Origin of the sequence: Streptomyces sp. NPDC088387, assembly GCF_044753385.1 — a bacterium.
Taxonomy (GTDB): Bacteria; Actinomycetota; Actinomycetes; order Streptomycetales; family Streptomycetaceae; genus Streptomyces.
In genome coordinates, this window is sequence record NZ_JBIVNC010000005.1 from 115,344 (window position 1) to 346,029 (window position 230,686).

Sequence of the window (230,686 nt, forward strand, 5' to 3'; positions counted from 1 at the left end):
TGGGAAGCGACGGCCAGTAGGTGTCCTCCTGATGGAAGGGGGGCGTGCCCGCGAGTCCGAAGACCTGCCAACTGCCCGCGTCCGGTACCCCGTACGCGGACATCTCGGTGACCTCGTGGGCGGGTCGGCGTACACACCGGACGGACGACCGTGCCATGCCGCGCACGTTCGGTTCCGACTGGTTCGTCTCCCCTTCGCGCCCTCGTCCCGTCGCCGGGATCTCAGGGATTCATCTCGCGAAGGAGATCTCCGTGACCAAGCCCGCAGCCGCGGCAGCACGGGCCACCGTGTACGGCTACCCCCGTCAGGGCCAGAACCGGGAACTGAAGAAGGCGATCGAGGGGTACTGGAAGGGCCGCGTCACCGCGGACGCCCTCCGGGACACCGCGGCCGGACTCCGCCGGAGCAACTGGCGCCAACTCACCGAGGCCGGCATCCACGAGGTGCCCACCGGTGACTTCTCGTTCTACGACCACGTGCTCGACACCACCGTCATGGTCGGCGCGATCCCCGCACGGCACCGCACCGCCGTCGACGCGGACGCGCTGGACGGCTACTTCGCGATGGCGCGCGGCACCCAGGACGTGGCGCCGCTGGAGATGACGAAGTGGTTCGACACGAACTACCACTACCTGGTCCCCGAGTTGGGCCCGGACACCGTCTTCTCGGCCGACTCCGCCAAGCAGGTCGCCGAGTTGAAGGAAGCCCTCGCGCTCGGCCTCGACGCCCGGCCCGTCCTCGTCGGCCCGGTCACCTATCTGCTGCTCGCGAAGCCGGCGCCGGGTGTCGCCGCCGACTTCGACCCGCTGACCCTGCTCGACCGGCTGCTTCCCGTGTACGGCGAGGTCCTCGCCGATCTGCGGGCGGCGGGCGCCGAGTGGGTGCAGCTCGACGAGCCGGCCCTCGTGCAGGACCGCACCCCGGCCGACCTGAACGCCGCGGGGCGCGCCTACCGCGATCTCGGCGCCCTCACCGACCGGCCGAAGCTGCTGGTCGCCTCGTACTTCGACCGGCTCGGCGACGCCCTGCCGGTGCTGGCGAAGGCGCCCGTCGAAGGGCTCGCGCTCGACTTCACGGAGGCCGCCGCCGCCAACCTCGACGCCCTCGCCGCGGTCGGCGGGCTGCCGGGCAAGCGGCTGGTCGCCGGGGTCGTCAACGGCCGCAACATCTGGGTCAACGACCTGGAGAAGTCGCTGTCCACACTCGGCACCCTGCTGGGTCTGGCCGACCGGGTGGACGTCGCCGCCTCCTGCTCGCTGCTGCACGTGCCGCTCGACGCGTCCGCCGAGCGGGACATCGAGCCGCAGGTCAGGCGCTGGCTCGCGTTCGCCCGGCAGAAGACGGCCGAGCTCGTCACCCTGGCCAGGGGGCTCGCTCAGGGCACCGACGCCATCGCGGCCGGGCTCGCCGCCAACCGGGCCGACCTGGCCTCCCGCGCCGGTTCGCCGATCACCCGGGACCCGGCCGTGCGGGCCCGCACCGCCGCGGTGACGGAGGCGGACGGCCGCCGCTCCCAGACGTATCCGGAGCGCACCGGCGCCCAGCGCGCGCACCTCGGGCTGCCGCTGCTGCCGACCACGACCATCGGTTCGTTCCCGCAGACCGGCGATCTGCGGGCCGCCCGCGCCGACCTGCGCGCGGGCCGGATCGACACGGCCGGCTACGAGGAGCGGATCCGGGCCGAGATCCAGGAGGTCGTCGCCTTCCAGGAGAAGACCGGCCTCGACGTCCTGGTGCACGGCGAGCCCGAGCGCAACGACATGGTGCAGTACTTCGCCGAGCAGCTCACCGGCTACCTCGCCACGCAGCACGGCTGGGTCCAGTCGTACGGCACCCGGTACGTGCGTCCGCCGATCCTGGCCGGCGACATCTCCCGTCCGCGGCCGATGACCGTGCGCTGGACGACGTATGCCCAGTCGCTGACCGACCGGCCGGTCAAGGGCATGCTCACCGGGCCGGTCACCATGCTGGCCTGGTCGTTCGTCCGTGACGACCAGCCGCTCGGGGACACCGCCCGGCAGGTGGCGCTGGCGCTGCGCGACGAGGTGGCCGACCTGGAGGCGGCCGGGACCTCGGTCATCCAGGTCGACGAGCCCGCGCTGCGGGAGACGCTGCCGCTGCGGGCCGCGGACCGCGCCGCCTATCTGGCGTGGGCCACGGAGGCCTTCCGGCTCAGCACCGGCGGGGTCCGTCCGGCCACGCAGATCCACACGCACATGTGCTACGCCGAGTTCGGTGACATCGTGCAGGCGATCGACGACCTCGACGCGGACGTGATCAGCCTGGAGGCGGCGCGTTCGCACATGCAGGTCGCGCGTGAGCTGGCAGCGCACGGTTATCCGCGGGAGGCGGGGCCGGGGGTGTACGACATCCACTCGCCGCGGGTGCCGGGCGTCGACGAGGCGGCGGCGCTGCTGCGCGAGGGTCTCAAGGCGATCCCCGCGGAGCGGCTCTGGGTCAACCCCGACTGCGGTCTGAAGACCCGCGGCTGGACCGAGACCCGCTCCTCCCTGGAGCACCTGGTGGGCGCGGCCCGTGCGGTCCGTGCGGAGCTGTCCTCCTGACGCCGGAGGCCGGGTGATCACCGGGGAGGGTGCGTAGGCACCCTCCCCGGCTTCATTTCCTATAGCATTTTCAACCCGCCGCGCCCCGGCCCGCCGGGATGCCTGTCCTCACCTGCCTTTGTCAGAAGTCTTGACGCGCCCGCGTTCGTGATCCACGATCGCCGCATCAATTTCCTATCTGATTTCGAAGGGGTGGGACATGCGTTTCCCGACCAGATCCGTCCTGCCCGGCCTGATGGTGACGCTGGTGCTGGCCGCGGGCACGGCGGCCTGCACGTACCGCAACGCCGATGTCGCGGCCGACGGCCAGGCCTCGCCGAACGCGCGGACCGGCGGCGGCGCCGAGCTCGTGGACGGCTCACGGACCAAGGTGGCCCTCGTGCCCGGCGGCGCCCACCCGTACTTCCAGGTCTGGAAGTCGACCCTCGACACCGCCGGGAAGACGTACGGACTCGGTGACGTCACCTTCGACGAGACGGCGGAGTGGGACCAGCAGAAGCAGAACAACCTGCTGTCCACGCTCGCCGCGCGCGGCTACAACGCCTTCGGGGTGTTCGGTGTCTCCCCCACCGACATCAACACGACCTTCGCCGACCTCAGGTCGCAGGGCTTCGCCGTGGCGTCACTCGGCTCCTGCCCGGCCGGTGGTGAGGACGAGGCCGACTTCTGTCTCTCCACCAACGTCGAACTCGCCGCGTACAAGGCGACGAAGGCGGCAATCGAGGCCATGGGCGGCAAGGGCTCCCTGGTCCATGTGACCGGCAACAACGTGGACGCCAACACCCAGCTGCGGATCAAGGGGGTCAAGAAGGCCGTCGACGAGTCGGGCGGCAAGGTCAGGCTGCTCCAGACCATCACCGACATCGACAAGGACCTCCAGACCGCGCAGAAGGCGGTGTCCGACCTGATGGCGGCCAAGGGCGACCAGGTGCAGGGCATCGTCGCCACCGCCTACAACCCGGCCGTCGCCGCCGCCGACGCCGTACAGGCGACCGGGTCGGCGGCGAAGGTCGTCGCCATCGACGACGACGCCAAGATCCTCGGCGCCATCGAACAGGGCACCGTCGCCGCGACCGTCGTACAGAACCCGGTCGGCCAGGCCGAGGTCGGCACCTGGGCCCTCGCGCTGCTCCAGACCGAGCAGTGCGCCATGCGCACCCCCGGCGTCGAGGTGGACTCGGGCTCCTTCGTCGTCGACAAGGCCAACGTGGCCGACTACGACAAGGACCGGCAGGCCAAGACCGAGCAGCTCAAGACGGAGTTCGCCGACAAGCTCCTCGACTGCGGCTGACCGGCCCCACCACGGCCCGCACCGAACCATCATCGGGCCACCCCGGCAGGGGCGCGGGGAACCGCGCGACCAGCCCCACCGGCCCGCACCCACCACAGAAAACGGACATCGCTGGATGAGCATCATCACGACCGCGACCGCCAGGCTGGCGGACATCGCCGTCGAGACGGACCGTACCGACGCGGTGCAGTCCTTCGTGAAGCAGGAGACGGTCCTGGTCGACCTGGTGACGTCGGACGGCGTCACGGGCACCGGCTACACCTACACGATCGGCACCGGCGGCACCTCCGTACTGGCGCTGCTGCGGGACCATCTGCTGCCCGCCCTCGTCGGTCAGGACGCCCGGGGTGTGGAGGCGCTGTGGCAGCGGCTGTTCGCGCTGACCCGGGCGACCACCACCGGCGCCATCACCTCCCTCGCGCTCGCCGCCGTCGACACCGCCCTGTGGGACGTGCGCTGCAAACGGGCCGGTGAGCCGCTGTGGCGGCTGGCCGGCGGACACCGCCAGGAGGTGCCGGTCTACGACACCGAGGGCGGCTGGCTCCACCTGGGCGCCGAGGAGCTGGTGAAGAGCGCCCTGCGCGCCCAGGAGCAGGGCTGGGCCGGCGTCAAGATCAAGGTGGGCAAGCCGCACCCCGCGGAGGACGCCGAACGGATGCGTGCCGTACGGGAGGCGGTGGGCCCGGCGCTGCACATCATGACGGACGCCAACCAGTCCCAGACGGCGTCCTCGGTGCTACGGCTCGCGGCCGCGCTCGAACCGTACGACCCGTACTGGCTGGAGGAGCCGCTGCCCGCGGACGACATCAGCGGGCACGCCCGGCTGGCGCGCGCGACCCGGGTCCCGGTCGCCGTGGGCGAGTCGATGTACTCGCTCATGCAGTTCCGCAGCTATCTGGAGGCCGGTGCCGCGTCCGTCGTGCAGGTCGACGCGGCGCGGATCGGCGGGATCACCCCGTGGCTGAAGGTCGCGCACCTCGCCGAGAGCCACAACGTGATGGTGTGCCCGCACTTCCTGATGGAGCTGCACGTCAGCCTGGCCGCCGCGGTGCCCAACGGCACGTACGTCGAGTACATCCCGCAGCTGCGGGCCGTCACCCGGAGCGAACTGACCATCCGCGACGGCCTCGCGCTCGCCCCGGACGTGCCCGGCATCGGCATCGACTGGGACCCGGACGCCCTGGACGACCGGAGGGTGGCATGACCGCGCCCGTCACCCCCTCCGACACGGACAAGGGCGCGGCCACGGAGGCACCGGCGGCCGGCGGCCGGCACCGGATGCCGTTCTGGGTCAACCAGCGGCTCGGGCTGCTGGTCCTGGTCATCGGGCTCGGTGTGCTGTTCGGGGTGTTGCGGCCCGCGTTCACCGACGAGCGGCTGGTGCTCTTCCCGCTGCTGCGGGACGTGTCCACACTGACCGTGGTGGCGCTCGCCCAGATGGTCGCGCTGTCGGTGGGGCACATGAACCTCGCCGTCGGCCGGATGGCGGCCTTCGGGGCCATGTTCGCCGGACTCGGCTACGACAAGCTCGGGGTACCGATGCCGGTCGGGCTGCTGATGTGCCTGGCCGCCGGGGCCGCGATCGGCGCGCTCACCGGCTGGATGATCGCCCGGACCGGGGTGAGTTCGTTCGTCGTCACGCTCGCCATGGACTTCGCCCTGCTGGGCCTGGTGTCCCTGATGTACTCGGCGCTCACCGAGGACGCCGCCTTCACGACCCGGCCGTCCGGCATCGCCGAACTGCGCTCCTACTCGCTCGCCGACATCTGCGCGGGACCGATCTGCGGCTCGCCGGCGATCCCGCAGCTCGCCCAGTTCACCGTGCTCGCGATGGCCGGCCTCGGTTTCCTCTACGGCTTCACCCGGCTCGGCCGCGAACTGCTGCTCACCGGCGCCAACCCGGCGGCGGCCGAGCTGTCCGGCATCCCCACCGGACGCCGGATCCTGCTCGCCCACACCCTGTCCGGGCTGCTCGCCGCGCTCGCCGGGTTCATGGCGGCGGTCGGCACCGGCACCTTCCGCGCCTCCATCGGCGAGGACTTCATGCTGCCGTCGTTCCTGGGCGCGGTGCTCGGCGGCACCCTGCTCACCGGCGGAGTGGTGTCCGTCCTCGGCACACTGCTGGGCACGGCCCTGGTCAGTGTGATCCGCAAGGGCCTCGACCTGCTCGGCGTCGGCCTGGAAAGCCTCAACATCTACCTCGGCGGTGTCCTGCTGCTGGCCCTGTCGGCCGACCGGATCCGCGCCGTGGTGTCCTATCGCAAGGTGGTGCGCGACACATGAGCACGATCCGCGAACAAGGGGGGCCGGCCGTCGAGTTGGTGCGCCGGCTCTCCCGTTCCACCACGACCATGCTGCTGTGTGTGGTGCTGGCGGGATCCGTCGCGCTGGGCATCGCGTCGTCGGGCTCGTTCTTCGAGGGCCCCTCGATCCGCGTCTTCCTCCAGTACCTCGCCACGCCGATCCTCATCGGCCTCGCGCAGATGGTGGCCCTGTGCGTGGGGCAACTCAACCTCGCCGTCGGCGCGTTGGGCGGCTTCACCGCCTGTCTGATGGGGGTGCTGATGGCCGACCAGGGGGTGCCCGCCCCGGTCGCCGTGCTGGTGGGTCTGGTCACGGCGACGGCCGTCGGCCTGGTGACCGGCCTGATCATCGTGGCCACACAGATCAACGGGTTCATCGTGACGCTCGCGACGATGACGATCCTGCTGGGCGCGCAGTACCGGCTCACCGGCACCCGCACCATCGACGGCTACTCCTCCGCCCTGCGCGACCTGGGCCGGTCGGCGCCGCTGAACATCCCGCTCGTCTTCGTCACCGCGATCGTGGTGGCGGTGCTGCTGGCCGGGTTCATGTACCGCTCGGTGGCGGGCCGCCGGCTCCTCGCGGCGGGCGGCAACCCACTGGCCGCCCGGCTGTCCGGCATCTCCACCGACCGGCAGATCGTCGCCGCGCACACCCTGTCCGGGCTGCTGATCGGCGTGGCCGCCGTGGTCGCCACCGCCTCGCTGCCCGGCGTCAACCGCAGCGTCGGCGGCGACTGGCTGCTGCCGAGCTTCGCCGCGCCGATCATCGGCGGTGTGGCGCTTACCGGCGGTTCCATCGCCGTGTTCGGGACGGTCCTCGCCGCGTTCGTGACCCGGCTCATCGACGCGGCGCGCGCCCAGTTCTCGCTCGACCCGAGCTGGGTGAACCTGCTCATCGGCCTGGTGGTGCTCGGCACGGTCGCCGGTGGCCGGCTGCACCAGACCCGGCTGGAGAGGACGGGCGGAGGCGGCGGTACGGCGTCCCCACCACCGGACAGTGGTCAGCAGCCGCCCGCCGTCCTGCCGCAGCCGGGAGGTGCCCGATGAGTACGGTCCTCCTCGAATGCCGTGACCTGGTCAAGGTGTTCCCCGGTGTACGGGCCCTGGACGGCGTTGGACTGCGGCTGACCGCGGGCACCGTGCACGCGCTCCTCGGCGAGAACGGCGCCGGGAAGTCCACCCTCATCAAGGTCCTGACCGGTGTGCACTCCCCCGACGGCGGCGAGTTGACCTGGTGCGGCGAGGCGGTCCGGCTGCGCTCGCCGCTGGAGGCGACCCGTACCGGAATCGGTGTCGTCCACCAGGAGCGCAACCTGATCCCGGGCTTCTCCGTGGCGGAGAACATCACCCTTCAGAAGCCGCCCTCGCGGCGCGGACTGATCGACCGCGCGGGGATGACCGAACCTGCCCTCGCGTGTCTCGCCGAGCTGGGCGTCGACCTCGATCCGGACCGTCCGGTGCGTGAACTGTCCGTGGCGCAGCAGCAGTTGGTGGAGATCGCCAAGGCGCTGCACACCGAGAGCCGGGTGCTGCTGCTCGACGAGCCCACCGCCTCCCTCTCCCCGCAGGAGACGGAACGCCTCTTCGAGGTGATCCGGCGGCTGGCCGCCCTCGGCGCCTGTGTCGTCTTCGTCAGCCACAAGCTGGAGGAGGTCTTCGCCGTCTGCGACACCGTCACCGTGCTGCGCGACGGCAGGTCGGTGCTGGAGTCGTCGCCGCTCGCCGAGCACACCCACGACGACGTCGTCGGCCTGATGGTGGGCCGCGCCCACTCGGCGGCCGAGATGCGCCCGCGCACGGTCGACCGGACGGCCGCGCCCGCGCTGGAACTCGACGCGCTCTCCACGGCCGGCGGCCACCGTGACATCAGCCTCGCGGTGCGGCCCGGCGAGATCGTCGGCCTGTACGGGCTGGTCGGCGCCGGCCGCAGTGAGCTGGTCAAGGCGGTCCTCGGCCTCGACCGCATCACCGGCGGCGAGGTCCGGGTGCACGGGAAGCCGGCCCGGATCACCTCGCCCCGCCAGGCGTTGCACGAGTTCGGCATCGGCTATGTCACCGAGAACCGCAAGGAGGAGGGTGTCTTCCTGGAGCAGCCCATCGTCCGCAACATCACGGTGACGGTGTGGAAGCGGCTGGCGAAGGCGCTGGGTTTCGTCTCGGCGCGCGAGGAGCGCGACATCGCGCAGGACCTCGTGGACCGGCTCGGCATCCGGGTGTCGGGGCTCGGGCAGAACGCCGGTGAGCTCTCCGGCGGCAACCAGCAGAAGGTCAGCCTCGCCAAGTGGCTCGCCGCCGACACCCGGCTGCTCGTCGTGGACGAGCCGACGGTCGGTGTCGACGTCCGCACCAAGCACGCCTTCCACGAGCTGATCTGGGACCTGGCCCGTGACGGGCTGCCGATCCTGCTGATCAGCAGCGACCTCGCGGAGATGGTGACGCTCGCCGACCGGATCGTCGTCATGACGGACCACCGGGTGCGCGGCGAGGTCGACAACGACCGGGACTACGACCGGATGAGCGGCCGGGTCATCCGGCTCATCCACCACCGTGACGCGGTGCCGTCGTGAGGCGTGTGGTGCAGGTCGTCGCCGTACGCCCGGAGAAGCTGGACCGGCTGATCGGGTACTTCGAGTACGGCGGCGACGACCTGGCGGCGGACCTCGCCCCGATGGCGGCGGACGAGGCCACGCAGGAGTGGTGGCGGCTGACCGCGCCCCGCCGGTTGCCGGTGCCGGAGGCGGCGCCCGGCGAGTGGTGGACGTCGGCGGAGCAGGTGTTCCTGAGGGAGTGAAGCACCAGCGACGGCCTACCGGCGTTCCACGGCTCCGTGTGCCACCAGGCTCTCCCCGCAGTCGAGGACCGTCTGCCGGGCCGGGCGCGGCTGCCAGCCCAGGACGGTCCGCGCCTTCTCGGTGCTGTGCCGGTTGCGGCGGCCCAGCGCGGGGGTGATCTCGCGCAGGCTCGGGTCCCGGAAGCGGGCCACGAGGCGGACGACGGTGTCGGGGATCTGCCGGGTGGACACGTGCCGGCCGGCGTCCCCGAGGCCGTCGCGCAGGATGCGGGCCATGTCCCGCATCCACAGGAACTCGCCGGTGGCGAGGAACCGCTGACCGGCCGCGGCCGGTGACTCCAGCGCCCGCAGATGGACGTCCACCAGATCCCGTACGTCGACGACTTCCAGGCCGATGCGGGGGACGCCGGGCATCTTCCCGGAGAGCATCCGGGCGACGATCCCGACGGAGCCGACCGTGCTGCTGGTGAGGACCGGCCCGAACACGGCGCCGGGCAGCACGGTGGTGAGTTCGGTGCCGCCGCCCCGCTGCGCCATGAAGTCCCAGGCGGCCCGCTCGGCGAGGGTCTTGGAGCGGCGGTAGGGGATCAGGGTGGGGTCGTCGGGGTCCGTCCACAGGGTCTCGTCGGTGACGCCCTCCTCGGCGTACGAGGAGGGGCTCGCGGCGTTGGCCGCGGAGGTCATCACGATCCGTTTGACGCCGGCGGCCGTCGCGGCGCGCAGCACCCGCAGGGTGCCGTCGTGGGCCGTGCGGATCATAGCGTCCGGGTTGTCGCCCGCGGAGACACCGAGGGGCGAGGCGACGTGCAGGACGTGGTCGACGCCCGCGACGGCCTCCTCCCAGCCGGCGTCGGCGGTGAGGTCGGCGACGGCGAACCCGAGCCTGCCCGCGGGGTCGGCCTCGCCGGACAGGGCGTCGAGGACGGACCGCTCACGGGCGGCGGACCGTACGGTCGTACGCACGTCGTAGCCGCGGCGGAGCAGCTCGGCGATGCACCATCCGCCGATGTAACCGGTACCGCCGGTGACCAGAACCAGGTCGGACATGGGGAACCTCCGGGGTCTTGCTGGGTGGACCGATGAAGCGGAGCCCCCTCCGGAACTCCTCCAACGTAAGGGCGGGCCGGGTGACCGGCAATCGCGCGCTCAGCCCGGGACGGCGGCAGGCGGTTCCTCCGCGGCCCGCTCCCGCAGCCGCTCGGCCTGCGCGGGCGGGCCCTCGATGTGCAGCTCGGGCAGGAGCCGGTCGAGGCGGGCCGGCATCCACCAGTTGCGGCGGCCGAGCAGATGCATGGTGGCGGGCACCAGCACCATCCGGACGAGTGTCGCGTCCAGCAGGATCGCCGAGGCCATTCCGACGCCGATGACCTTGAGGACGACCTCCGTGCTGGGCACGAACGCGAGGAACACCACGATCATGATGGCCGCCGCGGCGGTGATGACCCGGCCGGTCCCCGCGAGCCCCTCGGTGACGGCCCGCGCGTTGTCGCCGTGCCGCAGCCAGGACTCCCGGACCCGGCTGAGCAGGAACACCTCGTAGTCCATGGACAGCCCGAACAGCACGGCGAACATCAGTACCGTGACGAAGGGCGGCAGCGGGGTGGGGGTGTCGATGCCGACGAGCTGCCCGGCCCAGCCACCCTGGAGGACCAGGGCCACCACACCGTACGAGGCGGCCACCGACAGCAGGTTCATCAGCGCCGCCTTGAGGGGCACGGTGACACTGCGAAAGGCGATCATCAGCAGCGCCATCGACAGGACGATGACACCGGCGATGAGGTAGGGGATACGGCGTGACAGGTCGTCGGTGGAGTCGATCGACTGGGCGCTCGCGCCGCCGACCCGGACCTCGGTGCCGGTGCCGTCGGTGGCCGACGGGATGGTGGTGTCGCGCAGCCGGTTCACCAGCTCCTGGGTCTGCTCGTCCTGCGGTCCGGTGGTGGGCACGACCCGCATGACGGCGGTGTCCCCCGCCGGGTTGAGCCGCGCCGGCTGGACGGAGGCGACACCCGGGGTGTCGGCGGTGGCCTCGCGCAGGGCGGTCAGGACGCTGTCGTCACCGGCCTCCGGCAGTTGCGCGACCAGCACGAGGGGCGCGTTGTGGCCGGGCCCGAAACCGTCGGCGACGGCGTCGTAGGCCTGCCGGGACATGGCGCTCTCGCGGTTGTTGCCGGCGTCGGGGAAGCCGAACCGCACACCGAGGAAGGGCGCGGCGAGGGCCAGCATGACCGCCGTACCGGCGACGGCGGCGAGGACGCGGTGGCGCCCGACGAACCCGCTCCACCACAGCCAGCCCCGGCCGGGCCGGACATGGCCGTCGGCCTCCATCACGGGCCCGGTGGCGCGGCGCCCGCGGGGCAGGGGCAGGCGCAGCCGGTCGATGCGTGTGCCGAGGTAGCCGAGGAGCGCGGGGAACAGGGTGACGCTCGCGGCGAGGACCACGAGGACGGCGACGATCGCGACCACGGCCGCGCCCCGCATGTAGGCGAGCCCCATGGCGAACAGGCCGAGCAGGCTGAAGATGACCGTGACCCCGGCGACCAGCACGGACCGGCCGGCGGTGTCGAGGGTGTGGGCGGTCGCGTCCTCGGGGTCGAGTCCGGCAGCCCGCGCCTCCCGGAACCGGGTCACCATGAGCAGGACGTAGTCGATGCCTATGCCGATGCCGAGCATCGCGGCCAGGGAGGTCGACCACTCGGGGGCGTCGACGAGGTTGATCACCAGGCCGGTCGCCATGGCGCTGACGACGAGTCCGGCGAGGGCGACGGCGATGGGCAGCCCGGCGGCGACGACGGAGCCGAACGTCAGCAGCAGGATGACGGCCGCGAAGAGCAGGCCGATCGCCTCGGAGCCGATCGGTCCGCCCTCGGCGAGGTTGACGGCCTGCCCGCCCAGGAACACCCGGGTGCCGTCGGTGCTGTGCGCGGTGGCGATGTCCATCAGGCGGGTGGTGTCCTCGACGGGCATGTCGGCGCCGTTCGCCACGTCGAGCCGGGCCTCGGTCACCAGGACCCGGCCGTCCGGGTCGATCGCGCCGGGTGTCGTGTAGGGGTCGGCGACCTGGCTGACGTGCGGGGCGTCGCCCAGTTCGCCGAGCAGGTCGGAGACTTCGGCGCGGATCTGCCGTACCCCTTCGTCGGCCTCGACGACGACGGTGACGACGGAGCCGGACTGGCTGCTGAAGCGCTCCTCCAGGAGCTGCTGGGCCCGCTGGGACTCGGAGCCGGGGGCCGAGTAGTCGGCGGTGAACTCGCCGCCGAAGGCGCGGGACAGGGCCAGTACGGCGATCAGTGCGGCGAGCCAGGTGAGCAGGACGGTGCCGCGCCGGCGGTGGGCGGTGCGTCCCAGCCTGCCGAGCAGGCCGTCCGCCGCTCCTCGCGGTCGGGTGGGTGTGGTCATGACGGTGCTCCTTGCGTGAGTCACGCTGCGGGGGCGGGCACGGGTGCGGGGACCGGGCGGCGGCAGTGGTAGACGAGGGCGGGCGGCAGATTGCCCCAGACCGTGCGGCCGACGACGACCTCGTCGAACCGGGTGTGCAGCGACCGGGACAGCCGCCGGGCCGGTGTGGTCCAGCGGGCGTGCACGTAGGCGAAGGTCGTGAAGACGCCGTCGGCGTGCAGCACCGAGGTGACGGCGTGCAGGACGTCCCGCTGGTCGTGCGGGGAGAACGCGGCCCAGGGCAGTCCGCTGACGACGACGTCGGCGCCGGGCAGTCCGCGCTCGGCGAGGACGGCCCTGAGGTCGCGGGCGTCGGCGCGGGCCACGTCGACGCCCGGGTGGGCGAGGGCGAGACGGGCCGCGAACCGGTCGTTCAGCTCGACGGCTATGTGCCGGCCGCGTCCCGCGAGCCGCCGCTGTATCACCGCGGTGAACGCGCCGGTGCCGGGGCCCAGCTCGACCACCACCGGGTCCCCCGGGCCCGTCGGGACCGGTGCGGCGGCCACCTTGGCCAGTGACCGGCCACTGGGCGCGACCGCGCCCACGGTCAGCGGACTGCGCAGGAATTCCCACAGGAACGTCACCGGAGGAGGCCTCTCGTGCTGGTGTGCCGCGACTGCCGCGGCCGTGCCTCGACGCTAGGGAGGCGCGGGCGGCCGGGACTTCCTGCGCCGAGCCGGGAAAACGGCCGGTGGGAGGGGGTGGGGCGGCCAGAAGGAGGAGACGCCGGGAGGAGGGCCGGACGTAGTCTGATGGGGTGAGCGCATCCCTCCGGCGCCGCCTGAAGCTGGACCTCCTCCTCGCCCTGGCGGCGGCCGGCATCGGTGCGGCCACCATCATCACGGGCCTTTCCGACCGGCCCGTGCTCCAGTCCGTCCTGGTGCAGTCGGCCGCCCTCGGCCTGGTGCTGGTGCGGTACGTGCCGCTGGTCGCGCTGGCCGTCGAGGTGGCGCTGGTGGCGGTGACCGACGTGCTGCTGCCCGACACCAGTCATATGGCGCCGCTGGTCGCGGCCGTGGCCCTGGGCGCGGTGGCCTACCGCTACGGCAACCGGATCACGGCCGTGGCCTACGCCGCGACCGTCTCCGCGGTCCTGTTCAGCGTCAGCCGCGACCACGAGGGGGCGCTGTGCGGCGCGGACGGTGTGGTGCGCATCCTGTCGACGGCCGCGGCCGTCGCGGCGCCCGTGGCGTTCGGCCGCTATCTCGTCGGTGTGAAGCAGGCCGCGGCCGTCGCCCGGGAGCGCGCCCGGGAGGCGGAGGAGCACCGGCTCGCCGAGACCCGGGCGGCCCGGATGGCCGAGCGGGCGCGGCTCGCCGGGGATCTGCACGACCTGGTCGCCCACCATGTGTCGGCGATCGCGCTGCGTGCCGGTTCCGCGCAGTACGCGGCGACACACGCCCCCGACCAGCAGGACCGGCTGGACGCGGCGCTCGGCGGTCTGGACGCCATCCAGTCCAACGCCCGCGAGGCCCTGGTGGATCTGCGGGGCCTGCTGCGCATCCTGCGCGACCCCGAGAGCCCCGACTCCGTGGTGGACCCCGAGCGCATGATCGGCGAGGCGGTGGAGCGCAGCCGTACGGCGGGCCTGCGCGTCACCCTCACCCAGGACGAGCGCGCCACGCGCGTACCGCTCACACTGCGGGTGACGACCGCCCGCGTGATGCAGGAGGCGCTGACGAACGCGCTCAAGCACGCCGGTCCCGGCTCCGACGTGGCCGCCTCGGTCGAGGTGAGCGGCGACCGGCTGGTCATCGACGTGACCAACACGGTACGGCTGCCGAGGACCGCCCCGCTGCCTCCCTCGGGGCACGGCCTGACCGGGATGCGCGAGCGGGTCGAGGTGCTCGGTGGCACCCTGTCCGCCGGCCGCACCACCAAGGGCTGGCAGTTGACCGTCGCTCTCCCCCTGGAGGTCCGCTCATGATCCGAGTCCTCGTCGTCGACGACCAGGCCATCGTGCGGGCGGGCGTCACCCTCCTGCTGCGTACGGCGGGTGAGGACGTCGTCGGGGAGGCGGCCGACGGGCACGACGCCGTCCGGCTCGCCGAACGGCTGCACCCGGACGTGATCCTGATGGATCTGCGGATGCCCCGCATGGACGGCATCGAGGCCACCCGCCGTATCCTCGCCGCGCTGCCCGGCACGCATGTGCTGATGCTGACGACGTTCGACGACGACACCGAGGTCTACGGGGCGCTGAGCGCGGGGGCCGTCGGCTATCTGCTGAAGGACGGCCCGGCCGAGTCGATGCTGGACGCGGTGCGCCGCGCCGCACGCGGCGAGCCGCTCCTCGCCCCGGCCGTGCTGGCCCGGGTGCTGGCCCGTGCCGTGCAGTCCCACCACGACACGGTCAGCGCCGCCCCCGCCGAGGACACCTCCGGCCGGCTGGCCGCCCTGACCCGCCGCGAACGCGAGGTGCTCGCGCTGGTGGGGGCCGGACAGTCCAACGCGGAGATCGGCGAGACCCTGCATCTGGGCGTGACGACGGTGAAGTCCCATGTGGCGGCGGCCACGCAGAAACTGGGGCTGCGCAACCGGGTCCAGGCGGCGGTGGTGGCCCACCGGCTGGGCCTGGTGGACGACGACTTCCGCCCCTCGCCCTGACCGGCCGGGGTCTACTCCCCGTCCTCCGACTGCCGTTCCATACTGCGTGTCAGATGGTCCGTCATCGCCTCCGCCGCGCGTTCGGCGTTGCGGCGCAGTACCGCCCGCAGGATCCGTTCGTGTTCCGCGACGGTGGGGCCGACGGCCACCACGACGGTGCTGAGCCGGAAGATGTGCAGGTGCGCGTGGAGGCGTTCCACCGCGTCCGCGAGGAGCGGCCGGTGCGCGGCCCGGCCGATGGCCTCGTGGAAGCGCTGGTCGAGGGCGGCGAAGTCGCGGTAGGACGCGTACCGCCCGTTGGGGCTCGGGTGGGACTGCATCTCCTCGACGATCCGTTCCAGGCCGTCGAGTTGGGCCTCGGTGGCGTTGCCGGCGGCGAGCGCCGCGGCCCTGGGTTCCAGCAGGAGCCGCATCTCGTAGAGCTCCTCCAGGCCCTGAGGGGTGAGCAGTTCCGTGGCGCGGTAGCCGGACAGGGCGCGCTTGACGACCAGGCCGTCGGACTCCAGGCGGGCCAGCGCCTCGCGGACGGGTGTCGGGGAGACCTTGAGGGTGCGGGCGAGCGCCTCGATGCCGGCGCGGGCGCCGGGGGCGATCTCGTGGTCCATGACCATCGCCTTGATGCGCTCGTACACGCTGTCCGACAGGGCCTGGCGGACGGGCGATCCGCTCTCCTCGGACCCGCGCTCCTCCGGCCCGCTCTCCCCGCCACTGCCGGCCGGGACGCCGGCCGCGGAAGGACGGTGCGGCGGCATCCCGGCTCCTCCTGCCTCAAGGCTCTCTGTGATCCCCACAGTTTACCCAGGTGGACGCGGTGGGGGTCAGCCTCCGAAGGCCGCCGCGTTCTCCCGTACCCACTGGGCGAAGGTGCGGGCGGGACGGCCGGTGACCTGTTCGACGGTGGGCAGGACCGTGCGGCCCGCCTCCGGCGGGTTGGTGCGCACCATGACGAAGAAGTCGATGTCGTCGTCCGAGTAGCCCTCCGCACGCCAGCGCGCGATCATCTCGTCGCGGCCCAGCTCGACGAAGCGCACGTCCCGGCCGAGCACGTCGGCGAGGACGGCGGCCTTCTCCGGCGCGGTCAGCGCCTCGGGGCCGGTGAGCGGGTACTCCTTGCCGCTGTGGCCGTCGCCGGTCAGTACGGCGGCGGCGACCGAGGCGATGTCGGCGTCGTGCACCATCGAGCTCGGCACGGTGGGGAAGCCGTCCCGGACCACACCCTCCTGGCGCACGGACTCGGCCCACTCCAGGACGTTCGACATGAACTCGACGGGCTCCAGGTAGGTGAAGTCCATTCCGCCGGCGGCCACGGCCTCGTCCAGCGGGGTCTTGTCGAGGTCGCCCTTGAGCACGGTCACCTTGCGCACCCCGGCGGCCACCGCGGCGTCGACGATCTCGGTGGCGTTGGCCAGCGGGGCGTAGTCGTCGCCGAAGCTGATCAGATGCGCGGCGCTCACCCCGGCGAACGCCGCGGGCAGGGTCGCCGTGACGGCGAGGTTGCCCGCCACCACCTCCGTCCCCTCGGGGAGGCCGGCGGTCGCGGGGTTGCGGGTCAGCGCGCGGACCCGGTGTCCGGCGGCCAGCAGCTGGGCGACGAGCGGGCGGCCGACGTTGCCGGTGGCACCGGTGACAAGAACGGTCATGGCGGGGGTCTCCTTAGGTCGTGTGACCACCGTAGGAGGGCTTGCGGTCAGCTTCTGTCCGCAAGCCTTCCTGGGGCTGTACGTGGTCGCCGCGTGCGCCGGGGCATTCCGCGCCGCCGCCCCGTCCGGCTGCCGCCCGCGTCCGCCGGACGCTGTCCGAGCACCCCGCACGCCGGCTCGCACCCCCGGCTGACCTGCTGTTTCGCGCCCACGCACGACCAGACCCTCCCCGCTGTGGTACGAACCGCCCGGCGGCGCCTGGACGGGGGCGTGAGGGGGTGAGGGCAGGTAGAGGCGTGGCTCCGCTTCTCCCTGCCCTCACCTGTGCGGCCGCCAGGGGCCCGGGCGTTCGCTACAGCCCCACGTCCCGCATCCGGATGTCGTCCAAGGACTCGCGGCGGACCAGGAGCCGGGCCCGGCCGCTCGTGACCGCAGCGACGGGCGGACGGCCGACAAGGTTGTAACCGGACGCCATGGACAGGTGGTACGCCCCGGCGACCGGGACGGCGAGGAGGTCGCCGGGCCGGATGTCCTCGGGGAGTTCGACGTCGGCGGCGAGGACGTCGCCCGCCTCGCAGTGCCGGCCCACCACGGTGACGGGGGCCGGCGTGCCGCCCTCGCGGCCGATCAGCCGGGGCGCGTACCGAACGCCGTACAGGGCCGGGCGCGGGTTGTCGCTCATACCGCCGTCGACGGCGACGTACGTGTGGGCGCCGGTGCGTTTGACGGCGAGCACGTGGTAGAGGGCGATGCCGGCCGGGCCCGCGATGGCCCGGCCCGGTTCGATGATCAGGCGCGGGACGGGGAGGCCGGCGGTGGCGCAGGCGTCGGTCAGTTCGGCGCGGACCCTGCGGGCGAGCGCGGTGAGGTCGAGGGCCGGTTCGCCGGGGCGGTAGGCGATGCCGTGGCCGCCGCCGAGGTCGAGTTCGGGCAGGATGACGCCGTGCCGGCGGTGCAGCCCGGCCATCAGGCCGACCAGCCGTCGTACGGCGGCGAGATACGGCTTGACGCTGGTGATCTGCGAGCCCAGGTGGCAGTGCAGGCCGGTGAGTTCGAGCTGCGGCTGGTCGAGTATCCGGGCGATGGCGTGCTGGGCGTGGCCGTCGGAGATGGAGAGCCCGAACTTCTGGTCCTCGGTGCCGGTCCGGATCTTCTCGTGGCCGCCCGCCGCAATACCGGGGACGACCCGGACCATGACCTTCTGGTGGCCGCCGGGGCCGACCGCGGCGGCGAGCCGGGCGATCTCCGAGGGGCTGTCGATGACGACCCGGCCGACGCCGAGCCGCAGCGCGGTCTCCAGGTCGCGGGGCGACTTGGCGTTGCCGTGCAGCACGATCCGCTCGGGCGGGAAGCCGGTGGTGACGGCCAGCTCCAGCTCACCGGCGGAGCAGACGTCGAGGCCCAGGCCCTCCTCCTCCGCCCAGTGGGCCATGGCGCGGCACAGGAACGCCTTGGCCGCGTAGAGGATCTCGGCGTCCGGGAAGGCGTGCCGGTAGGTACGGCAGCGGTCGCGGACCTCGGCCTCGTCGACGACGTAGACGGGGGTGCCGAAGCGGTCGGCGACCTCGGTGAGCGGCACCCCGCCGACGGCGACCTCGCCGGGCCGGACCTCCGTGGTGGAGGCGGGCCAGACGGACAGGGCGTCGGGGGCGGCGGTGAGGGCGGGTTCGTGAACGGTGGTCATGGCGCGGGTTGCCTCTCAGCCGATCCAGAGCGCGGCGACGCGTGCGGCGGCGGGCCGCCCTTCCGACGCCGGCGCCTGCGCTCGCGCAGCCGGTGCGGAGAACCGGGGGTCCACGGTGAGGGTGGTGACGCCCAGCGGCGCGCTCAGCGCGCGGAGCGCGGGCTCGGCGAGACGGATCCACGGCTGCCCGGCGCCGAGGGTGGCCCGCAGCCGGTCCTCGGAGGTGAAGGCGACGGCCGTACGGTCGCCCAGCGGGGTGCGGAAGAAGCGGGCCGCACAGCCGCGGTGGCCCGGACGGACCGGTACGTACAGCGGTCCGGCCGGGAACCGTTCGGAAGGCTCCGGGTCGTCGCCGCACAGGATGTCTGCCATGGAATGCCTCCTGGAGGCCGTGCTCGTTCGTCGCGGTGGTGTGAGCGCCCCGGACGCGGGGAGGCGGACCGGGGCTCGTCGACGACGCTACGCCCGGCCCCCGGGCCCCCCGGACCCCTCCTGACGCGACGCTGACGGAGAGGGGCGGGACGTATACGGAACGCTGACGCGGTGGGCCGGAAGGAGCGTGGTGCTCGTGCCCTCGCTGGATCCGGGCGCGCGGGGACACATGTGAGCGCCGCCGGTGCGGGCGGACCCGGACCGGCGGCGCTCTCCCCTCCTCGGCGGACTACGGAAGGCCGTGCACGTGCGGGCCCACCGCGTTGGACCAGGCGTTGCCTGCCGCCGCGTCCCAGTTCGTCGACCAGGTCATGGCGCCGCGCAGACCCGGGTAGGTCCGCGACGGCTTGAAGGTGCCGCAGCCGGTGCCGCGGGTCAGACAGTCCAGTGCGTTGTTCACGGTCTGCGGGGAGACGTACCCGCTGCCGGCGCCCTGCGGGGAGGCCGGTACGCCGATGCCGACCTGGGACGGGGCCAGGCCGCCCTCCAGCTGGACACAGGCGAGGGCGGTGAGGAAGTCGACCGAGCCCTGCGAGTACACCTTGCCGTCGCAGCCCAGCATCGAACCGCTGTTGTAGTACTGCATGTTGACGACCGTGAGGAAGTCCTTGATGTTGAGCGCCGTCTTGAAGTACTCGTTCGACGTGGACTGCATGTCGATGGTCTGCGGCGCCATCGTGACGACCAGGCCCGGGCCGTCCTTCTGCGACAGCGAGCGCAACGCCTGCGTCATGTAGGTGGAGTTGAGGCCGTTCTCCAGGTCGATGTCGACGCCGTCGAAGCCGTACTCCTGCATGAGGGCGTACACCGAGTCCGCGAACGCGGTGGCGGAGGCGGCGCTGTTGACGGCGACCGTGCCGCGCTCGCCGCCGATCGATATGATCACCGACTTCCCGGCGGCCTTCTTCGCGGCGACGTCCTTCTTGAACTGGTCGACGGTGTAGCCGCCGAGGCCCGCGGAGTCGAGGTTGAAGGTCACCTGGCCGGGTGTCGCGGTCGCGTCGGCGAACGCCACGGCGATGATGTCGTAGTGGTTCTGAACCTGGGCCAGGGTCTGGACGGTTGCCCCGTTGTTGAAGTTCTGCCAGTAGCCGGTGACGGCGTGGGCCGGGACCGCGGCGGGCGCGGCGGCGGCCCTGGGGGCGGCGTCGGCGGCCGGGGCGGCGCCGGCCGCGGCGGGGACCGCGAGGCCCGCGACCGCGAGCGCGCCGACGGCCACCAGGGCCGGGGTGAGACGGGAACGAAGCTTCCGTGTGCGGGTGTCGCTGTGCACGGCCAAAGCCCTTCCGTGGGGGGAGGTGCGCGGTGTGGGGTGCGCACTGTGGGGGGGGACGGTGGCCACCGTTGGAGGCACAGGGTGGTCCAGACCATTAGGGGGTGTCAAGGGATCCCGCACGACGGCGCGGGATCGGCCTGGTGAGGACGACCGATGTGCACTCGTGAACGCCGGACGGGTTCGAGCGCGGGCGCGGGGCGGGCGGGTTGACGGCCCGTGAGCGGCGGCCCGGGGCGCCGGACGAGGGCCGGGCACGGCCCGGCGCGGCGCGGTACGGCCCGTTGTGCTGCCTAGGATTCGTCCGTGGCCAAGTTCCTGCTCGAACGCACGGCACCGCTTCCGCTGCCGGAGGCGTGGCGCCGGCTCACCGAGTGGCCCCGGCACGGTGCCGCGGTCCCGCTCACCCGTGTATCGGTCGTCACCGCGCCGCCGCAGGGCGTCGGCACGGTCCTGGTGGCCCGTTCGGGCGTCGGGCCGCTGCACTTCGACGACCGGATGGAGATCACGGTGTGGCAGCCGCCCGGCGAGGACACCCCGGGTCTGTGCCGGCTGGAGAAACGGGGCCGGGTGGTGCTCGGCTGGGCGGAGATCGAGGTCCGTCCGGGTCCCGGCGGCCGTACCCGGGTGCTGTGGCGCGAGGAGATCGGGGTGCGCTTCCTGCCCCGCTTCTGCGACCCGCTCCTGGCACGGACGGGCCGGGCGATGTTCGGGCGCGCGGTGAACCGGCTGCTGAGACAGGCCTGACGCGGTCGCCTGACGCGGGGGTACGGGCGGTCAGGCCACCGAGCCGATCCGCCGGGCCGGTGCCGACGCCGGGTCGTGGTGGATCGGGGTGTGCGCGCCGGTGAGGGTGACGCCGGTGCCGCCGCGGCGGTTGGCGACGATCTCCGACGCGATCGACAGGGCCGTCTCCTCGGGCGTACGGGCGCCGAGGTCGAGGCCGATGGGCGAGCGCAGCCGGGTCAGTTCCAGCTCGGTGACACCGACCTCGCGCAGCCGCTCGTTGCGGTCGAGGTGGGTGCGGCGGGAGCCCATGGCGCCGACGTACGCGACCGGCAGCCGCAGTGCCAGCTTCAGCAGGGGTACGTCGAACTTGGCGTCGTGGGTGAGGACGCACAGCACGGTACGGCCGTCGACCTCGGTGGACTTCAGGTAGTCGTGGGGCCACGCGACGACGATCTCGTCGGCGTCGGGGAAGCGGGTGCGGGTGGCGAACACGGGCCGGGCGTCGCACACGGTGACGTGGTAGCCGAGGAACTTGCCGATGCGCACGAGCGCCGAGGCGAAGTCGATCGCGCCGAACACGATCATCCGGGGCGCCGGGACCGAGGACTCGACGAGGAGGGTGAGCGGCGCTCCGCAGCGGGAGCCCTGCTCGCCGATCTCCAGCGTGCCGGTGCGGCCCGCGTCGAGGAACGCGCCCGCCTCGGCGGCGACCGTGCGGTCCAGCTCGGGGTGGCCGCCGAAGCCGCCCTCGGGCGGGCCGTCGGGGCGGACCAGCAGCGCCCGGCCCACCATCTCCGCCGGGCCGGACACGATCCGCGCCACCGCCGCCGCCTCTCCCGAAGCGGCGGCGGCGAGCGCGGACGCAAGGACCGGACGGACGGTGTCGGCCGCCCGTACCGGCACGACAAGGATGTCGATGACGCCGCCGCAGGTGAGTCCCACGGCGAACGCGTCCTCGTCGCTGTACCCGAAGCGCTCAAGGACCGACTCCCCGTCCTTGAGGGCCTGTTGGCACAGCTCGTAGACCGCGCCCTCCACACAACCGCCGGAGACCGAGCCGATCGCCGTGCCGTCGGCGTCCACCGCGAGGGCGGCACCGGGCTGGCGCGGGGCACTGCCGCCGACGGCCACCACGGTGGCGACGGCGAAGTCCCGGCCCTGCTCGACCCACCGGTGCAGTTCTTCGGCGATGTCCAGCATCTGTTGGTCTCCTTCGGTTGCGCGGAGGCGGTCGGGCGGGCGGCTAGTGGACGCCCAACCAGCTCTCTATCGGATCAAGGGCGAAAAACACCGTAAAGATCACGGTGAGTGCCCACATGAACACGCCAATCTCGCGGGCCTTGCCCTGCGCGACCTTGATCGCGACGTACGAGATCACGCCGGCCGCGACGCCCGCGGTGATCGAGTAGGTGAAGGGCATGACCACCACGGTCAGGAAGACCGGGATCGCGGTGGCCCGGTCGGACCAGTCGACGTGCCGGGCGTTCATCATCATCATGGCGCCGATCACCACGAGGGCCGCGGCGGCGACCTCGCCGGGCACGATGGCCGTGAGCGGCGTGAAGAACAGACAGGCCGCGAAGAACAGCCCGGTCACTACCGAGGACAGTCCCGTACGGGCGCCCTCGCCGACGCCGGTCGCCGACTCCACGAACACGGTCTGGCCCGACGCCCCCGAGACACCGCCGATGGCACCGCCGGCGCCGTCGATGAACAGCGCCTTGGACAGGCCCGGCATCCGGCCCTTGTCGTCGGCCAGCCTGGCCTCGGTGCCGACGCCGATGATTGTTGCCATCGCGTCGAAGAACCCGGCGAGGACCAGCGTGAACACGATCATGCCGACGGTCATCGCGCCGACCTCGCCCCAGCCGCCGAACTCGACGTCGCCGAAGAGCGCGAAGTCCGGCATCGAGACCGCGCTGCCGTTCAGTTCGGGTGCGCCGCTCGCCCACTGCTCGGGGTCGATGACGTCGGCCGCGTTGAGGATCACGGCCAGGAGCGTGCCGCCGACGATGCCGATGAGGATCGCGCCGGGCACGCCCCGCGCCTGGAGCATAAAGATCGCGAGCAGGGTGACGGCGAACAGCAGCACCGGCCAGCCGGCCAGTTCGCCGGCCGGGCCGAGGGTGACCGGGGTCCCCTCGCCCTGGTGCACGAAACCGGCCTTGAAGAAGCCGATCAGCGCCACGAACAGGCCGATGCCCATGGTGATCGCGTGCTTCAGCGCCAGCGGGATCGCGTTCATGATCATTTCGCGGAGGCCGGTGACGACCAGCAGCATGATGACCACGCCGTACAGCACACACATGCCCATGGCCTGCGGCCAGGTCATCTCGGGCACGACCTGGGAGGCGAGGACCCCGGAGACGGAGAGTCCGGCGGCCAGGGCGAGCGGCACCTTGCCGAAGAAGCCCATCAGCAGGGTGGTGAGGGCCGCCGCGAACGCGGTCGCGGTGATCAGTGCCTGCTGGCCGAGGGTGTTCCCCGCCACGTCCTTGCCGGACAGGATCAGGGGGTTGAGCAGGAGGATGTAGGCCATCGCCATGAAGGTGGTGATGCCGCCGCGCACCTCTCGCGCGACCGTGGATCCTCGGTGGGATATGTGGAAGTACCGGTCGAGCCAGGACCGGCCGGCCGGGACGCGGGTGCCGTCACCCGCGTCGTCGGCTGTGGTCCTGGGCTCCAGTGACTGCTGGGTCATGTGGGCCTGCTCCCAAGGTTCATAGGGGCACCCGCGGTTGCCTTCGGCGATGCGCGGGGTTTGGGAAGTGCCCGACCCGGGGGACGGCCCGAGACGAACGGGGTACTTGCGGTGGCGTGCGGTGTTGCTGCCGGCGCCGGGGTGAACGGGGTTTCGCCGTACCCGGTGCCGGGGTGCTGCTGACCGGCGTCAGGCTGAGCGAGGTTCCGCCCTGCCGGGCGCCGGGGTTCTTGTGCCGCCGGCGTCCGGGGGCGTGGCTTCGCTGTTGCCCGGCGTCGGGATTTCCGTGTTGCTGACCGGCGTCCGGGCGTGGGCGGGTTTTCGCTGTTGCCCGGCGTCGGAGTACGGGTGTTGCCTGTCGGCGTCCGGGGTGGGCGTGGGTCGCACGTTTCCCGGCGTCGGGGTGCCGTTCTCGGTGGGACGGGTGCCGCCCTGCGGCACGCCTGCCCGCAACGGCGGGGGGGGTGGGATTGTCGTGGGGTTGGTGCCGGCGTTGGGGTTATGCCGTGCCGGTGAGGTGTTCCGGGCGGACCGGGGTGCGGTCCAGGTTCAGGCCCGTGGCTGCGCGGATCGCGGCCAGGACGGCCGGGGTGGAGGACAGGGTGGGCGCCTCGCCGATGCCGCGGAGGCCGTACGGGGCGTGGTCGTCGGCGAGTTCGAGGACGTCGACCGGGATGGTCGGCGTGTCGAGGATCGTCGGGAGGAGGTAGTCCGTGAAGGACGGGTTGCGCACCTTCGCGGTCTTCGGGTCGACGACGATCTCCTCCATCACCGCGATCCCCATGCCCTGGATCGTGCCGCCCTGGATCTGGCCGATGACGGACAGCGGGTTGAGCGCCTTGCCGACGTCCTGGGCGCAGGCCATCTCGATGACCTTGACCAGGCCGAGTTCGGTGTCGACCTCGACGACGGCGCGGTGCGCGGCGAAGGAGTACTGGACGTGCCCGTTGCCCTGGCCCGTACGCAGGTCGAAGGCCTCGGTCGGCCGGTGCCGCCACTCCGCCTCGATCTCGACGGCCTCGTCCTCCAGGACGTCGACCAGGTCGCCGAGGACCTCGCCGCCGTCGGTGACGACCTTGCCGCCCTCCAGGAGGAGTTCGGCGGTGGCCCAGGCGGGGTGGTAGGAGCCGAACTTCCGGCGCCCGAGCTCCAGTACCTTCTCGCGGACCAGCTCGCAGGCGTTCTTGACGGCGCCGCCGGTGACGTACGTCTGGCGGGAGGCCGAGGTCGAACCGGCGCTGCCCACCTGGGTGTCGGCCGGCCGGATGGTCACCTGGGTGACACCCAGCTCGGTGCGGGCGATCTGTGCGTGGACGGTGACGCCGCCCTGTCCGACCTCCGCCATGGCCGTGTGGACCGTGGCCACGGGCACACCGCCCACGACCTCCATCCGGACCTTCGCCGTCGAGTAGTCGTCGAAGCCCTCGGAGAAGCCGACGTTCTTGATGCCGACCGCGTAGCCGACACCGCGTACGACGCTCTCGCCGTGGGTGGTGTTGGACAGACCGCCGGGCAGCTGGCGTACGTCGGGGCCCTCGCTGGACTCCCACTGACGCTCCGGCGGCATCGGCATCGCCTTGACGCGGCGCAGCAGTTCGGCGACCGGGGCGGGCGAGTCGACCGGCTGGCCCGTGGGCATTATGGTGCCCTGTTCCATGGCGTTGAGCTGCCGGAACTCCACCGGGTCCATGCCGAGCCCCTTGGCGAGCTTGTCCATCTGTGCCTCGTAGGCGAAGCACGCCTGGACCGCGCCGAAGCCGCGCATGGCGCCGCAGGGCGGGTTGTTGGTGTAGAGGGCGACGGCCTCGATGTCGACGTCGTCGACGACGTACGGGCCGACGCTCAGCGAGGAGGCGTTGCCGACGACCGCCGGGGAGGCGGAGGCGTAGGCGCCGCCGTCCAGGACGATCCGGCACTTCATGTGGGTGAGCCGGCCGTCCTTGGTCGCCCCGTGCTCGTAGTACAGGCGGGCGGGGTGGCGGTGGACGTGGCCGAAGAAGGACTCGAAGCGGTTGTAGACGATCTTGACGGGCTTGCCGGTGCGCAGGGCCAGCAGACAGGCGTGGATCTGCATCGACAGGTCCTCGCGGCCGCCGAACGCGCCGCCGACGCCCGACAGCGTCATCCGTACCTTGTCCTCGGGCAGACCGAGGACGGGCGCGATCTGGCGCAGGTCGGAGTGGAGCCACTGGGTGGCGACGTAGAGGTCGACGCCGCCGTCCTCGGTGGGTACGGCGAGTCCGGACTCGGGGCCGAGGAAGGCCTGGTCCTGCATGCCGAAGTAGTACTCGCCGGTGACGACGACGTCGGCCTTCTTGGCGGCCTCGTCGGCGTCGCCGCGGACGATCGGCTGGCGGTGCACGATGTTCGGGTGCGGGACGTGCCCGATGTGGTGGTCGTCGCGGCCCTCGTGGACGAGGATCGCGTCGGGCGCGGTGGCGGACGCCTCGTCGGTGATGACCGGCAGTTCGCGGTACTCGACGTGGATCTTGGCGGCGGCGCGGCGTGCGGTCTCGGGGTGGTCGGCGGCCACGATCGCGACAGGCTCGCCGTGGTGGCGGACCTTGCCGTGCGCGAGGACCGGGGTGTCCTGGATCTCCAGGCCGTAGTTCCGGACCTCGGTCGGCAGGTCGTCGTAGGTCAGGACCGCGTAGACACCCGGCAGGGCGAGCGCCTGGGAGGTGTCGATGGAGACGATCTCGGCGTGCGCGACCGTGGAGCGCAGGATCTGGCCCCAGAGCATGTCCTCGTGCCACATGTCGGACGAGTACGCGAACTCGCCGGTGACCTTGAGGGTGCCGTCGGGGCGGAGCGTGGACTCCCCGATGCCGCCCTTGGTCTGGGAACCCTGGGTGACCTTGGTGGGGGTGCCGATGGGGGCATTGGCAGACATCACAGACATCGCAGACATGGTCAGACCGCCTCTCCCTGTCGGGCGGCCGCCAGGCGGACCGCGTCCATGATCTTCTCGTAGCCGGTGCAGCGGCACAGGTTGCCCGACAGCGCCTCGCGGATGTCCGCGTCGCTGGGGTTGGGGTTGCGCTCCAGCATCTCGTCGGCGGCGACCAGCAGTCCGGGCGTGCAGAAGCCGCACTGGACGGCGCCGGCGTCGATGAACGCCTGCTGGATGGGGGCGAGATCAGCGCCCTCGCCGGTCCGGGAGTCGGCGGCGGGCCGGGACCTCCACTGCTGGGCGTCCTGGAGGGTCGTACCGCAGGCTCCCGAGGCGCAGCCCTCGGCGCGCTGTTTCGCGAAGTCGGCGAGGCCCTCGACGGTCACCACCTCGCGGCCCTGGACCTGGCCTGCGGCGACCAGGCACGAGCAGACGGGCACGCCGTCGAGGCGGACCGTGCAGGAGCCGCACTCGCCCTGCTCGCAGGCGTTCTTGGAGCCGGGCAGCCCCATCCGCTCGCGCAGCACGTACAGCAGGGACTCGCCCTCCCAGACGTCGTCCGCTTCCTGCGGCCGTCCGTTGACGGTGAAGTTGACGCGCATTACGCAGCGCCCCCCTTCTGATGGTCGGCGGAGCGGGTGCCGCGGTACGACTCCCAGGTCCAGGTCAGGGTCCGGCGGGCCATCACACCGACCGCGTGGCGGCGGTAGCTCGCGGTGCCGCGGACGTCGTCGATCGGGTTGCAGGCGGCCGAGCACAGGTCGGCGAACTGCTTGGCGACGGACGGGGTGATGATCTTCCCGTTGTCCCAGAAGCCGCCCTCGTCGAGCGCGGCGTTCAGGAACTCCTCGGCGGCCCTGGCCCGGACGGGTGTGGGCGCGGCCGAGCCGATGCCGGTGCGCACGGTCCGTGTCCCGGGGTGCAGGGCGAGGCCGAAGGCGCAGACGGCGATCACCATCGCGTTGCGCGTGCCGACCTTGGAGTACTGCTGGGGGCCGTCCGCCTTCTTGATGTGGACGGCCCGGATCAGCTCGTCGGGGGCGAGCGCGTTGCGCTTGACGCCGGTGTAGAACTCGTCGATGGGGATCATGCGGGTGCCGCGCACCGACTCGGCCTCGACCTCGGCGCCGGCGGCGAGCAGCGCCGGGTGGGCGTCGCCGGCCGGGGAGGCGGTGCCGAGGTTGCCGCCGACGCCGCCGCGGTTGCGGATCTGCGGGGAGGCGACCGTGTGGGAGGCGAGCGCCAGTCCGGGCAGCTCGGGGCGGAGCCGCTCCATGATGCTGGTGTACGGGACGGAGGCACCGAGCCGCACGGAGTCCTCGCCGACCTCCCACTCGTAGAGGTCGCCGACGCGGTTGAGGTCGAGCAGGTACTCGGGCCGGCGGTGGTCGAAGTTGATCTCGACCATCACGTCGGTGCCACCCGCGATCGGCACTGCGGTGGGGTGCTCGGCCTTCGCGGCGAGCGCCTCCTCCCAGCTGGCGGGGCGAAGGAAGTCCATGACCGGCTCTCTTCTTCGTCTTGGGGGTCGTACAGATTGAGCCAATCCGTGTGCGGCGGGCCCGGCTCGTTCATGTGCTGTTTACGCGGAGTGGGGTCAGTACACAGCGGAGTGCTCCGACAGGGTCAGTCACCGAAACCATGAAGGAGTTGGCTGGCCAGGGCGGGCATCTTGTAGATTCGTATGAACAGAGGTCATCAGTAACCTCCTCGCTTTCCTGTGGAAACGCGCACCACAGCCGCGTGACCTGGGGACACCGCCCGGCCGGCGGTTCGGCAGCCGGCGGGTGCCGCTGAGGGACCCGCCGACGAACCCCGTACCGCGGGGGCCCACCTTGATTCATCGTAGTTTTCGAGACAAAGAACGGCGGCGACGAGAATGCGGCTGCGCGCACTGCTGGACACGGACGCGCTGGGCCTCGGGCTGCTCGGCGGCGAGGACGAGCTGGACCGCACGGTCCGGGGTGTGATGACGACCGACCTGCGCGACCCCAGCCGCTATCTGAGCGGCGGCGAGCTGGTGCTCACGGGGCTGGCGTGGCGCCGGGACGAGAGCGACTCGGAGCCGTTCGTACGGATCCTGGCGCAGGCCGGGGTGGCGGCGCTCGCGGCGGGCGAGGCGGAGCTCGGCGATGTGCCGGACGATCTGGTGGCGGCCTGCGCCCGGCACCGGCTGCCGCTGTTCGCGGTGCACGAGTCGGTGGCGTTCGCGACGATCACCGAGCACGTGGTGCGCCAGGTCTCCGGCGAGCGCGCCGGGGATCTCGCGGCGGTCGTGGACCGGCACCGGCGGATGATGACGTCCGGTCCGGCGGGCGGCGGCCCGGACGTCGTGCTCGATCTGCTCGGCAGCGACCTGGATCTGCGGGCGTGGGTGCTGTCGCCGACCGGACGGCTGATCGCCGGGCCCAAGGAGGGCGGTCCGGTGCTCGCCGCCGGGGTCTGCGCCCGGCTGGCGGCCGAGCAGCTGGCCGCCGCCCGCACCGGCCGGCGCGGCCCGCACCGCGTCCTGGTCGGTACGTCGACGTACTCGCTGTTCCCGATCCGCGGCGGCGGACGCGCGCCCGCGGCCTCGCGGGACGTGCGCGAGACGGTCCTGTCGGACTGGCTGCTGGCCGTCGAGGCGGACGCCGGTGACTGGCCCGAGGAGCGGCTGGACCTGGTGCACGGCGTCACCCAGCTGATCGCCGTGGAGCGGGACCGGCGGGACGCGGCCCGTACGGTACGGCGGCGGCTGGCGCAGGAGGTCCTGGAGCTGGTGCAGACGGGCGCCGCCCCGGCGGAGATCGCGGCCCGGCTGCGGGTCGCGGCGCCGGTACTGCTGCCGGGCCTGGGCGCGGCCCCGCACTGGCAGGTGATCGTGGCCCGGGTCGAGTGGGACGGCGCGGACGCGGAGAGCGGGCCGATCGCGCAGGCGCTCCTTGAGGAGATCCTGGTCGACCCGCTGTCGACGGGGTCGGAGGGCTCGGACCGGATCGCCGTGGCGCACACCGGTGACGAGGCCGTGGCGCTCGTACCGCTGCCGGCCGTCTCCAGCGAGCACGACGGCTCCGAGTCGGGGCTGCTCGCCGAGTCCCTTCTGGAGTCCGTACGGGATCCGCTGTCGGCCGGTCTGGAGGAGGACGGGCGGGTCACGCTCGGTGTCAGCGCGGCCGTGCACTCGGCGGAGGGGCTGCGCGGGGCGCTGGAGGAGGCGCGGCACGCCCGGCGGGTGGCGGCGGCCCGGCCGGGGCGGGTGTGTGCCGCGGGCCATCAGGAGCTGGCGTCGCACGTGCTGCTGCTGCCGTTTGTGCCGGACGACGTGCGCCGGGCGTTCACGGCCCGGCTGCTGGATCCGCTGCGCGACTACGACCGCCGCCACCGCGCCGAGCTGATCCCGACCCTTGAGGCGTTCCTGGCGTGCGACGGCTCCTGGACGCGCTGCGCGGCCCGGCTGCATCTGCACGTCAACACGCTGCGCTACCGCGTCGGGCGGATCGAGCAGCTCACAAGCCGTGATCTGTCCCGCCTGGAGGACAAGCTGGACTTCTTCCTGGCGCTCCGGATGAGCTGACCGGCGGCCGTCCCGGGCCCGCGGACACCGGGCTCCCGAGCGGCTTCCGTGTGCGCATCCGCATCCGCGGATCCTGATCCGCGCGGCCGGAGCACAAACCCCGATCGGCCCCAAGTCCCACGACTTTGTGAAATCCTTCACCCACCCCCTTGGCCCGGTGGTGTCCCAAGTGCTGGAATGCGGCCACCACTCAACAGCTCGAAGGCGCGCTCGGGGAGGGCAATGTGGCGCATACCGCCATGTCTGGTTCCGGAACGACCGCAGACGACGATCCGCTCCAGACGGCGGTGTGGCGCTTGCGCTCACGGGCCTGCTGGACGGACGCCGCGGAACTGCTCCGGCCGGACACCCCGGCCGCCGCGTTGCAGCGGGCCGCGCTGCTGGTGGAGCGGTGCCTCTACACCGAGCAGGGCTGGCCGGACGCCGAGGACGCGCTGCGTACGGCGGAGGCGATCGCCCACAGCGACGAGGAGCGCGGCGCGGCCGCTTGTGAACGTGGGTACTTGGCCTATGCCGCGACCCTGCTCGCCGTGCGCGACCGGGCCGACGAGGCGCGGGCCGCGCTCGGGCGGGCGGCGGCGCTGATTCCGCCGGACGGTGCGGGGCGGGCGCTGCTGGACTTCCGGCGGGGGCTGCTCGCGGAGAACCTGGCGCACTCGCCGCAGTCGGCGCGGGCCGCGTACCGGCGGGCGCATGCGGCGGCTTCGGGGGGGCCGGACGCGTTGCTGCTCTCGTTCACGTGGCGCCATCTGGCGGGACTCGCCCTGCGGGACGGGGAGTTGGCGGAGGCGCGGCACGGGTTCGCCGAATCGCTGCGGATTCGGGAGGAGTTGGGGTATCTCGTGGGTACGGCGCCTGCGTTGGCGTCGCTGGCGGACACGGAGACCGAGCCGGAGGCGTCCCGCCTGCGCGAGGAGGCCCGCCGCCTGTTCCGCCTCCTGGGAGGCGTACCCACCTGGCTGGCACCCCAACTCGACCCCCCGGCGGCGACGGCCTAGGGGCCGGACGGTTACGCGTACGACTGCGGGTGCGCGGGGGCCGATCGCGCAGTTCCCCGCGCCCCTGAGTGGGTTGCCCCCACCGGCGATCCGATTCAGCGCCGCTGCCCCCAACTCGCCCCCCGGCGGCAACGGCCTAGGGGCCGGACGGCTACGCGTACGACTGCGGGTGCGCGGGGGCCGATCGCGCAGTTCCCCGCGCCCCCAGGCGGGTTGCCCCCGGCGGCGACGGCCTAGACGTCTGCGGGCAGTGGTGGGTCGGTCGCGCAGTTCCCCGCGCCCCTGGGTGGGTTCCAGTTGCCGGCGGCACATGTCGGCGCCGGTGCTGATGGCCCACTCAGGGGCGCGGGGAACTGCGCGATCGGCCACGACGGACCCGCACTCGCCCGTCAAGCGTCCGCTACGCGAAGTGTTCGCCGATGAGTAAATGGACCGATTCGAGGTCGCCGGCGATGAGGGCGTCGAGGAGGGCCGCGTGGTGGGCCGCGTCGGCCATGAGCTCGGTGCGGCCGCGTGCGACGGGACGGCCGATCTGAGGTGCCTGCGTCCGGCGCTGGAGGTCCTCGGCGACCTTCACAAGCTGCTCGTTCCCGGACAGGGAGAGCAGCGCCCGGTGAAAGGCGCGATCCGCCTCCGCATAGGTGGCCCGGCACCCGGTGGCCGCCGCCCGCACCGTCGCCTCGGCGACCGGCCGAAGTTCCACCCAGGTCTCCGACGGGACGGTGCGGGCAAGACGCAGCAGGACCGGCACCTCGATGAGCGAGCGCACCTCGGCGAGTTCGGCGAGCTCGCGGGCGTCCCGCTGGACGATCCGGAAGCCCCGGTTCGGGACCACCTCGACCGCACCCTCCTGCGCGAGCTGCTGCATGGCCTCCCGCACGGGCGTCGCCGAGACCCCGAACCGCTCCCCCAGCGCGGGCGCCGAATACACCTCACCGGGACAGAGTTCACCGGCGAGCAGCGCGGTACGCAGCGCGTCGAGTATCTGCCCACGCACCGAGGACCGCTGGATGACCGGGCGCGGGCCGGGGAGAGGCGTCTCGCTGTGCGTGTGCTCACCGCGCACGGCCCCGGAGGCGGCCCCGCGCTCGCGCACGGAGTCGGACTCGGTGCGCGCCTGCTGCGGCACGCGGACGGGTTCGGGTGCCCGTGGCGGGGCCCCGGCCCAGGCGGAGTCCTGCACACCCTGCGTCACGGGTCCTCCTCCGGCTTGTCGGCACTTGGGGTCATTACGGCGGGTTGTGACCTCGTCCGTCAAGCACCTTAGGGGCAGAAGGGGGGAGTTCAAATTTCGAACAGATTGGGTAAGGTAAGGCTTACCTCTAACCGCTCGCGAATCGGTGGTCCGGCATGCCCCTCCCCCCGTCGGCCGTCGCGGACTCCTACGCCCGCCTCGCCGAGGTCTACCCGTGGCTCACGATCAACGAGCTGACCTGCGAGGAGGCCGACCCCGAGGGGGGCGCCTGGGTGTCCGCCGCCGCGCTCGCGGAGGGCGGGCCCGCCCTGGAGACCTTCCTGGCGTGGGACGACGCACAGATCCGGCGCGACTACGAACAGCCGGGCCGCCCCGACGTCGTCGCCAGCTTCGGCCTGCACCGATACGCCTGGACCGCCTGTCTGCTGATCACCGTGCCGTGGTTCCTGCACCGCAGGGTGCCGCGCTTCCCCGTGACGCATGTCTCGTTCGAACGCGAGGAGGGCCGCATGGCGGTGCGCACCTCCTCCTTCGCCTGTCTGCCCGACGATCCGGCCGCCGCACTGCCGGGCGCCCGCGTGGTCGCCGACGAGGAGGCGCTGCGGGCGGAGGTGCGCGACGCGGTCGCCGAGCACCTGGAGCCGGTGTTCGGCTCGTTCGGGCCGCGGATGCGGCGCCGCGGGCGGGCCCTGTGGGGCATGGCGACGGACGAGATCGTGGAGGGGCTCTGGTACATCGCGGAGCTGCTCGACGAGAAGGACCGGGCCACGCGCGAGCTGGAGCTGCTGCTGCCGGGCACGACCAAGCCGTACGCCGGCTCCGCCGCCTTCCGTGTGCTGACCGGTCCCGCCGGTGAACCGCTGCCGACCCGCGACCGGGTGAGCTGCTGCATGTTCTACACGCTGCGCCCCGAGGAGACGTGCGCCACCTGCCCGCGCACCTGCGACTCGGAACGGGTCGTCAAACTGCTGGAGGCCGCGGCCGGTTGAGCCGCCCCCGGCGCCGGACATGCGCCGGGTCCCGCTAAGATCACCCGCGGTCCGCGCCGGCCACGGGTTTCCGGGCGTTTCACACCTTCCTCACCCACCGCAGGAAGTTCCCGTGGAACCACCCGTACGGGTAGTCTTATTCGAACTCAACTCCCGCCCCTCAAGCGGCAGTTCGAGCAGAACGCCGCCCTGGGCATCCCCCCTGCACCCTGTTGGCGGCCTCTTGCCCCGAAACCCCCTGAGGGCCGCTGGGATTGGGTCACTATGGCGGGCGTTACGCCCTATCCCAATGCAAGGGACCCCCTGATGAGATTGACCGACATATCGCTGAACTGGCTCCTTCCGGGCGCCGTGCTGCTCCTGGGCATGCTGGCGGCGGTGGCGGTGCTGGCGCGCGGCAAGCGCACCACGGGGAAGGACGCGAGCGCCGACGACTCGTGGGAGCGTGCCGAGGAGCGCCGCAGGCGCAAGGAGGCCATGTACGGCACGGTCTCCTACCTCTTGTTGTTCTGCTGTGCCGCGGTGGCCGCCGCGCTCTCCTTCCACGGTCTGGTCGGCTTCGGTGAGCAGAACCTCGGTCTCACCGGCGGCTGGCAGTACCTGGTTCCGTTCGGTCTGGACGGAGCGGCCATGTTCTGCTCCGTGCTCGCGGTGCGGGAGGCCAGCCACGGCGACGCGGCGCTCGGCTCCCGGATACTCGTGTGGACCTTCGCGTTCGCCGCTGCCTGGTTCAACTGGGTGCACGCGCCCCGCGGCGCGGCCCACGCCGGTGCCCCGCACTTCTTCGCGGGCATGTCCCTGTCCGCGGCCGTGCTCTTCGACCGCGCGCTGAAGCAGACCCGCCGCGCCGCGCTCCGCGAACAGGGCCTGGTGCCGCGTCCGCTGCCGCAGATCCGTATCGTCCGCTGGATGCGGGCGCCGCGCGAGACCTACAAGGCGTGGTCCCTGATGCTCCTGGAGGGCGTCCGCAGCCTCGACGAGGCCGTCGAGGAGGTCCGCGAGGACCAGAAGAGCAAGGAGCAGGAGCGGCTGCGCCGCCGTGAGGCGGGCCGTCTGGAGCGGGCCCAGCTGAAGGCGATCAGCCGGGGCCACCGCGGCTTCGCCGGCCGTGGCGGGGGCCGTCAGGCGGAGCTGCCGACCGTGGAGCAGGGCTCCGAGCGTGTGTCCGCGGAGCCTGCCATATCGGCCCCGGAGCAACTGCCCGTACGCCAGCGGCCCTCACTCCAGCCCGTCCGCACCACCACGGCTGAACCGGTCGCCGTCGATCTCACCGCGGAGGACGACACCATGGCCCTGCCCCGTCTGGACTCCCTGGAGCGCAAGCTCAAGGACCTGGAGCAGCAGTTCGGCTGACCCGGCACGGCGGACGAACCATCGGAACGGGACGAGGCACGACCACACACGGGTCGAGCCCGTCCCGTCCGTCGTAGGCCCCTCAGAAAACCCACAGCGCCGACCAGGGGCGCGGGGAACTGCGCGACCAGCCACAACGGCGCCGCAGCCGAAACACCACCACCCGTCGCCCCCCGGCACCGAACACCGCTCAATCGGCGGAGCCCTACGCCGCGTGCGCGCCGAGTTCGAACCAGACCGCCTTGCCCACCCCGTGCGGCCGTACGCCCCACGCGTCCGCGAGGGACTCCACCAGGACCAGGCCCCGGCCGTTCGTCCCGTGCGGGCTCGGTGTGCCGGGCCGTGGCCGCTGCGCCACGAAGTCCCGCACCTCCACGCGCAGTCCGCGCGGACCCACCTCCGCCGTCAGTACGGCGTCCCGGTCGGTGTGCACCAGCGCGTTGGTGACCAGCTCGCTCGTGAGCAGTTCCGCTATCTGCGACTGCTCCGGCCGCTCCCAGCTCTCCAGCATCTCGCGCAGCGCCCTGCGTGCCTCGGGCACCGCCCGCAGATCCGCCCGTCCCAGTCTGCGCTTCAATCTCGGCCCGTCCTGCCCGTCGCCCTCCGCCGTCCCTTCCCCGGCCGCATGCGCCGAGCCGGACCCGACGACCGTGGGACCGCCCCCGCGTACTTGCCTCTTCATGACCCCCGCCCGCGTGCCGATGTCGGTTCCCCTCCTGCTCGAACACGTTCACGGGGATCCATGCCCAATGGGCAACGGGCCAGTCATGCCGGATCGGCGACCGCCGGTTGTTCGGCCACCCGATCAACGCCGGAGGAGTCTCCGGATGCCCTTCCGACAACCGGAGTTGGTCTTCCGGACCACAAGAGTTCGGCCCGTCGGCCGATTTGGGACCGTGCATCCGCCCGTGCGCGGCGGCGACAGGGGACGAGCCGTTTCGGACACCGGGATTCCGGCTCTGGCCCGGGGCGCCGTCGCGTGCACGTGAATGTGGCTTGAAACACCCGGGTTCCTTCTCGGCCAACCCGTTGTGTTTCGGCCCGGGAGCCCCCGCATGTCCATCCGCCCACCCGCCGGCACACAGAAAAAAGCGGGGTCGCCCCCCCGACCCCCGTCCGGTAGGGCGACCCCGTCCTCGCGCGCGGCCGGCACAGAGCGGCCGCGCGTCTCGGTGGAGCGCTGTGAAGTTGTCGAACCGGTCGAAACCGGCGCCCGTCAGTAGAGCTTGTTGACCGCCGTCGTGGTGGTCTTCTTGAACGCGGCGACCGGCGCGTCACCGAAGTCGCCCATCTGCGCCCACTCCACAACGGTGACCGTCTTGTCGTCCCGGCCCACCGACAGCAGCCGGACGTCCGTGGCGCCCCACGTCGCCTCGGTGTGCAGCCCGTGGACGCGGGCGCCCTCCTCGACCGGCAGCGACCCGTAGCCCTTGTACGTGGCCTCGATCTCGGGGTCCGTCTCGATGCGCTCGGCGCAGGCCTGGATCTCCTTGTTCATCCGGTCGGCCAGCGCCTTGGCCTTGGCGGCGGTACCGGTGACGATGGTCAGCTGCCGGGCGTTGGTGTCCAGGTCCGTACGGAAGTCGCGGTAGCGGGAGTCGTAGCCCGGGAACACGTCGTCCAGGCAGAGCCGCAGCTCGTCCGGGACACCGTCGGTGACCTTCCCCGCGATCCAGTCGGACGAGGCGTGCGGCGGCAGCTCGGCGGCCGACAGGAACTTGGGCGCGGCCGGTGCGGCCTGGGCGGCCGGGCCGGTGAGTACCGCGGCGACGGTGAGGCCTGCGACGGCGATCGCCGTGAACGCCGTGAACTCGCGGGCCTTGGTGCGGTTGAACATGACTCTCCCCGTGGATGTGTCTCGTGAGTAGTGGTGCCGCCCGTGGCCGGATGGTCAGTCCGGCCGCTGCACCGGTCGGGGTGCTGGGCGACACCAAGAGCATCAGCGGTCACAGCGGGGCCGCGCAACAATCCCTGGCCGATCCGCCGTGGTGGAACCATCCCAGCCCTTCTGACGTGCAGGTATATAAGGTGCCTGGGATGCCGTCCCAGGCCGGTTAGGCTTCGCACAACAGCGTTTACGAACCCGGGGGACGGTGTGTCGACACCGCACGACGACGTCGAGCGTTTCGCGGCGCAGCTGCGCCGGCTCAAGGACCGGACGGACCGGAGCTACGGTCAGCTCGCCCGTCGGCTCAACATGAACACCTCGACGCTGCACCGCTACTGCGCCGGCGACGCGGTCCCGGTCGACTTCGCACCCGTCGAACGGTTCGCCGCGCTGTGCGGCGCGACCGCGACGGAACGCCACGAACTCCACGGCATCTGGCTGCTCGCGGTAGCAGCCCGCCAACGCCCTCGCAGCCAGGATCCGACACCGGGCGCGACCACGGGATCGGGCGTGGGTACGGGCGCGGCGACAAGCTCGGGCTCGGAGGCGGGCTCGGGCTCGGGCTCGGGCTCGGGCTCGGAGGCGGGCTCGGGCTCGGAGGCGGGCTCGGCCACGAGCGCGGGCACGAGCACGGGCACGGGCACGAGCGAGGACGCGGGATCGGGCACGGGTACAGGATCGGGATCGGTGCCGGGGACGAAGGCGGGCGCGGTGCCGGACGCCGTGGCAGTTGGCCCGGCGGACTCCGGCGCATCGCAGGGCAAGTCGGGCGGCGTCGAGGCGGCGGGGCCGGCCGGCCCGGTGGTGGCGGCAGGGGCGGCAGGGGCGGCGGAGACGGATGCCGGCTCCCACAGTTCCGACAGCCCCGGGCACCCCGGAATCCCCGAGAGCCCCGGGCAGCCCGGAATCCTCGGGAACCCCGAGCACCCCGGGGACCTCCGAGACCCCGGCAGTGACGACCCGGACGACTCCGATGTCACCGCATCCGGTGCGGTCATGTCGCCCACCCTCCCCCTCCCCTGGTACCGCCGCAGGCGGCTCGCCATCGCCACCGCCGCCGCGGCGGCGCTCGTCGTGACGCTGGGCAGCCTGGTGGCGACCTCGTCCGACCGGCCCCCGGCCGACGACGTGGCCGAGGCGCCGGCCCCCTCCTCGCGGACTACGGCGCCGCGGGACACCGACCGCTCCCCCTCGCCCTCGCCGAGCGCGTCCGGGACCTCCCGGCCTCCGTCGGCCAAGGACGCCCCGTCCAGGAAGTCCCCGCCGGCCGGCGGTGGCGGCGGCGCGCCCTCGTCCGGCACCGGCGAGTCGGACGGATCCGGCGGTTCCGGCGGCAGCCAGGGGCACGCGCCCGCCGGGATCCCGCTGACCTGGACCGTGAACTCCCAGGTGTGGAACCAGGGCTGCGGCCACGACTACGTCGTCGACAAGCCGCCCACGCAGGTTCCGCCCCCACCCCTCGCGCAGGACGCCGCGAAGTGGGCGGGGTCGCTGAACGCGCTGCACGGGCGGGACACCAACGTGCAGATCTCGTTGCAGGGCAAGAACTCCACCGCCGTTGTGCTGGAGGCGCTGCGCGTGCGGATCGTGAAGCGCGCGACGCCGGCCAAGGGGAACTCGTACGCCATGGACCAGGGTTGTGGTGGTGCGCTCACGCCGCGCTACTTCTCGGTGAACCTGGACGCGGACCGGCCGATCGCGCGCGCGGAGGCGGGCAACGACGCCGGGGACGTGATCCCCGCCGTCAAGCTGCCGTACCGCGTCTCCGCCGAGGACCCCGAGGTGCTGCTGGTCACGGCGGAGACCCAGAACTGCGATTGCAGCTGGTACCTCGAACTCGACTGGTCCTCCCAGGGCCGTACCGGCACCATCACCATCGACGACGCGGGCAGCCCGTTCCGTACGACCGGCATCAAGGGGCTGCCGCGCTGGTGGTACAGCTGGGAGGGGGGCCGGCGCGAGTGGGTCCCCTACAACGAGTAGCCGGCCGGCGCGACGCTCACGGCCGCGGCACGTTGCGCAGGTTGGAACGGGCCATCTGGAGCATGCGGCCGACGCCGCCGTCCAGCACGATCTTCGACGCGGACAGGGCGAACCCGGTCACCATCTCCGCGCTGATCTTCGGTGGGATCGAGAGGGCGTTGGGGTCGGTGACGATGTCGACGAGCGCCGGGCCCTTGTGCCGGAAGGCGTCCTTGAGCGCTCCGGCGAGCTGCTTGGGCTTGTCCACGCGCACACCGTAGGCACCGCAGGCGCGGGCGACGGCGGCGAAGTCCGGGTTCTTGTTCGTGGTGCCGTACGAGGGCAGTCCGGCGACCAGCATCTCCAACTCGACCATGCCGAGCGAGGAGTTGTTGAACAGCACGACCTTCACCGGCAGGTCGTACTGGACGAGGGTCAGGAAGTCGCCCATCAGCATGGAGAAGCCGCCGTCGCCGGACATCGACACGACCTGGCGCTCCCGGTCGGTGAACTGGGCGCCGATCGCCATCGGCAGCGCGTTCGCCATGGAGCCGTGGGAGAAGGAACCGATGATCCGGCGGCGCCCGTTGGGCGAGATGTAACGGGCCGCCCAGACGTTGCACATCCCGGTGTCGACGGTGAAGACGGCGTTCTCGTCGGCGAGTTCGTCGAGTACGGACGCCACGTACTCGGGGTGGATCGGGACGTGCTTCTCGACCTTGCGGGTGTACGCCTTCACCACCCCCTCCAGCGCGTCCGCGTGCTTCTTGAGCATCCTGTCGAGGAAGCGGCGGTTCTCCCGGGGCTTCACCCGCGGGGTCAGACAGCGCAGGGTCTCCTTCACGTCGCCCCACACGGCGAGGTCCAGCTTCGAACGCCGGCCGAGGCGTTCGGGCCGGATGTCGACCTGGACGATCTTCACGTCGTCGGGCAGGAACGCGTTGTACGGGAAGTCCGTGCCGAGCAGGATCAGCAGATCGCACTCGTGGGTGGCCTCGTAGGCGGCGCCGTAGCCGAGCAGTCCGCTCATACCGACGTCGAACCTGTTGTCGTACTGGATCCACTCCTTGCCGCGCAGGGCGTGGCCGATCGGGGACTTGATCTTCTCGGCGAACTCCATCACCTCGGTGTGCGCGCCCGCGGTGCCGCTGCCGCAGAACAGGGTGATCTTCTCGGCGCCGTCGATCAGTTCGACCAGCTTGTCGATCTCGGCGTCGCCCGGCCGGACCGTCGGCCGGGACGTGACCAGGGCGGTCTCGGCGGCCTTGTCGGGGGCGGGCTGGTCGGCGATGTCGCCCGGCAGCGTGACAACACTGACGCCGCTCTGGCCGACGGCGTGCTGGATGGCGGTCTGGAGCAGCCGGGGCATCTGCTTCGGGTTGGAGATCATCTCGCTGTAGTGGCTGCACTCGCGGAACAGCTGGTCGGGATGGGTCTCCTGGAAGTAGCCGAGGCCGATCTCGCTGGACGGGATGTGCGAGGCGAGGGCGAGGACCGGGGCCATGGAGCGGTGGGCGTCGTACAGGCCGTTGATGAGGTGCAGGTTGCCGGGGCCGCAGGAGCCCGCACAGGCCGTCAGGTCCCCGGTGATCTGGGCCTCGGCACCGGCCGCGAACGCGGCGGTCTCCTCGTGGCGTACGTGCACCCAGTCGATGGCGGAGCTGCGGCGGACGGCGTCGACAACGGGGTTGAGGGAGTCGCCGACCACGCCGTACATCCGCTTGACGCCGGCACGGGCGAGGATGTCGACGAACTGCTCGGCGACGTTCTGCTTGGCCATGGCTCGTGTGCCCCTTCGGTCTCCGAAAGATCTTTCGGGTTCCATGAATTCACACGGAGCGCGGTTACGCCTCCCAAACGGCCGCCGCCGTACGGTCGTCGGCGTATCCCTTGACCCGGACCTGGGTGTCGGCGAGGAACGCGGCGAGTCCGGGCGGTTCGGCACCGGACCACCGGCCGCTCAGCCGGGCGCCGAGCTCGGGCTCGCCGCGCAGGGGTTCCGCGAGTCCGCCGGTGCACATGAGCAGGGTGTCGCCCGCGCGGGCCACGGAGGCACGGAACCGGAAGGGTTCACGGGGCGGCTCGGGCAGCGTCTCGTAAGGGCTCGGGGGTGTGGGGATGCCCAGGTCCATGGTGAGCCGGTCGCCCTCGGGGGTTTCGGAGGGCGGCGATCCGAAGCCCACCACGGGCTCCCCGGCGACCTCCGTGACCTGCGGCTCGATGTCCTGCCAGACCCCGTCCCTGAGCCGGAACAGCCCGCCCGCGCCGACGCCGAAGAAGACCCGGGTACGGCACTCGGGGTCGGCGGTCAGCAGCAGACAGCGCAGCGTGGCCGCGTACTCCTCGGGCTTCAGTCCCTGGTCGACGGCCCCGGCGCGCAGCTTCCCCAGGGAGCGGTCGGTCAGCCGGTGCAGTCCCGACTTCAGATCGCCGCGCCGGCCTGCCCTGATGTCGGCGGCGAGCCGGGTGTGGCTGCGGCCCACCGCCCGCGCAATCCACTGGCAGGCCTCGGTCGCTGCCCGGTGCGCGCCCGGCGCGGCCCGCACCCCGCTGGCCATCGCGACCAGCACCAGCGCGTCCTCCCCCGCGCCGAAGCGCGCGGTGAGCAGCGCGTCCCGGCGCGGCTCGCCCCGGTAGCGGGCCGAGTCCCCGCGTACGGAGGCCGCACGCAGGGTGCTGGTGCCGTACCGGGCGCCGTCGAGCACGGTGTCCGCTACGAGGTCGCCGAGATCGTCGGGGTCGGCGGCGGGCAGCGCGGTGGGCTCGGGGTCGTAGGTGGGCGGTCCCGAGCCCACGTGGGCGACGGAGACGTCGGGGGCGAAGGAGGCGGGGATCCGCGGCGGATGGGCGGGAAGGGAGGGCTCGGTCGGGGTGGGGGGCGGGATCGACGCCGGGATCGCGGCCGGGGGTGCGGTCGGGGCGGGAGGAGTGGGAGAGGTGGGAGGCGCGAGGGGGACGGCGGGGGTGGCGGTGGCCGTGGTGGTGGGGGCACCGGGTGGCTGGACGGGCGGCGGCTGGGGCGGGGGTGGCGGCGTGGGTTCCGGGGTGGGCGGTGGAGCGGGCGGCGGGGGTGGTGGGAAGGTCGACGGGCCCTTGGTGGTGGGGAGTGGTGGCTCCCAGGGTGCGCGCTGGCGGACCAGGCCGGCCCGGCGCGGGGCGTCGTCCCCGGCGGGGCGGCGGTCGTCCGGTGTGCCGCCGTGGCCGTCCGGCCCGGTCGCGACCGTTCCCGACGCCGAGGCGAAGCGGTCGTCCAGGGAGTCGGCGGCGGCCGTCGGGCCGGTGTCCTCGGTGGAGTCGTCGTACAGCTGTCCCCACCACTCGTCCTCGTGACCGGTGGGACTTCCCCCCTGCTGGCTCATGCCCTTAATTGTCCACCGCTCGGGCGTGCGGAAAACGGGGCATGCGAAAAATCCGGCGGACGTCGACATGTCGAACGGCGTGTCGGGTGAGACGTCGAACTGGCGTCGCGGCCAACGGAGTCGAGGTCGCGAGGGTGGCGAAGGAGGTCGCCGGGCGGTTCCACCCCCCACGGGAGAACCGCCCGACGACACCTGAGTGACCCGGGCCCGGAACCCTGACCGCGCAGTGGCGCGTTTCCGGGGCCGGGTCACCGTCCGGGAGCGGTGACCGACGTCGCCGTGGCCTCACCTTGGCAGAGTCACCTGTGAAGCGGCGATGATGTTCCGAGGCGGGTTTGCGCCGTGGCCGTTTCCCGCCACGCGCGCGGCGCGCGTCGATCTGTGTGGAGGGGCAACGCCTGATGCTGACGGCGGTGGGGCTGGACGAGACGCACGAGTCGGCGTACCGGGCGCTGGTGGCGGTCGGCGCGGCCGACGTGCCCGACCTCGCGCGGCGGCTGGCGCGGGGCGAGCGGGACACCGAGCGGGCGTTGCGCCTCCTTGAGGCGCACGGCCTCGCGGCGCAGTCCTCGTCCCGGTCCGGCCGCTGGGTCGCCGCCCCGCCCGGTGTCGCGCTCGGCGCGCTGCTCACCCAGCGGCGCCACGAGCTGGAGCAGGCCGAGCTGGCGGCGGCGCTGCTGTCCGAGGAGTACCGGGCGGCGGCCGCCGAGCCGGCCGTGCACGACCTGGTCGAGGTGGTGATCGGCGCGGCGGCCGTCGCCCAGCGGTTTCTCCAGCTCCAGCTCGGCGCGACGACCGAGGTATGCGCGCTGGTGACCGGGAATCCGGTCGCCGTGACCGGGATGGAGAACGACGCCGAGGAGCAGGCGGCCGGGCGCGGGGTGCGCTACCGGGTGGTGGTCGAGCGGGCGGTCCTGGACCTGCCCGACGGGATCACCGAGCTGACGGCCGCGCTGGGGCGGGACGAGCAGGTGCGGGTGGTCGACAAGGTGCCGACGAAGCTGGTGGTGGCGGACGGGTCGCTGGCGCTGGTGCCGCTCGTGTCGCACACGGCGGAGCCGGCGGCGCTGGTGGTGCACGCGAGTGGGCTGCTGGAGCTGTTGTCGGGGTTGTTCGAGTCGGTGTGGCGTGAGGCGCTGCCGCTGCGGCTCGGGGTGGCGGGGGTGAGTGAGGCGGGGGCCGAGGGGCCCGACTCCACGGATCTGGAGATTCTTTCGCTGCTGCTTGCGGGGCTTACCGATGCGAGTGTGGCCAAGCAGTTGGAGCTGGGGTTGCGGACGGTGCAGCGGCGGGTGAAGCGGTTGATGGAGCTGACGGGGGTTTCTACGCGGTTGCAGTTGGGGTGGCAGGTGTACGAGAGGGGGTGGGTTGCTCGGTAGCGGGTGGCTGCGGGTGCGTTGTGGCTGGTCGCGCAGTTCCCGGCGCCCCTTCTCGGCACGGTCGTGCCGTCCCCTTCTCGGCACGGTCGTGCCGTCCTCGGGGTGCCTCCCCGTATGACCGAACCCCTCCTGATCTGCGGGGGCGGGATCTCTCCGGCACCCTGGGCAGATGGGAGTGTGGGATCTCCTGCTGGTCGGGGTGGTGCTGCTGCTTGGGCTGTGCGGGGTGCTGATGCCCGGCGTGCCGGGGTCGTGGCTGGTGTGGGCCGCGGTCATGTGGTGGGCGCTGAAGGACACCGAACCGGTCGCCTGGGGTGTGCTGGTGGGGGCCACGGTGGTGCTGTTCCTGGCCCAGGTGGTGCGCTGGACCCTGCCGCCGAGGCGGCTGGAGGAGTCCGGTGCGACGCCCCGCATGGCGGTGTACGCCGGGGTGGGCGCGTTCCTGGGCTTCTTCCTGGTGCCCGTGCTGGGGGCGATCCCCGGCTTCATGGGCGGCATCTACCTCTCCGAACGCCTTCGCCTCGGCCGGCACGGCGAGGCGAAGGCGGCGCTGCGTACGGCGATGCGCGCGGGCGGCTCCAGTGTGCTGACGGAGCTGTTCACCTGCCTGCTGATCGCCGGGGCGTGGCTGGGCGCGGTGATCTGGGGCTAGGGCCTGTCCGGCGGATCATGCCCTGGCCGGGCCCGGGAGGGAGCCCTCCAGTTCCAGGAGGCGCAGTTTGCGGTCCAGGCCGCCCGCGTAGCCGGTGAGGGTGCCGTCGGCGCCGATCACCCGGTGGCAGGGGCGCAGGACGAGCAGCGGGTTGGCGCCCAGGGCTCCACCGACCGCCCGGATGGCGGCGCGCGGGGCCCCGATCCGGGTGGCGATCTCGCCGTACGTGGTGGTCGCCCCGTAGGGCACGGTGTCGAGCACCGACCACACCTGCTCGCGGAACGGGGTGCCGGGGGCCCGCAGCCGCAGCCGGAACTCCTTCAGCTCCCCCGCGAAGTACGCGGCGAGCTGTTCCTCGGCGTCGCGGAAGAGGTCCGGGTCGGACCGCCAGCCGTCGAGCACGGCGACGCCACGCTTCTGGTCGGGCACGGACAGGGACCGCAGGGTGCCGTCCGGGTCGGCGGTCAGCAGCAGCTCGCCGAGCGGGCTGTCGATACGGGTGTAGTGGACCGGGGTGGTCATGACTGCTCCAACTCCCCTGCGATACGCAGGTGTTGTACGGCATATGAGCGCCAGGGGCGCCAGCTGTCGGGGACGTCCACGCCGGGCGGCGCCACGTCCGGGTCGCCGAGGGCGCGGGTGCGGATCACGGCGACGGTGGTGGCGCCGAGGCCGGGCAGCGCGAGCAGCGCCGCCTGGGCGTCGTCCCGCTCGGCGCCGGGGTCGAGGCGGATGTCGCCGTCGGCGAGGGCGGCGGTGAGCGCGCCCAGGGTGGAGCCGGGTTCGGCGCCGGCGAGGACGGCCGGTTCGGGGAAGAGGTGGGTGAGGGTGCCCTGGGGCGCGTCGAGCGCCTTGCCGTACCGCCGGACCAGTTCCGCCGCGCCCGACGGTCCCACCAGGGCCCGTACCGCCAGTTCGGCGGGGTCGGCGGCGCCGGGTGAGCGCAGTCCTGGCCGGGCGGTGACCAGCGGGGCGAGCCGGGGGTCGGCGCCGAGCCGTTCGTCGACGGCGTACGGGTCGGCGTCCAGGTCGAACAGCCTTCGCAGCCGTTGGACGGCCGTGGTGAGGTCGCGCTGGTCGGTGAGGTGCAGCTGCGCCTCCAGCCAGCCGCCCGGGTTGGTGGCCGAGCCGGAGCTGCCGGTCCGCTCCCCCACGGCGACGATGCCGACGCCGTACGGGAGGCGCAGGGTGCGGCGGTAGGTGCGGGTGCCCGGAGTGCCGCTGACCGTCTCGACGCCGGGCACGGCCTCGTGTTCGAGCAGGTCGAAGACGGAGGCGGCGTGGTAGGGGCCCCGGTGGGCGAGCCGGAGCGGGATCCCGGCGGTGGGGGCGCCGGTCCGGCGGGACGCGCGGCCGGTCTCGGGGGCGGTGGCGCGCAGTGCGCTCGGGGTGAGCGCGTACACCTCGCGGATCGTGTCGTTGAACTGCCGGACGCTGGCGAAGCCGGACGCGAACGCGATCTCCGTGACCGGCAGCCCGGTCGTCTGGAGCAGTACGCGCGCGGTGTGCGCCCGCTGGGCGCGGGCCAGGGCGACCGGGCCGGCGCCCAGCTCGGCGGTGAGCTGGCGCTGCACCTGCCGGGCGCTGTAGCCGAGCCGGCCGGCCAGTCCGGCGACGCCCTCGCGGTCGACGACGCCGTCCCGGATCAGCCGGACGGCCCGTCCGACCACGTCGGCGCGGACGTCCCAGTCGGCCGACCCGGGCACCGCGTCCGGCCGGCACCGCCGGCAGGCCCGGAACCCCGAGCCCTGCGCGGCGGCGGCGGTCGGGAAGAACCGCACGTTGCGCCGCTTCGGCGTGACGGCCGGGCAGCTGGGCCGGCAGTAGATCCCGGTGGTCTCGACGGCGAAGAAGAACACCCCGTCGAACCGGGCATCCCGACTCCGCACGGCCTCGTACCTGCTGTCTTCGTCCATCATGCGTACCAGTCTCCGCGACGGACACGCCCCGAGCTAGCGGAAATCGGACGTCACGATGGCCGACTCGGCCCGTCCGGCGTTCGATGACGAGGCCGTTCAGGCCGAAGCGGGTCTCCGGGGGCGGCAGCCCCCGGAGACCCTCACACAGACGCCGGTGACTACCGGAACCGACCCCTCTTGGCCTCGCCGGCAGCCCGCCCCTCCGCTCCCTTCCGCTTCCAGTCCCGCCGGATCTCCGCCCGTACCCGCGCGTCGGTCTTCGCGATGATCCGCTGGTTCTCCCGCATGAGCTTGCGGTAGCTCTCCAGCCGCCGTACGGACAGCTCCCCGGAGTCGATGGCGAGCAGCACCGCGCACCCCGGCTCCGCCTCATGGGCGCAGTCGTGGAACCGGCACCTCTGCCCGAGCTCCTCGATCTCGGCGAACACCTGTCCGACCCCGGTCTCGGCGTCCCAGAGCCCGACGCCGCGCAGTCCGGGAGTGTCGATCAGTACACCGCCCCCGGGCATGAGCAGCAGATTGCGGGTGGTGGTGGTGTGCCGTCCCTTGCCGTCGACGTCACGGGTCGCCTGGACGACCATGACCTCGTCGCCGAGGAGGGCGTTGGCCAGCGTCGACTTGCCCGCGCCGGACTGTCCGAGCAGCACGGACGTACCGCCGCCGACGACGGCCGCGAGGACGTCGAGCCCGTCGCCGTCGAGGGAGCTGACGGCGAGCACGGTGGCGCCCGGCGCGGTGGTCTCGACGTCCTGGACGAGATGCGCGAGCGTCGCCGCGTCCGGTACCAGGTCGGCCTTGGTGAGGACGACCACGGGCTGGGCCCCCGACTCCCAGGCGAGGGCGAGGAACCGTTCGATCCGGCCGAGGTCGAGCTCGACGGCGAGCGAGACCGCGACGATCGCGTGGTCGACGTTGGCGGCGAGGATCTGCCCCTCGGACCGCTTTGAGGAGGTGGAGCGCACAAAGGCGGTACGGCGTGGCAGATAGGTCCGTACGTAGCGCGGGTTGCCGCCGGGTTCGACGGCGACCCAGTCGCCGGTGCACACCACCCGCATCGGGTCGTGCGGTGTGACGAACGCGGTGTCGGCGCGGAGCGTCCCGCCGGCGGTGGCAACGTCGCACTGGCCGCGGTCGACCCGGACCACACGTCCGGGCAGCAGGCCTTCGGCGTCGTAGGGGGCGAACTCGGCGGCCCAGGTCTCGTCCCAGCCGTAGGAGACGAGGGTGGTGAGATCTGCGGAGGCAGACGGAGAAGTCAAGGGGGGACCCTTCGACATGCGGTCCCGGCGTGCGTGTGTGAGGTCAGCCGGTGACCGCGGAGGTGGACTTGATGGAATGCCGGATGCGGGCAGCGCCCATCGCAAGGACAGCCATCGGTCAACACCTCCTCGTCTCACACGCGTTGCTTCGGCGGCGGCCGTGTGGGGCCGCCGGGGAACGTGGCAACTCTAGCCCGGCCCCGCCGTCACCCGTCAACGGGTTTTCCACCTGCGGGTCCGGGCTCGCGCGCGGCGCGTGTCGGCGCGGCGCGCGTCAGGACGTACGGCAGTCGTCGCCGTTCAGGGTGAAGTCGTGCGCCGGGGAGTTCTCGCCGTCCCAGGAGCCGAGGAAGCCGAAGGTGAGGGAGGCGCCGGCGCCGACGGACCGGTTGTAGTCGTAGGCGCGGGCGGTGACCCGGGAGCCGTTCTGCTCGACGCGGGCGTCCCACATCTGGGAGACCCGCTGACCGTCGCGGAAGCGCCAGCCGAGGCTCCAGTCGTCGAGGGCCTCTTCGGTGGTGACCTTGACGACGGCCTGGAAGCCGCTGGGCCACTCGCTGACGACGTCGTAGGAGACCTGGCAGGTGGTGTCCGGCCGGGTGGTCTCGCGCGGCGGGGGGTTGCCCGCGGCGGTGGTGGTGGAGGTGCCCTGGGGCTGCGGTTCCGGGTCGGTGCCGGCGTCGGGTTCGCGGGACGGCCCGGTGGAGCCGGAGGGGGTGGCGGTGGGGCGCGGGGAGACGCCGGTCGAGGCCGTCGCGGGGCGGGGCGCCTCGGAGGGCTCGGCGGGTTCGAGGGCCTCGGTGGTGTCGGAGTCGGCGATCGGCACCCGGCCGTCGCCGTCCGCGCGGTCGGTCGTGTCGCCGTCGCCGCCGCCGAGCGGGAGGAGGGAGACGGCCAGCGCGACGACCGAGACGGCCACGGCCCCGGCGAGGAGGCCGCCGCGCAGGGCACGGGTGCGGCGCGGGTCCGTCCTTCGGGCCGTGCCGGACGCTCCGGGGCCGCCGACGGCGCCGCGGACCTCGGCGGCGCGGCGGCGGCGTTCGAGGTAGGCGAGTCCGCCCCAGCCGAGGACACCGCCGGCGAGCGCGGCGGGCAGTCCGCCGCCGTGCAGCCGCAGACAGGCGGCGGCCTCCGCGCAGCCTACACAGCGGGCGAGATGGCGGGAGAGGTCGTCGGGGGTGTCGGCCACGGGGGTGCGGGTGACCGCTTCGAGCAGCCGGGCGTAGCTGCGGCAGCGGGTGTCCATGGGCCGGTCGAGGTGGTTGCGCAGACAGCGGTCGCGGAACAGGCCGCGTACCTCGACGAGTTCCTCGGCGATGCCGGCCGGGTCGAGGCCGAGCCGCCCGGCCAGTACGGGCAGTGGCACGGCCTCGACCTCGGCCAGCCACAGCAGCGCCGCGTCGGGCTGGTGCATGTCCTCCAGGCTGCGCAGGGCGAGGGGGCGCTGCTGGGGCGGGCCGCTGTAGCGGGCGGCGTTCCCGGAGTTGAGCCAGAGCCGCAGGTCGGGGTCGAGCCGGTGGCCCTGGCCCCGGGTCTCCCAGTCGGCCGCGGTGTCGCGAACGGCGGTGAGCAGCAGGGGTATCCGGGGCAGCCGGGTCCAGCGGCGGCCGACACCGCGGCCGGTGCTGCCGGTGCGGATCTCGCGTATGCCGTACGCGAACGCCTCCGTGGCCAGTTCCATGGCGGCGTCGGAACCGGCCGTGCACAGGTCGGCGTAGGAGAGGACGGTGTCCCAGCTCTCGTCGAACTCCGCGGCCTCGGTGGTGTCCTGGGGGATCGGCAGGTCGGGCATGGGTCTCCTGCATCCGGAGCGAGGTCAACTCTGCGTACTGATACGGGAGTTGTGGGGAAACCTCGGGGGAGGTGGCGAGCCTTTCACGTTTTCGCCACAACTGACAAGCGAGGCATCCGATTGACGCTCCGGAGGCAGCGGGACCCGGCCGGGGCGAAACACGCCCTAGCGGTTGGAGTGCCTGGCCGCGAGGACCTTGCCGTCGGCCGCGAGGAACTCGGTGCTGTACTGCACGGTCCACTCGACGTCGGTGCGCGAGTCCCAGCGCAGGAAGTGCAGGAAGTAGCGGTCCCGGCCGACATGGATCCCCTGCTCGGTCCGCCCGTCGTCCCACACGTAGCGCACGGTCACCGCGCCCGCGGGCGCCCGGCCGTACAGCGTCGTCCAGCCGGTCAGCGCCTGGGTGTCGACGACACCCCACGGGCTGGGCCGGATCCCCCACCCGCTGCCCCGGCCGCACGAGGACCAGCCGCCCAGCTGCTGGTCCGGCCTGCCGTCCCGGTCCAGGGCGCGCAGGTAGTCGCAGGTGCCGCCGGACGGGTTGGGCGCGGTCCACATCTCCAGACCCGTGCCGTCGGGGGCCCGGCCGGAGAAGAGCTTCCTCGCCTTGTCGGTGATCGCCTCCATGCCCTCGGCGCCCGGCCCGTGGCCGGCCCGGTCGAGCCCCCAGCCCACGTCGTCCGGGATGATCCCGGTCGCCTGGGCGGCGAGTCCGCCGGCGCCGAGCACTCCGACCGCGGCGGCGCCGATCACCCACCGCCGCCGGTAACGCCGTACCGGATCGGGGGCTTCGGTGGCCAGGATGCCGGCCAGGACCGTCGGGTCGGGTGCCGTGTCGTTGTCCGCCGGGTCGGCCGGGCCGAGCAGTGCGCGGACCGCTGCCTCGTCGTCGGCGGTGTTCGTGCGCGTCCTCATGCCCGCTCCTCCTTCAGTCGCGCCAGGGGTTCCCGCTGTCCGTCGGTGGGGTCTGCCGATGCTGCCGGGGCACGGTCGGCGCCGGGCTCCTCGCGGCGGGCGAGTTCGTGTTCGAGGCGTCGCCGGCGCGGTGCAGCCGTACCGCGAAGGTACGTGGCGAGCAGCCCACGACGCGGGCGGCGGCGGCCGGGTCCAGGCCGTCCCAGCCGACGAGGCGCAGGGTCTCCTGGTCGTTCTCGGAGAGCGCGGCGAGGGCCTGGCGCACGTGCAGCGCCTCGACGACTCCGCCGGCGTGGTCCGGTGCCTCGGGCGCGGCGGAGGCCGTACGGCCGAGGCGGGCCGTCAGCCGGCCGCCGCGGCGCCTGCCGCGCTGTTCGTTGGCGAGGATGTTGCGGGCCACGGCGTAGAGCCACGGCAGTTCCTCGCCGGGTTCGGTGGGCACCTTGTCGATCCGGCGCCAGGCGACGAGGAAGGTCTCGGCCGCCACGTCCTGCGCGCTCTCCGCGTCGTCGGCCCGGCGCCGGGCGAAGCCCAGTATCCGGCCGTAGTGCGCGTCGAACAGTGCGCGCAGTCCGGCCTCCCCGTCCGGTGCTGCTCCAGGTGTTCCGTCGTGCGGCACACCTGCCCCCTTCCGTCCGCGTTCCGTTGTGACACCTTCCTATGTCCGGACACGCGGACGGATTACACCGTCTTCTTCGGCCGGGTGCTACACCTCGACGGGTTCCTCGGCGGACAGGCTGTCCATGAAGGAGCTGACGGAGAAGACCGCGCGGCCGGGGCCGGGCGGGCCGTAGCCGGGGGGCGAGGAGAGGCCGAAGTCCTCCATGGTCTGCCGGTAGGCCTGGAGGAGCCGGATGTGGTACTCCAGCGGCGCACCGTGCGGGTTGGCCTTGCCGAGCGGGGTCGTCGGCTCGGGGCACCACGTGGTGAAGCGGGGTGTGATGCCCTGCGACATGAAGAAGCGCAGGCCCTCGGTGGTGGAGGCGATGGCCTCGTCGACGGTCTTGAACCCGAAGGGCTCGGCCATCTCCACACCGGCCACGAAGTTGGGGATCACGTTGCGGGGTCCGAAGATCTCCGCGGAGTCGAGGATCCGCTTGTGCCACTCGTCGCGGCCGACGTACCGCTCCTTGCCGGGGCAGTACATCTTGAACAGGTACTCGTCCCACACCTCGTAGTTGGGGTGGTAGATCTGCACGCCGTAGTCCTTGAAGCGCTGGACGTCGTCCTTGGGCAGCGCCTGGGCGACGACCTTGCCGATCCAGCGGCCCGGGAAGTGCTCCTCGATGGCCTTGGCGTACATGCCGTAGAAGTCGGCCTCGTCACGGCCCTGGAGCTTGGAGGTGATGGCGCCGCCGGTGAGGGTGTAGGCGGTGGAGGTCTTCGCCGTGTCGTACCGGTCGATGATCTCCAGGGCCTCCAGGACCTCGTCGACGTCCTTGACACCCGTGTACGGCCGCCCGGCGGCCTTGTGCTGGCGCCAGTTGTGGTTGATGTCGCAGTACTGGCACTCCTCCTTGGCGCCGAAGTACTGGCAGACGCGGAAGACGGTGAGGTAGATCAGGTAGCCCCACTGGATGGTCGGGGCCACCTCCATCACGGACTTCCCGTTGGAGAGGGTGTGCTTGTAGTACTCGGGCATGGGCGGCACACCGACGTCGGAGATCCGCTTGCCGTCGAGGTAGAGCCCGAGCACACCCGAGTCGTCGGCGGCGACGCGGTAGGGCGACGCCGGGTTCACCCGCACGGAGACGACGGTCCGGCGCAGGTCGTAGGGGCCGCCGGTGAGGATGATCTCCTCCGGCGGCCGGCGCAGCGCGGCCTCGCCCAGCTCGGGGAGGGTGCCGTGGTCGAAGGAGAAGATGAAGTACGACTTCGGCTTGACCTCGCCGCCCTCGTTGTCGCTGAGCGCGGACGCGTCGAAGGCGACACCGCCGCGGAGCAGGTCCTCTTTGAAGACGGCCTCCCTCGGTACGTGCGGGAAGCGCTCCATCAGATCCTCGACGAGCGCGGTGCGGCTGCCCATCCCGTGTCTCCTCCCTGCGGTGTTGTTCGACTCCTCACGGTATGCCCCCGGGCGGGTCCGGTGTGACGCCGGGGTCGGGCAGCCGGGCCCGGCCGGCTCTTGACGCTCCTGACGGATTTCGTCAGAGTCGTCAGCATGACCAAGCGGGACGACATCGCGCGGGCGGCCGTCGAGGTCTTCGGACGCCATGGTTTCGACCGGACCTCGATGGATCTGATCGCCCGGGCGGCCGGTGTCTCCCGCCCCGCGCTCTACCAGTACTTCCACAACAAGCACGATGTCTTCGCGGCCGTCTCCGCGCAGGTCAACGGCCGGATCGTCGAGGCGGCGGAGCGTGCCCGGGACACCGGGGGACCGCTCGCCGACCGGGTGTACGGGGTGCTGCTGGTCAAGCTGGACGCGGCCGCGATCACCGGCACTCCGTTCCCGCAGGAACTGCTCGCGCAGGCGGCCTCGATGGGCCTGAGCCCCGCCGACGACAGGCTGGTCTACGTCCTCGCGCAGCTGCTCGCCGACACGCCCGAGCCGATGGAGACGGCCGCCGTCCTGCTCGCCTCGACGGTCGGCATCGGCCGCTCGGAGGGCGGCCCGGATGTGCTGCACCGCCGGCTGCGCCGCCTGGTGGACCTCGTGGTGAGCGGGCTCACACCGCGCTGACCTGGAGACGGGGCCGGGCTGCCGTCCCGTCCGGACCAGTGGTTTGCTGAGCCGACACATCCGCCGGGGAGGGGCCGCCACATGACCGGGACCGTGACCAACTGGGCCGGGAACATCACGTACACCGCGAAGGAGGTGCGGCGACCGCACAGCCTGGACGCCCTGCGCTCCCTCGTCGCGGACAGCGCGCGGCTGCGGGTGCTGGGCAGCGGCCACTCCTTCAACACGGTCGCCGAGCCGGGCCCCGAGGGTGTGCTGGTCTCCCTCGACACGCTGCCGCCGGTGATCGACGTCGACACCCGGGCCCGTACGGTACGGGTCTCCGGCGGCGTCCGGTACGCCGAACTCGCGCGCGTGGTGCACGCGCACGGGCTCGCGCTGCCCAACATGGCCTCGCTGCCGCACATCTCGGTGGCCGGCTCGGTGGCGACCGGCACCCACGGCTCCGGGGCGCGCAACGGGCCGCTGTCCGACGCGGTCCGCGAGGTGGAGCTGGTCACGGGCGACGGTACGGCGGTGCTGATCGGCCGGGACGACGAGCGGTTCGGCGGCGCGGTCACCTCGCTCGGCGCCCTCGGAGTCGTCACCGCGCTCACCCTCGGCCTGGTGCCCGCCTTCGAGGTCGAACAGCATCTGTTCACCGAACTGCCGTTGCCGGGGCTGGACTTCGAGGCGGTGATGACGGCCGCGTACAGCGTGAGTCTGTTCACCGACTGGCGGGCGCCCGGCTTCCGGCAGGTGTGGGTCAAGCGGCGCACGGACGAGCCGATGCCGGACTTCCCGTGGGCCGCGCCCGCCACCGGGGCGCTGCACCCGGTGCCGGGGATGCCCGCGGTCAACTGCACCGCACAGCTTGGTGTGCCGGGCCCCTGGCACGAGCGACTGCCGCACTTCCGGGCCGAGTTCACCCCGAGCAGCGGTGCGGAGCTCCAGTCGGAGTACCTGCTGGCACGGCCGTACGCCGGTGATGCGCTGCGTGCACTGGACGCGCTGCGGGACGAGCTGGCGCCGGTCACACTGACCTGCGAGGTGCGTACGGTGGCCGGTGACACGCAGTGGCTGAGCCCGTGCCACGGCCGGGACACGGTGGCGGTGCACTTCACCTGGGTGCCGGACACGGCGGCCGTGCTGCCGGTGGTACGGCGGGTCGAGGCGGCGCTGGACCCCTTCGCGGCGCGGCCGCACTGGGGGAAGGTGTTCGAGACGCCGGCGGCGGCACTGCGGGAGCGGTATCCGCGGCTCGGTGACTTCCGTGCGCTGGCACAGGAGCTGGACCCCGCGGGGAAGTTCACCAACGCCTTCGTGCGGGACGTACTGGGCGACTGAGTCCCGCACGTACGGGGCGACCGGGCCCCGCCCCGCTTCCTCCATCCCCTTTCCCAACCCTTGTCGAAAAACCGTCGTACCCCTAACCTGACGCGCGCCGGTGCCGAAGCGCAGCGGTGCGCACACGGACAGCGACCGGGGGGCTCCACTGATGAAGCGCGGCACGTCACGTGACATCCGCACCGCCAACCGCTACGAGGTGCTGCGGCAGATCATCGCCGAATCCCCCACCTCCCGGCAGGAGTTGGCGGCGACCACCGGGCTGAGCCTGGCCACCGTCGCCACCCTCGTCGGTGAGCTGCTCGACCTGCGGATGATCACCGAGGTCGGGTTCGAGGAGTCGGCGGGCGGCCGGCCGCGCGGACTGGTGGCGGTCAACGCGGCGGGCGGGGCGCTGATCGGTGTCGACATCGCGGAGACCTACGTCCATGTCGAGCTGTTCGACCTGGGGTTGAACGTGCTGGCGCGGGCCGACGAGGAGCTGCGGCCCGGCGAGAACCGGCCGGAGCACGTCGTCGCCCGGGTCGCCGACGCCGTGGGCGCGGTGGTCGCGCGGGCCGGTGACGGGGACGGGGCAGGGGCAGGGGACGAGCGGGTGCTGGGTGTCGGGGTGAGCATGCCGGGGCAGCTGGACCGGGACGCGGGGACCACCGAGTACGCGTCGAACTGGGACTGGCACGACGTACCGCTGCGCGAGCTGCTCGCCGAGCGCGTCCCGTATCCGCTGTACCTGGACAACCCGCTGCGGGCCGGCGCGGTCGCCGAGCTGTGGTTCGGGGCCGCCCGTGGCCGCGGTGACGCGGTGGTGGTGACCCTCGGCACCGGGGTGGGCGCCGGGCTGGTGCTCGGCGGCGGGCTGCACCGGGGGGTGAGCAACAGCGCCGGCGAGTGGGGCCACACCACGCTGGTGCTGGACGGGCGGCCGTGCATATGCGGCAACCGGGGCTGTGTGGAGGCGTATGTCGGGGCGCCGGGCATCATGCAGCACCTGCGCGAGACGAGCCCGGACAGTCCGCTGCTGCGGCCCGGCGACCAGACCGCGACGATCGGCGCGCTGGGCCGCGCGGTCGCCGCCGGCGATCCGGTCGCCGTCGAGGTCGTCCGCAGGACCGCCCGCTGTCTCGGCGCGGCGATCGCCGATCTGGTCAACCTCCTCAACCCCGAGGTGATCGTGCTCAGCAGTTGGGTCGCGGCCGCGCTCGGCGAACCGCTGCTCGCCGAGGTGCGCGGGGCCGTCGCCGAGCGCGCCCTGCGCCGGCCGCTGGCCGCGACCGCGATCGTCCTGTCCCCGATCCCCACCGACCCGGTCAGTCTGGGCGCCGCGACCTTCGCGCTGGAGGGCGCGCTGGAGTCGGTCGGACAGCGCACGCCCCGCCGACCGGTCCCGCTGAAGAGCCGCACCGCGTAGGCGGGCGGTCCCTTCGCCGAACCGGACCACGTAGCGGGACCTCCCCTCCGAAGCGCCGGACCGGGTCGCTGAGCCGTTGCGGTGACACCGGCGGTCCTGGCGACCGCCGCCTGGAATGAACCCCCTCGACTGGAGTGAACTCCTCCAACGAACGAGCTTCTTCGCCGCCGCAGTGACCCTCACCAGGCCGACCGAGGAGACCGATGTCCTTCCGTACGACCACCGCCCCCGCCTACGTCGAGGATGTCTCGGCGGGCAGCGGGGCCCTGCCGCCCCGCGCCCGCTGCGCGTCCCCGGACACCGCGGCCCTCTCCCTGAACGGCACCTGGCGCTTCCGGCTGACACCCACCGCGGCCGGCGCCGACGAGTCCTTCGCCGCCCCCGGACACCCCACCGCGGACTGGGCCGGCATCGAGGTGCCCGGCCACTGGGTGCTCCAGGGCGACGGGGCGTTCGGCGCGCCGATCTACACCAACCACCGCTATCCGTTCCCGGTCGATCCGCCGCGCGTGCCGACCGAGAACCCGACCGGCGACCACGTCCGCCTCTTCGACCTGCCGTCCGACTGGCCGGCCGGCGGCACGGCGGTGCTGCGCTTCGACGGGGTGGAGTCCTGCGCCCGGGTCTGGCTGAACGGCACGCTGCTCGGCGAGTTCAAGGGGTCCCGGCTGCCGCACGAGTTCGCGGTGGGCGAGCTGCTCCGACCGGCCGGCAACGTCCTCGCGGTACGGGTCCACCAGTGGTCGGCGGGCTCGTACCTGGAGGACCAGGACCAGTGGTGGCTGCCCGGCATCTTCCGTGACGTGACCCTGCTGCACCGCCCGGAGGGCGCGGTGCGCGACTTCTTCGTGCACGCCTCCTACGACCACTCCACCGGCACCGGCACCCTGCGGATCGACTCCGACGTGCCCGGCCGGGTCACCGTCCCGGAGCTGGACCTCGACGTCCCGACCGGCGAACCGGCGACCGTCCCCGTGCAGCCGTGGACCGCGGAGACCCCGCGCCTGTACGACGCCGTACTGGCCACGGCGGGCGAGCGGGTGCCGGTGCGCGTCGGTTTCCGGACCGTGGCGCTGGAGGACGGGCTGATCAGGGTCAACGGCAGGCCGGTGCTGTTCAAGGGCGTCAACCGGCACGAGTGGCACCCCGAGCGGGGCCGCGCCCTCGACGTCGCCACCATGCGCGAGGACGTGCTGCTGATGAAGCGGCACAACGTCAACGCGGTTCGCACCTCGCACTATCCGCCGCACCCGGCGTTCCTGGACCTGTGCGACGAGTACGGGCTGTGGGTGATCGACGAGTGCGATCTGGAGACCCACGGCTTCACCGCGCAGGGCTGGCGGGACAACCCGGTCGACGACGACCGCTGGACGCCCGCCCTGCTCGACCGGGCGGCCCGGATGGTCGAGCGCGACAAGAACCATCCGTCGGTGCTCGTCTGGTCGCTCGGCAACGAGGCCGGCACCGGGCGCGGCCTCACCGCGATGGCCCGCTGGATCCGCGACCGCGACCCCTCCCGGCTGCTGCACTACGAGGGCGACCACGGCTGCCGCGACACCGACATGTACTCCCGGATGTACACCGACCACGCGGAGACCGAACGCATCGGGCGCGGCCTGGACGGCGGTACGCAGCGGCGGCGCCGGCTGCCGGTGATCCTGTGCGAGTACGCGCACGCGATGGGCAACGGCCCCGGTGGACTCGCCGAGTACCAGCGGCTGTTCGAGCGGCACGACCGGCTCCAGGGCGGCTTCGTCTGGGAGTGGATCGACCACGGCGTCCGGGACGCGCGGTACGGCTTCGCGTACGGCGGCGACTTCGGCGAGGAGCTGCACGACGGGAACTTCGTCTGCGACGGACTGCTGTTCCCGGACCGCACCCCCTCCCCCGGGCTCGTCGACTACAAGAAGGTCCTCGAACCGGTCGGCATCGAGGGCGACGGCACGGGCGGCAGCGTCCGCGTCACCAACAAGCAGGACTTCGCCGACCTGTCGGCGCTGACGTTCACCTGGTCGTACCAGGTCGACGGCGAGACGGTCGGGGAGGGCCCGCTGCCGGTGCCGCCGCTCGCGCCGGGCGAGTCGGCCGAACTCAAGCTGCCCCGGCCGCCGTCGGACGGCCGCACCGGCGAGGCGCGGTGGACGGTACGGGCGCTGCTGGCCGCGGACACGGCGTGGGCCGGCGCGGGCCACGAGGTGGCGTGGGCCCAACTGCCCGCGGGCGGAAGGTCGTTGCCGTCCGTGGTGCCGGGTGCCCGCCCCACGGAGGGCGACGGGGTGCTCCGGCTCGGGCCCGCCGCCTTCGACACGGACACCGGCGCGCTGCTGAGCGTCGGGGGTGTCGAGGTACGGGAGCTGCGCCTGGACGTGTGGCGGGCGCCGACCGACAACGACGAGGGCGCGACCTGGCAGCCCGACACCCGCTACGCGCCACTGTGGCGGAAGGCCGGGCTGCACCGGATGCGGCACCGGCTGGACGCCGTCCGGCAGGACGGGGACACACTGGCGGTACGGACGCGGGTGGCGCCGGCCGCCGGGGAACTGGGCCTGCGTACGGAGTACCGGTGGACCAGCGACGGGGAGCGGCTGCGGCTGGCGGTGGGCGTGGTGCCGGAGGGCGACTGGCGGATGCCCCTGCCCCGGCTCGGTGTCCGCTTCGGGCTCGCGTCGGCCGACCGTGTCGACTGGTTCGGCGGCGGCCCCGGTGAGGGGTACCCGGACACCGGATCGGCGTTGAAGCTGGGGCGTTGGCACGCCTCGGTCGACGCGCTCCAGACGCCGTACGTCCGCCCGCAGGAGAACGGGGCGCGGCCGGACGTCCGTTGGGCGCAGCTCGGTGGTCTGCGCGTCGAGGGTGATCCGGAGTTCTGGTTCACGGCCCGGCGCTGGACGAGCGAGCAGCTGGACGCGGCGGAGCACCTCACCGATCTCGTGCCCGGCGACACGGTGTGGGTCAACCTCGACCACGGGCAGATGGGCATCGGCTCCCAGTCGTGCGGCCCCGGGGCGCTGCCCCAGTACCGTCTGCGCGCCGAACCGGCCGAGTTCTCGTTCGTGTTCACCCCGACGGGCTGAGTCGCGGCCCCGTGGGTGAGGCCGCCCCGGTGGGTGTCCGGGGCGGCCCTGTCACGTCCGGCGCGGGCGCCGCGGCGGTGTCAGTGGTCGGCACAGCAGGGCGTCGGATCCGGGTTCTCGAAGGGGACCAGGGTGCCGCCCACGGCGGGCATGACGGCCAGCACCAGCCGGCCGTGCTGCCACTGCGGGCGCACATGGTCGCGGGTCACCAGCGCCATGTCCGGCGCCGGGTCCCCCTGGGCCCCCAGGACCTTCACCGTGTCGATCGCGGAGCCGGACAGCACGTCCGCGACCGTCAGGGTGCCGGTCAGGGCCGGCGCCCCGGGGTAGAGGACGGCACGCCCGGCTTCGTCGGGTGCCCCGTCCGTCACCTCGTACCCCTGGGCGACGAGCCCTGCACGGACCGCCGTCCGCGCCCGCTCCGACTCCAGCGCGAAGGAGAGCGCCACGTGCGGCCGTTCGTCCCGCACCAGGTGGGTGCAACCGAACACGCCCTCGGGCAGGACGAGTTCGGATGCAAGCGTGCGGAGCAGGTGATCGGCCGCGCGCAGGTCCTTCGTGCCCGCGTCGACGGTGAGGACGTACGGGGTCACGAGGGCAGGACCCACACCGGGTTGGAGTAGAACCACAGGTCGGCCCACGGGTCGGCGTCGCCGACGACGTCGAGGACGGGACCGTTCGGGTCCACGGCCGCGCCGTTCGGGCCGACGCCGTTGCGGTTGCCGTCGGTGCCGCGCACCCGGAGGTAGACCGGGCGGTCCACGCGGCCGAGCTCGTAGGTGACACGGGCGGTGCCGGTGGCCTTGTTGACCTCGTACGACTTGACGACCTTGGCGGTCGGGGCCGTGAAGGTGTCCTTGTCCTTGACCGGACCCGTGACATCGCCCTGGATGACGTCGACGCGGGCCAGCGTCGGCAGGAACCCGGCCCAGTTGGGGCCGCCGGCGAGGGACACCTCGACCGAGAGGGTGACGCGGGTGCCCTTCCTGACGTGCAGGGCGCCGCCGAGGGTGGCCCAGCGGCTGCCGCCGGAGACCCGGACGTCGAGGCCGCTGATCAGCTGGCCGTGGTCGACCCAGATCCGGCCGGCGCGGATGCCGTCCATGACGGCGGCGTAGGAGAAGCCGTCGGAGCCGACGTGGGTACGGCTGTAGTAGCCGGGCCAGTAGTCGCCCTGGCTGATGTCGATCTTGCCGTTGTAGACCGGGTCGTCGTAGCGGCCGTTGGCGTCGAAGTTGCCGCCGCCGCGCGCCGCGGTGTCGGCGTAGATCTGGTGCGAGTCGGAGTTGGCGGTGATCCACCAGGGCTTGCCCTCGGCGATCAGGCTGTCCCACAGGCCGCCGACGGTGGAGGTCATCCAGTCGAAGCCGCCCCAGGTGCGGTAGCTCTCCGGCGGATAGCCACCGAAGGAGTCGGCGCTGGGGTTGTTGTCGTAGATGCCGCGGGCACGGCCGGGGCCCAGCGGGGCGGGCAGACCGGCGGCCTGGTGGCCGGGGGCGCCCTCGAAGCCGACGGCGATCTGGTGGCTCGCCGGGGACGCGTCGCGCCAGGCGCGGATCTCGTGCGGGGAGTCGACACCGCGGCGCGCCGGGTGGTTGGCGAGCATCAGCGCGTCCTTGACCTTGCGCCGCTTCACCTGGTCGGAGAGGAAGGCGAGGCCGGCGACCGCGAGCGCCTCGTTGGCGGGCGAGCTGCCGGAGGCGCCCTTGACGCTGCCGTCGTAGTCGTTCTCGAACTGCTTGAGGACGGAGACCTCGTTGGAGCCCGGGTGCACGAACACGGTGCCGTGCTCGGCCGACGGGATGTTCCACTCCAGGCCCTGGAAGACCAGGGTGTCCTCGTAGGCGGAGCGGGCTTCCTTGATGTCGGGGTTGACCTTCTCGACACCGATCTTGGCGTGGGTGGTGCTGCCGTGGTCGGTGATGACCAGCCAGTCCATACCGTGCTTGGCGCCCTGGCGGACCTGGTCGACGACCCGGTACTTGCCGTCGCTGCTGTACTGGGTGTGGATGTGGTGGTCACCGGCCAGCCACAGGAAACCGTTTCTCCGGCCGCCGGTGGCGGCGGGCGACCCGGTGGCGCCGGGCTGTGCGGCGGCCGTCTGCGGGGCCAGCACGCTGCTCGCGGCGAGCCCGGCACCGAGCAGTCCGGCGCGGCGCAGCAGCGTCCGGCGCGACCCCTGCTCGGGGCTCAGCTCCGCGTCCGGCACGGACAGGTCGAAGGCGGCGGGCAGTGCCGCGTCCTCGTGCTCGTGCTCGTGACTGTGGTCGTGGTCGTGACTGTGGTGGTGATGCCCGGGTCCGTGGCTGTGCCCCATGATGTGCCTCCTGTTACCGGCGCTGCCTGCCGCGCCGGCCGCCTCTAGCGGTGCTGCTGCGCCGCGTGAGGAGAATCGAGGGGGGACATGAATTTTGTGCGACCGGCGGATGAGCGCCGGGCGACCCGGACACGGCTGCTCGCTCAGACGTTCCCAGAACACCCAACTGACCACGCGATTTGCGCTGCTTGGCGACGAATCCGAACGGCGCTCGGCTCTCTGCCCCCGGCCCGTGGACGCCAAACCACGAGACGTCTCATCGTCGTCTTGACGCCGGGCGGCCGAGCAGCCTGTGCGCCGCGCGGCCGAGCCGCTTGCGCTTCGCGCGGCCGAGCCGCCCGTGCCTCGCGCGACCGGGCCGCCCGTGCCTCGCGCGGCCGCGGGACCCCGCTGACCTAGGATTTGCCCGGACATCCCGGATGGCGACGCGGAAGGCGGTGGCCCCCATGCCCAGAGCGGGCCTGACGACCGACCGGGTCGTGGCCGCCGCGGCCGAACTCGCCGACGAGGTCGGCTTCGAGAAGGTCACCGTCTCCGCCCTGGCCCGGCACTTCGGCGTCAAGGACGCCAGCCTGTACGCGCACGTCCGGGGGTTGCAGGATCTGCGCACCCGCCTCGCCCTGCGCTCCGGCGGCGAGCTGATCGACGGCATCGCGGACGCGGTCGCCGGACGCGCCGGGAAGGACGCGCTGGCCGCCTTCGCCGACGCCTACCGGGAGTACGCGCTCAGCCACCCCGGCCGGTACGCGTCCACGCAGATCCGCATCGACCAGGACCTGATCGCCGGCACCCCGGCCATGCGCCGCACCGCCGAGATCACCCACGGCATGCTCCGCGCCTACGGCCTGGAGGAGCCCGATCTGACGGACGCCGTCCGGCTGCTGCGGTCCACCTTCCACGGCTACTGCGCCCTGGAGGCGGGCGGCGGCTTCGGCGCACCGCGCGATGTGCGCAGATCGTGGGAGCGGGTGGTGGAAGCGTTGCACGTGACGCTGACGCACTGGCCGCGCGAGGGCCAGGACCCGCCCCGCGGCTGACGTGTCCGCACGGGCGACGGACGCGCTCGTTGTCCCTGCCGTCCCTCCCACCACTTAGACTGGAATCTTGTGGGTTGGTGGGTGTCACCCCCTGGTGGGACGGAGCGTGCCTTGTCGCAACAGCGGTTGGGGCGCGGCCCCTTGCGCACCACCCCCGGTCCGCCGGACGCCGGTATGACCTCGCCACCGGCCCGGTTCGTCGGCCGGCTCGGCAGCGTGGGCTGTCTCGCCGCCGGATACGCGGTGTTCCAGGGCCTGTTCGGGGTGCTGCCCAACTCGATCGACGGTGAGCCCGCGCGCTATCTCGTCGCCGGGGTCAGCGGCTTGGCCACCGCCGCCTGCGCCTGGCTCGCGGCGGCCCTGCTGCGGGCGCGCGCCGCCGCACCCGCACGGACCGCGGCACCCCTCGCGGCCCCGCCCACGGCCGAACCCGGCCTGCTGCCAGGCCTGTTCGCCGCCGCCTACGACACCCTGGCCACGCAGGTCGACGTGGTCGACGACCCGGCGCTCGGCCGGCTCACCGGGTGGTCGCACGCCCTCGACGAGAGCGACCCGTCACGGCCCACACCGGTCGGCACGGCGTACGGCCTGCACAGCATGCTCGAACTCGGCGTGCCCGACGGCCGGTTGAACACCGGCGATCTGGTGGACACCCTGTGGCGGCTACGGCTGCCCGGGGGCGGCTGGTCGGCCCGCTCGCAGGGTTCGGAGGCCCGCCCGGAAGTCACCGCGCTGGTGCTGGGCGTACTGGCACGCGCGGGCGCCTCCCGGGAGCGGCTGGCCGCGGAGGTCGACCTGTGCGCCTCCGCGTTCACCCGGCAACTCGACCGCGCGGGACGGGACTCGACCCACGTCGTGACGACCGTGCTGCGCGGGCTGCTGCGGGCCGCGCCCGACTCCGCCCTGCTGCCGGGGCTGCGCGAGGCGCTGGTCGACGGCGCGATCAGTGATCCGCGCCGGGCCCATCTGCGCTGCTGGAGCCACCGGCTCGACTCGTCGTTCGGCCCGCTTCCGGTGCGCAGCCCGTCTCCCCTGCACACCTCGCAGGCGGTCGTCGCCCTGGACCGGACGGCCCGGGTGCTCGGCGGTGAGGGCGCCGCCGCGCGGGCCGCCCGCGAGGACGGCGTCCGCTGGCTCCTCGCCTGCCCGGACGCACCCCACGACACCTGCTCCGACCTGGACAACCTCCGCGAGGAGGTACGCCGGCCCCGCACCGACGACCCCACCCGCCACGAGGTCCTCAACGTCCGCCACTACACGGCCACCTGGATCGTGCGGGCGCTGCTCTCCTCCGGCGCCCGCGAGATCGCCCGCCAGGACGGGCTGGAGAGCGAGTGGCGGGAGCGTGTCGAGGGCGCGGTCGCCGCGGTGCGCGCCGGGCAGACCGAGGACGGGGTGTGGACGTGGTCGGAGCAGGACGGAAGTGACCTGAGACAGCCCATGTGGATGACCTACCAAGGGCTTTCGGCGCTGCGGGCACATGCCGTATGGATGTATCGGTCCGGTTCGGCCGAGTGACGAGGGCGGGTCCGCGCGGGCGGACCGCGAAGGGCGGGTGCATGGGCGGGCGGCAGGTCCTGGCGGCGCGACAACTGCTGGCCGAGGCGCTCGACGGCGACCCGCCCGAGCACGAGCTGACCTCGCTCGCGCGCGCGGTCGTCGCCGAACTCGGCTCGCGGGAGCGCCTGTTGGAGCTGATCGCCGAACTCGCCTCCGGCGAGGGCGACCCGGAGGGCTGCGCCCGGCTGTCGTACCGTCATGTGCTGGGCTTCGACAAGCTGCTGCTGATCGACGCCGGTCCCCGGCACATGCTGCGCGCGCATCTGTGGCATCCGGGCGCGGGCGGTATCGGCGAGGACGACATCCACAACCACCGCTGCGCGCTCGCCTCGTACGTCGTGCGGGGCCGGCTCGCGATGGAGCTGTACGAGACGCACGGCGACGGCACGATTCCGGCCACCCGCTACCGGGAGTCGCTCTCCGCGAGTACGGCGGACTGGCTGCTGACCCCGACCGGCCGGGCCGGTCTGCGGCTCACCCACACCGGCCAGTACGCGGCGGGGAGCGCCTACGCGCTGCCCGCGCACACCCTGCACCGCGCCTGGTGCGACACGGACGTGGCGACGGTGACGCTGTTCCTGGAGACGGGGAGCGAACGGCGCCCGCACACGGACGTGTTCACGGCGGCGGGGCCGCATCCGGGGACGGTGGCGAAGGTGCCGATGGCGGTCCCGGACTATCTGGCGGCGCTCGACGGGCTGAAGGAACTGCTCACGTCGTAGCGAGGGACCCGGCGCGGCGAGGAGGGGACTCGCTCAGTCGTCGGCGAGTGCCTGACGTACGACGTCGAGGTTGTACGCGTCGATGTCGACGTCCGTCAGCTCGGACGGGGCCAGCCAGGCGTACGCCTGGTCGGGGCTGGGGAGGGTGATCTGCGAAGTCAGCGGGCGGACGAGGAAGTTGTCCTGCCAGTTCTTGATCTCGTGGCCGCGGTAGTCGCTGAGGAAGGACGACTCGCCGACCTTGCGGACGATCTCGCCCAGCAGGCCCGTCTCCTCCTTGAGTTCGCGCAGCGCGCCGTCCACCGGGCTCTCGCCCGCGTCGAGCTTGCCGCACGGGACGCCCCACACGCGGGGCAGGAAGCGTTCGTTCTCGCTGCGCCGCACCAGCAGTACACGGCCGCGCCCGTCCATCACGACGGAGGCGGCCAGTCGCCTGTCTCCGGGGATCTCCATGTCCATGGTTCCTCGGTCCCTCGCCGGTGATGCGTCCAGTGGGTCTCTGATACCCAGGAAAGTGTCCAGCGTACCAACGAAGGCGGACCTGGGGCGCCCCGGTTCCGGTCGGGACGCCCCAGGCGTTCATCCCTCCCCGCACTGTGCCCGCGAACGCCCGTCCCGACGCATTCTCCCGTCCCGGACTACCGTCGAGTCATGACCGGCACCACCACTCCCCCGCTCGCCGAGGCCCTCGCCGCGGGGCCGCTCGTGCTCGACGGTGGCCTCTCCAACCAGCTCGAAGCCGCAGGTCATGACCTCGGTGACGAACTGTGGTCGGCCCGGCTGCTGGCCGAGCGGCCGGAGGCGATCGTCGACGCGCACCAGGCCTATGTCGAGGCGGGCGCGGACGTGGTGATCACGGCCAGTTATCAGGCGACCTTCGAGGGGTTCGCGAGGCGCGGGACCGGGCCGCGGCGGGCGGCCGAACTGATGGCGCTGAGTGTGGAGTTGGCCCGTGAGGCGGGGCGGCGGGCGGGGGCGGGGCGGCCGCTGTGGGTGGCGGCGTCCGTCGGGCCCTACGGCGCGATGCTCGCGGACGGGTCCGAGTACCGGGGGCGGTACGGGCTGAGCGTGGCCGAGCTGGAGCGGTTCCACCGGCCGCGGATCGAGGTGCTGGCCGGGGCGGGGGCGGATGTGCTGGCGCTGGAGACCGTGCCGGACGCCCTTGAGGCGGAGGCGTTGCTGCGGGCGGTTCGGGGGGTGGGGGTGCCGGTGTGGCTGTCGTACACGGTCGACGGGGGGTGTACGCGGGCGGGGCAGCCGCTGGAGGAGGCGTTTCGGCTGGCCGCCGGGGTGGAGGAGGTGATCGCGGTGGGGGTGAACTGCTGTGTGCCGGGGGATGTGGGCGAGGCGGTGGCGCTGGCCGCGCGGGTTGTTGGGAAGCCGGTGGTTGCTTATCCCAACAGCGGAGAGCGGTGGGATGCGCGGGGGCGCGCCTGGGAGGGGGGCTCTGCGTTCGACGCCGGGGCCGTGCGGGGCTGGCGGGATGCGGGGGCACGGCTGATCGGGGGCTGCTGCCGAATGGGCCCACCTGCAATCACGGAGATCACGGACGCCTTGCGGCGGTGAGGCCGCGCCCCTGAAGGGTGGAGTGTGGTGCCGGTGAGTGGGGGTGTGCGGGTGCGTGGGCGGTTTTCGCGCAGTTCCCCGCGCCCCTAGGGGGTGGAGTGTGGTGCCGGTGAGTGGGGGTGTGCGGGTGTGTGGGTGGTTTTGCGCAGTTCCCCGCGCCCCTGGGGGGGGTGGCGTGTGGTGCCGGTGAGTGGAATGCCGGAAGGGGCGCGGGGAACTGCGCGAATCAGCCCCACGCACCCGCACGTGCCATCCGCCCGGCACCACCCCGATCAGGGGCGCGGGGAACTGCGCGAACACCCCCACGCACCCGCACGTGCCATCCGCCCGGCACCACCCCGATCAGGGGCGCGGGGGACTGCGCGGACACCCCACGAACCCGGGGCTACGTTCTGCGGGCGTTGCCGGGGAGGCGCAGGCGGCGGACCACCGAGCGAAGTTCCGTCATTCTGGCGGGCGGTTCCGGGAGGGGCGCCGGCACGGGTTCGCGGGTCGCCGCGTCCGCCGCCCACAGGGCCAGCTCGGCGTCCCGGGGGCCGGAAGCCGTGTACGGGGCGTTCTCGCCGAAGATCCGGACGGGATGCGTGGCATCCCAGTGGCGCCAGCCGGGCGTACCCGCGGTGACGAAGGCGACCCAGGACGCGTGCATGGCGTCGGCCAGCTCCGTGGGGGCCCCGTGCCCGGCGAGTTTGGCGGACTCCGGAACCTCCCCGGTGTCGAAGACGAAGCCGAGTTCCAGGGCGTGGCACGCGCCGAGGTCGGGCCGGAGCGAGGGCCACGCGAACTCGTAGACGTACGACGAGGACGGCCGGGCGTCGGCCAGCTGCTGGAGGGGGTTGCGGAGCAGGTGGTCGGTGACCATCTGGCCGACGATCTCGGCGGGACCGGCGTCGGGATGCAGGGCGCGGTAGCCGCGAGGCACCTCGTGGCCGCAGTGGCAGCGGGCCATCGCGCCGGCGAGCGCGACCGGCCCGAGCCGGTCGACGCGTTCGACGAGGCCGCCGGGGACCAGCCAGAGCCGGTACTCGTCGCGGGTCCAGCCCATCAGCAGGTCGATGCCGGGGGCGGCACCGCCGTTGACCAGGGCCTCCAGCGGGTCCCGCGGGACCACGTCGCCGTCGACGACGATCCCGAAGGCGGGGCCGCCGAGCACCGGGCTGCTGAGCCTGCCCACCTCGGCCTGGGTGCGCAGCAGCAGTTCGCGGTCGACGTCGGCGAAGGCGGCGGCGGTCGCGGGGATCTTCAGCCGGGCGGCCATACGGCGCACCATCCGCCGTACCTTGTCCCGCTCGGGTGCCTCGGGGGCGCCGCTCTGGAGGACCGCGCGCCGCACGAGGCCCTGGGTCTGCGGGGCGGCGATGAGGGCGCCCGTGCTGATGGCGCCGGCGGACTGACCTCCGACGGTGATCCGGTCGGGGTCGCCGCCGAAGGCCTCGACGGCCTCGTGCACCCAGGCCAGGGCGGCGATCTGGTCGCGCAGGCCGGGGTTGGCGGGGGTGTCGGGGAAGAGGCCGTAGCCCTCGACGCCGAGCCGGTAGTTGATCGAGACGAGGACCACGCCGTCACGGGCGAAGGGGCCGCCGTCGTAGACGGGAACGTTGGAGGAGCCCCTGGTCAGGGCGCCGCCGTGCAGCCACACCAGGACGGGGAGGCGGGCTCCGGGGCCGGGTTCGGGGGTCCAGACGTTGAGGTTGAGGCAGTCGTCGCCGGGCACGACCGGGTCGGAGAGGTACTCGGCGAAGGCGTCGGAGTACGGCGGTTTCGGCGCCGTCGGCCCGAAGGCACCCGCGTCGCGGACGCCGTCCCACGGCTCGGGGGGCACGGGTGGCCGAAACCGGCGGGCTCCGAAGGGGGGCGCCGCGTACGGGATGCCGCGGAACACGGCGACACCGTTCTCGTAGCGCCCTCGTACCGCCCCGTACGGCGTCTTCACCACGGGGCCCGTCAGGTCTGCTGCCGCCGTCATCCGCCCACCAGCCCTTCGCCACGCTCCTGCTCCGCCGACGTGTGAGATCGGCTGAACATCAGAGCATCACACCGGGCGGATCTATTCCGTTCCAGGGGCTTCCCGCGACGGCTGTTCGGGGGATTTTCGGCCGGTTTCCGCCACCCTGTGGGGCCGGTGTCCGCGCGTTCCGCCAATCGGGTGGCCGGCCCGCTGTCCGGCCCGCTGTCCGGCCGCCGCCGGAGTGGCCGGATCCCTGCGGTACGGCGGCCACGCGGCGCGCGATCCGGGCCCGCTGATGGAGAGTTCACCTACGTTGTTGCTCCCCTGGTCACCCACCCCGCCGCTGGAGGCACTGCCGTGTCGGAGTCCCACCCCCGGATCACCGCGTCCGCGGAGATCCGTGCGCGTATCGACACCACCAAGCCGCACTCCGCCCGGTTCTGGAACTACTTCGTCGGCGGCAAGGACAACTACCGCGTCGACCGCGAGATCGGGGACCAGATCAAGGAGATCTTCCCGGGCCTGGTGGACGTGGCGGTGACGAGCCGCGGCTTCCTCGGCCGCAGTGTGCGGTACCTGGCGCTGGAGTGCGGGATCCGGCAGTTCCTGGACATCGGCACCGGACTGCCGACCGCCGACAACACCCACGAGGTCGCCCAGCGGGTCGCGCCGGACTCCCGGATCGTCTACGTCGACAACGACCCGGTGGTGCTGACCCACGCGAACGCCCTGCTCAGCAGCTCACCGCAGGGCAGGACCGCGTATCTGGACGCCGATCTGTACGAACCGGAGGCGATCCTCGACGCCGCCCGCGGCACGCTGGACCTCGCGCAGCCGACCGCCCTGATGATCCTCAACACGCTCGGCCACGTCTCCGCGTACGAGCAGGCGCGCTCCCTGGTGAACCGGCTGATGGCCGGTCTGCCGTCGGGCAGTCATCTCGTCCTCAGCGACAGCACCTCGACCAGCGAGGGCATGGTCGCCGCGTCGAAGGCGTACAACGAGAGCGGGGCGGTGCCGTACTACGTGCGCGGTGTCGACGAGATCGCCGGGTTCTTCGACGGCCTGGAGCTGGTGGAGCCGGGGGTGGTCCAGGTGACCCGCTGGCGGCCGGACGGCGAGGTGTCGGAGGTGGCCGTCGACGCGTACGGGGCGGTGGGCCGCAAGCCGTAGCGGGCGCGACCGGAGCGGGCGGCCGGCCGGGGCCGTGGCGCCGCCGTGGAGCGTCGAGTTCTCGCCACTTACGGGTCCGCTCGCGGGCCTTTGCATAGCCTCGGCGTCCATGAACACGATTCCCCCGCATCTGGACCATCTCGTCCTCGCGACGCCCGATCTGGCCGCCACGGTGGCCGACTTCGCCCGGCGCACGGGTGTGGATCCCGCGCCCGGCGGTGTCCATGTCGGGCTGGGCACCCGCAACTTCCTGGTGTCGCTGGGCGGTTCGAGGTATCTGGAGATCATCGGTCCCGATCCGGAGCAGCCGGACCCCGAGGGCCCGCGCCCGTTCGAGGTGGACGCGCTCGCCGGTCCCCGGGTGGTGACCTGGGCGGTCGCCACCACGGACCTGGACGCGGCGATCACCGCCGCCGTCGCCGCGGGCTACGATCCCGGCCCCGCGCACCCGATGAGCCGCCGTACTCCGGACGGCGGACTGCTCGCCTGGCGGCTGACCTACGGCGACAGCGCGCACCCCTCCGGTCTGGTGCCGTTCCTCATCGACTGGGGCGCGTCGGTCCATCCGAGCGCGTCCGGGCTGCCCGTCACTCCCCTGCTGGACGTCTCCGCCACCGCTCCGGAGCCCGGCGCGATCCGGCCGCTGCTGGCCGCCGTCGGCACCGAACTCGCCCTCGCCGAGGGGCCGGTGAGGATGTCGTTCACCGTGGACTCGCCACGCGGGACGGTGACGTTCGGGCAGCCGTGATCCGGTGGATCACGCCGGTCCCGGCCGGACCGCGACGAACACGAACTCCCGTCCGGGACGGTCCGGCGCGTCCCGGACGTCCTCCACCACGTAGCCGCCCGCCGCCAGGTCGGCGGTGACCTCCTCGCGCTCCCTGAACCGCAGGGTCGACAGGGAGGTGAGCGTCTCGCCGGTGGCCGCGAACACGTACGACGCGCGGAACGTGACGAGCGGGCCGTCGATCTCGACCAGTTCGGTCCAGGTCTCCACAGTGCCGGTCCCCGGGATGTCGGTGACCGCGTGGGTGTTCTCGCGGGTCCACTCCTCCCAGGCGCGGCGGGCCGGGTCGCGGGTCTCGAACACCAGACGTCCGCCGGGCCGCAGCGCCTCGTGGGTGCCGTGCAGGGTGCGCCGCCAGTCCTCCGGGTCGGCGACGGCCTGGGCGACGTTGCCGGTCATCGTGGCGAGATCGGCGGCCAGCGGGGGCAGGACGCCCGCGTCGCCGTGGATCCAGCGGACGCGCTCCGCGCCCGGTTTGGCCCGTGCCACGGCCAGGGAGGCCTCGGCGGGGTCGATCCCGACGACGTCGACCCCGCGCCCGGCGAGCAGCAGCGCGAACACACCGGTGCCGCAGCCGACGTCCAGGACACGCCGCGCCGCGAACTCCTCCACCATGCTCAGGTAGGCGTCCAGGTCGGGCCGTTGGGATTCGAGCGGGTCGTAGAGCGGGGCGAGCCGGGGATGGGCGAAGCAGTCGTCGGGCATGGGGGCGACCGTAGGGAGACCGGACGCCGTACGGCAAGGGGCGGGTCAGCCGTCCCGGGGCGGGCCGCCGGACCGCGGGGGTGACCGATTCCTTCAAGACCGGGCGCCGTCCGCGTCCCTACGGTGGGGTCATGACTCCACGATTCAACGCCATCGGCCTCGTCGTCTCCGACATGGCGGCCTCCGTCGCCTTCTACCGGCGGCTCGGGTTCGGCTTCGCCGAGGACGCCGGGTCGGCGCCGCACGCGGAGGCGGAGCTGCCCGGCGGGCTGCGGCTGCTGCTGGACACCGAGGACACCGTGCGCTCGTTCGCACCGGCCTTCGAGCCGCCCGTCGGCGGCGGCCGGGCCTCGCTCGCGCTGCTCTGCGACTCCCCGGCCGAGGTGGACACGGTCTACGACGAGCTGGTCGCGGCCGGGTACCACGGTGAGCTGAAGCCCTGGGACGCCTTCTGGGGGCAGCGGTACGCGGTGGTGCACGACCCGGACGGCAACGGCGTCGACCTGTTCGCAGCACTGCCCGCTGCCGAGTAGCCGCCGCCCGCCGCAGAGCAGCCGCTGTCGATGGTTGAGCAGCCGCTACCCGTCGCCGAGCAGCTCGCCGAGCGGCAGTCCCGCCAAGTCCCTTACCTCGCGGGCGAGATGGGCCTGGTCGGCGTAGCCCGCGCGGGCCGCGGTCTCGGCGTAGGGCACACCCGCGCGGGCCAGGGCCAGCGCGCGCTGAAGGCGCAGTACCCGCGCCAGGGTCTTCGGTCCGTAGCCGAAGGCGGCCAGCGAGCGGCGGTGCAACTGGCGGGCGCCCAGGCCCAGTCGGTCGGCGGTCGCGGCGACCGGGCGGCCCGCGTCGAGTGCCGCGACGACCTGCGCCAGCGCGGGGTCGGGTGCCGCGTCGGCGGCCCGTTCGAGCGCGAGGTCCTCCAGGGCCCGTGCCGGGTCGGCGGCGCCGCGGATCCGGTCCGTGAGGCGGCGCACCTCGGTGGCCGGCCAGAGTTCGGTGAGCTCGACCCGCCGGTCGCGCAGTTCGTGCGCGGGGACGCCCAGCAGGGCGGGTGCGGTGCCGGGGTAGAAGCGGACGCCGGTCCACCGGCCGTGTGCCTCGTCGCCGGCGGTGAGGTGCGCCTGTGTGTCCGGCCCGGCGACCAGCAGGGTGTCCCGGTGCCAGAGCAGGTCCATGCAGCCGTCCGGCAGGACCCGGCCGGGGCCCGCGCGCCCGGCCGGGCTGTTGGTCCAGACGACCGCGCCGGTCAGCCGGGAGGCCCGTTCCGCGTACACGTACGTCAGGCTACGCCGCGCGCGAGCGGTGTTCCTGGGGGCTGATTCCGTACACCCGTTTGAAGGCGCTGGACAGCGCGAACGCGCTGCCGTAGCCGACCTGGCGGGCGATCGCCTCCAGGGTGTCGCCGCTGTCGCGGAGCCGGTCGGCGGCCAGCGCGAGACGCCAGCCGGTGAGGTACGTCATCACGGGTTCGCCGACGAGTTCGGTGAAGCGGCGGGCGAGCGCGGCCCGGGAGACACCGGCCTTGGCGGCGAGTGTGACGACCGTCCACGGGTGGGACGGGTCGTCCTGGATCAGCCGCAGCACCCGGCCCACGACCGGGTCGGCGAGCGCGCTGTACCAGGCGGGTGTGGACGCCTCGGGGCGGGCGAACCAGGCCCGGAGCGTGGCGATGACCAGCAGGTCGAGCAGCCGGTCCAGGACGACCTCCTGGCCCGGCTCGTCGCGCACGATCTCCTCCATGAGCAGCGGTGTGAGGGGGCATTCCCACACGTCGGGGCCCAGGGACAGCAGCGGTGGCAGCGCGTCGAGGAGCCGGCCGCTGATCTCGCCCTGCCAGAGGTAGGTGCCGATCAGCATGACCATCTCGCCGTCCGCCCGGTCGCCCCAGGTCCGCACACCGAGATCCATGGTTCCGGGCAGCGAGCGGCCGTCGGGGTAGCTGCACTCGCCGCCCGGCAGGATCAGTGCCTGGGGCACGGTGCCGGGGTCGTCGGCGCAGGTGTACGGGTCGGGGCCGCGCGCGATCGCCACGTCGCCGGCCCGCAGGTGGAGGCGGTCCCCGCGGTCGGGCATGACCCAGGCGTCGCCACGGACCATCAGCATCACGGTGAGGGGGGCGCGATCCTCGACGCGTACCCCCCACGGTGGATCGAAGCACGCCCTGATCATGAAGGCGCCACGCGCGCGTGGGCCTTCCAGGAGGCCCGTGAGGGGGTCCCCCCGCGTGAGCGGGTTCGAGCGTGGGGGCGCGTCCATGGGGCCAGCGTAGACGCGCTCTTATGGGAATGAGCCGTTCAGCGATGGGCGGTCCGCGTACGCCGGAGTTGACTGGGTGCCATGACACAGAACACGCAGAACATGACCGTGGTCGTCACCGGCGCGTCGGGACGTACCGGACGCCGGGTCGCCGAGACCCTCCGGGCCGCCGGGCTCACCGTCCGGGCCGCCTCCCGGGCCCAGGGCTTCGACTGGAACGACCGCGCGACCTGGGCGGACACCCTGCGCGGCGCCGACGCGGCCTATCTGGTCCACCCCACCGACGTCGGCTCCCCCGACGCCACCCGCGCGGTCGGGCTGCTGGCCCACGAGGCGGTGTCGCTCGGTGTGCGCCGGCTCGTGCTGCTGTCGGCGCGCGGCGAGGAGCAGGCGCGGCCCACCGAGGAGTCGCTGCGCGAGTCGGGCGCGGAGTGGACGGTCGTCCGCGCCGCGTGGTTCGCGCAGAACTTCAGCGAGGGTGTCCTCGCGGACGAGCTGCGGCGCGGGGAGCTGGTGTTCGCGGCCGGTGACGTGCGCGAGCCGTTCGTGGACCTGCGGGACGTGGCGGACGTCGTCGCGAAGGTGCTGACGTCGGGCGACACCTATGTCCGGCAGGCGATCGACGTGTCCGGGCCCCGGCTGCTGAGTTTCGGCGAGGCGGTCGCGGAGATCGCAGCGGCGACCGGCCGCGACCTCACGTACCGCGGGGTCCCGGCGCGGGCGTACGGCGAGGCGCTGGCCGGCTTCGGCATCCCGCCGGAGGAAGTCGCCTTCCTGGTCGAGGTGTTCGAGGGCCTCCTGGACGGCCGCAACGCCCATCTGTCGGACGGCGTCCAGCGCGTCCTCGGCCGCGAGCCGCGCGACTTCGCCGATTTCGTACGCGAGTCGGCGGCGGCCGGCACATGGAAGGAGTAGCCCCCACCCCGGCCGGGCACGCACCAGTTCCAGCCGGGCACGCACCAGTTCCGGCCGGGCACGCACCAGTTCCAGCCGGGCACGTACCGGTTCCGACCGGGCCCGGCTACTTCCGGTCCCTCGGCCCGCTCTCCGGGCCCTTTCCGGGGGCCCTGGCATGGCTGCGCAGACGGGCCGTGACGTCTTCCGGGGGGAGGAAGCGCGACCAGCGCTCGGGGAACTCCGAGGGCATGTCGGGGTCGTCGGGGTCGCTCTCGCGGGCGGCCTTGGCGCGGGCGACGTACTCCGCGATGTGGGCCTCGCGCAGCCGCTCGTTGGCGGCGCGGGCCGCGGCGGTCGCGGCGGCCGGCCAGACCCGGTCGATCGCCGCGTTCATGGCCGCGCCGACCAGCACGGCGAAGGCGGACATGCCGATCCACAGCAGGACGGCGACGGCGGCAGCCAGCGAGCCGTAGATCGTGGCGCCCTCGACGGTGTTCGCCAGGTAGATGCGGAGCAGGAAGCTGCCGAGCACCCACATGCCGAGGGCCACCAGGGCGCCGGGCACGTCCTCGATCCACGGTGAGCGGACGGGGACGGACACGTGGTACAGCGTGGTCAGGAAGGCGATCGACAGCAGGATGACGACCGGCCAGTACAGCACCTGCACGACCGTCGTCGACCAGGGCAGGATGTCGAGGACCGCGTCCGGGCCCGCCACCATCAGCGGCAGCGCGACCGAGCCGATCAGCAGCGCCACCAGGAACAGCAGGAACGACACGAGCCGGGTCCTGACGATGCCCCGGACGCCGTCGAGGCCGTACATCACGGTGATGGTGTCGATGAAGACGTTCACCGCGCGGGAGCCCGACCAGAGCGCGAACAGGAAACCTATCGAGATCACGTCGGGCCGGCCGCCGCTCATCACGTCGTCCAGGATGGGCTGCGCGATCTGGGCGACGCCCTTGTCGGACAGTACGGTCCTGGACGCCTCCAGCAGATTGGACTCCAGGCTGCTGATGGTGTCCGTGCCGGTCCAGTCGTCGACGTAGCCGAGCAGGCCGATCATGCTCAGCAGCAGCGGCGGCACGGACAGCAGCGTGAAGAACGCGGCCTCGGCGGCGAGCCCGAGGATCCGGTACTCGATGCAGGAGTTGACGGTGTCCTTGAGCAGCAGCCAGGCGGTCCTGCGCTTGGAGACGTTCCGGTAGAGGGCACGCGCGCGATGCAGACGGCCCGAGGGGGGCGTCTCGCTGGAGTCACTTGCTGGCTGCACGACCCAAAGGTATCCGCCTGGCCAGGCCTCTCTCACCCAGGTGGGCGGCGGCGGGCGGAAGCCGTGTCCACAGGTGACCCGTTCCGTACCCCGGGGTAGGTTCCCGAACATGGCACGCACCACCCACACCGTGACCAACCAGCCCCCGCCCCTCGTCGGCCACGACACCTACACGGCCGACCGGGCGCTGGTGGCGGCCGTCGAGCGACATGTCGACACGGAGGTGCGTGACGAGGTCGGCGGCGAGCTGGCGGCGCTCGGCAGGACCTGCGGGTCGGCCCAGGTCCAGGAGTGGGGCGTCCAGGCCAACGAGAACCCGCCGCGGCTGCGCACCCACGACCGGCAGGGCCGGCGGATCGACGAGGTCGACTTCCATCCGGCGTGGCACCGGCTGCTCGGCAAGGGCGTGTCGGCCGGGCTCACGGCGGCCTGGTCCCGGCCCGCCGGGCATGTCCGGCGCGCGGCGGCCTTTCTGCTGTGGACGCAGGTCGAGGCCGGCAACGGCTGCCCGCTGTCGATGACCCACGCGGCGGTGCCCGCCCTGCGCACCGACCCGGCGCTGGCCGCCGAGTGGGAGCCGCGGCTGACGTCGACGGTCTACGACCAGGGGCTGCGGCCGGCCGCCACCAAGGCCGGCGCGCTGTTCGGGATGGGCATGACCGAGAAGCAGGGCGGCAGTGACGTACGCGCCAACGCGACGGCCGCCCGCCCGCTCGCGGAGGACGGCGCCTACGAGCTGACCGGGCACAAGTGGTTCTGCTCGGCGCCCATGTCGGACGGTTTCCTGGTGCTCGGGCAGGCCGCCGAGGGGCTCACGTGTTTCCTGGTGCCGCGGGTGCTGGCGGACGGCGAGCGGAACGTGTTCCTCGTCCAGCGGCTGAAGGACAAGCTGGGCAACCGGTCGAACGCCTCCGCCGAGGTCGAGTTCGACGGCACCTGGGCGCGCCGGGTCGGCGAGGAGGGCCGCGGGGTGGCGACCATCATCGAGATGGTGGCGGCGACCCGGCTGGACTGTGTGCTCGGCTCGGCCGGGCTGATGCGGCAGGCGGTGGCGCAGGCGGTCCACCACTGCGCGTACCGGGAGGCGTTCGGCGGCCGGCTGATCGACAAGCCGCTGATGCGCAACGTACTGGCCGATCTCGCGCTGGAGTCGGAGGCGGCGACCACACTCGCGCTGCGGCTCGCGGCCGCGTACGACGACGGCGGTGAGCAGGAGCGCGCCTTCCTGCGGATCGCGGTGCCGGCCGCCAAGTACTGGGTGACCAAGCGCTGTACGCCGGTGACGGTGGAGGCGGCGGAGTGTCTGGGCGGCAACGGCTACGTCGAGGAGTCCGGGCTGCCCCGGCTGGTGCGCGAGTCGCCGCTCAACTCGGTGTGGGAGGGCGCGGGCAACATCCAGGCGCTGGACGTACTGCGTGCGCTGCGGCGCGAACCCGAGGCGCTGCACGCCTATCTGCGGGAGGTCGGCGCGGCGCGCGGCGCCGATCACCGGCTGGACGCGGCGATCAAGGCGCTGCTCACCGAACTCGCCGATCTGGAGGGCATCGAGGCGCGGGCCCGGCGGCTGGCCGAACGGTTGGCGTTGGTGCTCCAGGGGGCGCTTCTGGTCCGGTTCGCGCCCTCGGAGGTCGCTGACGCGTTCTGTGCGTCGCGGCTGGGCGGCGACTGGGGTTCGGCCTTCGGGACGCTGCCGCACACGCTGCCCCTGAAGGACCTGGTGGAGCGGGCTCGTATCCCCGTCTGACCTGCTGTTGTCTGCATAGCGGGGGTGGTGCTGCGCCGACACGGCACCACCCCCGCACAGCTGGCCCGAGAACGAGGCCGCAGACGCCGCACGGGCGGCGTGGTTCAAGTTTCAGCCACCGTACGCCTGTTCACCAGGGTTGCAGAGGGTTGCAACTTGGGGGTGGGTGTGAGCGGACTGTGCGCGTCCGTGAGCGGCGACCGGCAGTATGAGACATGCCGTCAGAACGCGGCCGGAAAGCGTCGGCGCCGACGCTTGACATGCCCCGGCAGGACACCGCGTCCCAGGAGGAAGCAAGTGGCCAACCCGCCGATGAACGTGACGCAACTCGCCGCCGTCGACGCGGCGCGCGCGGCTCGGATACTCAGCGAGGTGCGCGACGCGCGGCTTTCCGGACAGAAGGCGCGGCTCGCGCCGCGGCCGGTCATCGAGCAGTCCTGGGGGCGGATGCTGCGCGGCGGCGTCGACCCCGACCACGACTTCCGTTCCGGGCTGCTCACCTCGGACGAACTGCGCAGGCGGCGCGAGACGTCGACGCTGCGGCACGTGCTGCCGGTGCTGCGCCAGGGGCTGCTGTCGGTCGCGGACACCACCCGGCACATCATGGTGGTGGCCGACGAGGACGGCCGGGTGCTGTGGCGCGAGGGCAGCTCCCCGGTGCTGCGCAAGGCCGACGGACTGGGTTTCGAACTGGGCGCCGACTGGCGTGAGGACGTCGTCGGCACCAACGGCGTGGGCACCCCGGCGGTGGTCCGCGAGCCGGTGCAGGTCTTCGCCTCCGAGCACTTCGTCGCCACCCACGCGGGCTGGACGTGCGCGGGCGCCCCGATCTCCGACCCGCGCGACGGCCGGCTGATCGGCGTGGTCGACATCAGCGGGCCGCTGGAGACGATGCATCCGGCCACCCTCGCCTGGGTCGACTCGGTGGCCAAGCTCGCCGAGGCGCGGCTGCGCGAGCAGCATCTGGGCGAACTGGACCGGCTGCGTTCGGTGGCCGCGCCGGTGCTGGCCCGGATCGGCGGCCGGGCCCTGGTGGTGGACCGGGACGGCTGGACCGCGGCGGTCACCGGGATGCCGTACGCGAGCAGGTTCGCGCTGCCCAAGGGGTGTGCGGCGGGCCGCCGTACGCTGCCGGGGCTCGGGATGTGCGCGGTGGAGCCGCTGGCGGGCGGCTGGCTGGTGCGCGCCGACGACGAGCCGCCGCGCGACGCCACCCGGATCGAGCTGGACCTGTCGCAGCCGCGCCGCTGGTCGGTGCGGGTCTTCGACGGCACCGGCAACTGGAGCCACGAACTGACTCCCCGGCACGCCGAGTTGCTCTATCTGCTGGCCACGCACCGCGCGGGCCGCAGCGCGGCGGGCCTGGCCGAGGACGTGTTCGGGGATCGCGGACGCACGGTGACGGTGCGTGCCGAGCTGTCGCGGGTACGACGATATCTGGGCGGACTTCTGGAGCACCGCCCGTACCGGTTCCCCGAGACCGCCGAGATCGAGGTGCTGGTCCCCGCCGACCTGCGGGACCTGCTGCCGTACTCGGTGGCGCCGGCGGTCGCCGCGGCCCGCACGTCGGGCCTGCCCTGAGGTGCGACGTCCCGCACATGGTGGGATCTTCCGCATATTTGCGGGGTCTTAGCCCCCCGGCCCCGGTATCTGACGTAGCATCGCATACGGGCCACCCCACCTGCTCCTCCGTCAACGTACGGACCATCAGGCGCAGTTGGCCCGTGGCCGGGAGGATCGATGAAGCAACGCGGCAGACACCGTCGGCGCAAGCGCGGCAGGGCGCTGCGCGCGACCCTGGCCGGGACGGCTCTCGCGCTCACCGCCACCGCCACCCTGATCAGCGCCTCCCAGGCCACCAGCGGCGAGAACCCGGGCCCGCTGAAGCCGCTCGCCGCGACCGGCGCGCTGGGGCTCGCCGAGGACCCGGTGCCGGGTGACGCGCTGGACCGGCTCGCCGCCGAGATGGGCCCGCCCGTCGGGGTGAGCGCCGTACTCGCGGACACCGAGGGCACGCTGAGTGACGGGTCGGACTGCGGCAGCGACGATCCCGCCGCCCTGCCGCTCGCCCCGGAGGCCACCCGCGCGTACTGCTGGGATCCGGCCGACACCGCCGGCTGGCGGCCCGGCGCCGTCACCACCTCCGGTGACGCCGACGACGACGGCCGCTGGGGCCGGCACCGGGTGATCCTCTCCGGCTGGACCAGCACCGACCGGGGCCCCGGCGCCGCACGCGACCTCGCGCGGGTCGCCTTCGTCGACGCCGACGACACCGCCCGCCCCGCCTACTCCTGGGCGCTGCTCGCCGTCCCGGTGGACGGCGGCCGGGACTACCGCGGTCTGTTCTCCGGGATGACCGGCATGGTCTGGTACGAGGACAAGCTGCTGGTCACCACCACCGACGGGGACGCCGACGCGCTGTACGTCTTCGATCTGGACCGCATCCACCGCACCACCGTCTCCGCGTCGGCCGTCGGCCGGGTGGACGAGGGCTGGTCGGCGGCCGGACAGCGGTTCGTGCTGCCCGCGATCGCCTCCTACCGGCCGGCCGGCGGCACCTCCGTGCACCCCGACACGCTCTCCCTGGACCGCAGTACGGCACCCGACACCGTGGTCGCGAGCGAGTGGGTGCCCACCGGCGCCGACCGCGGCACCCGGCTGTGGCGCTATCCGCTGAGCACCGACCAGTCCCGCTCCGGCCCGCTCGACACCGGCGCCGACGGCCGGGCGGACCCGGCGGAGGCCTACGAGACGACCGCCGCCGGTGTGCGGGGTGTGCTGGCCCACGGATCGGACTGGTATCTGAGCCGCCCCGGGGAGTCCGTCAACGAGCACGGCACGCTGTGGCGCCAGGACACCGAGGGCGCCAAGGCCGCGCGGTGCGGCGCGGACGAGACCCGGCGCTGCTGGAGCGGTCCGGCGGCACCACTGTCGTACTGGGAGGAGACCGGCGAGGTCTGGTCCCAGTCGGACCGCACGCTGTTCGCCCTGCCGCTCGCCTCGGTGGAGGGGTCACTGGGGTAGGCCACCCGGTCGCCCCCCCCTCACCGGCTCCTCGTCTCCGGTCGCCCCGCGAACGCTCCACCCGGTCGCCCCCGTGAGACGCCCGTCGACAGGACGGTGTCCCGGATGATTCCCTGGCCGCCATGAGCAACATCCCCGTGACCACCTGGTCCCTGGAGCAGACGGACCCGAAGGACCTGCTGCCCGCCGCCGCGCCCGAGGGCGATGTCCGGATCGTCCTCGCCGAGGTCCCCTCCCCCGAGTTCAGCCGTTTCCTGTACGCCTCCGTCGGCGGCGACATCCGCTGGACCGACCGGCTGGGCTGGACGTACGAGCAGTGGCAACGGCATCTGGAGCGGCCCGGTGTGGAGACCTGGGTGGCCTACGACCGGGGTACACCCGCCGGGTATCTGGAGCTGACGCCGGAGGACGGCGGGGTTGTGGAGATCTCGTACTTCGGACTGGTCCCGGCGTTCCGCGGCCGGCGGATCGGCGGGCATCTGCTCGCGTACGGCACCGCCCGCGCCTGGGACCTCGCCGAGCGCCGGCCGGAACTCGTGCCGACCAAGCGGGTGTGGCTGCACACCTGCACCAAGGACGGCGAACACGCGATGGACAACTATCTGCGCCGCGGCTTCACCCTCTTCGACACCAAGGTCGAGGAGGAGGCCGAGGTCGCGACGCCGGGCCCCTGGCCAGGGGCGTACCCCGGCTGACCCCGATCTTGCGTATACCGCGCCTGACCAGGGCGGACAAGCCCCGATACACGCCATGTGACCGAGACCACCCGCGTCCCACATTCCGAGACCAGGATGTCCACATCGCGGACGAAGCTGGACTGTGTCCAGAACGCCGTGACACGCTGCCGTCATGTCTGGAACTGGGATTGCCTTGGTGAGTCGGCGCCACGTCGACCTCGGCCGCATGTCCAGCGCCATCTGTCCGGCGGGCTGACGTCACCAGCACCGCCGTAGCACCCACGTTCTCGCTCCCCGCTGCGCGCCGACGCGCACGCATGCCCGCACATGTCCCGCGCGCCCGTCAGCGCAGGTAAGAGCCGCATTCCGCCTGTCCCGAAGGACGTATTCACCATGGCCGCCACCCCTCAGAACCCACCCGCCGCGCCCCGCCGCAAGGTGAGCCGTCACCGTGGCGAGGGTCAGTGGGCCGTGGGTCATCACACCCCGCTCAACGGCAACGAGCAGTTCAAGAAGGACGACGACGGTCTCAATGTGCGGACACGCATTGAGACGATCTACTCCAAGCGTGGCTTCGACTCGATCGACCCCAACGACCTGCGCGGCCGGATGCGCTGGTGGGGTCTGTACACCCAGCGCAAGCCCGGGATCGACGGCGGCAAGACCGCGATCCTGGAGCCGGAGGAGCTGGACGACAAATACTTCATGCTGCGGGTGCGGATCGACGGCGGACGCCTCACCACCCAGCAACTGCGGGTCGTCGGCGAGATCTCGCAGGAGTTCGCGCGCGGCACCGCGGACCTCACCGACCGGCAGAACGTGCAGTACCACTGGATCCGCATCGAGGACGTCCCGGAGATCTGGGAGCGCCTGGAGGCCGTGGGGCTGTCCACGACCGAGGCCTGCGGCGACACCCCCCGCGTGATCCTCGGCTCGCCCGTCGCCGGGATCGCCGAGGACGAGATCATCGACGGCACACCCGCCATCGAGGAGATCCACCGGCGAGTCGTCGGCAACAAGGACTTCTCGAACCTGCCCCGCAAGTTCAAGACCGCGATCTCCGGCTCGCCGCTGCTCGACGTGGCGCACGAGATCAACGACGTCGCGTTCGTCGGCGTGGACCACCCGGAGCACGGCCCCGGCTTCGACCTCTGGGTCGGCGGCGGCCTCTCCACCAACCCCAAGATCGGCCAGCGGCTCGGCGCCTGGGTGCCGCTCGACGAGGTCGCGGACGTCCACATCGGCGTCCTCTCGATCTTCCGCGACTACGGCTACCGGCGGCTGCGCACGCGTGCCCGGCTGAAGTTCCTCGTCGCCGACTGGGGTGTCGAGAAGTTTCGCCAGGTCCTTGAGGACGAGTACCTCAGGCGCAAGCTCGTCGACGGGCCCGCGCCCGCCGAGCCGGTCGCCCGCTGGCGCGACCACGTCGGCGTGCACCGGCAGCAGGACGGCCGCTACTACGTGGGCTTCGCCCCGCGCGTGGGCCGCATCGACGGCGCCACCCTCACCAAGATCGCCGAACTGGCCGAGGCGCACGGCTCCGGCCGGCTGCGCACCACCGTCGAGCAGAAGATGATCGTGCTCGATGTGGAGCAGGACCGGATCGACTCGCTGGTCGAGGGCCTGGAGTCGCTCGACCTGACCGCGAAGCCGTCGCCGTTCCGGCGCGGCACCATGGCCTGCACCGGTATCGAGTTCTGCAAGCTCGCCATCGTCGAGACCAAGGCGCGCGGCGCCTCGCTGATCGATGAACTGGAGCGCCGCATCCCGGAGTTCGAAGAGCCGATCACCATCAACATCAACGGCTGCCCCAACGCCTGCGCCCGCATCCAGGTCGCGGACATCGGTCTCAAGGGCCAGCTGGTCCTCAACGACCGGGGCGAGCAGGTCGAGGGCTACCAGGTGCACCTGGGCGGCGCGCTCGGCCTGGAGGCCGGCTTCGGCCGCAAGGTGCGCGGTCTGAAGGTCACCTCCGACGAACTGCCCGACTACATCGAGCGGGTCCTCAAGCGGTTCGAGGCCGGGCGCGAGGACGGCGAGCGGTTCGCCACCTGGGCCGCCCGCGCCCCCGAGGAGGCCCTGTCGTGAGTGAGCGAGCGGCGCCCTTCTACTGCCCCTACTGCGGCGACGAGGACCTGCGTCCCAACGAGCAGGGTCACGGCGCCTGGGAATGCGCGGCCTGCAACCGCGCATTCCAGTTGAAGTTCCTCGGACTGCTGTCCCGGGGACTTCAGCCCAACACCACGGGAGGGGACGGGACATGAACGCGCTCCAGGAAGCCCGTACGACCGACGGTCTCAAGGCGCTCGCCGAACAGGCGGGACGCGACCTGGAGGAGGCCTCCGCACTGGAGATCCTCCAGTGGGCGGCCGACACCTTCGGCAGCCGGTTCTGCGTCACCTCGTCGATGGAGGACGCGGTGGTCGCCCATCTCGCCTCGCGTGCCATGCCGGGTGTCGACGTCGTCTTCCTCGACACCGGCTACCACTTCGAGGAGACCATCGGCACCCGCGACGCCGTGGAGGCGGTGATGGACGTCAACGTCATCACCCTCACCCCGCGCCAGTCGGTCGCCGAGCAGGACGCCCAGTACGGTCCGAAGCTGCACGACCGCGACCCCGACCTCTGCTGCAAGCTGCGCAAGGTGCAGCCGCTGGAGGACGGTCTGAAGGACTACCAGGCGTGGGCGACCGGGCTGCGCCGCGACGAGTCGCCGACCCGGGCGAACACCCCGGTGGTCGGCTGGGACGACAAGCGGCAGAAGGTGAAGGTCTCCCCGATCGCCCGCTGGACCCAGGACGACGTGGACGCCTATGTCGCCGAGCACGGGGTGCTGACCAACCCGCTGCTGATGGACGGCTACACCTCCGTCGGCTGCGCCCCCTGCACCCGCCGGGTCCTGGCGGGCGAGGACGCGCGCGCCGGCCGCTGGGCGGGCCGCGGCAAGACCGAGTGCGGGCTGCACGGCTGACCATGACCGCGCCATCGACGAACCAGGAGATACCCGTGACGAGCGGAGCCACCGTCTGGCTCACCGGTCTGCCGAGCGCCGGCAAGACCACCATCGCCCACGAGCTGGCCGGCCGGCTGCGTCAGGAGGGCCGGCGGGTGGAGGTGCTCGACGGCGACGAGATCCGCGAGTTCATCTCCGCGGGCCTCGGCTTCTCGCGCGAGGACCGGCACACCAACGTGCAGCGGATCGGCTTCGTCGCCGAACTGCTGGCCCGCAACGGCGTCACCGCGCTCGTCCCGGTGATCGCCCCGTACGCCGACAGCCGGGACGCGGTGCGCAAGCGGCACGACGGCAACGCGACGCCGTATGTGGAGGTGCATGTGGCGACGCCGGTCGAGGTGTGCTCCGAGCGCGATGTGAAGGGCCTCTACGCCAAGCAGGCCGCGGGTGAACTGACCGGCCTGACCGGCGTCGACGACCCGTACGAGGAGCCGCGGACGCCCGATCTGCGGATCGAGTCCCAGCACCAGACCGTGCAGGAGTCCGCGGCGTCGGTGTACGCCCTGCTCAGCGAAAGGGGACTGGCGTGATGAGCGTAGCCACTGTCACCGGGGGGACCGACAGCCCGTACGCCCTGTCCCACCTGGACGCGCTGGAGTCCGAGGCGGTGCACATCTTCCGTGAGGTGGCGGGTGAGTTCGAGCGGCCGGTGATCCTGTTCTCCGGCGGCAAGGACTCCATCGTCATGCTGCATCTCGCGCTGAAGGCGTTCTCCCCGGCCGGTGTGCCGTTCTCGCTGCTGCACGTGGACACCGGGCACAACTTCCCCGAGGTCATCGAGTACCGGGACCGTACGGTCGAGAAGCACGGGCTGCGGCTCCATGTCGCGTCGGTGCAGGACTACATCGACCGGGGGGTGCTGCGCGAACGTCCCGACGGCACCCGCAACCCCCTCCAGACCGTGCCGCTCACCGAGAAGATCCAGGACGAGAAGTTCGACGCCGTCTTCGGCGGCGGACGCCGCGACGAGGAGAAGGCCAGGGCGAAGGAACGCGTCTTCTCCCTGCGCGACGAGTTCTCCCAGTGGGACCCCCGCCGCCAGCGCCCCGAACTCTGGAACCTCTACAACGGCCGCCACGCCCCCGGCGAACACGTCCGCGTCTTCCCCCTCTCCAACTGGACCGAACTCGACGTCTGGCAGTACATCGCCCGCGAACACATCGAGCTCCCGGACATCTACTTCGCGCACGAGCGTGATGTGTTCCAGCGGGCCGGGATGTGGCTGACGGCCGGCGACTGGGGCGGCCCGAAGGACGGCGAGACGGTCGAGAAGCGGCTGATCCGCTACCGCACGGTCGGCGACATGTCCTGCACCGGCGCCGTCGACTCCGACGCGACCACGCTGGACGCCGTCATCACCGAGATCGCCGCGTCCCGGCTCACCGAGCGGGGCGCCACCCGCGCCGACGACAGGCTCTCCGAGGCCGCGATGGAAGACCGCAAGCGCGAGGGGTACTTCTAAGCATGACCACGACCACGACCGAGGAGCTCTCGGCGACCACGCTGCTCCGGTTCGCCACGGCGGGCTCCGTCGACGACGGCAAGTCCACGCTGGTGGGCCGGCTGCTGCACGACTCCAAGTCGGTCCTCACCGACCAGCTGGAGGCCGTCGAGCGGGTCTCGGCGAGCCGGGGCCAGGAGGGCCCGGACCTCGCGCTGCTGACGGACGGCCTGCGCGCCGAGCGCGAGCAGGGCATCACCATCGACGTCGCCTACCGCTACTTCGCCACCCCCAGGCGCCGGTTCATCCTCGCCGACACCCCCGGCCACGTGCAGTACACCCGCAACATGGTCACCGGCGCCTCCACCGCCGAACTCACCGTCGTCCTCGTCGACGCCCGCAACGGCATCGTCGAACAGACCCACCGCCACGCCGCCATCGCCGCCCTCCTGCGCGTCCCCCACGTCGTCCTCGCCGTCAACAAGATGGACCTCGTCGGCTACGACGAGACGGTGTTCGCGGCGATCGCCGAGGAGTTCACCGCGTACGCCCTCGAACTGGGCGTGCCCGAGGTCACCGCGATCCCGATCTCCGCGCTGAACGGCGACAACGTGGTGGAGCCGTCCGCGCACATGGACTGGTACGGCGGCCCCACCGTCCTGGAGCACCTGGAGACGGTCCCGGTCAGCCACGACCTGGCGCACTGCCACGCCCGGCTGCCCGTGCAGTACGTGATCCGGCCGCAGACCGCCGAGCACCCCGACTACCGGGGTTACGCGGGCCAGATCGCCGCCGGCACCTTCCGCGTCGGCGACCGGGTGAGCGTACTGCCGTCGGGCCGCTCGACCACGGTCACCGGCATCGACCTGCTGGGCCGGCCGGTCGACGTGGCCTGGACACCGCAGTCGGTGACCCTCCTGCTGGAGGACGACATCGACATCTCGCGCGGCGACCTGATCGTGCCGAGCACGGACGTGCCGGCCACCACGCAGGACGTGGAGGCGACCGTCTGCCATGTCGCGGACCAGCCGCTCACCGTGGGCCACCGGGTGCTGCTCAAGCACGGCACCCGCACGGTCAAGGCGATCGTCAAGGACATACCGTCCCGGCTCACCCTGGACGACCTGTCCCTGCACCCGCACCCCGGGCAGCTCGTCGCCAACGACATCGGCCGGGTGAAGATCCGCACCGCCGAGCCGCTGCCGGCCGACTCCTACGCCGACTCCCGCCGGACCGGCTCCTTCATCCTGATCGATCCGGCCGACGGCACCACGCTGACCGCCGGAATGGTCGGCGAGTCGTTCGCCGCCCCGGAGCCGGTGCGCAACCCGGCCGACGACGACGGGTGGGACTTCTGACATGAAGCCGACGGACTTCTACTCGACGTTCGCTAAGGAGGGCGGCCGGATCGGCAGCGGCGCGCTCGGCAGCGGGCAGGGTGGTGTGGCGCGATGTGTGTGAACCGCGTGTCCTCCGTGCTGTCCCGCGCGCCCCAAGGGCGCACGCCACCTGCCGACCTCCCGGCCACGACCTGATGGGACCGTGACCGCCGGGCCTACGAGAGGAACCCCTCCCGTGCCTGCCAGTTCCGCCCTCCGCCGCTCGATGGTGGTGATCGCCACCCTCCCGCTCCTCGCGCTGGCCGCCTGCGGCTACGGCTCCGAGGCCAAGAACGACGACACCGTGAAGGTCGCGGCCAACGCGAAGAAGGTCGACGGTCTGGACTCCGTCCGCATCGGCTACTTCGGCAACCTGACCCACGCGACCGCCCTCGTCGGCCGTGAACAGGGCTTCTTCCAGAAGGAACTCGGCGCCACCAAGGCCGAGTACGCCACCTTCAACGCCGGCCCGTCGGAGATCGAGGCGCTGAACTCCGGCTCCATCGACATCGGCTGGATCGGCCCGTCCCCGGCGATCAACGGCTACACCAAGTCGGGCGGCAAGAACCTGCGGATCATCGGCGGTTCGGCGTCCGGCGGTGTGAAGCTGGTGGTCAACCCGGACAAGGTCAAGTCCCTGAAGGACGTCAAGGGCAAGAAGATAGCCACCCCGCAGCTGGGCAACACGCAGGACGTGGCGTTCCTCAACTGGATCGCGGAGCAGGGCTGGAAGGTCGACGCGGAGAGCGGCAAGGGCGACGTCTCCGTGGTCCGCACGGACAACAAGGTGACGCCGGACGCCTACAAGTCCGGTTCCATCGACGGGGCCTGGGTGCCGGAGCCGACCGCGTCGAAGCTGGTCGCCGAGGGCGGGAAGGTGCTGCTCGACGAGTCGACGCTGTGGCCCGACGAGAAGTTCGTGATCACGAACATCATCGTGTCGCAGAAGTTCCTCGCCGAGCACCCGGCGGCCGTCGAGGCGGTGCTCAAGGGGTCGGTCACGGCCAACAAGTGGATCAACACCAACCCGGAGAAGGCGAAGGCGTCCGCCAACGCCCAGCTGGCCGAGGACACCGGCAAGCCGCTGCCGGCCGACGTGCTCGACCCGGCGTGGAAGTCGATCCGGATCACCGACGACCCGCTGGCGTCCACCCTCACCACCGAGGCGGACCACGCCGTGCAGGCGGGCCTGCTGGAGAAGCCCGACCTGAAGGGCATCTACGACCTCACGCTGCTGAACAGGATCCTCGCCGCGGAGGGCGACTCCACCGTCGACGACGCCGGTCTCGGCGCCACTCCGTAAGCCCCGATGAGTCCCCAGGAGGTGACGACCATGGCCACGACCACGACCCTCGCCAAGGCCGGCGACGCCGGTACCTCGGCGGAGCACGCCGCGCGCATCGAGCACGTCTCGAAGTCCTTCGCCGGCCCCGCCGGGCAGCAGCTCGTCCTGGACGACATCACGCTCGATGTCGCGCCGGGCGAGTTCGTCACGCTGCTGGGTGCCTCGGGCTGCGGCAAGTCCACGCTGCTGAACCTGGTGGCGGGGCTCGACAAGCCGTCGGCGGGCACGATCACGACGGACGGCCGTCCGTCGCTGATGTTCCAGGAGCACGCCCTGTTCCCGTGGCTGACCGCGGGCAAGAACATCGAGCTGGCGCTGAAGCTGGGCGGGGTGCCCAAGCCCGAGCGCCGCGGCCGCGCCGAGGAACTCCTCGCGCTGGTGCGGCTCCAGGGGGCGTACGGCAAGCGGGTGCACGAGCTGTCCGGCGGTATGCGCCAGCGCGTCGCGCTGGCGCGGGCGCTCGCGCAGGACAGCCGGCTGCTGCTGATGGACGAGCCGTTCGCGGCGCTCGACGCGATCACCCGGGACGTGCTGCACGACGAGCTGACCCGGATCTGGGCCGAGACGGGCGTCTCGGTGCTGTTCGTGACGCACAACGTCCGTGAGGCGGCCCGGCTCGCGCAGCGGGTGGTGCTGCTGTCCTCGCGGCCGGGCCGGATCGCCCGGCAGTGGACCGTCGACATTCCGCAGCCGCGTCGCATCGAGGATGCCGCCGTGGTCGAACTGTCCCGTGAGATCACCGAAGAACTGCGTGGGGAGATCCGCCGCCATGGCCAGCACTGAGACGACCGTCCCGAAGGACGGCAACGACCTGGCCGGCCTGGAGGCGGGGCTCGACGCCCTGGAGACCGTCCAGAGCAGCCGGACCCCGTTCCGGACGACCTTCGTCCAGAAGATCGTGCCGCCGGTCACCGCGATCCTGCTGGTGCTGCTGGTGTGGCAGGCGCTGATCACGTTCGACGTCGTCGACGACCCGAGCAAGCTGCCGTCGCCGTCCGACGTGTGGGGCGAGGTGGAGAACGCCTGGCTCCAGGGCGACCTCATCGGCTACATCTGGACCAGCGTGTCGCGCGGTCTGCTGGGCTTCCTGATGGCCCTCGCGATCGGCACCCCGCTGGGCCTGGTGGTGGCGCGGGTGAAGTTCGTGCGCGCCGCGATCGGGCCGATCCTGTCCGGGCTCCAGTCGCTGCCGTCGGTGGCGTGGGTGCCGCCGGCCGTGATCTGGCTGGGCCTGAACAACCAGATGATGTACGCCGTGATCCTGCTCGGCGCGGTGCCGTCCATCGCCAACGGGCTGGTCTCCGGCGTGGACCAGGTGCCGCCGCTGTTCCTGCGGGCGGGCCGCACGATGGGCGCCACCGGTCTGAAGGGCACCTGGCACATCGTGATGCCGGCCGCGCTGCCGGGCTATCTGGCCGGTCTGAAGCAGGGCTGGGCGTTCTCCTGGCGGTCCCTGATGGCCGCCGAGATCATCGCGTCCTCGCCCGACCTCGGAGTGGGACTCGGCCAGTTGCTGGAGAACGGCCGCAACACCAGTTCCATGTCCATGGTGTTCCTCGCCATCCTGCTGATCCTGATCGTCGGTATCGCCATCGACCTGCTGATCTTCAGCCCGCTGGAGCGGCGGACGCTGCGCAGCCGCGGTCTGCTGGTGAAGAGCTGAGCTGATACGTATGCGCCACGAACCGGTACTCCTCGTCATCGCCCACGGCAGCCGCGACCCGCGGCACGCCGCGACCGTGCACACCCTCGTGGAGGGGGTGCGGGCGCTGCGGCCCGGACTGCGCGTGGAGACCGGTTTCCTGGACTTCAACATCCCGTCCGTCCAGGGTGTGCTGGAGTCCCTGGCGGCGGAGGGCGTACGGGACGTGGTGGCGCTGCCGCTGCTGCTGACCCGGGCGTTCCACGCGAAGGCCGACATCCCGGCGGTGCTGCGGGACGCCCCGCGCGGGCTGCGGATCCGGCAGGCGGAGGTCCTCGGCCCGTCGCCGCTGCTGCTGTCCGCGCTGGAACGGCGGTTGTACGAGGCGGGGTTGACGCCCGCCGACAAGCCCGCGACCGGGGTCGTCCTGGCCTCGGCGGGCTCCTCCGACCCGGAGGCGATCGCGGTGATCGCCGAGATCGCGCGGGAGTGGCGGCACACCGGTTGGTGCGCCGTGCGGCCCGCGTTCGCCTCCGCGCGCCTGCCCCGCACCGAGGACGCGGTGCGGGAGCTGCGCGAACTGGGCTGCGCACGGGTCGCCGTGGCGCCGTACGTGCTGGCCCCCGGCTTCCTCCCCGACCGCATCGCTCGTGGCGCTGCCGGGGCGGACGTACTGGCCGAGGTGCTCGGCCCGGCACCCGAGGTGGCCCGGCTGCTGGTCGAGCGGTACGAGACGGCGGCCCTGGAGCACGCGTGGCACCGGGTCGGCCCGCTGCCCCGGATGCGCTCACTGGCGTGACGGGAGCCGGGCATCCCGGCCGGACCTCACCGCCCCCGACCCACCGCTCCCGACCCACCGCTCGCCTCCCCCGCCGCACCGCTCGCCTCACCCGACCCGCCAGCCTCCGGGCTAGGCTCGTTCGTGTGATCGAGAAGACCCGTACCCTCGGCTCCCTGTCCGTCCGCCGGCTCGGCTACGGGACCGCGCAGCTGACCGGGGCCGGCTACTGGGGGCCGCGCGGGGACCCGCGTGACGCGGTGGCCGTGCTGCGGCGGGCGGTCGGACGTGGGGTCACGCTGATCGACACGGCCGACAACTACGGCCCGTCGATCGCCGAGGAACTGGTGGCGCAGGCGCTCCACCCGTACCCGGCGGGGCTGGTGATCGCCACCAAGGGTGGTGTCGTACGGACCAGTGACAGCGCCTGGCACGTGGACGGGCGGCCGGAGCGGCTGCGGGCGATGTGCGAGGCGAGTCTGCGGCGGCTGCGGCTCGACACGATCGACGTCTACCAGCTGCACCGGCTGGACGAGCGGGTGCCGATGGCGGAACAACTGGGCACCCTCGCCGAGTTGCGGGCCGAGGGCAAGGTCCGGCACATCGGCCTGGACACCGTCACGGCCGAACAGCTGGAGCGCGCACTGGAGTTGACGGAGATCGTCTCCGTACAGAACCGCTACCACCTGCTCGACCGCGCCTCGGATCCGCTGCTGGCGCTGTGCGAGGCGCGGGGCGTCGCGTTCCTGCCCTGGTTCCCGCTCGGCAACGGGACCCTGGCGTCCGACCCGGTGTGCCGCGAGGTCGCCGCCGCGCACGGGGCGACTCCGGGCCAGGTCGCGCTGGCATGGCTGCTGCACCGCTCCCCCGCGCTCTGCCCGACCCCCGGCACCGGGTCGCTCGCCCACCTGGAGGAGAACCTGGACGCCGGGGCGCTACGGCTGTCCGCGGCCGACATGGCCGTACTGGACCGGGCGGGCGGTTGACCTTGCCCCCGGGGCAAGGCGCAGCGTGCGGCGTATGGACTTCTATCTGCGGCAGACGCCGTACAGCGACCCCGGCGACCTTGACGTCACCGACCTGCCCCGCGATCCGGGTGAACTCGCCAGGATCGTCCGCGAGTTGATCTTTCACCGCTTCGAGGGTTGGCGACTCGACCACACGATCCCGGAACGCCGGCTGCACGAGGACGGCGAGGCGCGGTACGTCACGGAGATCCTGCGGATCCTGCGCGGGCGGCGGGACGCGCCGCTGACCGAACCGCGGGCGTTCGAGGAGCGGTTCGTGGGCACGTGCCGGGACTTCGCGCTGCTGCACGTGGCGCTGTTGCGGGCGACGGGGACACCGGCCCGGGTGCGGGGCGGGTTCGGCACGTACTTCGTGGACGGCTTCCACGAGGACCACTGGATCACCGAGTACCGTCTGCCGGACGGGACTTGGCGACTGGCCGACCCGCAGACCGTGCACCCTGCGTACGACCTGGACTTCGATCCGCTGGACGTGCCGCGCGACCGGTTCCTGGTGTCGGGGGACGCCTGGCGGGCATGCCGCACGGGGGCGGCCGATCCGGACACCTTCGGGTTGTCGGGCAACCCCGCGCTGCACGGGATGTGGTTCGTACGCGGCAGCCTCGTCCTCGATCTGGCGTGCCGCGCCGGAACCGAGACGCTGCCGTGGGACGGGTGGGGTCCGCTGGCCGGATTCGACACCGGCGAGACGGTGTCCGAGGCGGATCTGGCGCTGCTCGACGAGGTCGCCGCGGCCGAGGAGCAGGCCGACGTGCTGCGTCTCGCGGCGCATCCGCGGCTGGCGGCGCCGCGGGAGATCCGGTCGAACACCGCGTACCTCGGGATGCGGGCGGTCACGCTGGCCGGGTGAGCTCCACCAGCTTGACCACGGTGTTCCAGTTCCGGGTCGTCGCGATCAGGCCGCTTTGGGCGTAGCGGGGCCTGGCGAGCTGCTCGGCCAGCTTGGAGCGGCCCAGGCCGTTCGGGGCGTAGAGGTACAGGGCGCGGTCGCCGAGGCTGAACTCCTCGGGGAGGAACGCGGCCCGGTCCAGGTCGTCGAAGCGGGTCTCGTCGACCGGCTCGGAGAAGTAGGTGACGTGGAGCTGCTTGCCCTCCAGCTCGGCGGCCGGGTAGGGGCAGGCGTCGGCGATCGCGCTGAGGTAGGCGTGGTCGCGGACGATCAGGTCGACGGTGAAGCCGAAGTGTTTCTCGATGGCGGCCGAGAGTTCCGCGGCGAGGGAGTCCGGGTCGGCGTCCGCCGCCGTGAACACGGCCTGGCCGCTCTGGAGGTACGTCCGCACCGCCCCGTGACCGAGGCCCTCGACGAGGGTGCGCAGTTCGGCCATCGGGAGTTTCCGGCTGCCGCCCACGTTGATACCGCGCAGCAGGGCCGCGTATGTCGTCGTCCGTGTCGTCCGCGTCATCCGTCCACGATATGCGGCCGTCGTGCCCCGTGGGGGCGAGCACGACGGCCGCGGCTCGGGGTGCCCCGGCCCGAGTCCATACCGCTCGGGATGTGGGGCTCCGCGAAACTCTGTCCGATGAGCGGGCACGGATCAACAGCTACACGCAGCTGTGACTTGTTCAACAAGCTTTTGTAATCACAAAGCGGATGTCCGCGACGGACCGGACAGGTTCCCGCGGCACGGGTGGCCCCGGCCCCGAACCCTGATCACCTCCGCGCGATCCCCCAGGTAGATGTAAGGGGCCGTGCTCCTCCCCAGTGGGGAGGGGCCGGGGTCCGAGGGGAGGATCTTCGGTGCCCGGCTCTCACCAGCCAGCACGACGAGATGGCTTTATTCCGCCCCTACCTTCAGAGCGGAGGGTGGCGGCAGCAGGCGGCCACCGCACACAAGGGGGCAAGCCCGTCATGGGGAACGGAGACATACGGGTGCGGGGCATCGCCGCGCGGGCCGGCAGCTGGAGCGCCCGGCACCGCTGGGCGGCCGTCGGCATCTGGGTGCTGTTCGTGGTGCTGGCGACGGGGCTCGGCTCGGCCGCGGGCCGGGTCGACGTCAAGGACAGCGACCAGCTCAAGGGGGAGACGCACACCGCGGCGAAGCTCGTCGAGGACGCCGGTATCGAGGAGCCGGCCGGCGAGTCGGTCCTGGTGCAGGCGGAGGACGGCTCGACGAAGGCCACCGACGCCGAGTTCCGTGCCACGGTCGACGCGGTCGTGCGGGCCGTCGAGGCGACCGGTGAGGTGGCCGACGTCAGGTCGCCGTACGACACCGACACGATCTCGCGGGACGGCCGCAGCGCACTCGTCCAGTTCGACATGCGCGGCGAGTCCGACACCGCCGGCGAGCGCGTCGAGCCGGTGCTGGAGGCGGTCGAGAAGGTCCAGCGGGAACACGGGTCGCTGCGGGTCGAGCAGATCGGCGGCGCCAGCATGATGAAGACGTTCGACGACGCCTTCGGCGACGACTTCAAGAAGGCCGAGATCTCCGCGGTGCCGGTGGCGCTGGGCATTCTGCTCATCGCGTTCGGCGCGCTGGTCGCGGCGCTGGTGCCGGTACTGCTGGCGATCACCGCGATCGTGGCCACGATGGGTCTGATGGGCCTGGTCAGCCATGTGATGCCGATGAGCGACACCGCCAACTCCGTGATGCTGCTGGTCGGTCTGGCCGTCGGCGTCGACTACTGCCTGTTCTATCTGCGCCGCGAGCGCGAGGAGCGGGCGGCGGGCAAGGACCCGCAGACGGCCCTGCGGATCGCCGCGGCGACCAGCGGGCGGGCGATCGTCGTCTCGGGTGTCACCGTGTGTGTCGCCATGGCGGGCATGCTGTTCACCGGTCTCGCCGAGTTCGAGGCGATGGGCCTGGCCTCGCTGATGGTCGTCGCGGTCGCGATGGTCGGCTCGGTGACCGTGCTTCCGGCGGTGCTCTCGCTGCTGGGTGAGCGGGTCGAGAAGGGCCGTATACCGTTCCTGCGCCGCCGGGGCAGCGCGGCGGGCGGCGGCAGCCGGTTCTGGAGCGCGGTGCTCAAGCGCGTCCTGGCGAAGCCCGTCGTGTCGGTCGCCGTCGCGACCGGTGTGCTGCTGGCCATCGCGGCGCCCGCGGTCGGTATGAAGACCCAGAACCTCACCCTGGACCAGGAGTTCGGCGACTCGCTGCCCATCGTGCAGACGTACAACCGGGTCAACGACGCGTTCCCCGGCGGCACCGAGCCGGCCGAGGTCGTCGTCGGCGCCGACGACATCAACGCCCCCGAGGTGCGCGCCGCGCTCGCCGACTTCCGTGAGCAGGCGGTCAGTTCGGGCGCCTCGCGCGGCCCGGTCGAGATCAAGGTGCACGACGGGGAGAACCTCGCCCTGGTCTACGTCCCCCTGGTGGGCGGCTCCGACCTGGACAAGGCCGGTGCCAGCCTGGACAAGCTGCGCGACGAGGTGCGGCCCGCGACGCTCGGCAAGGTCGACGGCGTCGAGGCGCCGATCACGGGTCAGGTGGCCGGTTCGAAGGACTTCAACGACCAGCTCGTGGGCTCGGTCGTCCCGGTCTTCGTCTTCGTGGTGGTCTTCGCCTTCCTGCTGATGCTGCTGTCGTTCCGCTCGCTGACGATCGCGATCACCTCGATCGTCCTCAACCTGCTCTCGGTGGGCGCGGCCTACGGCATCCTCGTCGCCGTCTTCCAGCACGGCTGGGGCGCTTCGCTGGTGGGCGCGGAGGGGGTCGGCGCGATCATCAGCTGGCTGCCACTGTTCCTGTTCGTGATCCTGTTCGGCCTGTCCATGGATTACCACGTGTTCGTGGTCTCGCGGATCCGTGAGGCCCGGCAGCGGGGCCGCACCACCCAGGAGGCGATCACCCACGGTGTGGTCACCACGGCGGGGGTCGTGACCAGCGCCGCGGTCATCATGGTCGCCGTGTTCGCGATCTTCGGCACGCTGTCGATGCAGTCCATGAAGCAGATGGGTGTGGGCCTCGCGGCGGCCGTCCTGATCGACGCGACGATCATCCGGGGTGTGCTGCTCCCGGCGGTGATGGCCCTGCTGGGCGAGCGCAACTGGTACTTCCCCCGGTGGCTGAACCGCCTCCCGGACATGACCCACGACGAGCCGGTGGACCCGGCACCGGGGGCCTCGCGGCCGGCGTCGGAGGGGGAACGCGTCCGCGTCTGACGCGGGGGGCAGGACAGAGGGCCCGTTGGTCTCCGGGGGAGTCAACGGGCCCTCGCACGTGCGCGATCGCGATCCGGGGTGCCGCGGAAGGGGGTTCGGCGGGTGCGGGTCGGGTGTGGCTTGTCGCGCAGTTCCCCGCACCCCTGGCGGGGTTGCCGGCATCCGGCAGCCGGATGAGCGCCCTGGCCTATCGGCGTCCCAGCTCCTCCTCGATCAGATCGGCGGCGCGCCGCGTGCCACCCTCACCCTCCATCTCCGCCTGAATCTCCTTGAGCCGCCGAGCCACCTCTTCGTCGGAGACCAGCGCGACCCCCGCCTCCCGGAGCGCCTCCCCACTCGCGTCCTCCGTATCGATACGGCGAGCCACGCCCAACCCCACCAGCATGTCCGCGTTCCCGAACTGATCCACGGCCTGCGGTACGGCGATCATCGGTGTGGCGGTGGCCAGCCCCTCCTGGCTCCCGCCGGCCCCGGCATGCGTGACGAACAGATCGGCCTGCCGGAGAATCGCCAACTGCGGTACCCAGGAGCGCACTTCGACGTTGGCCGGGATCTCCCCGAGCTCGGCTGCCTCGACATGCCGACCGATCTGAAGCACCAGATGCCACCCCGGCAGATCGCCGAAGGCCCGCACGCAGGCCCGGTAGAAGTCCGGCACCTTCGTGAAGGCGGACCCGAGCGACACCAGCACCACCTTGTCGGCGCCGGCGGGCCGCTGCCAGTCGCCCTGCCCGGCACGGTCCCCCTGGCAGGCGCCCACGAAGGTGTGGACGGACTCGTCGACCCGGTCGGCGTGGGGCTGGAGGGCCTTGGGGATCAGCACGATGGACCGCGCGGGCCGCCCGGCGAACGGATCCGGGTGCTGGGTGATCCCGTTCTCCTTCAGCCACCCCTCGAAGCGGGCGTAGTACGCCTGCCCCCGCTCGGTCGCGCGCGGCTCCGCCCACATCGGTTCGGCGACCTCCTCCTCGTAGCCGTCCCAGGCGACGAGGTTCGGCGACAGCGAGATCGCGGGCACCCCCCAGCGGTGGGCGAGGACCCGCGCCGGGTACGAGGCGATGTCGTGCAGCACGAGGTCCGGCTCGTCCCCGTCGTACGCCTCGATCAGCTGCGGCAGGGCCTGGATCGCGTCGGCGAGGAACGGCTCCACGTTGTCGAGCAGCGTGGAGCCCCACGCCTCCGGATCCGCGTCGGGACCCGGCAGCGTGGTGTTCCACGGCTTCACGTCGGCGCCGGTCGCGGCCACCTTCTGTGCGAAGGAGGGCGGGATCGCGTACGTCACCCGGTGCCCCCGGGCGACCAGCTCACGGATGACCTCCAGGCTCGGATTCACGTGGCCGTGGGCGGCGATGGAGAACATGGCGATGTGCGCGGGAGTGGTCATGCCCACGAGGCTATGCGAGACGAGACGTCTCGTACAACTCGTTTACGTGTCTCTCCGCTACGCCGTCAGCACCTCGTGCACCCGCAGCCACCTCCCCGGCGAAACCTCACCGACCAGCGCTCCCGGGTCGAGCCGCGCCGCACGGAACGCCGCGTCCACCCGCCGCCGCGGATGCGCCCGCCGCAGCGAGGCGTGCAGACTGCCCCCGACCCCGCTGAACCCCAGCTCCACCAGCCGCCGCCAGCCCGGACACGCCCCGGCGTCGAGCAACGGGACTTCACGACGCTCGATCCGCACGATCCCGGCGTCCACCCCGGGCACCGGCCGGAAGCTGTGCCGGCCGACGCGGGCGAGCAGCCGCCACTCGTGCCACGGCCAGCTCCGTACCGTCAGCAGGGTCCAACTCCCGTAGTCCCCGGTGCGCTTGCGGGCGTATTCGAGCTGGGTGAGCAGGGTCGCGTCGGTGAGAGCGGGCGCGCGCAGACACCAGTCGACGACGTCGGCCGTACGGGAGAAGGGGACGTTGCCGGCGACGGAGAACGGGGTGCGCGGCGGCGGTACGGCGAGGAAGTCGGCGCCGACGACGCGTACATGGGGCGTACCGGCGAACCGAGTGCGCAGTCCGGGCACCAGCCTCGGGTCGATCTCGTACGCCCGCAGCTCGGCGCAGCGCGGGGCGAGTGCCCGTGTCAACGCACCCTTTCCGGCGCCGACTTCGAGCAGGAGCGGGACGGGGTGGCGGTGCGGTACGGCGAGCCGGGCGAGCCGTTCGGCGGCGGCTCGGTCGGTGAGGAAGTTCTGTGAGAGCGCGCGAGACGCGCGTGCGGAGCGGGCCATGCCTGCGGTCCTTGTCTTCCGTAGGACGGGAAAAGGGCAGCCGAAGGCCCTGGCCGGAAGAGAGAAGGAAGTGCGGAGGCGGCCCGCGAGAGGTCAGCGGGCGGCGTGGCTCCTCGTCCCGGTCAGGGCTCCGGGGCCACGACGCATCCGAACGGAGTGCGTGGTGCCCCGGCCGAGACCGGAGTCGAAGATCGCGTTGCAAGCTGCCACGGAGCCGACGCTAGGAGGGGAACGCGGGGCGGCGCAAACGGTTTTACGGGTGGCTCTAAACTTGCGTCCGCGTGTCGGCCCCCTGTCTCACGGAGGCGACGCGGTGCCCGGGGGGACCGGTGGGCGGAACGCCCGATGGGGTCCGGTGATGATCGTGAACGAGGGGAAGCAGCAGCATGTCCGGACAGGCGTCCGAGGGGTCGCACATATCCGACGAGGAATGGGAGCGGTTCCTCGCGGAGGCGGGGCAGGACGGGTCGGGCTCCGCGCCCAAGGAGCCGTCCGCGCGGGCCCGGATGGTCACCGCGCGGCTGCGGGAGCAGGAGGCGCGCGGTGAGGCGCCGGCGGTGTGGCGCGCCGAGCCGGGACGGCCGAACGCACAGGCACGGCGGACCCGGCGCCGGCGGGTGTGGGCGATCCTCGGGGTTCCGCTCGCGATCGTGATCGGGCTGGTGGCGCTGAAGCCCTCGCTGCTGCCCGGGGACCCCTTCGGACCCGGCGCCCCGGACGACTCCGCCGGCAGCACGCTGCCCGCCGAGACCGCGCGGCCCACCGGCCCGCCGTCCGAGGCCGCCCCGGCCACCGCCACCCTCGACGACCCGTTCGCGGGCTCGCCGGCCAAGCGGTACGCCGACGGCGCGGCCGGGATCGTACCGCCGAAGGCGACCGCGGTCGGCGCGTTCTCCGCCGATCAGGTGGCGCAGGCGCTGCGGCAGACCCGGGAGTTGCTGGTGGACGCCAACCTCGACCCGGTGACCCTGCGCGGCGGCCGTCCCGAGCAGGCGCTCGCCGTGATCGAGCCGCAGCAGACGGAGCTGATCGACCGGCTCGACACCTCGCTGCGCCGGCCCGACAAGGACCACGATCCGCTGACGATGTTCAGCCGCTTCGACCCCGCCGAGGTACGGCCGGCCGGTGACGTGGTCAAGACGCGCGGGCGGATGACCTTCGAGGCCGGCAAGGAGGGCTCCCTCGCCGTGCACGCCGACTACACCTTCGTGTACCCGCTGGTGAAGGCGGGCGACGGTGTCAGCGAGGTCGCCAGGACCGTCGTACGCCGTGTGCTCGACGTGCAGCTGCCCGACCCGGACCGCTACCGGGTCACCCCGGACCGGATCAGCGTCGAGCGTTACGACCAGGAGATCGGCAACTCCGCCTGTGATCTCCACGACGGTTTTCTGCACCCGTCGTTCGACTCCGACTCCCCCTCCGGCCCCGCGCCCTCCGGCTCGGCCGTCGATCCCTACGACCGCAGCCGCACGCTCGATCCGGACGAGGACAAGGCGTGCGGGACCGTCACCCGTACCTGAACGTCCCCGGGTGGCGGGCCGGGCGGGTGTCGGGCGGGTGTCGGGCGGATCGTGGGCTGGTCCACGTAGGCTCTTTCCGTGTCAGCCTCCCGCCTGCATCGTGTCGCCGTTCTTGTCCTCGAAGGGGCCAAGCCGCTGGATGTGGGGATTCCGGCGCAGGTCTTCACGACCCGCGCGAGCATGCCGTACGAGGTGCGGGTGTGCGGGGCGGCGCCCGGTCTGGTGGCCGGCGGTGACGGTCTCGCGTACTCCGTCGAGCACGGGCTCGACACGCTGGCGTGGGCCGACATCGTCTTTGTGCCGGGCTACCGGTTCCCGGACCGCGAGGACCCGCCGCGGCCGGTCGTCGACGCGCTGATCGCCGCCCACGACCGGGGCGCACGGCTCGCCGCCATCTCCACGGGCGCCTTCGCGCTCGCCGCCACCGGACTGCTCGACGGCCGGCGCGCCACCACCCACTGGCACTACACGCGAGCGCTGATGGCCCGGCACCCGCTCGTCCAGGTCGACGAGAACGTGCTCTTCGTCGACGAGGGCACCGTGCTCACCTCGGCCGGTGCCGCCTCCGGCATCGACCTGTGCCTGCACATCCTGCGCGGCGACCTCGGCGTGGCCGCGTCCAACCACGCGGCCCGGCGCCTGGTCGCCGCCCCCTACCGCAGCGGCGGCCAGGCCCAGTACGTGCCGCGCAGTGTGCCCGAGCCGCACGGCGAGCAGTTCGCCGCGACCCGCGAGTGGGCGCTGCACCGGCTGGGCGAGCCCCTCACCCTCGACACGCTGGCCCGGCAGGCGGAGGTGTCGCCGCGCACGTTCTCCCGGCGCTTCGTCGAGGAGACCGGCTACACACCGATGCAGTGGGTGATGCGTGCCCGGATCGACCTGGCCCGCGAGCTGCTCGAACGCTCGCAGCGCGGTGTCGAACAGATCGCCGCCGACGTCGGGCTCGGCACCGGCGCGAACCTGCGGCTGCACTTCCAGCGCATCCTCGGCACCACCCCGAGCGAGTACCGGCGCACCTTCACCCGGGGCGAGTAGCCGGTCCGGGACCGGGTGGCGAGATCCTTTTGAACCATGGCGATCCCGCCACTGTCAGCGGCGCGGGCGGCGAGCGACCCTGGGGTCATAGCGAAGGGATCTCACTCATGACTCGCATTGCCATCAACGGATTCGGCCGCATCGGACGCAATGTGCTGCGCGCCCTGCTGGAGCGTGACAGCGAACTGGAGGTCGTCGCCGTCAACGACCTCACCGAGCCCGCCGCGCTCGCCCGGCTGCTCGCCTTCGACAGCACGGCCGGCCGGCTCGGCCGCCCGGTGACCGTCGACGGGGACACGCTGGTGGTGGACGGCCGGCGGATCAAGGTGCTGGCCGAGCGCGAGCCGGCGCAGCTGCCGTGGGCCGGACTCGGCGTCGACATCGTGCTGGAGGCCACCGGCCGCTTCACCTCGGCCAAGGCGGCCCGCGCCCACCTCGACGCGGGCGCGAAGAAGGTGCTGGTGAGCGCGCCCTCCGACGGCGCCGACGTCACCCTCGCCTTCGGGGTCAACACCGAGTCCTACGACCCGGCCGTACACACGATCGTCTCGAACGCCTCCTGCACCACCAACGCGCTCGCCCCGCTGGCCAAGGTCCTCGACGACCTCGCCGGCATCGAGCACGGCTTCATGACGACCGTGCACGCCTACACGCAGGAGCAGAACCTCCAGGACGGTCCGCACCGCGACGCCCGGCGCGCCCGCGCGGCCGGCGTCAACATCGTGCCGACCACGACCGGGGCCGCCAAGGCGATCGGCCTGGTGCTGCCGAACCTGGAGGGCAAGCTGTCGGGCGACTCGATCCGCGTGCCGGTGCCGGTCGGTTCGATCGTCGAGCTCAACACGACCGTCGCCCGTGACGTGACGCGCGACGACGTGCTGGCGGCGTACCGCACCGCGGCCGCGGGGCCGCTCGCCGGTGTCCTGGAGTACTCCGAGGACGCGCTCGTCTCCTCCGACATCGTGGGCAACCCGGCCTCCTCGATCTTCGACTCGGCGCTCACCCGGGTCGACGGCCGCCACGTCAAGGTGGTCGCCTGGTACGACAACGAGTGGGGCTTCTCGAACCGGGTGATCGACACGCTGGAACTGCTCGCCGCCCGCTGACCCCGGGACCTCACCTCTGGTAGCGCGCCAGCACCAGGTTCCCGTCCTTCTCCAGGCGTTCTCTCAGCTCGTCCGTGTCGATGGCGCCGCTGTAGTACTCCTGGAGCGCCGGCGTGGCGACCTTGTCTTTCCACTCGGGGTAGCCGCGTACGGACTGGGCCGGTGCTGAGCGCAGCCGGCCGGCGAGCGCGGTGCCCGTGGCCCAGTCGTCCTCGGTGGTGCGCAGGGCCGGGTCGGCGAGGGCCTGGGTGCCGGTGGGCAGCATCCAGTCGCCGAGGGCCAGCCGGACCATGTTCTGCGGCTGGAGCAGGAAGTCGATGAACTCGGCGGCTTCCCGCTGGTGCGGGCTGTCCTCCGCGATGGACAGGGTCTGCGGGCTGACGCCCTGGGTGAGGCCGTCGGCGCCGGCGGGGGCGGGCAGGACCTGCCAGTCGAAGCCCTCCGGGGCCTGCTGGACGATCTGCTGGCGGTAGGAGAAGCCGAGCGGGACCATCGCGTACCTGCCGCCGAAGAACCCGGGCAGGGTGTCCGAGCCGCCGCTGCCGAGGGTGGTGGGCGAGGCGCTGCGGTCGGTGTTGACCTGGTCGTGGATGGTGCCGGGCACCACCTCGTCGCCGTCCTCGAAGCGGACGGTGACCTTGCCGTCGTCGCCGCGGTGGAAGAGCTGCCCGCCCGCCGACAGCGAGAGGTTGAGCGTGGCGGAGACGGGTTCCTTGAGGGGCCAGGCCACGCCGTACTTGCCGTCGCCGGACAGCTCCTTGGTGATCCGCCGGAACTCCGCCCAGCTCCAGGGCTCTTCGGGGGTCGGGATCCGCACCCCGGACCGCTTCAGCCAGTCCGCGTTGGCGATCAGCACCCTGGGCTCCTGGAGGAACGGCACACCGTAGATCCCGTCCCCGAAGGTGGCCGTCTCCCAACTGCGCTGCGGGATGTCGGCCTTGAGCCGCTCCGGCAGCAGCTCGCCGAGGTCGGCGAGATAGCCGCCGTAGGCGAAGTCCGCGAGGTCGTCGGAGGCGTCGTGGATGATGTCCGGCGCCTCACCGCCCTCGAACGAGGTGAGCAGCTGGTCGTGGACGCTGTCCCAGCTGCCCTGGACGTACTCCACCCGCACCCGCGGATGCGCGGCGTTCCACTCCGCCACCAGCTCCTTGTTGGCCCGGACGGACTCCTCCTGCCAGGCCAGGGACTGAAAGCGCAGGGTGATCCGCCCGTCGGAGGCACCGTCGTCGCTTCCCGTGCAGCCGGCCAGCAGCAGGGTGAGCACAAGCGCCACACAGACCGGGAGACGCTTCCGTACGAAGGTCCTCGCGGAGGTGCTTGCGAACTTCCCTGCGCCCATCAGCTCTTCACCGCCCCGGCGAGCATGCCGCCCGTGATCCGGCGCTGGATGAGCGCGAACACGACCAGCGAGGGCAGGGTGGCGAGGAAGGCCGCGGCGGCGAGCGGGCCGAGGTCGGCCACCCCCTCGGCGCCGATGAAGTGGGTGAGGATCACGGGCAGCGTCTGTTTCTCCGGGGTCTTGAGCAGGACGAGCGCGAAGAAGAACTCGTTCCACGCCGAGATGAACGCGAACAGGGCCGTCGCCACGATGCCCGGCGCGAGCAGTGGCGCCGTCACCGACACCAGGGTGCGCAGCCGCCCGGCGCCGTCGACCGCCGCCGCCTCCTCCAGCTCGACGGGGACCGCCCGGACGTATCCGACGAGCATCCACAGCGCGAAGGGCAGCGACCACACCACGTACACCAGCACCAGTCCCGGCACGGAGTTGATGAGCCGCAGGTTCTTCAGCACCAGGAACAGCGGGATGATCACCAGCACGAACGGGAACGCCTGGCTGACCACGACCCAGCCGGTCGCCGCGCGCGCCAGCCGGGTGCGGTAGCGGGCCATCACGAACGCCATCGGTGTCGCGATGACGACGGCGATCAGCGCGGCGCTGACGGCGGCGACCAGGGAGTTCAACGCGGCCTGGAGCAGGGGCTGTTCGTCGAAGGCCTGGCGGAAGTTGTCGAGCGTGGGGTTCCTGGGGATCCAGGTGGGGTGCAGGCTGCCCAGTTCGCGGGGCGGTTTGAAGGCGGTGGAGAGCAGCCAGAGGAACGGGAAGGCGAGGAAGACGAGATAGCAGAGCAGGGCCGCGTACTGTCCCGCTCGGGCCGCCGGGCTGGTCCTCATGACTCCTCGCCTCCCCTGAGCCGGCCGACCAGGACGACGGCGAGCGCGATCGAGATCAACGCGACCATCACACAGCCCATCGCGGCGGCGTAGCCGAACTGGCCGTACCGGAAGGCCTCTTCGTAGGCGAAGAGCATCGGCAGCCGGGTCCGGCCGCCGGGTCCGCCGCTGGTCAGGACGTAGACCAGGGCGAACGAGTTGAAGTTCCAGATGAAGTTGAGCGCGGTGATCGCCAGTGCGACCGGTCTGAGGGCGGGCCAGGTGACCGTGCGGAAGCGCCGCCAGGCGCCGGCGCCGTCGAGGGCGGCGGCCTCGTGGAGTTCGCGCGGGGTGTTCTGGAGTCCGGCGAGCAGGGCGACCGTCGTCTGCGGCATGCCGGCCCAGATGCCGACGACGATGACCGCGGGCAGTGCGGTGCCGAGCGAGCTGAGCCAGTCCCGGCCGTCGCCGAGGCCCAGGTCGCGCAGGGTCTCGTTGAGGATGCCCGCGTCCGGGTTGTAGACCAGCCGCCACATGATGCCGACGACGACCTCGGGCATCGCCCACGGGATGATCGCGAGCGCACGGGCGAGCCAGCGCAGTCTCAGCTTCTCGTTGAGCAGCAGGGCGAGTCCGAGTGCCAGCAGGAACTGCGGCACGGTCACGCCGACCGCCCAGATCAGCCCGATCCGGAACGAGTCCCAGAACAGGGTGTCCTTCAGCAGGTCCGTGAAGTTGAGGGCGCCGACCCACTCGGTCGGCTCGGTGCGGCCCGACTGGGAGTCGGTGAACGCCAGCAGGATCCCGTAGATCAGCGGGCCGACGCTCAGCACCAGGATCGGGATGAGGGCGGGCAGCACCAGGAACCAGGCGCCGTAGTCCGTGGGCGGGCGCCCCGACGGGGCACCCGCTCTCTTCGCCGGGCGCTCGGCCTCGGTCGCCAGGGTCACGTCATGTGCTCCTTCGCGCGGCTCGTGCCGGTCGGGACCCGGCCGGGCCCCCGTCATGGTCGTGAACGCGCCAACGGTCGTCAAGGCACCGCGCACACCTCTCACCTGTGTGAATGCGACACTGGCGGGGAATGGCGGGATCCCGACACCGTGTACACCGGTCGGGCGGGGCCCGGGCGCGGATCGGCTCATGGAGGCGGACGATGGACGAGGCACGGGCGCGGGACGTACTGGCCGGGGCGGGTGTGCTGCCCGGACCGGTCCGGGAGGCGCGGCTGCTCGCCCTCGGTGAGAACGCCGTGTTCGCCGCCGGTGACCTGGTCGTGAAGGTGGGGCGCGACGCCGAGCTGCTGGACCGGGCGCGGCAGGAGCTGGAGGTCGCGCTGTGGCTGGCCGGGGCGGGGGTGCCGGCGGTGCGGGCGGCCGCGCCGGAGGCGCTGCTCGTCGAGGGGCATCCGGTGACGGTGTGGCATCGGCTGCCGGATGCCGTGCGGGGCGCGACGCCGGGTGATCTGGCCGGGCTGCTGCGTCTGGTGCACACACTGCCGGCTCCTTCCTTCGCGCTGCCTGCGCGGGAGTTGCTGGGTGGGGTGGAGCGGTGGCTGCGATTGGCGGGGGACGCGATCTCGGCCGCGGACGCGGCGTATCTGCGGGAGCGGCGGGACGGGTTCGCGGTGGCGGCGGGGCGGCTGGTGCCGCGTCTGGAGCCCGGTCCGATTCACGGGGACGCGTTGCCGCGGAACGTCCATGTGGGGCCGGACGGGCCCGTGTTGGTGGACCTGGAGACGTTCTCGTCCGATCTGCGGGAGCACGATCTGGTGGTGATGGCGTTGTCGCTGGACCGGTACGGGGTGCCTGCGGCGGCTTACGAGGAGTTCGTACGGGGTTATGGGTGGGATGTCCGGGACTGGGACGGGTGGGAGGTGTTGCGCGGCGCCCGCGAAACGGCAAGCTGCGCCTGGGTGGCACAACACGCACCCACCAACCCAGCGGCATTGACGGAGTTCCACCGCCGAGTGACATCCCTACGGGACGGGGACACCGGGGTTCGCTGGTACCCCTTCTAGGGGTTGGCCGAGGGGGCGTTGCGCAGCCCGGCGCTTACGGGTTGCCGCCCGCGCCCACCCGTGCCGCCCCAGGCGGCACGCATGCCCGCGGCTGTGGCTGAGGGGCGCGGCGGCGCGTGCAAGGCCTTTGGGGGCGCGGGGAACTGCGCGGCCAGTCCCCGCCGGGCCGCGCCCGGATTACAGCCGCTCGCCCGTTTCCAAGGGCTCCCGCAGGGGCCACGTCGTGTCGATGACCGCCGCTCCGTCCCCCTTGCTCCGTAGAAACGCCTGGAAGTCCGCCGCCCACTCCGCATACCACTCCACCTGCCGCCGGTGGAGCTCGGCCGGCCCCAGCGAGGCCACCTTGGGATGACGGTCGGCTATGGCGCAAGCCAACTGCGCCGCGGCCAGCGCATCCGCCGACGCATCGTGCGCAGCGTCCAGCACCACCCCGTACTCCCCGCACACCGCTTCGAGATTCCGCTTGCCCCGCCGGTAACGGTCGGCCCAGCGGTCGATGGTGTAGGGGTCGACGACCGGCGCCGGCGCGACCCCGCCGAGCCGGTCCCGCAGGGACGGCAGACCGTGTCGCAGCAACTCCGCGCTGAGCAGGGTCAGATCGAACGCCGCGTTGTAGGCGACGACCGGCACGCCCGTCCGCCAGTACGTCACGAGGACGTCGGCGATGGCGTCGGCCACCTGGTCGGCGGGACGCCCCTCCGCGGTCGCCCGCTCGTTGCTGATCCCGTGGACCGCGACCGCCTCCGCCGGGATCTCCACCCCGGGGTCGGCCAGCCACTCCCGGCGTCCCAGGACCTGTCCGCCCCTGACCTCGATCACGGCCCCCGTGACGATCCGCGCCGCTCGCGGGTCCGTGCCCGTCGTCTCCAGGTCGAAGCCGATCAGGAGCTCCCGGTGCCAGGCCATGGCGGCCCCCCTTTCTCTGTGATGCTGTGGTGCTCTCCCCCAGTGATCTCCACGATCCCATGCGCCACTGACAATCAGACGGGCGCGTTCCGCTTACGCTCCGGCGATTCCCCGGAAACCGGACACTTCACGACACCGGGCGTGAATCACTCCACGCCAGTTCGAACTCCTCGCGGTACGTGGCGAAAAGCCCGCCTTCGTCCACCTCGTCCGTCTTGACGACCCGGCTGCCGTTGCGCAGCACCAGCACCGGCGCCTCCATCCCCCGGGTGCGGCGCAGATACGACTGGACGACCGCTATGCCGTCGCTGCCGTCGCCGTCGACGAGGTAGGCGGTGAAGCGCGGCGTCTCGTCGTACACCTGGATCTCGAAGGCGCCGGGGTCGCGCAGCCGGGCGCGCACGCGCCGCATGTGGAGGATGTTCATCTCCACCGCGCGGCTCAGCTCGCCGCGCTTGATGCCCAGTTCGCGCTCGCGGCGCTTGACCGCGCTGGAGGCCGGGTTCAGGAACAGCAGCCGTACCCGGCAGCCGGCCTCGGCGACACGGACCATCCGGCGTCCGGAGAAGTTCTGCACCAGCAGGTTGAGGCCGATACCGATGGCGTCGACCCGGCGGGCGCCGCCGAAGATGTCCTCGGCGGGGAACTGGCGCATCAGCCGCACCCGGTCGGAGTGCACGGCGACCACGTCCGCGTACCGGTCGCCCACCAGGGACTCGACCGCGTCCACCGGCAGCCGGCGCGCGGACGGCACGTCGCCGCCCGCGCCGAGTACCTCCAGGAGCCGTGCGGAGGCCCGTTCGGCCTGGTTGAGCACGGCCTCGGACAGGGCGCGGTTGCGGGAGACGACGTTGCGGGTGACCTCCAGCTCGTCGAGGGCGAGCTCGACGTCCCTGCGGTCGTCGAAGTAGGGCTCGAAGCAGGGCCAGTGCTGCACCATCAGCTCGCGCAGCTGCGGCAGCGTCAGGAAGCTGAGGACGTTGTCGTCGGCCGGGTCGAGCAGATAGCCCTTGCGGCGGCTGACCTCGCGGACGGCGACGGCGCGCTGCACCCACTCCTGGCCCGCGGGCCCGGCGGCGGCGACCACCCACTCGTCGCCGTGCACGGGTTCGTAGATCGGGCGGACCAGGGCGGAGACCACCGCGCGCAGCCGCTGTTCGACGAGGTTCAGCCAGATGTAGGCCCGGCCGGCCCGCTGCGCGCGGGTGCGTACCTCGTGCCAGGCGTCCGCGTCCCAGTCCAGCTCCGGTCCTATGGAGCCGGTCTCCATCGGTCGGGCCAGGGAGACCGTGGCGGGTTGGACGTCCGCTGCGTTCCCCTCGTGACCCTCGTCACCAGGGGGCAACTCCAGCCCACCCGAGCCCACCCGCGCACCGCCTTCCGCTCCCCCGAGCTCTCCCCGTGTCAACGATCAAGGAAGGGTACTCCGGGAGCGGTCGGCGGTGCAGCAGGATGGACAGGCTGTTTCTCAACTACCGCTTTGCACATGCCCGTTCTGGTCGGCCAGCTCGGCCGGCGTGAGCGGATTCATAGCCGTGACGTCGCGCGGGGCCAGCGAGAAGCCCTGCCAGTGGACCGGCATGGGCTGCTGGTCCTCGTCGCGCGCGATGTGGTGGAAGCCGACGTTCATCCACACGACCGGGTTCTTCAGGGTCTGTCCGTTGACCCACTTGTCGACGCTCTTGCCCGCGCCGGCACCGCAGTTGAGCGGGTTGTTGCTGGCGTACTGCTCGCACTTGTTGTACTCGGTGAAGTACACGTCGTGCTTGGTGAAGGCGCGGCCCGGGTACTTGCTGGTGGCGCCCGGGACGATCTCGTAGGACCGCGCGTGGCCGTCCTTGTTCTTGCCGGCGTTGCTGACCACACGCCACCAGCGCATGTTCTTGGCGTCGCCGGCGAGTTCCTTGGTGACCTTGGTGCGGGTGGTCTTGTTCGTCGGGCCGGGGGCGCCGGCCGCGGGGGCGCTGACCTTCGAGTCGTACTGCTCGATGCGGTCCTTGGCGGTGCCGTCGAGGGCGAAGTTGAGCCGCCAGAAGACGTTGTGGCTGTGGCTGGTGGCGTAGGCCTTGGCGCCCTTGCCGATGGGCCAGCCGCGGCCGTCACCGGCGTCGTAGTCCTCGGGGGCGAGGCTGCCGGTGGCGCCGACGTTCATGTTGATGGTGCCGTCGTCCTGGAAGCGCCACTCCGTCATGTACTCGTACCAGCCGACCTGGTTGACGGTGTAGACGAGCAGGTCGGTGCCCTGGGCCTGGTAGACCTTGCCCGCCGTGTCGCCCTGCATGCGGTAGGCGTGGCCACGCGCGCGGGTGGTGGTGCACAGGCCCTTGACATCGGGATGCGCGGGGTCCCAGGCCTCCGGGACCCGGACCGTCTTGATCTTGCCGCCGGGGCATTCGCCGGGAGACAGCTCCATCAGGCCGGAGCCGAAGAAGTAGCTGGTGAGGTCGTCGTACTCGTTCTTGCCGTCGTCGTACGGCACATGGATCTGGCCGAGCTTGGCGCTGGCGAGGACCTTGATCGGCTTGGTCTCGCCGGGGGGCTGGTAGGAGATGTTCTCCAGGACCAGGCCGGCCTTGCTCTCGTATCGCCAGCACATCCGCCAGGTGGTGCCGCTCGCGAGCTTCTGCTCGATGCGGTAGGCGGCGCTGCACTCCGCGGCCGGGGCGGCGGCCCGGGGCTGGGCGGTCGCGGGTCCGGCACCGGCCGTGACACCGCCGGCCAGGCCGGCCATGGCGAGGGCGGCCACGGCCGTCCGCGTACCGGCACGGCTGCTTCTGTTGACGCGCATGAGAAAACTACTCCCTTGCATAAGGAGCGAGTTGGAAAAACGGACGGGGGTGCCGGGCGGGCGGGCCGGTCGTGGCCGCCTCCGGCGCCGGGGTCGGGCCCGGCGGTCAGTTCTTGAGCGCGGCCACCTTGCGGGTGCTCAGGTCGATCACCAGGGACCGGGCGTCTATCCACGGGCCGTTGACGACCTTCGGGAACAGCCGCGCGCAGCGGTGCTCACCGCACTTGTCGAGTGCGGCGGGCTGGGCGCCCGGCGAGGCCCGGAACACCATGCTGGTCAGCCGCAGCTGGTCCGTCGTGGTGAGTTCCTTGCCGGTGGCGTCCTTGTAGTCCGCCTTGAGGCCGGCGCCGAGCGGGTCGGCGAGCAGCAGCTCGGCCGCCTCCACGGTCTCCGCGCGGGTCAGCGGCGGCTGGACGCCGCGCTGGGTGCCGGTCCGCTCGACCTTGCCGGTGTCGAGGTTGACGGTCTTGGTGACGAGCGTGTCGTCCCGGTAGTCGTAGAACGAGACGTCCGCGCGGCGTGGCGCGTTCGGATCGTCGACCTCGGAGGCCTCCGGCTCGGCGAGGTCGATGCCGAGGCGCTGCGGCCCGCGGTCGCCGTCGACGCTCTCACTGGACCTGAAGAGCTGCTGGTTGAGCGCGAGCTTCTCGACGCGCTCCATCTCGTCGTCGGTGAGCGGGTCGCGGCCCTTGCCCCGCTCGCCCTCGGCGGGCGCCTCCTCGACGACGCCCGGCGCCACCGCGCCCTGCTGCCCGCCGCCCTGTCCGGCCGCCTGTCCCGCGGCCTGCCCGGCGGACTGTCCCCCGGCTCCGCCGTTCGCCGTGTCGTCCGCGCCCGCCGTGCCCGGCAGGGTGACGGCGACCATCACGGCCGTACCCGCGACCGCGATTCCGGCACCGGCCACCACCTTGCCCAGGTGGCGGTGCACTATCTTGCGCACATCTTCCCCCTACTCCCCCTGTGATCCCGGGAGTACGTGATTGGCCCCACTCGGTTCGGCATGCCGTGCGTCGCGCTGGGCACGGTATGCACTGGTCGCCCGGTAAGAGGGACGTAAGTCATAGGTGGTTCCATCACTTTCAGGGAGACTCGGACGCAAGGCACCCCCGCTGGCGTGGCACACCTGAAAGAGTCGTATCCATGCAGGTCTGGCCTGGAGAGGCGTATCCGCTCGGCGCCACGTACGACGGCGCCGGTACCAACTTCGCGGTCTTCACGGAGGCCGCGGACCGAGTTGAGCTGTGTCTGCTGCACGACGACGGCTCCGAGACGGCGGTGGAACTTCGCGAGAGCGACGCGTTCGTCCGGCACGCGTACCTTCCGGGCATCATGCCGGGACAGCGGTACGGGTTCCGGGTGCACGGTCCGCACGCGCCCGAGCGCGGACTGCGCTGCAATTCGGCGAAGCTGCTGCTGGATCCGTACGCGAAGGCGGTCAGCGGATCGGTCCGGTGGGGCGAGGAGGTCTACGGCTACCACTTCGGGTCGCCGGACAAGCGCAACGACCTGGACTCGGCGCCGCACACCATGACGTCGGTGGTGGTCAACCCGTACTTCGACTGGGGCGACGACCGGCTGCCGCGTACCGAGTACCACCACACGGTGATCTACGAGGCCCACGTCAAGGGCCTCACGATGACCCACCCGGGGCTCCCCGAGGAGCTGCGGGGCACCTACGCGGCGCTCGCGCACCCGGCGGTCATCGAGCATCTCACCAAGCTCGGGGTGACCGCCCTGGAGCTGATGCCGGTGCATCAGTTCGTCAACGACCACCGTCTGGTGGACATGGGCCTCAACAACTACTGGGGCTACAACACCATCGGCTTCTTCGCCCCGCACAACGCCTACGCGTCCTGGGGCGACCGGGGCCAGCAGGTCCTGGAGTTCAAGTCGGCGGTCAAGGCGCTGCACGAGGCCGGGATCGAGGTGATCCTGGACGTCGTCTACAACCACACGGCGGAGGGCAACCACCTGGGGCCGACGCTGTCGTTCCGGGGCCTGGACAATCCGTCGTACTACCGGCTCGCCGACGATCCGCGCTACTACACGGACACCACCGGGACCGGCAACAGCCTGCTCATGCGGTCCCCGCACGTGCTCCAGCTGATCATGGACTCGCTGCGGTACTGGGTGACCGAGATGCACGTCGACGGCTTCCGCTTCGACCTCGCGGCGACGCTGGCCCGGCAGTTCCACGAGGTGGACCGGCTGTCGTCGTTCTTCGACCTGGTGCAGCAGGATCCGGTGGTCTCCCAGGTGAAGCTGATCGCCGAGCCCTGGGACGTCGGCGAGGGCGGCTACCAGGTGGGCAACTTCCCGCCGCTGTGGACCGAGTGGAACGGCATGTACCGCGACACGGTCCGGGACCTGTGGCGCGGCGAGCCGCGCACGCTCGCGGAGTTCGCGTCCCGGCTGACCGGTTCCTCCGATCTCTACCAGGACGACGGGCGCCGCCCGCTGGCCTCGATCAACTTCGTGACCTGCCACGACGGGTTCACCCTCAACGACCTGGTGTCGTACAACGACAAGCACAACGACGCCAACGGCGAGGGCAACCGGGACGGGGAGAGCCACAACCGGTCGTGGAACTGCGGTGCCGAGGGCGACACCGAGGACTCCTCGATCGTCGAGCTGCGGGCCCGCCAGATGCGGAACTTCGTCGCCACGCTGATGCTCTCGCAGGGTGTGCCGATGATCAGCCACGGTGACGAGTTCGCCCGCACCCAGCACGGCAACAACAACGCGTACTGCCAGGACAGCGAGCTGGCCTGGGTGGCGTGGCCGGAGGACGGCAGCGGCATGCTGGACTTCACGCGCGCGATGGTGTGGCTGCGCCGGGACCATCCGGTGCTGCGGCGCCGGCGGTTCTTCCACGGGCGGCCCGTGGAGGGCACCCACGACGAGCTGTCCGACATCGCCTGGTTCACCCCCGAGGGCAAGGAGATGACCCAGCGGGACTGGGACTCGGCGCAGGCGTCGGCGCTGACCGTGTTCCTCAACGGCAACGCGATCTCGGAACCGGGTCCGCGCGGGGAGCGGATCGCCGACGACTCGTTCCTGCTGATGTTCAACGCGTCGCCGCGGCCGCTGGAGTTCGAGGTGCCGGTGAACCACGGGCGTCAGTGGCAGGTCGTCGTCGACACGGCCCGCACGGACGGAGTGCCGCCGGGCACGGGCCCGAAGGTGAACGCGGGCGAACGGCTGACCCTGGTCGACCGCAGCCTGACGGTGTTGCAGCGGCCGACCTAGCCGGGGGTGTGCCGGGGCGCCCCGACCGAGCCGGTCGGGGCGCCCGTCGCCCAGCGCCCCTCCACGCGGGTGGGCAGGCGTGTCGTGGCCGGTCCGACACGCGGGACATATGAGGCATACGCGGCCGGGCGCGCCGTCAGCGCGATGGCGCAGGCCGGCGCGGCGGCCCCGCTCGCCGTCGCGAACGCCGGCACCGGGCCCTGCGACTCGGCCAACCGGCCGTAGGCAGCCGCCCCAGAAGGACACCACCGGCAGCAGGGGCCGGTCAGCGCGATGACCTCGCGACAGGTCCGCCGTACTCCGTGCCGCTGCTTGATCGCCGTCGTTCGACGCCGGCCACGCGCGTGTGCACCCATGGAGGGGCCGATGACACGAAAGACCGCCACGGGGGTACGTAGGTTTGCATGACACCTGTGCGTCCCGCCCCCGTGGTGCCCACCGCCACCTACCGCCTTCAGTTGCAGCCCGCGTTCCCGTTCGGGGCCGCGGCGGCGGCCGTGCCCTATCTGGCCTCGCTCGGCGTCTCGCATCTGCATCTGTCGCCGGTGCTGGAGTCGGTGCCGGGGTCGACCCACGGCTACGACGTCGTCGACCACGCGCGTGTGCGCGAGGAGCTGGGCGGCGAGGAGGGGCTGCGCGCGCTGTCCCGCACCGCGCGGGAGCACGGTCTCGGCCTGGTCGTGGACCTCGTGCCCAACCACATGGCCATGGCGCCGCGCCACAACCACGCCCTGTGGGAGGTGCTGCGCGAGGGCCCCAAGTCGCCGTACGCGCGCTGGTTCGACATCGACTGGGAGGCGCAGGGCGGGCAGGTGCTGATGCCGGTGCTGGGCGGTCCGCTCGGCGGGGAGATCGAGCACCTGGAGGTGGACGGGGACGTCCTGCGCTACTACGACCACGCGTTCCCGCTGCGCGAGGGCACCGAGGAGCTGCCGCTGCCGCGGCTCCTGGACGCCCAGTGGTACCGCCCGGTGTGGTGGCGGCTCGCCCGCACCGAGCTCAACTACCGCCGTTTCTTCAGCATCTCCGAGCTGATCGGCGTCCGGGTCGAGGACCCGGAGGTGTTCGAGGCCACGCACGCGAAGACCCTGGCGCTGCTGCACGACGGTGTGATCGACGGGCTGCGCATCGACCACCCCGACGGACTCGCCGACCCCGACGGCTATCTGCGGCGGCTGCACGAGGCGACCGGCGGACGCTGGACGGTCGTGGAGAAGATCCTCGCCGACGGTGAGCCGCTGCCGGCCGCGTGGCCGGTCGCGGGCACCACCGGCTACGACGCGCTGCGGCACGTCGACGGGGTGCTCGCCGACCCGGCGGGCGCGGGCGAACTCCTCGGCCAGTACCGGCGGTTCGCGGCCCCGCAGACGGACCGCGGCGGTGACTGGGAGGCGACGGTACGGCGGGCCGCGTACCGGGTGCTCGGGCACGAGCTGGCGACGGAGATGGACCGGCTGACCCGCGCGGCGAGCCGGGTGTGCGCCGAGTCGCCGGACCCGGCGCTGCGCGACCGGGCCCCGTGGGCGCTGGGCACGGCCCTGCGCGAGCTGCTGGTCCGGATGGAGGTCTACCGGCCCTACACGTCCACCGACGCGTCCGCCGTCGTCACCGAGGAGGCGGCGGCCGAGGCCAGGCTCGCCTACGTCGTGCCCGAGGAGGCCGGCGCGGTCGACGTCGTACGGGAGCTGCTGCTCGGGCGGCACGGCGACGGGCCCGGCCACGACGAGCTGCGGGCGCGGTTCGCGCAGACGGCGTCGGCGCTGCGCGCCAAGTCGGTGGAGGACACGGCGTTCTACCGCTATGTGCCGCTGCTGTCGGCGACGGAGGTGGGCGGGAACCCGGGCGCCCCGACGGTGTCCCCCGAGGACTTCCACGCGTACTGCGCGCGCGTGCAGCGCGACTGGCCGGCCACCGGCACGGTCGTGTCCACGCACGACACCAAACGCAGCGCGGACGTACGGGCGGCGCTCGCCGTGCTCACCGAGAGCCCGCGGCGCTGGGCGGACGTCCTGACGGAGGTGACGCGCACGGGCGAGAGCGTGCCGGACGCGCAGCTGGCGTGGGCGGCCTGGCAGACCGTGTTCGGGCTGGGCCCGGCCGCGCCGGAGCGGGTCCGGGAGGCGCTGCTGAAGCATGTCCGCGAGGCCGGGCTGTACACGAGCTGGACGGAGCAGGAGCCGCCGTACGAGGAGGCCGTGGCGGCGTTCGTGGCGGCGGGCCCGTGCGGGCCGCCCGGGGAGCACGTGGCCGCGCTGCGCGGCGCCCTGGAGCCGCACATCCGGGCCAACGTGCTCGCCACCGCCCTCGTCCATCTGACGATGCCGGGGGTGCCCGACCTGTACCAGGGCACCGAGAGCGAGTACCGGGCGCTGGTGGACCCGGACAACCGGCGGTCCGTGCCGCTGCCGCCCGAGGAGCCGGGCGACAAGGGCGCGCTGACCGCGGCGGCGCTGCGGCTGCGGGCCCGGCGGCCCGAGGTGTTCGGCGACACGGCGACCTACGAGCCGCTCACCGCCGAGGGGCCGGCCGCCGCGCACTGTCTGGCCTTCGCGCGCTCCGGCGAGGTCGTCACCGCCGTGACCCGGCTGTCGCTGCGGCTCGCGGAGTCGGGCGGCTGGGCGGAGACCACGCTGGCGCTGCCGCCGGGCCGCTGGCGGGACGTACTGGATCCGGAACGGGAGTTCACGGGGCACGCGCGCGTGGCGGCACTTCTCGACCGCCTGCCGGTCGCGCTCCTGGAGCGGGTGGACGGGAAGGAGTGACCTGGGGGCGCCCACAGTGACCGCCCCCGCAGGAACCAGGGGGCGCCCCCCCACCCCCCAGTGGCCGCCCCCGCCCCGACGCACCCCGCCCCGCCTCCCCCGTCCCAGGCGCACCGCACACGCCCACGAAAAGCGGTGGGTCAAATGCATCCGGGCGCCCCCTGGAGCCTCCCCCGTCGCGTCCTTGACAGTTGCCACGGACCGTGGGGTACTGCGGGAGCAAGGCCGGGCGGACATGACGGGGGTGAGTCTCCTGCCGGAGCTGCGCTACCCCACCGTCACCGAACTGGTGTCGTCCGCACGCGCGCTGACCGCCGACAACCCCGGTCTGTGCACACTGCGGCAGGTTGGCCTCTCCCGCGCGGGACGCCCTCTCCATCTGCTGTCCGTGGGCCGCGCGCGCCGCGCGGTACTGGTCGTCGCGGGCGCGCACGCCAACGAGCCGACCGGCGGCTCCACCCTCCGGGTCCTCGCGCAACGTGTCTTGTACGAGCGGGAGTTGCGGGACGGCATGTCCTGGCACTTCCTGCTGTGCGCCGACCCCGACGGCGCGAGCCTGCACATCACGCCGGCGCCGCGCAGCCTGCTGGACTACCACCGCGGTTTCTTCCGCCCCGCCGGTCCCGAACAGCCCGAGTGGTCCCCGTCCGTGCTGCCGCCGGACCGGCTGCCGCCCGAGACCCGCGCCCTCACCGGCGTCATCGACGAGCTGCGCCCCTACCTCCAGGTGACGCTCCACGGCACCGATCTGGGCGGCAGCTGGGTGCAGTTGACGCGGGACATCCCGGGGCTCGCCGAGCCGTTCGCCAAGTCGGCGGCGGAGCTGCGCATCCCGGTGGAGACGGGCGCCTCGGACGCCGCGGGGTGGCCGGCCTCGGGGCCCGGTGTGCATGTGATGCCGGAGCCGGGCTCGGACGCGGCGTACCCGAGCATGCCGGACGACGCGCGCAACAGCACCTGGTACCACGCGCACCGCTACGGCGGTCTGACCGCGGTGGTCGAGGTGCCGATGTGGGCGAGCGACCTGGTCGACGACCCCGCGCCGCACCCGGCGCCGGCCGCGGCGCTGCGCCGGCTCGCGCACCGGCTGCTGCGGGACGCACTGGAGGTGGAGCGGGTGCTGGCGGAGGCGCTGCCGCGCCTGGAGGGGGTCGACGGTCCGCTGCTGCGGGCCGCGAAGTGGGGTCTCGAACTGGTGCCGGGGCTGGCCGCGGACTGGATCCACACGCCGCCGGCCGACTCCACGATGGCCTACGTCGGCAGTGTGGACGCCTTCGCGCGCCGGCTGCCGCTGCGGGCCGCCGCGATGCTGCTCCGGGTGTTGCAGGAGAACAACGACCGCGCGGCCCCGCGTCTGGAACGGCTCGTGGCCGCCTGGAGCGGCTCGTTCGCCGAGCGGTTCCGGGCCCGCTGGGTGCCGCTGGAGCACCAGGTCGAGCACCAGAGCCGCACGGTACTGGCGGCGGCCCTGCACGCGCGCGAGCGGGAGACCTGACGGCACACACGCGCGCAGGACCCGGACCCGTCCGGCGGACACGCGCGCGTGCGGGGCCGCGTCCCGCTCAGCCCTCCAGCGCGAACACCGCCCCCGTGTTGCCGCTCATCGAGCACTCGTTGGCGAAGGTCTGCCGGTACTCGACGGACCGTCCGTTCCACTGGCCGCTCGCGTGGGCGGTCACCGGCGCGTAGATCATCGGGCACAGGACGGCGGGGTCCATCGGGATGCTGCCGATGTCGCCGTCCACGGCGCCGAGCTGGTCGCAGGCCTCGGCGGCCCGGTCGTGGCCCTGGGGCGGGTTGCACATGAGGAGCGTGCCGCGTGTGTCGCTGGACTGGGCGTCGCCGCTCGTGACGGTCAGGTAGAACCAGTTGCCCGGGAGGGACGGCTGGGCGGTCGCCTGTGCCGGGACGGTGGCGGCGGCGAGGAGGGCGGCCGCCAGCAGACCGCCGCGCACCGCCCTCGCCGTACTCGAGTACGTGGTGTGGGTCATTCCCGTTGCATCGGCACGGCGGTGGCGGAACCCCACCCCGACTCACCCGAACGGGAGGGCCCCGCGGCTCCGGGCAGGGCGAGCGCGAACGCGTCGAGGACGACCTGCGACTGGTAGGCGACCTGGCGTTCCACGGGGATCCAGCGGGCGCCGCAGCCGTCGTGGAACTCGGCGACCCACATCTCGACGAGCCGTTCGAGCTCGGGCAGGACGTGCGCGGGGTCGTGTCCGGCCCGGCCGACGAGCTGGTGGAGCAGCCCTGCGGTGCGAAGCGCCAGCCGGCGTGCGGCCAGGCGCAGGGCGGTGAGGTGGGCGTTGGTGAGGGCCGGCAGCGCGCGCGTGCGGCGCATGTCGTCCCGGGTGTCGGGGTCCCAGGCGTCGGCGAGGCCGGGGCAGACGAGGAGGTAGTCGTCGACGGGCGCGAGCAGCGGGGCGGCGTCGGGCGCGGCGGCGACGTACGGCCGGCAGCGCGCCAGGAGTTCCTCCAGGAGCCGGGTGTCGTCGCGCAGGGTGCGGCTGACGGCCCGTAGCTCGGTGTCCGCGTCGGTGGGGGCGGAGCCGTCCTGCACGGCCGCCACGCCCCACATGGGGGCCTCCACGACGGCCGTGAGGGTGCCGTGCCGGTGCGGGTGGTACCAGGTGTTCTCGACGGCGGCCTCGGTGATCGCGGCGGCGAGGCCGCGGGGGCGGGGCGGCGGGATCCGGTAGACGGAGGGTGCGAGGCGCGGCCAGTAGAGCGTGTCGTACGGGCCCAGTTCGCGCGGGATGCCGAAGCGGGTGGCGGCGAGGGCGAGGCGCGGGGCGAGTCCGGGGAGGTCACGGGTGAGTTCGACGAAGCCGCCGCCGACGTCGACGCCGTGCAGCGAACACTGGAAGAAAGGTTTCACTTCGTCCTGGAGACCAAGCAGCGCCCGGGTCTCCGGGAGGGCGGCTCCGGCCGCGCCGTCGGGCAGCCACTCGGGCTGTTCGTGGAAGCCGGGGCGGAAGAAGTTCCGAAAGTAGTGGCCGAGTGTGTACGGACCCGCGAGCCAGCGTTCGTTGCGGCGCAGACCGTCCGGATCGAGGCAGAGCAGCAGGTCCCAGGTGACGTCGGCGTCGTCGTGCAGCGCCGGGTCGGCGAGCACCCGCTCGGCGAGCCGCAGCGCGGTGGCGCCGCCGACCGGCTCGTTGGCGTGCGGTCCCGCGACGACGAGGGCGTGCCGGGAGCCGTGTCCCACGGAGAGCAGCCACAGCGGGTTGCCCGCGCGGGAGGTGCCGGCGCGGCGCAGTCGGGCGTCCCTCGGGCTGCGGGTGACGAGCGCGGCGGCACGGGCGCCCAGCTCGTCGACGGTCGGATAGCGGACGAGGGGCGGCAGGACACACCTCCACGAACGGCGCCGTCGCTTCACCTGCTGTGCAGGCGTACGCACAGTCAGTCACGACTTCGGGGGGACGTCAACACTGCCGGAGGCAAAGGGTTCTCCGCCGCGCGGGCAAGGGGCTGGTGCCCCGATCAGCCCGCCGCCAGGCGGAACTCCATGGTGCCGAAGGAGACCTGGTCCCCCTCGCACACCACGACCGCGCCGATCACCCGGCGTCCGTTGACGGTGGTGCCGTTGGTCGAGCCGAGGTCGCGCAGCACCCACATGCCGCCCTGCCGGGTGAGTTCGGCGTGCACGCGCGAGACGGACGCGTGGTTCAGGCGCAGCCCGCTGGCGGGGTCGCGGCCGATGCGCAGCGCACGTCCCGCGGCCGGGTGCGGCAGCTGGAGCTTGGGCAGCCGCTCGGCCTGCCAGGCCCTGCGCAGCCGTACGGTGAAGCCGGAGAGGGCCTCGACGGTGCCGAACACCGCGCGGGAGAACCGGCTCTCGGTGGGCAGGTCGGCGGTGAGGAGGGCGAGTTCGTCGGAGCGGCGGGCGGCGAGCGCCAGTTCCATCCGGCGGACGAACGTGTCGTGCGAGAGGCGGCCCATGGCGGCGCCGTCACGCAACACCTTCAGCGCCTTGTCGCGCTCCGCGTCGGACAGCCGAGCGGGGTACGTGGGGAACTCGAATGACGACGTCACGTTCGTGATTGTCGGTCAGTGAACCCCGGGTGTCCAGAAATCGGGGAAACGGCCGCCACACGCGCGTACCCGGCGACACCGGCCGTAAATGGGGGTATTCAAAAGCGGATTGATCGCGGGTGCAGCACGATGGACGCGCTGCGTCCCGGTGGGCAGACGAAGGGGAACCGTCCGTGCAGTTCGAGGTGTGGGCACCACAGGCCGAACGTGTGACGCTGGAGTGCGACGGCACTGCGCGCGCGTTGGAACGCGATCCGGAACGAGCGGGGTGGTGGAGCGGGGAAGCCGGGGCGGCCGACGGGTCGCGGTACGGCTTCTCGGTGGACGACGGGCCGGTGCGGCCCGATCCGCGTTCGCGGCGGCAGCCGGACGGCCCCGACGGGCTGAGCGCGGTCGTCGACCAGGGGCTCCACGAGTGGCGCGCGCCGTGGTCCGGGCGCCCGCTCCAGGGGGCGGTGCTGTACGAGCTGCACGTGGGCACCTACACGCCCGAGGGGACCTTGGACGCCGCCGCGGAGCGGCTCGGGCATCTCGCGGAACTGGGCGTGACCCACGTCGAGTTGATGCCGCTGTGCCCCTTCCCGGGGCGGCACGGCTGGGGCTACGAGGGTGTGTCGCTGTGGGCGGTGCACGAGCCGTACGGCGGCCCGCCGGCCCTGAAGCGTTTTGTCGACCGGGCGCACGAGCTGGGTCTCGGCGTGGTCCTGGACGTGGTGCACAACCACCTGGGCCCGTCCGGGAACTACCTGCCCGTGTTCGGGCCCTACTTCACGGACACGCACCACACGCCGTGGGGCTCGGCGGTGAACCTGGACGCGCCCGGCTCGGACGAGGTGCGCGCGTATCTGCTGGGCAGCGCGCTCGCCTGGCTGCGCGACTACCGGCTCGACGGGCTGCGCCTGGACGCCGTGCACACACTGGCGGACGACCGCGCGTACCCGTTCCTGGAGGAACTGTCGGAGTCGGTGGACGCGCTCGCCGCCGAGGTGGAGCGGCCGCTGTTCCTCGTCGCCGAGTCGGACCTGAACGACCCGCGGGTGATCACCTCTCGCGCGCAGGGCGGTCTGGGGCTGCACGCGCAGTGGAGCGACGACTTCCACCACGCGCTGCACGCCGCCCTGACCGGCGAGTCGCAGGGCTACTACGGCGACTTCGCGCGCGCCCCGCTCGCGGCGCTCGCCAAGACCCTCACCGGCGGCTTCTTCCACGACGGCACGTACTCCAGCTTCCGCGGCCGCCACCACGGCCGTCCGCTGGACCGGGCCCGGGTCTCCGCCCACCGGCTGCTCGGCTACAGCCAGACGCACGACCAGATCGGCAACCGCGCCCAGGGCGACCGGCTGTCGGCCATCCTCTCCCCCGGCCTGCTGGCCTGCGCGGCGACCGTGACGCTGACCGGGCCGTTCACGCCGATGCTGTTCATGGGCGAGGAGTGGGCGGCGGGCACACCGTGGCAGTTCTTCACGGACCACACCGATCCGCAGCTCGCCGACTCCGTACGGCGGGGCAGGCGGCGCGAGTTCGCCGCGCACGGGTGGGCCGAGGAGGACGTTCCCGACCCGCAGGACCCGGCGACCCGGGACCGCTCGTGCCTCGACTGGTCGGAGCCGGACAGCGAGCCGCACGCGCGCGTGCTGGACTGGTACCGCCGTCTGATCGCCCTGCGGCACAGCCGGCCCGACCTCACCGACCCCGATCTGTCGGACATCAAGGTGGGTCACGACGAGGCGGCGCGCTGGCTGGCCTTCCGCCGCGGCGACATCTGTGTGGCCGTGAACCACGCCAAGGACCCCGTGGAGATCCCTCTCGGCACCCGCCGCGCGGAGATCCTCGCCGCGTGGGAGCCGGTCGACCCGCCGGGCGCGGACGGGGTGCTGCGGCTGCCCGGCGAGTGCTGTGTGGTGCTGTCTCAGCCGTGAGACACGCCGGTGGGTGATGGGGCGGGCGGCCCGTCAGGGTCCGCCCTCCCATGCCTCCCCATACCCCCCGGCCTCCCCGGCCTCCCCGTCCCGAAGTTCCGTGACCCGCTCCAGCAGGATCGCCTCCCAGGCGTGCCGGAGCCGTTCCCGGAGCAGGGGCAGGGGGGTGGCGGGGTCGTGGCCGTCGAGGCGGCCGGCGAGGCGCAGTACGGCGTCGCAGCGGGCCAGCCACAGGCCGCGCAGACAGGGCCGGGCGGCGTAGCCGGCGAGGGTGGCGGCGCGTACGGCGGCCGGGGAGCCGACGGCGAGGGCCAGTCCCGCGATGTCCTCGGCGGGGTCGCCGACCAGGGCGTCGCCCCAGCCGAGGACGCCGCGCACCCGGCCGTCGGCGCTCACCACGAGGTGGTCGGCGCTGAGGCCGTGGTGGACGAGGACCGCGTTGCCGCTCTGCGCGGCCAGCTGTACGGCGGCGGCCGGGGTGAGCTGGTGCAGACGCGCGGGGTCGAACTCGTCGGCGGCGGCGAGCCGTTCGGCGGCCTGTACGGCGGCCTGGCGCAGCGCCTCCAGGGAGCGGGGCGGCACGCGCGGCACACCGAGCGTCTCGGCCTGTCCCAGTGGCACCGCGCGCAGGCCGGTGAGGACCGCGGCCAGGTCGGCCTCGCCCACCGCGGACACGTCGTGCCGTTCGCCCGAGCCGCCGGGCACCCTGGTGTCCAGTGTGTAGCCGAGACCGGGCGCCCATTCGCCGTACGCGACGCTGCTCGGCACGGTGACCGGGACGTGCGGGCGGACGAGGTCGCGCAGCCGCAGTTCGCGGCGGCGCCGGGCGCCCGCCTCGGGGTCGGGGGCGAGGCGCAGCACGTGGCGGCCGCCGACCCACCAGGTGGCGCCGGTCTCGGAGGCCGGCCGGATGTCGGGTCCGGTGGCGCCGTCGGGGGCGTCCTTGAGCAGGGTGCGGACCAGTTGGCGGACGGTGTCCGCGGTGGGTGTGGGTGCCTGGGTCATGGTCACGCCGCTGTCGTTCGGGGGATGAGGGGGCGGGTGCGGGCTCCTGTGGTGTGGGGCCGGGTCGTGTGCGGTCAGTCCACCACGACCATCTCGCGTGTGGTGTTGTTCAGCCGGCGGGCGCCGTCCTGGGTGACGGTCACGATGTCCTCGATACGGACGCCGAAGCGGCCGGGCAGATAGACGCCGGGCTCCACGGAGAAGCACATCCCGGGTACGAGGGGCCGCTCCTCGCCCTCGATCATGTACGGCGGCTCGTGCGTGGTGACGCCGATGCCGTGCCCGGTGCGATGGATGAACCGGTCGCCGTGTCCTGCGTCGGCGATGACCGCGCGGGCGGCCCGGTCGACGTCCTGGCAGGCGGCCCCGGGCCGTACGGCGTCGTAGCCCGCCTGCTGGGCGGTGCGGACCAGGTCGTGCACCCGGCGTTCCTCGTCGGTGGGTTCGCCGACGTGGACCGTGCGGGAGGTGTCCGAGCCGTAGCCGTCCTTGAGGCCGCCGAAGTCGAGGACGACCATGTCGCCCCGCTCGATGACCCGGTCGCCGGCCTCGTGGTGCGGGTTGGCGCCGTTCGGTCCCGAGGCGACGATGGTGAAGTCGACCTGCTCGTGCCCGAACCGGCGCAGCAGGGCGGCCAGGTCGGCGGCCACCTCGGTCTCGCGGCGCCCGCCGAAGGCGACCTGCCGGATCTGCTCGAACGCGGCGTCGGCCGCCGCGCCCGCGGCCGTCATCAGCTCCAGCTCGGCGGCGTCCTTGACCGCGCGGAGCATCGGCAGGACTTCCGTGAGGGAGGCGTACGAGCTGTCGGGCAGCGCGCCTTGCAGGGCGAGCAGATGCAGCGCCCAGGCGTTGTCGCTGATCCCGAACCGTCCCGAGCCGGGCAGCAGCTCCGCGGTGGTGGCGTAGGGGTCCTTGCCGTCGGTCCAGTCGCGCAGGGCGAGCGCGGACGCGCCGGCGGCCTCGGCGGCGTCGGGGGCCTCCAGGGCGGGCACGACGAGGACGGGCTCCCGGTCCGGGGTGAGGACGAGCAGGGTGAGGCGTTCGGTCGCGGCGGGTGGCGCGTAGCCGGTGAGCCAGACGAGGTCAGGGCCCGGCGCGATCAGCAGTCCGGCGAGTCCGGCGGCGTGTGCCTCCCGCGCGGCGCGCTCCATGCGCACCCGGTAGTCGTCGGCGGAGAAGGACACGTGCGTGCCGGTCATCGGGGCCTCCCAGGCGGCTGGACGGAGTACGGGCAGCATCCTGCCCGGACCACGGGGGCCGCGCGAGCGCTTGTGCACGGTTTTCGCACGGTCCGCCGGGCCCGGCATACGGCCATCGTGACCCGGGAGCCGCGGGAGAACCAGCGCGCACGGCCCCCGCTGCCCGGTCGGGTACGACCGCGCCCGGTACGCCGCCCGGTCGGGCAGGGCACGGCGGCGGGAGGCGGGGTCAGGACAGGGGCAGGGGCGGGGGGTGGGGACAGGCGGCCGGGAGGCGGGGACAGGGGGCAGGGACAGGGAGCCGGGGGGCAGGGACAGGCAGCAGGGGGCCGGGGGGCAGGGACAGACGGCAGGGGGCCGGGTCAGGCGGCCGGGGGGCAGGGGGCAGGGACAGACGGCAGGGGGGCAGGGGGCAGGGACAGACGGCAGGGGGCCGGGCAGGGACAGACGGCCGGGGGCCGGGCAGGGACAGACGGCCGGGGGCCGGGCAGGGACAGACGGCCGGGGGGCCGGGGGGCCGGGTCAGGGGCAGGCGGCCGGGGGCAGCTCAGGTGACGATTCCGGGGGTGACCGACAGTTGCTGGTAGCCGCCGCTCTGGTGGAGCACGGTCAGGGTGACGGCCTTGCCCGGGGCGGCGGTGGCCACCGCGTGGGCGAGGTCGGCCGCGGAGTCGATCCGGGTGCCGCCGAACGTGAGGAGTACGTCCCCCCGGACCAGCCCCGCCGCGTAGCCGGGCCCCGGCACGTGGACGCCGACGACCTGGGCGCCGGTCTTCTCGGCGTCCACGGCCTCGACGCCGAGGGTGGCCCCGCGGGGCACGGGTGCGGTTGCCGGGGGCGCCATGGACCGGCCCGGGGCCTGCGGGCCCGTCACGCCACCGGAGGCGCTCTGCGCGGCCTGGCCGGGCGGTGCGGACGGTTTCGGCTGGGCCGCCGCCTGGCGCTGGAGGTCGGCGAGTTTGCTCATGCCGATCACGGTGGCACCGACCGTGCCGAGCCCCACGCCGGACAGCACCAGTACGGTGCCGACGAACAGGGCGAACAGCAGGGCCCTGAGCCGTCGGCCGCGGCGCCGGGCCGCGTGCGGGTGCCGCGCGGGAGCGGGCTTCTCGCCGGCCGGCTCCTGGCCGGGCATCGGCTTGGGACGCAACGCAGTCTGTTCCATCGGATCGCCTCCGCCAGGTGCTCTACCCGGCGCACCGGCGCACCACGAGCCACGAACGAGTGAGACTGAACGCCGGTCAAGAGCGGGAAGGGCGCCGCCCGCCCCACGGGCACGACGAGCTCCCGGACCGCCCGCGAAGGGGATCCGGGAGCTCGCGGTGGGCGGTTGCGGTCAGCCGACCGGCTGGAGGGGCGGTACGGGCGCGGGCGCGCGGTCCGGCACGAAGCCGTGGGTGCGTCCGGCGAGGTACTCGGCCTTGTAGCGGTCCACCTCGCGGTGCCAGTTCAGGATGCCCGCCATCCAGTTCTGAAGGTCGAGGACGTAGGTCCGCATGACCTCGCGGCCCTCGGGCGACAGGTCGAAGTCGTCGTAGACCACGGGCAGTTCGTGGGCGACGACGTGTTCGAACTGCTTCATGCGCTGGGTCATCAGGTCGTGGACGACGGCGAGTCCGTCCGGGTAGTCGCAGCCGAAGAAGTTCTGCACCACGAGGATCGCGTTGTGGATCTCGCCCTCGTACTCGATCTCCTTCTGGTACGAGAAGACGTCGTTGAGGAGGCAGGCGTAGTCGACGGCGGCGTTCTCCAGGGAACGGACCGGACCGCTGCGGTAGATCTCGTCCGGGACGGCGGGGCCGTGTCCCATCCGGCAGAGGCTGAGGGTGAGGTCGGAGCCGAAGGTGGCGCGGCGCATCTCCAGGTAGTCGACCGGGTCGGGGACGCGGTTCTGGAACTGGTTGAGCAGCTCCCACACCCAGGACTCGGTCATCTTGTCGATCGCGGTCTTCAGGAACACCCGCTGCCCCGCGGTCATCGCGGCGGTGGTGCGGGCCCACAGGTCGATCAGGGCGCGTTCCACGGCGTTGGCCGGCAGGGGGACGGCCTCGCCGTCCACGGGCATGCAGGCGGACAGCCGGGCCGTGGTCAGCCGGGCGGCGGCGAGATCGCGGCGGTGGCCGTAGACCAGGGGGTAGTAGTCGTCGCCGTAGGTGCCCCAGGCGAGCCACTGCGCGCTGAGGTCGAGCGCCTCGGCGGTGCCGTCGGGGTCGATGCCAGCCGAGCACAGCGCGAGGTCGCAGGCGCGCAGTTTGTCCTCGTCCCAGACGCCCTCCTGGAGGATGCCCATCCGCCGCGACCACTCGACGAGCCGCTGCCGGCTGGTGTCGAGGTGGGGGTTGAGCCGGAGTTCGTAGGGCGCGTAGATGTCGGGGATGAGGGACGGTCCGACCTTCTGGTACGGCACGTGGGTGAACGGGCGCAGCCGGCCCGACCGGCCGAAGTGGGTGGACGCGGACGGCGAACCGCCGGCGGTGGCGAGCAGGGCGACGACGTCGGCCGCGGCGGCGCCCGGGCCGGTCGGGGCGGACCACGGGGTGGTGGCGCGGGCGCCTTCGTTCATGTAGCGGCTGGAGCGCATGTGCCACTCGTGGCCGCCGGACTGCCAGTCCTGAAGTCCCTTGGTGTAGGCGGCGATCGCGGCGAGCTGGTCCGGGGTGAGGCCGTTCTCGGCGGCGACCGCGGGGACCTCGGTGAACGCGGTGTGCTCGAACTGGTGCAGGCGGGAGGTGAGGACGTCGTTGACGGTGTCGGCGGCCTCCTGTGTGGTGCAGTCGAAGAAGGTCTCGAGGACCAGTACGCCGTTGCTGAGTTCGCCCTCCTCCTCGACCTCGCGCTGGTAGGAGAACAGGTCGTTGCGCAGGTGCACACCGTCGGAGAAGGTCTCCATCAGCACTCTGAGCGGCCTGGATCCGGCGACGGCCGCGGGGACCTCGGCGGTGGCGTACTCCACGAGTCCGGCGGACCAGGGGGCGCCGCCGACCTTGCGGCGCATCTCGATGTACTCGACGGGGTTGGCGACCCGCCCCTCGTTGATGTTGGACAGCTCCCACAGGGACTCGTTGAGCAGATGCTCGGTCGCGACCGCGAAACGGGCCCGCCACTCCTCGGACATCGCCGGGACGGTGCGTGCCCACAGGTCGGCCAGGCCCGCCTCGACCGGGTTCTGCGGCTCCGGTACGGGTGTGTTCAGGTCGAGCGGCATGAACATCGGCAGGCGGTCCAGATAGGCCTTGCCGCCGGGGCGGTCCTGGGAGCGCTTGAAGATCTCCAGGAAGTGGTCGTCGAAGAAGAACACCCACACGTACCAGTCGGTGATCAGGGACAGTGCGGGTCCGTCGCAGTCGGGGTGGGTGTAGGCGCACAGCAGGCCGTAGTCGTGCGCCTCCAGGTCGGCCTGCTCCCAGACTCCGGAGCCCTCCAGCATGCCCATCTCGCGTGCCCACGCGGTGGAGTGGGTACGGGCCTCTTCCAGGTGGGGGTTGAGGCGGGCCGGATACGGCATGTAGAAGTGCGGGAGTTCGAACGGCTGGGTCATGGCCCGGGGCTACCCAGACGCCCCCGCCGGCATCCCCCCGGCAACACATGATCACACCATCGCGTGAATCCCCTGCGAACCGGGGACGTGGCCGGGGCGGGGGCATCGCACAACCCGGCGCGACGGGCTCCCGCCGCGCCCACCCGTGCCGCCCCAGGCGACACGCATGCCCGCGGCTACGCGGGAAGGGCTTTTGTTCTTAGGGGCGCGGGGAACTGCGCAACGAGCCCCCACCGGGCCCGCAGCCGAACGACGACCTTCCCAGGGGCGCGGGGAACTGCGCAAACAGCCCCCACCGGGCCCGCAGCCGAACGACGACCCTTCTCAGGGGCGCGGGGAACTGCGCGAACAGCCCCCACCGGGCCCGCAGCCGAACGACGACCTTCCCAGGGGCGCGGGGAACTGCGCGAACAGCCCCCCACGCACCCGCAGTCGAAGGACCTCCGTCAGAAGGTGAGCTTCCAGCTGTTCAGGACACCGGTGTCCTGGGACGCCACATCCTGCACGCGGAGCCTCCACGTACCGTTGGCCACCTCGGCCCCCGCATTCACCGTGTACGTGGCGACCACGTTGTCCGCGGAGTCCGACGAACTCGACTTCAGCCGGTACGCCGTACCGTCCGGAGCCACCAGGTCGACAACCACGTCACCCCGGTAGGTGTGGGTGATGTCGACACCGACCTGAAGCGCCGAGGGCGCGTTCCCCGTACGCCCGCTGACGGCGATCGAGGACTCCACCGCGGCCCCGTTGTCCGGGATGGACAGCGACCCGGTGGAGGTGAAGGTGGTGCCCCCCGAAGAGCCGCCGCTCACCGCCTGCACCGTCTTGGCCGCGTCCGCGAGCCCCGCCCCGCAGCCACCGGAGCAGGTGCCCGGCAGCGCACGGGAGTTGGTCTTGATCGCCGATTCGATCTGCGCCGGGGTCAGGGCGGAGTTCGCCGACTTCATCAGCGCGGCCAGGCCCGCGATGTGCGGGGCGGCCATGCTGGTGCCCTGGTAGTACTCGTACGACTCGGTACCCGGGGTCTTCGCGCCGGCGTTCAGCGTCGACAGGATGCCGTCGCTGGTGACGGAGTTGGTCTCGCCGCCCGGGGCCGCGATGTCCACGACCGTGCCGTAGTTGGAGTAGTAGGCGCGGCTGCCGGACCGGTCGGTGGCGGCCACACTGATCACGTTGGCGCAGCCGGCCGGCGAGTAGTTGGCCGCGTTGGCGTTGGCGTTGCCCGCCGCGACGACAACCGAGGTGCCCCGGCCCACGGCCGCGTTGATGGCGTTCTGCGTGGCGGTGGTGCAGGCCCCGCCGCCGCCCAGGCTCATGTTGATGACCTTGGCGACGTTGGTGTTGGCGGGGACGCCGGAGACGCTGCCGCCGGACGCCCAGGTGATGGCGTCGATGATGTCGGAGTCGTAGCCGCCGCACTTGCCGAGGACCCGCAGCGGGGAGACCTTCGCGCCGTACGCGATTCCGGCGACGCCCTTGTTGTTGTTCGTGGCGGCGGCGATGGTGCCGGCGACGTGGGTGCCGTGCCAGGAGGAGTCGTAGGCGGGGTCGCCGGTGGCGCACTCGTTCGCGGCGGTCGCGTCACCCGGGTCGGCGGGGTTGCTGTCGCGTCCGTTGCCGTCGTTGGAGACGGCGGTGTCGGAGATGAAGTCGTAGCCGCCGACGATGTTCGCGGCGAGGTCGGAGTGGGTGACGTACCCGGTGTCGATCACGGCGACGGTGACGCCGGTGCCGGTGGCGACGTCCCAGGCACCCGGCACGCGCATGCCCGCGGTGGCCTCGGAGAGGTCCCACTGCTTGGGGTACTCGGTGTCGTTCGGCGTGGCCAGCGGCTTGTTGAGCCGGTCCGGTACGACGTAGGCGACCTGCGGGTCCTGCTGGTAGCGGGCGACGACGTCGGCGACGTCCGCCTTGCTGAGGTTGTCGCCGAGGCCGACCAGCGCGGCGCCGGTGCCGAGGCGGCGCTCGAAGTCGAGGTTCTCGCCGGCCGCCCTGCCCTTGGCCTCGGCGTCGGCGGAGGCGGCGGAGTTCGATGTCGCCTCGGTGGCGCCGGACTCGTAGCCGACGATGAGGCGTTCGGCCGGGGTACCGGGGGCGGCCTCGGCGGTGGAGACGGTGGGGGTGGTGTTCGGGGCGTCCAGAGGCTCCTGGGCGACGGCGGCCGTGCTCGCGGCGGCCGTCAGCAGTGCCGCGGAGATCGCGGCGGCGGATATCAGGGCCCGTCTGTGGGAGGGGGAGGTACGCAAGGGCTTGCCTTTCGGTGGCCGGACTCCGGGCAGCGCGGAGCGGCGGTCGATGCGCTTCGTCGTAGAAGCGGAGGGGGGTTACGCGAAAAGCGGGGCGTTGGCCGGCCAGCCGGGTGCGTCCGCCGACGTGGTGGGGGTGGCCCTCGGGTCGGCAGTGGTCGAACGATAGGCAAGGGCGAGGTCAGCGGGATACAGGGGAAACCCTCGACCAGACCGGAAACACACCCTTGTCGTCCACGAGTTGACCGCGAATGGGCACTTTCGACCGGCATTGTCGGCGACTGAACGCGCCGCCCGTCGCGCCCGTACTCCTCTCGGCAGACCGCTGCCGCACCCGCCGACGAGGAGCGCCCCGCATGGCCCGCAGAACCGCATACCGCGCCGCCGCCGCGGCCACCGTCGCCGGGCCGCTGCTCCTGGGGGTGTGGGCGGCGGGCCCGGCGTCCGCGCACGGGGCGCCGACGGATCCGGTCAGCCGGGTGTACGCCTGCTCGCCCGACGGCGGCGCGCCCTCGGGCTCGGCCGCGTGCCGGGCGGCGGTCGCGGCGAACGGGGCGCCCTTCACGGCGTGGGACAACCTGCGCATCGCGGGCGTCGACGGCCGGGACCGGCAGGTCGTCCCGGACGGGGAGCTGTGCAGCGGAGGCCTGCCCGCCTACCGCGGTCTGGATCTCGCCCGCACCGACTGGCCGACGACACGGCTCTCCCCCGGCGGGACGCTGAACATGACGTACGTCTCGACGATCCCGCACACCGGCACGTTCCGGCTCTATCTGACGGAGCCCGGCTACGACCCGGGCAAGCCGCTGCGCTGGTCCGACCTTCCGGCACAGCCGTTCGCGGAGATCAGGGACCCGGCGCTGACCGACGGCGCGTACCGCCTGCGGGCCGAGCTGCCGGCGAACCGCAGCGGACGCCATGTGCTGTACACGGTGTGGCAGAACAGCAGCACACCGGACACGTACTACTCGTGCTCGGACGTGGAGTTCCCGAAGGCGGAGGCGGAGGCTGACAAGGAGGCGGACGCGGCGGGTACGGCCACACGGCCCGCGAAGACGCCGAAGGCGACTCCCCCGACAGCCGCGCCCACCCCGTCGGACACCGCCCGGCCCGCGTCCGACCCGTCGCCGGAGCCACGCGCCGACGGGACCACGCTCCCCGGCAGCACCCCCGCCGCGGCGCCGGTCGCCGACGGCGGACCGTCGGCCCCGCTGCTCGCGGGCGGCGCCGCGGTGGTGTTGCTGCTCACCGGCGGCACCGCCCTGGCACTACGGCTCAGGCGGCGCTGACCGCGCCACCAGGGTCCGGCTAGCCCAGTCCGGCCGTCTTCAGCCACGCGCGCGCCACGTCCAGCGGGTCCTTGTTCTCCAGCTGGACCTGGGAGTCCAGGTCGAGGAGCGTCTTCGTGTCCAGCTTGGCGGAGACCGCGTTGAGGGCGTCCACACCCTCCTGCGGGAGCTCGTCCTTGTAGACGAGGGGCGTCACGTTGGCGAACCCGAAGAGGTTCTTCGGGTCCTGGAGAACAACGAACTTCTCCTTGATGATGGTCGGGTCGGTGGTGAAGATGTCCGCGGCCTGCACGGTGTTCTTCGTCAGCGCCGCCTGGGTGAGCGGACCACCGGCGTCGAGCGCCTTGAAGGACTTGAACTTCAGCCCGTACTCCTGCTCCAGGCCGATCAGTCCCTGGTGCCGGGTCTGGAACTCGGGCGAGCCGCCGATGACCATCTCGGGAGCGATGTCCTTGAGGTCGGCCAGGGTGGAGTCGGCGGTGAGGTTGTACTTCTTGGCGGTCGCCGCGTTCACCGACACGGAGTCCTTGTCCTCGGCCGGGGAGGACTCGAGGAGCGTCAGCTTGGTGTCGAGCTTGGCCTTGGCCGCGGCGTTGACCGTGTCGACCGACTTCTGCTCCGCGTCCGCGTCGAGGTAGGCGAGCAGGGAGCCGTTGTACTCGGGCAGGACGGTGATGGAACCGTTCTTCAGCAGGCCGTAGGTGGTCTCCCGGCTGCCTATGTTGGGCTTGTACTCGACCTTGATGCCCTTGGCCTTCAGGGCCTCGCCGTAGATGTCGGCGAGCAGGATGCTCTCGGCGAAGTTGTTCGAGCCGACGACGACCGTGCCGCCGTCCGCCTTGTCCTCCGTGAGCGGGTTGTCGGACGTGTCGTCGGACGAGCCACATCCGGCAACGAGCGCCGCCACTGCGGCCAGCGCGGCGGCCGCCACGCCGGGGTGTCTCGTACTGGACCAGCTGCTCTTCACGGTAGAAGTCACGATTCCCGTTCCGGGCTCAGAAGTGGTGGGGTGGGGGTGGGTCTGCCGGTGACGCATGGCACTTTCTGATCCAATCCAGCCACTTCTCGGTCAGTCAAGTGCAGCTTGGTCACCAACAGGCCTCGAAGAGTAATCACTTGTGAAGGAACCACGAACGATCTGCCATCGACTCGCAGCAGGTTGTAACGGATTCTTGACTTGGGGTCGCCGATTGATCATTCCAAGAGGCGGTAGTCTCCCCGGAGTTGGCGTACGTCACAGAAGCATGCGTGAATCGCACTGCCGACGTCCCCCACCAGTCAGAATCGATCTGCGGTCGGTCTGCAACAGTCACGTGAAGATCTTCGCGAGCGACACCCATGAAGGAGGCCCGGTGTCCACGAATGAGCGGAGCGGAGCCGCAGCGAAAGGGAAGCCCTCGGACGAGGACTCCCCCGCGCGTCCGGCCCCACCGCCCGTCCCCCGTGGCCTACGCGGCTTCGCCGACCACTGGCCGTTCCGCCGCAAGCTCAACGTCCTCGTGGGTGTGCCGCTCGCCGGACTCGCGCTGCTGCTCGGCTACCTGATCGCCGACCAGGTCGAACAGGCCCGTGAGGCGGCCGACGCGGCCCGGCTGGTGCGGGACAGCGCCCAGGTCGCGGAGCTGGTGGACCGGGTGCAGACCGAGCACCAGCAGGCCATCCTGCTCTCCGTGCGCTTCGAGGCCGCGGGCCCCGGCTCCCGGCAGTCGCCGGCCGCCTACCGCGAGGCCCAGGCCGCGGTGGACGCACAGGTGAGGAAGGTGCGCGAGGTCTTCGGCGACCGGATGCCCGAGACGGCCGCCCAGACCCTCAAAGAGGTCGACGGCCTGGCCACCCTGCGCGCCACCATCGAAGCGAGCTACCTGCCCGCCGACAACATCGACCCGGCCTACACCAGCGTCGCCGAGGGCCTGATCGACGGTCTCGGCCTCGACCACAACCCGGCCCTGGCCGCGACCTTCACCGGCAACCTGCTGGACTCGCTGCTGCGCGCCGACGCCGCCCACAGCTCCTTCGAGACCGCCGTGTTCTCGGCCGCGACCGGCGACTCCAACGCCCAGATCGAGTTCGTCAGCGCCGTCGGCTCGCACGATCTCTTCGCGCACCAGGCCGAGCGCTTCGCGCGGTTCGCCACGGAGGCCCAGGCCGACGAGCTGTCCGAGATCGAGCACAACTCGGCGCAGGCCTCCATCGAGGCGACTTTCGCGGAACAGCAGATCGACCCGAGCGGCCTCCAGGCGGAAACCCCCGAGGAGATCCGCGCCGCGTTCGACGCCGTCCTCGCGCAGTACCCCACCTACCGCGAACAGGCCCAGACCCGGCTGGAGATCACCGGCTCGCTGATCGACCAGATCGCCGACCGCGCCGACGGCGCCTCCACCGACGCCTGGTGGAACGCGGGCTGGCTGCTGGGCGCCGCACTGCTCGGCTACGGACTGTGGTTCGGCCTCTCCGTGGTGGTCCGCCGCTCGGTGGTCCGCCCGGTGCTCGCGCTGACCGGCGCCGCGCAGGAGGTCGCCGAGGTCGCCGGACGCGAACTGGCCCGGGTGGCCGACGACGACACCGAGGACGACGCCCGGCCCCTGCTGCGCGACGTGCCGGTCACCGCACGCGACGAGATCGGCGAGCTCGCCGACGCGTTCAACCATGTGCAGACCACCGCCGCCGCGCTTCTCGAACGCCAGGTGCTCAGCCGCCGCAACGTCGCCGAGATGTTCGGCAACGTCGGCCGCCGGGTCAGCAACCTCACCACCCGCCAGCTCGCGCTGATCGACGCCGTGGAACGCGGCGAGACCGACCCGGAGCTGCTGGAACGGCTCTACAGCATCGACCACATCGCGGTCCGCCTGCGCCGCAACGCCGACAGCCTGATGCTGCTGGCCGGCCTGCGCGAGACGGTCCTCGACTCCGGTCCGACCGCGCTGACCAACGTGGTGCGTGCCGCGCTCGGCCAGATCGAGGGCTACCAGCGGGTGGAGCTGCACGCCGGCACCGAGATCATGGTCGAGCCGGACATCATCGGCGACCTGACGCTGATGGTGGCGGAACTCCTGGAGAACGCGGTGTCGTTCTCGCCCGCGGGCAGCCCGGTCGAGGTGACCGTGCGCACGAGCGGCGCCGGCGAGGCCACCATCACGGTCGCCGACCACGGGCTCGGCATGAGCGCCGAGCGGCTCACCGAGGAGAACGCCCGGCTGGTGCGCCGCGAGCGCCTGGACCTCGTACCGACGAAGGTCCTCGGTCTGTTCGTGGTCGGCACGCTGGCCCGGCGCTGGGAGATCGGCGTGGCCCTGTCGCGCACCCCGGGCGGCGGTGTGACGGCCGAGATCCGCATCCCGTCGTCGCTGCTGCTGACGATGAGCGCGGTGGGCCCCGGTCTGACGGCGGACGGCGTCCGTACGCTGAACGGCTCGGCGGACCTCGCGCAGGCCCCGGTTGTCGCGGCCGTCGAGAGCGAGACCGCCCCCGGCCCGAAGCCCGCGGCGGCGCTGCCCGCCCCGGACGACGACGCGACGCCGCTGCCCCGCAGGCTCCCGCGGCGCGACCCGGCCGCCCCCGACGACGGCGCCCCGCTGATCCCGAAGGCCCGTACCGAGCCGCCGCTCGACGCGGACGCCGCCCCCGACGCGGCCCGTCCGCTGCGCCGCCGGGTGCGCGGCGCGACGCTGCGCACCACGCTCGGCGCCGAGGCGGACCCGGCGGCGACGGGCGCGAACACCCGGACCGAGGACGCCGACGCCGTACGCAGTGCGCTGGAGGAGTTCGAGGCGGCGGTCGAGCAGGCGCACCGCGACAGCGCGGACGCCTCGGCCGCCGACGTACCACCGTCCGCCCGTGACACCGATCCCGCCGTGGGCACCCGCCCGTCGCGGACCCCCGCGCACGACCAGAACCATCTCCCGGAAGGAGCGGAGCAGTGAGTACGTCGACAGGTGGCACTCCGACCTCGGACGCCACGCCGGACGAACTGCGGGCCGCCGCAGCCGACTTCACGTGGCTGCTCAACCGCTTCGCGACCGAGACCGCGGGCGTCGTCGACGCCATCGCGGTCTCCTCCGACGGGCTGCTCATCGCCGTGGCACAGCTGCGCGAGCGCGCCCACTCGGAGCGGCTGGCCGCCATCGTCTCCGGCCTGACCAGTCTTGCCGCCGGCGCCTCCGGCAACTACGGCCTGGGCGCCCTGAACAAGGTCATCATCGATCTGGAGGGCGGCCATGTGCTGGTCTCCGCGATCGGCAACGGGGCCGTCCTCGGTGTGGTCGCCGACAAGGAGGCGAAACTGGGCAACATCGCCTACGAGATGACCCTGTTCGCCAACCGTGCCGGTGCCGCGCTCAGCCCCCAGCTCGTGCTCGAACTCAAGAACACGGTCGGCGTTCCGTCGACGGGCTGACCGGCTGCCGTCCGGTCGAGAGAGGAAGAGACCACCCATGGCGGACGGCCGCACCCCCGGCGGATCCGGTGAGCCCGGCACCCCGGGTCCGGACGCGGGAGCTCCCGTCCCGGCCGTACGTCCGTTCCTGGTCACGGCCGGCCGGGTGGCGGGCACGGCCACCGGCCGGACGATGCCCGTCGAGACCCAGGTGATCGCCACCGCCAAGGGTCTCCAGGCGCTCGGCCGGCTCTCGTTCGAGGAACACGACATCGTTGCCGCCTGTGCGGTGCCGCAGTCCATCGCGGAGCTCGCGGCCCGGCTGAAACTCCATCTGAACGTGGTCCGGGTCCTCGCCGAGGACCTGCGGACCGCGGGCCGGCTGGCCGTGCACGTGCCCGACTCCGCCGCCACCCATGACGCATCCGTCCTGCGAAGGGTTATCGATGGCCTGCGGGCCATCCCCGACTCCCGAGGGGTACTCCGTGACACCGACTGATCCGCTTGCCGTCGGCACGGCCGCGCAGATGGCCGTACGGCCGCCGCTGCCGGTCAAGATGGTGATCGCGGGCGGATTCGGGGTGGGCAAGACCACCACCGTCGGCGCGATCTCCGAGATCGAGCCGCTGACCACCGAGGCCGCCATCACCGAGGTCGCGGCCGGCGTGGACGACCTCAGCCACACCCCGCGCAAGACCACCACCACGGTCGCGATGGACTTCGGCTGCATCACCATCGACCCGACACTGAAGCTGTATCTGTTCGGCACACCCGGCCAGGAGCGGTTCGGGTTCATGTGGGACGACATCGTGGAGGGCGCGGTCGGCGCGCTCGTCATCGTCGACACCCGCCGCCTGGACGACTGCTACGCGGCCGTCGACTACTTCGAGCACCGGCGGATCCCGTTCGCCGTCGCCGTCAACGCCTTCGACGGGCTCGTCCAGCACGAACTGGACGAGGTGCGCTGGGCGCTCGACGTCGCGGACCGCGTCCCGCTCGTGGTGTTCGACGCCCGGGAACGCGGTTCGGTGCGCGACGCGCTGCTGGTCGTCCTGGAACTGGCGCTGGAGCGCGCCGAGAAGTGACCGCGGGGCCGCCGCCGTGCCGCGGCCCCGCCCTCCCGTGCCCGGCTACGCGGTGCCCGACCGGCGGACGCCCCGCGAGACCGTGGCCCGGCCGATCGCCCAGAACAGGCCCAGTGTCGCCAGCGCCATCACGGCGACCAGGGTCGCGCCGCCCACGACCTTCTCGTAGTTGCGCTGGTAGAGGCCGTCGACGATGTAGCGGCCGAGGCCGCCGAAGCTGACGTACGCGGCGATCGTGGCGGTGGAGACGATCTGGATGGCCGCCGAGCGCAGGCCGCTGAAGATCAGGGGCAGCGCGACCGGCACCTCCACCCGGAACAGGATGGCCGGTTCGGCCATGCCCATACCGCGGGCTGCGTCCACCGGCGCGGGATCCACCGAGCGGACGGCCTCGTAGGTGGTGACGAGGATCGGCGGGATCGCGAGGACCACCAGCGGGATCATCACCGGGGCGAGACCCAGGCCGAGCAGCACGAACATCAGCACCATCAGGCCGAAGCTGGGCAGTGCGCGCCCGGCGGTGGCGATGAGCGCGAGGATGTTGCCGCCGCGTCCGGTGTGCCCGGTGACCAGACCGACCGGGAGTCCCACGGCGGCGGCGATGCCGAGCGCCATCAGCGTGTACTGGATGTGTTCCAGGACGCGGGTCGGGATGCCGTCGTAGCCGTTCCACTGGGCGCTGTCGCTGAAGAACGAGTCGATGTACTGGAGGATGTTCATCGCAGCGCGTCCTCCAGAGCGGCACCGGACGGTGTCTTCCTGGTGCGGGGCTCGGCACGTTCCTCGGAGACGACGGGCCGGTTGGTACGGCCGCCGCGGGGCATCCAGGGCGTCACCAGCAGCCGCAGACCGATCAGCAGGGCGTCCACGAGGACGGCGAGCACGGCGGTGCCGACGACGGAGAGCCAGATCAGCCGCGGCTGGTTGTAGATCATGCCGCTGTTGAGCAGGTTGCCGAGCGCGCCCTGGTTGCCGATCAGCATGCCGACACTGACGAGCGAGATGCTCGACACCGACGCGACGCGCAGTCCGGCGATGATGGCGGGTGCGGCGATCGGCAGCTGGACCTGGAGGTAGCGCCGGATCGGGCCGAAGCCCATGGCGACGGCGGCGTCCAGGGTCTCGCGGGGCACCGAGCGGACACCGTCGACGATCGCCGGGACGAACACCACCAGGCTGTAGACGGCCAGCGGGATCATCACCGTGGTCTCGCTGAGGCCGGTGTAGTCGATGAGGACGACGAAGAAGGCCAGCGAGGGGATGGCGTAGAGGATGGTCGTCACCCACAGCACGGGCGGGTACAGCCAGCGCACCCGGACACAGAGCTGGGCGATGGGCAGCGCCACGAGGAGCCCGACCAGGACCGGGATCATCGCCTCGCGCAGATGCAGTCCGATCAGACCCCAGTAGCTGCTCTGGAGGTCGCTCGGCATGTCGAAGAACTCGCTCATCGCGCCGCTTTCTCCGTACGGGGGCTGTCGTCCCGGGCGCTCTTGGCGTGGGCGCCGCGGATCGCCTCGCCGATGGTGGCCTGCGAGACGATCCCGCGGGCGCGTCCCTCGGCGTCCACGGCGACGGCCCAGCCGGTCGGCGAGAGCACGGCGGCGTCCAGCGCGGCGCGCAGCGAGTCCTCGGCGGGGTGGAAGGGGTGCCCGTACGGCAGCAGCCGCTCGGGGCGGATGTCGCCGGCCTTGAGGTCGGCGGCCTCGCTCCAGCCGAGCGGTCTGCCGTCCAGGTCGGTGACGAGGAGGTAGGGCACGTCGTCGGCCCGGCGGGCGGCGATCTGCTCGGCGGTGGCGTCGACGGCGACGATGGGGGTGTTGAGCAGCTTCAGCCCGGCGGACGGGAAGAAGGAGAGCCGGCGTACACCGCGGTCGGCGCCCAGGAAGTCCTCGACGAAGTCGTCGGCGGGGCTGGAGAGCAGTTCGGCGGGGGGCGCGAACTGGGCGAGGCGGCCGCCGGTGCGCAGTACGGCGACCATGGTGCCGATCTTGACGGCCTCGTCGATGTCGTGCGTGACGAAGACGATCGTCTTGCCCAACTCCTCCTGGATCCTGAGGAGTTCGTCCTGGAGCCCTTTGCGGACGATGGGGTCGACCGCCGAGAACGGCTCGTCCATCAGCAGGACCGGCGGGTCGGCGGCGAGCGCCCTGGCGACCCCGACGCGCTGCTGCTGGCCGCCGGAGAGCTGGTAGGGGTAGCGCTTGGCGAGTGCGCCGTCGAGGCCCACGCGCTCCATCAGCTCCCGGGCGCGGGCCCGTGCCTTGTCCTTGCCCCAGCCGAGCATGCGGGGCACGGTCGCGATGTTGTCGACGATCGTGCGGTGCTGGAAGAGGCCGGCGTTCTGGATGACGTACCCCATGGACCGGCGCAGGGTGTTCACCGGCTGCTTGGTGACGTCGACATCGTCCAGCAGGATCCTGCCGTCGCTGGGCTCGACCATCCGGTTGATCATCCGCAGGGTCGTCGTCTTGCCGCAGCCCGACGGCCCGACCAGGACGGTTATCGAGCGGTCCGGTATCTCCAGGGAGAGCCGGTCGACCGCCACCGTGCCGTCCGGATACCGCTTGGTGACTGAATCTATCCGTATCAAAGCGCCGAATGCCCTTCGGGGTTGGCAGTTGCTGACCGCGTACACGCACATCGTGTGCGGTCCTCGGGCCGTCGCGGAGAGAGTCTAGACCGGTTGTGTTGCGGAAATTTGGCGGGTGCGGGAGCTTTCCGCACCGGCGTGAACCCTCCGAATCCGGCCAGTCGCCGCCTACCCCCGAAGCGGCCCCCGATGCCGGCCCCCGATGCCGGCTCCGGAAACCGGCCGTCCTACGCCGCCACGGGCAGGCCCTCGGTGCTGCGCACCCGCCGTTCACCGTCCACCGCGAACACCTCGCAGCCGGCCCGGGCCGCCGCCCAGGCGATCCCGTCCGCGCCCAGGGCGAACGCAGCCGTCGCGGTGGCGTCGGCCTCGGTCAGGGTGGGCGCGACGACGGTGAGGCTGAGCAGGCCGGTGGCGGGGCGGCCGGTGCGGCCGTCGACGATGTGGTCGCCGCGCTCGTACCGCGCGGACGTCGCGACCGCCCCGTCGGTGATCTCCAGCACCACACAGACGCGGTCGGCGCGTTCGGGGTGGCGGACGCCGACCCGCCAGGGCCCGCCGGCGGCGACCACGTCACCGCCGGCGTTCAGGCAGAACCTCCGTACGCCGGCCTCGGTGAGCAGCCGGGCCGCCCGCTGCACCGACCAGCCCTTGACGACGGCACACGGGTCGAGGCCGCGGCCGGGCAGCCGTACGTCGAAGGCGCCGGCGGTCTCGGCCCGGTACCGCTCGCACAGGTCCAGCACCTCGGCGAGGTCGTCGCTGATCCCGTCGGCGCCGATGTCACCGCGGTCGAGTCTGCTGACCTCGCTGTGCGCCTTGAACGGGCTGAACCGTTCGTCGACCTCGCGCAGCCAGGCGAAGACCGCGTCGGCGACACCGTCGGGGACGTGGTCGTCGTCGATGCGCAGCGAGACGGGGAAGCCCATGACGTGTTCGACCCGGTGCATGTCAGGCGCCCTTCGCGTCGATCGCGGCCTGGAGGGACACCTTGTAGGCCTCGCTGGTGATGGTCGCCCCGGAGACGGTGTCGATGTCCGCGCTCTGCGCCTCAAGGGTTCCCTCGATCAACTGCGGTACGGCGGCGATCGTCTGCGGGTGGTTCGGCTGCTGCAACATCCGTACGGCGGTGATCTCGTCGCCCTCGAACGTCACCTCGACCTGCACGGGGCCCTTCTCGGTGTCCAGCGCGGAACCGGCGACGACCTGGCTGACCGGCTCGGCCGGCTCGGAGGAACCCGAGGAGTCCGAGGAGTCCGAGGGTGTGGTCGTAGAGTTGTTCCCGTCGGCGGCGGCGCCCTCGGCGTCGATCGCGGCCTGGAGCGACTCCTTGTAGGCGTCGCTGGTGATGGTGGCCCCGGAGACGGTGTCGATGTCCGCGCTCTGCGCCTCAAGGGTGCTCTCGACCAGCTTCGGTACGGCGGCGGTCGTCTGCGGGTGGTTCGGCTGCTGCAACATCCGTACGGCGGTGATCTCGTCGCCCTCGAACGTCACCTCGACCTGTACGGGACCCTTCTCGGTGTCGATCGTGGGGCCCGCGAAGACGGTCTGACCGGCGCCCGTCCCTCCGGACGAGGCCGGTGCGGGGACGGGCTGTGCCGCCTCGGTGGTGGTCGTGCCGCCGTCGGAGGGCGCGTAGCGCCAGACCGGTATCAGGCCCGCGACGGTCAGGGCCAGGACGGGCAGTACTCGCTTCACTGTGGCTTCCTGTTCTTCCTGGGGTCCTTGGCTTCCGGCTTCCGGCTTCCGGCTGCGGAGTCAGCCCGCGAGGCTGAAGCGCTCGAAGTGGATCTGCTGCTTGGGGACACCCAGTTCACGCAGCGTGCCGAGGACGGCGGTGGTCATGCCGGGCGGGCCGCACACGTACACGTCCCGGTCGGCGATGTCCGGCACCAGGCGGGTCAGTTCGGACGCGGCGAGGCGGTCGGGCTGTGCCGGGCCGGTGATCAGACGCAGTTCGGCGCCCCGGGCCAGGGCCAGGTCGCGCAGCTCGTGGTAGAGGACGGCGTCCCGGTCGGTGGCGACGCGGTACAGCACCACGGCGTGGCCGTGCAGTTCCTCCAGCAGCGCGCGGACCGGGGTGACACCGACGCCGCCCGCGATGAGCACGGCGTCCGGCCGCGTGCGGTGCATGGTGGTGAAGGCGCCGTAGGGGCCCTCGGCGAACACCCGTGTGCCGGGCTTGAGATGGCGCAGGCCGGAGCTGCCGGCGCCGGCCGCCTTGGCGGTCAGCCGCAGCGTGCGGCCGTCGGGCGCGGCCGACAGGGAGAACGGGTTGGCCTGCCACCAGCGGTCGCGGGTCATGAACCGCCACAGGAAGAACTGTCCGGCGCGGGCGGGCAGCCGGTCCAGGTCGCGCCCGGTGATGTACACGGAGACGACGTTGTCGGACTCGGGCACCACGGCGGAGACGACGAGGTGGTGGCGCCAGTTCCGCCACAGCGGCAGGACGAGCCGGCCGACGACGACCGCGCCGAGCGCGCCGCCCCACAGCAGGTACCAGTACGCCGTCGCCACGGACGAGGAGGCGAAGGTGGTGCCGGCCGCGACCTGGTGGGTGAAGGCCAGCACCACGGCGAGGTAGGTGTAGAGGTGGATGAAGTGCCAGGTCTCGTAGGCGAGCCGGCGCCGCGCCCAGCGGGCGGAGACCACCCCGACCAGGATGATCAGGGCGAACGCCACGATCGCGCGGAGCACACCCTCGACGGTCTCGGCGAGGTCGACGAGCTGGTTGACCGGGTCGAGGCCGGAGGAGTCGGCGTACCCGAAGACGATGAAGACGGCGTGCGCCAGCAGCGTCCACAGCAGGGCGAAGCCGGTCCAGCGGTGCCAGGAGGTGAGCCGGTCCATGCCGATCCGGCGGTCGAGCCAGGGCAGCCGGGCCACCAGCAGCAGCTGGAAGGCCATCAGCAGGGCGCCGTAGAGACCGGCCAGGCGGCCGATCACGATCAGGGCGTTGGAGGCGAATCCGGCCTGTAGGAAGAAGTACGCCACGATGGCCGCGTTCGCGGCGAGCAGGGCGTACAGGCTGGTGCGGGCCACAACTTTCGGTCGTATCCCCACGGTGGGGGTGGGATGCGACTGGACGGTCGTCACGGACGGCAACCTCTCGCTCGGGGCCTCGGTACCCAGAGCTTGACGGGCCGGAGCTGTCGATCCCCTGTCGGACCACTTTCAAGTGGTTATCGATCGGGTCCGCGGGGCGAACGGGGTCTGGCGCCCGTGGCCGCGTGGCGCAGTATGGACGGGTGGACAAAGTTCGAGTGCTGGTCGTGGACGACGACCCGCCCATCGCCGATCTCGTCGCGACCGTCGCCAGGTACGAGGGCTGGGACGCCGTCACGGCGAACTGCGGCGAGGACGCCCTGCGGCTCGCCGCGGAGTTCCAGCCGGACATCGTGGTCCTCGACCTGATGCTGCCGGACGTGGACGGCTTCGGTGTGCTGGACCGGCTGCGGCGTTCGGGGACGATGGTGCCCGTGGTGTTCCTGACGGCCCGGGACGGTGTGTCGGACCGGGTGGCGGGGCTGACCCGGGGCGGTGACGACTATCTGGTCAAGCCGTTCGCGGTGGAGGAGCTGATGGCGCGGCTGCGGACGGTGCTGCGGCGCAGCGCCGGACCGGGTTTCCAGCGTTCGGTGCTCCAGGTCGGCGATCTCACCATGGACGAGGACACCCGCGAGGTGCACCGCGGCGAGAAGCTGCTGACGCTGACGCCGACCGAGTACGAGGTGCTGCGCTATCTGATGCGCCGCTCCCCGACCGTGCTCACCAAGGCACAGATCCTGGACCACGTGTGGGAGTACGGCTTCGGCGGGCGCTCCAACGTGGTGGAGCTGGTCGTCAGCCGGCTGCGCCGCAAGCTCGCCGACACCGGTGATCCGCTGATCCAGACGGTACGTGGCTTCGGGTACGTGATCCGGCAGGCGGCCGAGTGAAGGGGTCGCCGGGCCGGCTGCGGCAGACGTACGGCAGGCTGCGCCTGGGCACCCGGCTCGCGCTGGGCCTGGGTGTGCTGTCGCTGGTGGTGTTCGCGGTGGTCGGCACGGCCCTGACCACCTATATGCGGGACTATCTGGAGCGCCAGCTCGTCGACCAGATGCGGCAGGCGCAGGTCGTGCAGTCGGAGGACGCCGAGGAGCACGGCTACGTGCTGGAGCAGTCGTACTACGGCTGGTACCAGGCCGTGTACGACGTGCACGGCGCCGATCCCGAGCTGAGGCTGCCGGCCCAGTTGCCGGACGACTCCTCGCCGTTCACGGCGCTCGCGGAGAAGATGCGCAACGCCACGGACGACCTGGCGCGGACGACCTACCTCGACGGCAAGGGCCTGTACCAACTGCGGGCCTGCGAGATCAAACCCGGCGTGGTGCTGGTGACGGCCGCCCCCATGAAGGACATCGAGCGGACCGTGGGGCGGCTGATCGCGGTGCAGGTCGTCGCGTTCGCGGTGGCCCTGCTCGCGCTGGTGGTGTTCGGGCGGCGGATGCTGCGGCGCGGGCTGAAGCCGCTGAGCGACATGGCGACCACCGCGCACGGCATCGCCTCGCACAATCTGACCGAGTCGGCGGCCCGGCTGCCGCTGCGCGCCGACCGGCGGGGCGGCGGCCCCGAGGTCGAGGAGCTGCGGACGGCGTTCAACACGATGCTGGAGCACATCGACGACTCGCTGGGGGTGCGCGCGGAGGCCGAGCAGCGGCTGCGCCGGTTCGTCGCGGACGCCTCGCACGAGCTGCGCACCCCGCTGATGTCGGTCCGGGGGTATGCGGACCTGTTCCAGTACGCGGCGGCCAACGAGCCCGGGGAACGCGACCGGCATCTGTCCCGGCTGCGCGCCGAGGCGGCCCGGATGGGTGTGCTCCTGGACGATCTGCTGCTGCTGGCGCGGCTGGACGCGGCGGAGGTGGAGGCGCCGCTGCGGCTCGAACGGACCGATCTGGTGGAGCTGGTGCAGCAGGCCGCGGACGCGTTCCGGGCGAGCCGCCCGCGCCATCCGCTGACGGTGGCGCCGGGCCCCGAGCGGGTGTGGCTGTCGCTGGACGCGCAGCGGCTGCGGCAGGTGCTCGACAATCTGCTCGCCAACGCGGCCGTGCACACACCGCCCGGCACGGAGGTGTCGTTGTCAGTGACGCTGACCGCCGGCGAGGCCCTGGTCCGGGTGGCCGACAGCGGGCCCGGTATCCCGGCCGCGGACCGGGAGAAGGTCTTCGACCGCTTCTACCGGGTCGACAAGGCACGCAGCCGGGACCGCGGTGGCAGCGGTCTGGGTCTGTCGGTCGCCGGGTCGCTGGCCCGCGCCCACGGTGGCTCGATCGAGCTGACGAGTGTGCCGGGCGAGACGGTGTTCACGGTCCGGCTGCCGCTCGGGGACTCGTCGGACGGCGGTCGGACGGGGCCGCCGCCGAAGCCGATCTCGTTGCCGTCGGGGTCGCGGTAGATCGCCTTGCGCACACCGTTCGGGTAGGTCTCCTGACGGAAATGCCCGCGAAGAGGTCCGGAGACATGCCGTCAGGTCAGGTCAGGTCCTGCCGTGGCGCCGGGGCGCCCGGGAACCCACGCCCGAGTACGGAGTGACCAGGGTGAAACCCGCCGGCGTGCGGGACCGTGGTTCAGGGCATGTCCCGACCCCCGGCCCCGTGTTCCTCCGCCCCCGGAGCCGGATGATGCAGGCTCGCGGCAAGGACGGCCACGTCGTCCTCCGCATGCCGCGCGTCTAGCCGCGCCAGCACCGTGTCGAGTACGGCCTCAACCCCCTCCGCACCACTGAACCGCACGTCGGCAAGCCGTTGCAGCGAGGCATCGATGTCCTCCCCACGGTGCTCGACGAGCCCGTCGGTGAACAGCAGCAGGGTGCGAGCCGGATCGAGCCGGTACGTGACGGCCTCGTACCCCCCGAATCCGGTCCCCAGCGGCGGCCCGACCGGCACCGGCAGCAGACTGGTGCGCCCGTCACCGCCGATGACGGCGGGCGGCAGATGCCCGGCGCTGGCCAGCGTGATCTGCTGCCGGACCGGGTCCACGCGCGCGATGAGGCACGTGGCGGGCCTGCGGTCCGCCTCGCCGGACGCGATGTCGTCCAGCTGCCGCAGCACCCGGTGCGGCGGCAGGTCGGCGGAGGCGATGTACCGCAGGGACTGCCGGTACGCGGTCATGTCGACGGCGGCCTCCACACCGTGCCCCATGACGTCGCCGACGACGAGCAGCGTGCGGCCGAAGTGGAGCCGTACGGTCTCGCACCAGTCCCCGCCGACCAGGGCCCGCTGCCCGACCGGGAGATAGCGGATGGCGACGTCCAGGTTGGGGTGCGGCCGGCCGGGTTCGGCGAGCAGGGCGCGCTGGAGGTCACCGACGATCCGGCTGACCCGGTGGTGCTCGCGCGCGTGCCGGATGTGGGAGGCGGCCCGTTCGGCGAGAAAGGCGAGGGTATCCGTCTCGTGCCGGGTGAAGGGCGCGCCGGTGCGGGCGCAGACGAGGACGCCGAAGCTGTGCTCGCCGGTGGCCAGCGGCAGGCTCAGTGCGGGCCGGGCGCCCGCCCAGATCGCGCCGGGGACGTTCGTGCCGTGCGCCATGGCGACGGCCCACCGCATGTCGGGCAGGACGGTGGGGTCGCCGCTGACGGCGCCGTAGGCCGCGCTGCCGCGGTCCGGGGGTACGCGGACCACGGCCGCGGTGCAGCCGAGGTGTCCGGCGGCGCCCCGGGTCAGCTCCTCGCACGTCGTCCGCTCGTCCAGGGTGGTGCCGATCCCGGCGACGACGGCCCGCAGGGCGGCGAGCCTGCCGCGGCCCACCGGACCGCCCGCCCTGGCGGCCGCCGCGCGGGGCCCACCGTCACGCCCGCCATCACGCCCGCCATCACGACTGCCGTCACGCCCGCCGTCACGTCCCCTGGAGTCGGCGGGCGAGGGTCTTCCGACCGAGCGGAGCCAACGCGAGACACTGATCACCCATAAAGGGTGGCAAATCGTCACAGAGAACGCACTGAATCCTTGGGACGAACGGCCTTCCACGGGTGGCGTCGCCCATCCGCCCGCGCTTCGTCGGCTGCCGGACACCATTCCGTCACGCCGAGCGGGAACGTTTCGGGTGGCTCCCCACCCAGGTGCCGCTCCCCACCTCGCCGCTCGCCTTGCATCCGTCCGTCCCGCGCACCGCTCGGGCGTGACGCGGAAGGACGTCGTACGCCGTGACGCTCATGCCGCTCGAAGGCCTGCCCAGGCCGCTCCCCACCGCCGCACCCGCCCCCGCCGCCCCTGTGCGCTCGCCCGCCGCCGCCCGGGCGGTCCGGCTGGCGATCAGTCTGCTGCCGCTGCTGCTGATCGGCGGCTGGGCGGTGGTCGACCGGCACTCCGTGTCCGACGGCGCCGCCCGGCTGGCCTCGGCCGACCCGTGGTGGCTGCTGGTCGCCGCGTTCTTCACCTGCACCGGATGGGTGGCCGCCGCCTGTGTCCGGCAGGGCGCCATCCCCGAGCGGCTGCCGCCGGGCCTGCTGCTCGCGTCACAGGTCGCCGCCGGCACCGCCAACCATGTACTGCCCGCGAGTATCGGCGCGCACGCCGTCACCCTGCGGTTCCTCCAGAGCCAGGGCATACCGCTGGCCCGCGGCACGGCGTCGCTCGCGCTGTACTCGCTGGTCAAGCCGGTGGCGAAGACCATCGTGCTGCTGTTCTTCCTGGTGGCCTTCCCCGGCATGCTGCACCTCGGCGCGCTGATGCCGGACTCCTGGACCCTGCTCCTGATCGCGGGCGGTGTCGCGGCGGCCCTCGCGACCACGACCGTCCTGGTGGCCGTCGTACGCCCGCTGCGGCGCCCGCTGACCGGCTTCCTCAGGACGGCCCTGACCGACGCGCGGGTCCTGCACACCCGCCCCAGCCGCTATCTGCCGCTGTGGATCGGCGCCGCGGCCACACCTCTGCTCCAGGGCAGTGTGATCGCCACGGTCGGCTTCGCGCTGGGGCTGCCGCTGTCCTGGGCGCAGGTGGTCTTCGCGCTGCTCATCGCCAGTACGGCGGTGGGCGCGGTGCCCGCTCCGGGTGGCATCGGTCCGGTGGACGCGGCGATGGTCTTCACGATGAGCGCCTTCGGCGCCCCCGTGGGCCTGGCCACCGCCACGATCATCGGCTACCGCGTCCTGACGATCTGGGTACCGCTGCTGCCGGGCGCACTGGTGCTGTCGGCACTGGTACAGCGCAAGGTGCTCTGAGGGGGCCGGCATCGCGGGCGGCGCCTCACCGGGCGGAGGCACCCCCGGCGAGGGCGTCACCGGCGGAAGCACCACCAGCCCCCTCCACCTCCCCCGCGTCCGCGTCCGCCTCCGCCTCCGCCTCGGCCTCCGCCTCGGCCTCGGCCTCGGCCTCCCAGCGCAGCAGATCCCCGGGCTGGCAGTCGAGCACCTCGCAGAGCGCGGCGAGCGTCGAGAACCGGACCGCCTTGGCGCGGCCGTTCTTGAGCACCGCCAGGTTGGCGGGCGTGATCCCGACGCGCTCGGCGAGCTCCCCCACCGACATCTTCCGCTTGGCCAGCAGTACGTCGATGTCGACGGCGATCGGCATCAGATCACCCCTTCGAGCTCGGTCCGCATCCGCGCCGCCTCGATCTCCCGCGCGACCGCCTGCGCGAGCAGCGTCCGCAGTACGAGCACGATGAGCCCCACGCCCAGTACGGCCAGGGCGAACCCGCCGGCCAGCAGGATCAGTCCGGGCGCCACGGCCTCGCCGGGTGCCAGAACGGTCCCGAGCGCCAGCACCAGCACGGCGGCCGCGACGAAGGCGACGACCACGATGTCGACGTACCGGAAGGCGGCGTCGGAGAACACCGTGCCGCGCCGGGCCATCGTCACCAGCTTCCACACACAGAGCAGCACCGCCTCGGCCGCCACGAACCCCAGTACGACGATCACCACACCGAAGACCCGCTGGTAGCCGGCGAGTTCGCCACCCTCCTCCGGGTCTACGAACAGCAGCGTCACCACAAGGACCTGGAAGAAAACGGACCCGGCGAGCAGCACCGCGATCACAGCGCGCAACGCGCGCACGGTCATCTCCGCCATCACACCTCCCTCTCTCGATCAACGATGGAAACCTATCGAAAAACGATAGCCGAAGGCAAGCGAAGACCTTCCACGACATGGAAGGAGGGCGACGAGCCGAGTGACCGTACGCGCTCAGCGCTGCGGGCGGGAGGTGAGACCGGTGAGACGGCCGAGCGAGGCGTCGATGTCCTCGCCGCGGTGCTCGACGAGCCCGTCGGTGAACAGCATCAGCGCCTGGGCGTCACGGCGACCACCCTAGAGGGGGTCGAGGCCGTGCGGGTACGGGCGGGTTTCCTGATTCCCATCGCGGCTTCACGGAACCCCCGTGCGGCCTCACGCCTCGTCGGACGCCAACACGTCACGCCGCACGATCGCTCCTCGCTGGACCACGGTGCGCACCCTGGAGTCGAGATCGCGCACGGTGACGTCGGTGCCTCTGAGCAGCACGAGGTTGGCGAGTTTGCCCGGTGCGACCTCGCCGATCTCGTCGGCCGCGCCCAGCAGCTCGGCGGCGGAGCTGGTGGCGGCGCGAAACGCCTCGGCCGGGGAGAGTCCCTGCTCGCCCATGAATTCGAGCTCCTTCAGGTTCTCGCCGTGGGGCGCGATGCCGGCGTCGGATCCCATGGCGATACGCACACCGGCATCGCGGGCGAGTCGCAGTGAATCCTGGTGGGCCGCGACCACGTCGGTGACCTTGCGCCGGGTCGCCTCGGTCAGCACCGTGCCGCTCGCCGCCTGTCGGAGCAGTTTCTGGGGAGCGGACAGGGTCGGCACCAGCCAGGTACCTCGCTCGACCATCATCGTGACGGCCTCCTCGTCGAGGAAGACGCCGTGTTCGATCGAGCGGACCCCGGCGCGGACCGCGTTCTTCACGCCCTCGGTGCCCTGTGCGTGGGCCATCACCGACAGTCCGGCCGCAGTGGCTTCGGCGATCATTGCGGCGAGTTCGTCGTCGCGGAAGTGTGCACTACTCGGATTGCTGCGCGGGCTGATGACTCCGCCCGTGGTGGCGACCTTGATCACGTCGGCTCCCGCCCGGATCAACTCGCGGACGGTGCGCCGGATCTCGTCAACGCCGTCGACGACCGTCGCGGGTGCTCCCGGATGCGGCGGCCACAGTGCATGCACGCAACTGCCCGACACCATCCACTCGTCGGCATGGCCACCGGTCTGGCTGAGCATCCCGATGGCGATGTGCAGGTCCGGCCCGGGGACGAGCCCGGTGGCGACGGCCTGCTTGACGCCCAGATCGGCGCCGGCCGCGTCGCGGGCGGTGGTCACGCCCGTGTGCAGGGTCGAGGCAAGGTTGCGCACCGCCTTGAAGAAGCGCAGCGAGAACGGTGCCTGGATCAGTTGGAGCAGGTCGATCTCGTCCACCGTCACGTGCACATGGCAGTCGATGAACCCTGGGACGACCAGCGATCCGGTGGCATCGAGTTCCTGGTCGCCGTCGAGACCGCTGCCGACGGCGACGATGCGCTCCCCTTCGATGACCACGTCGGCCTGGCTCGCACGGCCGGCGTGCGGATCGAGGACAACACCCCCGCGAACAAGTAGCCGCACGCTCATCGCCCTCCCTCGTCGGCGCTCATACCGCAGGCTCGCTCACAGATCCCGGACCGCGGATGATCCGTACAGCGTGCTGACCCAGATCGTCGTGAGCGCGTTCAGGACGGCGGCCGGGTCGGAGAACGGGGCACGGCCGAACGAGGCCAGCAGGTAACGCTCGTTCATCCAGGTCAGCGCACGTGCCACCTCAAGCGACTCAGCCGCGCGGACGAGGCAGTGCCCGGTCGCGATGTCCCTGTCGATCCGGGCCGCGGTCGCGGTCACCAGGCGGTCGGCCAGCGCGTCGTAGAGCGCTCTGATCTCCGCGTCGCGGCTCGCGGTGTCCGAAATGGCCTGGAGCAGCCGACCGTGCGCGACGAAGATGTCGACCAGTCCGGACAGGCTGCGACGCAGCTCCTCGACGCTGCCGTCCCATTCGGCGGTCCAGGTGTCGGCGGCGTGGCCCAGTTCGAGGCCGACATCGTCGAGCATCGCGGTCAGCAGGTGCTGGCGGTCCTCGAAGTGCCGGTAGAACGCCGTGCGGGCCACCTGCGCGACCTCGGTGATGTCCTCCAGCGAGATGTCGTTCCAGCCGCGCTGTTCGAGCAGCCCGTGCGCGGCGTCCAGCAACCGCCGCCGTGCGTCGCGCCGCTGGGCGCGGCGATGGCCCTTCAGTTCGCCCTCTCGCATCGCCACGCGGGCGCCTCCCGGATTGTCGTCCTTCGTGCCGACCGATCGTAGTGCCCAAGGGGGCGTGAACGGCTTTCCCCGCCCGCAGGCCGAGGAAGTCGATCAGCCGCAAACCAACTGTACCACTTGATGTGTAACTAGATGTGTGATGCCATGTGTGACATCGTGTTACACCCCTTCGACGGTCCACCGCCGGCGTTCACCGAAGGGGAAGCCAGGGCGCGCGGCCTTGGCGTAAGTGATGACAAGGTGGGTATCGCAATGCGGCTGAGCCTGGCTTTCACTGGATTTGGTTCGATTCTGGCTAACCTGCCGGCGGTTCACGCCGCCGACGAAAGCGGGTTCGACGGGATCTGGTATGCCGAGCACATCGGCAACCGCGACGCGGTGGTCCCGGCGACGGTCTACCTACGGGAGACCGAGCACTTGGAGCTGGCGCTGATGGGCGTCTGTAGCGCCGGCCGCCATCCCGGGATAGCGGCGATGGAACTGGCGTCGCTGGCCGAGATCGCTCCGGGTCGGGTTCGCGCGGCAGTCGGCACCGGCGTCCCCGGCATGATCGCGAAGTTGGGCAAGTCGGTGGGCCGACCGGTGCGCGACACCATCGCGCTGCACCAGTCCTTGCGCACCGCGCTGGCCGGCGGTGACCTCAACGTGCAGCAACCGGACTACGCGTTCGCGCAGTTCAAACTCAACCCGCTGGCCGCGGCGCCGCCGCTGGACATCATGGCGATCCGTCCACGGATGATAGATGCCGCGGTCCGGCATGCCGACGGACTGTGTCTGAGCGCCGGCAGTTCGCGCCAGTACCTGGCCAAGACGGTCGCCAAGGTGGAGTCCGCCCTGGCCGAACTCGGCCGCCCTCGCGACGAGTTCCGCATCACGGCTGTGGTGGCCGCGTTCATCACCGACGACATGGCCAAAGCGCGCAACCAGGTTGCCGCCCTGCTCTCCACGTTCGACCCGGCGACAACCGAGTACCTGGCCGACGGGGCCATCCCGGAGGGAGCACTCGCGTCCGCCATCGCCAGCGGCGGGCCGTTCGCCGCGGTGCCGGTGTTCACCCCCGAGGTGATCGACACCATCGCCCTGGTGTGCCCGCCCGAAGGGCTGTCCGAGGGGCTGCGCCGCTACGCCGACACCGGTGTCGACGAGGTCGCGATCACCCCGTTCGGACCACCTCAGGCGCTACCGGATCTCGTCCGAGCCATGGCCGCCGCCCGCCCCTCCACTCTGAGCAGCGAACGGAGCTGAACGACATGACCGATGTCAGCACACCACTCGACGAGGACACCCGAGAAGTACTGCGGCTGCACCGCGAGTTCGTGGACGCCAACGGCCCCTTGGACTCCAGCCACCTGCAAGAGCGCGCGGTGCTCGGGCAGGACGAGCTGATCTGGTTCAACCTCAACGGATCGATCTACACCGGGATTGATCATATCACTCAGCTCTGGGACATGCTCGCCTCCATCATGGGCGGCGAAGCGATGAACGCCGACCTGCGCGACGAGCGCGTCACGGTCGTCGGCGACGTGGCCTGGGTGACCTATCTCAACCACTACCAGGCCGATTTCGGCAACGTCGGCAGCTTCAACGCCGGGATGCGCGGCACCGAGATCTGGCAGCGCCGCAACGGGACCTGGCTGCTGGCACACGTGCACTTCTCGACGCACGTGCCCAACCAGATGGGCGGGCGGTGAACCCGCGGCGAGCTGCCGTGGCAGGTGCGGCCGGCCCGATCTCCGTCCTGTGTAAGGGACTTGAGTCCCCGGGCACGCCGCTGGTCCTGATCCACGGCATCAACGGCGCCGCGAGCCAGTGGACGGGGGTGATCGACCTCGTCGCCGACCGGCCGATACTGGCGATCGACCTTCGCGGGCACGGCGATTCGGCGGGGGCCGCCGACCGTCGGCCGGGTGACTACGGTGCCGAGGCCTACGCCCGCGACGTCGCGGCGGTGCTCGACCACTTCGCCCTGTCCCGGGCTCATCTGGCCGGCGCCTCGTTCGGCGGTGGCGTCGCCGTCACCGTCGCCGCGCAGCGCCCGGAGCTGCCACGCTCGGTCACGGTCATCGGCGGGGCGTTGAGCGTGGCCGGCCACGCCGACATCGACGCACTGCTCGGCGAGCTGAACCGGCGGGGGCCGGTGGCGTTCTTCGAACTGGTCGCGTCGGCCAGTTTCGCCCCGGGCACCGCCGAGACGCTGCTGCGCGACTCGGCCCGGCTGGCGGCTCGCAACGACGTCGAGACCGTCGAGGCGATCCTGCGGGACGCGTTCACCGCCGACGTCTCCGCGGCGGCCGCCGCGGTCGGCGTCGCGGCACTGGTGCTGACCGGCGAGCACGACCGGACCTGTCCGCCCGAGCTCGGCGCGGCGCTTGCCCTGGCGCTGCACGGTCGGCATTCGGTCCTGCCCGACCGCGGCCACATGGCGCATCTGGAGGATCCGGGTCTGATCGCACGGCTGCTCGACCGGCACCTCACCGATGTCGAGCGCCGCCCCTACCCGATCGGAGGCTGACACGGTGCACCCGGTCGACTTCAGCTACACAGCGGCGAGCAGCGTGTCCCAGGTCTGCGCCGAGCTGCCCGCCGATCTCGACGGCACCCGGCTGCTGGCCGGCGGAATGAGCCTGCTGCCCGCGCTCATCCGCCGCGAGGCGCGACCGAGGCGGCTGATCGACATCACCGGGATCCCCCAGCTGCGGCACCTGTCGACGAGCGCCGCGGGGCTGCACGTCGGGGCCGGCATCACCCAGCGCACGCTGGAACGGTCGTCCGAACTCGCCGGGTACGAGTTGCTGCGCCGGGCGCTGCCACTGGTGGGCACCGTGCCCACCCGCAACCGCGGCACCATATGCGGCAGCCTCGCCCATGCCGACCCGGCGGCGCAGCTCGGCGTGTGCCTGGTCGCTCTCGGCGGCGAGCTGACCGCCAGGTCGAGCTCCGGTGTGCGGCGTATTCCGGCGACGGAGTTCTTCCGCGGGCCCTACCGCACCGCGCTGCGACGCGACGAACTGCTCACCAAGGTGACCTTCGAGCGCCCGGCCGTCGGCACGCTGTGCTACTTCGATCAGGTGTCGCTGCGCGGTGTGGGCGACCGGCCACTGGTCAGCATGGCGCTGACCGTGCGTGCGGGGCGGAACAACCAGCCGCGGCTGGTGGTCGGCGGCGCGGGTCAGCGTCCGTTGGCCGCCCCGGCGGAGATCATGGCCCTCGCCGCCGATCCGAGCGACGACGCCATCGCCGCCGCGGCCACCGCGCTCGGACGGGCCGTGCAGTTCGCCGATGACGCGCGCGCCACCGCAGCGCACCGGCAGCGGCTCAGCGTTCGCCTCTTCGGGCGGTTGCTGCGCCAGTGGCGGGAGGACATCCGGTGAGCGCCACGACACATTCGATCCAGGTACGCGTCAACGGGCGGCTGCTCAGCGCCGATGTCGCACCGCGGTATGCCCTGGCCGACTTCCTCCGGGAACGCGCCGGTCTCACCGGGACTCACATCGGCTGCGGTGAGGGGGTCTGCGGCAGTTGCACCGTTCTGGTCGACGGCGCCTCGGCCCGCTCGTGCCTCACCCTCGCGGTGCAGGCCGACGGCGCCGAGGTGACCACGGTCGAGGGGCTCGGCGAAGCCGCCGGACTGTCCGAGGTGCAGGCCGCTCTGCTGGAGTACGGCGCCTTCCAGTGCGGCTTCTGCACCCCCGGCATCGTGGTCCTGATCGAGGAACTGCTCACCGAGGTCGACGCCGGGGCCCGACCGAGCACCGAGGACGTACGCGACCGGCTCGCGGCATCGCTGTGCCGGTGCACCGGGTACGCGCCGATCCTGGCCGCCGCGACGGCCTGCGTCGCGGCTCGGGTGACAAGGGAGGCACGATGACCGTCCCCGACCGCGATGCACGCCGGACCCGGCTGCTCACCGGTGACGGCCACTTCCTGGCCGACGAGCCGGCTGTCGGCGATCTGCACCTGGTCGTCGTGCGCTCGCGCCGGCCGCACGCCCGGATCTCGGTGACGGTCGATCGGGCGCTCGCGGCGCCCGGCGTTCACGCGGTGCTGACCGGCGCCGACGTCCGATCGGTCACGTCACCGATGGCCTCGCTGTGGAACGCGCCGCTCCAGGCCGACGCACCGACCTGGAGCCTGGCCGGTGACCGGGTCCGCTATGTCGGCGAACCGATCGCGGCCGTCGTCGCCGACGACAGCTATCTCGCCGAGGACGCCGCCGAGCTGGTGGATGTCCGTTACGACCCACTGCCGGCCGCCATCGAGCCCGACCCGGACGGGCCGCGCCTGTACGACGACTGGCCGGACAACGTGTACGGACGCACCAGTTTCGAGGCCGGCGACGTCGAGGAGGCGCTGGCCGCCGCGGCCGTCGTGGTGCGCGGTCAGTACACCAGCGGCCGCGTCGCCGGAATGCCGCTGGAGACGCGCGGGGTACGCGCGAGCTGGACCGGCGACGGGCAGAGCCTCACGCTGACCACTTCGACGCAGTCACCGCATCTGGTCCGCGCCTCGCTCGCACACACCCTGCGGATTTCCCCGCTCCGGGTGCGGGTGCTCTGCGGTGATGTCGGCGGCGCGTTCGGCAACAAGGCCTGCGCCACCGTCGAGGAGACCCTGGTGGCCGTCGCCGCTCGTGGGTTGCGGCGACCGGTGCGCTGGATCGAGAGCCGCGCGGAGGCCTTCGTGGCCACCGTGCACGGCCGCGGCGCAACCGTGGAGCTCGAACTGGGCCTTGCGTCCGACGGCACGATCACCGGGCTGCGCGGCGAGGTCGTACTGGACTGCGGAGCGACGCCTTACATGGTCGGGCTCGGGACGGGCATCGTCACCGCGGCCATGCTGTTCGGGCCCTACCGCATCGCGGATGCGTACACCGGGCTGGTCGCGGTCGTCACCAACAAGACCCCGATCGGTGCCTACCGCGGTTTCGGGATGCCGGAGGCCACGTTCGCGATCGAGCGTGCCCTCGACGAGGGAGCACGACGCCTCGGCCTCGACCCGGTCGAGATCCGGCGGCGCAACCTGCTGGACCCCGATGAGCTACCGCACTGGACACCGTCCATGATGTGCCTGGACAGCGGTCGCTACCGCGAGCTGCTCGACGACGTCGCCGAGCACATCGACTGGCCGGGTGCCCTCGGCGCGGCCGCCGCCGCGAGGCGCGACGGCCGACTCGTCGGGGTGGGTGTCGCCTGCTACGTGGAGGCCACGAACTTCGGGCCGTCGCTGACCACGGCGATGATGGGGATCGACAATCCGGGCCATGACCGAGCAGTCGTCCGGATGCATCCCACGGGCGAGGTCACCGTACTGACCGGGCAGATGCCGATGGGGCAGGGACTGGACGTCACGCTCATCCGGGTTGCCGCCGAGGAGATCGGGGTGCCGGTCGAGAGCGTCTCGCTCGTCTGCGGAGACACGCTGGCGTGCCCGTACACCGGCTACGGCAGCGGCGGCAGCCGTGGTGCCGGAGTCGCCGGCTCCGCGGTCATGATGGCAGCACGCCAGATGCATACGAAGCTGCGTGTCCTGGCGGCGCACCTGCTCGGCGCGGAAAGCCCCGACGCGCTGCACGCGGCCGACGGGCGTTTCACGGACCGGTCCGGCCGTACGGTGAGCGTCCAGGAGCTCGCGGCCGCCGCCTACCGGGCCACCGATCTCCCCCCGGACAGCGAGCCGGGGCTGGAGACGTCGTACACCTACGACCCGCGTTCCTTCGCGTTCTCCTACGGAACGGTCGCGGCGATCGTGGAGATCGATCGCAGCACCGGAGCGGTGCGGATACAGCGCCTCGTCTTCGGGCACGACTGCGGCACACAGCTCAACCCGGCCACCGTCGCCGCCCAGATCGTGGGCGGCGTGGCGCAGGGGATCGGCGCCGCGCTGTACGAGCAGCTGCCCTACCTGGACGACGGACGCCCCGTGGTCGAGTCCATCTTCGACTACGCGCCCCCTCTCGCCGCGAACGTGCCACCGGTCGAGCTGCTGCACCTGGAGACACCGTCACCGTTCTCGCTCAACGGCGCCAAGGGCGTCGGAGAGAGCGGGGTGATTCCGACAACGGCGGTTCTCGCCAACGCGATACGCGACGCGCTCGGCCACGGCGGCTCCGTCGTCGACTCGGTGCCGATCACCGCCGAGCGAATCCTCACGGCACTGGACGACCGTCCGGACAGCGCCGCCCATGACTTTCCGAGCACGGCCGACGACCCGAGGGAAGGGCGCTGCGATGAGATACGCGTCTCAGGAATGGCTTGACCGGCAACGCGAACTGCAACAGGCCTTCACACCACGGCCCGGTGCCTGCGCGCGCGTACGGTATCGGCTCCTCGACGCGCCCGGTGGCGGGGAGATCTCCTACGTCGCCGACGTGCGAGACGGACGCGTCGACTCCCAGCAGCTCGGCGACGATCCGAGCGCGGACTGCACCATGTCCTGCACGTACGACGACTCGATCGCGATGTTGCGGGGAGAGCTGGCCCCGACCACCGCGTTTATGAACGGGCAGATCAAGGTCACCGGCAACGTCGCCAAGCTCGCCCCGCTGATGCCGATCACCCAGACCGCGCAGTACCGCAGGCACAATGCCCGGCTGCTCAGCGAAACCGAGTTCTGACCATGTGTCCTCCTCGATGGACGGAGGTGCGGCCATGACCTTCTCGATGCTTGCCTTCGACCCGGCCGCCCGCCAGATGGGCGTTGCCTCCGCCTCGCACTATCCGGGTGTCGGCGCGGTCGTCACCTGGGCCGAGGCCGGTACCGGCGTGATCGCCACCCAGGCGTTCGCGCAGCCGTCCTACGGGCCGCGCGGATTCGCGATGCTCCGTGTGGGCGAGAGCGCCGACGCGGTGCTGGAGAGTCTGCTCGCCGACGACGACACTCCCGAACTGCGTCAAGTCGGCGTGGTCGACGCGTCCGGCAGCATCGCCACGTACACGGGTCCCCGGTGCGTGCCCGCGGTCGGAGTGGCCACCGCGACGCACGCCGTCGCGCTGGGCAACACCCTGGAACACGAGTCGGTCCCGGCCGTGATGCTGAGGGCGTATCAGGACGCCGGTGGCGACCTCGCGCATCGACTGGTCGCGGCGCTGACGGCCGGCGAGGAGGCCGGGGGCGACATCCGAGGCCGGCAGTCCGCTGCGCTCCGAGTGGTCGGCACCGGCCCCACCGACACTCCATGGGCCCACGTCGTACGTGATCTGCGGGTGGACGACCACGCCGATCCGGTGGCCGAGCTGGGCCGGCTGGTCGACCTCTACGACACGTTCGACGTCGTCTCTCGAACAGTCTTCGATCCGCGCGGGGTCCTGCTCGGCGACCGGGCCGACTGCGGTGCCGACGCGTTCGCCGCCGCCGCAGCGCAGCTGGAGCGCGCGGATCAGGCGCTGGGCGGGAATCCGGAGGCGTCGTTCTGGGCGGCGGTCGTCCACGCCCGCGCCGGACAGGGAGCCCAGGCCCGTCGGTTCGTCGACCACGCTGCCCGGCTCAACCCCAGGTTGCCCACCTTGTTCCGTCGCCTGACCGACGCCGGAATCCTCACCGCGGCCGAGGTACAGGCCGCCGAACCGCTCGACCGCTCATAGCCCGGCCGACCACCGGCGAACCGGGAAAACCCAGAAACCGCACCACAACGAAAGCGGATCTTCCGCAAGGACGGTTGTCCAACTGCAAGGAGAAAAGAATGAGCCACGACTATGACGTCATCGTTGTCGGCGCCGGCTTCGCCGGTGCGACGGCGGCCCGCGAATGCGCAACCCGTGGTCTGCGCACTCTTGTCCTGGAGGGCCGGACCCGAGTCGGGGGACGGACCTGGACATCGGCTCTGGCGAACGGCGATCTGATCGATCTCGGCGGCACCTATGTGTACTGGTCGCAGCCGCACATCTGGTCGGAGATCGTGCGCTACGGGCTGGAGGATGATCTGCTGGGCGCTGCTCTGACCCCCGAGAAGGTACTGGTGCCGGTGGGCGACGGTCTCGAGTGGAGTGACCCGGCGGGAATACCCGAGCGGGAGCGCATGATGCTCGACAAGTACTTCGCGCAGTCGCGGGACGTGTTCCCGGACCCGTACAACCCGCTGGCCAATCCCGAGGCCGTGGGTGTCGTCGACAAGATGTCCATCCAGGACCGGCTGGACCAGTTGGGCCTGGACTCCGCGGACGAGGCCTACCTGTCCCGATGGATCTCGGCCGAGGCGCAACGGCCGGCGGCAGAGGGCGGCTATCTGTTCTTCCTGCGGGTGTGGGCCAATGCGGGGCACGAGACCGCCAACGCGATGGACGCGCTGTACGGAAGGCGGCTCCGGAACGGCACGAAGTCCGTGATCGACGCCATTCTGGCCGACGGCGGCTCGGAGGTTCGCCTGGGGGAGAAGGTCGTCAAGGTCGACTCCACCGACAGCGGAGTGACCGTCTCGACCGCCGGTGGGGAAGCGTTCACCGCGTCGGCGGTGGTCGTCGCCACCCCGCCCGGAGTGTGGCCGCACATCGAGTTCACGCCCGCCCTGTCGGAACCGCGTCTGGCAGCGGCGACCGAAGGACTTCAGACTCCGCAGGGGAACAAGCTCATCGCGGTACTGCGCGGGGAGCCGAAGAACCTCTACGTCGTCTCACGTGGCGACCACCCCATCGGTCTGATCTGGACGTCCTTCCGCCGTGAGGGGGACGAGCAGGTCGTCGAGGTGTTCCCCACCCCGGCCCTGAAGGACGCCCACGATCACGAGTCGGTGCGTGCCGGAATCAAGGATCTGCTGCCGCATGTCGAGGTCGGCGAGGTCGCGTCGGCGACCTACGACCTCGACGACGAGTTCTCCCGCGGTTCGTGGCCGTACTTCCAGCGTGGCCAGTTCCTGAAGTACGAGCCCCACGAGAAGCTCAGCCGACCCGAGAGCGGTGGCCGCGTCGCGTTCGCCTGTTCGGAGGTGGCGAAAGGCTGGTGCGGCTTTATCGACGGTGCCATCGAGTCCGGGCTGCGCGCCTCGCGCCAGGTCCGCGATGTCGTGGGCGACGGATCCGGGCGGGACTGAAGCACGCCGTCCGACCGTGGCCGACGCATCCGAATCGGGGCAGGGCCCCGGGCGAAATGCGCCCCGGCCACGGTCGGCGGCTCCACCCCCGTCGGTTTCTCACCGGGGACGGGATCAGTCCGTCTCGGGATCCAGCCGCAGCGAAACGGAGTTGATGCAGTACCGCTGATCGGTGGGGGTCGCGTAGCCCTCACCCTCGAACACGTGCCCGAGGTGCGAGCCGCAGCGGGCGCAGCTCACCTCCGTGCGGACCATGCCGTGCGTACGGTCCTCGATCAGCTCGACGGCGTCGGACTCCTTCGGGTCGAAGAAGCTCGGCCACCCGCAGTGGGAGTCGAACTTGGTCTCGGAGGTGAACAGCTCGGCGCCGCAGGCGCGACACGCGTACACGCCCTTGGTCTTGGTGTCGGTGTACTCACCGGTGAACGCGGGCTCGGTCGCCGCCTGGCGCAGTACCGCGTACTCCGCCGGGTTCAGCTCCGCGCGCCACTGCTCGTCCGGCTTCTCGACGTCGTACGACATGGCTGTCAGCCCCTTACTTCGACAGGCGGTCCAGAATGTGCGGGCCCAGGTCGGTGACATCGCCCGCGCCCATGGTGAGAACCAGATCGCCTGCCTTCGCCATTCCCGCGACCACCGTCGGCGCCTCGTCCTTGTTGTGCACGGGGGTCACGTCGGCGCCGGCCGCGCGGGCCGCCTCGATGATCAGCTCGCTGGTGACGCCGGGGATCGGGTCCTCGCGGGCCGGGTAGATGTCGAGCACGACGGACGCGTCGGCAAGGGCGAGGGCCTGGCCCATCTCCTTGCCGAGTTCCTGGGTGCGCGAGAAGAGGTGCGGCTGGAAGACGACGAGGATCCGCCCGTCCCCGGCGGCCGCGCGCATCGCCTCCAGGTCGGCGGTCATCTCGGTCGGGTGGTGGGCGTAGGAGTCGATCACCTGCACCCCGGCCGCCTCGCCCATCAGCTGGAGCCGCCGCTTCACGCCGGAGTACGCGGCAAGCGCCGGTGCCAGTTCGGCGGCCGGGACCCCGAGGGCTACACCCGCGGCGAGCGCGGCGACGGCGTTGTGCGCGTAGTGCCGGCCCGGCACGGAGACGGCGAAGGTCAGCTCGGTGCCGTCCATGACGACGGTGACCTCGCTCTTCAGCCCCTGCGCCACGACGGAGGTGATCCGCACGTCGGCGTCCTCGGACTCGCCGTACGTCACCACCCGTACACCCCGGTCCGCGACCCGCCGGGTCAGCTCGCGGGCGCCGTCATGGTCCGCGGCGATCACCAGGGTGCCGCCCTCGGTGATCCGGTCCACGAACGTCTCGAAGGACTCGTAGATCTCCTCCATCGACGCGTAGTTCGCGTGGTGGTCCAGCTCGACGTTGAGGACGATGGCGACCTCGGGCGCGTACTTGTGGAAGCTGCGGTCCGACTCGTCCGCCTCCGCGACGAAGATCTCCCCCTCGCCGTGCAGCGCGTTGGAGCCGGGCGCGTCCAGGTCGCCGCCGATCGCGTACGAGGGCTTCAGCCCCAGCTCGCTCAGCGACACCGCGAGCATCGAGGTGGTCGTCGTCTTGCCGTGCGTACCGGCGACCGCGATCGGACGCAGGCCCTCCATCAGCGCGGCCAGCGCGTCGGACCGGTGCACCACCGGGACGCCCAGCTCGGCGGCGCGGGCCAGTTCCGGGTTGTCGGCCCGGATCGCCGAGGACACCACCACACAGCTGGCGTCGTCGGCCAGGTGCCCGGCCGCGTGCCCGATGTGCACGGTGACGCCGAGCGCCCGCAGCGCCTCCGCGGTCGCGGACTCCTTGGCGTCGCTCCCGGCGACCACGGCCCCCCGCTGCGCGAGCACCTTCGCGATCCCCGACATCCCGGCCCCACCGATCCCGATGAAGTGCGGACGTTCCATGGCGGCAGGAAGACCGGGTGCCATGCGTTTTCTCCAAGCAAGCGATACGACAGACGGACGCACGCACACCCTATTCCCTGCACCGCCGGCGCCCTTGCAGGAGGCGGAAGGCGAACGCCGAGAAGGGGCGCGGCCGCGTCAATCCGCGGCTCCGCCGCACGATCCCCGGGCAACCGCAACGCCGAGAAGGGGCGCGGGGAACTGCGCGACCAGCCCCCCACCGGCCCGCACCCGAAACCGCGCCCCCGAAACCGCGCCCCGCCCCCGCCCCCCTACACCTTGCTGTGCGAGAACAGCTTCAACACCGGCACCCCCACCTTGTGCCGGGCACGCGACGCCCAGTCCCGGTGGAAGAACTCCTCCACGTAGTGGGGATCCGTCAGCACGATCACCTCGTCCGCGCCGACCTCCTCCACAACCCCCTTCAACGCGTCCAGCGGATGATCCTCGATCAACCGCCCCTCCGCCTCGTTCCCGGAGGCCCGCAACGCCTGCAACGACACGTCCAGCGCCCGCTGCCCCTCACCGCGCGCCTCCGCCCCCTCCGGCGTCTCGTTCTCCCGTGCCGCCTCGTCGAGTTCGCCGAGCGCAAGGTCGTCGATGGCCCGCAGCAACCGGTCCGCCTGATCCCCCCGCGGCTGGAGCAGCACATGGAATCCGACCGACTCGTCGCCGTGCAAGGTCGTGACGAATTCCACGTCGGCGGACGTCAGGGCCTTCTCGATCATCAAAACGCTTGTGAACACCAGGCGCCCCTTCTGCTTCGAGGGCCCGGTCGGGCCCTCCGTCCTGCGTGAGCCGTTCAAGCCCCTGCGGAAACCATCCTGCCCCGTGATCGCACGGGTACCGCGTGACTTAGTCTGCCCGTCGCACGCTAACCGGAACGACACATTCCGTTGATTTACGACTGACGGTAGCGGCCGAACAGAAACCCGGCCTCTTCCAGCAGGGACACGAGTTCGAACCGCTGCGGAACCGTCACCGGCGGCCCGTCGGCGATGCGCTGCGCGTTCCCCGCGACCAGCAGCGGCGAGATCGTCAGACACAGCTCGTCCAGTACGTCCGCCGCCACGAACTGTCCGAGCAGCCGCGGCCCGCCCTCGGTGAGCAGCCGGCGATGGCCCAGTTCAGCGAGGGCCCGTACCGCGCGGGCGGGATCCACGCCGGTGCCGTCGCCGGCGATCACCACGCGGGCCCCGGCGCGCTCGGCCGCCGCGATCCGGTCGGCCGGGGAGTCGGCGCCGGTCAGGATGATCGTGGGCACCAGCGGCGAGGTGAACAGCGGGAGCGAGAAGTCCAGGTCGAGGCTTGCCGTGACCACCGCGACGGCGGGTGCAGGGCCCTGTCCGGCGGCCGCCCGGCGCGCGGCGAACTCGGTACGCGCGCGTGCCGGCCGGTACTGCTCCTGGCGTACCGTTTCTGCGCCCACGACCACGGCATCCGCGAGCGCCCGCAGCGTGCCGAAGACGCGCATGTCGGCCGCGCCCGAGATCGGCTTGGACCGTCCGTCGTGCTGGCCGGCCCCGTCCAGCGTGGACACCATGTTGGCGCGCAGCCACACCCGCGGCCGCCCGTCGGGGCCCGGCTCGTCGGGGTACGGATACACGTCGGCCAGCTCGCCAAGACTCCACTCACGGTCACCCACCCCGCCGCCAGAGCCCGGCTCCCCCGTCCCGGCCGCCCCCTCCGCATCAGGGCCTCCGCCCGAAGGACGAGCTGCTGTTTCATCGGTCACAGGGAACAGGCGTCGCATGCCGTGCAGTGTTCCACGCCGCCTACCATGGTGAACCGTGTCGTCCTCCCCCGCCGCCTCCGGCCCCGGCCCGATAACCGACGCGGCCCCGCTGTCGCTGTGCGACCGCGCCCCGCACGTCCCCGCGGACCGTCTGGTCGCCGAGATGGTGCCGCCGCCGCGGTTCGACTCGGTGCGCTTCAGCACGTATCTGCCGGATCCGAACCAGCCGAGCCAGAGCGAGGCCGTCCGGGTCCTGGAGGGCTTCGCGACCGGACTGACCGGGGCACCCGCGGGCGGCGCGAAGCGCGGCTTCCTCGGCTTCGGCCGGGCGAAGGCGCCCAGGGTTCCGGCGGGCCCGCGCGGTGTCTACCTGGACGGCGGCTACGGCGTCGGCAAGACCCACCTCCTGGCCTCCCTGTGGCACGCCACCCCGGCGGAGCCCGCGCTCAAGGCGTTCGGCACCTTCGTGGAGCTGACGAACCTGGTCGGCGCGCTGGGCTTCCAGCAGACCGTGCAGACCCTCTCCGGTCACCGGCTGCTCTGCATCGACGAGTTCGAGCTGGACGACCCGGGCGACACCGTGCTGGTCTCGACGCTCCTCGGCCGGCTGGTGGAGGCGGGTGTGGCGCTCGCCGCCACCTCGAACACCCTGCCCGGCAAGCTCGGCGAGGGCCGGTTCGCGTCCGCCGACTTCCTGCGCGAGATCCAGGGCCTGTCCGCCCACTTCCGCGCCCTGCGCATCGACGGCGAGGACTACCGCCACCGCGGCCTGCCCGAGGCGCCGGCGCCGTACTCGGACGAGCAGGTGACCAGGACGGCGTACGCCACCGCGGGGGCCTCGCTCGACGACTTCCCGCACCTGCTGGAGCACCTCGCCAAGGTCCACCCCAGCCGGTACGGCGCGCTGACGGGCGGCCTGAAAGCGGTGTGCCTGACCGATGTGCGGCCGGTTCCCGACCAGGCGACCGCACTGCGCCTCGTGGTGCTCGCCGACCGGCTCTACGACCGTGAGGTGCCGGTCCTGGCCTCGGGGCTGCCGTTCGACCAGTTGTTCAGCGAGGAGATGCTGAACGGCGGGTACCGCAAGAAGTACTTCCGGGCCATCTCCCGGCTCACCGCGCTGGCCCGTGACGCCAAGCCGCTGGTCGAGGGCCGGTAGGGGCCCGGGGACGCCGGCCCCGGGCCACAAGTGGATCAACGACGGGTTCGCGCCATCCGACCCGCACTTTTAAGGCTCTCTTCCTTCTGAAACGCCGAGTTAACCCTGCAAACAACTTCGCAGGGTTAACGTGTTTCTTGACCAGCTGTTGACCAACAGTTGGTCTGCGCAAAAGGCACGGCCCTGCCCGAAGGGAGCACAAGTTGCGAGGTACGACGGTTCGGACGGCTCCGCCGCCCCACGCCGCCGTGCGGCTCGCCTCGCGGCTCCCCGTGTTCGCGGACCACTTCGCGACCGCGCACACGGTCCGTCACGCAGCGGCCAAGGCTCGACGCGAAGCCGAGTGCGCCGAGGGCGGTCCGAGAACCAGGCGTGACATCGCCGTCACGCTCCGTACCGGACTGATATCCACCCCGTCCGCGCCCCAGGCCCACAGCCGCTGAGCGGCATCCTCTCCGGCCCACCGGCCGGGAGCCGGCCCGCCCCGTCCCTTCCGTGACGGCGGCGCACTCCCCCTCGTCCCGCAAGCCCGACGCGCACCCCACAGCGCGCCAGGAGGAGACACGACACCATGCAGCCCCTCATCGACAACGCCCGCACGTTCGGACAGCGCCCTGAGGAGTTCGCCGGACTCGCCGAGGGCCAGTCACCACAGGTCCTCTTCATCACCTGCTCCGACTCCCGGGTCGTCCCGGCCCTGATCACGGGCGCCCGCCCCGGCGAGCTCTTCGAGCTGCGCACCGCGGGCAACATCGTCCCGCCGTACGGCGCGGGCCGCCCCACGGGCGAGGCCGCGACCATCGAGTACGCCGTCGAGGTGCTCGGCGTGCGGGACATCGTGGTCTGCGGCCACTCGCACTGCGGTGCGGTCGGCGCGCTGGTGCGCGGCGACGACCTGGACGCGGTTCCCGCCGTACGGGACTGGCTGGCGCACGCGGCCGACGAGCCGCACGCCGACGACCCGGCCGACCCGACGGTCGCGGCGGGCGTCCAGCACCACGTGCTCGCACAGCTGCTGCGGCTGCGCTCCTACCCGTGTGTCGAGCGCCGGCTCGCGGACGGCGGGCTGACGCTGCACGGCTGGTACTACGAGGTGCACACCGGTGCCGTGCGCGAACACCGCGCGGACACCGACCGGTTCGAGGCGCTGTGAGCGCCGACATGACCAGGTTCCCTCATCTCAGGCAGGACTTCGCCGCCTCCGTCGTCGTCTTCCTGGTCGCGCTGCCGCTCTGCGTCGGCGTGGCCGTCGCCTCCGGTGTCCCGGCCGAACTCGGCCTGGTCACCGGCATCGTGGGCGGCATCGTCACCGGCATGATGCGGGGCAGCAGCCTCCAGGTGTCGGGCCCCGCGGCGGGCCTGACCGTGCTGGTCTTCGAGGCCGTCCAGGAGTTCGGGCTCACCGCGCTCGGGGTGATCGTGCTCGCGGCCGGTCTGCTCCAGCTCCTGATGGGCGCCCTGAGGCTGGGGCGCTGGTTCCGGGCCATCTCCGTCTCGGTCGTCGAGGGCATGCTGGCCGGCATCGGCCTCGTGATCATCGCGGGCCAGCTGTACGCGGCGGCGGGCATGCCGGCCCCCGCGTCCGGCCTGGAGAAGATCACGGGTCTGCCGGGGGCGGCGCTCGACGCCCTGGGCAGCTCCGTGGCGCTGACCTCGCTGGGCCTCGGCGCGGGCACCATAGCCATGATCGCGCTGTGGAAGCACCTGCCGGCGAAGGTCCGGACGGTCCCCGGCGCGCTCGCGGCCGTACTGCTGGCCACGGTCGTCACGCTGGCGTTCGACCTGCCCGTGGCCACCGTCGAGGTCGGCGGGCTGCTCGACTCGGTCCAGCCGCCCGGCGCGGACGCCCTCGCCGGCCTGGCGAGCCCCGCGCTGCTCGGCACCGTCCTCGCGTTCACGCTCATCGCCTCCGCGGAGAGCCTGTTCAGCGCGGCGGCCGTGGACCGGCTGCACAACGGCCCGCGCACCCAGTACGACAAGGAGCTGATGGCCCAGGGCGCGGGCAACACCGTCTGCGGTGCGCTCGGCGCGCTGCCGATGACCGCCGTGATCGTGCGCAGCTCGGCCAATGTGCAGGCGGGCGCGCGGACGAAGGCGTCCCGGGTCATGCACGGCGTGTGGCTGCTGCTGTTCGCCGCGCTGTTCCCGGCGGCCCTGGCGCTGATCCCGCTGCCCGCGCTGGCGGGCATCCTGGTGCACGCGGGCTGGAAGCTGATCCCGTTCCGGCAGCTGGTGACGCTGTGGGGGACGCACCGCGGCGAGGCGCTGATCCTGGTGGTCACGGCGGTGGCGATCGTCGCCGTGAACATGTTCGAGGGGGTGCTGATCGGTCTGGCCCTGTCGGTGGCCAAGACCGCCTGGCAGGCCTCGCACCTGAAGCTGGACGTCATAGACAAGGGTGCCGGACCGGTCCAGGCGTATCTGTCGGGCAACGCGACCTTCCTGCGGCTGCCGAAGATACTCGACAGTCTGGAGGCCCTGCCCCAGGACCGTCCGATCGAGCTGGACCTGTCCGGACTGCACCACCTGGACCACGCCTGCCGTACGGCTCTGGAGAACTGGGCGGAACGTCACAGCTCGGCCGGCGTCGAACCGGTGAAGGTCACCGCGCCCTGACCCGACCCATCACCCGACGCGACGCACCCCGTGCCCGGCGTCCGGTCCGGAACCACACCTGTCCCCGGACCGGATGCCGGGCATATGGTTACAGAACCAACCATTACGGGCCTCCGGACACGTCTGGATAGCTCTCGACACCTCTGGACACCTCTGGACACCTCTGGGTGAGGAGGTCGCCGTGCTCGAAGAACTCCTGGTGGCGGCCGCGGCGGCGGGTTCCGCCGGTGTGGTGTACGTGGCCGCGGCGGCGCGGGTCGTCAAGCAGTACGAACGCGGTGTGGTGCTGCGTCTCGGCCGGCTCCGCGGCGAGGTGCGGGCGCCCGGATTCACGCTGGTCGTTCCGTTCGTGGACCGGATGCACAAGGTCAACATGCAGATCGTGACGATGCCGGTGCCGGCCCAGGAGGGCATCACCCGGGACAACGTCACCGTGCGCGTGGACGCGGTGGTGTACTTCCGGGTCGTCGATCCGGCGAGCGCCCTCATCAAGGTCGAGGACTACAAGTTCGCGGTCTCCCAGATGGCACAGACCTCGCTGCGCTCGATCATCGGCAAGAGCGAGCTGGACGATCTGCTCGCCGACCGCGAGAAGCTCAACCAGGGCCTGGAGCTGATGATCGACAGCCCGGCCGTCGGCTGGGGTGTGCAGGTCGACCGGGTCGAGATCAAGGACGTGTCCCTGCCGGAGACGATGAAGCGCTCCATGGCCCGCCAGGCCGAGGCGGACCGCGAGCGCCGCGCGCGGGTCATCAACGCCGACGCCGAACTCCAGGCGTCGAAGAAACTCGCCGAGGCCGCCCAGCAGATGGAGGACACCCCGGCCGCGCTCCAGCTCCGGCTGCTCCAGACCGTGGTCGCGGTCGCCGCCGAGAAGAACTCGACACTGGTCCTGCCCTTCCCGGTCGAACTGCTCCGCTTCCTGGAGAGGGCGCCCTACGAGCAGCAGCGCGAGCGCCCGCGCGAGCCGCGCGCGGAAACCCCGCCGCTCCCGGAGGCCGACCAGGCGTAGGCCGAACGGGCAGCTCCCCTCCATCCGCTTTCCCAAATACCCTATTTACCGGATTTACGACGTTACGTTCATCCGGTGATCACTCCCGCTCGGCATGTACGTCGTCTCGCCGCGGCCTGCGCCCTCGCCGCCGCCCTCGCCGCCTGCGGCGCCCCCACCGCCTCGCGCCCGCCCCAGGCCCAGCAAGCTCCCTCGGCGCCGGCCTCCTCCCGCCCGCCCACACTCGCCCCCGGTCCGGCCGGGCTGACCCCCGTCTTCCGCAACGGTGTCCGCACCCGGGACAAGACCGTCGCGCTCACCTTCGACGCGGACATGACCGCCGACCAGGGACCGCGGGCCGCGTCGGGCGAGCGGTTCGACAACCCGCGGCTCATCGCGGCACTGCGGGAACTGAAGGTGCCGGCCACGGTGTTCATGACCGGCCGGTGGGCCGAGGAGTACCCGTCGCAGGCCCGCGCCATCGGCCACAGCCCGCAGTTCGAGGTCGCCAACCACTCGTACAGCCACTACGCCTTCACCGGTGACTGCTACGGACTGCCCACCATGTCCCCCGACGGGATGCGGGCCGACGTGGAGCGCGCGTACACCGCGTTCCGCAAGGCGGGGGTGCCGGACGCGATGCCGTACTTCCGCTTCCCGGGCGGCTGTTACGACCGGCGGGCGCTGCGCGCGCTCGCCGCCACCGGTGTGACGGCGGTGCAGTGGGACGTGGTCGGCGGCGACGCGTTCGCGACGGACCCGGACGCCGTGGCCGGGCAGGTCCTGGACAACGTACGGCCGGGCTCCGTGGTCGTGCTGCACTGCACCCGCAGCGCGGCTCCGGTGACCGAGCGGGCGATCCGGACGATCGTGCCGGAGCTGCGCCGGCAGGGCTTCCGGTTCGTGAAGGTGTCCGAGCTGATCCGGACCGGCACCGGCCGGTCGTGACCGGCGTCCGTCGGCATACGCTGGACGGATGAGCGAGACCGAGGCGACCGGACCCGGGGCGGCCGGGCCGCCGTACGCGGACTGTGTGCTGTGCCGGGAGCCGACGGAGTACCCGGAGTCGTACCGGGGCGTCACGCTGTGCCCGGTCTGCGAGTGGCAGGAAGCCCAGCGGACGGCCTGCTCGGGCTGACGGCCCGAGGGACCACGCGGGCCTTCGCGCACGTCAAGTACGCTGCGAGACGTGAGCGACAGCCCTTTCCAGACCGAGACCACTGACCGTGACGCGGCCCGGCAGTTTGTGCTTCCGCTGGTCGTGCGGATCGAGCGGGACGCCCCGCCGCCGCGTACGGACGCGCTGGAGACGGCGGCCCGCGCGGTGCTGGTGATGCTCGGCGACGCCCGTTCGGTCGGCGACGGCGAGTGGGCGGAAGTGATGCGGGACTGGCAGGACGCCCGGATCCGCAAGGTGGTCCGGCGGGCGCGCGGCGCGGAGTGGCGGCGCGCGGAGGCGCTGCCCGGCATCACCGTCACCGGCAAGGCGGCGGAGGTACGGGTGTTCCCGCCCGTACCGCTGGACGGCTGGCCCAAGGAGCTGGCCAGGCTCCAGGTCTCCGGGACCGATCTCGACGATCCGGAACCGCCGGCCGACGCGGACCGTGGCGCCCCGGTGCTGTGGCTCAACCCCGGCGTGGAGATGTCCGCCGGCAAGGCGATGGCCCAGGCCGGCCACGGCGCCCAACTCGCCTGGTGGGGGCTGTCGGACGAAGAGCGGGCCGCCTGGCACGACGCGGGGTTCCCGCTCGCCGTACGCACCGCGGACCCGGCCGAGTGGACCGCCCTCACGACGAGCGGTCTGCCGGTCGTCCGCGACGCCGGCTTCACGGAGATCGCCGCGGGGTCCTGCACGGTTGTGGCGGACCATCCGGCGTTGCGGTAGTACCTGCCGTCACTCGTCGTCCCAGAGTCCCTCGTAGGACGCCCGTTCCTGGGCGACGAGGTCGCCGAAGGAGGGGCAGACGTCGCTGAAGCCCGGGTGCCAGCCGGCCCAGATGACCGCGGTCCACTCCCTGTCGAGGGAGACGGTGCCGGGATCGAGCAGCCAGTGCTGGGCGTCGCTCTCGTCGGACACCAGCAGCACCCGGTCCATAAAAGCGGTCAGCTCGGCGTCGCCCTCGCGGAGGATCGCCCAGATGCCGGGCTCCGCGCTGCGGAACCAGTCGACGTTGTGGGTGGTGCGCATCTCCCAGTTGAACGGGCCGAGATGGGAGAAGCCGTTGGACGCGGTGAGGAACGCCCGGTAGCTGGGCGGCAGTCGGATGCCGAGCCGTTCCTCGGCGGACACCAGCTCCTCCTCGGTCGCGCCCTCGCGTCCGAGCCAGCCGCTGTCCAGCTGCTCCTCGCTGTACCGCCGCCATTCGTACGGGTACTCGCGCTCACGCATGACGTCCACGCTGTGGGCGGCGAGGAAGTCGCGCCAGTACGCGACGCTGTGCCACCGCGGAAGGTCGGCGTCCCCCGCGGTGGCGTCTGTGCGTGCCACCGGATCCTCCGTGGTCAGTCGGCCTGCTGGCGGCGTTCCAGGGCCTCGGCGGCCCGGCGGCGCCCCTTGTCCGTGACGTCGACCGGGGTTCCGGCGCCCGCGCCCGGTTCGTCGGCCCAGGTGCGGAGTCGTGTCACGAGTCTGGTCAGGCGCTCGTCGCCCGGGGGCACGTCGAGGGAGAACAGGGCCTCGTAGGGGCGGTCGTCGTCCCCTCCCCAGCGGACGACGCCGTCGCACTCGGCGAGGATGTCCCGGACCACCGTGAGCTGCGCCGGGAAGAACCCTCCCCGGGCGCCGGGCGGATAGGAGCCGGGCCGGATCGCGACGGCCGTGCCGGAGGCCTGGTTGCCCTCCGGCCGGTCCAGCCGGACCCGGGACGGGGGGAGCCAGCCGGTCACGTCACCGGCGCGCAGTGCGTCGATCTCGTAGTGGAAGCGGCGTACGACGTGGGTCAGAACGGTCGCCGCCTCGCCGAGGCGGATGTCGACGTCGCAGCCGGTGCCCGGGACGTGGCGGGTCCAGACCGTGGAGATGTGGTTGGCCCGCTCCTCGGTCTGCCAGCCGTTGGGCGACGTCGGCCGGCCGGACGCGCCGTCGGGCCCGGCGTGCTCGGCGGCCGACGCCGCGGTCGGGAGGGCCAGCAGGGAACCGCCACCGGCGAGGGCCAGGGTGCCCAGGAGCGCGGTGTGTCCGACGACTTCGCGTCGTGTCATGCCGGTGCGTGTGTCTGTGTCGGTGCCTGTGTCGGTGCCTGTGCCTGTGCCTGTGCCTGTGCCTGTGCTGCCGGTGGTCACCCTCGGAGTCCCTTTCACGTCACTGGTTGCGGGAGAGGCTGTTGTAGCTCTCCAGCACCCGGTAGAGGTTGACGAGGTCCTGCCCGTACTGGAGGGCCGGAAGGTTCGGCTTCCCGTCGACGACGAGGGGGCCGTTGTAGCGGGTGAGGATGATCTGGGAGTCGACGTCGCTGGTGTTCAGTCCCGGCCGGGGTTTGTCGACCTGGAAGGCGTTGTAGATGGTCAGGTAGGCCACCGACTTGATGTTGTAGATCGGGTCCTCGTTCAGCTGGGTCCACACCGCGTCCAGATCCCGCCCCCTGTCCAGGATCTGGCCGTTGATGATGCCCTGCCGCACGCAGTAGTTCCTGGCCTCGATCGCCACCCAGCCGAAGATCTGGCCCCAGCCGGTGGAGCAGTCGTCCCACACACCGGTCTTCACCGCGGTGTCCGCCGCGAAGTCGCCCGGGTTCATCTTGCGCAGCTCCCACAGCACCGGGGCCTGGATCAGGGCCTTGCGGAGCCGGAGCTGGCGGGCGAGGGAGGTGAACAGCCAGTCGGCGGACAGGACCAGCTCGACCGCCTTCGTGGTGGAGATGCCGCCCAGGGTCGCCCAGTCCCGGTCGTTCCACTCGGCGCCCCCGGTCTCCGGGACGCCGATTGACGTCAGGTAGTAGCGCACGTCCTCCAGCAGCTGCTGGCGGTACGCCGGGTCGAGGTCGACGTCCAGTCCGGCCGTGTCGGCGCCCGGGTCGAAGCTGCTCTGTCCGATGTCGCGGCCGGACGCGATGTTCTTGTCGATCTCGATGGCGCCCGCGCCGCTGCCCACCGAGACGGTGGCGATCTGGTCGAAGGCCCAGTCCCCGGGCATCGGGAAACCGAGGTTCCCGGAGAAGCCGCTGGACATGTCGGAGACGAAGCTGGCGTCGGTGTAGCCGGCCTCACGCACCCGGCGGCACACGTTGCGCGGCCCGTAGATGCCCACGCGGTAGCGGGAGTTCTCCTGGACCGCCCGGGAGATCCCCCGGAAGTGCGGAAGGATGTTGGACGTGACCTCGTGGTCGTAGGCGTCGTAGTCGACGGCGAAGTAGATCCGGGTGCCGTCCTTGAAGCCGTGGTACTTGGCCCAGTCGATCGCGTCGAGTCCGTCGCGGGTGCCCTGGTTGTAGTTGAAGTACCCGGCGCCGTCACTGGACGTCTGGTAGATCGGGAAGCAGTTCATGCCGTTCGACGCGATGGTGGCCAGCTCGCCCGGCTGGATCATCTTGTTCCGGCCGCCGGGGACGTTGCAGAGATAGCGCCCTACGTAGAAGTACCCGGCGCTCTTCAGCGCCTGCGCGCGTGCCGCAGTGATGGTGGTGATGCAGTCGCAGGCGGCGCCCGAGCGGGACTGGTCGCCGTAGGAGATCAGCAGGGACGCCCAGGTGCGGTAGTCGCCGTCGCCGTTCACGGAGAGCCCGACGAAGTCCTGGAACTCGAAGACCGCGGAGGACAGGTCCGCCGTGAAGGTGGAGCTGAACGCCACGTGGGGCCGCTGGTTGAGGATCATCGCGGCGCTGAACAGGTTCACCCAGGTGCCCGTCGAACCGACCGTGAGCGTGTGCTGCTTGAGGCCCGCCTGGGTCGCGGGGCCGAAGGAACCGTTGGCGACACCGTCGGCCATACCGAGTTCGTACTGGATGGCGAACAGCATCGACTTGGCGACATCGCGGGAGTGGTGGCCGTCGCAGGGCATCACGAAGAAGTCCTGGCGGTGGATGTACCGCCCGTTGAGCCAGCGCTGGATCGCGCGGACGTCCTCGTCGCCGGGGCGGTCGCCGTACCGGACGACCACGTAGGGGTCCATGTTGAGCAGACCCTTGAAGACCTTCGGGGTCAGGTCGGAGCCGGGGTAGACCCCGTCGACGCCCATGTCCTGCTTGAGCCGGGTGATGCCGGACTGGACGGTCGCGTTGTACGAGCCGTCCAGGTCACCGCCGTTGTAGCCCTTGCAGTACATCGCGGCCTGGATGATCCGGCAGAAGTCCGGCGACGGCACGGTGTCGGCGTTGAGCCGGGGGAACTTCTGCGTCAGTGTCCGCAGGGTGGTGGGACCGAAGGAGTCCGCGACCGGGCTGATGCCCAGCTCCCACTGGAGTGCCCGGGTGAGCGCGTACATGGTGCTCCACCCGGTCTTGCCGTTCTCCTCGACCGTGACGCCGATCCTGCCGCCGTAGGTCTGGTTGACGAATCTCTGGGCACGCAGGACGTACTCGTCTGCCATGGGGCGTTCCTTCGGTGGGGGCGAACACGACCTAGCAGTCCGGGAGGCCGGGGATGCGGCCGTCGTTCACGCCGCCGCTGATGTAGACGACCGGCAGCCAGACCCGCTTGTTGCCGCTGTCGTCGTCCGTCCGCGCCCAGTAGTGGTTGTAGTAGTTGCCGTAGCGGTACTCGTGGCCCCACTGCTGGCAGTAGAAGTAGTTGGTGCCCGCGCGCAGGATTCCGGCGGGGATGCCGTCGCAGCTGTCGGTCTGGTCGGTGGTGGTGCACCACCAGGTCGACGCCGTCTTCCAGACGTTGCAGTTGTACTTTCCGCCGCCCTTGGGTGCGCAGCCGGCGTTCGGCGCGGCCTGGGCGGAGCCGCCCAGGCCGACGAGTGAGACCGCTGCGACCATCGCGGCGGAGGACAGCACGGTGACAAGTCGGCGCAGGGCCATCGGTGTTCCCCCTGAGAGTGACATGGCCGGGAGTGGTGTGGCCTGCCCGGCCCGGCTCACCGCGGGGGCCGGTCATGTCCCCGGCGGCGCTCACAGCTTGACGGGTGGCGTACCGGACGGGCCAACGGTTTCAGCGGGGGATGAAAAACGCAGGTCAGACCCCTGTGGGAACACCGGTGCCGCACAGTAGTGCCGTGCCCAGCGGGGTCAGGGTGTGCAGGACCTGGTTGCCGACGCGCTGGCTGCGGACGAGGTTGGCGGCGGCGAGTACGTGCACGTGCTGGCTGGCCGAGGCGGGCGATATCCGTAGCCTGCGGGCGAGTTCACCCGTGGTGGCCGTGTCGTGCAGCGCGGCCAGCGTACGCGCCCGGGTGCGGCCGAGGAGCGCGGACAGCGCCTGCGGGTTGGTCGCGGAGGGGTCGGCCTGGGGCAGGACCGTGCTGTGGTCCACGGGATAGACGAGTACCGGGCGCAGTTGGGGGTCGGCGAGCGCGATGGGGGTACGGCGGCAGAAGTACGAGGGGATCAGCCGCAGCCCGCGGCCACCGAGCCGCAGGTCGCGGTCGACGGGGTAGTCCACGTGCAGCACCGGCGGCTGCCAGCGTACGAGCGGGCCCAGTGAACCGAGCAGACCGTGCACACCGGCGTCCCGTACGGTCCTCGCGCGCCGGGCGCGGTCCCCTTCGAGACGGGCCTCGGCCTCCGTCCACTCCGGGGCGATCACACTGTCGTGGACGGCCCGGATGGCGCCGGTGAGGTCGGCCATCTGGTCGCGGTCGCCGGCGGCGAGGTTCTTCATCCAGACCGGCGCCGGGCGGCGGGCGCGCGGCTTCCGGGCCGGGCCGCTGCCGGTGAGCTGCACCAGTTCGTCCCTGAGCCTGCGGGGCGGGGTGGAGCGGATCTCCTCCAGGCCGGCGGCGAGTCCCTCCTCGGCGGCGGTGGGGGTGAGGAAGTCCGGGAAGTAGCCGCGGGACGGCAGCAGCGCGCCGAGCATCCGCACCGACCCGACGGGCCCGCCCTGTCCGACGACGGTCCTGGCCCGCCGCCGCCAGTCCTGCATGGTGGGCGTCACCTGTACGGCATGGGTGAGCTGCTGGACGCCGAGCATCGTCTCCCACAGGGGGTCCAGTCTCGTCGCGACGGTGACTCTCGCCAGATCCTCTGCGGTGAAGTGAACACGTAGCAAAGCGAGTTCCCCCCTTGGAAGCAAGCACCTCGTGTGTCGGTGCTGTGTAAGACTTCCGAAGGTGTCCGAAGAGTTGTGAGGTGTTTCGGCCGGAGCTGCTACGGCGGACGCCGGCGTCAGGACGGCCGCGGCGCACCGACCCGGGTGTAGGTGACGTCGAAGTCGGTGGCCCACTCCTCACCGTCTCCGGAGCGTTCCCAACGTCCCTTGACGATCCGGTGCGTTGTGTCGATGTCGGCGGTGAACCGCTGGTGGAACCCCGGAGCCGCCCGCCACTGCCGCCAGACGCCGTCGCTCACGCTGGTGCTGTAGGTGCGGGCGACGCCGCGTCCGTCGGCGTACAGCGTGGTGAAGAGGTCGGCGGAGTCGTCGTAACCGGTGAGGGTCACGGTCGGGAAGGGGGCCTGCGACCTCCACGGCTCGGGCAGTTCGGTACCGGGGGCGAGGTCGGTGCGCTGTGCGAGGAAGACCCCGCCCTCCAGCCACGCGAACTCCGTCCGCACCGGCCCGATGTCCTGCCCCACGAGCCACATCTCCCACTCCCCCACAAGCACGTCCAGCCTCCGCAGCGCGCTGTGCGGCGTCGGTACCCGCATCACGACCTCCTCGTCCCGCCCCACGAGGGGGCTCCTGCCGTTCAGGACCGCGGAACGGATCAGAACTCATCGGTCCTACGACAGCGGTCCCACGACACCGGTCCTGAGACACCGGTCCTGAGACACCGGTGCTACGACGCCGACCGCTCGGTCACCAGCTCCAGCAGCCAGGCCGCGGCCTGCGAGGAGCCGGCGGCGGCCGCGCCGGGGAAGAGCCGGCCCCAGGAGCCGGCCCGGCCGACGGCGGCGAGCCGGCCGGCGAGGGCGAGCGCGCGCCGCAGTCCGGCGCTCGTACGGCCGTCTCCCGTCCAGGGCTCCAGGTAGGCGTCCCGCAGCCGGGGCAGCACCTCCGGTCCGTAGCGCTCCGCGGCCAGGCGTGCGGGGACCAGGAAGCTACAGAACGGGTGGGAGACCAGGGCGTCGCCCCAGTCGAAGAAGGTGAACCGGCCCGGCGCCGGCCGGAACATCTGGGCGTCGTGCAGATCGGCGTGGTCGAGCGAGTCCGCGATGCCCGCGGCGGCGAGTTCGGCACACCGGTCGACGAGGCGCGGGCGCGCCGCGAGCAGTCTCGTACGGTCGTCGGCGCTCAGGGCGGTGCTCTCCTCGACGATCCGGTCGAAGACGCCGGGGAGGGCGGTGGTGCGGGCGCCGGGGACGCCGAGCCGTTCGATCTCGTCGGCGTACGGGATCAGCGCGCGCTGCATCGCGGCGTACTGCCGCAGTGGCTCCTCCCAGGCCCGGGGGTCGTGCGGCTCGCGGGCCAGCAGGTCGCGGAAGACCTCGCCGCCGTCGGGCAGCAGTGACCAGCCGCGGTCGGTGTCGACGGCGAGGGGCCGCAGGACATGTCCGGGCACCCGTCGGGCGAGGGCCGCGCCGAGGCCCGCCTCGAAGGCGCTCGCCGGCGGGTTGGCCTTGAACCACACGGCGTCTCCGCCCACGAGGGTCAGCCGGAACAGCACGGACCAGGGCCGCAGCCGGACCCGCCACTCACGCGCCGGACGCAGCCCGTGGGCGGCGAGCTCCCGTCTCGCCCAACCGAGGGCGTCCGCCCGCCAGGCCGTGTCCTCCCAGGGCGTCACGGCGTCCCCGTACCGCCCCCGGTCGATGGCGGCCGGCTCCGCCTCGTCTCGCTGCACCCGTCCATCTCAGCACCGGCTTCGGCGGGGTCACCAGCGGTTTTCCCGGTGCGGGGCGCGTCCCGGGCGATGGGACCGGTCGGGCCGGGGAGCACGGACGGGGACCGGGTACGGGCCGGCGGCAGCCACCGCTGTAGGTGCGGGCGGTCGTCGGTGGGACCCTGGACCCGTGATCACTCAAGCGGACGCGGTACGCATCGTCGAGGAAGAGCTGGTCCGCGAGGACCAGAGGTCGCTTGCCCGGGGCGTGGACCCGGTACGCGCGGCCGTCGTGCGCGTCAGCGAGCACGAGCTGGTGTGGATGGTCCACTGGCAGTCGGCGGAGTTCGCGCGGACCGGGGACACCGGTGCCGCACTCGTCGGCAACGGGCCGTACCTGGTCGACCGGGTCGACGGCGGGCTGCACCGGATCGGTGCCGTCGCGGCGAAGGGCGGGGAGTGGGAGACCGACTACCGCGTCCGGGTCCGCGGGATGCGGGTCCGTACGCCGGTGGACGACCTGCACGACGAGATCCGCGCGATCGCCGCCGCCAAGGGCCGGCTGCCCGCCGTACGCACCCTGCGGGACCGGCTGCCCGAGCTGCACCTCACACATGCCATGCAGTACGTCAGTGCCCTGGTGGAGGGCGAGGTCCCGGCCCACTTCACGGCGATCGCCACGGCTCGGCTGGTCGATCCCGTCGACCCGGTGCTCGCGGTCACCACCATCCACCCGGGCACCCCCTGACACCGTCCGCCGGACTCCCCCGTCACATGTGCCGTGCCGATCAGCGCCCCCGTCACATGTGCCGTCCCGGTCTACGCCCCCGTCACACGTTCCGTCCCGGTCTACGCCCCCGTCACACGTTCCGTCCCGATCAGCGCCCCCGTCACACGTTCCGTGCCGGTCGGCGCCCCCGCAGCAGCGACGCCAGTGCCGCGACCAGGGACATGACCGTGGCCACGCCGAACACCGTGACCAGCCCGTCGTGGAAGGGGCCCGAGACCAGCTCGGGGAAGAAGCCGTGCCCGGTGAGGACCGTGACGTTGTGCGCGGGCAGGGTCTGCAACACGCCGGTGGGGCCGAGCAGTTGGCCGATCGGATTGCTGCCGAGGAACGTGGCGAAAAGTGTGCTGACCGGCGGCAGTCCCGCCACCTGCGCCGCCGTGTCCGCGGGCACACCCTGCGCCTGGAGCCCGCCGCTGAGCGTGTGCGGCAGCGAACCGGCGAGCCCCGCGATCATCAGCGAGAACGACAGCCCCATCGACAGGGCCGTACCGGAGTTCTGGAACGTCGAGCGCATCCCCGACGCCACCCCGCGCTGCTCCGGCGCCACACTCCCCATGATCGCGGAGGTGTTCGGCGCCGAGAACATGCCCTGCCCCAGCCCGCTGAGCAGCAGCAGCGCCGCGAACACCGGGTACGAGAAGTCGACCGGGAGCAACAGCAGCCCGACGAACGAACACGCCACCAGCAGCAGCCCCGTGGTGGAGAACAGCCGCGCCCCGAAGCGGTCCGACAGCGCCCCCGACACCGGTCCGGCCACCAGGAACCCCACGGTCAGCGGCAGCATGAAGATGCCCGCCCACAAGGGGGTGCGCTCGAAGTCGTAGCCGTGCAGGGGCAGCCAGATGCCCTGGAGCCAGATGATCAGCATGAACTGCATACCGCCCCGGGCGATCGCGGTGAGCAGCGCCGCCATGTTGCCCGCCGCGAAGGCCCGGTTGCGGAACAGCCCGAGCTGGAACATCGGTTCGGCGACCCGGGTCTCCACCACGCAGAACAGCGCGAGGAGCAGGACGCCCGAGGTGAGTCCGCCCACCACCAGGGGGTTCGTCCAGCCCGTCGAATGGCCGCCGTAGGGCTGGATCCCGTAGGTGATCGACGCGAGGAGCACACCGGCGCCCGCCGTGAAGGTGATGTTGCCGCCCCAGTCGATCCGGCCCGGCCTGCGGCTGCCGGTCTCGCGCAGACTGCGGTACGACCAGACGGCGCCGATGACGCCGATCGGCACGCTCACCCAGAACACCGCCCGCCAGTCCACGGTGGCCAGCAGCCCGCCGACGACCAGCCCGAGGAACTGCCCGGCCAGGGCGGTGATCTGGTTGACGCCGAGCGCCATTCCGCGCTGCCGTGCCGGGAAGGCGTCGGTGAGGATCGCCGCCGAGTTCGCCGTGAGCATCGAGCCGCCGACGGCCTGCACGACCCGGAAGCCGATCAGCCACAGCGCACCGCCCCCGCCCTTGAGCGGGTCGAGGGAGAGCGCGAGCGAGGCACACGCGAAGATCGCGAAGCCCATGTTGTACATCCGGACCCGGCCGAACATGTCCCCGAGCCGCCCCAGCGAGACGACGAGGACGGCGGAGACCAGCAGATAGCCGAGGATCATCCACAGCAGATAGCCGATGTTGCCCGGGGCGAGCGGATCGAGGCCGATGCCCCGGAAGATCGCGGGCAGCGAGATGATCACGATCGAGCCGTCGATCGTCGCGATCAGCACACCGAGGGTGGTGTTGGAGAGGGCGACCCACTTGTACCGGTCGTCCGTGCGCAGGGCGGTGGATATGCCGTTCTTGGCGTCGGCGGGCATCACAGCCGCTCCGCCAGCCGGTCGAGCAGCGGCAGCGCGGCCACGAGTTCGCGCCGCTCCGCGTCGGTGAACTCCGCCTCCACGGCGGTCGCCAGCTGCCGTACGGCCTCCGAACGCCGGTCGCGGATCACCTTCCGGCCCGCCTCGGTCACCGTCAGCGTCACCCGGCGCCGGTCGGCGGGATCGGGCCGCCGGCTGACCAGTCCGCGTTGCTCCAGCGCGGCCAGCGTGGTCGCCATGGCCTGTGGCCGCACCCGCTCCAGCTCCGCGAGCGCGCCCGGCGACTCCGGCCCGTCCCGCTCCAGCCGCGCCAGCACGGACACCTCGGACAGCGTGGTGTCCCCGACGGCGTGCGACTGCCGCAGCCGGCGCGCGATCCGGCCGACGATCAGCTTGAGCGCGACGGCGACCTCTTCGGGTTCGTCGGCGGACGGCGGTACGGCTTCGGTGACGTCTCCCATGAATAGTTACAATAGGCTTATCAATCTCTCGTAACAAATGTCGGGCCCCCGCGCCCCGCGCCCCGCGCCCCGCGCCCCGCGCCCCGCGCCCCGCCCCTGAACATCACGGGGGCCTCGCCCGTAACTCCCTGGAGACGGGCCGTACCACCGCGCAACCTCAAATGTTGCTCTGAACGAGCCGGGGAGAGGGTTCGCCGCCGGACGCCGGGGCCATACCCCCGTCACACCGGAACGCCGTACCGGCAGGTGCCGGTACCGGAGGGGAACCACACGGCGGTCCGGGCGCGGCCACGCGGAGGAGGGGACGATGGGGACGACGACACAGCCACTGGGGACCGGGATCGGCTGGCGGCCGGAGATCGCGGACGACGTGGAGCGGATGCCGGGCATCGACTGGGTCGAGGTCGTCGCCGAGAACGTGTGTCCCGGCCATGTCCCCGACTCCCTGCTGCGGCTGCGCGACCGCGGCCTGACGGTCGTACCGCACGGTGTCTCGCTCGGTCTCGGCGGCGCGGACCGGCCGGACTCAGGGCGGCTGACCGCGCTCGCCGAGCGGGCCGAGGCGCTGGGGTCGCCGCTGGTCACCGAGCACATCGCGTTCGTCCGCGCGGGCGGCCCGCTGACCGCGTCCCCGCGTCTGGAGGCCGGTCATCTGCTGCCGGTGCCGCGCACCCGGGACGCGCTCGACGTGCTCTGCGAGAACATCCGGATCGCCCAGGACGCGCTGCCCGTGCCGCTCGCCGTCGAGAACATCGCCGCGCTGCTGTCCTGGCCGGGCGAGGAGCTGACCGAGGGGCAGTTCCTGTACGAACTCGCCGACCGCACCGGCGTACGGCTCCTCATCGACGTCGCCAACCTCCACACCAACCACGTCAACAGCGGCGAGGACCCCGCCAAGGCGCTCGCCGAGCTGCCGCTGGAGGCCATCGCGTACGTGCATGTCGCGGGCGGCTTCGAGCGCGACGGCGTCTGGCACGACAGCCACGCCCACCCGGTGCCGCGGCCGGTCCTCGACATCCTCACCGACCTCGCCTCCCGCGTGTCCCCGCCCGGGGTGCTCCTGGAGCGCGACGAGAACTTCCCCGAACCGGCCGAGCTGGAGCGGGAGCTGGAGACCGTCCGGGAGGCCGTGGCGAAGGGGCGGCGGGCGTACGAGGGGCGGGCGGGGACGGCGGCGGAGCGCACACGTGTGACCGCGGCCACGCCTGCCCCGGCCGTGACATCCCCCACACCGGCCGCCGAGGAGACCGGCGCGGCCGACAGCCCAGCACGTCAGCGGCTCGCCCTCTCCCAGACGGCCCTGCTCTCCGCGCTGGTCGCCGGTACGCCGGCCCCCGAGGGGTTCGACCGGACCCGGCTGCGGGTGCAGGCGCGGGCGCTCGCCGGGAAGCGCGCGGACGTGGTCGCGAAGATCGCTCCGGAGCTTCCGGAGATCCTCGGGGACCGCTACCGACCTGCGTTTCTGGCGTACGCGCACGGGCAGCCGATGGCCGGCGGGTACCGCCGTGACGCCCTGGACTTCGCCTCGCATCTGCTGCTCGCCGGGCAGCCGGCGAACAGCCGGGCACGGCGGGAGCTGCGGGAGTGGTGGCTGGACCGTTCGGGCCCGGCGCCGCGCACGGCGCGCCCGACGGTCCGGCTGGCGCGGGCCACCCGCCGGGTCCTCATGCGCCGCTGAGACGGGCATCGGGTGTGCGCGAGGCCGAAGTAGCATGCCAGTCCCCACACCCGATACGCACTGACGTGCGGTGCCGCACCAGGAGGCACCTTGCGACCGCGACCCCCCGTCCAGGGCCGAGGCATCCTCAACGGCACCACCCTCGTCATCGCCTGTCTGGCGGTGACGCTGGCGGCGCTGCTCGTCCCGCTGTGGATGTACGCGAAGACCCCGGACGCCGGTGCGGACACCCTGAGCGCACAGACCCTGTCGACGCGGTACGGCCCGCTGTCCGCCCTGGACCAGCGGCTCCTCACCGAGCTGCGCAAGGCGGGGCAGTGGGAGCCCGAGGCCGGTCTCCAGGCGCAGCAGAAGGGCACCACCGACGCCGTGCACCAGGCGGGACTGCGGCTCGCCGAGAGCGAGACGACCCTGAACGGCCGGGTGTCCGACGTACTGACGCGGCTGGGTCTCGAACTGCCCGCGGAGTCGACCCGGCCGCGCCAGGCGGTGCGCTCGGCGCTCGACAGGGCGCGGGGCACGGCGTACGACCGCGCGTTCAGCAACACCCTGCGGCAGGAGCAGGGCCGGCTCTACCAGCTGATCGCCCAGGTGCGGGTGGACACCGCCAACTCGCTGATGCGCGAACTCGCCGAAGACGCCGGGCCCGTACTCCTCGACCAGATCAAGGCCCTGGAGGCCACGGGGTACGTGGACTACGGCGCGCTCGGCCAGGACCCCGCCCCGGCGCCGGACACGGGCGCGACCGCCGGTCCCGGCGACACCGTTCCGCTGCCCGCGACGCCCTCGTACGGCGACCCGATGCCCCCGGCGACGTCCAGCCCGCGTCCGCCGCAGGGGAGTTCCTGAACCGCACCCGTCCCCCACGCCGGAGCGGAACGTCACATCCCCGCAACGCTCCGTCCGGATGGTGAACAAGCCATGGCGTTTCCCAGGCCGTTGGCATAGAAACACGGCATGTTCTGGGTCCTTCTCCTGCTCCTGGCCTGGGCCGTCGCCGGCATCGCGGGCACGCGGCTGTGTCTCGCCGCCGCGCGCGCGGCGGCCGTGGACGCGGACGCCGGCCGGGGACACGATCTGACGTTGTACGAGGCGGCGTTCCTGTCCGGCGGGCCCTCGCGGGTCGCCGAGCTGACCCTGGTGTCGATGGCCCGGCAGCACCGGCTGCTGCTCGCGCACACCGGCTGGGCGACGGTCGTCGATCCGCGCGGGCGCGACGAGATGGAGCGCACGGTCATCGGGGCGATTGGGCCGGAGGGGCAGTCGCCGATAGCGCCGGTGCGGACGGCCGCGGCCTCGGCCGAGCCGGTGCGCGGGCTGGCCGACGGCCTGGTGCGGGCGGGGCTCGCGGTGCCGGACGGGGCGGGTACGACGGTGGCGTCGGCGGTGCGGCAGGTGCGGGGCGCCGCCCTCGCCGTCTGCGCGCTCGGCGCGACCGCGCTGCTGATGCCCGCCCCGCCGGATCTGCCGCGGCATCTGGTGGCCCTGTGGTTCGCGCTGCCGCTGACGCTCAGCCTGAGCTGTCTGGCGCTCGCGCGGATCGAGGTCCACCCGTACTCCCGCTGGGCCTCACCCGCCGGCCAGCGGCTGATCGGCGCCATGGCCCGCCACACTGGCGGCCCCGGCGACGACCGGGCCTACCTCACCTCGGTCGCCGTACGCGGGATCCGCGCGGTTGGTGAACCGGATCTGCGGGCGGCCTTCGCGCATCGCGAGCAGTACCTCGACCGGTACCGCAGGCAGACCGGCTGACGCGTCCTCAGCCGGTGCCGGGGAGAGCTCGCCCCGAGGGGGCGCATCGGTGCATTGGCGGGCGACACCGGCGTGCGGTGCTTGCCTTACCGAAAAACCGAACGAAACATCCCTTTCGTCGCCTCCGTGCACCGAAGGGAAACCTCCTATGCGAGCCGCCGCCCTCTACTCGGCCGCCGGAACCTTGCTGCTGACCACCCTCACCGCCACCCCGGCCGGCAGCGCCCCCCGCGTCGCGGACAGCGCGGCCGAGCCGCGCGGCACCCGGATCGCCGCCGAGCGCGCCCGCACGGCCGGTGTCACCTTCGGCGCCTGCGCGGACGCGCAGGACATGCCGGGCACCATGGAGTGCGGCACCGTCAGCGTCCCGCTCGACTACGCCCACCCCACCGGCAAGCAGATCGAGCTGGACGTCAGCCGGGTCAGGGCCACCCACAAGGACCCCGGCAACAGCAAACGCAGGGTGCCGCGCCAGGGCGCGCTCGTCTACAACCCGGGCGGCCCCGGCGGCTCCGGCCGGTTCTTCCCGCTCGTCGGCCTGCTCCCCGAGTGGAAGCGGATCGCCGCCGCGTACGACCTCGTCGGCTACGACCCGCGGGGCGTCGGCCGCTCGGCGCCGCTGTCCTGCCAGGACCCCAAGGGGTACTTCAAGGGCCCCTCGCCGTCGCCGACGCATCCCTCCGAGGCGTACAAGCAGGAGCGCGTCGCGCGGGCCAAGGCGATCGCGCGCGGGTGCGCCGAGCGTTCGGGCAGCGCCCTGCGGCACTACCACTCGCTGAACAACGCCCGCGACCTCGACGTGGTCCGCGCCGCGCTCGGCGAGGAGAAACTTACCTTCATGGGGTCGTCGTACGGCACCTACTTCGGCGCCCTGTACGCCACCCTCTTCCCCTCGCACGTACGGCGGATGGTGTTCGACTCGGCGGTCAACCCCGACCCGGCGCAGGTCTGGTACCGCAACAACCTCGCCCAGTCGGCCGCGTTCGAGGGCCGCTGGGACGACTTCCGCGACTGGATCGCCCGGCACCACAAGGAGTACGGACTCGGCACCACCGAGGCCGCCGTGCAGAGCAGTTACGACAGGGCGCGGGCGCGGCTCGCGGCGGAACCCGCGGGCGGGAAGGTCGGTCCCGGGCAGTTGCAGGGGGTGTTCCTGGACGCCGGGTACTACGACGACTACTGGCCGCACCGCGCGCACGCCCTGTCCGCCTACCTCAAGGGCGACCCGCAGCCGCTGATCGACATCGCGGCGCCGGTCCAGGAGGCCGCCGCGGAGGCCGAGAACGCGAGCGCCGTCTACACGGCCGTCGAGTGCAACGACGCGTCCTGGCCGACGGACTTCAGGGTCTGGGACCGTGACAACACCCGGCTCGCGCGCGTGGCGCCCTTCGAGACCTGGGACAACGTGTGGATGAACCTGCCGTGCGCCTACTGGCCGGTGGCCCGGCAGAAGCCGCTGGACGTGCGCACGGGGCCGGGTGAGCTGCCGCCGACCCTGATCGTGGCCGCCGAACGCGACGCCGCCGCGCCCTACGAGGGGGCCCTGGAGCTGCACCGCCGGCTGTCGGGCTCGGTGCTGGTGACGGAGCGGGACGCGGGCAGCCACGGGGTGGCGGGCGGGCCGAACCAGTGCGTCAACGGGCACGTGGACGCGTATCTGCTGGAGGGCCGGGTGCCGGTGCGGCGCGCCGCGTGCGCACCGCACCTCGAACCGAAGCCGCACCAGGAGCCGTAGGCCGTGTCCGGCCTACCCCCGCCGGGTCAGGCCAGTCCGGCGACCAGGTCCGCGACGGACTTGCGGCGGCCCGTGTAGAACGGGACCTCCTCGCGGACGTGCAGCCGGGCCTCCGAGGCGCGCAGGTGGCGCATGAGGTCGACGATCCGGTACAGCTCGTCGGCCTCGAAGGCGAGGATCCACTCGTAGTCGCCGAGGGAGAACGAGGCGACCGTGTTGGCGCGCACGTCCGGGTAGCCGCGGGCCATCTTGCCGTGGTCCGCGAGCATCCGGCGGCGGTCCTCGTCGGGCAGCAGGTACCAGTCGTAGGAGCGCACGAACGGGTAGACGCTGATGTAGTCGCGGGGCGTCTCGTCGGCGAGGAACGCGGGGATGTGCGAGCGGTTGAACTCGGCGGGGCGGTGCAGCGCCATGTTCGACCACACCGGCTCCAGCGCGCGGCCGAGCTTCGTGCGGCGGAAGAGGTTGTACGCCTCCTGGAGCTGGTCGGCGGTCTCGGCGTGCCACCAGATCATCAGGTCGGCGTCGGCGCGCAGACCGGAGACGTCGTAGGTACCGCGGACGGTGATGTCCTTGGCGGCGAGCTGGTCGAACAGCTCCTGGACCTCGTCGGCGAACCCGGCGCGGTCCTCGGGCAGCACGTCCTTCAGCCGGAAGACGGACCAGAGGGTGTAGCGGATGACCTCGTTGAGGTCCTTGGCCAGCTTGCCCTTGTTCGGGACCCGGTCGGTGGTGGGGGCGGCGTCGTCACTCATGCGGCTATTCTCCCGCTCCGCCGTGCAGGCTCTGCACCGGGGCCGCCGTCAGCTCCCGTACGGCGGTGAGGTCGCCGCCGAGCTGGTCCACGGCCGCGTACGCGCTCGCGACGCAGGCCGGGATGCCGACGCCGTCGTAGAGCGCGCCGCAGACGGCGAGGCCCGGCACCCTGCCCACGTGTTCACGGATGCGGGCCACGCGCGCGTGGTGGCCGACCGGGTACTGCGGCAGGCCGTCCTGCCAGCGGGTGACGCGGGTCTCGACCGGGGTGGCGGTCAGGCCGACGGCCTCGCGCAGGTCGTGCCGGGAGACGTCGACGAGGCCGTCGTCCGGGCGCCGGAGGATCTCCGTCTCGCCGTACCGCCCCACGGAGGTGCGCAGGACGAGCAGGTCGGGGTCCTCGTCGGCGATCCAGCCCCACTTCTGGGAGGCGAACGTCGACGCCTTGATCGTGTGACCGTCGACCGGCGGGACCAGGAATCCGCTGCCCTCGGGGAGCCGGACGTCGGCCCGCCGGTAGGCGAGGGTGACCAGGGCCATCGACGCGTACTCGACGGCCGACAGCTCGGTGGCGGCGGCCGGGGCCTCGGCGCGCAGCAGCCGGGCGGCGGCGGGCGCGGGCAGGGCGACGACGACGGCGTCGGCGTGCAGCACCCGCTCGCCGGCCACGATCCGCCAGCGGTCGTTGACCTCGCGTCGCAGCTCCGTGACGGCCGCCCCGGTGACGATCTCGCCGCCCCGCGCGCGCACCGACTCGGCGACGGCGAGCGGCAGGGTGCCGACGCCGCCCTCGATGCCCATGAACACCGGCCCGGCCGACGCCGCGCGGGCGGTCCGCGCCTGGATCTCGCGGACCGCCCGCGTCAGTGAGTGGTGCGCCTTGGCGGCCTGGAACAGCTGGGGGACGGCCGAGCGCATCGAGATGCGGTACGCGTCGCCCGCGTAGACCCCGCCCAGCAGGGGCTCCACCAGCCGGTCGACGACCTCGCGGCCCAGGCGCCGGGCGACGAACTCGCCCACCGCCACGTCGTCGCCGACCTCGGTGCGCGGCAGCGTCTCGTCCTCGTCGACACGGCGGAGGCCCTCCTCGGAGAGCACCCCGGACAGGGCGGCGGCCGTGCCGGGCACACCCATCAAGTGGCCCTTGGGCATGGGGTGCAGCGTGCCGCGGTTCCACAGCGACGCGGACGCCGTCGCGGGTGCCCGGAGCCGGTCGGCGAGGCCCACTTCGCGCGCGAGGGCGACGGCTTCGGGGCGGCGCGCGAGCATCGACTCGGCGCCGAGGTCGACACGCACCCCGGCGATCAGGCCGGGCAGCAGCTTGCCGCCGACTCTGCCGGACGCCTCCAGGACGGTCACCGCGGCACCGCGCCCGAGCAGCCGGTGCGCGGCGGCCAGTCCGGCGATCCCGGCCCCGATGACGACGACCTGCCTGGTGCCCGTGTCCGCTGCGCTCATGACCCCACTTTCGCAGACCCCACCGACAGTCCGGCCGGGACCCGTGTCGCACACCCCGTACCCGCCCCGAGTCCCGACCGTGACCGCATCGGGACCACGGCCGCCAAACGTCCCGGCCCCGGCCGCCGTCGAAGGAGCGTCACATCGTCACAACATCGGGGGCAGGCCACATGCGCACACGACAAAACCCAGGACGCCCGGTCCGGTTGCTGGCCGGCCTGCTGCTGGCCGGCGCGCTCGCGCTCACCGGGTGCACCGCGGGCGGCGGCGACGACAGCGGCGGCGAAGCGCTGTCCGAGGGCGCCGCGCAGGCGGACTCGGGGGCCGGCGCGGGCGGCGGCGCCGACGAGAAGAGCGCCGCGCAGCCGAGCCGGGCACCGAGCGCGCCGAAGGCGCCGACCAGCCACATCATCCGTACGGCGTCCCTGACCGTGCAGGTCGAGGACGTGCCGAAGACGCTGCGCGAGGCCCGCACCGCCGTGGAGGGCGCGGGCGGCTACATCGGCGAGGAGACCACAACACGCGACGAGGACGACGCCGAGTACACCGAGGTCGCGCTGCGCGTCCCCGTCGAGCGTTACGAGAAGGTCGTCGACGACCTGGAGGGTGTCGGCTCCGGCAAGCTGCTCGAACGCTCCACGAAGGCGCAGGACGTCACCGACCAGGTGGTGGACGTCGAGAGCCGTATCCAGTCCCAGCGCGCGAGTGTGACGCGGATCCGGGAACTCATGGACCGCGCGGAGCGGCTCAGTGACGTGGTCACCCTGGAGGGCGAGCTGAGCAGGCGTCAGGCCGACCTGGAGGCGCTGCTCGCGCAGCAGTCCTCCCTGGAGGACCGCACCAGCCTGGCGACGATCAACCTGACGCTCTCCGAGTCGCCGGTCGACGAGGACGCCAAGGACGACGACCCGGGCTTCGGTGACGCCCTGTCGGGCGGCTGGGACGCGTTCGTCGGCATGCTGCGCTGGATCCTCGTCGCGGTCGGCGCGGTACTGCCGTTCCTCGTGGCGGCGGCGCTGCTCCTCCTGGTCTGGCTGCGTCTGGTACGGCCGCGGCTGCCGCGCCGCGCGGAGCCGGCGCCCGTGATGACCGCCCTGGGCCCGCTGGCGCAGACGCGGCCCGCGCGGGAGGCCGACGGCGACGACGAGTCCGGCGGGCGCGAGGGCTGACGGACCGGGGCGAGCGGGATCCGCGTGGCGGGTGCCCGTAGCGTGGTCGTATGAGCATGAGCCGTACGCGGGACGCGCGGGAGCGACTGGTCGTCATCGGCGGTGACGCCGCGGGGATGTCTGCGGCGTCACAGGCCCGTCGGGAGAAGGGCCCGGACGAGCTGGAGATCGTCGCGTTCGAACGCGGCCACTTCTCCTCGTACTCGGCGTGCGGCATCCCGTACTGGGTCGGCGGCGACGTGGCCGAGCGGGACGACCTGGTCGCCCGTACGCCGGAGGAGCACCGCGCGCGGGGCATCGACCTGCGGATGCGCACCGAGGTCACGGAGATCGACGTGGCGGGCGGGCGGGTACGCGCGCGGGACGTGGATTCCGGCGCCGAGTCCTGGACGTCGTACGACAAACTCGTCATCGCCACCGGGGCGCGCCCGATCCGGCCCGACATGCCCGGCGCCGACGCGCCCGGGGTGCACGGGGTGCAGACCCTCGACGACGGGCAGGCGCTGCTCGACTCGCTCGCGGCGACGACGGGCCGCCGCGCGGTGGTCGTCGGCGCCGGGTACATCGGCGTGGAGATGGCCGAGGCGCTCATCAACCGGGGCTACGAGGTGACGGTCGTCAATCGCGGCTCCGAGCCGATGGCGACGCTCGACCCGGACATGGGCCGGCTCGTGCACCGGGCCATGGAGGACCTCGGTATCACGATGGTCAACGACGCCGCGGTCACCAAGGTCCTCACCGGGGACGACGGGCGGGTCCGCGCGGTGGCCACGGAGGACGCCGAGTACCCGGCGGACGTCGTCGTCCTGGGGATCGGCGTACGTCCCGAGACCGCCCTCGCGCGGGCGGCGGGGCTGCCGCTCGGCAAGCACGGCGGGCTGCTGACCGATCTCGCGATGCGGGTGCGCGGGCACGAGAACATCTGGGCCGGCGGTGACTGTGTCGAGGTCCTCGACCTGATCTCCGGTCAGGAGCGGCACATTCCGCTCGGCACGCACGCCAACAAGCACGGGCAGGTCATCGGGGCGAACGTCGGTGGCGGATACGCCACGTTTCCCGGTGTCGTGGGGACCGCGGTGAGCAAGGTGTGCGACCTGGAGATCGCGCGGACGGGGCTGCGGGAGAAGGACGCGCTGCGCGCGGGGCTGCGGTTCGAGACGGTCGTCGTCGAGTCGACGAGCCGGGCCGGGTACTACCCGGGGGCCTCGGTGATGACCGTGAAGATGCTCGCCGAGCGGCGTACCGGGCGGCTGCTGGGTGTGCAGATCGTGGGGCGGGAAGGCGCGGGGAAGCGGGTGGACGTGGCGGCCGTCGCCCTTACGGCGGGGATGACGGTGGAGGCGATGACGGCGCTGGATCTGGGGTATGCGCCGCCGTTCTCTCCCGTGTGGGATCCGGTGCTTGTTGCTGCGCGCAAGGCGGTGGCGAAGGTGCGGGCGTCCTCTTAGGGGTGGTTCGGTCGGCTGCCGGGCGCGGGTTGTACGTGGCTGGTCGCGCAGTTCCCCGCGCCCCTGTCGGTCGGGGGCCCACCGGTCTTTGCCGTGTGCAGGTCGTGGGTGGTCTTCGCGCAGTTCCCCGCGCCCCTGGGGGTGTTACGCGGAGCCGTTGATTCTGTCTATGGCCTGCCTTGCCTGGTCTGCCGGGCGGGAAGGGAGGGCGGAGACGGAGGCTGGTGGGGGTGTGGTGGCGGGCTGGGGCGTGGGGGGCTTGGCGTGCGCACCGGGGGCCACCGAGCGGAGCCTGTTGCTGACCGCCTCGTCCAGGGTCACCGGGCGTTGCAGCTGGGCCGCCAGCCGGCCGGCCTCCTGGCCCAGTCGGGCGACGTCCTCCCAGGGAAGGTGGACCACCAGGGCGAGCTGGGCCTCGCCGTCGGGGGTGGCCTGCATCGGAGGAGCAACTCGGTCGTTCATCGCCTGAATCCTCACCTCGTCCCGCGACGCGCCTCACCGGGCCGCGGCCGGTCCGCATCTCATACGGGTGGCAAGGCGGCCGTGTTCACCGGTTCGGCGAGCGCATCGGGGGCAAGACTTCCTCGTGGTCATCCCCGTCCATGACGTGAACCCCGTGCGCCGCACCCCGTGGGTGACGTACGCCCTGATCGCCGCGAACATCGCCGTCTTCCTGACGATGCCCGGCATAGCGGGCTCGGTGACCGGCGACAGCAGCCTCGCACAGCTGTGCCATCTCCAGGCCTTCCTGGACCACTACGCGGCCGTGCCGCAGGAACTGATCCACCACCGGCTGCCCCAGGTGGTCCCGACGGGCGCCACCGGCATGGGCGCCCAGGGCCCCGGCTGTGTGGTCGGCCCGCCCGGCTACGACAAGTCGCCCGAACTGAGCGTGCTGACCGCGATGTTCCTGCACGGCGGCTGGCTGCACCTGCTGGGCAACATGCTGTTCCTGCTGATCTTCGGCAACAACGTCGAGGACCGCATGGGCCACCTCCCCTACGCCCTCTTCTACGCCGTCTGCGGCTACGCGGCGACCTACGGCTACGCGCTCCTCGACCCGGACTCCGCCGCGCCCCTGATCGGCGCGTCCGGCGCCATCGCGGGTGTGCTCGGCGCCTATCTGGTGCTGTATCCGAAGGCCAGGGTGTGGGTGCTGGTGCCGTTCCTGATCTTCCTGCCGCTGCGGCTGCCGGCCTGGATCGTGCTGGGCTTCTGGTTTGTGCTCCAGGCCGTGTACTCCGCGGGCGAGGGCGTCTCCGCCGCGGGCACCGTGGCCTACACGGCGCACATCGCCGGCTTCCTCGTCGGGCTGCTGATCGCCTGGCCGCTGCGGCGCGGCACACCGCCCCCGCCGGAGCCGCGCGGACTGCTGTTCGGCAGAAGCGCGCGGCCGAGGCAGCGGTGGTGAGTCAGCGGGCCGTGCGCGTGTGGACGTACTCGACGAGGCGGGTCAGCGCGTCCGGGTCGGTGCTCGGCATCACGCCGTGACCGAGGTTGAAGACATGGCCCTCCAGGCCGGCCGCCGTGTCCAGGACCTCGGCCGCCTTGGTCTCGACGGCCTGCTGCCCGGCGAAGAGCACGGTCGGGTCGATGTTGCCCTGGAGCGCCTTGCCGGGGCCGACCCGGCGGGCGGCCTCGTCCAGCGGCACCCGCCAGTCGACGCCGACGACGTCCGCGCCGGCCTCGCCCATCAGGCCGAGCAGCTCGCCGGTGCCGACGCCGAAGTGGATGCGCGGGACACCGTAGGACTCGACCGCGCGGAACACCTTCGCCGAGGCGGGCATGACCGAGCGGCGGTAGTCGGCCGGGGCGAGGGCTCCGGCCCAGGAGTCGAAGAGCTGTACGGCGCTCGCGCCGGCCTCGATCTGCACCTTCAGGAAGGCGGCGGTGATGTCCGCGAGCCGGTCCAGCAGGTCGGCCCACAGCTGCGGGTCGCCGTACATGATCGCCTTGGCGTTCTCGTACGTGCGCGACGGGCCGCCCTCCACGAGGTAGCTCGCGAGGGTGAACGGGGCGCCCGCGAAGCCGATGAGCGGGGTCGCGCCGAGCTCGGCCGTGAGCAGGCCGATCGCCTCGGTGACGTAGGAGACGTCCTCGGGCGTCAGGTCGCGCAGCTGGTCGAGGTCCGCGCGGGAGCGGATCGGGCGCTCGACGACCGGGCCGACACCGGGCTTGATGTCGAGGTCGATCCCGATGGCCTTGAGCGGTACGACGATGTCGCTGAAGTAGATCGCCGCGTCGACGTTGTGCCTGCGCACGGGCTGGAGCGTGATCTCGGTGACCAGCTCGGGCCGCATGCACGACTCCAGCATGGGAATGCCCTCGCGCACCTTGCGGTACTCGGGCAGGGAGCGGCCGGCCTGGCGCATGAACCACACCGGCGTGTGCGGTACCGGTTCGCGCCTGCACGCCTTGAGGAAGGCGGAGTCGTAGGTGGCTGTCGGCTGCTGGCCCGAGGGGCTTCCGTTGGCACTCACGGGGAAAGTTTCGCACGGCGCCCATGCGGGTCCGGCGGTGAGGCCGGTGCCAAGAGGCGGGGTGTCTACCCTGCGCTCGGCGCCCGTTCCGCTTAATCTTCCCCGCATGGCTGCGGCTCAGGGACGACTGTCGGACGGCGCTGGCGGAATGGACGAACCGAAGGACACCGAGGAGGGCTCACTGCCTACGGAGGGAACGGTGCCGCTGCCCTTCCGGGCCGCGGTCGACGCGTTGCGCGCGACGCGGCTGCGGCCACAGGTCGAGATCGAGCCGGTGCCGGCCCCGAAACGGCTGGCGCCGTTCGCGTACGCGCTGGAGGCCACGGTCGTCGACGGCGACCAGGATCTCGCGGACGGGCGGCTGGTGCTGCTGCACGATCCGGCCGGGCACGACGCCTGGCGCGGATCGTTCCGTCTGGTGACGCTGGTACGGGCGGAGCTGGAGCCGGAGATGGCGGTCGATCCGCTGCTGCCGGACGTGTGCTGGTCCTGGCTGACCGGCGCGCTGTCGGCCCGCGGGCTGACGTACGGGGAGGCGAGCGGCACGGTCACCCGGGCCGGGTCGCACTACTTCGGCGGGCTCTCCGCGCGCCCGGCGACCTCGCAGATCGAGATCCGCGCGTCCTGGACGCCCCGCGAGGGGCTGGGCGGCGCGCCGGACACGGCGGCCCATCTGACGGCCTGGTCCGATCTGCTGGCCCAGGTCGCGGGGCTGCCGCCGGCCGGTCCCGGCGACGCGTCGGTGGTGACGCTGCCGCAGCGGAGGGGACCCCAGCAGTCGCGCTGACCCGCACGACGGACACACAGCGGGGGACGAGGAACAGCGGACAGAGGGGCTTGTGCCGGGAGGCTTCCGGCACAAGCCCCTTTCCCATGCCGGGACGTCACCCGGAGGTCATCTCTTTGTCGATTCGGCCACTTTGCGCCACTCAATCGGCCCCGACCGATCCGATTCGATCTTCGGACGATCGACCGCGTGTCCGAATTGCACGGATTGTTACTCACTGGATCGTGATCATTCTCTAAAGGCGGACGGGTTTGGTGCCGAAGACGACTGTGACCTTGAAAGCACGGTTCGTACCGGCTTCATCCCCACGAGCCGGCCCCGTCCCGCACCCCAGGAGGCCTGGTGTCCGTTCTCCTTGAGCAGCCCGCAAGCCTGGTCGCCTACCGCCCGAACAAGCCGACCGCGATGGTGGTCGTGGCCGATCCCCGCGTCCGCTCCACCGTCACCCGCCATCTGTGGGCCCTCGGTGTGCGCGACGTGATCGAGGCCTCGTCCGTCGCGGAGGCTCGTCCTCGCATCGGCAACCCCCGTGACATCTGCGTCGCGGACGTCCACCTGCCGGACGGCTCCGGCCTCACGCTCCTGTCGGAGACCCGCGCCGCGGGCTGGCCCAACGGGCTCGCCCTCTCCGCCGCCGACGACATCGGTGCGGTGCGCAACGCCCTCGCGGGCGGCGTGAAGGGCTATGTCGTCACCGGCACCCGTACCAACGTCGGGCTCCCCACCCGGCCCGGCGCCGCCCCCATCGGCGCCAACGCCGCCCGACTGCACCGCCGCCCCCCGGGCGCCCCGAGCCACCCGGGCGGCTACCGCGAGCTCTCCGGCCGCGAGGTCGAGGTGCTGCGACTGGTCGCGGAAGGCCAGTCGAACAAGGCGATCGGCGTCTCGATGGGCCTGTCCGCCCTCACCGTCAAGAGCCACCTCGCCCGGATCGCCCGCAAGCTGGGCACCGGTGACCGCGCCGGAATGGTCGCGGTGGCCCTGCGCACCGGAATCATCCACTGATCCCCTTCCTCCCCCGTCCCCTCTCCCCTTTCTCCCCTTTCTCCCCTCTTCTCGTCCCCGCCCCCGCCCCACCCTGGTCGTTCACGGACGTGAATCGGATCGGCCGCTGATCCCGCTCCCGTCCTCCGACCGTCTCCCGTCCCCCGACCGTCGTGAACCCGGACTTTCACCGACCTGACTGGTTTACGACCCTCACGCGCCCGTCGACGGAACGTTCCGTCGGCGGGCGCTGTCCACACACGGATACCCTTGACATGTGACCGACGCCCAAGACACCGCAGCAGACAGTTCACTGCGAACCACCGGGGGCGCCCCTCCGGACGATGGCGGATCTACTGCACCTGGGGCGCCGACACCGCTGCTCGAACCGCGTGAGGGCATTCCGCCCGTGATCGCCGACGCCGCGTCCCTCGCCGAGGTCGTCGCGGCCTTCGCCGCCGGCTCCGGCCCCGTCGCCGTCGACGCCGAGCGCGCCTCCGGCTACCGCTACGGCCAGCGCGCGTATCTGGTGCAGCTGCGCCGCGCGGGCGCCGGCACCGCACTGATCGATCCCGTGGCCTGTCCCGACCTGTCCGCTCTGGGCGAGGCCCTGTCCGGCGTCGAGTGGGTGCTGCACGCCGCCACCCAGGACCTGCCGTGTCTGCGGGAGATAGGCATGGTGCCGAGCCGGCTCTTCGACACCGAGCTGGCGGGACGGCTCGCCGGGTTCCCCCGGGTGGGGCTCGGCGCGATGGTCGAGGGCGTCCTCGGCTTTGTGCTGGAGAAGGGGCACTCCGCGGTCGACTGGTCGACCCGCCCGCTGCCCGAACCCTGGCTGCGCTACGCGGCGCTGGACGTCGAGCTGCTGGTCGACCTGCGCGACGCGCTGGAGAAGGAGCTGGACCGGCAGGGCAAGCTGGAGTGGGCCACGCAGGAGTTCGACGCGATCGCCACCGCGCCGCCGCCGGAGCCGCGCAAGGACCCCTGGCGCCGTACGTCGGGGATGCACAAGGTGCGCCGCAGGCGGCAGCTGGCCGTGGTGCGGGAGATGTGGCAGACCCGGGACCGGATCGCGCAGCGCCGGGACATCTCGCCGGGCAAGGTGCTCTCCGACACGGCGATCGTGGAGGCGGCGCTCGCGCTCCCCGTCAACGCGCACGCGCTCTCCGCGCTGACCGGCTTCGGCCAGCGGATGGGGCGGCGTCAGCTGGAGCAGTGGCAGGCGGCCGTCGACCGGGCCAGAGCGCTGCCGGAGCCGCAGCTGCCGCAGCCGGGCCAGCCGGTGACCGGTCCGCCCCCGCCGCGCGCCTGGGCCGACAAGGATCCCGCCGCCGCGGCCCGGTTGTCCGCGGCCCGCACGGGCGTCTCCGCGCTGGCCGAGGAGCTCAACATGCCGCAGGAGAACCTGATGACGCCGGACACCGTGCGCCGCGTCTGCTGGGAACCGCCGGCGCCCGCCGACGAGCAGGGCGTCGCCGAGGCGCTCGCCGGACACGGGGCCCGGCCCTGGCAGATCGAGCTGATCACGCCGGTCCTGGTGAGTGCACTTTCGGCCAAGGCTCCCTAGGCCACGTCCGGAGGTCACGCGGCCGGGTTCCGTGTGACCTTCACCGCTCGACCCGACAGGACTGTGCAGCTACGTTACTCATAAGTAGCATGGGCGTGAGCAAGCGCTCAGCGTCCCGCACCCTGGAGGAGAGCCATCGTGCCTCGTACCGTCAGGGACGTCGTCTTCGTCGACGGCGTCCGTACCCCGTTCGGCAAGGCGGGCCCGAAGGGCATCTACCACGAGACCCGGGCCGACGACCTCGTTGTGAAGGCGATCCGGGAGCTGCTGCGCCGCAACCCCGGTCTCGACCCCGCGAAGATCGACGAGGTCGCCATCGCCGCGACCACGCAGATCGGCGACCAGGGGCTGACGCTGGGGCGGACCGCGGGCATCCTCGCCGGTCTGCCGCAGTCCGTCCCGGGCTACTCCATCGACCGTATGTGTGCGGGTGCGCTGACCGCCGTCACCACCACCGCGGGCTCCATCGCCTTCGGCGCCTACGACGCCGTCATCGCCGGCGGTGTCGAGCACATGGGCCGCCACCCGATGGGCGAGGGCGTGGACCCGAACCCGCGGCTCGTCAGCGAGAAGCTGGTCGACGAGTCCGCCCTGTTCATGGGCATGACCGCCGAGAACCTGCACGACCGCTACCCGGGCATCACCAAGCAGCGCGCGGACGAGTTCGCCGTGCGCTCGCAGGAGAAGGCCGCGAAGGCGTACGCCAACGGCAAGATCCAGCAGGACCTGGTGCCGATCTCGGTGCGCAACACCAACGCCGAGGTGGGCGAGACCGGTTGGGGCCTGGTCACGGCCGACGAGCCGATGCGCCCGGGGACGACGCTGGAGAACCTCGCGGGTCTCAAGACGCCGTTCCGTGTGCACGGCCGGGTCACCGCGGGCAACGCGGCCGGTCTGAACGACGGCGCCACCGCGTCGATCATCGCGAGCGAGGACTTCGCCCGCGAGCACGGCCTGCCGGTGCGGATGCGCCTGGTGGCGTACTCGTTCGCGGGTGTCGAGCCGGAGGTCATGGGCTACGGCCCGATCCCCGCCACGGAGAAGGCCCTCGCGCAGGCGGGTCTCACCATCGACGACATCGGCCTGTTCGAGATCAACGAGGCCTTCGCCGTCCAGGTGCTGGCCTTCCTGGAGCACTACGGCATCGCCGACGACGACCCGCGCGTCAACCAGTACGGCGGCGCCATCGCCTTCGGTCACCCGCTGGCCTCCTCCGGGGTCCGGCTGATGACCCAGCTGGCCCGGCAGTTCGAGGAGCAGCCGCAGGTCCGCTACGGCCTGACCACCATGTGCGTCGGCTTCGGCATGGGCGCGACCGTCGTCTGGGAGAACCCGCACTTCGAGGGGGACAAGTGAGCACCACCGCTGAACTGTTGAAGGGTGCGGCCGAGCTGTTCCCCGACGAGGTCGTGACGTCCGCGCACGTCCGCCATCTCGAACTGCCGTACAGCGCAGGGCGGTTCGCCCTGATCACGCTGGACAACGGCTTCGACCACACCAAGCCGACCACCTTCGGCCCGCAGTCGCTGGCGAACCTCGACGCCGCCATCGACCAGGTCGAGAAGGAGGCGGCTGACGGCGAGATCATCGGTGTCGGCATCACCGGCAAGCCGTTCATCTTCGCGGTCGGCGCCGACCTCAAGGGCGTCGAACTGCTCAAGGAGCACAAGGACGCGCTCGCCATCGGCAAGGGCGGCCACGAGGTCTTCAAGCGCCTCGCGGGCCTCGCGGTCCCGACGTTCGCGTACTACAACGGCGCCGCGATGGGCGGTGGCGTCGAGGTCGGTCTGCACTGCGCGTACCGCACGGTCTCCAAGTCGCTGCCCGCGTTCTCGCTTCCCGAGGTCTTCCTCGGTCTGGTCCCCGGCTGGGGCGGCTGCACGCTGCTGCCGAACCTGATCGGCGCCGACCGGGCCGTCTCGGTGATCATCGAGAACAGCCTCAACCAGAACAAGCAGCTCAAGGGTCAGCAGGTCTTCGACCTCGGGATCGCCGACGCCCTCTTCGAGGGCGCGGACTTCCTGGAGCAGTCGCTGATCTGGACGGCCCGGGTGCTGAAGGGCGACATCGCCGTCGAGCGCCCGGCCGTCGACCGCGGTGAGGCCTGGGACCAGGCCGTCGCGCGCGGCCGGTTCATCGCCGACGGCAAGGTGCACGGGGCGGCCCCGGCCGCGTACCGCGCGCTGGACATCATCGCCGCCGCGAAGAACGGCGACCTCCAGCAGGGCTACGACGCCGAGGACGTGGCGCTCGCCGACCTCATCATGGGCGGCGAACTGCGCGCCGGGATCTACGCGTTCAACCTCGTACAGAAGCGCGGCAAGCGGCCGGCCGGTGCGCCGGACAAGTCGCTGGCGCGTCCGGTCACCAAGGTCGGCGTCGTGGGCGCCGGTCTGATGGCCTCCCAGCTCGCGCTGCTGTTCCTGCGCCGCCTGGAGGTGCCGGTCGTGCTGACCGACATCGACCAGGAGCGCGTCGACAAGGGTGTGGGCTACGTCCACGCCGAGATCGACAAGCTGCTCGGCAAGGGCCGGATCAACCAGGACAAGGCCAACCGGCTCAAGGCGCTGGTGACCGGTGTCCTGGACAAGGCCGAGGGCTTCGCGGACGCGGACTTCGTCATCGAGGCCGTGTTCGAGGAGATCGGCGTCAAGCAGCAGGTGTTCGCGGAGGTCGAGGCCGTCGCCCCGGCGCACGCGATCTTCGCCACCAACACGTCGTCCCTGTCGGTCACCGAGATGGCCTCGAAGCTCAAGAACCCCGAGCGGGTCGTGGGCTTCCACTTCTTCAACCCGGTCGCCGTGCTGCCGCTCCTCGAGATCGTGCGCGGCGAGCAGACCGACGACGCCTCGCTCGCCACGGCGTTCGCGGTCGCCAAGAAGCTGAAGAAGACGGCGGTTCTGGTGAAGGACGCCCCGGCGTTCGTCGTGAACCGTATCCTCACGCGCTTCATGGGCGAGATCCAGAACGTCATCGACGAGGGCACGCCGGTCGCCGTCGCCGAGAAGGCGGTCGAGCCGCTGGGGCTGCCGATGTCGCCGCTGGTGCTGCTTGAGCTGGTCGGGCCCGCGATCGGGCTGCACGTGTCCGAGACGCTGAACCGGGCGTTCCCTGAGCGGTTCACGGTCTCGCCGAACCTCGCGGCCGTCGTGAAGGCCGGTAAGCGCGGGTTCTACGTGTACGACAGTGGGAAGCCGGAGCTGGATCCCGAGGTCGCCGCGCTGCTCGTGCAGGGGGACAGTGTGCTGACGGAGGAGCAGGTACGGGGGCGTGTGCTGGACGCCGTCGCGCAGGAGATCGGGCTGATGCTCGACGAGGGTGTGGTGGCTGAGGCGCAGGATGTGGATCTGTGCCTGATCACCGGGGCCGGGTGGCCTTTCCATCTTGGGGGGATTACGCCCTACCTGGATCGTGAAGGGGTTTCCGAGCGGGTGCTTGGGCGGCGGTTCCTGGATGCGGGCGTCGCCAGCGTGCCTGCCTAGCTGGGTTGAACGCCGGTTCTCCGCACGTGGGTTGTGCGGGGGCCGGCGTTCTTTGTTTGCTGGTGCGGGTTGCGGGGGCTTGTCGCACAGTTCCCCGCGCCCCTGAGGTGGGTGGGGTCCACCGGGGTCAAGCGTGCGGGTTGATACACCAGCCGTGCGCGGTTCCCCGCGTCCCTGGGGCTCCTACGGGATTTCTTGCCAGGCTGCCAAGGACAGGCCCGGTTCTTGTTTTTGTCTGGCCAGTCTCAGGGTGTTGTCCGGGGTGATGCTGGCCGCGACGACTCTGCCGTCGGCGTCCTCCGCGAGGGCGACGCGGCTGCCTGCCGGGAGTTGGGGGCCGGACTCGGTCCACCAGAGGCCGGCCGACTCCTTCTCCGTGGGGTAGGCAGCGAACGCGACACGGCCCGAGGCCGAACGCTGGGCCAGGACAGTACAGTCGAAGCCCTGGAGCTCGCAGCGCAGGGTGGCCACGGGACCGGGGCCCGCCGCCGCGAGCAGGGGGACCGGGTCGGTGCCGGCGCGCCAGGCGTGGAGCATGCCGGTCGGGTCGGCGAAGAACACCGTGGTGCTCTCCTTCGACGTGGGCTGCGCGCTCAACGAGCCCGGTACGACGGACACCTTGAGCGGCTCCCCAGCGACCGCCCGCTTCCCCGGCGCCTCCTGGTACCAGCGCAGGATGCCGTCGGGGTTGGTCGCGTACACCTCGACGCAGCCCGACTCGCCCGTGACCGCAGTGAGTTGGTCGTGCACCTTGGAGCCGCGCAGGTCGTACCAGGCGTTCCAGCCGCCGCGCATCATCTGGTTGGTGGTGTGCACGCCCAGGCCGCGGTTGCGCACGAAGACGAACGCGCGGCCCTCGGCGTCGACGGTGACCGCGGGCGGTCCGGTGAGGGCGCCGCGCTTGTTGGGGTGGCCGATCGGGAGCCAGTCCAGAGGGGCGAGCAGCGGGCGGAAATGGGTGGAGTGCAGCAGGCCGGACTCATCCGTTCGGGTGGGCCGCCAGGCCGCCAGATGGGTGTAGCCGTTGGCTCCGCGGCCGATCGCGAAACCCGCGTGCAGCCGCTGCTCGCCGCCCACCCGGCGCGGTGGGCCCCAGGCGCCGCCCGGGACGCTCTCCGCGCGGCACAGGACCGCCTCGTCGGAGGGCAGATAGACGCTGAGCCGGCCGTCGCGGCCTCGTATGAGCCAGTCGCCGTTCACTGTACGGACCATTGACACGTCACCACTCTAATCGGGCGGCGGAGCTGTTCCGGACGCGGCCCCGTGCGACGCTGACCGTATGAGTGACCCGCTGCTGGTGATCGTGGACGCCGCGAACGTGGTCGGGTCGGTGCCCGACGGCTGGTGGCGGGACCGGCGCGGGGCCGCCGAGCGGCTGCGCGACCGGCTGGCGGCCGACGGGCTGCCGGGGCGCACGGACCCGGTGGAGATCGTGCTGGTGGTCGAGGGCGCGGCGCGTGGCGTGGAATCGGTGCCCGGGGTGCGGGTGGAGGACGCTCCGGGCAGTGGTGACGACCACATGGTGGAGCTGGTGGCGCGGGCGGCGGGCCGGCCGTGTCTGGTGGTGACGGCCGACCGGGAGCTGCGGCGACGGGTGTCGGAGCTGGGCGCGGAGGTCACGGGCCCGCGGACGGTACGGCGTTAGAGGGCGGTGCCGACGGGGGCGGTGGGCCTTCGTTTCGCAGGCCGTGTAGCGGCAATCGACCTATGCTGGCCGTGTCTCGGTCAGGATTGCGACATTCTGGCACCGAGCCGGTGACTGGCCGCCGCGGACGCGAGATGCTGAGCGAATGATGTCCTACAGGTGCCCGTCGATCTGAGAAGATTCCGGCACCCTTTGGTGCCGGTGGACGGGAGGCAGGAGTGGCGCGTATCGCGCGCAGCAGAGACGGGCGGGAGCTCGTTTTCGACTCCTGGGGTGATCCGCAGGGTCATCCCGTGTTCCTGCTGCACGGAACCCCGGGCAGCCATCAGGGCCCGCGCCCGCGCTCGCTGGTCCTCTACCAGCTGGGCATCCACCTCATCGCCTACGACCGTCCCGGGTACGGCGGTTCGACCCGCAGCCCCGGCCGTACGGTGGTCGACGCGGCGTCCGACGTGGTGGACGTCGCGGACGTGCTGGGCCTCGACCGCTTCTCGGTGGTGGGCCGTTCCGGCGGCGGTCCGCACGCCCTCGCGTGTGCGGCCCGGTGTGCCGACCGGGTGGCGAGCGCCGCCGTGCTGGTCAGTCTGGCGCCGCCGGACGCGCCGGAGCTGGACTGGTTCGAGGGGATGACGGAGTCCAACGTCCGGGAGTACACCAACGCCCGCGAGAATCCGACCAAGTTGCAGAGCACGCTGGTGCGCAACGCGGACGCGATGCGGACCGACCCGATGGCGCTGCTGTCGGACCTGGACGACGAGATGCCGGACGTGGACCGGCAGATCGTGGCGGACGCCGGCATCCGGGCGATGCTGCACCAGAACTTCCGTACGGGCATCGAGGGGAGCGCCGACGGCTGGATCGACGACGCGCTCGCCTTCAGCAAGGGCTGGGGTTTCGACCCCGGGGAGATCTCGGTGCCCACGCTGCTGTGGCACGGGGAGCACGACGCGTTCTCGCCCGTGGAGCACTTCAACTGGCTGTCGCGCAGGATTCCGCGCGCCACGGTGGTGCTCCAGCCGTCGGCCGCGCACTTCGCGGCCGTGCCGGTGCTGCCGAAGGTGCTGGGCTGGCTGCGGGAGCAGACCCGGTCCGACGCCACCAAGTCGACGGCGTGACGCCGGACGGGCCCCTCGGGACACGTCAGATCGGGTGCGGGTCGAGTTCCAGTCCGACGCGCTGACCGCCCTGTAGCCGTACCACTTTCGAGTGCTTCGCGCCGAGCTTGGCGGCGAGTCCGCCGAGGCTCTCGCGGGAGGCCCGGTCCGCCTCCGCCGTACGGCCGGTCTCGCGCAGCATGATCGACAGGTTGCCGAGGCAGGTGAGCGGTGTCGGGTGGTCGGGGCCGAGGCGGTCGGTCAACTCCCGGTGAGCGTCGAGGTAGTTGCGCTCGGCACGGTCCGTGTCGCCCAGCGCGGCCTCGGTGTTGGCGAGGTTCATCTGGCAGTTCATGCTGAACGGGTGGTCGGGGCCGAGGGTGGTGCGCAGCGCGGCGCGGGCCTTGACGTACTCGGCGCGGGCGTCGGTGGGGCGGCCGGTCGACAGCAGGTTGATGCCGTGGTTGACCGCGCAGGCAAGGGTGTTGGGGTGGGTCTCGCCGAGCGCGGCGCGGAACCGGTCGAGCAGGTCGGCGGTCTCGCCGCAGGCCTCCTCGTGGCGTTCGGCCGCCGCGAGATGGCCGGCCAGGCCGAGCCGGACGACGAGTGTCTCGGGGGACGCGTCGCCGAGTCGGCGCCGGCAGCTGTCCAGGACGCTCTGGCTGAGCTCGATGGCCTCCGGCAGCCGGTCGAGGCGGCGCAGGGTGATGGCGAGGGCCTTGGCGGCCTCCAGGGCGGGCGGTGACTCCACACCGAGCTCGACGGCGGTGTCGTAGACGCGGCGCAGGGTCTCGGCGGAGGTCTCGTACTCGCCGCAGGAGCGCAGGTCGCGGCCCAGGTTGATCATCGAGAACAGGGTGTACGGGTGCTTGGGACCGAGGGTGAGGGCGCGGTAGTCGTAGTTCTCCTTGTCGACGACCTGTGCCTCGTAGCAGTCGCCGGCCATGCGCATGGACACGGCGAGGTTGTTGGCGGCGAACAGGGTGCGCGGATGGTCGTCGCCGAGCAGGTCGACGGAGCGCTCGTAGGTCTCGCGGTCGATCTCCAGGGCGCGTTGGACCCGGCCGACGGCGCGCAGGTCGGCGGTGAGGCCGCCCGCGGTCATCAGGGTGTGGGCGTCGTCGTCGCCGAGGGCCTCGCGCTGCCGTTCGTAGACGTCCTGGTCGATCTCCAGCGCCCGGGAGTACCAGCCCTGCACCCGCAGCAGGTTGGCGATCTCGAAGCGCAGGTGGAGGGTCCAGCGGTCGCCCGGTCCGGCCTCCTTCTGCCAGATGACGAGGAGTTCCTCGCCGAGGGTGAGGGCCTCGGTGTACTCGCCGCGGGCCCGCAGATAGCGCAGCCACTCGGTCATCAGCCGGCGGATGCGGTCGTCGAGGGAGTACTTGGTCCACGGGGTCTTCAGGTGCGGCCAGATGGTGTTGTAGCGGGACCAGTTCTCGGGCCGCTCCACGTCGCCCTCGGAGGGGCGGGCACCGCTGAGCACGTTGCGTACGGTGCGCAGCGCGGCCTCCTGCTCCTCGTCGGACATCGAGGACCGTACGGCGGCCTGGACGAGCCGGTGGACCTGGATGGAGCGGCTCTTGCGGTCGACCTTGGCGAGGGCGTAGCGGTGCAGTTGCCGGATGGCGCGGGAGACGAGCGCGGTGCCGTCGCTGCCGGGCTGGAGGGCGCTCAGGACCTCGCCCATCTCCTTGCCGTTGACCAGGTCGAGGGAGATGGGGTCGGCGCCGAAGAAGGCGCACAGCTGGAGCAGCCGGCGGGCGACGGGCGAGTTCAGCTGCTGGATGGAGATGTTCCAGGTGGCGCCGACCTGGAGCGGGTAGGCGTCGGTGTCGGCGGCGGAGGCGAGCTGGGAGTCCAGCAGGGCGAGGTACTCGGAGGCGTCCTGGGCGGTCTCGTTGAGCCAGGCGGAGGCCTGGTCGACGGCGAGCGGCAGGTCGCCGAGGGCTTCGGCGACCCGGTGGGCGTCCTCGGCGCTGATCGCGTTGACCCGGTGCAGCAGGTGTTCGACGCTTTCGGAGCGGGTGAAGACGTCGACCTCGACGCGTTCGCCGATCTGGGCCCAGCCCTCGTTGCGGGTGGTGATCAGGACGTGGCCGCCGGTGCTGTTGACGAGGAGCCGCTCGATGGACTCCGGGGTGGTGGCGTTGTCGAAGATCAGCAGCCAGCGCTGGTACTTGGTGCCCTGGCGCAGCGCGTCGCGCACGGCGTCGGCGGTGGCGCTGATGCTGTCGCGCTCCTCGACCCCGAGGTGCGGGGCGAGTTCGGAGTACTGGCGCAGGGCGAGGTCGCCGAACTCGGCCTCGATCCACCAGACGATGTCGTAGTTGCCGCGGTAGCGATAGCCGTACTCGGTGGCGAGCTGGGTCTTGCCGACGCCGCCCATGCCGTGCAGGAGGGTGGCCGTGCCGGTGTCGGCGAGGCGCTGGCGGAGGTGTTCGATGAGTTCGTTGCGGCCGGTGAAGGCCGCGTTGCGCACGGGGACGTTCCACACGGGCGGCTCGGCGCCGGGGAAGCGGGGGCCGGGTACGGAGGCGTCCGCCGGGTGTTCGCCCTGGACGGTCTGGGCGTCCAGGGCGCGCAGCAGGGCGTTTCTCGCCTGCACCTCGGTCTTGTTGTTGAGGTGGATCGGTGTGCGGTCGGAGAACGGGTGGCCGAGGCGGACGTCGCCGACCCGGACCGGGACGAGGGTGCGCCGCGAGCCCATCGGGTCGGCGGCGGCCACCGCCTCCCAGACGGCCCTGGCCTGGGGGGACTTCTGGTAGGCGGCGGACAGTACGGCGACGGTGCGGGAGGCGGCGCGGACCTTGCTGTCGGTGTCGTCGCGCAGCGGCGTGCCGGCGGCGCTGCCGTCCTCGGAGCGGGCGTCGCCGACGGTGAAGCCGGCGTCGCCGAGCACCCGGGTGATCCAGTCGGCCCAGATCTGGTCCTCGGGCACATAGCTGAGGAAGACGTGGGTGGGGTCCGGCGGCCGGCGGCGCACGACGGACTTCAGGTAGTTCTGGCGGTCCTCGTCGGTCATCGGGGCGAGCGAGGTGACCTCGCCCTCGGTGATGGCGTCCGTGAGCCGTTCGCAGGCGGCGAGGAGCGAGGCGGGGGTGCCGGGTTCGTCGCGGAAGGTCGCGAGGATCTCCTCGTAGGCGTACGTGGGTTTGTAGGGCACCTCGACGTTGCCCCAGTAGCGGCGGGTGTCGACCTTCGGGGTGCGCACGAGGAGCTGGTCGAAGGTGAGGCGGACCTTGGCGCGGGCCGCCTCCAGGCGGTCGGCCTCGGAGTCCTCGACGCGCATGGGTACCGGGAGGATGCGGATCCGGCGCTCGCCGTAGGTGTCCTCGACGCGGCGGGCGACGGCGGCGGCGCCCTCGATGGACTGGTCGTTGTGGGTGAAGCAGTTCACCAGGACGTCGGGGAAGTGGATCGTGCAGATGTCGGAGATGTCGCTGAGGCCGGTCCGGCTGTCGATGAGGACGTAGTCGTAGCCGCGGCGGAACTGGGCGCACAGGGCGTCGAGGAACTGGCCGCCGTACTGCTCGTCGTAGAAGCGGTTCCAGTTGAACTGGCTGAAGATCGACGAGTAGTTGCGGTCCTGGCGGCCGGCCGAGATGTAGTCGAGGCGGCCCTCGTCGGGGAACGGCCACTGGAGCGGGGAGACGGCCTTGCTGATGTCGGCCTGTCCGGTGATCCAGGTGGCGAGGTGGGCGGCGTCCTCGGCGGGCTGGCGGGTGCCGCCGAGGAGGGCGTCGACGCGCAGCATGTAGTCGTTGATGAGGTCGAGCACGCCGGGGCGGTCGCGCAGCCCGTCGGGTTCCAGGAAGGGGCGCAGGAAGCGGTCGAGTCCGGGCGCCTCCAGGTCCCAGTCGACCACCAGCACCCGCTTGCCCCGGGAGGCCATGATCCAGGCGGTGTTGGCGAGGGCCATGGTGCGACCGGTGCCGCCCTTGTAGCTGTAGAACGTGACGATCTTGCCGCCTTCGGGGCGGGTGGGCGCGCCGGTCACGGTTGGGCCTCCTGGTCACCCTGGGGTTCGGCCTGGTCCGCGGCGGGCCGGCCGGGGCCGGGGCGCCGTGCGGGCCCCGTGGACCTGGTCGAGGATCGTAGCGGAACACGGTTGAGGTACTGCTGGGCCGCGCTGTCGGCCAGTTCCATGACGCGGGAGTTGAACGCCTCGGAGTTGGGGATTCCCTCGGCGGCGGCGCGCTGTATCGCCCGGCCGCGGCTGGTCCGGCGGGGCAGTGCGGTGTGCAGAAGGGCGCGCAGGCCGGCCTGGGCGCGGCGGGTCTGGTCGTCGTCGGCGAACGGGGTGAGCACGGTGACCCAGGGCAGGTCGCGGGCGTCGAAGGCGCGCAGCCGGTCCAGGGCCCGTTCGTCGTGCAGGATCCAGGGGTCGAGGATGAGGACCCAGGGGCTGCGGGACTCCTGGGTGCCGAGGAAGACCGGTTCGGCCTCGTCGTAGGCGCGGATCTCGGGTGCGAAGCCGTGGTTGCGGGCGAGTTCGGCCGTGCGTTCGGCGAGGGAGGTGCCGTAGCCGTCGCTGAAGGGCTGCCAGTCGCAGGGCTCGGGGCCGTACTTGGTGTCGCGGCGGTCCGGTGGCAGGTGGTGGATGTCGGGGGCGAGGACGGCGATGCCGAGCGGGTGCGGCGGTGACGTGGCGAAGGCGTCGGGCAGTTCGTCCAGGTCGGCGAGGACGGCGTCGGTGGGGGCCGGTTCGGGGGCGTTGGCGGCGGCGCTGACCACGCACTGGGCGATCCTGCGGACGCACTGGTCGTAGGCCTCGCGCAGGTCGGGGGCGCGGCGCAGACCGTACAGGCCGCCGCTCTCGTAGAGTTCGCGCGCCCGGGAGCCGACGCGTACGGGCTTGGCCGGGCCCTCGGGGGTGGGCAGTTCCGGTTCGACGACGACCGGGCGGGCGGTGGTCGGTACGGGGGTCCACAGCACCTGGATGACGGTGCCGGGCGGCTCGCGGTGCGCGTAGGCGTACCACTGGCGGCCGCAGTAGGGGTTGGTGAAGTAGCGGCGGGAGATCAGCGGGACGAAGCTGCGGCTGCGGTGCAGGGCGCGTGCGGTGCGCTGCCGGTCGCGGTCGGCGTCGTCGAGGTGCCCGACGGTCCGGGCGGTGAGGGTGCCGGTCATCCGTACGACCTCCTCGCTCAGGTCGTCGTAGAACTCCTGCACGTTCTTGTCGGCCGCCGGGCGGTCCGTGTCGCCGTGGTCGCCCTGTGGCTGCACGGGGGCGTAGCTGAGGAAGAAGTACGGCGCTTCCTCGCGCGCGCCCCGGCCGGAACGGGTGTGTCGCATCAGTGGGCCTCCCCCGCCGAGCCGTTCAAGGAGTCGAAGAGGTCGTCGAAGAGTGCCGGGTCGCAGGGTTCGAGGCGGGCCCCGACCGCGACCTCGACGATCTTGCGGGCGAGCTGGTACACCACACGGTTGACGGTGGTGTGCCGGCCGCTGGTGAGCAGGCCGAGCAGCCCGTCCTGGGCGTAGTGCGGGCCGAGGTCCTGGTGGGTGTACTGGAGCTCGGCGTAGGGGCTCGGGATGTCCTCGGACTTCAGCGGGTTCCACAGCACGGGGACGACGGCGTTACGGGTGAACATGCCGCGGTCGCGCTGGAGTTGCTGGCGGCGCTGGAAGCACTGCCACTCGACGGCGCACCAGTCGCTGGTGAACAGCCGCGGGCCCAGCACCGGCACCAGGACCTGGCAGCGGGCGAGATGGTCCTTGAGGGCGTCCTGCCAGCCGGAGCCGAGGTCGATGCGCCGGTCGAGATAGACGGCGGGGATCTTCGCGTCGAGGTCGGTGAGGGCCATGACGTCCTCGGTGAGCTTGGCGTGGAAGCGCAGCAGCCGGCCGTCGGCGGGGCCGTCGCTGGCCGGGACGTGCGGGGTGCGGCCGTAGCTGAGGAAGCCGTAGGGCTGCTGGACGCTGCTGCGGGGGCGGGGCCGTTGGAGCTGGTCATGCACGGCCGGCCTCCGGGGAGGTCTTGCGGGACGCGGGGCGCTGGACGGTCAGCCAGTCGACGGCGGAGTCGACGGCCCAGCGCAGCGGCAGCAGCCGGCATTCGGCGTCCCCGACCCGGCCGCGGACGACGGGGGCGCCGCCGTCCGGCGTGAGCGTCTCCAGCCAGCCGCCGAGCCGGCCGAAGTCGCTGTCGTCGAGGTCCACGTCGACGAACCAGGTCCAGCGCGGACCGGTGTCGGTCAGCACCCGGCAGTCGTAGCGGCGCAGGGTCCGGCCCGGCACCCGGTACTCGGCCAGGTGGAAGGCGGAGCAGACCTCGTAGCCGACACCCAGCAGCAGAATGGCCGCCCCCGATTCGTACATCCGGGCGAGCGGTGAGCGCTCGCCGAGCAGACAGTCCCGTGCGTGGCCGCGGGTGGTCCGGGCCGCCCCGGAGCCCAGCGCGGCGAAGGACGCCTGCGGGTGGCCGCTGCGTACGGCTCCCTCGGTGACCCGCACCTCCTCCGCGATCCGCCCCATTCCGTCGGAAGGGGTGGAAGCCGCACAGAAGGGCTCCATGTTTCCACGGTAGGACAGAAGTTGATGTCGCGTCAGGCCCCGAGTATGGCTGACGTAAGTCCGTGATGTCAGGGAGTTGCCCTCGGTGAAGGTGGGCACGACGAGGGTGCCGTGACGGCCCAGGGCGGCGCGCAGGGCGCGTACGGCGGTACGCGCGCCGCCCTCGACGGGGCCGAGGGAGCGCAGCGAGGAGTGCACGAGCAGGGTCGTGTTCTCCCGGACACCGAGCCGACGCAGATCTGCGGTGAGGGACGCCGCCCCGTGCACCAGGGTCAGCCTCGCAGCACGGCGGCCATCCGGCGTCCGTGTGCGGTGAGTTCGTCGTACGGGACCGCGGCCGGCGGCAGCCGGTCGAGGTAGGCGGCACGCAGCACCTCGCCGGCCTCGGCGCTGGCGGCGAGGTCGAACAGGTCCGTGAGGGCGTTGAACTTCATCTGCTGCACTCCCTCCTCGATCAGCCCGGCCAGGGCCGTGGCGTCGCGCGGCAGGGCGAGTCCCAGCGCCCCGAAGGCGCCCGGGTCGACGGCCACGGCTGACAGCTCTCCTTCCCCGCGGACCGGGGTGCACGCCCGCAGCAGGGCGCGAATGCCGGGCAGCCGCCGGCCGGCGCGGTCCCGGAGCAGCTCGGCCGCCTCGGTGAACCGCCGTGACCACAGGGCGAGTTCGGCCGCGTCGAGCCGGGGCGCCGGGGTCGCCCCGAAGCCGTCGCGGTAGGGGTCGCCGTCCTCCAGGAGCACCGTGAACTCCGGTGTGACGAGGCGGCGTACGGGCTCCCAGGCGTGGGTGACGGGCAGTTCGGGTCCGCCGGGCCGGGTGGCGCGCAGGAGGGTGCCGCCGCGGGCGAGCAGCGGTCCGTGGCCGGGCGGCAGGGTCAGCCGGCCGAGGCCGGGCAGGTGGGCGCGCCACCGCGGGGGTTCGAGGCGCAGTTCGCAGCCGGTGCGCAGGGCGACGGCGAGGGCGGTCTCGGCGAGCCGTTCGGTGACCGCCCGTGCGGTCAGCCGGCCTTCGAGCGCGCGGACCGCCCAGGTGCCGAGGTAGGGGTGGCGCAGGGTGTCGGCGGTGGCGGCGGGCCACTGCCGGTCCAGCTCGTTCAGGGCGCTCGCCCCGGGGCCGGGGTACGCGGCGCAGACGGCGGCCATCAGCATCCGGCGCACGCTCGCCTCGGCGTCGAGCAGGGCGTCGAGCGCCTCGTCGTCGCCGTCGCCCGCGGCGAGGGAGTCGAAGCCGTGCGCGGTGAGGGTGTGCGGGCGGGCGACGGGCTGTTCGCGCGGGGCGTTCAGCACATGGCCGATCAGCCGGAACAGGTCCTCGCAGTACACGGACGGGTTGTCGAAGCCGTTGGCGGCGCGGTGGCGGTGGCCGTACAGTCCGCCGCCGCAGATCCGTACCACCTCGCACTCCTGGCACGTGCGGCTCAGCGCGTCGGTGCCGCCGCGCTGGGCGAGGAAACCGGGGTGGGCGGCCGCGTCGTCGAAGGAGTCGCGCAGTACGTGGAAGCCGGTGCTCGGCGCGTTCTGCGCGGCCGTCTTGAGCCAGTCGGCCTGTTCGATCTCGCCGTCGGTCTCGACGACGACGAGGTCGGGGCTGCCGAGGCCGAGCGCCTCGGTGAAGGACTCGGCGCCGTCGCGGCCGGCCTCGATGGAGTCGAACAGCCGCACGGGGAAGGGCCGGCCGGCGGCGGCCCAGCGGTCGTGGACGGTGGTCAGCCAGTGGGCGTAGGTGGCGGGCCGGGCCGGGTCGCGCCACGGCGGACGGTCCCAGGTGGCGTGCGGCAGCAGGAAGTCCACCCGGGGCGGGTCGAGGGCGGCCAGCGCGTCGTGGACGGCGACGGGGTCGTTCGCCGCGTCGACGGTGCACAGCAGGCCCGCGAAGGCGGCGCGGTGGGGCGGGGAGCCGATGAGGCGTACGGCGCGGACGACCGCGTCGTAGGAGCCGGTGCCGTTGGCGCGGACGCGGTGGCGGTCGTGGGAGGCGCGGTCGCCGTCCAGGGAGATGCCCACGGCGATCCCCTCGCGGACCAGCATCCGGCAGAACTCCTCGTCCAGGAGCAGTCCGTTGGTCTGCATTCGCAGGTGGAGGGCGCAGACGCCGTCCAGCGCGGTGCGCAGTGCCGCGGCGATCCGGGCGAGCCGTTCGCTGCCCGCGAGGAGGGGTTCGCCGCCGTGCAGGATGACGTGGACGCGGCGCAGTTCGGGGTGGGCGCGGGCGTGCTCGGCGATCCGGGACACCGTCGCCGTGATCACGTCGTCGGCCATGACCTGGGGTCTGCGCCGCCAGCTCTGGTCCGCGTGCCGGTACACGTAGCAGTGGTCGCAGGCCAGGTCGCACCTGCTGTGCACCTTGAGGACGAACTGGCGGAACGCGCGTCTCCCGGCGGTCATCGGCCGACGGTGTCCGGGCCGGTCAGATGCTGGAGTTGAAGCTCGGTCCGGCCAGTCGCCGGGACGGCAGCAGGCGGTTCACGGCCTGCCGGTCGACGGTGGCGAGGCCGTCGAGGGGGGTGGCGGCGCAGTCCGGGACGCGGGTGGTCATGGGCGGGCGCGGGGGCGCTGCCGCTAAGGCGTTCGGACCGGGGCCTGACGTCTCACGGACTTTCCGCATCGGGGGTCTCCCAGGTGTCGAGTCGGGTGGAGCGTCGAGCGTCGGGGTCGCTGTGTCCATCATCCTGTTGGGGTCAGGTCAGTGACAAGAGCCGCAAAGGTAGCTTACGGGCCAGGTTCCGTACGGTAAGGGCCAATTCAGGTCAGGGAGTTGGGGGGTGCGTGGTCGGGTGCGGGTGGGTGGGGGTTGTTCGCGCCCCTGGAGGTCGGCTGCGGTTTAGGGGCGCGGGGAACTGCGCGAACAACCACAACACTCCCGCAGCCGAAAGAACCCGGTCGGCTGTCGTGTCGCCTAATGACGTGGCCCCGGCGCCTTGTTGGAGGCGGCCGGGGCCGGGGGGAGGTGGGGGCTAGTTCTGGGTGCCTGGGCCGGGGGTGTTCTGGGCTGTTGGTTCAGGGCTGGTGGCCAGGCGGCTGTGGGTTCGGCTGTAGAGGAAGTAGACGATGATGCCGAGAAGCATCCAGCCGGCGAACCGGAGCCAGGTCTCGGCGGGAAGGTTCAGCATCAGCCACAGCGACGCGGCGACCGACAGGATCGGCACGAACGGCACCCAGGGGGTGCGGAAGGCACGGGGCAGGTCGGGGCGGCTGCGGCGCAGGATGACCACGCCGATCGCGACGACCACGAACGCGAACAGCGTGCCGATGTTGACCAGTTCGGCGAGTTCGCTGAGCGGGGTGAAGCCGGCGACGACCGCGATGATCACACCGAGCAGAATGGTCGGCCGGTGCGGGGTGCGGAACCGCGGGTGCACGTGGGAGAAGAACGTCGGCAGCAGTCCGTCGCGGCTCATCGCGAAGAAGACCCGGGTCTGCCCGAGCAGCAGGATCATGCAGACCGTCGTCAGACCGACGGCGGCGCCGAAGCTGATGAAGCCCGCGAACCAGGGATGCCCGGTGGCCTTGAACGCGTCGGCGAGCGGGGCGGTGATGGACAGGTCCGTGTAGTGCTGCATGCCGGTGACGACGATCGACACGGCGACGTAGAGGGTCGTGCAGATGAGGAGCGAGCCGAGGATGCCGCGGGGCATGTCGCGCTGCGGGTTCTTCGTCTCCTCGGCGGCGGTCGCGACCACGTCGAAGCCGATGAAGGCGAAGAAGACGACGGAGGCGGCCGTGAAGATGCCCATGACGCCGAAGTTGGACGGCGCCCATCCGAACATCAGCTGGATGAGCGGGGACTGGAGGTCCCCGCCCGCGTCCACCGGCTGCGCCTTCGGGATGAACGGGTCGTAGTTGTCGCCCTTGATGAAGAACGCGCCCGCGATGATCACGACGAGCACGACGGTCACCTTGATGGCGACGACGAGCGAGGTGACCCGAGCGGAGAGCTTGGTGCCGAGCACCAGGATCCCCGTGAGCACCAGGACGAGCGCGGCGGCGAGGATGTCGAAGCCGAAGCCGTCGGCCCCGTCCCGGCTGCCGAGCGCCGCCGGCAGATGCCAGCCCGCGTTGTCCAGCAGTGACGCGATGTACCCCGACCAGCCGACGGCCACCACCGCCGTGCCGAGCGCGAACTCCAGGACCAGGTCCCATCCGATGATCCAGGCGGGCAGTTCACCGAGCGAGGCGTACGAGAAGGTGTAGGCCGAGCCGGCCACGGGGACCGTGGAGGCGAACTCGGCGTAGCAGAGCGCGGCGAGGGCGCAGACGACACCGGCCACGACGAAGGCGAGGGCGACCGCCGGTCCGGCGTTGTTCTTGGCGACGGTGCCGGTGAGGACGAAGATGCCGGTGCCGATGATGACACCGACGCCGAAGACGGTCAGATCCAGCGCGGACAGGGATTTCCTGAGCGCGTGCTCTGGCTCCTCGGTATCGAGGATGGACTGCTCGACCTTCTTCGTCCGGAAGAGGGTGCTGCTCACGGGCGTACCTCCCACGCTTGTCGTCCTCGACATGATCGAGAGGGGGTGTACTGCGTATGCCCCGGCACGACCAATGTCACGCGAATGGGCCGGTTCCACCACCCCTGACGGGGAGGGGAACCGGCCCATTCGGGTGGCTCGGCGGGCGGCTCAGTCGCGCGCGGCCTCGATCTCGTCGGCCGTGGCCCGCCCGTACTTGCCGTCGAGTCTGGCGACCAGTCCGGTGACCTGGCGGGAGATGTCGGGCGCGGTGAGCCCGATCTCCGCCATCACCTGGGCGCGGGAGGCGTGGTCGAGGAACCGCGGCGGAATGCCGAAGTCGCGCAGCGGTACGTCCACTCCGGCGTCCCGCAGCGCCTGGGCGACGGCGGAACCGACGCCACCGACCCGGGAGTTGTCCTCGACGGTGACGACCACGCGGTGCCGCTCGGCGAGCGGGGCCAGCGCCTCGTCGACGGGCTTGACCCAGCGCGGGTCGACGACCGTCGTCGTGATGCCCTGCTTGTCGAGCAGCTTGGCGATCTCCAGGCACATCGGCGCGAGCGCGCCGACGGAGACAAGCAGCACGTCCGGGGTGTCGGTGCCGGCCTCGCGCAGTACGTCCATACCGCCGACGCGGCCCACGGCGGGTACGGCGGGACCGACCACGCCCTTGGAGTAGCGCAGCACGGTCGGCGCGTCCTCGACCTGGACCGCCTCGCGGAGCTGGGCGCGCAACTGCTCGGCGTCGCGCGGCGCGGCGATCCTGAGGCCGGGCACGACCTGGAGCATCGACATGTCCCACATGCCGTTGTGCGAGGCGCCGTCGTCGCCGGTGACGCCGGCCCGGTCGAGCACGAACGTCACCCCGCACCGGTGCAGGGCGACGTCCATGAGGACCTGGTCGAAGGCGCGGTTGAGGAAGGTCGCGTACACCGCGAAGACGGGGTGCACTCCCCCGGTGGCGAGGCCGGCCGCGGAGACGGCGGCGTGCTGCTCGGCGATGCCGACGTCGTAGATCCGCTCGGGGAAGGCCTCGGCGAACTTCTTCAGGCCGACGGGCTGGAGCATCGCGGCGGTGATGGCGACGATGTCCTCGCGCTCGCGGCCGAGCTTGACCATCTCGTCGCCGAAGACGGAGGTCCAGCTGGCGGCGGCGGCCTTGATGGGCAGCCCGGTGTCGGGGTGGATCGGGCCGATGCCGTGGAAGCGGTCGGCCTCGTCCTGCTCGGCCGGCTCGTAGCCGCGGCCCTTCTCGGTGAGGCAGTGCACGATGACCGGGCCGCCGAACCGCTTGGCCCGGGTCAGCGCCGACTCCAGCGCCTCCATGTCGTGGCCGTCGATCGGGCCGACGTACTTCAGGCCGAGGTCCTCGAACATGCCCTGCGGGGCGATGAAGTCCTTCAGGCCCTTCTTGGCGCCGTGCAGGGTGTCGTAGAGCGGGCGGCCGACGACCGGGGTGCGCTCCAGGAGCTCCTTGGTGCGGGTCAGGAAGCGCTCGTAGCCGTCGGTGGTCCGCAGGGTCGCCAGATGGTTGGCGAGGCCGCCGATGGTCGGCGCGTAGGACCGCTCGTTGTCGTTGACGACGATGACCAGCGGGCGGTCGCCGTCGGCGATGTTGTTCAGCGCCTCCCAGGCCATACCGCCGGTGAGGGCGCCGTCACCGATCACGGCGACCACGTGGTCGTCGCGTTTGCGCAGCTGGTTGGCCTTGGCGAGGCCGTCGGCCCAGCCGAGCACGGTCGAGGCGTGGCTGTTCTCGATGACGTCGTGCTCGGACTCGGCGCGCGAGGGGTAGCCGGAGAGGCCGCCCCGGCCGCGCAGCCCGGCGAAGTCCTGACGGCCGGTGAGCAGCTTGTGGACGTAGGCCTGGTGCCCGGTGTCCCACAGCACCCGGTCCTTCGGCGAGTCGAACACCCGGTGCAGGGCGATGGTCAGCTCGACCACGCCGAGGTTGGGGCCGAGGTGGCCGCCGGTCTTGGACACGGCGGCGACGAGGAAGCTGCGGATCTCCTCCGCCAGCTGGTCCAGCTCCTCCAGGCTGAGCCGGTCCAGATCGCGCGGTCCCCTGATGCGGGTCAGCAGCGGCACCCGTGCCTCCTTGCAGTAGAGCTGTTGCCGGGCTTGTCGAGTCTAATGTTCCGCCTTTGCGGGCGGCGCCCGGGAGGTGCGTCATATGTCACGCGATCGGCTGTACCCAAGTTATGCCGTTCCTACGACATGACTGTGCCCGGCACCTCGAAAGATGCCGGGCACTGAGCGCCCCGTCAGGGGCGCGGGACCGTATTCAATCTGCGGCTCCGCCGCGTGGGCGCGACCAGCCGCAACCGGCCCGCAGCCCGCAAGCAACCGCGCTAGGCACGACCCGCCGTCTTCTGGGTCCGACGCGTGACGGAGTCGATGACGACCGTCGTCAGCAGAACACCCGCGGTGATCATGTACTTCACCGGCTCCGCGATGGACTCCAGCTGCAACCCGTACTGGATCGACACGATCACCAGCACACCGAGCAGCGCGTTCCACGTCCGCCCACGCCCACCGAACAGCGAGGTACCACCGATCACGGCCGCCGCGATGGCGTTCATGAGCAGGTCACCGGTACCGGCACTCTGGTTGGCGGAGGCGATCTTCGAGGCCAGGAAGAGGCCGCCGATCGCGGCGAACCCGCCCGAGATCGCGAAGACCGAGATCCGTACCGCGGTGACGTTGATACCGGCACGGCGGGACGCCTCGACACTGCCACCGAGCGCGAAGATCTTGCGCCCGTACGTGGTGCGGCGCAGCACGAAGTCGGTGGCGAACAGGAAGACCAGGAAGATCACCGTGGCGAGCGGCAGGCCCTTGTACTGGTTGTACATGATGGCCGCGGCGAAGGAGATCACCGCCAGCAGACCCGTACGCAGCAGTGTGTCGCTCAGCGGCCGGGACGGCACACCCGCCGCCTCGCGGCGCCGGTTGCCGAGGAACGACGTCAGGAAGAAGACGCCGGTGAGTACGGCCGCGAGGGCGTACGCGGCGGCCACGTCCGTGAAGAAGTACGTCGTCAGCTTGCCGATGAGGCCGTCGCTGTCGAGGTTGATCGTGCCGTTCTCGCCCAGCGTCTGGAGCATAAAGCCGAGCCAGAACAGCAGGCCGGCCAGGGTGACGGCGAAGGCGGGGGCGCCGAGCACGGCGAAGAAGAAGCCGTGCGCCGCGCCGATGGCCGCACCGGCGGCGACGGCGAAGAGCACCGCGGCCCACTCGGGCCAGCCCTGGTTGACGGCGAGGACGGCCGCGATGGCGCTGGAGGCGCCGCTGACCGAGCCGACGGACAGGTCGATCTCGCCGAGCAGCAGCACGAACACGATGCCGACGGAGATCATGCCCGTGCCGACCATGGTGACGGTGATGTCACTGATGTTCTGCGCGGACAGGAACTGCGAGTTCAGCGTCTGGAAGACGATGCAGATGACGATGAGGCCGACGATGACCGGCAGGGAGCCCAGCTCACCGGCGCGCAGCTTGCGCTTGAACTCGCCGAGGTAGCCGGTGAGGCCCTGCTCGCGGACCAGCAGCCGGGGGTCGACCGCGGTGACCGCGGCGGCCGCGGCCTCGGGGTTCTCCACGGCCGTGGAGTCCGCGGCCGACGAGGAGGTCTTGTCGATGCTCACTGGGAAACCTCCCCGTTCCCGCGCGCCGCACGGCGGGTCACGGCGTTGTCGGTGGCGCCGGTGATGGCGGAGATGATCTCCTCCTGCGAGGTCGTCTTGACCTCGAAGACGCCGTTGTTGCGGCCCAGGCGCAGCACCGCCACCTTGTCGGCGACGGCCTTGACGTCGGCCATGTTGTGGCTGATGAGCATCACGGCGAGACCGCGCTCACGCAGCCGCTCCACGAGGTCGAGCACCTGTGCGGTCTGCTCGACACCGAGGGCCGCGGTGGGCTCGTCGAGGATGACCAGCTTGGGCTCGCCGAGCATGGACCGGGCGATGGCCACCGTCTGGCGCTGACCGCCGGAGAGCGAGGCGATCGGGATCCGGACGCTGGGGATGCGGATCGACAGCGTCTGGAGCAGCTCGCGCGAGCGGCGCTCCATCTCTACCTCGTCCAGGACGCCCCACTTCCGCAGCTCACTGCCGAGGAAGAGGTTGCCGACGACGTCGATGTTGTCGCACAGCGCGAGGTCCTGGTAGACGGTCGCGATGCCCAGGTTCTGGGCGTCGTGCGGCCGGTTGATCGAGACGGCCTGGCCGTCCCATTCGATGACGCCCTCATCGATGGGGTGCACGCCGGCGATCGTCTTGACCAGCGTGGACTTTCCGGCGCCGTTGTCGCCCACCAGGGCGACCACTTCACCGGCGTGGACCTCAAGCTCTACGTCGGTGAGCGCCTGGACGGCACCGAACCGCTTGGAGACCCCGCGCAACGCCAGCACGGGCGTAGCGGACACGTGAACCATCTCCTTCGCCGCCTGACCCGGCGGAAGGTTGTGCAAAGACTGGGGGGACAAACATAAACATGGTGGTCCGTCCGGCGCCCCGCACTAGCTTTGCGGGGCTGTGGACACGGGGCGCCGGAGGGGTTTTCCGGTTGCGGCGGACCCGTACGGGAATTCAAGGACGAATTCCCGTACAAGGAAAGCGACGCGCGCAACCGTGACTCGTGGTGTTACTTGATGCCGAGGGTGTCGCAGGCGGACTTGTAGTTGCCCGTGCAGATCTCGGCGGCGGTGTAGATGCCGTCCTTGATGACCGTGTCGTTGACGTTCTCCTTGGTCAGCGAGACGACCGGGACGAGGACCGACGGCACGTCGTTGGCGCTGCCGCTGGAGACCTTGTCCTTGGCGATCGCGCCCAGGTCCTCACCCTTGGCCAGGGCGACCGCCATCTCGGCGGCGACCTCGGCCTCCTGCGGGTAGGACTTGTAGACGCTCATGTACTGCTCGTCGGTGATGATGCGCTGCACGGCGGCGAGCTCGGCGTCCTGGCCGGTGACCGGGATGTCGTCGATGCCGGCGGCCTTCAGGGCGGTGATGATGCCGCCCGCCATGCCGTCGTTGGCGGAGTAGACGCCCTGGATCTTGTCCTTGCCGAGCGCGGTGATCGCCGCTTCCATGTTGGCGTTGGCGTTGTCCGGCGACCATTCCTTGGTGTCGAACTCGCGACCGATCTTGACCTTGCCGTCGAGGACGGAGTGCGCGCCCTTCTTGAACAGGGCGGCGTTCGGGTCGGTGACCGAGCCGTTCATCATGACGATCTGGCTGTCCGCGGCCTTGTCGCCCAGGGCCTGGAGCAGGGCCTCGCCCTGTACGCGGCCGACCTCTTCGTTGTCGAAGGAGGTGTAGGCGCTGATCGGGCCCTCGGCAAGACGGTCGTAGGCGACGACGTCGATGCCGGCGTCCTTGGCCTTCTGCACGGAGTTCTGGATCGCCTTGGCGTCCACGGCGTCCAGGATCAGCACGTCCACCTTGTTGGTGATCATGGTGTCGACCTGCTGGGCCTGGAGGTTGGCGTCCTGGCGGGCGTTGTTGTACTGGATCTCCGCCTTGTTGTTCGTCAGCTCCTTGATCTTCTTCTCGATCAGGGGCCGGTCGAACTTCTCGTAGCGGGCGGTCTTGTTCTCCGGAAGGAGGAGGCCGACCTTGATGTTGTCGCCCTTGGCGGCCGGCGAGCTGGAGTCGCTGTCCCCGCCCGCTTCCTCGGCACTGCCACAAGCGGCGAGCGAGACGGCCATCGCACCTGCTGCAATGGCTACGGCGGCACGACGCATACGCGTGTTCACTTCAGAAACCTCCCTGACGAGGCCGCGTCGTTGCGGCCGAGGTGGCTGGAAGTCAACTCGGCCACACGTGCGACGTCAAGAAGTAAATCCTTAACGGGTTGGCAACGGTGCCATCCGTTCTCTAAGTGAAGGCAGGCGCGACGACCGGCATCGTGCCGTCCAAAAGGGTCGAATCACCCATCTCGCTGAGGGCGAGAGCAAGCGCTCCGAGCACTTCCGCGCGACCCCCAAGTGCCCCGGGGAGAACGGACAGTTGGCGCGCGGCACTGGGGATAGCGTAGCGGCCGACAGACTCCCGGATCGGCCCGAGCACCAGCTCACCGGCCTCGGCGAGATCACCGCCCAGGACCACTCGGCTCGGGTTCAGCAGGTTGCAGAGATTCGCCACTCCACTGCCGATGTGTCGGCCGACGTCGGCGATCACCCGACGGCAGCCCGGATCTCCGTCCCTGGCCAGACGGACCACGCTCTCCATGGTCAGATCGGTGCCGTAGCTGGGCTGAAGGAGCGGAAGCACGTAGCGGGCCGCCGCGAAGGTCTCCAGGCAGCCGCGGTTGCCGCAGCGGCAGACCGGGCCGGATTCATCAAGTGTAATATGTCCGATTTCACCTGCGGTCCCCCCGGGACCCCGGTAAATCTTCCCCTCGATGACCAGACCGGCGCCCACACCGCTGGAGACCTTGATGTACGCCAGGTCCCGCACGCCCTTGCCGCTGCCCCAGACCAGCTCGCCGAGCGCGCCCAGATTGGCGTCGTTGTCCACGTGCACCGGCACGCCGAGCCGCCCCCGCAACTCCTCGGCGGGCTTGGTGCCGGTCCAGCCCGGCAGGATCGCGGTGGAGCCGAGGGTGCCGGACTCCACGTCGATCGGCCCGGGTACCCCGAGCCCCACTCCGGCGATCTTGGTACGGTCCACCCCGGTCGCCGCGATCAGGCGGTTGACCAGCTCTTCCGCCGCGTCGAAGCCCTGTGCGGCGGAGGCGTCCACGTCCAGCGGCTCGGCCTCCTCGGCGAGCACCTGGTGGGCGAGGTTGCCGACCGCCACCCGCAGATGCGTGTGCCCGAAGTCGACCCCGATGACAATGCCGGCGTCGCCGCTGAGCGACACGCTGCGGGCCCTGCGGCCGCCGGCCGAGGTCGGGGTGACCTCGACGGTTCCGCCGTCCTTGAGTTCCCGGACGATGTTGGAGACCGTGGCTGCCGACAGTCCGGTCGTCCTCGCGATCTCCGCCTGAGTGAGCGATCCCGCGAGGCGCACTGCGCGCACGACCCGCTCCAGGTTGGCTCGGTGCAGCGACGACTGCGACCCCGGAGTCTCCACGACGACCTCCTGCGCGCGGGACCGCATCGGTGAGGCCCCGTCTATGTCCAACTAGTGAACTCTAAGCTGAGCTGTTCGGGTCGCCTCCCGTCAAGAGGTTGAACTCGATCCCGGTGTCCGGCACAGCTCGCACGCCGCTGCCCAGGGCGGGAAGCGGCGTGCACTCGTCCGGTCGCGGAGCGTTACTTCAAGGCCCCCGCGGTGAGTCCCTGGACGACCTGTCGCTGGAAGATGATGTAGGCGGCGAGCACCGGCAGCATCGCCATCACCAGGCCGGCGAAGAGGCCGGACCAGTCGCCCTTGTAGCCCTGGCTGACGGCCAGCTGGACCAGGCCCTGGGTGAGCACGCGCTTGTCGGGATCGGTGTTGAGCACCGTGGGCAGCATGTACTGGTTCCACTGGCCCAGGAAGTTGAAGATACCCACGCTGATCAGGCCCGGCTTGGCCATCGGGGTCATGATCTGGAAGAACGTCCGGGCGTGCGAGGCGCCGTCCACGAAGGCCGCCTCCGCCACCGAGGTCGGCAGGGTGCGGAAGAAGGCCGTCAGGAAGAACACCGTGAACGGCAGCGAATACGCGATGTAGACCAGGATCAGTCCGTGAATGGTGTTGAGCAGCCCCATGTTGTTCACCACGTAGAACAACGGGACGAGCGCCAGCATGATCGGAAAACTCATGCCGCCGATGAACAGGTAGTAGATGAACCGGTTGCCCGGGAATTCGAAACGGGCGAGGACATAGGCCGCCATCGAGCCGAGCAGCAGGGTGCCGATGAGTGAGCCGCCGACCACCAGAATGGTGTTCAGGAAGTAGTCGCTCATATTGGCCTCGGTCCAGGCCCGCGACCAGTTCTCGAAATGCAGCCTGTCCGGCAGCGACCAGGGCGAGCTGAAGATGGATCGGTCGTCCTTGAAGGACGTCATCACCGCCCACAGCAGGGGCATGACCACCATCACGGCCCAGATGACCAGCACACCGTGGGAGAAGACGTTGAGGACGCCGCCCTGCTTCCTCTCCTTCCGGGGCGGGCGCGCCGGGCCGTCGGTCTTGGTGACGGGGGCTCCGGAGTCGGTGGGGCCCGGAGCCGGGGTCTCGGTCGTCTTCATCCGGTCAGTACTCCAGCCGCTCGCGCCGGCCCAGTCGCATCACGACGGCGGCGAAGATCAGGGTGACGACGAGCAGGGCCACTCCGATGGTGGTGGCGTAGGCGGCCTGCCCGTCCCGGAACGCCTTCTGGTAGACGTACAGGACCATGACGGTGGTCGAGTAGTCGGGACCGCCCGGTCCGGTCGTCATGATCTGTACGACCGCGAACGACTCGGCGCCCAGGGCGAGGATGCCCATGTAGACCCAGCCGGACTGCACGGTGTCCCACAGCAGGGGCAGCGTGATCCGGAAGAAGGTGGCGGCCCGGCCCGCCCCGTCCAGCAGGGCGGCCTCGTAGAGATCGGCCGGGATCGAGGCCATGCCCGCGGAGAACAGGACCACGAAGAAGCCGACCGTGGACCACACCAGCACCGCCATGACGGCCCACAGCGCGATGTTGGGGTCGCCGAGCCAGAGCGGCTGGATGCTGTCGAGGCCGATCCCGCGCAGCAGCGAGTTGATCGCGCCGCTGTCGGGGTTGTACGCGAAAGCGAACAACAGGGCGACGATCGCGATCGACAGCACCTGCGGGAAGAAGTAGACGATCTTGTAGAAGGAGGACCCGCGGACACCGGTGACCGCGGGACCTCCCTTACGCTTCCGTCCGCCCACGTTGATCATGAAGGCGAAGAACAGCGCCAGACCGATCGTCACCAGCGGCACGAGCAGCGCGAACCACAGGCTGTGCTGCAACGACTTCCAGAAGATGTCGTCGTCCAGCATTCTTTCGTAATTGTCGAAGCCGACCATCTTGAAGTCGGGACTCAGGCCGGTCCAGTCCGTGAACGAGTAGTAGATGGACTGGATGAACGGCCAGACGACAAAGAGGGAGTACAGCCCCAGGGGAACCGCGAGGAACCCCACAATGAACCGGTACTTGCCGTGCTGCATTGCTACCGACCCCGATCTGTGCGCGGGTGCCGCCGCTGGTGACGGATCCTCACCTGTGACTACTGGTGCTTGTAGTGCTTGATCGAGTCGTCCTTGGCCGCGTTGTCGGCGAAGGTCTGGATCTTCTTGATCGCCTCCGCCGGTGTCAGCCGTCCGGCCATCATCTCGCCGAGGCCGCCGACGCCGATCTGCTCCTTCTGCAACTGCACGTACCAGTCCTGGAGCCGCGGGTTCACCACGTTGTCGCCGGCCAGGTCCAGCGCCGCGACACCGGACTTGAGGCCGGGGGTCAGGGTGATGCCGTCGGTGCCGCCGTTGTACGCGGTCAGGGACTTCACCTTGCTGGTGAAGTTCTTCGAGGACGCCTCGCTGAGCATGACGCGCAGCTGCTCCATGCCGCCCGCCGGGTTCTTCGCCTTGGCCGGCACGATGAACGGCTCACCGCCGGAGGCCCAGATGGTGCCGAACGGCAGCTTGTCGGAACTGTCGAGGCCGGTCGGCGCGGAGACGGCGAGGTTGAAGTCGGAGGGGATGACGTTCGCCGACTCGTTCTCCACCCAGGAGCCGTTCGGGATGAACAGCGCCTTGCCCTCGGCCCACGCGGTCTGCGACTGGATGTGGTCGAGGCCGGGTGTGCCCTTGAGGACGTACCCCTTCTTGTAGAGCTCGTAGTAGGCCTCGAAGCAGGCCTTGACCGCCGGGTGCTTCCAGGCGTTCGGCTCCAGGTTGTCGATGGCGTCGAGGACCTCGACACCGCCGACCTTGCCGATCATCGGGTAGAGCGAGAAGGGCAGGTAGTACGGGTACTTGCCCGCGTACGTCCAGCCCGCCATGCCCTGCTTCTTGGCCTTCTCGCAGACCGCGAGCATCTGGTCCCAGGTCTCGGGGTACTCCTCGTCGAGCGACTCCAGGGCCTTCTGCGAGTACCAGACGCCGTACACCGTGTAGGCGTAGTACATGATCCAGACCGGCTGGCCGTCGAACTGGCCCATCTCCACGATGCCGGGGCGCAGTGTGTCGCGGACCTTCTTGTCCGGGTCGTCGTAGGACGGGGCGTCGAGGAGCGGGGTGAGGTCGGCGAGCTGGTCCTTGCCGACGAGGACGCCCATGTCCATCTGCTCGGCGCCGGAGTTGTCGATGAGGTCCGGCGGGCTGCCCTGGTTGAAGCGGGGCTGGAGGGTGGACTGGATCTTCTGGGTGGCGGAGAACTTCACCGTCGCGTCGGGGAAGTTCTTCTCGTAGATCTTCACGGCGTCCTCGGCGTACTCCTTGCCGAAGCCGCCGTCGAACAGCACGAATTCCATCTGCGCGGTGTCGTTGACCGCCAGGGGGTTCTTCGCGGACTTCTCGCCCGCCTCGGGCTTGTCCTCGTCGCCCCCGCCCCCGCTGGCACAGGCCGACAGAAAGCTCATGGTGGGGACGGAGATCAGGCCGAGTGCGGCCGATCGCCTGATCAGATCGCGGCGGCCGACGCCGGTACCGTTGTTCTCGGCGGAAGTGGATCCCATGCTCAAGTCCTCGCCTTCTCCAGGACTCAGGCGGTGAACCGGATCCTCCCCGGCACCGCGGTCGGGTCAAGCTGGGTCGTGCAGGATGTGCGGGTCGGTCCGACGGTCAAGTCGGTCCTACGGTCGATTCGAGTGGTACTAGGTTCCTACGGGACGCACGGAACAGTGCGTGACATGCCGCGTTTTCCAGCACGTTAACTGCCTCGATCGCCGACAGGTATAGTCCACTTCCCGTCGGCTGAGCAAGATCGAATGCAAGGTTGACCATGGGTCTTTTCCGAGTTGAGACCTCGCGGAAATATGGGCGGGCTGTGTACGCGGTGAGTGAAATATCCGCGACATTGTCCCCGAATGCCGCAGCCAACACCCTTGACACCGCTGACCACTTGCACCACTACTGGTCCTTGCGCACACATGCTGACAACGTTGTCCAGCGCAGGGAGGGTGGTGCTTGCGCATGCAGCACAGAACGCGGCACAAGGTCCGGCACAGATGGGGTACGGCGGTCGTCCTCGCGGCCGCCTTCGCCATGACCGTGGGCTCACAGGGCGCGGCGATCGCGCTGGTGGAGGCCCCCGCCGCAGCGGACCGGGAGTTCGCCTCCTCGTTCGAGTCGGACGATCCGGCACCGGACTGGCTGAACACCGTGGACACCGCCGCGGACGGCTCCAAGCGGGCCGCGGGTGTCGACGGCGGCTACAGCACCGGCATTCCGGGCAATGTCACCGACCATGTCACCGGCGTCCGCGCGAGCGGTGAGAACACCGGCGGCGGCGAGGTCAAGGAGAACCTGGTCGACAACGAGCCGGGCACCAAGTGGCTGGTGTTCCAGACCACCGGCTGGGTCGAGTTCGACCTGGACAAGCCGACAAAGATCGTTACGTACGCGCTCACTTCGGCCAATGACTTCGCCGGGCGCGACCCGCGGAACTGGACCCTGAAGGGCTCCGCCGACGGCACCGACTGGAAGACCCTCGACACCCGCTCCGGCGAGACGTTCGAAGAACGGTTCCAGACCAAGTCGTACGATCTCGCCGAGGCCGCCGAGTACCGGCACTTCCGGCTGGAGATCACGCAGAACGCCGGCGACCCCATCATCCAGCTCGCCGACGTCCAGTTCTCCACGGGCGGCAGCGAGGTCCCGGTGCCGCAGGACATGCTCTCGCTGGTGGACTCCGGGCCGCCCGGCTCGCCCACCGCGAAGGCCCGTGCCGGGTTCACCGGCACCCGCGCGCTGCGCTACGCCGGCCGGCACACCACCGACGGCCGGGCGTACTCGTACAACAAGGTCTTCGACGTCGACGTGGCCGTCTCCCGGGACACCCAGCTGTCGTACCGGGTCTTCCCGTCCATGGCCGACGGCGATCTCGACTACGACGCCACCAACGTCTCGGTGGACCTGGCGTTCACGGACGGCACGTATCTGAGCGGACTGCGCGCCACCGACAGCCACGGGTTCCCGCTGACCCCGCGCGGTCAGGGCGACTCGAAGATCCTCTACGTCAACCAGTGGAACAACGTCGAGTCGCGGATCGGTTCGGTCGCGGCCGGCAAGCGGATCGACCGGATCCTCGTCGCGTACGACTCCGCCAAGGGCCCGGCGAAGTTCCGCGGCTGGCTCGACGACGTGACGATCAAGAAGGTCGAGCGGGAGAAGCCGAAGGCGCATCTGTCGGACTACGCGCTCACCACCCGCGGCACCAACTCCTCCGGCGGGTTCTCGCGCGGCAACAACTTCCCGGCGACCGCCGTCCCGCACGGCTTCAACTTCTGGACGCCGGTCACCAACGCGGGCTCGCTGAGCTGGCTGTACGACTACGCCCGCGCCAACAACGCGGACAACCTGCCGACGATCCAGGCGTTCAGCGCGAGCCACGAGCCGAGCCCCTGGATGGGCGACCGGCAGACCTTCCAGCTGATGCCGTCCGCCGCGTCCGGCACCCCGGACACCGGCCGCACGGCCCGCGCGCTGCCGTTCAGCCACGAGAACGAGACGGCCCGTCCGTACTACTACGGCGTGACGTTCGAGAACGGGCTGAAGGCGGAGATGACGCCGACGGACCACGCGGCCGCGCTGCGGTTCAGCTACCCCGGTGACGACACCAGCGTCCTGTTCGACAACGTCACCGACCAGGCCGGGCTGACCCTGGACAAGGAGAACGGGATCGTCACCGGCTACTCGGACGTCAAGTCCGGGCTGTCGACCGGCGCCACCCGGCTGTTCGTCTACGGCCAGTTCGACAAGCCGGTCACCGAGGGCTCCTCCAGCGGCGTCAAGGGCTATCTGCGCTTCGACGCGGGCGAGGACCGGCAGGTCACCCTGCGGCTCGCGACCTCGCTGATCAGCGTCGACCAGGCCAAGGACAACCTGCGCCAGGAGATCCCGGACGGCACCTCGTTCGAGACGGTCAAGAACCGGGCGCAGCGCCAGTGGGACAAGCTGCTCGGCAACGTCGAGGTCGAGGGCGCCACGCCGGACCAGCTGACCACGCTGTACTCCAGCCTGTACCGGCTGTACCTGTACCCGAACTCCGGCTTCGAGAAGGTCGGTTCGACGTACAAGTACGCCTCGCCGTTCTCCCCGATGCCGAACCCCGACACCCCGACCCACACCGGCGCGAAGATCGTCGACGGGAAGGTCTACGTCAACAACGGCTTCTGGGACACCTACCGGACGACCTGGCCGGCGTACTCGCTGCTCACCCCGTCCAAGGCCGGCGAGATGGTCGACGGGTTCGTGCAGCAGTACAAGGACGGCGGCTGGACCTCGCGCTGGTCCTCGCCCGGCTACGCGGACCTGATGACCGGCACCTCCTCGGACGTGGCGTTCGCCGACGCGTACGTCAAGGGTGTCGACTTCGACGCGAAGGCGGCGTACGACGCGGCGGTCAAGAACGCCACCGTGGTGCCCCCCGCGTCCGGTGTGGGCCGCAAGGGCATGGAGACCTCCCCGTTCCTCGGCTACACCAGCACGGAGACGCACGAGGGCCTGTCGTGGGCGCTGGAGGGCTACCTCAACGACTACGGCATCGCGAAGATGGGCGAGGCGCTCTACAAGGAGACCCGCGACAAGCGGTACAAGGAGGAGTCCGAGTACTTCCTCAACCGCGCCCAGGACTACGTCAACCTCTTCGACTCGAAGGCCGGGTTCTTCCAGGGCCGTGACCTCGAAGGCGACTGGCGGGTCGAGTCGGAGAAGTACGACCCGCGGGTGTGGGGCTACGACTACACGGAGACCAACGGCTGGGGCTACGCCTTCACCGCCCCGCAGGACAGCCGCGGCCTCGCGAACCTCTACGGCGGCCGCTCCGGTCTCGGCGACAAGCTCGACGAGTACCTGGGCACCCCGGAGACCGCCTCGCCGGACTTCGTGGGCTCCTACGGCGGTGTCATCCACGAGATGACCGAGGCGCGGGACGTGCGGATGGGCATGTACGGCCACTCCAACCAGGTGGCCCACCACGCCCTCTACATGTACGACGCGGCCGGTGAGCCGTACAAGACCCAGCAGAACGTCCGTGAGGTGCTCTCCCGCCTCTACACCGGCAGCGAGATCGGCCAGGGCTACCACGGCGACGAGGACAACGGCGAGCAGTCGGCCTGGTTCCTGTTCTCCGCGCTCGGCTTCTACCCGCTGGTGATGGGCAGTGGCGAGTACGCGGTGGGCTCCCCGCTCTTCAAGAAGGCCACCGTGCACCTGGAGAACGGCCGCGACCTGGTGGTGAAGGCCCCGAAGAACAGCGCGAAGAACATCTACGTGCAGGGCATGAAGATCAACGGCCGTTCCTGGAACTCCACTTCGATCCCGCACTCGCTGATCGCCAAGGGCGGGGTCGTGGAGTTCGACATGGGCTCCAGGCCGTCCAAGTGGGGCACCGGCAAGAACGCGGCGCCGGTCTCCATCACCGAGGACAACGAGGTGCCGACCCCGCGCACCGACGTGTCGGCCGGTGAGGGCGCGCTCTTCGACAACACCTCGGCGACGGACGCCGCGGTGACCACGGTGGACCTGCCGGTCGAGAAGCGCACCAGGGCCGTGCAGTACACGCTGACGTCGTCGAAGGACCGTACGAAGGCGCCGACCGGCTGGAAGCTCCAGGGCTCCACGGACGGCACCCGCTGGCGGACCCTGGACGACCGCTCCGGCGAGTCCTTCGCGTGGGACCGGCAGACCCGGGCCTTCTCGGTCGACAAGTCGGGTTCCTACACGCAGTACCGGCTGGTCCTCGACGGCGAATCCACGCTGGCCGAGGTGGAGTTGCTGGGCTAGGCCACAGCGGCAGGGCTGGACAGCAGGAAGGGCGGGCGCGGATCTCCGCGCCCGCCCTTCCGTCATCCGGTGGTGCTAGCGGGTGGCGAGGGCGAAGACGTGCAGGTTGCCGTTGTCCGGCAGCGTCACGCTCCTCACCGTCCTGCCCTCCGGGGCGGTGAAGGGCCTGGTGGCGAAGACGTACGTGGCCACCGGGTCCTGGTCCGCGCCCGCGACGTTGCGGTACGCGGAGCGGGCGACGACCTCGTTGCCGTACTGGACGGTGCCGCCGCCACCGCCGACGGTCCAGTCGGTGAAGGCGAGTTCGACCGTGCCGGTGCTGCCGTCGGTGTAGGTGACGGTGGCCTCGGCCCGCTGGTTGCCGTTGACCGCGCTGCCGACGAACGAGAGCGCGGACGCGGGCTCGGCGAGGTCGATGCGCTGCCCCGACGCGGTGGCGTTGTCGGGACGGCCCGCCGGGGAGGCGGGCCAGCTGAACGCGAGGTCGCCCACGGTCCGTTCGGCGCCCGGCGTGAGGCCCGCGGCGGCCAGCGCCTGCCGCGAGTAGCTCCAGCCGCCGCCGTCGAAGTCGGCCTCGTCGTGGTCCCCCGCGTCCTCGGAGACGCCGGTGTTGTCGTACGCGGCGAGCAGACTGCCGGGCGCGGCGACCGTGAGGGCGACCGGCTGCTCGTAGGACGTGGAGCCGGAGGTCACCGTGACCCCGACGTCGTAGAAGCCCTGTGCGGTGGTGCCGGAGGCGGTGAGGGTGATCTCCTGGGAGCCGTCGGTGACCGTGCCCTCGGCGGGGGCGGCGGTGACGCCGGCGGGGGTCTGGACGCGGAAGCGGACCTCGGGGCCGGTGCCGCCGTTCAGGGACAGGGCCCGGATGCCGACCTTGGTGCTGTCGCCGGGGGCGAGACGGGCCGTGGTGGGGCCGACGCCGATCTGGTAGGGCTGCTCGCCCTCGCGGAAGGACGGGGGCGCCTGGGCGGTGCCCCAGTCCGGGTCCGGGGTGCTCGACAGGGTGTAGTCGAGCCGGCCGCCGTCACGGACGAAGGACGCCGGGAGCCAGGCGCGGTCGCTCGCCCGGCCGTTGACCTTCAGCGACCGGACGTACGGGGCGCCGGCGTCGGCTCCGGCGGCGCGGATCGAGATGTCGTTGCCGTCGGGGCGGTCGATCTCGACGCGCGGGAACAGCGGGGAGGCGAGGACGAGTTCGGCGCGCGAGGGCACCTGCGGGTACATGCCGAGGGCGGAGAACACGTACCAGGACGACATCTGCCCGAGGTCGTCGTTGCCCGGGATACCGCCCGGCTCCGTCGACCACAGCTCGTCCATGGTCGCCCGGACCGTCTCCTGGGTCTTGTGCGGGGCGCCGGCGTAGGAGTACAGGTACGGCACGTTGATGGACGGCTCGTTGTCCATCTCGGCCTTGGCGCCGCCGCTGCGGGTCAGGGCCCAGCTGCCGTCGGCGTTGTGGAAGAAGTCGTCGAGCCGCCGCTGTGCCTGCCCGGTGCCGCCCATCGCGGCGAACAGCCCGGCCGGGTTGTGCTGCACCATCCACGTGTACTGGGCGGCCGTACCCTCGACGAAGCCGTTGCCGGTGTCCGGGGTGAAGCCGGTGACCCAGCTGCCGTCGGCCTTGCGGTTGGCGATGTGGCCGCCGGTCGGGTCGGCGGCCAGGTTGAAGTTGTTCTGCCACCACTGGGAGCGGTCGGTGAAGGTCGCCGCGGTCTTCTTCTGCCCTGCCGCGCCCGCGAGTTGGGCGATCGCGAAGTCCGCGCCGGACATCTCCAGGGTCTCGGCGGCGCCGCCCCAGGCGTTGGACACGGACGGCATGTAGTGGTGGTCCAGGTACTTGTCGAGCGAGGGCCGCTGACCCACCGACAGCACCGGCTTGCCCGCGGACGACAGGTCCTGCTCGGTGGGTACGGTCGCCGCCCGCACCAGCGAGTCGAGCGCGCCCCGCAGATCGAAGTCGGTGCCGCCGAAGGCGCGGATGCCGGCGAGCGCGATGGGTGACGGGTCACCGTTCATGACGTGGGTGCCGGACGCGCCCTGGAGCCAGCGGTCCCAGACGCCGCCGTTCTGCCGTGCGGTCTCGTACAGGGACTGTGCGATGTCCGAGCCGGTGTCCGGGCTGAGCAGGGTCAGCAGCTGGACCTGGGAGCGGTAGACGTCCCAGCCGGAGAAGGTGCCGTACTGGGCGCCGTGGCCGCGCGCGACCCTGTGCACCTTGTCGTCGGGGCCGCGGTATCTGCGGTCGGTGTCGCTGATGACGTTGGGGTGCAGGAGGGCGTGGTAGAGCGCGGTGTAGAAGGTGGTGCGCTCGTCGTCGGTGCCGCCGCCGACCCGTACGGCGTCCAGCCGGTCGCGCCAGGCGCGGTGGACCGCGTCCCGGACGGACTCGAAGGAGCGGCCGGGCGGGTTCTCGGCCCTGAGGTTGGCCTCGGCGCCCGCCCGGTCGACGTAGGAGATGCCGACCTTCACGTTGACCGGTCCATCGCCGGGCTCGAACTCGACGTAGCCGCCCGCGCCCTTGCCCGCGACCGGCCGGCCGCCGTTGGCGAAGCCGCCGGTGCCGCCGCTCGCCGAGGTCGAGCCGGGGCTGAGCGTGCCGTCCTGCCAGGTGCCGGTGGCCTTGAAGGCGCGGTCGAAGCGGGCGGTGAAGTGCAGGGTGTAGTAGGCCCGTTGGCCCTCGGGGTCGAGGTAACCGCAGAAGTTTCCGGAGGTCACCGAGCCGGAGACGGTCCGGGTCGCCGGGTCGATCTCGATCTGCGAGTCCGTGGACCCGACCTCGGAGTTGGCGGTACGGATGAGCAAGGAGGCCGGCTTGTCCGCGGGGTAGGTGAAGCGGGCCGAGCCGGTGCGGGCGGTGGCCGTCAGGTCGGCGGTGACGCCGGAGGCGAGGCCGACCCGGTAGCGGCCGGGCTCGGCGCTCTCGTCGGTGTGCGAGAAGTCGGAGGCGTAGACGGCGTCCCTGGTGTCGCTCGCCGGGGAGGAGTCGACCTCGCCGGCGTACGGGAAGAACGGGATGTCGCCGCTGCCGCCCGCGCAGCCCGTGCCGGACATGTGGGTGAGGCTGAAGCCGCGGATACGGGTGGCATCGTGGTGGTAGCCGCCGGGCGCGGCGGTGCGGGTGGCGTCGCCGCGGGTGTTCTCGGGGCTGAAGGAGAGCATGCCGGACGGGGCCACGGCGCCGGGGAAGACGTTGCCGGCGTTGGCGGTGCCGATGAGCGGATCGACGTAGGCGGTCGGGTCCTTGACGAGTTCCGGTGGCGCTCCGGGGGGAGCCGCCAGGGCTGGGGTGGCGCCGGCGGCCGCCAGCACGGCGGCCAACAGCAGGGAAACGGGGCGGAATCGCTTCACGCGGCCCCTCCTCCTTCGGACGGGTCGCGCACCACAGGTCGCACAAGCCGCAGGGACAGTAGCGTGCGCCAGCGGTACCACGGAAGACCGCCCCCGAATCCGGCGGCACGCCGCGGTGTCACCCGGACGCGGGAGCTTGCCTCAACTTGGTTGACATCGTTGTCCGTTACGGCGATAGAGTCATGTACACACCAATCGACAACGTTGTCGCACCACAGGTGTCGTACAAGCCACGCACCACCCGCACCACCGCACCACCCTCACCGCACACACCACCCTCACCGCACACGCCAACGGAACCGGCCGCCGCCCCGAAGGGGGCGACGGCCGGGACGCGGGTGCCGTGACGTCAGTTGCGGATCAGGTTCCGCAGGACGTACTGCATGATGCCGCCGTTGCGGTAGTAGTCGGCCTCGCCGGGGGTGTCGATGCGGACCACCGCGTCGAACTCCACGCCGGTGTCGGTGGTGACCTTGACCGTGCTCGGGGTCGTGCCGTTGTTCAGTTCGGTGACGCCCGTGATGGAGAAGGTCTCCTCGCCGGTCAGGCCCAGCGAGTCGGCCGTCTGGCCGGCCGGGAACTGGAGCGGCAGAACGCCCATGCCGATGAGGTTCGAGCGGTGGATGCGCTCGTACGACTCGGTGATGACGGCCTTGACTCCGAGGAGGGCCGTGCCCTTGGCCGCCCAGTCGCGGGACGAGCCGGAGCCGTACTCCTTGCCGCCCAGGATGACCAGCGGGATGCCGGCCGCCTGGTAGTTCTGCGAGGCGTCGTAGATGAAGCCCACCGGGCCGTCGGCCTGGGTGAAGTCGCGGGTGTAGCCGCCCTCGGTGCCCGGCGCGATCTGGTTGCGCAGGCGGATGTTGGCGAACGTGCCGCGGATCATGACCTCGTGGTTGCCGCGGCGCGAGCCGTAGCTGTTGAAGTCGCGGCGCTCGACACCGTGGCCCGTGAGGTACTGGCCGGCCGGGGTGTCCGCCTTGATGGCGCCCGCCGGGGAGATGTGGTCGGTGGTGACCGAGTCGCCGAGCTTGGCGAGCACCCGGGCGCCGGCGATGTCCTCGACCGGGGTCGTCTCCATCGTCATGCCCTCGAAGTACGGGGGCTTGCGCACGTAGGTGGACTGCGGGTCCCACTCGAAGGTGTTGCCGGTCGGGATCGACAGCGCCTGCCACTGGGCGTCACCGGCGAAGACGTCGGCGTAGGACTTGTTGAACATGTCCTCGCCGATCGCGTTCGCGACGACGTCGTTGACCTCGGCCTCGGTGGGCCAGATGTCCTGGAGGAAGACCGGCTTGCCCTCCTGGTCGGTGCCGAGGGCGTCGCGGGTGATGTCCACC

Annotated in this window: 192 protein-coding genes, 1 pseudogene and 1 riboswitch (2 of these 194 only partly in view); of the genes and pseudogenes, 95 read left to right on the forward strand and 98 right to left on the reverse strand. The window is 71.9% G+C overall.

The features are described from left to right. Positions 1-87: riboswitch (cobalamin riboswitch) on the forward strand (it extends 140 nt beyond the left edge of the window). A gap of 164 nt (positions 88-251) precedes the next feature. The 7 genes from metE (at position 252) to ACIQAC_RS15320 (ending at position 8,952) form a co-directional block, all read left to right on the forward strand. Then, positions 252-2,564, forward strand: a complete 2,313-nt coding sequence (gene metE / locus ACIQAC_RS15290; RefSeq protein ID WP_402190959.1) for a 5-methyltetrahydropteroyltriglutamate--homocysteine S-methyltransferase — start codon at positions 252-254, stop codon at positions 2,562-2,564. A gap of 199 nt (positions 2,565-2,763) precedes the next feature. After that, entirely contained in the window at positions 2,764-3,855 is a 1,092-nt protein-coding gene (locus ACIQAC_RS15295) for a substrate-binding domain-containing protein (RefSeq protein WP_402190962.1), read from the forward strand. 115 nt (positions 3,856-3,970) lie between these two features. Beyond that, positions 3,971-5,059 (forward strand): mandelate racemase/muconate lactonizing enzyme family protein, encoded by a 1,089-nt coding sequence (locus ACIQAC_RS15300; protein WP_402190964.1) that lies wholly within the window; start codon positions 3,971-3,973, stop codon positions 5,057-5,059. Further along, positions 5,056-6,138, forward strand: a complete 1,083-nt coding sequence (locus ACIQAC_RS15305) for an ABC transporter permease (protein ID WP_402190969.1) — start codon at positions 5,056-5,058, stop codon at positions 6,136-6,138. Before ACIQAC_RS15300 ends, ACIQAC_RS15305 begins: the two co-directional genes overlap by 4 nt. Then, the gene (locus ACIQAC_RS15310; RefSeq protein ID WP_402190971.1) at positions 6,135-7,208 is read left to right on the forward strand and encodes an ABC transporter permease; all 1,074 of its coding nucleotides are present in this window, start codon (positions 6,135-6,137) and stop codon (positions 7,206-7,208) included. Before ACIQAC_RS15305 ends, ACIQAC_RS15310 begins: the two co-directional genes overlap by 4 nt. Then, positions 7,205-8,728, forward strand: coding sequence for a sugar ABC transporter ATP-binding protein (locus tag ACIQAC_RS15315; RefSeq protein WP_402190974.1), 1,524 nt, complete (start codon positions 7,205-7,207; stop codon positions 8,726-8,728). The genes ACIQAC_RS15310 and ACIQAC_RS15315 overlap by 4 nt, the downstream gene beginning before the upstream one ends. Beyond that, complete coding sequence (locus ACIQAC_RS15320) at positions 8,725-8,952, forward strand: L-rhamnose mutarotase (RefSeq protein WP_402190976.1); 228 nt, start codon at positions 8,725-8,727, stop codon at positions 8,950-8,952. Before ACIQAC_RS15315 ends, ACIQAC_RS15320 begins: the two co-directional genes overlap by 4 nt. 15 nt (positions 8,953-8,967) lie before the next feature. Here ACIQAC_RS15320 and ACIQAC_RS15325 read toward each other — a convergent pair whose 3' ends face one another. The 3 genes from ACIQAC_RS15325 to ACIQAC_RS15335 all read right to left on the reverse strand — a co-directional run bounded on the left by ACIQAC_RS15325 (position 8,968) and on the right by ACIQAC_RS15335 (position 12,974). Further along, complete coding sequence (locus ACIQAC_RS15325) at positions 8,968-9,999, reverse strand: NAD-dependent epimerase/dehydratase family protein (protein WP_402190978.1); 1,032 nt, start codon at positions 9,997-9,999, stop codon at positions 8,968-8,970. A gap of 99 nt (positions 10,000-10,098) precedes the next feature. Further along, positions 10,099-12,351, reverse strand: coding sequence for an MMPL family transporter (locus tag ACIQAC_RS15330; protein ID WP_402190980.1), 2,253 nt, complete (start codon positions 12,349-12,351; stop codon positions 10,099-10,101). Between the two features lie 20 nt (positions 12,352-12,371). After that, on the reverse strand, positions 12,372-12,974 hold the full coding sequence (locus ACIQAC_RS15335; protein WP_402190983.1) for a class I SAM-dependent methyltransferase: 603 nt from the start codon (positions 12,972-12,974) through the stop codon (positions 12,372-12,374). A gap of 173 nt (positions 12,975-13,147) precedes the next feature. Between ACIQAC_RS15335 and ACIQAC_RS15340 the strand changes: the two genes are divergently transcribed. Both ACIQAC_RS15340 and ACIQAC_RS15345 read left to right on the forward strand, forming a co-directional pair. Continuing rightward, on the forward strand, positions 13,148-14,317 hold the full coding sequence (locus tag ACIQAC_RS15340) for a sensor histidine kinase (RefSeq protein WP_402190986.1): 1,170 nt from the start codon (positions 13,148-13,150) through the stop codon (positions 14,315-14,317). Further along, a complete protein-coding gene (locus ACIQAC_RS15345; protein ID WP_402190988.1) occupies positions 14,314-14,997 on the forward strand; it encodes a response regulator in 684 nt (227 codons plus the stop codon). Before ACIQAC_RS15340 ends, ACIQAC_RS15345 begins: the two co-directional genes overlap by 4 nt. An 11-nt stretch (positions 14,998-15,008) precedes the next feature. Here the strand turns inward: ACIQAC_RS15345 and ACIQAC_RS15350 are convergent, their stop codons facing one another. The 5 genes from ACIQAC_RS15350 to ACIQAC_RS15370 form a co-directional block, all read right to left on the reverse strand. Then, a complete protein-coding gene (locus ACIQAC_RS15350) occupies positions 15,009-15,749 on the reverse strand; it encodes a GntR family transcriptional regulator (RefSeq protein WP_402190991.1) in 741 nt (246 codons plus the stop codon). Positions 15,750-15,815: 66 nt separating this feature from the next. Beyond that, positions 15,816-16,637, reverse strand: a complete 822-nt coding sequence (locus ACIQAC_RS15355) for an NmrA family NAD(P)-binding protein (protein ID WP_402190992.1) — start codon at positions 16,635-16,637, stop codon at positions 15,816-15,818. Between the two features lie 352 nt (positions 16,638-16,989). Then, positions 16,990-18,321, reverse strand: a complete 1,332-nt coding sequence (gene lysA, locus ACIQAC_RS15360) for a diaminopimelate decarboxylase (RefSeq protein WP_402190995.1) — start codon at positions 18,319-18,321, stop codon at positions 16,990-16,992. Between the two features lie 15 nt (positions 18,322-18,336). Then, complete coding sequence (locus ACIQAC_RS15365) at positions 18,337-18,693, reverse strand: SAV_915 family protein (protein WP_402190998.1); 357 nt, start codon at positions 18,691-18,693, stop codon at positions 18,337-18,339. A 289-nt stretch (positions 18,694-18,982) separates the two neighbouring features. After that, positions 18,983-20,026, reverse strand: a complete 1,044-nt coding sequence (locus ACIQAC_RS15370; protein WP_402191001.1) for a chitinase — start codon at positions 20,024-20,026, stop codon at positions 18,983-18,985. Positions 20,027-20,332: 306 nt separating this feature from the next. Here ACIQAC_RS15370 and ACIQAC_RS15375 point away from each other — a divergent pair, with 306 nt between their 5' ends. Continuing rightward, positions 20,333-20,773: an SRPBCC family protein gene (locus ACIQAC_RS15375; protein ID WP_402191003.1), complete on the forward strand. Its 441-nt coding sequence runs from the start codon at positions 20,333-20,335 to the stop codon at positions 20,771-20,773. A gap of 30 nt (positions 20,774-20,803) precedes the next feature. Here ACIQAC_RS15375 and ACIQAC_RS15380 read toward each other — a convergent pair whose 3' ends face one another. The 5 genes from ACIQAC_RS15380 to ACIQAC_RS15400 form a co-directional block, all read right to left on the reverse strand. Continuing rightward, positions 20,804-21,955 (reverse strand): XdhC family protein, encoded by a 1,152-nt coding sequence (locus ACIQAC_RS15380; RefSeq protein ID WP_402191006.1) that lies wholly within the window; start codon positions 21,953-21,955, stop codon positions 20,804-20,806. Positions 21,956-21,998: 43 nt separating this feature from the next. Beyond that, positions 21,999-23,456, reverse strand: a complete 1,458-nt coding sequence (locus tag ACIQAC_RS15385) for an NCS2 family permease (RefSeq protein WP_402191009.1) — start codon at positions 23,454-23,456, stop codon at positions 21,999-22,001. A gap of 499 nt (positions 23,457-23,955) precedes the next feature. After that, a complete protein-coding gene (locus tag ACIQAC_RS15390; protein WP_402191012.1) occupies positions 23,956-26,349 on the reverse strand; it encodes a xanthine dehydrogenase family protein molybdopterin-binding subunit in 2,394 nt (797 codons plus the stop codon). Between the two features lie 20 nt (positions 26,350-26,369). Further along, positions 26,370-26,951, reverse strand: coding sequence for a (2Fe-2S)-binding protein (locus tag ACIQAC_RS15395; RefSeq protein ID WP_402191014.1), 582 nt, complete (start codon positions 26,949-26,951; stop codon positions 26,370-26,372). Next, positions 26,951-27,850: an FAD binding domain-containing protein gene (locus ACIQAC_RS15400; RefSeq protein WP_402191016.1), complete on the reverse strand. Its 900-nt coding sequence runs from the start codon at positions 27,848-27,850 to the stop codon at positions 26,951-26,953. The genes ACIQAC_RS15395 and ACIQAC_RS15400 overlap by 1 nt, the downstream gene beginning before the upstream one ends. 378 nt (positions 27,851-28,228) lie before the next feature. On the opposite strand from ACIQAC_RS15400, the gene ACIQAC_RS15405 reads away from it, so the two are divergent. Beyond that, positions 28,229-29,902: a PucR family transcriptional regulator gene (locus tag ACIQAC_RS15405; RefSeq protein WP_402191018.1), complete on the forward strand. Its 1,674-nt coding sequence runs from the start codon at positions 28,229-28,231 to the stop codon at positions 29,900-29,902. A gap of 224 nt (positions 29,903-30,126) precedes the next feature. Then, positions 30,127-30,900, forward strand: a complete 774-nt coding sequence (locus tag ACIQAC_RS15410) for a hypothetical protein (protein ID WP_402191021.1) — start codon at positions 30,127-30,129, stop codon at positions 30,898-30,900. Positions 30,901-31,300: 400 nt separating this feature from the next. Here ACIQAC_RS15410 and ACIQAC_RS15415 read toward each other — a convergent pair whose 3' ends face one another. After that, the gene (locus ACIQAC_RS15415) at positions 31,301-32,095 is read right to left on the reverse strand and encodes a GntR family transcriptional regulator (protein WP_402191024.1); all 795 of its coding nucleotides are present in this window, start codon (positions 32,093-32,095) and stop codon (positions 31,301-31,303) included. 155 nt (positions 32,096-32,250) lie between these two features. On the opposite strand from ACIQAC_RS15415, the gene ACIQAC_RS15420 reads away from it, so the two are divergent. Both ACIQAC_RS15420 and ACIQAC_RS15425 read left to right on the forward strand, forming a co-directional pair. Continuing rightward, the gene (locus tag ACIQAC_RS15420) at positions 32,251-33,084 is read left to right on the forward strand and encodes a (2Fe-2S)-binding protein (RefSeq protein ID WP_402191027.1); all 834 of its coding nucleotides are present in this window, start codon (positions 32,251-32,253) and stop codon (positions 33,082-33,084) included. Between the two features lie 306 nt (positions 33,085-33,390). Then, on the forward strand, positions 33,391-34,437 hold the full coding sequence (locus ACIQAC_RS15425; RefSeq protein ID WP_402191029.1) for a DUF2637 domain-containing protein: 1,047 nt from the start codon (positions 33,391-33,393) through the stop codon (positions 34,435-34,437). Positions 34,438-34,642: 205 nt separating this feature from the next. Here the strand turns inward: ACIQAC_RS15425 and ACIQAC_RS15430 are convergent, their stop codons facing one another. Together ACIQAC_RS15430 and ACIQAC_RS15435 are read right to left on the reverse strand one after the other, a co-directional pair. Beyond that, entirely contained in the window at positions 34,643-35,014 is a 372-nt protein-coding gene (locus ACIQAC_RS15430) for an ATP-binding protein (protein ID WP_402191032.1), read from the reverse strand. A 639-nt stretch (positions 35,015-35,653) separates the two neighbouring features. Beyond that, positions 35,654-36,274: a hypothetical protein gene (locus tag ACIQAC_RS15435; RefSeq protein WP_402191034.1), complete on the reverse strand. Its 621-nt coding sequence runs from the start codon at positions 36,272-36,274 to the stop codon at positions 35,654-35,656. Between the two features lie 258 nt (positions 36,275-36,532). Here ACIQAC_RS15435 and ACIQAC_RS15440 point away from each other — a divergent pair, with 258 nt between their 5' ends. Next, positions 36,533-38,308 carry a helix-turn-helix domain-containing protein gene (locus ACIQAC_RS15440; protein WP_402191036.1) on the forward strand — a complete coding sequence of 592 codons (1,776 nt, stop codon included), beginning with the start codon at positions 36,533-36,535 and terminating at the stop codon, positions 38,306-38,308. 16 nt (positions 38,309-38,324) lie between these two features. Here ACIQAC_RS15440 and ACIQAC_RS15445 read toward each other — a convergent pair whose 3' ends face one another. Both ACIQAC_RS15445 and ACIQAC_RS15450 read right to left on the reverse strand, forming a co-directional pair. Beyond that, positions 38,325-40,067: a pyruvate dehydrogenase gene (locus tag ACIQAC_RS15445; RefSeq protein ID WP_402191038.1), complete on the reverse strand. Its 1,743-nt coding sequence runs from the start codon at positions 40,065-40,067 to the stop codon at positions 38,325-38,327. 64 nt (positions 40,068-40,131) lie between these two features. Further along, positions 40,132-41,646 carry a protein phosphatase 2C domain-containing protein gene (locus tag ACIQAC_RS15450; RefSeq protein WP_402191040.1) on the reverse strand — a complete coding sequence of 505 codons (1,515 nt, stop codon included), beginning with the start codon at positions 41,644-41,646 and terminating at the stop codon, positions 40,132-40,134. Between the two features lie 401 nt (positions 41,647-42,047). Here ACIQAC_RS15450 and ACIQAC_RS15455 point away from each other — a divergent pair, with 401 nt between their 5' ends. Next, the gene (locus ACIQAC_RS15455; protein WP_402191042.1) at positions 42,048-43,025 is read left to right on the forward strand and encodes a helix-turn-helix transcriptional regulator; all 978 of its coding nucleotides are present in this window, start codon (positions 42,048-42,050) and stop codon (positions 43,023-43,025) included. A gap of 169 nt (positions 43,026-43,194) precedes the next feature. Then, on the forward strand, positions 43,195-43,677 hold the full coding sequence (locus ACIQAC_RS15460; RefSeq protein ID WP_402191044.1) for a DUF456 domain-containing protein: 483 nt from the start codon (positions 43,195-43,197) through the stop codon (positions 43,675-43,677). A gap of 15 nt (positions 43,678-43,692) precedes the next feature. On the opposite strand, the gene ACIQAC_RS15465 is transcribed toward ACIQAC_RS15460, so the two are convergent. The 7 genes from ACIQAC_RS15465 to ACIQAC_RS15495 all read right to left on the reverse strand — a co-directional run bounded on the left by ACIQAC_RS15465 (position 43,693) and on the right by ACIQAC_RS15495 (position 51,588). Next, complete coding sequence (locus ACIQAC_RS15465) at positions 43,693-44,199, reverse strand: methylated-DNA--[protein]-cysteine S-methyltransferase (protein WP_402191046.1); 507 nt, start codon at positions 44,197-44,199, stop codon at positions 43,693-43,695. Next, the gene (locus ACIQAC_RS15470) at positions 44,196-45,593 is read right to left on the reverse strand and encodes a bifunctional transcriptional activator/DNA repair enzyme AdaA (RefSeq protein WP_402191751.1); all 1,398 of its coding nucleotides are present in this window, start codon (positions 45,591-45,593) and stop codon (positions 44,196-44,198) included. Before ACIQAC_RS15470 ends, ACIQAC_RS15465 begins: the two co-directional genes overlap by 4 nt. 161 nt (positions 45,594-45,754) lie before the next feature. Beyond that, positions 45,755-46,873 carry a ribosome small subunit-dependent GTPase A gene (rsgA, locus tag ACIQAC_RS15475; protein WP_402191048.1) on the reverse strand — a complete coding sequence of 373 codons (1,119 nt, stop codon included), beginning with the start codon at positions 46,871-46,873 and terminating at the stop codon, positions 45,755-45,757. A gap of 256 nt (positions 46,874-47,129) precedes the next feature. Then, positions 47,130-48,647 carry a cellulose binding domain-containing protein gene (locus ACIQAC_RS15480; protein ID WP_402191051.1) on the reverse strand — a complete coding sequence of 506 codons (1,518 nt, stop codon included), beginning with the start codon at positions 48,645-48,647 and terminating at the stop codon, positions 47,130-47,132. A 165-nt stretch (positions 48,648-48,812) separates the two neighbouring features. Further along, positions 48,813-49,562: a hypothetical protein gene (locus ACIQAC_RS15485; protein WP_402191053.1), complete on the reverse strand. Its 750-nt coding sequence runs from the start codon at positions 49,560-49,562 to the stop codon at positions 48,813-48,815. Between the two features lie 13 nt (positions 49,563-49,575). After that, on the reverse strand, positions 49,576-50,181 hold the full coding sequence (locus ACIQAC_RS15490; protein ID WP_402191055.1) for an RNA polymerase sigma factor: 606 nt from the start codon (positions 50,179-50,181) through the stop codon (positions 49,576-49,578). 87 nt (positions 50,182-50,268) lie between these two features. Then, the gene (locus ACIQAC_RS15495) at positions 50,269-51,588 is read right to left on the reverse strand and encodes a radical SAM protein (protein ID WP_402191058.1); all 1,320 of its coding nucleotides are present in this window, start codon (positions 51,586-51,588) and stop codon (positions 50,269-50,271) included. 135 nt (positions 51,589-51,723) lie between these two features. On the opposite strand from ACIQAC_RS15495, the gene ACIQAC_RS15500 reads away from it, so the two are divergent. The 4 genes from ACIQAC_RS15500 (at position 51,724) to ACIQAC_RS15515 (ending at position 58,053) form a co-directional block, all read left to right on the forward strand. Then, positions 51,724-52,245 (forward strand): TetR/AcrR family transcriptional regulator, encoded by a 522-nt coding sequence (locus ACIQAC_RS15500; RefSeq protein WP_402191060.1) that lies wholly within the window; start codon positions 51,724-51,726, stop codon positions 52,243-52,245. Positions 52,246-52,326: 81 nt separating this feature from the next. Further along, on the forward strand, positions 52,327-53,571 hold the full coding sequence (locus tag ACIQAC_RS15505) for an FAD-binding protein (protein ID WP_402191063.1): 1,245 nt from the start codon (positions 52,327-52,329) through the stop codon (positions 53,569-53,571). Between the two features lie 151 nt (positions 53,572-53,722). Then, entirely contained in the window at positions 53,723-54,979 is a 1,257-nt protein-coding gene (locus ACIQAC_RS15510) for an ROK family protein (RefSeq protein WP_402191065.1), read from the forward strand. 203 nt (positions 54,980-55,182) lie between these two features. Next, on the forward strand, positions 55,183-58,053 hold the full coding sequence (locus ACIQAC_RS15515; RefSeq protein ID WP_402191068.1) for a glycoside hydrolase family 2 TIM barrel-domain containing protein: 2,871 nt from the start codon (positions 55,183-55,185) through the stop codon (positions 58,051-58,053). A gap of 80 nt (positions 58,054-58,133) precedes the next feature. Here the strand turns inward: ACIQAC_RS15515 and ACIQAC_RS15520 are convergent, their stop codons facing one another. Beyond that, positions 58,134-58,646: a hypothetical protein gene (locus ACIQAC_RS15520; RefSeq protein ID WP_402191070.1), complete on the reverse strand. Its 513-nt coding sequence runs from the start codon at positions 58,644-58,646 to the stop codon at positions 58,134-58,136. Beyond that, positions 58,643-60,370: a PHP domain-containing protein gene (locus ACIQAC_RS15525; protein ID WP_402191071.1), complete on the reverse strand. Its 1,728-nt coding sequence runs from the start codon at positions 60,368-60,370 to the stop codon at positions 58,643-58,645. The genes ACIQAC_RS15520 and ACIQAC_RS15525 overlap by 4 nt, the downstream gene beginning before the upstream one ends. Positions 60,371-60,816: 446 nt before the next feature. Between ACIQAC_RS15525 and ACIQAC_RS15530 the strand changes: the two genes are divergently transcribed. The 3 genes from ACIQAC_RS15530 (at position 60,817) to ACIQAC_RS15540 (ending at position 63,689) form a co-directional block, all read left to right on the forward strand. Then, on the forward strand, positions 60,817-61,407 hold the full coding sequence (locus ACIQAC_RS15530) for a TetR/AcrR family transcriptional regulator (protein ID WP_402191073.1): 591 nt from the start codon (positions 60,817-60,819) through the stop codon (positions 61,405-61,407). A 174-nt stretch (positions 61,408-61,581) separates the two neighbouring features. After that, positions 61,582-62,925, forward strand: coding sequence for a hypothetical protein (locus tag ACIQAC_RS15535; protein ID WP_402191076.1), 1,344 nt, complete (start codon positions 61,582-61,584; stop codon positions 62,923-62,925). A 41-nt stretch (positions 62,926-62,966) separates the two neighbouring features. Beyond that, positions 62,967-63,689: a hypothetical protein gene (locus ACIQAC_RS15540; protein WP_402191078.1), complete on the forward strand. Its 723-nt coding sequence runs from the start codon at positions 62,967-62,969 to the stop codon at positions 63,687-63,689. 33 nt (positions 63,690-63,722) lie between these two features. On the opposite strand, the gene ACIQAC_RS15545 is transcribed toward ACIQAC_RS15540, so the two are convergent. Beyond that, a complete protein-coding gene (locus tag ACIQAC_RS15545) occupies positions 63,723-64,148 on the reverse strand; it encodes an NUDIX hydrolase (protein ID WP_402191080.1) in 426 nt (141 codons plus the stop codon). 192 nt (positions 64,149-64,340) lie between these two features. Here ACIQAC_RS15545 and mmuM point away from each other — a divergent pair, with 192 nt between their 5' ends. Beyond that, positions 64,341-65,255 carry a homocysteine S-methyltransferase gene (mmuM, locus tag ACIQAC_RS15550; protein ID WP_402191082.1) on the forward strand — a complete coding sequence of 305 codons (915 nt, stop codon included), beginning with the start codon at positions 64,341-64,343 and terminating at the stop codon, positions 65,253-65,255. Between the two features lie 385 nt (positions 65,256-65,640). Here mmuM and ACIQAC_RS15555 read toward each other — a convergent pair whose 3' ends face one another. Further along, complete coding sequence (locus ACIQAC_RS15555; RefSeq protein ID WP_402191083.1) at positions 65,641-67,221, reverse strand: carboxylesterase/lipase family protein; 1,581 nt, start codon at positions 67,219-67,221, stop codon at positions 65,641-65,643. 339 nt (positions 67,222-67,560) lie between these two features. On the opposite strand from ACIQAC_RS15555, the gene ACIQAC_RS15560 reads away from it, so the two are divergent. Both ACIQAC_RS15560 and ACIQAC_RS15565 read left to right on the forward strand, forming a co-directional pair. Continuing rightward, positions 67,561-68,376: an SAM-dependent methyltransferase gene (locus tag ACIQAC_RS15560; RefSeq protein WP_402191085.1), complete on the forward strand. Its 816-nt coding sequence runs from the start codon at positions 67,561-67,563 to the stop codon at positions 68,374-68,376. Between the two features lie 109 nt (positions 68,377-68,485). After that, entirely contained in the window at positions 68,486-69,124 is a 639-nt protein-coding gene (locus tag ACIQAC_RS15565; protein ID WP_402191088.1) for a VOC family protein, read from the forward strand. Between the two features lie 9 nt (positions 69,125-69,133). Here the strand turns inward: ACIQAC_RS15565 and ACIQAC_RS15570 are convergent, their stop codons facing one another. Then, a complete protein-coding gene (locus ACIQAC_RS15570) occupies positions 69,134-69,868 on the reverse strand; it encodes a class I SAM-dependent methyltransferase (RefSeq protein WP_402191090.1) in 735 nt (244 codons plus the stop codon). Between the two features lie 131 nt (positions 69,869-69,999). Between ACIQAC_RS15570 and ACIQAC_RS15575 the strand changes: the two genes are divergently transcribed. Then, positions 70,000-70,401, forward strand: a complete 402-nt coding sequence (locus tag ACIQAC_RS15575; RefSeq protein ID WP_402191091.1) for a VOC family protein — start codon at positions 70,000-70,002, stop codon at positions 70,399-70,401. A 45-nt stretch (positions 70,402-70,446) separates the two neighbouring features. On the opposite strand, the gene ACIQAC_RS15580 is transcribed toward ACIQAC_RS15575, so the two are convergent. Next, the gene (locus tag ACIQAC_RS15580; RefSeq protein ID WP_402191094.1) at positions 70,447-71,139 is read right to left on the reverse strand and encodes a DUF6597 domain-containing transcriptional factor; all 693 of its coding nucleotides are present in this window, start codon (positions 71,137-71,139) and stop codon (positions 70,447-70,449) included. A 10-nt stretch (positions 71,140-71,149) separates the two neighbouring features. Next, on the reverse strand, positions 71,150-72,121 hold the full coding sequence (locus tag ACIQAC_RS15585; protein ID WP_402191096.1) for an AraC family transcriptional regulator: 972 nt from the start codon (positions 72,119-72,121) through the stop codon (positions 71,150-71,152). 81 nt (positions 72,122-72,202) lie between these two features. On the opposite strand from ACIQAC_RS15585, the gene ACIQAC_RS15590 reads away from it, so the two are divergent. Next, entirely contained in the window at positions 72,203-73,036 is an 834-nt protein-coding gene (locus tag ACIQAC_RS15590; protein ID WP_402191098.1) for an NAD(P)H-binding protein, read from the forward strand. Between the two features lie 106 nt (positions 73,037-73,142). Here the strand turns inward: ACIQAC_RS15590 and ACIQAC_RS15595 are convergent, their stop codons facing one another. Next, a complete protein-coding gene (locus ACIQAC_RS15595) occupies positions 73,143-74,291 on the reverse strand; it encodes a YihY/virulence factor BrkB family protein (RefSeq protein WP_402191100.1) in 1,149 nt (382 codons plus the stop codon). 109 nt (positions 74,292-74,400) lie between these two features. Between ACIQAC_RS15595 and ACIQAC_RS15600 the strand changes: the two genes are divergently transcribed. The 17 genes from ACIQAC_RS15600 (at position 74,401) to ACIQAC_RS15680 (ending at position 91,212) form a co-directional block, all read left to right on the forward strand. After that, on the forward strand, positions 74,401-76,035 hold the full coding sequence (locus ACIQAC_RS15600; protein ID WP_402191102.1) for an acyl-CoA dehydrogenase family protein: 1,635 nt from the start codon (positions 74,401-74,403) through the stop codon (positions 76,033-76,035). 297 nt (positions 76,036-76,332) lie between these two features. Then, the gene (locus ACIQAC_RS15605) at positions 76,333-77,616 is read left to right on the forward strand and encodes a GAF domain-containing protein (protein WP_402191104.1); all 1,284 of its coding nucleotides are present in this window, start codon (positions 76,333-76,335) and stop codon (positions 77,614-77,616) included. 159 nt (positions 77,617-77,775) lie between these two features. Next, positions 77,776-79,059, forward strand: coding sequence for a hypothetical protein (locus tag ACIQAC_RS15610; protein ID WP_402191106.1), 1,284 nt, complete (start codon positions 77,776-77,778; stop codon positions 79,057-79,059). Between the two features lie 122 nt (positions 79,060-79,181). Then, positions 79,182-79,754 carry a GNAT family N-acetyltransferase gene (locus tag ACIQAC_RS15615; RefSeq protein ID WP_402191107.1) on the forward strand — a complete coding sequence of 191 codons (573 nt, stop codon included), beginning with the start codon at positions 79,182-79,184 and terminating at the stop codon, positions 79,752-79,754. 154 nt (positions 79,755-79,908) lie between these two features. Further along, the gene (locus ACIQAC_RS15620) at positions 79,909-79,992 is read left to right on the forward strand and encodes a putative leader peptide (RefSeq protein ID WP_309500612.1); all 84 of its coding nucleotides are present in this window, start codon (positions 79,909-79,911) and stop codon (positions 79,990-79,992) included. A gap of 137 nt (positions 79,993-80,129) precedes the next feature. After that, complete coding sequence (locus tag ACIQAC_RS15625; RefSeq protein ID WP_402191109.1) at positions 80,130-81,824, forward strand: nitrite/sulfite reductase; 1,695 nt, start codon at positions 80,130-80,132, stop codon at positions 81,822-81,824. Beyond that, on the forward strand, positions 81,821-82,000 hold the full coding sequence (locus ACIQAC_RS15630; protein ID WP_402191111.1) for a hypothetical protein: 180 nt from the start codon (positions 81,821-81,823) through the stop codon (positions 81,998-82,000). The genes ACIQAC_RS15625 and ACIQAC_RS15630 overlap by 4 nt, the downstream gene beginning before the upstream one ends. Continuing rightward, the gene (locus tag ACIQAC_RS15635; protein WP_402191113.1) at positions 81,997-82,707 is read left to right on the forward strand and encodes a phosphoadenylyl-sulfate reductase; all 711 of its coding nucleotides are present in this window, start codon (positions 81,997-81,999) and stop codon (positions 82,705-82,707) included. The genes ACIQAC_RS15630 and ACIQAC_RS15635 overlap by 4 nt, the downstream gene beginning before the upstream one ends. Positions 82,708-82,742: 35 nt before the next feature. Continuing rightward, positions 82,743-83,279, forward strand: coding sequence for an adenylyl-sulfate kinase (gene cysC / locus ACIQAC_RS15640; RefSeq protein ID WP_402191115.1), 537 nt, complete (start codon positions 82,743-82,745; stop codon positions 83,277-83,279). Beyond that, complete coding sequence (cysD, locus tag ACIQAC_RS15645; protein ID WP_402191117.1) at positions 83,276-84,211, forward strand: sulfate adenylyltransferase subunit CysD; 936 nt, start codon at positions 83,276-83,278, stop codon at positions 84,209-84,211. The genes cysC and cysD overlap by 4 nt, the downstream gene beginning before the upstream one ends. A gap of 2 nt (positions 84,212-84,213) precedes the next feature. Continuing rightward, the gene (locus ACIQAC_RS15650; RefSeq protein ID WP_402191118.1) at positions 84,214-85,548 is read left to right on the forward strand and encodes a sulfate adenylyltransferase subunit 1; all 1,335 of its coding nucleotides are present in this window, start codon (positions 84,214-84,216) and stop codon (positions 85,546-85,548) included. A 217-nt stretch (positions 85,549-85,765) separates the two neighbouring features. Beyond that, a complete protein-coding gene (locus ACIQAC_RS15655; protein ID WP_402191119.1) occupies positions 85,766-86,872 on the forward strand; it encodes an aliphatic sulfonate ABC transporter substrate-binding protein in 1,107 nt (368 codons plus the stop codon). 6 nt (positions 86,873-86,878) lie between these two features. Continuing rightward, positions 86,879-87,697 (forward strand): ABC transporter ATP-binding protein, encoded by an 819-nt coding sequence (locus ACIQAC_RS15660; protein WP_402191122.1) that lies wholly within the window; start codon positions 86,879-86,881, stop codon positions 87,695-87,697. Beyond that, entirely contained in the window at positions 87,684-88,577 is an 894-nt protein-coding gene (locus ACIQAC_RS15665; protein ID WP_402191124.1) for an ABC transporter permease, read from the forward strand. The genes ACIQAC_RS15660 and ACIQAC_RS15665 overlap by 14 nt, the downstream gene beginning before the upstream one ends. 10 nt (positions 88,578-88,587) lie before the next feature. Beyond that, positions 88,588-89,355 carry a sirohydrochlorin chelatase gene (locus ACIQAC_RS15670; protein WP_402191126.1) on the forward strand — a complete coding sequence of 256 codons (768 nt, stop codon included), beginning with the start codon at positions 88,588-88,590 and terminating at the stop codon, positions 89,353-89,355. A 125-nt stretch (positions 89,356-89,480) separates the two neighbouring features. After that, on the forward strand, positions 89,481-90,320 hold the full coding sequence (locus ACIQAC_RS15675; protein WP_402191127.1) for an aldo/keto reductase: 840 nt from the start codon (positions 89,481-89,483) through the stop codon (positions 90,318-90,320). Between the two features lie 34 nt (positions 90,321-90,354). Beyond that, positions 90,355-91,212, forward strand: coding sequence for a transglutaminase-like domain-containing protein (locus tag ACIQAC_RS15680; RefSeq protein ID WP_402191130.1), 858 nt, complete (start codon positions 90,355-90,357; stop codon positions 91,210-91,212). Here ACIQAC_RS15680 and ACIQAC_RS15685 read toward each other — a convergent pair. Next, complete coding sequence (locus tag ACIQAC_RS15685) at positions 91,196-91,765, reverse strand: DUF1697 domain-containing protein (protein ID WP_402191132.1); 570 nt, start codon at positions 91,763-91,765, stop codon at positions 91,196-91,198. The genes ACIQAC_RS15680 and ACIQAC_RS15685 overlap by 17 nt on opposite strands. 446 nt (positions 91,766-92,211) lie before the next feature. Between ACIQAC_RS15685 and ACIQAC_RS15690 the strand changes: the two genes are divergently transcribed. Beyond that, a complete protein-coding gene (locus ACIQAC_RS15690) occupies positions 92,212-94,461 on the forward strand; it encodes an MMPL family transporter (RefSeq protein ID WP_402191133.1) in 2,250 nt (749 codons plus the stop codon). Between the two features lie 187 nt (positions 94,462-94,648). Here the strand turns inward: ACIQAC_RS15690 and mgt are convergent. Together mgt and erm are read right to left on the reverse strand one after the other, a co-directional pair. Continuing rightward, positions 94,649-95,936 (reverse strand): annotated as a pseudogene (mgt, locus tag ACIQAC_RS15695) (macrolide-inactivating glycosyltransferase). Beyond that, complete coding sequence (gene erm, locus ACIQAC_RS15700; RefSeq protein ID WP_402191135.1) at positions 95,903-96,682, reverse strand: ErmE/ErmH/ErmO/ErmR family 23S rRNA (adenine(2058)-N(6))-methyltransferase; 780 nt, start codon at positions 96,680-96,682, stop codon at positions 95,903-95,905. The pseudogene mgt and the gene erm overlap by 34 nt, the downstream one beginning before the upstream one ends. A 386-nt stretch (positions 96,683-97,068) precedes the next feature. Here erm and ACIQAC_RS15705 point away from each other — a divergent pair, with 386 nt between their 5' ends. The 3 genes from ACIQAC_RS15705 to gap all read left to right on the forward strand — a co-directional run bounded on the left by ACIQAC_RS15705 (position 97,069) and on the right by gap (position 100,343). Continuing rightward, the gene (locus ACIQAC_RS15705) at positions 97,069-98,202 is read left to right on the forward strand and encodes a hypothetical protein (protein WP_402191136.1); all 1,134 of its coding nucleotides are present in this window, start codon (positions 97,069-97,071) and stop codon (positions 98,200-98,202) included. 78 nt (positions 98,203-98,280) lie between these two features. Beyond that, complete coding sequence (locus ACIQAC_RS15710) at positions 98,281-99,237, forward strand: GlxA family transcriptional regulator (protein WP_402191138.1); 957 nt, start codon at positions 98,281-98,283, stop codon at positions 99,235-99,237. Between the two features lie 107 nt (positions 99,238-99,344). Further along, entirely contained in the window at positions 99,345-100,343 is a 999-nt protein-coding gene (gap, locus tag ACIQAC_RS15715) for a type I glyceraldehyde-3-phosphate dehydrogenase (RefSeq protein ID WP_402191140.1), read from the forward strand. A gap of 10 nt (positions 100,344-100,353) precedes the next feature. Here the strand turns inward: gap and ACIQAC_RS15720 are convergent, their stop codons facing one another. Genes ACIQAC_RS15720 through ACIQAC_RS15730 form a run of 3 tightly spaced genes read right to left on the reverse strand, consistent with a single transcriptional unit; the run spans position 100,354 to position 103,444 of the window. Beyond that, the gene (locus ACIQAC_RS15720; protein WP_402191141.1) at positions 100,354-101,682 is read right to left on the reverse strand and encodes an ABC transporter substrate-binding protein; all 1,329 of its coding nucleotides are present in this window, start codon (positions 101,680-101,682) and stop codon (positions 100,354-100,356) included. Continuing rightward, positions 101,682-102,515 carry a carbohydrate ABC transporter permease gene (locus tag ACIQAC_RS15725; RefSeq protein ID WP_402191143.1) on the reverse strand — a complete coding sequence of 278 codons (834 nt, stop codon included), beginning with the start codon at positions 102,513-102,515 and terminating at the stop codon, positions 101,682-101,684. The genes ACIQAC_RS15720 and ACIQAC_RS15725 overlap by 1 nt, the downstream gene beginning before the upstream one ends. Beyond that, positions 102,512-103,444, reverse strand: a complete 933-nt coding sequence (locus tag ACIQAC_RS15730) for a carbohydrate ABC transporter permease (protein ID WP_402191145.1) — start codon at positions 103,442-103,444, stop codon at positions 102,512-102,514. The genes ACIQAC_RS15725 and ACIQAC_RS15730 overlap by 4 nt, the downstream gene beginning before the upstream one ends. A 203-nt stretch (positions 103,445-103,647) precedes the next feature. Between ACIQAC_RS15730 and ACIQAC_RS15735 the strand changes: the two genes are divergently transcribed. Continuing rightward, positions 103,648-104,511 carry a phosphotransferase enzyme family protein gene (locus ACIQAC_RS15735; protein WP_402191148.1) on the forward strand — a complete coding sequence of 288 codons (864 nt, stop codon included), beginning with the start codon at positions 103,648-103,650 and terminating at the stop codon, positions 104,509-104,511. A 177-nt stretch (positions 104,512-104,688) separates the two neighbouring features. Here the strand turns inward: ACIQAC_RS15735 and ACIQAC_RS15740 are convergent, their stop codons facing one another. From ACIQAC_RS15740 to ACIQAC_RS15755, 4 genes are all read right to left on the reverse strand, one after another. After that, positions 104,689-105,417, reverse strand: coding sequence for a 3'-5' exonuclease (locus ACIQAC_RS15740; RefSeq protein ID WP_402191150.1), 729 nt, complete (start codon positions 105,415-105,417; stop codon positions 104,689-104,691). Positions 105,418-105,544: 127 nt separating this feature from the next. Further along, entirely contained in the window at positions 105,545-106,783 is a 1,239-nt protein-coding gene (locus tag ACIQAC_RS15745; RefSeq protein ID WP_402191753.1) for an SAV2148 family HEPN domain-containing protein, read from the reverse strand. Positions 106,784-106,885: 102 nt separating this feature from the next. Then, positions 106,886-108,205, reverse strand: coding sequence for a copper amine oxidase (locus ACIQAC_RS15750; RefSeq protein WP_402191153.1), 1,320 nt, complete (start codon positions 108,203-108,205; stop codon positions 106,886-106,888). A gap of 106 nt (positions 108,206-108,311) precedes the next feature. After that, positions 108,312-109,145: a Tat pathway signal sequence domain protein gene (locus ACIQAC_RS15755; protein ID WP_402191155.1), complete on the reverse strand. Its 834-nt coding sequence runs from the start codon at positions 109,143-109,145 to the stop codon at positions 108,312-108,314. A 200-nt stretch (positions 109,146-109,345) separates the two neighbouring features. Between ACIQAC_RS15755 and glgX the strand changes: the two genes are divergently transcribed. The 3 genes from glgX (at position 109,346) to ACIQAC_RS15770 (ending at position 115,711) form a co-directional block, all read left to right on the forward strand. Then, on the forward strand, positions 109,346-111,454 hold the full coding sequence (glgX, locus tag ACIQAC_RS15760) for a glycogen debranching protein GlgX (RefSeq protein WP_402191157.1): 2,109 nt from the start codon (positions 109,346-109,348) through the stop codon (positions 111,452-111,454). 404 nt (positions 111,455-111,858) lie between these two features. Next, positions 111,859-114,216, forward strand: coding sequence for a malto-oligosyltrehalose synthase (gene treY, locus ACIQAC_RS15765; RefSeq protein ID WP_402191160.1), 2,358 nt, complete (start codon positions 111,859-111,861; stop codon positions 114,214-114,216). Positions 114,217-114,460: 244 nt separating this feature from the next. Continuing rightward, positions 114,461-115,711, forward strand: a complete 1,251-nt coding sequence (locus ACIQAC_RS15770) for a M14 family zinc carboxypeptidase (protein WP_402191755.1) — start codon at positions 114,461-114,463, stop codon at positions 115,709-115,711. 67 nt (positions 115,712-115,778) lie between these two features. On the opposite strand, the gene ACIQAC_RS15775 is transcribed toward ACIQAC_RS15770, so the two are convergent. The 3 genes from ACIQAC_RS15775 to ACIQAC_RS15785 all read right to left on the reverse strand — a co-directional run bounded on the left by ACIQAC_RS15775 (position 115,779) and on the right by ACIQAC_RS15785 (position 118,251). Next, a complete protein-coding gene (locus ACIQAC_RS15775) occupies positions 115,779-116,207 on the reverse strand; it encodes an SSI family serine proteinase inhibitor (protein ID WP_402191161.1) in 429 nt (142 codons plus the stop codon). After that, complete coding sequence (locus tag ACIQAC_RS15780; protein ID WP_402191164.1) at positions 116,204-117,595, reverse strand: M14 family zinc carboxypeptidase; 1,392 nt, start codon at positions 117,593-117,595, stop codon at positions 116,204-116,206. The genes ACIQAC_RS15775 and ACIQAC_RS15780 overlap by 4 nt, the downstream gene beginning before the upstream one ends. A gap of 104 nt (positions 117,596-117,699) precedes the next feature. Next, on the reverse strand, positions 117,700-118,251 hold the full coding sequence (locus ACIQAC_RS15785; RefSeq protein WP_402191166.1) for an FHA domain-containing protein: 552 nt from the start codon (positions 118,249-118,251) through the stop codon (positions 117,700-117,702). A 173-nt stretch (positions 118,252-118,424) separates the two neighbouring features. On the opposite strand from ACIQAC_RS15785, the gene treZ reads away from it, so the two are divergent. After that, entirely contained in the window at positions 118,425-120,170 is a 1,746-nt protein-coding gene (gene treZ / locus ACIQAC_RS15790) for a malto-oligosyltrehalose trehalohydrolase (protein ID WP_402191168.1), read from the forward strand. A gap of 33 nt (positions 120,171-120,203) precedes the next feature. On the opposite strand, the gene ACIQAC_RS15795 is transcribed toward treZ, so the two are convergent. From ACIQAC_RS15795 to ACIQAC_RS15815, 5 genes are all read right to left on the reverse strand, one after another. Next, positions 120,204-121,175 carry an aminoglycoside phosphotransferase family protein gene (locus ACIQAC_RS15795; RefSeq protein WP_402191756.1) on the reverse strand — a complete coding sequence of 324 codons (972 nt, stop codon included), beginning with the start codon at positions 121,173-121,175 and terminating at the stop codon, positions 120,204-120,206. Positions 121,176-121,249: 74 nt separating this feature from the next. Continuing rightward, positions 121,250-122,374, reverse strand: a complete 1,125-nt coding sequence (locus ACIQAC_RS15800) for a M24 family metallopeptidase (RefSeq protein WP_402191171.1) — start codon at positions 122,372-122,374, stop codon at positions 121,250-121,252. Between the two features lie 547 nt (positions 122,375-122,921). Beyond that, positions 122,922-123,539, reverse strand: coding sequence for a PDZ domain-containing protein (locus ACIQAC_RS15805; protein ID WP_402191172.1), 618 nt, complete (start codon positions 123,537-123,539; stop codon positions 122,922-122,924). 171 nt (positions 123,540-123,710) lie between these two features. Then, positions 123,711-125,912, reverse strand: coding sequence for a germacradienol/geosmin synthase Cyc2 (gene cyc2, locus ACIQAC_RS15810; protein ID WP_402191174.1), 2,202 nt, complete (start codon positions 125,910-125,912; stop codon positions 123,711-123,713). A 446-nt stretch (positions 125,913-126,358) separates the two neighbouring features. After that, a complete protein-coding gene (locus ACIQAC_RS15815; protein ID WP_402191175.1) occupies positions 126,359-128,158 on the reverse strand; it encodes a S8 family peptidase in 1,800 nt (599 codons plus the stop codon). 356 nt (positions 128,159-128,514) lie between these two features. On the opposite strand from ACIQAC_RS15815, the gene ACIQAC_RS15820 reads away from it, so the two are divergent. Further along, positions 128,515-129,447 (forward strand): lytic polysaccharide monooxygenase, encoded by a 933-nt coding sequence (locus ACIQAC_RS15820; RefSeq protein WP_402191176.1) that lies wholly within the window; start codon positions 128,515-128,517, stop codon positions 129,445-129,447. Between the two features lie 19 nt (positions 129,448-129,466). Here ACIQAC_RS15820 and ACIQAC_RS15825 read toward each other — a convergent pair whose 3' ends face one another. Further along, positions 129,467-130,426 (reverse strand): ABC transporter substrate-binding protein, encoded by a 960-nt coding sequence (locus tag ACIQAC_RS15825; protein WP_402191178.1) that lies wholly within the window; start codon positions 130,424-130,426, stop codon positions 129,467-129,469. A 373-nt stretch (positions 130,427-130,799) separates the two neighbouring features. On the opposite strand from ACIQAC_RS15825, the gene ACIQAC_RS15830 reads away from it, so the two are divergent. Genes ACIQAC_RS15830 through ACIQAC_RS15845 form a run of 4 tightly spaced genes read left to right on the forward strand, consistent with a single transcriptional unit; the run spans position 130,800 to position 134,904 of the window. After that, positions 130,800-133,367: an ATP-binding protein gene (locus ACIQAC_RS15830; RefSeq protein WP_402191180.1), complete on the forward strand. Its 2,568-nt coding sequence runs from the start codon at positions 130,800-130,802 to the stop codon at positions 133,365-133,367. After that, positions 133,364-133,840, forward strand: coding sequence for a roadblock/LC7 domain-containing protein (locus ACIQAC_RS15835; RefSeq protein ID WP_402191183.1), 477 nt, complete (start codon positions 133,364-133,366; stop codon positions 133,838-133,840). Before ACIQAC_RS15830 ends, ACIQAC_RS15835 begins: the two co-directional genes overlap by 4 nt. Positions 133,841-133,877: 37 nt before the next feature. Continuing rightward, positions 133,878-134,318, forward strand: coding sequence for a DUF742 domain-containing protein (locus ACIQAC_RS15840; RefSeq protein ID WP_402191186.1), 441 nt, complete (start codon positions 133,878-133,880; stop codon positions 134,316-134,318). After that, on the forward strand, positions 134,305-134,904 hold the full coding sequence (locus tag ACIQAC_RS15845) for a GTP-binding protein (RefSeq protein ID WP_402191188.1): 600 nt from the start codon (positions 134,305-134,307) through the stop codon (positions 134,902-134,904). Before ACIQAC_RS15840 ends, ACIQAC_RS15845 begins: the two co-directional genes overlap by 14 nt. Before the next feature lie 45 nt (positions 134,905-134,949). On the opposite strand, the gene ACIQAC_RS15850 is transcribed toward ACIQAC_RS15845, so the two are convergent. The 6 genes from ACIQAC_RS15850 to ACIQAC_RS15875 all read right to left on the reverse strand — a co-directional run bounded on the left by ACIQAC_RS15850 (position 134,950) and on the right by ACIQAC_RS15875 (position 140,593). After that, positions 134,950-135,624, reverse strand: coding sequence for an ABC transporter permease (locus ACIQAC_RS15850; protein ID WP_402191190.1), 675 nt, complete (start codon positions 135,622-135,624; stop codon positions 134,950-134,952). Next, positions 135,621-136,355 carry an ABC transporter permease gene (locus ACIQAC_RS15855; RefSeq protein WP_402191193.1) on the reverse strand — a complete coding sequence of 245 codons (735 nt, stop codon included), beginning with the start codon at positions 136,353-136,355 and terminating at the stop codon, positions 135,621-135,623. The genes ACIQAC_RS15850 and ACIQAC_RS15855 overlap by 4 nt, the downstream gene beginning before the upstream one ends. Further along, a complete protein-coding gene (locus ACIQAC_RS15860; RefSeq protein WP_402191194.1) occupies positions 136,352-137,497 on the reverse strand; it encodes an ABC transporter ATP-binding protein in 1,146 nt (381 codons plus the stop codon). Before ACIQAC_RS15860 ends, ACIQAC_RS15855 begins: the two co-directional genes overlap by 4 nt. 227 nt (positions 137,498-137,724) lie before the next feature. Next, positions 137,725-138,447 carry an FAD:protein FMN transferase gene (locus tag ACIQAC_RS15865; RefSeq protein WP_402191196.1) on the reverse strand — a complete coding sequence of 241 codons (723 nt, stop codon included), beginning with the start codon at positions 138,445-138,447 and terminating at the stop codon, positions 137,725-137,727. 1 nt (position 138,448) lies between these two features. Continuing rightward, positions 138,449-139,195 carry an FMN-binding protein gene (locus ACIQAC_RS15870; RefSeq protein ID WP_402191199.1) on the reverse strand — a complete coding sequence of 249 codons (747 nt, stop codon included), beginning with the start codon at positions 139,193-139,195 and terminating at the stop codon, positions 138,449-138,451. Between the two features lie 60 nt (positions 139,196-139,255). Then, complete coding sequence (locus tag ACIQAC_RS15875; RefSeq protein ID WP_402191201.1) at positions 139,256-140,593, reverse strand: ferric reductase-like transmembrane domain-containing protein; 1,338 nt, start codon at positions 140,591-140,593, stop codon at positions 139,256-139,258. 152 nt (positions 140,594-140,745) lie between these two features. Here ACIQAC_RS15875 and ACIQAC_RS15880 point away from each other — a divergent pair, with 152 nt between their 5' ends. Both ACIQAC_RS15880 and ACIQAC_RS15885 read left to right on the forward strand, forming a co-directional pair. Continuing rightward, a complete protein-coding gene (locus ACIQAC_RS15880) occupies positions 140,746-141,435 on the forward strand; it encodes a response regulator transcription factor (RefSeq protein WP_402191203.1) in 690 nt (229 codons plus the stop codon). After that, a complete protein-coding gene (locus tag ACIQAC_RS15885) occupies positions 141,432-142,934 on the forward strand; it encodes a sensor histidine kinase (protein ID WP_402191204.1) in 1,503 nt (500 codons plus the stop codon). Before ACIQAC_RS15880 ends, ACIQAC_RS15885 begins: the two co-directional genes overlap by 4 nt. A 172-nt stretch (positions 142,935-143,106) precedes the next feature. On the opposite strand, the gene ACIQAC_RS15890 is transcribed toward ACIQAC_RS15885, so the two are convergent. Continuing rightward, complete coding sequence (locus ACIQAC_RS15890; RefSeq protein ID WP_402191206.1) at positions 143,107-144,285, reverse strand: PP2C family protein-serine/threonine phosphatase; 1,179 nt, start codon at positions 144,283-144,285, stop codon at positions 143,107-143,109. A 395-nt stretch (positions 144,286-144,680) separates the two neighbouring features. On the opposite strand from ACIQAC_RS15890, the gene ACIQAC_RS15895 reads away from it, so the two are divergent. Further along, positions 144,681-145,697: a YbhN family protein gene (locus ACIQAC_RS15895; protein ID WP_402191208.1), complete on the forward strand. Its 1,017-nt coding sequence runs from the start codon at positions 144,681-144,683 to the stop codon at positions 145,695-145,697. A 25-nt stretch (positions 145,698-145,722) separates the two neighbouring features. Here the strand turns inward: ACIQAC_RS15895 and ACIQAC_RS15900 are convergent, their stop codons facing one another. From ACIQAC_RS15900 to ACIQAC_RS15915, 4 genes are all read right to left on the reverse strand, one after another. Beyond that, positions 145,723-146,046 carry a helix-turn-helix domain-containing protein gene (locus tag ACIQAC_RS15900; RefSeq protein WP_402191211.1) on the reverse strand — a complete coding sequence of 108 codons (324 nt, stop codon included), beginning with the start codon at positions 146,044-146,046 and terminating at the stop codon, positions 145,723-145,725. After that, positions 146,046-146,543 (reverse strand): DUF2975 domain-containing protein, encoded by a 498-nt coding sequence (locus tag ACIQAC_RS15905; RefSeq protein WP_402191213.1) that lies wholly within the window; start codon positions 146,541-146,543, stop codon positions 146,046-146,048. Before ACIQAC_RS15905 ends, ACIQAC_RS15900 begins: the two co-directional genes overlap by 1 nt. A gap of 315 nt (positions 146,544-146,858) precedes the next feature. Continuing rightward, positions 146,859-148,088: an amidohydrolase family protein gene (locus ACIQAC_RS15910; protein WP_402191215.1), complete on the reverse strand. Its 1,230-nt coding sequence runs from the start codon at positions 148,086-148,088 to the stop codon at positions 146,859-146,861. A gap of 42 nt (positions 148,089-148,130) precedes the next feature. After that, positions 148,131-148,763, reverse strand: a complete 633-nt coding sequence (locus tag ACIQAC_RS15915; RefSeq protein ID WP_402191758.1) for a TetR/AcrR family transcriptional regulator — start codon at positions 148,761-148,763, stop codon at positions 148,131-148,133. Between the two features lie 153 nt (positions 148,764-148,916). On the opposite strand from ACIQAC_RS15915, the gene ACIQAC_RS15920 reads away from it, so the two are divergent. From ACIQAC_RS15920 to ACIQAC_RS15960, 9 genes are all read left to right on the forward strand, one after another. Next, positions 148,917-150,017, forward strand: coding sequence for an LLM class flavin-dependent oxidoreductase (locus tag ACIQAC_RS15920; protein WP_402191217.1), 1,101 nt, complete (start codon positions 148,917-148,919; stop codon positions 150,015-150,017). A gap of 5 nt (positions 150,018-150,022) precedes the next feature. After that, complete coding sequence (locus tag ACIQAC_RS15925) at positions 150,023-150,463, forward strand: YybH family protein (protein ID WP_402191218.1); 441 nt, start codon at positions 150,023-150,025, stop codon at positions 150,461-150,463. 17 nt (positions 150,464-150,480) lie between these two features. Beyond that, the gene (locus ACIQAC_RS15930) at positions 150,481-151,284 is read left to right on the forward strand and encodes an alpha/beta fold hydrolase (protein ID WP_402191220.1); all 804 of its coding nucleotides are present in this window, start codon (positions 150,481-150,483) and stop codon (positions 151,282-151,284) included. A gap of 4 nt (positions 151,285-151,288) precedes the next feature. Next, on the forward strand, positions 151,289-152,143 hold the full coding sequence (locus ACIQAC_RS15935; protein ID WP_402191223.1) for an FAD binding domain-containing protein: 855 nt from the start codon (positions 151,289-151,291) through the stop codon (positions 152,141-152,143). Next, positions 152,140-152,640: a (2Fe-2S)-binding protein gene (locus ACIQAC_RS15940; RefSeq protein ID WP_402191225.1), complete on the forward strand. Its 501-nt coding sequence runs from the start codon at positions 152,140-152,142 to the stop codon at positions 152,638-152,640. The genes ACIQAC_RS15935 and ACIQAC_RS15940 overlap by 4 nt, the downstream gene beginning before the upstream one ends. Continuing rightward, positions 152,637-155,027, forward strand: a complete 2,391-nt coding sequence (locus ACIQAC_RS15945; RefSeq protein WP_402191227.1) for a xanthine dehydrogenase family protein molybdopterin-binding subunit — start codon at positions 152,637-152,639, stop codon at positions 155,025-155,027. Before ACIQAC_RS15940 ends, ACIQAC_RS15945 begins: the two co-directional genes overlap by 4 nt. Then, positions 154,999-155,385 (forward strand): SCP2 sterol-binding domain-containing protein, encoded by a 387-nt coding sequence (locus tag ACIQAC_RS15950; RefSeq protein WP_402191229.1) that lies wholly within the window; start codon positions 154,999-155,001, stop codon positions 155,383-155,385. The genes ACIQAC_RS15945 and ACIQAC_RS15950 overlap by 29 nt, the downstream gene beginning before the upstream one ends. 34 nt (positions 155,386-155,419) lie before the next feature. After that, on the forward strand, positions 155,420-156,352 hold the full coding sequence (locus ACIQAC_RS15955) for a DUF1028 domain-containing protein (RefSeq protein ID WP_402191231.1): 933 nt from the start codon (positions 155,420-155,422) through the stop codon (positions 156,350-156,352). 98 nt (positions 156,353-156,450) lie between these two features. Then, positions 156,451-157,794, forward strand: a complete 1,344-nt coding sequence (locus ACIQAC_RS15960) for a flavin monoamine oxidase family protein (RefSeq protein WP_402191233.1) — start codon at positions 156,451-156,453, stop codon at positions 157,792-157,794. 114 nt (positions 157,795-157,908) lie between these two features. Here the strand turns inward: ACIQAC_RS15960 and msrB are convergent, their stop codons facing one another. From msrB to ACIQAC_RS15980, 4 genes are all read right to left on the reverse strand, one after another. Further along, positions 157,909-158,316 carry a peptide-methionine (R)-S-oxide reductase MsrB gene (gene msrB / locus ACIQAC_RS15965; RefSeq protein WP_402191235.1) on the reverse strand — a complete coding sequence of 136 codons (408 nt, stop codon included), beginning with the start codon at positions 158,314-158,316 and terminating at the stop codon, positions 157,909-157,911. Positions 158,317-158,329: 13 nt separating this feature from the next. After that, on the reverse strand, positions 158,330-159,721 hold the full coding sequence (murC, locus tag ACIQAC_RS15970) for a UDP-N-acetylmuramate--L-alanine ligase (protein ID WP_402191236.1): 1,392 nt from the start codon (positions 159,719-159,721) through the stop codon (positions 158,330-158,332). A gap of 248 nt (positions 159,722-159,969) precedes the next feature. Further along, the gene (locus ACIQAC_RS15975) at positions 159,970-160,443 is read right to left on the reverse strand and encodes an indole-3-glycerol phosphate synthase (RefSeq protein ID WP_402191238.1); all 474 of its coding nucleotides are present in this window, start codon (positions 160,441-160,443) and stop codon (positions 159,970-159,972) included. A gap of 155 nt (positions 160,444-160,598) precedes the next feature. Further along, a complete protein-coding gene (locus tag ACIQAC_RS15980; RefSeq protein WP_402191240.1) occupies positions 160,599-161,450 on the reverse strand; it encodes a pyrimidine reductase family protein in 852 nt (283 codons plus the stop codon). A 37-nt stretch (positions 161,451-161,487) separates the two neighbouring features. Between ACIQAC_RS15980 and zapE the strand changes: the two genes are divergently transcribed. The 7 genes from zapE (at position 161,488) to ACIQAC_RS16015 (ending at position 168,083) form a co-directional block, all read left to right on the forward strand. After that, complete coding sequence (zapE, locus tag ACIQAC_RS15985) at positions 161,488-162,591, forward strand: cell division protein ZapE (RefSeq protein WP_402191241.1); 1,104 nt, start codon at positions 161,488-161,490, stop codon at positions 162,589-162,591. Between the two features lie 571 nt (positions 162,592-163,162). Beyond that, positions 163,163-163,744 carry a carbonic anhydrase gene (locus ACIQAC_RS15990; protein ID WP_402191243.1) on the forward strand — a complete coding sequence of 194 codons (582 nt, stop codon included), beginning with the start codon at positions 163,163-163,165 and terminating at the stop codon, positions 163,742-163,744. An 8-nt stretch (positions 163,745-163,752) separates the two neighbouring features. Further along, positions 163,753-165,207, forward strand: coding sequence for a SulP family inorganic anion transporter (locus ACIQAC_RS15995; protein WP_402191245.1), 1,455 nt, complete (start codon positions 163,753-163,755; stop codon positions 165,205-165,207). A 181-nt stretch (positions 165,208-165,388) separates the two neighbouring features. After that, positions 165,389-166,219: a slipin family protein gene (locus ACIQAC_RS16000; RefSeq protein WP_402191247.1), complete on the forward strand. Its 831-nt coding sequence runs from the start codon at positions 165,389-165,391 to the stop codon at positions 166,217-166,219. 75 nt (positions 166,220-166,294) lie between these two features. Next, positions 166,295-167,146, forward strand: a complete 852-nt coding sequence (locus ACIQAC_RS16005) for a polysaccharide deacetylase family protein (protein WP_402191250.1) — start codon at positions 166,295-166,297, stop codon at positions 167,144-167,146. 28 nt (positions 167,147-167,174) lie between these two features. Then, the gene (locus ACIQAC_RS16010; RefSeq protein WP_402191252.1) at positions 167,175-167,336 is read left to right on the forward strand and encodes a hypothetical protein; all 162 of its coding nucleotides are present in this window, start codon (positions 167,175-167,177) and stop codon (positions 167,334-167,336) included. 51 nt (positions 167,337-167,387) lie between these two features. Further along, a complete protein-coding gene (locus ACIQAC_RS16015; RefSeq protein WP_402191254.1) occupies positions 167,388-168,083 on the forward strand; it encodes a peptidyl-tRNA hydrolase in 696 nt (231 codons plus the stop codon). A 9-nt stretch (positions 168,084-168,092) separates the two neighbouring features. Here ACIQAC_RS16015 and ACIQAC_RS16020 read toward each other — a convergent pair whose 3' ends face one another. From ACIQAC_RS16020 to ACIQAC_RS16050, 7 genes are all read right to left on the reverse strand, one after another. Continuing rightward, the gene (locus ACIQAC_RS16020) at positions 168,093-168,686 is read right to left on the reverse strand and encodes an SMI1/KNR4 family protein (protein WP_402191256.1); all 594 of its coding nucleotides are present in this window, start codon (positions 168,684-168,686) and stop codon (positions 168,093-168,095) included. 14 nt (positions 168,687-168,700) lie between these two features. Next, positions 168,701-169,399 (reverse strand): hypothetical protein, encoded by a 699-nt coding sequence (locus ACIQAC_RS16025; RefSeq protein WP_402191259.1) that lies wholly within the window; start codon positions 169,397-169,399, stop codon positions 168,701-168,703. A gap of 100 nt (positions 169,400-169,499) precedes the next feature. Continuing rightward, on the reverse strand, positions 169,500-171,722 hold the full coding sequence (locus ACIQAC_RS16030; protein WP_402191261.1) for a glycoside hydrolase domain-containing protein: 2,223 nt from the start codon (positions 171,720-171,722) through the stop codon (positions 169,500-169,502). Positions 171,723-171,753: 31 nt separating this feature from the next. Further along, on the reverse strand, positions 171,754-172,158 hold the full coding sequence (locus ACIQAC_RS16035) for a hypothetical protein (RefSeq protein ID WP_402191263.1): 405 nt from the start codon (positions 172,156-172,158) through the stop codon (positions 171,754-171,756). Between the two features lie 154 nt (positions 172,159-172,312). Continuing rightward, the gene (locus ACIQAC_RS16040; protein ID WP_402191265.1) at positions 172,313-173,344 is read right to left on the reverse strand and encodes an ArsR/SmtB family transcription factor; all 1,032 of its coding nucleotides are present in this window, start codon (positions 173,342-173,344) and stop codon (positions 172,313-172,315) included. Positions 173,345-173,460: 116 nt separating this feature from the next. Then, positions 173,461-173,964, reverse strand: coding sequence for a hypothetical protein (locus ACIQAC_RS16045; RefSeq protein ID WP_402191268.1), 504 nt, complete (start codon positions 173,962-173,964; stop codon positions 173,461-173,463). 107 nt (positions 173,965-174,071) lie between these two features. Beyond that, on the reverse strand, positions 174,072-175,076 hold the full coding sequence (locus tag ACIQAC_RS16050; RefSeq protein WP_402191271.1) for an aminoglycoside phosphotransferase family protein: 1,005 nt from the start codon (positions 175,074-175,076) through the stop codon (positions 174,072-174,074). A 169-nt stretch (positions 175,077-175,245) separates the two neighbouring features. Here ACIQAC_RS16050 and ACIQAC_RS16055 point away from each other — a divergent pair, with 169 nt between their 5' ends. After that, on the forward strand, positions 175,246-175,803 hold the full coding sequence (locus ACIQAC_RS16055) for a YrhB domain-containing protein (protein ID WP_402191272.1): 558 nt from the start codon (positions 175,246-175,248) through the stop codon (positions 175,801-175,803). Between the two features lie 142 nt (positions 175,804-175,945). Here the strand turns inward: ACIQAC_RS16055 and ACIQAC_RS16060 are convergent, their stop codons facing one another. Both ACIQAC_RS16060 and ACIQAC_RS16065 read right to left on the reverse strand, forming a co-directional pair. Beyond that, entirely contained in the window at positions 175,946-177,646 is a 1,701-nt protein-coding gene (locus tag ACIQAC_RS16060) for an MFS transporter (RefSeq protein ID WP_402191273.1), read from the reverse strand. After that, positions 177,646-178,107 (reverse strand): MarR family winged helix-turn-helix transcriptional regulator, encoded by a 462-nt coding sequence (locus ACIQAC_RS16065; RefSeq protein ID WP_402191274.1) that lies wholly within the window; start codon positions 178,105-178,107, stop codon positions 177,646-177,648. Before ACIQAC_RS16065 ends, ACIQAC_RS16060 begins: the two co-directional genes overlap by 1 nt. Positions 178,108-178,414: 307 nt before the next feature. Between ACIQAC_RS16065 and ACIQAC_RS16070 the strand changes: the two genes are divergently transcribed. The 4 genes from ACIQAC_RS16070 (at position 178,415) to ACIQAC_RS16085 (ending at position 183,272) form a co-directional block, all read left to right on the forward strand. Continuing rightward, entirely contained in the window at positions 178,415-179,785 is a 1,371-nt protein-coding gene (locus ACIQAC_RS16070; RefSeq protein ID WP_402191276.1) for a DUF692 family multinuclear iron-containing protein, read from the forward strand. A 90-nt stretch (positions 179,786-179,875) separates the two neighbouring features. Continuing rightward, complete coding sequence (locus tag ACIQAC_RS16075) at positions 179,876-180,634, forward strand: DUF4142 domain-containing protein (RefSeq protein ID WP_402191279.1); 759 nt, start codon at positions 179,876-179,878, stop codon at positions 180,632-180,634. Between the two features lie 108 nt (positions 180,635-180,742). Beyond that, positions 180,743-181,537 (forward strand): TIGR04222 domain-containing membrane protein, encoded by a 795-nt coding sequence (locus ACIQAC_RS16080; protein WP_402191280.1) that lies wholly within the window; start codon positions 180,743-180,745, stop codon positions 181,535-181,537. A 148-nt stretch (positions 181,538-181,685) separates the two neighbouring features. Then, entirely contained in the window at positions 181,686-183,272 is a 1,587-nt protein-coding gene (locus ACIQAC_RS16085; protein WP_402191282.1) for an alpha/beta hydrolase, read from the forward strand. Between the two features lie 26 nt (positions 183,273-183,298). Here the strand turns inward: ACIQAC_RS16085 and hemQ are convergent, their stop codons facing one another. Together hemQ and hemG are read right to left on the reverse strand one after the other, a co-directional pair. Then, positions 183,299-184,027 carry a hydrogen peroxide-dependent heme synthase gene (hemQ, locus tag ACIQAC_RS16090; protein WP_402191284.1) on the reverse strand — a complete coding sequence of 243 codons (729 nt, stop codon included), beginning with the start codon at positions 184,025-184,027 and terminating at the stop codon, positions 183,299-183,301. A gap of 4 nt (positions 184,028-184,031) precedes the next feature. Continuing rightward, positions 184,032-185,486 (reverse strand): protoporphyrinogen oxidase, encoded by a 1,455-nt coding sequence (gene hemG / locus ACIQAC_RS16095; protein WP_402191285.1) that lies wholly within the window; start codon positions 185,484-185,486, stop codon positions 184,032-184,034. A gap of 170 nt (positions 185,487-185,656) precedes the next feature. Between hemG and ACIQAC_RS16100 the strand changes: the two genes are divergently transcribed. Together ACIQAC_RS16100 and ACIQAC_RS16105 are read left to right on the forward strand one after the other, a co-directional pair. Then, complete coding sequence (locus tag ACIQAC_RS16100) at positions 185,657-186,655, forward strand: DUF4349 domain-containing protein (RefSeq protein WP_402191287.1); 999 nt, start codon at positions 185,657-185,659, stop codon at positions 186,653-186,655. Between the two features lie 50 nt (positions 186,656-186,705). Continuing rightward, positions 186,706-188,103 (forward strand): FAD-dependent oxidoreductase, encoded by a 1,398-nt coding sequence (locus ACIQAC_RS16105; RefSeq protein WP_402191289.1) that lies wholly within the window; start codon positions 186,706-186,708, stop codon positions 188,101-188,103. Between the two features lie 144 nt (positions 188,104-188,247). Here ACIQAC_RS16105 and ACIQAC_RS16110 read toward each other — a convergent pair whose 3' ends face one another. Then, a complete protein-coding gene (locus tag ACIQAC_RS16110) occupies positions 188,248-188,565 on the reverse strand; it encodes a hypothetical protein (protein ID WP_402191292.1) in 318 nt (105 codons plus the stop codon). A 124-nt stretch (positions 188,566-188,689) separates the two neighbouring features. Between ACIQAC_RS16110 and ACIQAC_RS16115 the strand changes: the two genes are divergently transcribed. Beyond that, entirely contained in the window at positions 188,690-189,514 is an 825-nt protein-coding gene (locus tag ACIQAC_RS16115; RefSeq protein WP_402191294.1) for a rhomboid family intramembrane serine protease, read from the forward strand. A gap of 1 nt (position 189,515) precedes the next feature. Here the strand turns inward: ACIQAC_RS16115 and hemE are convergent, their stop codons facing one another. Further along, complete coding sequence (gene hemE, locus ACIQAC_RS16120; RefSeq protein ID WP_402191295.1) at positions 189,516-190,583, reverse strand: uroporphyrinogen decarboxylase; 1,068 nt, start codon at positions 190,581-190,583, stop codon at positions 189,516-189,518. Positions 190,584-190,689: 106 nt separating this feature from the next. Here hemE and ACIQAC_RS16125 point away from each other — a divergent pair, with 106 nt between their 5' ends. From ACIQAC_RS16125 to ACIQAC_RS16145, 5 genes are all read left to right on the forward strand, one after another. Further along, on the forward strand, positions 190,690-191,370 hold the full coding sequence (locus tag ACIQAC_RS16125) for a DUF3000 domain-containing protein (RefSeq protein WP_402191297.1): 681 nt from the start codon (positions 190,690-190,692) through the stop codon (positions 191,368-191,370). 342 nt (positions 191,371-191,712) lie between these two features. Then, positions 191,713-192,375 (forward strand): LuxR C-terminal-related transcriptional regulator, encoded by a 663-nt coding sequence (locus ACIQAC_RS16130; protein WP_402191300.1) that lies wholly within the window; start codon positions 191,713-191,715, stop codon positions 192,373-192,375. A 256-nt stretch (positions 192,376-192,631) separates the two neighbouring features. Further along, positions 192,632-193,921: a ribonuclease D gene (locus ACIQAC_RS16135; RefSeq protein WP_402191303.1), complete on the forward strand. Its 1,290-nt coding sequence runs from the start codon at positions 192,632-192,634 to the stop codon at positions 193,919-193,921. A 138-nt stretch (positions 193,922-194,059) separates the two neighbouring features. Further along, positions 194,060-195,277, forward strand: coding sequence for a thiolase family protein (locus ACIQAC_RS16140; protein ID WP_402191305.1), 1,218 nt, complete (start codon positions 194,060-194,062; stop codon positions 195,275-195,277). Next, positions 195,274-197,403 carry a 3-hydroxyacyl-CoA dehydrogenase NAD-binding domain-containing protein gene (locus ACIQAC_RS16145; protein WP_402191306.1) on the forward strand — a complete coding sequence of 710 codons (2,130 nt, stop codon included), beginning with the start codon at positions 195,274-195,276 and terminating at the stop codon, positions 197,401-197,403. Before ACIQAC_RS16140 ends, ACIQAC_RS16145 begins: the two co-directional genes overlap by 4 nt. Before the next feature lie 183 nt (positions 197,404-197,586). Here the strand turns inward: ACIQAC_RS16145 and ACIQAC_RS16150 are convergent, their stop codons facing one another. Further along, positions 197,587-198,615: a hypothetical protein gene (locus ACIQAC_RS16150; protein ID WP_402191308.1), complete on the reverse strand. Its 1,029-nt coding sequence runs from the start codon at positions 198,613-198,615 to the stop codon at positions 197,587-197,589. A gap of 67 nt (positions 198,616-198,682) precedes the next feature. On the opposite strand from ACIQAC_RS16150, the gene ACIQAC_RS16155 reads away from it, so the two are divergent. Both ACIQAC_RS16155 and ACIQAC_RS16160 read left to right on the forward strand, forming a co-directional pair. Continuing rightward, entirely contained in the window at positions 198,683-199,048 is a 366-nt protein-coding gene (locus ACIQAC_RS16155; RefSeq protein WP_402191309.1) for an NTP pyrophosphohydrolase, read from the forward strand. Between the two features lie 293 nt (positions 199,049-199,341). Continuing rightward, positions 199,342-200,163 (forward strand): alpha/beta fold hydrolase, encoded by an 822-nt coding sequence (locus ACIQAC_RS16160; RefSeq protein ID WP_402191311.1) that lies wholly within the window; start codon positions 199,342-199,344, stop codon positions 200,161-200,163. A gap of 25 nt (positions 200,164-200,188) precedes the next feature. Here the strand turns inward: ACIQAC_RS16160 and fxsT are convergent, their stop codons facing one another. The 15 genes from fxsT to ngcE all read right to left on the reverse strand — a co-directional run bounded on the left by fxsT (position 200,189) and on the right by ngcE (position 221,728). Beyond that, entirely contained in the window at positions 200,189-204,139 is a 3,951-nt protein-coding gene (fxsT, locus tag ACIQAC_RS16165; protein ID WP_402191313.1) for an FxSxx-COOH system tetratricopeptide repeat protein, read from the reverse strand. Continuing rightward, a complete protein-coding gene (fsxC, locus tag ACIQAC_RS16170; RefSeq protein WP_402191315.1) occupies positions 204,136-205,437 on the reverse strand; it encodes an FxsC protein in 1,302 nt (433 codons plus the stop codon). Before fsxC ends, fxsT begins: the two co-directional genes overlap by 4 nt. Continuing rightward, entirely contained in the window at positions 205,437-206,099 is a 663-nt protein-coding gene (locus tag ACIQAC_RS16175) for a TIR-like protein FxsC (RefSeq protein ID WP_402191318.1), read from the reverse strand. Before ACIQAC_RS16175 ends, fsxC begins: the two co-directional genes overlap by 1 nt. Beyond that, positions 206,092-206,922, reverse strand: a complete 831-nt coding sequence (locus ACIQAC_RS16180) for an aminoglycoside N(3)-acetyltransferase (protein WP_402191320.1) — start codon at positions 206,920-206,922, stop codon at positions 206,092-206,094. Before ACIQAC_RS16180 ends, ACIQAC_RS16175 begins: the two co-directional genes overlap by 8 nt. A gap of 5 nt (positions 206,923-206,927) precedes the next feature. Continuing rightward, a complete protein-coding gene (locus ACIQAC_RS16185) occupies positions 206,928-209,036 on the reverse strand; it encodes an FxsB family cyclophane-forming radical SAM/SPASM peptide maturase (protein ID WP_402191322.1) in 2,109 nt (702 codons plus the stop codon). Between the two features lie 22 nt (positions 209,037-209,058). Then, positions 209,059-209,187: a hypothetical protein gene (locus tag ACIQAC_RS16190; protein WP_402191323.1), complete on the reverse strand. Its 129-nt coding sequence runs from the start codon at positions 209,185-209,187 to the stop codon at positions 209,059-209,061. Between the two features lie 418 nt (positions 209,188-209,605). Then, on the reverse strand, positions 209,606-211,123 hold the full coding sequence (locus ACIQAC_RS16195; protein ID WP_402191326.1) for an amino acid permease: 1,518 nt from the start codon (positions 211,121-211,123) through the stop codon (positions 209,606-209,608). A gap of 150 nt (positions 211,124-211,273) precedes the next feature. After that, positions 211,274-213,193 (reverse strand): 1-deoxy-D-xylulose-5-phosphate synthase, encoded by a 1,920-nt coding sequence (gene dxs, locus ACIQAC_RS16200; protein WP_402191328.1) that lies wholly within the window; start codon positions 213,191-213,193, stop codon positions 211,274-211,276. A 263-nt stretch (positions 213,194-213,456) separates the two neighbouring features. Continuing rightward, positions 213,457-214,752, reverse strand: coding sequence for a sugar ABC transporter permease (locus ACIQAC_RS16205; protein WP_402191330.1), 1,296 nt, complete (start codon positions 214,750-214,752; stop codon positions 213,457-213,459). After that, entirely contained in the window at positions 214,749-215,540 is a 792-nt protein-coding gene (locus ACIQAC_RS16210) for an ATP-binding cassette domain-containing protein (RefSeq protein ID WP_402191332.1), read from the reverse strand. Before ACIQAC_RS16210 ends, ACIQAC_RS16205 begins: the two co-directional genes overlap by 4 nt. A gap of 209 nt (positions 215,541-215,749) precedes the next feature. Then, complete coding sequence (locus ACIQAC_RS16215; RefSeq protein ID WP_402191760.1) at positions 215,750-216,850, reverse strand: substrate-binding domain-containing protein; 1,101 nt, start codon at positions 216,848-216,850, stop codon at positions 215,750-215,752. Positions 216,851-216,983: 133 nt separating this feature from the next. Next, the gene (locus ACIQAC_RS16220; RefSeq protein WP_402191762.1) at positions 216,984-218,183 is read right to left on the reverse strand and encodes an ROK family transcriptional regulator; all 1,200 of its coding nucleotides are present in this window, start codon (positions 218,181-218,183) and stop codon (positions 216,984-216,986) included. A gap of 182 nt (positions 218,184-218,365) precedes the next feature. Next, on the reverse strand, positions 218,366-219,289 hold the full coding sequence (locus ACIQAC_RS16225; RefSeq protein WP_402191334.1) for a carbohydrate ABC transporter permease: 924 nt from the start codon (positions 219,287-219,289) through the stop codon (positions 218,366-218,368). Positions 219,290-219,293: 4 nt separating this feature from the next. Next, a complete protein-coding gene (locus ACIQAC_RS16230) occupies positions 219,294-220,220 on the reverse strand; it encodes a carbohydrate ABC transporter permease (RefSeq protein WP_402191335.1) in 927 nt (308 codons plus the stop codon). 59 nt (positions 220,221-220,279) lie between these two features. Next, positions 220,280-221,728 (reverse strand): N-acetylglucosamine/diacetylchitobiose ABC transporter substrate-binding protein, encoded by a 1,449-nt coding sequence (ngcE, locus tag ACIQAC_RS16235; protein WP_402191336.1) that lies wholly within the window; start codon positions 221,726-221,728, stop codon positions 220,280-220,282. Between the two features lie 529 nt (positions 221,729-222,257). On the opposite strand from ngcE, the gene ACIQAC_RS16240 reads away from it, so the two are divergent. Further along, positions 222,258-225,998, forward strand: a complete 3,741-nt coding sequence (locus tag ACIQAC_RS16240) for a GH92 family glycosyl hydrolase (RefSeq protein WP_402191764.1) — start codon at positions 222,258-222,260, stop codon at positions 225,996-225,998. Between the two features lie 75 nt (positions 225,999-226,073). Here the strand turns inward: ACIQAC_RS16240 and ACIQAC_RS16245 are convergent, their stop codons facing one another. Both ACIQAC_RS16245 and acnA read right to left on the reverse strand, forming a co-directional pair. After that, positions 226,074-229,346 (reverse strand): GH92 family glycosyl hydrolase, encoded by a 3,273-nt coding sequence (locus tag ACIQAC_RS16245; protein ID WP_402191338.1) that lies wholly within the window; start codon positions 229,344-229,346, stop codon positions 226,074-226,076. A gap of 349 nt (positions 229,347-229,695) precedes the next feature. Then, positions 229,696-230,686, reverse strand: the 3' portion of a protein-coding gene (gene acnA, locus ACIQAC_RS16250; protein WP_402191340.1) for an aconitate hydratase AcnA. Its footprint extends 1,724 nt past the window's final position; only the last 991 of its 2,715 coding nucleotides appear in the window; its start codon lies beyond the right edge, outside the window; the stop codon is at positions 229,696-229,698.

What these genes read in the sequence shown, in the direction of transcription:
- ACIQAC_RS15990 (WP_402191243.1), top strand. Translation starts at nt 163,163, where the DNA reads ATGCAGCCCCTCATCGACAACGCCCGCACGTTCGGACAGCGCCCTGAG.
- ACIQAC_RS15445 (WP_402191038.1), bottom strand. Translation starts at nt 40,067, where the DNA reads ATGGCCAAGCAGAACGTCGCCGAGCAGTTCGTCGACATCCTCGCCCGT.
- ACIQAC_RS15720 (WP_402191141.1), bottom strand. Translation starts at nt 101,682, where the DNA reads ATGGGCGCAGGGAAGTTCGCAAGCACCTCCGCGAGGACCTTCGTACGG.
- ACIQAC_RS15950 (WP_402191229.1), top strand. Translation starts at nt 154,999, where the DNA reads ATGAGATACGCGTCTCAGGAATGGCTTGACCGGCAACGCGAACTGCAA.
- ACIQAC_RS16010 (WP_402191252.1), top strand. Translation starts at nt 167,175, where the DNA reads ATGAGCGAGACCGAGGCGACCGGACCCGGGGCGGCCGGGCCGCCGTAC.
- ACIQAC_RS15920 (WP_402191217.1), top strand. Translation starts at nt 148,917, where the DNA reads ATGTGTGACATCGTGTTACACCCCTTCGACGGTCCACCGCCGGCGTTC.
- ACIQAC_RS15635 (WP_402191113.1), top strand. Translation starts at nt 81,997, where the DNA reads ATGAACGCGCTCCAGGAAGCCCGTACGACCGACGGTCTCAAGGCGCTC.
- ACIQAC_RS15435 (WP_402191034.1), bottom strand. Translation starts at nt 36,274, where the DNA reads ATGTTCAACCGCACCAAGGCCCGCGAGTTCACGGCGTTCACGGCGATC.
- ACIQAC_RS15495 (WP_402191058.1), bottom strand. Translation starts at nt 51,588, where the DNA reads ATGGGCAGCCGCACCGCGCTCGTCGAGGATCTGATGGAGCGCTTCCCG.
- ACIQAC_RS16155 (WP_402191309.1), top strand. Translation starts at nt 198,683, where the DNA reads ATGAGTGACCCGCTGCTGGTGATCGTGGACGCCGCGAACGTGGTCGGG.
- ACIQAC_RS15865 (WP_402191196.1), bottom strand. Translation starts at nt 138,447, where the DNA reads ATGCACCGGGTCGAACACGTCATGGGCTTCCCCGTCTCGCTGCGCATC.
- ACIQAC_RS15740 (WP_402191150.1), bottom strand. Translation starts at nt 105,417, where the DNA reads ATGGCCTGGCACCGGGAGCTCCTGATCGGCTTCGACCTGGAGACGACG.
- ACIQAC_RS15905 (WP_402191213.1), bottom strand. Translation starts at nt 146,543, where the DNA reads ATGGCGGAGATGACCGTGCGCGCGTTGCGCGCTGTGATCGCGGTGCTG.
- ACIQAC_RS15565 (WP_402191088.1), top strand. Translation starts at nt 68,486, where the DNA reads ATGAACACGATTCCCCCGCATCTGGACCATCTCGTCCTCGCGACGCCC.
- ACIQAC_RS15545 (WP_402191080.1), bottom strand. Translation starts at nt 64,148, where the DNA reads ATGGACATGGAGATCCCCGGAGACAGGCGACTGGCCGCCTCCGTCGTG.
- ACIQAC_RS15450 (WP_402191040.1), bottom strand. Translation starts at nt 41,646, where the DNA reads ATGAGCCAGCAGGGGGGAAGTCCCACCGGTCACGAGGACGAGTGGTGG.
- ACIQAC_RS15350 (WP_402190991.1), bottom strand. Translation starts at nt 15,749, where the DNA reads ATGCCGCCGCACCGTCCTTCCGCGGCCGGCGTCCCGGCCGGCAGTGGC.
- ACIQAC_RS15510 (WP_402191065.1), top strand. Translation starts at nt 53,723, where the DNA reads ATGAAGCGCGGCACGTCACGTGACATCCGCACCGCCAACCGCTACGAG.
- ngcE (WP_402191336.1), bottom strand. Translation starts at nt 221,728, where the DNA reads ATGGGATCCACTTCCGCCGAGAACAACGGTACCGGCGTCGGCCGCCGC.
- ACIQAC_RS16025 (WP_402191259.1), bottom strand. Translation starts at nt 169,399, where the DNA reads ATGACACGACGCGAAGTCGTCGGACACACCGCGCTCCTGGGCACCCTG.
- ACIQAC_RS15395 (WP_402191014.1), bottom strand. Translation starts at nt 26,951, where the DNA reads ATGCGCGTCAACTTCACCGTCAACGGACGGCCGCAGGAAGCGGACGAC.
- ACIQAC_RS15515 (WP_402191068.1), top strand. Translation starts at nt 55,183, where the DNA reads ATGTCCTTCCGTACGACCACCGCCCCCGCCTACGTCGAGGATGTCTCG.
- ACIQAC_RS15800 (WP_402191171.1), bottom strand. Translation starts at nt 122,374, where the DNA reads ATGACCGGCACGCACGTGTCCTTCTCCGCCGACGACTACCGGGTGCGC.
- ACIQAC_RS15405 (WP_402191018.1), top strand. Translation starts at nt 28,229, where the DNA reads ATGCGGCTGCGCGCACTGCTGGACACGGACGCGCTGGGCCTCGGGCTG.
- ACIQAC_RS15980 (WP_402191240.1), bottom strand. Translation starts at nt 161,450, where the DNA reads ATGCGACGCCTGTTCCCTGTGACCGATGAAACAGCAGCTCGTCCTTCG.
- ACIQAC_RS15900 (WP_402191211.1), bottom strand. Translation starts at nt 146,046, where the DNA reads ATGCCGATCGCCGTCGACATCGACGTACTGCTGGCCAAGCGGAAGATG.
- ACIQAC_RS15345 (WP_402190988.1), top strand. Translation starts at nt 14,314, where the DNA reads ATGATCCGAGTCCTCGTCGTCGACGACCAGGCCATCGTGCGGGCGGGC.
- ACIQAC_RS15775 (WP_402191161.1), bottom strand. Translation starts at nt 116,207, where the DNA reads ATGACCCACACCACGTACTCGAGTACGGCGAGGGCGGTGCGCGGCGGT.
- glgX (WP_402191157.1), top strand. Translation starts at nt 109,346, where the DNA reads ATGCAGGTCTGGCCTGGAGAGGCGTATCCGCTCGGCGCCACGTACGAC.
- ACIQAC_RS15460 (WP_402191044.1), top strand. Translation starts at nt 43,195, where the DNA reads ATGGGAGTGTGGGATCTCCTGCTGGTCGGGGTGGTGCTGCTGCTTGGG.
- ACIQAC_RS15945 (WP_402191227.1), top strand. Translation starts at nt 152,637, where the DNA reads ATGACCGTCCCCGACCGCGATGCACGCCGGACCCGGCTGCTCACCGGT.
- ACIQAC_RS15625 (WP_402191109.1), top strand. Translation starts at nt 80,130, where the DNA reads ATGGCCGCCACCCCTCAGAACCCACCCGCCGCGCCCCGCCGCAAGGTG.
- ACIQAC_RS15300 (WP_402190964.1), top strand. Translation starts at nt 3,971, where the DNA reads ATGAGCATCATCACGACCGCGACCGCCAGGCTGGCGGACATCGCCGTC.
- ACIQAC_RS15540 (WP_402191078.1), top strand. Translation starts at nt 62,967, where the DNA reads ATGGGCGGGCGGCAGGTCCTGGCGGCGCGACAACTGCTGGCCGAGGCG.
- ACIQAC_RS15385 (WP_402191009.1), bottom strand. Translation starts at nt 23,456, where the DNA reads ATGACCCAGCAGTCACTGGAGCCCAGGACCACAGCCGACGACGCGGGT.
- ACIQAC_RS15660 (WP_402191122.1), top strand. Translation starts at nt 86,879, where the DNA reads ATGAGTCCCCAGGAGGTGACGACCATGGCCACGACCACGACCCTCGCC.
- ACIQAC_RS15840 (WP_402191186.1), top strand. Translation starts at nt 133,878, where the DNA reads ATGGCGGACGGCCGCACCCCCGGCGGATCCGGTGAGCCCGGCACCCCG.
- ACIQAC_RS16035 (WP_402191263.1), bottom strand. Translation starts at nt 172,158, where the DNA reads ATGGCCCTGCGCCGACTTGTCACCGTGCTGTCCTCCGCCGCGATGGTC.
- ACIQAC_RS16230 (WP_402191335.1), bottom strand. Translation starts at nt 220,220, where the DNA reads ATGCAGCACGGCAAGTACCGGTTCATTGTGGGGTTCCTCGCGGTTCCC.
- ACIQAC_RS15355 (WP_402190992.1), bottom strand. Translation starts at nt 16,637, where the DNA reads ATGACCGTTCTTGTCACCGGTGCCACCGGCAACGTCGGCCGCCCGCTC.
- ACIQAC_RS15735 (WP_402191148.1), top strand. Translation starts at nt 103,648, where the DNA reads ATGGACGAGGCACGGGCGCGGGACGTACTGGCCGGGGCGGGTGTGCTG.
- treY (WP_402191160.1), top strand. Translation starts at nt 111,859, where the DNA reads ATGACACCTGTGCGTCCCGCCCCCGTGGTGCCCACCGCCACCTACCGC.
- ACIQAC_RS15470 (WP_402191751.1), bottom strand. Translation starts at nt 45,593, where the DNA reads ATGGACGAAGACAGCAGGTACGAGGCCGTGCGGAGTCGGGATGCCCGG.
- ACIQAC_RS16105 (WP_402191289.1), top strand. Translation starts at nt 186,706, where the DNA reads ATGAGCATGAGCCGTACGCGGGACGCGCGGGAGCGACTGGTCGTCATC.
- ACIQAC_RS15690 (WP_402191133.1), top strand. Translation starts at nt 92,212, where the DNA reads ATGGGGAACGGAGACATACGGGTGCGGGGCATCGCCGCGCGGGCCGGC.
- ACIQAC_RS15530 (WP_402191073.1), top strand. Translation starts at nt 60,817, where the DNA reads ATGCCCAGAGCGGGCCTGACGACCGACCGGGTCGTGGCCGCCGCGGCC.
- ACIQAC_RS15590 (WP_402191098.1), top strand. Translation starts at nt 72,203, where the DNA reads ATGACACAGAACACGCAGAACATGACCGTGGTCGTCACCGGCGCGTCG.
- ACIQAC_RS15380 (WP_402191006.1), bottom strand. Translation starts at nt 21,955, where the DNA reads ATGCTGGACATCGCCGAAGAACTGCACCGGTGGGTCGAGCAGGGCCGG.
- ACIQAC_RS15650 (WP_402191118.1), top strand. Translation starts at nt 84,214, where the DNA reads ATGACCACGACCACGACCGAGGAGCTCTCGGCGACCACGCTGCTCCGG.
- ACIQAC_RS15615 (WP_402191107.1), top strand. Translation starts at nt 79,182, where the DNA reads ATGAGCAACATCCCCGTGACCACCTGGTCCCTGGAGCAGACGGACCCG.
- ACIQAC_RS16060 (WP_402191273.1), bottom strand. Translation starts at nt 177,646, where the DNA reads ATGCCCGCCGACGCCAAGAACGGCATATCCACCGCCCTGCGCACGGAC.
- ACIQAC_RS15555 (WP_402191083.1), bottom strand. Translation starts at nt 67,221, where the DNA reads ATGACGGCGGCAGCAGACCTGACGGGCCCCGTGGTGAAGACGCCGTAC.
- cyc2 (WP_402191174.1), bottom strand. Translation starts at nt 125,912, where the DNA reads ATGACCCAGCCGTTCGAACTCCCGCACTTCTACATGCCGTATCCGGCC.
- ACIQAC_RS15685 (WP_402191132.1), bottom strand. Translation starts at nt 91,765, where the DNA reads ATGACGCGGACGACACGGACGACGACATACGCGGCCCTGCTGCGCGGT.
- ACIQAC_RS16110 (WP_402191292.1), bottom strand. Translation starts at nt 188,565, where the DNA reads ATGAACGACCGAGTTGCTCCTCCGATGCAGGCCACCCCCGACGGCGAG.
- ACIQAC_RS15455 (WP_402191042.1), top strand. Translation starts at nt 42,048, where the DNA reads ATGCTGACGGCGGTGGGGCTGGACGAGACGCACGAGTCGGCGTACCGG.
- ACIQAC_RS16080 (WP_402191280.1), top strand. Translation starts at nt 180,743, where the DNA reads ATGTTCTGGGTCCTTCTCCTGCTCCTGGCCTGGGCCGTCGCCGGCATC.
- ACIQAC_RS16125 (WP_402191297.1), top strand. Translation starts at nt 190,690, where the DNA reads ATGGCTGCGGCTCAGGGACGACTGTCGGACGGCGCTGGCGGAATGGAC.
- ACIQAC_RS15325 (WP_402190978.1), bottom strand. Translation starts at nt 9,999, where the DNA reads ATGTCCGACCTGGTTCTGGTCACCGGCGGTACCGGTTACATCGGCGGA.
- ACIQAC_RS15705 (WP_402191136.1), top strand. Translation starts at nt 97,069, where the DNA reads ATGTCCGGACAGGCGTCCGAGGGGTCGCACATATCCGACGAGGAATGG.
- ACIQAC_RS16185 (WP_402191322.1), bottom strand. Translation starts at nt 209,036, where the DNA reads ATGACCGCCGGGAGACGCGCGTTCCGCCAGTTCGTCCTCAAGGTGCAC.
- ACIQAC_RS16240 (WP_402191764.1), top strand. Translation starts at nt 222,258, where the DNA reads ATGACCGTGGGCTCACAGGGCGCGGCGATCGCGCTGGTGGAGGCCCCC.
- ACIQAC_RS15680 (WP_402191130.1), top strand. Translation starts at nt 90,355, where the DNA reads ATGGACTTCTATCTGCGGCAGACGCCGTACAGCGACCCCGGCGACCTT.
- ACIQAC_RS16150 (WP_402191308.1), bottom strand. Translation starts at nt 198,615, where the DNA reads ATGGTCCGTACAGTGAACGGCGACTGGCTCATACGAGGCCGCGACGGC.
- ACIQAC_RS15500 (WP_402191060.1), top strand. Translation starts at nt 51,724, where the DNA reads ATGACCAAGCGGGACGACATCGCGCGGGCGGCCGTCGAGGTCTTCGGA.
- ACIQAC_RS15665 (WP_402191124.1), top strand. Translation starts at nt 87,684, where the DNA reads ATGGCCAGCACTGAGACGACCGTCCCGAAGGACGGCAACGACCTGGCC.
- ACIQAC_RS15420 (WP_402191027.1), top strand. Translation starts at nt 32,251, where the DNA reads ATGCCCCTCCCCCCGTCGGCCGTCGCGGACTCCTACGCCCGCCTCGCC.
- ACIQAC_RS16215 (WP_402191760.1), bottom strand. Translation starts at nt 216,850, where the DNA reads ATGCGTCGTGCCGCCGTAGCCATTGCAGCAGGTGCGATGGCCGTCTCG.
- fsxC (WP_402191315.1), bottom strand. Translation starts at nt 205,437, where the DNA reads ATGCGACACACCCGTTCCGGCCGGGGCGCGCGCGAGGAAGCGCCGTAC.
- ACIQAC_RS15795 (WP_402191756.1), bottom strand. Translation starts at nt 121,175, where the DNA reads ATGACCCAGGCACCCACACCCACCGCGGACACCGTCCGCCAACTGGTC.
- ACIQAC_RS15750 (WP_402191153.1), bottom strand. Translation starts at nt 108,205, where the DNA reads ATGCGCGTCAACAGAAGCAGCCGTGCCGGTACGCGGACGGCCGTGGCC.
- ACIQAC_RS15955 (WP_402191231.1), top strand. Translation starts at nt 155,420, where the DNA reads ATGACCTTCTCGATGCTTGCCTTCGACCCGGCCGCCCGCCAGATGGGC.
- ACIQAC_RS15575 (WP_402191091.1), top strand. Translation starts at nt 70,000, where the DNA reads ATGACTCCACGATTCAACGCCATCGGCCTCGTCGTCTCCGACATGGCG.
- ACIQAC_RS15390 (WP_402191012.1), bottom strand. Translation starts at nt 26,349, where the DNA reads ATGTCTGCCAATGCCCCCATCGGCACCCCCACCAAGGTCACCCAGGGT.
- ACIQAC_RS16065 (WP_402191274.1), bottom strand. Translation starts at nt 178,107, where the DNA reads ATGGGAGACGTCACCGAAGCCGTACCGCCGTCCGCCGACGAACCCGAA.
- ACIQAC_RS15610 (WP_402191106.1), top strand. Translation starts at nt 77,776, where the DNA reads ATGAAGCAACGCGGCAGACACCGTCGGCGCAAGCGCGGCAGGGCGCTG.
- mmuM (WP_402191082.1), top strand. Translation starts at nt 64,341, where the DNA reads ATGACCGGCACCACCACTCCCCCGCTCGCCGAGGCCCTCGCCGCGGGG.
- msrB (WP_402191235.1), bottom strand. Translation starts at nt 158,316, where the DNA reads ATGTCGTACGACGTCGAGAAGCCGGACGAGCAGTGGCGCGCGGAGCTG.
- ACIQAC_RS16030 (WP_402191261.1), bottom strand. Translation starts at nt 171,722, where the DNA reads ATGGCAGACGAGTACGTCCTGCGTGCCCAGAGATTCGTCAACCAGACC.
- ACIQAC_RS15365 (WP_402190998.1), bottom strand. Translation starts at nt 18,693, where the DNA reads ATGGCAGACATCCTGTGCGGCGACGACCCGGAGCCTTCCGAACGGTTC.
- ACIQAC_RS16190 (WP_402191323.1), bottom strand. Translation starts at nt 209,187, where the DNA reads ATGACCACCCGCGTCCCGGACTGCGCCGCCACCCCCCTCGACGGCCTC.
- ACIQAC_RS15670 (WP_402191126.1), top strand. Translation starts at nt 88,588, where the DNA reads ATGCGCCACGAACCGGTACTCCTCGTCATCGCCCACGGCAGCCGCGAC.
- ACIQAC_RS15620 (WP_309500612.1), top strand. Translation starts at nt 79,909, where the DNA reads ATGTCTGGAACTGGGATTGCCTTGGTGAGTCGGCGCCACGTCGACCTC.
- erm (WP_402191135.1), bottom strand. Translation starts at nt 96,682, where the DNA reads ATGGCCCGCTCCGCACGCGCGTCTCGCGCGCTCTCACAGAACTTCCTC.
- ACIQAC_RS15820 (WP_402191176.1), top strand. Translation starts at nt 128,515, where the DNA reads ATGGCCCGCAGAACCGCATACCGCGCCGCCGCCGCGGCCACCGTCGCC.
- ACIQAC_RS15805 (WP_402191172.1), bottom strand. Translation starts at nt 123,539, where the DNA reads ATGGAACAGACTGCGTTGCGTCCCAAGCCGATGCCCGGCCAGGAGCCG.
- ACIQAC_RS15850 (WP_402191190.1), bottom strand. Translation starts at nt 135,624, where the DNA reads ATGAACATCCTCCAGTACATCGACTCGTTCTTCAGCGACAGCGCCCAG.
- ACIQAC_RS16070 (WP_402191276.1), top strand. Translation starts at nt 178,415, where the DNA reads ATGGGGACGACGACACAGCCACTGGGGACCGGGATCGGCTGGCGGCCG.
- ACIQAC_RS15310 (WP_402190971.1), top strand. Translation starts at nt 6,135, where the DNA reads ATGAGCACGATCCGCGAACAAGGGGGGCCGGCCGTCGAGTTGGTGCGC.
- lysA (WP_402190995.1), bottom strand. Translation starts at nt 18,321, where the DNA reads ATGACCACCGTTCACGAACCCGCCCTCACCGCCGCCCCCGACGCCCTG.
- ACIQAC_RS16100 (WP_402191287.1), top strand. Translation starts at nt 185,657, where the DNA reads ATGCGCACACGACAAAACCCAGGACGCCCGGTCCGGTTGCTGGCCGGC.
- ACIQAC_RS15855 (WP_402191193.1), bottom strand. Translation starts at nt 136,355, where the DNA reads ATGAGCGAGTTCTTCGACATGCCGAGCGACCTCCAGAGCAGCTACTGG.
- rsgA (WP_402191048.1), bottom strand. Translation starts at nt 46,873, where the DNA reads ATGTCGAAGGGTCCCCCCTTGACTTCTCCGTCTGCCTCCGCAGATCTC.
- gap (WP_402191140.1), top strand. Translation starts at nt 99,345, where the DNA reads ATGACTCGCATTGCCATCAACGGATTCGGCCGCATCGGACGCAATGTG.
- ACIQAC_RS15305 (WP_402190969.1), top strand. Translation starts at nt 5,056, where the DNA reads ATGACCGCGCCCGTCACCCCCTCCGACACGGACAAGGGCGCGGCCACG.
- ACIQAC_RS15995 (WP_402191245.1), top strand. Translation starts at nt 163,753, where the DNA reads ATGACCAGGTTCCCTCATCTCAGGCAGGACTTCGCCGCCTCCGTCGTC.
- ACIQAC_RS15915 (WP_402191758.1), bottom strand. Translation starts at nt 148,763, where the DNA reads ATGCGAGAGGGCGAACTGAAGGGCCATCGCCGCGCCCAGCGGCGCGAC.
- ACIQAC_RS15505 (WP_402191063.1), top strand. Translation starts at nt 52,327, where the DNA reads ATGACCGGGACCGTGACCAACTGGGCCGGGAACATCACGTACACCGCG.
- ACIQAC_RS16085 (WP_402191282.1), top strand. Translation starts at nt 181,686, where the DNA reads ATGCGAGCCGCCGCCCTCTACTCGGCCGCCGGAACCTTGCTGCTGACC.
- ACIQAC_RS15960 (WP_402191233.1), top strand. Translation starts at nt 156,451, where the DNA reads ATGAGCCACGACTATGACGTCATCGTTGTCGGCGCCGGCTTCGCCGGT.
- ACIQAC_RS15570 (WP_402191090.1), bottom strand. Translation starts at nt 69,868, where the DNA reads ATGCCCGACGACTGCTTCGCCCATCCCCGGCTCGCCCCGCTCTACGAC.
- murC (WP_402191236.1), bottom strand. Translation starts at nt 159,721, where the DNA reads ATGGCACCCGGTCTTCCTGCCGCCATGGAACGTCCGCACTTCATCGGG.
- ACIQAC_RS15315 (WP_402190974.1), top strand. Translation starts at nt 7,205, where the DNA reads ATGAGTACGGTCCTCCTCGAATGCCGTGACCTGGTCAAGGTGTTCCCC.
- ACIQAC_RS15600 (WP_402191102.1), top strand. Translation starts at nt 74,401, where the DNA reads ATGGCACGCACCACCCACACCGTGACCAACCAGCCCCCGCCCCTCGTC.
- hemQ (WP_402191284.1), bottom strand. Translation starts at nt 184,027, where the DNA reads ATGAGTGACGACGCCGCCCCCACCACCGACCGGGTCCCGAACAAGGGC.
- ACIQAC_RS15925 (WP_402191218.1), top strand. Translation starts at nt 150,023, where the DNA reads ATGACCGATGTCAGCACACCACTCGACGAGGACACCCGAGAAGTACTG.
- ACIQAC_RS15585 (WP_402191096.1), bottom strand. Translation starts at nt 72,121, where the DNA reads ATGGACGCGCCCCCACGCTCGAACCCGCTCACGCGGGGGGACCCCCTC.
- ACIQAC_RS15480 (WP_402191051.1), bottom strand. Translation starts at nt 48,647, where the DNA reads ATGCCCGACCTGCCGATCCCCCAGGACACCACCGAGGCCGCGGAGTTC.
- ACIQAC_RS15535 (WP_402191076.1), top strand. Translation starts at nt 61,582, where the DNA reads ATGACCTCGCCACCGGCCCGGTTCGTCGGCCGGCTCGGCAGCGTGGGC.
- ACIQAC_RS15525 (WP_402191071.1), bottom strand. Translation starts at nt 60,370, where the DNA reads ATGGGGCACAGCCACGGACCCGGGCATCACCACCACAGTCACGACCAC.
- ACIQAC_RS15295 (WP_402190962.1), top strand. Translation starts at nt 2,764, where the DNA reads ATGCGTTTCCCGACCAGATCCGTCCTGCCCGGCCTGATGGTGACGCTG.
- ACIQAC_RS15400 (WP_402191016.1), bottom strand. Translation starts at nt 27,850, where the DNA reads ATGGACTTCCTTCGCCCCGCCAGCTGGGAGGAGGCGCTCGCCGCGAAG.
- ACIQAC_RS15725 (WP_402191143.1), bottom strand. Translation starts at nt 102,515, where the DNA reads ATGAGGACCAGCCCGGCGGCCCGAGCGGGACAGTACGCGGCCCTGCTC.
- ACIQAC_RS16225 (WP_402191334.1), bottom strand. Translation starts at nt 219,289, where the DNA reads ATGAAGACGACCGAGACCCCGGCTCCGGGCCCCACCGACTCCGGAGCC.
- ACIQAC_RS16210 (WP_402191332.1), bottom strand. Translation starts at nt 215,540, where the DNA reads ATGGTTCACGTGTCCGCTACGCCCGTGCTGGCGTTGCGCGGGGTCTCC.
- ACIQAC_RS15330 (WP_402190980.1), bottom strand. Translation starts at nt 12,351, where the DNA reads ATGACCACACCCACCCGACCGCGAGGAGCGGCGGACGGCCTGCTCGGC.
- ACIQAC_RS15485 (WP_402191053.1), bottom strand. Translation starts at nt 49,562, where the DNA reads ATGAGGACGCGCACGAACACCGCCGACGACGAGGCAGCGGTCCGCGCA.
- hemG (WP_402191285.1), bottom strand. Translation starts at nt 185,486, where the DNA reads ATGAGCGCAGCGGACACGGGCACCAGGCAGGTCGTCGTCATCGGGGCC.
- ACIQAC_RS15425 (WP_402191029.1), top strand. Translation starts at nt 33,391, where the DNA reads ATGAGATTGACCGACATATCGCTGAACTGGCTCCTTCCGGGCGCCGTG.
- ACIQAC_RS15465 (WP_402191046.1), bottom strand. Translation starts at nt 44,199, where the DNA reads ATGACCACCCCGGTCCACTACACCCGTATCGACAGCCCGCTCGGCGAG.